The following is a 230686-nucleotide window of genomic DNA, read 5'->3' on the forward strand; positions in this document are numbered from 1 at the left end:
TTTCTCTGGTTTGGTGCAACAAGTCACGCCAGCAGTGGCACGCGTCAATGTCACCAAAACGATTAGTGAAGCCGAGCTTGCTAAGGCTCAGACTGCTGAAGTGTTGCGTCAGTTCTTTGGTGATCGTCTACGTATCCCTGATCGAGTCGCGACGCCAGCAATTGAACATGCTTATGGTACGGCCTTTTTTATTACCTCCAATGGATATATGCTGACCAATCATCATGTCATAGCAGGTGCGGACAAAATCACTGTGACGCTCAATGATAGAACTGAGCTTGATGCAACTTTGGTCGGTAGTGACGAGCGCTCAGATGTGGCCGTGCTAAAAGTTGAGGGCAATCAATTTCCAGCCCTGCCTATTGGCGACTCCAGTGGTCTAAAAGTAGGGGAGCCAGTGTTAGCAATTGGTTCGCCATTTGGTTTTGACTATTCAGCCTCTGCTGGTATTGTCAGTGCCAAGTCGCGTAGCTTCTCGCGTGAGACCAGTGTGCCATTTATCCAAACGGATGTAGCACTAAACCCTGGTAACTCTGGCGGACCACTATTTAACCAGCGCGGCGAAGTGATTGGTATTAACTCGCGCATCTTTAGTGGTACTGGCGGTTATATGGGACTGTCATTCTCTATCCCTATTGACGCTGCCATGGATATTTATGAGCAGCTGAAAAACGACGGTGAAGTGGCGCGTGCATATTTAGGAATCTATCCACAAGATATCGATCGAAATCTGGCCGAGGCTTATAATTTAGAGCGTCCTCAAGGTGCCTTACTGACTCGTGTATCACCAGACTCACCAGCACAAAAATCAGGCCTAAAACCTGGTGACATCATTTTGCAATACAATGACGTACAAATCATGGAGGCATCAGATTTGCTGAACTTGCTCAACCGAGCGCGTCCAAGCGATCCCTTCCGTGCACGGATCCAGCGTAACGGTAAGCAGATGGTGATTAACGGCAAGCTCGCTTATGCTCCCAGTGATGTAAGAGCACAGAGCGGTGATGAGCAAAATGATGATGTACAGTTGGGCTTGCGTTTACGCGATTTGACGGCAGATGAACAAGCAGAAATCGCAGTCGATAATAAAACCGGTATATTGGTTACCACAGTGGATCCTACTGGATTGGCCGCGCGCTCAGGTATTCTGGCAGGTGATGTTATTACTAACTTTCATCAAAAGCCGATTGAAACAGTGGCAGACTTTTCAGGTGCTATCTCATCTCTTCCTAAAAAAGGCGTGGTCACTATAGAAGTTATACGCCAAGGTATTCCTGCTATTATTGGTCTACGTATTGAGTAAATGTCATGATTAAAGTGTGACTGTTAATGTGATTGTTAATGTCACTAATAATGTAACTCAGATTACGGTGCAGGGTATAAAGGCAGCGCGCACGTCAATAATTGTGCTTGTCTATCATGGAGGTCGACCTCTATAATGTTTGGTTTTTTATCAAACAGCTAAGAGTAAGACCTCAACAGCAATCCATTCGTTAAGTGAGTTATTGATCAATCAATAGGCTCTAAGGTGGGCCGAGTCGCTTAGTAGGCTCGTACCATTATGCAACCGCTAGGTAATTATGACTGACCCCGCTCTACATACGCTTATTACGACAACGTCAGCAGCACTGCTAGCGTACATTGCACTGTGGTCAGGGCTACAAACGTTTAATGCCAATCCTACTAAGCGCTTTATGCGTATTTGGGTGAAGCTCGCATTGTATTATGCCGCTTATACGATGCCTGTTTGGGCGATATTGCTTATCATGGCTTGGTCACAGAACCTGATGCCGATGTTAGTGCAGCTATCACTACCTGCTGTACTGATGGCAATATTGATGATGGGCTTATACTTTTATACTGTCATTGTACAACCCAATCGCTTACGATTAGAGCATCATTCTATTGACTTAGACTTGTCTACACCGCTCAAAGTCGCCGTATTAGCAGATTTACGTATAGGAATATACGGCGGTAAGCCGCGTCATATTCGCAAGTTGGTCTCTACTATTAATTCCTTATCCGCAGATGCCGTGCTGATTACGGGCGACTGGCTATACTATCCAAGTGCAGATTTAGTGGGTCAGTTAATGCTGTTTAAAGGGGTGAATAAACCTGTTTATACGGTCATGAGTACCTCGGACTTGCGTTATCAATCTATGAATACGACCAAACAAGGTCAGCCACTATTAGAAGATACATTGGCCAGTACTTTTGATGTACTCGATATTAACTATATCGGTCAGCAATGTACGTCATTGCCACTCAAGTGTGCAAGAGCAACAAATAAGCAGTCAGTCGTCAATCAGTCGACTAATCAAACTAATAATCAAGACAATGTTGAGCAAGAAAACCCGAATATAAATCCACTAGTAGCGGTGCTTTGCGGCTGGCAAGATGTGCCTAAGCAATCTACAGATATTGAAACGTCAGAGGCGACTGATAAAGCAATGCTTGGATCGGAGATTGCCAATGCCGCCAGTCCAGTGATTATCTTAGCATCACGATTTGATAGTATCAGTGATCTGCCAAAATCTTTACAACCACGCCCTTTGTTGATAACAGGCGCTGCAAAGGCTATTCAAAAAAATATCCTGCTTGCTCAAAAACAAAACGATATTCGACGTAGTAGTGAGCAATCAGCATTGCTATATAACAGTCGTATGGGTAAGCAGCGCGGCTTATATCAACATGCAAGTGCACAGATATTTGTGAGTAGCGGCATCGGTACGAGAGGGTTGCCTTTTCGATTCTATCGACCTACTATCGATGTGTTGACGATTCGTTAATATTACATAAGAGACTTATCAGCGTACATTGATTGCGCTAAACTGCTCCTTTAATGATGTAACTATTTATCTACAAGGTTTTAGGCCAAGCTTTATAAGTTCAAGTAAAAAATAATTCCCGTTTTTTGGTATTAAATTTATGGGCTGACTGCCAATTGATTGATAGCGGTCAAATCAAAATATGCTACACTAACGAGCACTCTTATTATTATATTTCTGTCGGTTAGTAGGTACGCCCATTACTCTTGGTAGATTGCCATCACGATACTGATATCGTAGATATAATCATCTATGGTACAAACAATATTATAGTAAGTAGAGACGCAGCATTAACATCAAGTAAGTTACGCCATTAGCGTTTATCAACGCATAGAAAGCAATGGCCACTTGCAAACGACCTATCATGTGACAGCTTTAATAAAAGCTAGGATAATACAGTAAGGCACGGTTATGAGCACAGCATACGACGAGATCAAAACCCGACTACAAGGCTCAATGGTAGCCTTGGTAACGCCCATGCACCCTGACGGTAAGGTCGATTATAAACGTCTCGCAGATCTCATAGATTGGCAGATCGAGCAGGGCACGCATTGCCTTGTGGCTGTTGGTACTACTGGCGAATCAGCGACCCTATCTATGCAAGAGCATAGCGATGTTATTCGCTATTTCGTTCAGCATGTCAAAGGTCGTGTACCGGTCATCGCGGGTACTGGTGCCAACAACACGATGGAAGCCATCAAGCTGACTCAGGATGCTGCCGATGCAGGTGCGGACTGCGCGTTGCTAGTCGCTCCTTACTACAATAAGCCACCACAAGAAGGCTTATTCCAGCATTATCAAGCCATTGCCAAAGCCGTAAATATACCGCAAATGCTGTATAACGTGCCTGGACGTACAGTGGTTGATATCGCTCAAGAAACGGTTGAGCGTTTGTGCGATATCGATAATATCGTTGCTATCAAAGATGCGACAGGATCTGTCGGTCGCGGTGAGCAATTGATCAAAGCTGTTGGTGACAGAATGGTTGTGTTATCTGGTGATGACGGCACTGCACTTGATCTAATGAAAGTAGGCGGCAAAGGCAATATCTCAGTCACTGCTAACGTGGCGCCAAAAGCCATGAGTGAGACTTTTTCTGCGGGTTTACGTGGTGACTTTGAAGCGGCTGGTAAAATCCATGACGTGGTCAAACATTTGCACCGTGACCTATTCATCGAATCAAGCCCTATCCCAGCTAAGTACGCATTGCATAAAATGGGTATGATCGAGACGGGTATTCGTCTGCCATTGGTTTGGCTCGCGGAGCAGCATCATGCGACTATTGATGAAGCATTGGTTCGAGCAAACATAAGATAAATTGATATTTAGCCAATTGATATTCGGCGATTTAAGACTTGCTGCATATTAGATGAGAGCCATTCGAGCTAGCAGCAAGTCAACTTATCACGATAAGTCCATCGCCTACATAAGCAATAACTGCTAACTCAGAGAGACAACATGATGACAGTAATATCGAAGACAGTATCATCAACGACAAAATTATTTCCAGCAATGCTGACCTTGGTTTTGGGTAGCACTTTGGTATTGAGCGGCTGTCAAGCAACTAAAAACTTGCTTGGTAAACGTGACAACGGTAGCTTAGATTATCAACAAAGCAAAAAGCTTGCACCGATAGAGCTACCTGCCGCCCAAGAAACGGCACCTTTTGTCCCTTTATATTCAACACCTAATGCTGGGGCAAACACGCTCCAACTACAAAATGAGTCAGGCAATCAGTATCAGCTGCCAAAACCTCAGCGTGCTGTTAGTAACACTTCGAACTAAACTTATTCTCTTATCTATATCGCTGACTGTTGCGTTTTTTATCATAGCCGCAAGCCATGTATCTTACATCAGTCAGCGGTAGCTGCGCGTTTTTACCACATAAGCTTGAACGAACAGGAACCCCCATAATGCAAAAGCAACAACTGCTGTATAAAGGTAAAGCCAAATCTGTCTATGAAACAGAGGACAATGATCTTCTGATTTTGCACTTCCGTGATGATACCTCGGCGCTTGATGGTAAGCGTATCGAACAATTAGCACGTAAAGGTGTGGTTAATAACCGCTTTAATGCTTTTATCATGCAAAAATTGTCTGACGCTGGTATCGAAACACATTTCGAGAAGCAATTGTCTGATGACGAAGTGTTGGTTAAACGCTTAAACATGATTCCTGTAGAGTGCGTGGTGCGTAACTTTGCAGCTGGTAGTTTGGTGCGTCGTTTAGGCTTAGAAGAAGGTCAGGCATTGACGCCGCCAACGTATGAGCTGTTCTATAAAGATGATGCGCTAGGTGATCCGATGGTTAACGAATCACTTTCTGTATCTCTTGGCTGGGCGACCAAAGAGCAACTGGCTAAGATGGAAGAGCTGACCTATCAAGTCAACGATGTATTAAAAGCATTGTTTGATGCGGGTGATTTAATCCTAGTTGATTTTAAACTAGAGTTTGGCGTATTCCATGACCGTATCGTATTAGGTGATGAGTTCTCACCAGATGGCTGCCGTATCTGGGACAAGAACACCAAGAAGAAACTTGATAAAGACCGTTTCCGTCAGTCACTAGGTGATGTGATTGAAGCTTATGAAGAAGTGGCTAACCGTATTGGTGTGCCATTAAAATAAGCATTCGATAGGTAGTATAAAATAAAAAAAACTGAGCCATGTGCTCAGTTTTTTTATGGCATTATATTTATGATGGTTCCCTAGTGAGGACTTGAATCTTTGGCTGTGAGCTAATGGTATTAAGGTTTCAACTTGCTGAGATAGCCACAGTGTACTTCATGATGTACTTACCATAGATATTCTATCTATGATCGGTGCGCTAGTGAGGACTTGAAGAGACCATCCCAGATTCTGTGTAACTGACGTTTAGATTAAATACTTACACAAAATTTAGGAAGGTCTCCCAGATTCTTATCAAAGACTTCATCATCTATTATTCGCCAAACGGCAACTTGCTGATGGTCTTTGGTGGTGACTAGATTTAAAGTTTGTTCAATCATTGCTTGAGGTCTCATATCCTTATGATGTTTATTTGCTTCAAACCCAGTTACTTTACACTTAGCGGTTTAATTAAGCTACTTACTTGAGCTATTTGCTTCAGTTATTAGGCTTGGCTACTTACTCAACTTCAATATTCTAAAGGCGCCCTGAATAACTACAGCAAATACGATGCTACCAATAATCAAATCAGGCGTACTAGAGTGTAACCAATTAACCAAAATCCCTGCAACAATTACCCCTAAATTGATAATCACATCGTTTGAAGTGAAAATCATACTGGCTTGCATATGGGCTTCTTCTTCTTTGCTTTTCGATTTTTGTAGTAAATAGAGGCAAATCAAGTTTGCAATTAGCGCAAGAATCGATATGACTATCATGGTAGAAAAGTCAGGTAACTGCTCATTGCCAAAGAAACGTCTTAGTACTTCTAAAAAACCAAGAATCGCTAGCGTAATTTGAAAATATCCGGCAATTCTAGCAATCCGTTTTTTCTTAATGACCGTTCCACCGACCGCAAATAAGCTAATTCCGTACACGAAGCTATCTGCTAACATATCTAAGCTGTCGGCGACCAACCCCATCGAACGAGAAATCAGTCCCGTGCTCATTTCAATAATAAAGAAAGCAAAGTTAATGACCAGCACTATCCATAGTAGCTTTCTTTGCTCAGCATCTTTTTTGTGACTAGAGTCAGCATCAATTTTAAAATTATTGTTGGGATCAGAGGGGTCAATGGTTTCGGTCGAGAGTAGGGTGTCTCCTAATTTTAGGTCATGAATAGCAGTCTCTATCCCTTCTATATTGTCATGATGAAACACAGTTAATTGACGGTTAGGAATGTCGAACTCAAGATGTTCAATATTCGAGTGGCCCTCTAATTTCATTCGGATTAGGTTTTCCTCCGAAGGGCAGTCCATCTTCGATATTTTAAAAGTTGTTTTATTCATAGCTACATTTATATCCGGGTGGTGGTTCAAAAAGTAGAAAAAAAACAGGCTGAGAAATTGATAAATAACCCCAGTTCGGGATAAGCGCTCAAAAAAAAGATAAAAAAGAAGTCCAAAGTTGCTAAAGTAAGTTTACCAAGACCACTTAAGCAAAAAGGACTTCTTACATGGACAACCTAACCGAACTATACTGCCATATTGACGACTTTTATCAGCAATTCAAACCTGAGTTTGACGCTCATTTAATCGCAACGGGCCGTCAACGGCTAAGAGCATGCCAGATAAGTGTAGCAGAGATTATGACCATCTTGGTACTGTTTCATCAACTGCGGTATCGACAGTTTAAGGCGTTTTACTACCATCACATGCTTGGCATGATGAAACAGGAGTTTCCAAACCTGCCGAGCTACTCACGATTTATAGAGCTTATGCCGCGCAGTATCATACCACTGTGTGCCTACTTGCAAAGCATGATGGGCGACTGTACAGGTATCAGCTATATTGATTCAACCAAGATAGCAGTTTGTCATAATAAGCGTATCTACCGTCATAAAGTCTTTAAGGGACTTGCAACCCGAGGCAAAAGCAGCATGGGCTGGTTCTATGGCTTTAAGCTGCACGCCATCATTATCAATCATAAGGGCGAGCTTGTATCTGTTAAAGTCACTGCGGGTAATACGGATGACAGAGTGCCTGTTAAGGATATGGCAACGCCTGTGTTTGGCAAGATGTTTGGGGATAGAGGCTATATCAGTAAAGCCCTAAACGAGTGGCTCACAAAACACAATGATACCACGTTGATAACCAAACTTCGGCGTAATATGAAACCCCAATTACTTGAGCCTATGGATGAGGCACTACTCAATCATCGCTCTTTGGTTGAAACGGTGTTTGGGGAGCTTAAAAACTTGTGCCAAATCGAACACTCACGCCATCGTAGTGTCACGGGGTTTATCACAAACTTGCTGTCAGGTTTAATTGCTTATTGCTGGTTTCCCTATAAGCCCACCATCAAAAACATGCCTCAGCAGGGACAGGTAGCCACATTGTAAATAGTATCAATGAGTTACAATGTGGCTTATCCCGAACTGGGGTTAAGTAGTTAAATGAATAGTAATAAATAACGTTAAACCAAGGATTTAGCGTCTATATTAAAAAGGCTATTTAGTAAGATTGAAAAAGACAACGTCCTATTATCAAAGGACGTTGGCTTTTTAATGGGTAGAAATGATGTGGAATTTATCTACATTTAAACGATTAATTTAGCGCGGTTAAGGTTTGCTCAAACGCTGCGCGCCCGATTTCACCCACTTGCTGATTGACCAATTGCCCGTCTTGATAATACAGCAATGCTGGCGGACCAAATAGTTTATAACGCGCTAAGATTGCTTTTGAATCAGCCGTAGTCTCCGTGATATCAAGTCTGACCAATTGCCAATCTTGCATTTGCGCAGGGCGATTATGAAATAAGTTTTTCTCCATAATCCGGCATGCAATACACCATTCGGCGGTGACATCGACCAGCACTTTAGGATTGGCGGCGACAATGGCATCTAACTCAGCCAGCGTCGTGACCGTCTTATCGGTTGCATTACTGGTGGCTGGTTGACCAGCAGTTGTCTGCAGCACCGGAACCGCAGTTAGGGAGGCAAGCGGATGCAAGCTGTCGTCATTGCCCAATGCGGCGCCGACGATTAAACACGTCGCCCAAATACCAGCGATTAAGCCTAGCGCTTGGGTCAGCATCCGACCTTTGCCTAGCCAGCTCCACGCCCACATCGCCACGACCATAAACCACAGCGCCCAAACCATCAGCATCACAGGCGAGATAAAGACGCGTTCAATTAATAACAATGCCACGGCAAAAAGCAACAAAGCAAAGCCCTGCTTGACCCAGTTCATCCACTCACCCGCTTTTGGCATGATTTTACCTTGGGTCGCGCCGATTAAAATAAGCGGCGCTGATAAACCAAAACCGAGCATAAATAAAGCCGCAAAGCCAAGTAATGGACTTCCAATCGTTGATACAGCAAGCAGCGCCCCAAATAAGGGTGCCGAAACACAAGGCGATACCACGAGCGCCGATAAGAATCCCGCAATTAAACTGCCACCCGTACTACCAAGTTTGCTATCCCCCGCTTGGCTTAGACCCTGCATTTTACTACTGATGAATCTTGGCAGACGAATGCTAAATACGCCCAACATATAAAGGGCTAATAAGACAAAAACGATGGCAAAGGCAATTAGTATAATCGGGTTTTGTAGCCAACCGATAATGCCTAACGATTCACCAAATATAGCAATGACCGCACCCAAAATACCATAAGCGATGGCAACACCAATAGCGTAGCTGGTCGTTAAAATAACACCGCGTTTTACCGTTGGATTGTCTTCACGCGCGACGATATTGGCAACAATCGGTAGCATCGGTAACACGCATGGCGTCAATGCCAAGACCAACCCTGCCAAGAACAATAACACCAATGCCAACCACGGATGCGAAGCTAAGCCAAAAGGGTCACTATTAATGGCGTTATCAACGACAACGGTATTGTTTGTTGCAGCAGCATTATTTATGACAGCGTCATTGTTCGCTGCTTCACTTGTGACATTATCGCCTACCACTTCTTCATCGGCTCCAGAGATGGTATTGATTGCACCAAGCTCTGCATCTAACGCTTCGTCATCTAACAATGCATAATCAATCACCTCGTCATCTGGCGTAGTTTGCTCTGTAGCAAGACTATTGGTAACTGTCCCATCTGTAGAGGCTTGCGCAGTTTCTACATTGCTGTTATTGCTCGCAGAAACTGTAGCAGTACTACTTGAACTATTGGCTGCCGATTGTGACGCAGCAGCGATATTGACCGTGGTTTTTATTTTCTCCGGTGGATAGCATAGACCCGCTTTGGCGCAGCCTTGCCAACCTATTGTCACGGCGGCATTATTTATCGCCTTGCCATTACTACTACTCAAAATGGTAGTAGCAACCATATTGGCTTGGTCAAATACCAATACTTGCCCAAAGGTCGGATCATCAATGGAGACTGGCTTTTGGCTAAAGCTAAAAGGTGCGGCACTCACGCCAGCAGGCAGCGTTAGCTTAATTTGGTCTTTATAAACATAGTGCTCAGGCGTAATGTCAAAGTTAATGGCTAAGCGCGTGCCATTATTGGTCGGTTTGCTGCTACTGCTAACTTGAAACGCTTCATCAACAGGCAAAAATTTCGGTTGGGCAGCACTTTTATTACCAAATAAATCACCCAATCCTGCCGCTTGCGATGCCACTGGCACGGCCGTCAGCCCAGTAGCTCCTAGCCCTGTCAATAATGAGCCCGCGCTGAAAGCGAACGCCAACAGATAAGATTTTTTTGACGGTTTATTTTGCGTCAATGACGGAGACTTTTCTGCGCTCTTAAGGGACATGAAGGGCTACCTATTATTTCCAATATTCGAATTGACCAATTCACTGTCTGTATGGACTTGTCTATTTACAACCCCAGTTCGGGATAAGCCACATTGTAACTCATTGGGGGCTGTCCTAGATAAGTAAAATTATTTAGGATAGCACTATGAGAAAGAGTAAACTAAGTTGGTATAAACAAAGCAGACTAATCGAGTTATTTGTTGCCGGTTCTACCGCGAGAACAGCAGCAAGCTTAGTTGGTGTTAATAAAACCACAGCCAGTTATTACTTTCATAGGCTACGAGTGCTTATTTACGAGAATAGTCAAGACCCTGGTCTATTTGAAGGCGAAATCGAAGTAGACGAATCATACTTTGGTGGCACTCGTAAAGGCAAGCGAGGGCGAGGTGCTGGTAGCAAAGTGCCCGTGTTTGGTCTATTAAAGCGTAATGGCAAGGTCTACGCTTGTATTATACCCAATGCTAAAGCAGATACTTTGATCCCCATCATAAGAGAAAAAGTGAAGCCTGATAGCATTGTTTATACTGACTCATTTAAAAGCTATAACGCATTAGATGTCAGTGAGTTTACTCATTATCGTATCAACCACTCCAAAACCTTTGTTAATGACAAGAATCATATTAATGGTATAGAGAACTTCTGGAACCAAGCTAAACGGCATCTACGTAAGTTTAACGGAGTTCCAAAAGAACATTTTCACCTCTATTTAAAGGAATGTGAGTGGCGTTTTAATCACAGTGACCCAAAGTCGCAATTACTACAATTAAAACAATGGGTTAAACAGGGTTTGAACTAGTTATCTAGGACAGCCCCAAAAATTATTACCGTAAGTTTCATAATACCAGAGCGGTAAGTGGAGCCGTTTATGAAAGTGGCGCGATTAATAATCGTATACCAAAAACATATACGTTTAACATTGTTCATTGTATAAACATAGATAAAGGAAACAACTATGACTGAATCTACCGACAGATTAGATAGTACTAAATTGAATAGCGTTGAATCGGCTAGTACTAATATTGCTGACAAGAAGGTACCTATAGCTGTGAGTAGTACTCATCAATCGATTGACTCTAAAACCATAAATCATACGCCTAAAGCTATGTACGTGACTTCAGGCAACTCAATAACACCTAAAGATAAGTTGGACAAAATGCCAAAAATGGTTGCCAATGGCAGTCGCGCTTTTATCTGGTATTTGTTGGCGATAATGGTATTAATACTTGATCAATGGACTAAGTGGTTGGCCCAAACCACATTAGCGTTCAATGACCCCGTACCGGTCATTGAACCATTTCTCAACTGGACACTCGCTTATAACTATGGGGCAGCATTTAGCTTTTTAGCCAACGCTGGCGGTTGGCAGAAATGGTTTTTCTCAGGCTTAGCTTTTGTAATGGCTATCTTTTTAACGGTTTATTTAATCAAAGCGCCACGTGCAGCCAAGCTATTATCTATGGGGTTGGCCTTAATGCTTGGTGGTGCGATTGGCAACTTAATCGATCGTTTAAGAATTGGTAAAGTGGTTGACTTTATCCATGTGCATTATGCTGATGTCTGGAATTATCCTCTTTTCAATGTTGCAGATATAGGTGTCTGTGTCGGTGTCGCATTGATTATAATTGACATGATATTTTTAGAAAGTAAGCGTAATAAATAAGCACATTGATGCCGATTATCACAAACAAAATGAACTAGCGTCGTATTCACTCTATACGGAAAAATACTTTTTATACTTGAGTATGTTTATAAAATGTGAACTGGAAGGTAATGTATGACTGGTATAGGTACTCACTCATTTTAGGTCTTAAAACTCAATACTTAAAAGCTCTGCGTAGAGCCATTATTATAGAGACATTGAATAATCCATAAATTCTTTATTGATAATAACAAAAGGAAAATACAGTGTCACAGACTCAGCCAACTATTGAAAAAATTCACAGCCTTAGAAAAAAAACAAGAGACAGCGTTAAAAAGTCTTACCCTTATATAGTCGATACACTCTAAAAATGTCATAGCACTACTGGGATGAATTTTGCGCAGCCTCTGGGAACGCAGCACGCAAGTAAAATTTATACCAGTAGCGCGTTTAAATCCATAACATTTTTACATTCAGCTGACTATAGGCTATCTAGAAGGCACCTCTTTCTTATTATTGCTCTTCATCGCCATGCCACTAAAATATATGATGGACATTCCAGAAGGTGTGAAATACATCGGTATGGCACACGGTATGTTGTTTATTACCTATATCATAATACTTATAGGCTCAGCTATCAAAATGAAAATGCCTCTTTGGGCAATACCTGCGGGCGTACTCGGCTCACTCTTACCTTTTGGCCCATTTATATTCGATCATTTACTAAAAAAGAACTTGCAGGAAAATGTAAGTAAAGAAGCCTAGAACAAGCTCTGCTATAAATGCCACAAACGTATCTTATTACTCAAGATTATTTTTCCTAACTAAATCACAAGCCGCCATCACTCATCGTGGCGACAAATGAATAACATTGAGCAGAAATTAATCACAATAAAACTTTAATTCAGACCCAGTATGAATAGTCTCACACTCCAGTTACTTTTCGAACTTATCTTACATACTATCGACAAACCCGTTTTGTTTAAAAGCTAAACAGGTTTTGTCATCCGCGATGGCTTTCCTGTTATCGTAGGGTATACCCCAACAGAACCAGTTATCTCACCCTTCAAATTTATGAACAGACCACCTAAAACAGACCGCTATAATAGAACCACTTATAACAGACTATAATTCCTATCCATTTATCAACAGTATCACTCTTCAGCCATAGGCTTATCATTTAACTCGTATAAAAAATCAAACATAGCGCCAACACTGTCCTCGATACCTTGTCTTACTTTTATGCTAATTTGTTAGTACTTACTCATATCAATTAGACCATAAAAATAAGAAAAGGTTTCGCTAATGTCTACTGCTTCATCAACTGTTTTAGAGCCAGCTTGGTTTACGCGTCCAACCTGTGTGGTGGCCGCTGATTTGGTGGGTAAGGTGGTTTGTAGAAAGCTGATCGACAGCGACGGATCAGAAAAAGTTTTGCGAATGCGTATTTCTGAGACAGAAGCCTATATTGGTCAAGATGACCCCGCCTGCCATTCACATGCAGGTACTCGAACGGCGCGCACAGAGATTATGTATGAGCAAGGTGGCGTGTTCTATGTCTATCTGACCTATGGCGTGCATCATATGCTAAATTTGATTAGCGGCTCTGTAGAGTCACCTGAATCGGTATTGATTCGCGCTGGGTTTTTGACTGATGATAGTGACCGTCTGATCGAAGAGCAACAACTCAGTCCGGATAAGCAATTTACACATCCTAAGCAGTTCGCAGGCCCTGGTAAATTGACCAAACGCTTGCAAATTGATCGCGATTTATATGGCAAGCCTATTTCGCCGACATCAGACGTTTGGATAGAAGATGATGACTGCCAGCCACCTGTATCACTACGCCCACGTATTGGTATTGATTATGCAGGTGATGCCAAAGACTGGCTGCTACGTTATATATGGACCGATCATCCTTCTTTATCTAAGAACTAGCAGATTGAGATTCAAAACCATTCTATGAGGTAAACCTATGTATAAGTTGACTGTTTTTATTCCTGATGCAGCGTTAGACCAAGTAAAGTCTGCTCTGTTTGCTGCTGGCGCTGGGAAGATTGGAAACTATGAGCAATGCTGTTGGCAGGTACGAGGAGCCGGTCAGTTTATGCCATTATCAGGCAGTGAGCCACATATTGGTACACAAGATAGCTTAGAAATGGTCGATGAGTGGCGAGTTGAAATGGTAGTGGATGAAGCATTTATCGATGCTACCATTGCCGCACTAAAAAAGGCACACCCCTATGAAACACCAGCCTATGATGTGATAAAAGTCTTGGGTTTTTAGTCTTATATAGAAAAATATTAGCTTATTGAGTGTAAGAATTCTCATAAAAAAACCAAATAAGCCATTTGATGACTTATTTGGTTATAAAGTTTTCGCTGTTTCAACTGAGTAGTAACAGTGAATATCAGATCTTGATGAACGATTAATCTTTTTCAAGCTTAATCACGTTGTAGCTTGGATAGCCTAGCTCAATTTTATAATCGTCGCGTCCACGTTCAGCCTTTATCTTAATTTTACGATCACCATTTTTGTATTTGACGTCTTTGACACGGTATCCCATGCTACGGACTTTACTAGCAGCTCGTTGCTCGACAACGGAGACATAGCTGTTTTTATCGTTCTTTTTGTCTTTGTGTTTTTTATGGCCTTTATTGTCCTTATGAGTATGCTCGTATAGGTCGTCATAGCCATTGTAGCCATTGTAGCCATTCGGTGCAGTCACACAGCCTGTGGTCACTGCCAATAAAGCTGCGACTATGCTGCCAGTCGCTACCGTTTTTAATGTTGAAAATGATAGGGTTTTCATAATGATCTCCTAATAATATATTGTTGCTCAATATGGGTAAGAGTTAAACGTACCGAGGTAATTAGCTAAAAATGCTAAAAGTAATTAATCTTTTGTGACTTTGATAACATCTAAATTTGGATAACTTAATAATATTTCGTACTTCTGTGAACCGCGTTTGGCCTCAATCTCAAAGACACCGCGCTTATTTTTTTCTTCAAGATCTATATCTTCGACACGATAACCCATAGCCCTTACTTTGTTGATAGCACGGCGTTTGATAGCTGGGTAACGTGATTCTCTTTTAATAGTGTCTTCGACATCGCCTTTTTTATAGCGCTGACCATTTTGATAATTATCTTTATGCTTGTTTTCTTTATAGCGGTCATTATTCTTTTGCGACTTATTATTGTCCCAGTTATCTGGCCATGCTTTTTTGCTTGAGCTGGTGAGTCTTAGGGTAGGGTAAGTATATTTTAGCTCGTAGGCTTGGTTGTTCTTTTTAGCATAAGCCGTAAGAGCTCGATCACCACGGTAACTATCAGCTCTGATATCTATAACTTGATAGCCTTTGCGCCGCAAGTCTTGTCGAAGCTGCTGACTTACGCGATTAAAATTATTGTTCTGGCTATTATTATCACCACGATAGACAGGCTGATTGTCATATCCTGGACCTACAACCGCACAACCCACTGTCGTACCCAATAATGCAACGACAAGACCAGTAGATACAGTGGCCTTAATAGAGAAGGGTTTTATCGTTTTCATGAGGCAATATCCTATGATGGTATTAAGTAGGCGATATATGTTGGAAATATCTATATCTGCTATAACTATAAGATTTTAAAGGTATTCTGGCAAATTAAATTAGATCGTAATCAATAAGTATCTCTAGTGATTTATTTTTCGAAATATTTCCTTACATTATCTATAATAGAGTACAAAACTTTGCGGTAGGTGTCATTTGCGTTAATAAGTTGTAATAATTGGGGTAAGTAAAATAGTTTGTTGTAAGCATATGCTTACACGCAATGACGTTTACGCGACTTAACATACGAGTGAGAGTTAGGCATTATAGTCACACGGCATTAGGGAATGTGAATCAAGGATTGAGTTGACCGCATTAAGGATAATGATTCGATAACTAGCGTCAGGATGACAATAGCGATTGAAGTAAGGACACATACCCTTTGCTGATAGCAGCAAGTAATACTGAAGCTGTAGTGTAGTAAAAAGGGCAGGATGCCCAGTATCACAATATACTGAATATTTGTGCAAGGATGCATGAAAAGCAGTCGTGATAGATAACATGGATAGTTAACAATAAAACCGCATAACAATTGATTGCTATGCGGTTTTATCGTGTCTGGAGAATGGTAATTTATTTCTTCGACAGCTTATCTGAGCCCATCCCAGATTCTGTGTAACTGCCATTTAGATTAAATGCCTGCTGATGCGATCATCAAACATAATCATAAAGCGATTAAGAGCAGACGTCCAGTTACGGATTGGCATCGACCACTTTTTGGATGCCTGCTGGGTTGCTAGATAGACTACCTTGAAAGCTGCGTGATCAGATGGGAACACCTTACGCTTATTCACCGCTGTCCGAATCACACTGTTCAGTGACTCAATAGCATTGGTAGTGTATAGTCATTGCACTACAAAAGAGTTATGATTTGGATGGATATCATAAAACAATTTAGATAAGTCATTTTCCATCCAACCTTGGCGCAAAAACTTCACTTGAGCCCATTTTTTCTCGATGGGATTTAAGTCAGGACTATAAGGTGGTAAAAATAGAAGCCTGTGACCATGCCTGTTAAGCAGCTTTTGAACGCGCTTATGAAAGGTCGCATTATCCATAACGATCACACATTTTTTCTTAAGCTTTGGTATCAGCGTGAACTTGCACCAGTGATAGAAAACCTCTTTATTGATGTTGGTCTTTAAGCAATCGAGTGCAAACAGCATTCTGCCATATAGCGCACCAATGACGTTGGTTCGCTCTTTGGCTTGCCAGTTGTAACTGCCAATGCAGGGGCTACCAATGGGTGCATAACCACAAGGACGCATCGTTTCACTCTCAAACCCACTTTCGTCCATATAGACAATAGCAAAGCCTTGAGCAATGTAGTGGTTAAGCTTGGCTAGATAAGTCGCTCTTTTCACAGGACAGGCTTTGGGATGCTCAAGTGTCTTTTTTTTTGCTAACACCAATACGCTTTAAGGCTTTACTGATGCCTGTTGGGCTACAATCAAAACGCTGTGCTCGCTCATAGTGATAATCGTCAGGGTGGTCTTTGACATCTTGAGCTAAGGCTTCATCCTCTATTTTGTAGGGCTTAATATATCGAGTGGTTTTACTATGAAGACGCTTTTTCCACTTCTGGATAGTCGTTGGACTGATATCATAGAAAACAGCAGCTTCAGCAAAGGTCATGCCCTCATCTAAGCTTTTTAAGACTTGTTTGCGATAATCTAGGGAGTAAGTCATGGTTATTTATTGTGGTAATCGTTTAGTTGATTTATTTTATAACATTTTTGTGGTCAGGTGACTATATATGACTTTTCTGATGTCTTTAGGGTACTCAAAGAACACTGTTAGGCCCTCCCAGTTATTACGCCAAGACTTGATGACATGCGGATATTCCTTGCCCCAAGTCTCATCAAAGTGCTCAAGATTGGCCTCTGCCATCTCAAGGGTATCAGCGCCGTAAATGGCCTTTAAATCAGCCGCTACGGCCTTTTTATCCGTCCACGGCACAAACTTCATTGAATAGCGCACCATATGCACGATACACAGCTGAACCTGAGCGTTGGGATAAACCGTATTGATGGCATCAGGGAAGCCCTTTAAGCCGTCGACACAAGCGATTAAGATGTCTTGCACCCCGCGGTTTTGAAGCTCGGTAAGAACGCCCAGCCAGAACTTAGCGCCTTCATTCTCTGAGAGCCACATACCAAGCAGCTCTTTTTTACCGTTAAGAGCAACACCTAGCGCTAAGTAAATGGCTTTGTTGATGATCTGCTTGTCTTGACGTACTTTAACGACAATGCAGTCCAAATAGACGATAGGATAAACACTATTCAATGGCCTGTTCTGCCAAGCGGTGATGTCGTCTAAGATATTATCGGTGACTCTTGAGACAAGAGAGCTTGAAATGTCGACATCGTAGAGCTCTTTAATACTCTCTACAATCTCGGTGGTGGTTTGACCCTTGGCGTAAAGGAATATGATCTTGTCATCAAGACCTGAGATACGGGTTTGATGCTTACTGACCAGCACAGGCTCAAAGCTGCCACCGCGGTCTCTTGGGGTGGATATCTCAAGATCGCCTGTGTCACTGCGGACGGTCTTTTTAGTGTGGCCGTTGCGCTTATTGGGCTTGTCTGCCTTCTCATGTTTAGGGTAGCCGAGATGCTCTTCCATCTCAGCCTCTAAGGCAGTATCAATAAAGGATTGCATGAGCTGCTTTTGGAAGTCTTTGATGTCATCAAAGCTTTTCATGCTACCAGCCATTTGCTCGGCCAGTTTTTTAATGTCAGATTGAGTAGTCATTGCTTATTCTCCAGTTAGTGGATTATAAGCAGTTACACAGTTTTTAGGAAACTCCCGCTTATCTATACAGTATGAATCTGCCATAAAAAAACCGCATATATTTCTATGCGGTTTTTCAGTTTATTTAGTACAGTAACTATGCAGCGAATAAATATGCAACGAGTATATTAGTACTTGTTTTCTACACGCCAGTCATCTACTTCACGCTCTGCGTCTTCTTTTGCATGACCATAGCGCTCTTGTACGCGGCCTACTAGCTTGTCACGGCTACCTTCGATATGAGTAAGATCGTCGTCTGTTAGCTCGGCCCATTTTTGTTTAACTGAACCTTTCATTTGGTTCCATTCGCCTTTTAGAGTATGTTCGTTCATTGTATTATTCCTTTTATTGAACTTATTGTGTTTGATTTATTTTTTAATCACTATTTCGGTTCTTATTTCACGATATCGGTTACTGATACTACTATTTAATTTTTATTCTAATTGTATTGCACAAGGATAAATGATTGGTTCCAAATATCTTGTGAGATTAAATATAGGACTTTTCAATTCAGCTGTCTGTATATGCTATGTTTATAGTGTTACTTAATTATAGTGAGCGTTTACTAAGTGTTATATACAGGACTGCTGTAGTAGTGCCACGTAAATTGCGTCTATTGTGCGTGATAATAATTCCTTCTATGAACTTGTTTTTTATATGAATATTAAGAAAATATATTATTTATTCAAAAATACTTATGTAGATAAAAAAGCAGCTATTCAAAAATAGAGTAGCTGCTTTTTTATTGTCTTTGAAATTGATTGAAAGTTATTTCGTCGAATATTTATTCAAATACTGATGATAGCGTTTGGTGAGTTTTTTTATTCGTATACGATCAGAAATCAATGAGAAAATTGGTGAGGCATTTGGTTCGGGCGACTTCCCTTGTCCCATGCGTTGTAATTGTCGCTTGATGACCGCCATTGTAGCAACTGCACTTAAGGTTTTATCTTTCCAGCGTACCACAGGATTGTGAGCACTAAGCGTACTATCATTTTTCCAGTCATTCGGTAGAGCAGGGTTCATGGCTAATGCGGTTCCCATACCAACCACTTCAATCCCTTGCGCCAGTATATCTTCTGCGACAGCCAATCGCCTAACGCCACCTGTCGTCATGATAGGCATGGTAGCGACTTGAGCAATCTCCTTTGCGAAATCTAAAAAGTAAGCTTCTCGTTGCAACGTGCGACCATCTGCTGTGCTGCCTTGCATGGCTGGGCTTTCGTAGCTGCCACCTGATAATTCGACCAAATCTACGGCCAATTCATTCATCGCTGAAATAACCACTTTGGCATCATCTGCATCAAATCCTCCGCGCTGGAAATCGGCCGAGTTTATCTTCACAGCGACTGCAAAGGTAGGCGCAACCTGAGCACGAACGGCTTTGATTACTTCGATTAATAGTCGCATCCGATTCTCAATCGAACCACCATATTTATCTTTACGTTTATTGGTAAGCGGTGATAAAAATTGAGAAATTAGATAGCCGTGGGCAGCATGAATTTGTACACCATCGAAGCCAGCTTGTTCTGCTTTTAGTGCACTATCGGCAAACCGCTGGATCAATTGATCGATATCTTGCTGCGTCATCGTACGCGGTTTGCCAAATAGATGAGAGTGCTTGCCCAAGTCAATTGCCACGTCAGAAGGTGATAGCACATCGCCGCCCATGGCAGCATATACTTGACGGCCAGGATGGTTGAGCTGCATCCAAACTTGTGTATTGTTGTGCTTGGCAGCGTTTGCCCACGCTCTAAAAGGCGCTATCTCACTGTGTTTGTCTAATACGACACCACCAGGCCCTGTCATAGCGCGGCCATCGACCATCACGTTTCCCGTGATTAACAGACCTGTCCCGCCTTCGGCCCAATTTTTGTATAGACAGAGCAGAGTAGGGCCAGGGACTTGACCGACATCAGCCATGTTTTCTTCCATGGCAGCTTTCGCTAAGCGGTTGGGTAACGTAGCGCCACAAGGCAGCACTAAAGAGAAGAATACAGGTGATGTCATGATGGTGGCCTAGAAATGGTTGTTTTGTGAAGCATGAGTTCTACTATGGATTTGGCTATAGACATCTGGTTTAAATGACTATAACCTTATAGCTAAGATATTGGCTGTCGGCAATTAACCATTATCATCACATTTTTTTGGCACAATAGCACCTAAGGTAAATTACTGGTGTGTCGATATAATTATCTATTGAATAGGAATACCTCTGCATTGAATGTACTAACGCAAGATTTGACAGTCCCAGTAGAATCTAAACGTGAGCTGGCAAAAGCCAAGACTCGGCGTGCGTTATTAAAAAGTGCCTTACGGTTGTACAGTTTGAAAGGTGCTCAGGGCATGAGCATGAATAAAGTTGCCAAAGGTGCAGGTATTGCACAGCCCAGTTTTTACAACCATTTTGAGAGCCTAGAGGCACTACAAAACGAGCTGAGCACCCAACTAAAAGACAACTACCTATCACCGATGCGACTGGCATGGGTCAATATGCTCAAAGATTATGATGTGTTGAGCAAAGATCAGTTTAATCAGCAATGTCGACAATGTCTGATTATGATTTTTGATTCTGCATTTGAGAATATCGCGCTGTTTCAGCATTTGCTCGAAGACCGTCCTAGATTTAGTGACAATATAGAAAACCAGTCATCATTAAATAATGGACTGGGCAATCTGATTACCGAAATACAAGAAGAGTGGACAGAGATATTTATTCAGGGATTGCAGTTATCTAATCGTACTTGCGAGCGCAGTGCTGTCAATCTATGCGTCGATATGGCGGCGGCACAAGTACATGAGTTGATATTGGGCTGTCATCAGCAGCGTTACTCAAGGCAACAAGCGATTGCCACGTTGAGTATCAGCTTTGATGCACTGTTCGCCAATTTTTTGCACGGAAGCAATACTAGTCAGTAGTGATAATAAGCAAAAATTATTGTCATGAAGCCTAGAACAAAAAAACACAACAGGGAGAGTGACTATGGCCACAACCACGGCTACACCAACGTTAGGCGAAACGCAAACGCATTTTAGAACTTGTACATTGTGCGAGGCAATGTGCGGCGTCGAAATAAAGCACGATGGCGAAAAAGTCTTGTCGATTAAAGGGGACAAAAACGATCCCTTTTCGCAAGGCTATATTTGTCCGAAAGCCACTGCTTTGCAAGATTTGCATGAAGATCCTGACCGTTTGCGTCAGCCTGTAGAGAGAACGGCAGACGGTTGGAAATCTATTAGTTGGCCAGAAGCGTTAGATAAAGTTGCTGCAGGTATTCAATTCATACAGCAAAAGTATGGTCAAAATGCGTTAGGTGTTTATCTAGGCAATCCTAACGTACATAATATGGGTGGTATGTTGACCATCAAACAACTGCTGACCAGCTTAAAGACGCGCAGTCGTTTTTCTGCCACCTCTATTGACCAACTGCCACATCATATTATTAGCATGCATCTGTTTGGTCACATGCTGCGTATTCCAGTTCCTGACGTCAATAACACACAATATATGCTTATCATCGGTGGTAATCCGTTGGCTTCTAACGGCAGTATCATGACTGCGCCCAACATGCGCCAAAAGCTAAAAGATATCAAAGCGCGCGATGGTAAGGTAGTAGTAGTTGATCCAAGACGTACCGAAACTGCAGACATCGCTAGCGAACACCATTTTATTCGTCCAGCGACGGACGTATTGCTGCTATTAGCTATGCTCAATGAAATCTATACGCAGGGTTATGCCAAGCTCGATACTAGAGTGGCAGCCTTGACACCTGAGATCGATCGACTTGCTTTGTTTGCTGAACAATACACGCCTGAGTCAGTGGCAGATATCACGGGTATTACCGCAGCCGAAATCAAACGTATCGTCAAAGAGTTTTGTGAAGCGGAAAGCTCAGTTTGTTATGGCCGTATGGGCATCTCGGTGCAAGAGTTTGGTTTGCTAAGTCAATATCTATCTATGGTCATCAATATCGTCACGGGTCGTTTAGATGAAGTGGGCGGACTCATGTTCCCAAATCCTGCTGTCGATGTTGTGAACAGCTCAGGCCCAGGCTATCTGGGTAAACGTCATAGTCGCGTCAGCAACTTGCCAGATTTTAATGGCGAGTATCCAGTGGTTGCGATGGCAGATGAGATGTTGGTCGAAGGGGAAGGCCAGTTAAAGGGATTCGTTACGGTCGCTGGCAACCCTGTTCTGAGTACCCCAAATGGTGAAAAGTTAGACGAAGCATTATCACAACTAGAGTTTATGGTTTCGCTTGATTACTTTGTGACTGAGACCAGTCGCCATGCCAATATTATTCTGCCGCCTGTATCGCCGTTAGAGCGCGACCATTATGACATCACCTTTAATGGTTTTGCCGTGCACAATGTCGCCAAATATTCGCCTGCTTTGTTTGATAAAACCGACGACACCAAGCATGACTGGGAAATTTATCTAGAGCTGGCAGAGCGCTTAGACAGCGATGCACCAGAAGCAACGCAAAAAGAACGTGCCGCGACAAAAGCATTTGGTCCTAAGTTCTTGTTAGAGCAAGGCCTAAAGTATGGACCTCATAAGGAGGTGACATTTGAAGCCTTAGTCGAAAATCCACATGGTATCGATTTGGGTCCACTACATCGTATGTTGCCAGAGGCCATTAAACACGCCGATAAACAAATTCATCTTCATGTAGATTTTTATCAGTCAGATTTGGTCCGTGTCAAAGAGATGGTGCAAGAGTACAACAGTAATGAGATTTTGCTAATCGGTCGTCGTCATGTACGTAGCAACAATTCATGGTTGCACAATAGCCATCGATTGGTAAAAGGTAAATCTCGTTGTACATTAATGCTGCATCCGCAAACGGCAGAGCAACATGGTATTGCAGACGGTCAAGATGTCAGAATAACTTCTCGAGTAGGGAACGTGATTATCGTGGCAGAAGTGACGGATGAGCTGATGCCAGGTGTGGTCAGCATTCCGCATGGCTTTGGTCACGGTCGTAAAGGCGTTAAGCAAAAGATTGCGCAAGCGCATGCAGGTGTCAGCGTTAATGATTTGACTGATGAGACGTTGATTGATCAGTTGAGTGGTAATGCCGCAGTCAACGGTGTGCCTGTGCAATTAGAAGCATTGGATATGGGTGTAGATGGTTTATCTACTGCTACAGAGACTGTAGCGGAAGGCGCACTAGCATAAAGTTAATCATACCTTTGTAAAAGTATAAAAAAGGCGTTCACGTAAAGTGAGCGCCTTTTTCTGTTTGCAATCTGCATATATTGCTGAGCCGATTAAACGCTCATACCAACGAAATCAAAATCGACGTTGGGCGTTTCACCTTGGATTAGCAAACTAAGGGCTTTTGCAGAGCCGCAAGAGTGCGTCCATCCCAAGGTACCATGCCCTGTATTGAGCCATAAATCATCAAAAGTGGCTGAAGCGTTATGACTGCCATGTTTGACTTGACCGCAGTGCGCGCGACCAATAAGGGGCACGTTCGATGGGGTCATCGGACGCAGTCCTGTCCAATATTGCACAGAGTTTGCGATGATGCCTTTTGGAAATAATTGCTGCACACGCCGAGTGATGGCTTTACAGCGCGTGGCATTTAAGTCTAGGTTGTAGCCATTAAATTCAGCCGTACCAGCAACACGTAATTTGTCACCCAGTCGTGAGGTAACCAGTTTGAATTCATCATCAATCAAACTGACAAAAGGCGCTAAGTGGGGCGCACGTGGATTCACCGTATAAGTAGCCGAATAACCTTTTGCTGGAAATATTGGCGCGTGTATTCCCAAAGGATTTAGCAGAGGTACGCTATAGCTGCCAAGTGCTAATACATAGGTATCAGCCGTAAAGGTTTGGGCATTTTCACCTGCTGGGCGAATGGTGACACTGTGCACGTGCGGGCGCGAAGAGTCTGTATCGGTATTTAGTGCCAAAATTTCAGTATCATATAAAAACTGTACGCCAGCATCGATGCAGCGCTGCGCTAACCGTTGAGTAAATAGATGGGCATTGCCAGACTCATCACGACTGGTATAGGTTGCTCCAGTGAGCTTATGCGCAATTGGATAAAGGGCTGGTTCTAAATTGACAGCATTATTAATATCAATCACGTAGCGCTCACAACCGAGCGCTTGCATACGTTCGGTTGGCTCGATGGCAGCATCAAACTCTGCCTGATTGGTATAAAAATGCATAATACCGCGCGTCTGTTGCTCGTAATTAATACCGATATCTGCACGCAGCTGTTGTAAAGTATCTCTTGAATATAGACCTAAGCGCACCATTTGCACGAGATTGGCATCGGCTCTATCGGCGCGGCACTCTTGCAGAAACTGCATGGCCCATTTGAGCTGAGCTTTGTCAGCTCGCAAACGATACAGTAGCGGAGCATCCTCTTTAAACAACCACTTGAGCGCTTTCATCGGGGTCGCAGGATTGGCCCAAGGCGTGGCATGTGAGACAGATATTTGACCGCCATTGGCAAATGACGTTTGCATACCTGCTGCTGATTCGCGCTCAATCACAGTCACATCATAGCCTGCCTGACGTAGATACCATGCGGTGGTCACACCCACCACGCCTGCTCCGAGTACCGCAATATGTGTCATAGGATTCTCTATGCTCATGTTAGTCATGACGGTAACTCTTTATTGAACTACCGTCACCTTTGCTGTGTCGCTTGCATGATTCGATGTGCTTTTATTTTGGGCGTGCGACATCTACTTGTAGGGCAGCTGGCAAGTCCAATATGCTCAAATCGCTTTCTGCCAATTGTTCAGGACGCGCTACGACCAAAGCGGTAAAGCCATCGTCATTTTTCATCGCATTGACCACTTGGATTTTATCGATTTTGTCACCTGCGCTTGGTGCTTCACCGGTACCTTGCACATAGTGCAAAAATGCTTTGGGTGCAGATTTAAAGTAGATGCGAGCGATGACTTCTTGGCCTAAGTAGCAGCCTTTATCATAGTCCATGCCGCCGCGTTGATGTAGACGCAGCTCTTGCGGTTGGAATTCACCTTGAGTGGTAGCTACGATCCAATAGTTACCAGTGGCAATACTGCATTGCATCCAAGCTTGTGTATCCTCAGTCATATTATGGTCGTCTTTATGACTAAAAGTTGGTACATTATCAAGGACACAAGGATAAATTGGCGTCGGCGCGCTGGTTTCAAATTTAGAAAATGCACCATATTTTTTAAGGTGGGCTTGTAGAGCATCCGCGCAGTCAGCACTAATGACCACATCATATTGCTTTTCTGCTTGTTTCTTAATCCAAATACCAAATTCAATGCGTCCCTTTAAATTACCAATGGCAGCAGCTTGATAGCTGAGGCCAAGCTTAGTGACATCACAGGTCAATTGTCCTTGAAAGAATTTTTCGGCATCCTCGCCTTGAATGGTTAATTGTGAAAACTGCGGCAGTGCTGATGTGTCTGGAGACTGAGTCATTGTTATTATCCTTCTGATGAGAGCTTATTTATTAATAATATAGAGGGTAAATCGAAGTGATAAAAAATTATACGGGCACTTTTATCATTGACAGTATATGTGCACATTAAACTAAATGAAGCTAAGAAGAGTACCACAAAAAACACGGTCATAAAAAAGCTCGTGGTTAAGTGGTGAGTTAACAGTTAAATTGGGCTCAGTACCCAGTTTTCAACCGTACAAATTGGTTAAAATTGTCGAGTTACGGTACAATGTTGGCTCTAGTAAAAACCTAATCTGTCATGGCTGCCGAGGAAATAATGAGCTTACCAAATTGCCCTAAATGTGATGCTGAATATACGTATGAAGATGGTGCGTTACTGGTATGTCCAATGTGTGCTCATGAGTGGACGGCGGCTGAGACCGATGCTGCGCAAGCTGAAGAGCAAGATGCAGTTATTCGTGATGCTGTCGGCAACGAGCTACAAGACGGTGATGCCGTGACTGTAATCAAAGACTTAAAAGTCAAAGGCTCTTCAATCGTGATTAAAGTCGGGACGAAAGCGAAAAGCATTCGCCTGTTGCCAGATGCTACTGACGGTCATGATATCGACTGCAAACTTGATGGCTACGGGCCAATGAAGCTCAAATCTTCTGTTGTCAAAAAAGCCTAGCGCTCCAAACGTGCTTGAAAAATTGGATAATAAACAAATATAAAATAGAAGTTTAGTCAAAAAATACAGAAATTATAAAACATAGAACCTATGAGTAGAGAATAACTATGAGTACTAAAAACGAACAGCTCTTTGCACAAGCCAGCAAACATATCCCAGGTGGCGTTAACTCGCCAGTCCGCGCCTTTTCTGGAGTTGGTGGTACGCCAATCTTTATGCACCGTGCCAATGGTAGCAAAATTTATGACACCGAAGACAACGCCTATATTGACTATGTTGGCTCGTGGGGACCAATGATTTTGGGTCATGCGCACCCAAAAGTCATCGATGCGGTGAAAAAAGCGGCCGATGACGGTTTGAGCTTTGGTACACCAACGCCGTTTGAAACCACCGTTGCTGACAAGATTTGTGACATCGTACCAAGCGTTGAGATGATTCGTATGACCAGCTCTGGTACAGAAGCGACCATGAGTGCGATTCGCTTAGCACGTGGTTATACTCAACGTGACAAAATCGTTAAATTTGAAGGCTGTTATCATGGGCATTCAGACAGCTTGTTGGTAAAAGCAGGCTCTGGCATGCTTGATATTGGTGAGCCAACGTCGAAAGGCGTGCCAGCAGATTTTGCTAAGCATACGATTACGATTCCTTATAATGATCCGCAAGCGATTAAAGATTGTTTTGAGAAATGGGGTGAAGAAATTGCCTGCGTTATTTTAGAGCCTATCGCTGGTAACATGAACATGGTTATCCCAACACAAGAGTTTCATGATACGTTGCGCGCAGAATGTACTGCTAATGGCGCAGTATTGATTTTTGATGAAGTCATGACGGGCTTCCGCGTTGGTCTTGGCGGCGCGCAAGCCCATTTCGGTATCGACCCTGATTTAACTTGCTTTGGTAAAATCATCGGTGCTGGCTTACCCGTCGGTGCTTTCGGTGGTAAAAAAGAAGTCATGTCTTGCATCGCGCCACTTGGCGGCGTCTATCAAGCTGGCACGTTATCAGGTAATCCACTAGCGATGCGCGCTGGTATCGCTATGTTTGAAGACTTAACGGCAGACGGTTTTTATGACGAATTAGCAGCGAAAGTTGATCACCTAGTAGACGGTTTCCAAGCAGCAGCTGACAAACATGGTATTCATCTACGTACCAATAAGCTTGGCGGCATGTTTGGCATGTTCTTTGTCAAAGACAGCGCAACCGAAACACCAAAGAATTTCGATGACGTGACAGAGTGCGATATGGACGTATTCAATACTTTCTTCCACGGTATGCTAGATCGCGGTATTTACTTGGCACCGTCAGCTTATGAAGCAGGCTTTATGTCTATCAAACATAGCGACGAAGATATTGATGCATCAATCAAAGCGGCTGATGAGATATTTGCAGAAATGGCAAAGGCATAGTTTAGCCATTTAAGCTCTTAGCTAACTAAAAAGTTAAAGTTTAAAAAACCAGCAAGGTCATCCCGTGATCTTTGCTGGTTTTTTTGTTTATCGATATCTTATTTATAATCGTATTGGGAAGAATATAAAGTTTGTCATTTAATTTATACGACGACTAAACGTTATCGTACTTTATCGAACTTGCGATTTCTCAAGCTTAGATTGCCTCGTAGCACATCGCTATACATACGAAAATCGCTGACAAAGCTTTTCAATGGAAACTTAAAAGAAGCGGGTTTGTTCTTTTCAAAGAAAAAGTGTCCAACCCATGCACAGGCATATCCGGCGGCAATGCCCTTTACCAAAGGTTTGGCTGAGCCAGTTTTGACAGACTTTGCCAGTCCTAATAAGCCAAAGCTACTACCTGCAAAATGTAGGCGGCGACAAGCTATGTTTTGATGCTCATCTAAGTAAAAATCATAAAATGCCTGTTTGGGCGAACTTTCAGTTTTTACCATGTCTTTTTTAGAGCTACTGATAGGGGTCTCAGTATTTTGGGTCGCGTCTTTTGTGATGGTCTGATTCATGTGACTAGCTTCCTTGCTGGTGAGGTTGATAACTATTAATTGCAGATGGTTTTTAACCGATTAGTTGGTGGCTTTTGAAGTAAATTGTACGGATAAAAATTCTGTAAATAACGGTTTTTTATCATGATATTGATAGCTTTCAATGTAGCAAACCGATATGCGTAACACAAGCGCTAGATGCTGAGCCGATACCTGTCAGTTTATAAGGTGGTCGTCGATATCCCTGCTACAACTTTGCATTGCTTGCGAGTGTTTGGCATAAATGCTTTAATGACAAAATTGCCCTGATTTTTGTGGTTATGACTTTTTTCTATACATGTGATTTTATAACTATATAGCACGTGATTTTGGTAAACTATCCACTCTCTCTAACACGGTGACGACTTGTCCTATGCCTATTGACTACCTTACGAATCCGCCAATTGGCGATGATGAAATGATGGCAGCCATCGATATTGGTTCCAACAGTTTCCATTTAGCTATTGCTCGTCTTGACCATGGGGAAGTGCGAAAAGTAGTCTCGATGTCTGAAAAGGTACAGCTCGCCGCCGGTCTGGACGAAAATAATATTCTAAGCGCAGCTGCTGAACAGCGCGGTCTTGATTGTTTAAGCCGCTTTGTGGCGCGCTTGGATTCAGTACCGCCAGAGCGTATTCGTGTGGTCGCGACCAATGCATTGCGTCAAGCCAAAAATGCCAACGACTTTATTTCCCGTGCCAATGAAATTCTGCCAAAACCTATTGAGATTATCGCGGGCCGCGAAGAGGCGCGATTGATTTATTTGGGCGTCTCGCATACCAACGAGAGTAGTGATAAACGCTTGGTTATGGATATTGGCGGCGGTTCGACAGAGTTTATTATTGGTCAAAAGTTCGACCCATTATTGACTGAAAGTTTACAAATGGGCTGTGTTTCTTTTACTCAAAAATTCTTTGCTGACGGACTGGTTACTAAAGAAGCTTTTAATAGTGCGATTTCAGGTGCACGCAAAGAAGTTTTAGCGATTAACGGTCGTTATCAAAAGACAGGCTGGAGTAGCGTAGTCGGCTCAAGCGGTACAATCAAAGCGGTGCGTAATGTTTTAGTATCAAAAGGTTGGGCCGATGAGCAAGAACGCATTACCTATAAAGGTGTCAAAAAATTAGAGAAATTGCTGATTAAGATTGGCAATATTGATGATATCGAGTTAGAAGGCGTCAAAGAACATCGTAAAGCTGTATTTCCTGCTGGTGTGGCAGTATTGCGCGCGGTAATGAAAGTATTGGGTGTTGAGACCATTACTTACTCAGATGGCGCGTTACGTGAAGGCGTTATGTACGATATGCTCGGTCGTTTTGCTAGTGAAGATGTGCGTGACCGCAGTGTATTGGCGTTAATCAAGCGTTATTCAGGGGACAAAAAGCAAGCCAAGCAAGTGGTCAAGACCAGTCGCCATTTATTTGAACAAGTAAAAGACAAGCTTGCGCTGTCCAATGATGATTGCGACTTGCTCAGACGTGCTGCTTTCTTGCATGAGATAGGACTGGCAATCAGTCACAGTAGCTATCACAAGCACAGCGCATATTTGCTTGAATACTCTGATATTCCAGGATTCTCGCAAGTTGATCAAAAACGCATGGCGCAGCTGATGCTGAACCATCGTCGCAAGCTCAAAGCCGATATGCTAGAGCAGACTTGTCAGATTGGTGGCGATCAGTTGGTTTACCTTTGCTTACTGTTACGCCTCGCCGTACTGGCACATCATAGCCGCAGTGATTATGCGCTACCAGAGTTAGAACTAAAGGTAGTCGCTGAAAACAGCTGGCAAATCACCTTAGCGGATAGTAGTGAGCATTATGCGTTCTTGCTCGCAGATTTACGTACGGAGATTGACCAGTTTGCTAAGTGGGGCGTACAGCTTAGTGTGATTGAAGCCCAAGAGGCCGAGACTCCAGAGGTTGAGCAGTTACCATTGTAAGTATTGAGTTAAAGATTAACGTAACAAAAGCGGCGTTGTCGATAATGTCATGCTATTTAAGATGTGCTACTATAGCTCCTATTGAGTTTACAACTGTACTTTCATTATCTGAATACGGATAACGATATTATTCTTAAACATAAATACATTAAGTATAATTATTAAAGGGAAGCGTCTATGAGCACTGTCTGGGATAGTGTGCAGCTTGCACGACACGCCAAGCGTCCATTATTTATGGACTATGTTAATCAGCTTTTTACCGAATTTGACGAGTTGCATGGCGACCGTGCTTTTGCCGATGACAAAGCCATTTTAGGTGGTCTTGCGCGTTTTGATGGTCAGCCTGTGATGGTAATTGGTCAGCATCGTGGTCGTAGCACCCGTGAGCGTATTGCTCATAACTTTGGTATGGCCAATCCTGAAGGCTATCGCAAAGTGATTCGTTTGGTCAAAATGGCTGAGCGCTTTAACATTCCAGTGATGACCTTTGTGGATACCCAAGGTGCTTATCCTGGTATTGGCGCAGAAGAGCGCGGACAGGCGCAAGCGATTGCAGAAAGCATTGCTGTATTTTCTAGTCTGAAAGTGCCTGTAATTGTGACTATCATTGGTGAAGGCGGCTCAGGCGGCGCACTGGCAATTGGTGTTGGCGATAAAGTAAATATGCTACAAAATAGCATCTACTCAGTGATCTCGCCAGAAGGTTGTGCTTCTATTCTTTGGAAAACTGCTGAAAAAGCACAAGACGCTAGTGAAGCACTAAAACTAAACGCCATTAACCTTTATCAAATGGGTTTGATTGACGCTGTCATTGAAGAAGGCGAGGGTGCACATGTGCAGCCACAACCTGTAATGAATGCTCTAAAAGCATTGATTACTGAGCAGCTTGATGAAATCAAAAATTTAGATCCTCAAGAGCGTTGTGAGCTACGTTATAAAAAGCTAAAGTCTTTCAATTCAGAAGTGATGTTACCTGCTTAATTGGTTGTTATGGCGCCTTTATTGTTAAGTCGCTATTATTAATAATAGGCTTTTCATATTAGAGTTTGAGTCTTAATGCTAAAATAAAAACGTGTCATTTAATGGCACGTTTTTTTATGGCTGTTAGTATATGAAGCATCTAAAATAACGAAAAATAAGGCTGACTATGACCAGCAGCGCAATCATCTCACATCCTATTAAATCAATTGCCGATTTGCCAGTTGATAAGACACTAGCAACCGCATTATTGAGCAGTATGTCTGTTTATAGTGATCAGTTGCATGGTCGTCGTCTTTGGCTGGCATGTAGTGGTGGGCGTGATTCATTGGCACTTGCGGCGCTGTGTGTGCAGCTCTATCGACAAGGTAGATTGCCATGTCTGCCGCAGCTGTTACATGTCGATCATGGATTACAAGCAGACAGTAGCGCTTGGGCAGCCCATGTCGCTGATTGGGCAGAGGCTCAAAAAATACCGTGTTATATATTACGTGCGCAAGTAAACGGTCATGATGAACAGGCAGCACGGCAAGCTCGCTATGAGGTAATGCGCGCACATATCAATCAAGGTGATGTTTTGCTATTGGGCCATCATGCTGACGACCAAGCTGAAACGGTGTTAATGCGGCTCATTCAAGGAGCTGGAGTTAACGGCCTGTCTGGTATGCAGCCATGGCGGGTGCAAACGCAGGGCGTACAGCGCAATATCCTGTGGCGACCTTGGCTCACGATACGACGTGCAAACATTAGCGCCTATGCTAAGCGTTTAGAGTTGCCTTATATAGATGATCCTACGAATGACAGCGGCGACAACGTACGTAGTGGGCTACGCCGCGATATCATGCCAATACTGGCTACATACAACCACAATGTCATTGATAATATTGCTCGCAGCGCGCAACTGTTAAGTGATGCACAGGAAACAGTCAATGCTCAAGCTATGCAGGATATGCAGCAGACAGAAAATACAGACCTGCAACTTTTACCTGCACAGCGCGTGCTAAATATCGATACGTTGCAAAAGCTACCCATGTATCGTCAACGTCAATTATTGCACTATTGGCTCGGTCAAGATGAGCCGTTACCACCTGCTAAGCAACTCGTCGATGATGTGTTAACTCTAAGCCAACGTGATAACCAAGATCATCAAACAGAACTGTTTTGGCAAGGTCGTAAGGCATCTTATACCATTCGCCGCTATCGTCAGCAGCTCTATCGTATGAGCAGCGAATGGATGTCTTGGCTGAAGCTACCACTGACCGAGCAGGTACTGACTTTATCTAGTAATTTATTTAGTCATTCAGCTAATAATTTAACATCGCTCACCATACGTAGCAGTGATCGTTATACTTGGCAGTTGCAAGTAAAGGTAGATGCGCTGGTACGATTGTTAGAAAATAGTGCGGACGGTATAGCACAACAGATAGTGTTAAAAATAGTGCCATTAAACCGTGAGCAACGGTTAAAGACCGAGATGGCTGCGCGCCCACAAGCAGGAAAAAAACTGTATCAAACGCTTGGGATTCCACTATGGCTACGAGACAGCTTAATGGTAGTCAGCATTACCCTTACAAAAAAATCTGAAGATGGAAGCGACATACAAACTGATATTCCTCTGTTACTAGCATCACCATTTGAGAGTTGGCTTTTGAGTTCTGAGCAGACCGATAACGATACCGATAGCGATGCTAAAAGCAATCAATTAGCCGAGTACATTGCAAGTGAGCTTAGTCTAAAATAAAAAGTGTCAAAAGTTTAATATCTGTTGGCTGACTCGTTGATTTTTATCAGGTTGATGTCAGGCGCGACATTTTGAATTTATCAAACGGCGATAGTGGCAGTATGATAAACTGAGTGTCGTTTTACATATCAGTATGTTAAGTTGAATACCTTTTGAATTTTGTGACTAGGAGACAAGTATGTCGGTATTAGATAATAAAAAAATCAGTTTTATTGGTGGCGGAAACATGGCACAAGCGCTCATTAGCGGGCTTGTGGGTTGCGGCATCAAACCAAATTTGATCACGGTCGCCGATCCTAGCAGCGATGCACGTGAGCAATTAGCCGCCAAAGGTCTAAATACTGTTGATCCAATGGCTGATCCAAAGTCTGCTGTGATCGGTGCAGATATAGTGGTACTCGCAGTCAAACCACAAATGATGAAAGTAGTGGTAAGTGCTTTTGCTGACGTATTAGACACTCAACTGGTCATTTCAGTGGCGGCAGGCTTATCGACTGATCTTTTATCAAACATGTTGGGCGGCTATAGCAATATCGTCCGTGCAATGCCAAACACGCCTTCTATGATTCAGATGGGTGCGACAGGCCTTTATGGTACAGATAACATCTCAGCAGAACAGAAACAGCTAGCAACGGCTGTTATGGAAGCCTCAGGTTTGGTGATGTGGGTCGATGACGAAGAGCATATGCATGCCGTTACAGCCGTATCAGGTTCAGCGCCAGCGTATATGTTTTATTTCATCGAATCGATGGTCGATGGGGCAGTTGCATTAGGGCTAGATAAAGAACAAGCCTCAGCGCTCGCTATGCAAACCATGTTAGGTGCTGCAAAAATGGCGATGAATAGTGATGATGCACCAGCTGAGTTACGTCGCAAAGTCACTTCACCGAACGGTACTACTCAGGCAGCGGTTGAGTCAATGCAAGCCAATGAGATTGGTCGTCAAATCAGCGAGGCCATGCAAGCTTGCTATGATCGTAGCCAAGCGTTAAGTGAAGAGATGAGTAAGTAAACACTGACAAGGTGTGCTGTGAGTCACCACTGACGACACACCTTATGTAATCATCAGCATCTGATAATGACATTTGTCATCCTAGAATCTGTTAATAATGTCACATTGAGTAGCACTTCATGAACAACATGTTATTTCAAATTTTTGATTTGGTCACCACATTCGCTATGATGCTGGTGTTTATTCGTTTTATGTTGCAGTTTGCAGGGATGGATGCGAGCAATCCGATGATAGCCCCTGCTTATAAAGCGACGCATATCGTCGATGTATTCGGGCGTATTTTTCCGACTGTTGCACAAGGACGTATTAGTATTGCCGCTATCGTGCTGATGTTTTTGATTCGTCTAATCGATATCTCTGGAAAGGCCGCATTGACGCATAAAGGTATTGCCCCTGTACCGCTATTCTTTACAGGTACCACTAGCTTATTGTTAGACTTTTTACGCATGTGTCGCTACTTGGTGATTGGTTCTATCATCGTTAGCTGGATTGTGGTGTTTACCAGATCTGAGCATCCGATTATTGGCATTATCATTAATTTGGCTGAGCCAATTTTGGCCCCGTTTCGTCGCATTACGCCGAATTTAGGTATGCTAGACTTATCGCCAATGGTTGCTTTCTTAGCATTTTATTTGCTGGAGATATTCATCGGTGGCTTGGCTGCGAGTGTGTTGCCAACCTTGGGTTAAGTCTAATCAAATTTAAAAACTGTCATAAAAAAGGCGCTCTATATTTTTATAGAACGCCTTTTTTGCGTTTGCTACTTGGGTAAGCTATGGCTTGTTAGATATGCTAAAAACGAACAAAGCGATTTGGTATGAGCTGAGCTTGCGCATCATCAGGATGCGGTGCATCAGCTGCCCGCAATGTCTGGGTAATCCAACTGTCTGCGGCTTGCACAGCATCGATGAGAGCATCGCCTATTGCCAAGCGTCCAGCGATAAAGCTGGCAAGTGAACATCCTGAGCCATGGAACTCACCATCTAAGCGCGGTAAAGTACTTTTATGGACCATTTCCCCCTGTATATATAAGTACTGCTCGATGTCACCGCTATCAAAATCATGTGAGGTTTTTACCAGTACGGCATGAGCACCTTGAGCACATAGCTTTTGTGCCCCGACATGCAGGTCTTGCTCACCGCTAAGCGCACGTAGCTCATGAGTATTTGGAGTGATTAAAGTGGCGTAGGGCAGCAATTGTCTAAAGGCGCTAACCAGCGTTTTTTCATCACCCAAACTGCCCCCACTATTCGCGACTAGTACAGGGTCTAAGACAAATGGGGTATCCTTATCGATAACTTGATCAGTAAATAGTTTGGTCAACATTGCGATATTATCAGTGGTACCTAGCATACCTGATTTGATAGCACTAACAGGTAGATCATCAAGCACCGCAGTAGCTTGAGCTTTTACCAATGATGCCGCACAAGCCTCAAAGCCAAATACCTGCTGTGAGCTTTGGATAGTGACCGCCGTACACGCGATGGCTGCATGTGCCCCTGACTGTCCGATGGCCTCGATATCCGCTTGTAATCCAGCACCGCCTGAGGGATCTAATCCTGAAAAACACAGTACGACAGGTCGCATAACAGCTCCTTTTGAGATATTTTGAAAGTAAGTGACAAATACTATAGCCACCTACTACTAAAAAATCTATTATAGTCTTATGCTTGTGGGTGAGGTATAAGACGGTAGAGTGAGCAGACCTAACATTAATAAGCAGTTTGATTGTTATATTTAGCGATGATATGTCATAATTTTCCGTATAAAAATGCAAGATAAGTACTTATATCTATAATTTTGACAAAAGCCGCATTAAATCTGTAGACAACGCTTGCAATTCGTTTTGGCTTTGTTATAATACTCGCCCACGACATGAGACGTATTGTTAGCATCAATACTATGTTTATAGAAATTTTATAAATGTCTTGAATCGTTAGGTGAAGTGGGTGAGTGGCTGAAACCAGTTCCCTGCTAAGGAACCATACGTGTAAGCGTATCGAGGGTTCGAATCCCTCCTTCACCGCCATTTATTCAGTTGTTATTAGAGTAATAACGCAATATACTGCGTTAAACATTTTAATAATTAATTCAAAAAATAATTTGTTTTAATTAAAAAAGATGTTGACACAAGCGATATTATCTATATAATGACCAACCTAATTTACTGCAAAAGATATTATCTTCGCAGTGGATAAAGTGCAAAATACGCGCCTGTAGCTCAGTTGGATAGAGCACTTGGCTACGAACTAAGGGGTCGGGAGTTCGAATCTCTCCAGGCGCACCATTTGCATAATAGCTTAATACAAGCTGATAAAACATTAAAATGATCGCCTGTCTTATGACAATTGGCGGTTTTTTTATGTCTGTAGCTTTTACCCTTCTACTTATTTATTCTACGACCATCCCTTGTTTTTAGCATGATTGGATAGCCAACTAATAATATTAAAGAGCAATCTATGATATTGGACAGCCATCTACGATGTTAAATAGTCATCTAGGATAATGTACGATAGCCCCACCATTTACGGTACAATAGCGTTACTATTCACTGCTTGCTATGAGCTTGTACCATGTCAAAAAGTCCATCTAAACGTCCGTCAAAAACGACTCGCAAATCAAAGCCTCAATCGAGTGCGCCTGTACAGCAAGATCCTAACGAAGAGCCAACCATCGCTAAGCCTATGATTCGTGTCGTGGCGATTCTCTATGATGGTATGCTGATTTTAGCGTTATTGTTTTTGGTAGGGACGATACTAACCGTCGTCGGTACGCTGTTAACTATGGAGACGGGTACTGAGTCATCACAAGCTCAGTCACTGCCACGCTGGTATCAGAACGCCATTATGACGCCATCATTTGTACTGACGCTCGTGGCATTCTATGGGATATTCTGGCGCCGTGGTGGTCAGACATTGGGTATGCAGACGTGGCGGTTAAAAACGATCAATGATGCGGGTCAATGGCTAACGTGGGGTCAGTCGTTTAAGCGTATTTTGGCCGCTTGTCTGATGCCGCTGATTTTTGGCATTATTGGTAGTCTTATTGATGGATCACGCGCCGCCTTATTGGCCAGCGCGTTTCTTGGTTTGGTATTCAATTACGTGTTCTGCCTGTTCAACCCTCGCGGTCTGGCAGTACAAGATATGCTGTCCAACACCATCACCCTAAAGATGCCAAAAGTGGCACATGAAGGGTTATGGCGCGGTTTTAAAAATCGTAAGAAAAAATCTTAGTCTGATTTTATTGACCTAATAATTTTTATTGAACTAGTAACTCTTATCGACGTAATAATTTAGTTGTACCAATGCTCAGTTGCTTTAGCCTAAAAAGTTACATACTAACGCTTTGAATCAGCCATGCAGTGTAGCCCATAAAGAACAACACTAATGTGGCACCTGACGTACGACCGAATTGTCGCTTTGTTTTAAAGGCAAATGCGCATAGTGTCACTAGCAATATCGTCAAGACTCCCATCGCCATCACATCACGCGATAGAATTACTGGATCAGCAGCGATAGGAGCAATGACGGTTGCTAAGCCGACAACTGCCAAAGTATTGAAAATATTAGAGCCGATGATATTGCCAAGCGCCATATCATGCTCGCCTTTACGGGCGGCTGACAAGCTCGATACCAGTTCAGGTAGTGAGGTCCCAACTGCGACAATCGTTAGACCAATGATAAGCTCACTAAGCCCCCATAGCGTTGCTAACTCGACAGCGCCCCAAACGATAGCGCGTGAGCTAGCTACTAGCATCAGCATACCGATAATTAAACTGACAAGACCACGCGTTACGCTTGGTTCTAGCTTTTCTAAGCTCTCTGAGTTATTTGAGTGCTCTGAGTCAGCATTAGCCACGACTATATCGTCTTCGTGCTCATGATAGCCTTCGCGTATACTCATTATGAACTGTAGCCCTAAAACGGCGACCAACAAAATTAATAATACGATACCATCAGCTTGGCTCAGTGTTCCATCACGTAGCTGCCAAGCAGCGATGATAGTAATCAGTAGCAGCAAGGGCAAATCGCGCTTTACGATGCCTCTACGGATGATAATAGGGCTAATCAATACGGTTGCACCGAGTACCAATGCGATGTTGATGATATTTGAGCCATAAGCGTTACCTAGAGCCAGCTCAGGGCTGCCTTCTATTGCTGCTAGCACTGATACCACCATCTCAGGCGCTGACGTACCTATACCCAATATTAAGACACCAATTAAGAAGCTAGGCACACTAAATTTCTTTGCTAGTGCTGTCGCCCCATCAATAAAGACATCGGCACTCCAAACTAAAATTGCTAACCCAATCAGTATTGCAAGCGCGGCCAACCACATCGGTATGTTTCCTTATATATGATGAAAAATATGAGTTTAATAGAGAAAAATTGCATAAAAAAAGCCGAATCTTGATTTAGATTCAGCTTTCCCTTTAACATCGAGATTTTTAGTAATAATAGCAGCTAATTCAAAAATGTAACTTTGTGTTTATCTTAAATTTACCAAAACCTCACCATCCTGTCATATTAAGCAACTTGTACAGGAATGATATTTGCTGTGTCTTTAACGGTGTTGTCTTCGTTGCAATAGACCAGTTTTGGCTGATACGTTGACGCTTCAACTTCATCAAAATGCGCGTAAGCACAAATGATAACGATATCGCCCAAATCTGCCATATGAGCCGCAGCACCATTTAATGAAATAATACCAGAGCCCGCCTCAGCACGGATAGCATAGGTGCGAAAGCGCTTACCGTTGGTCACGTTATAGATATCAATAGATTCGTTTTCGCGTAGACCAGCAAGATCTAATAGATCGCCGTCGATACCGCAAGAGCCTTCATAGTGAAGTTCAGCGTGGGTAACACGGGCACGGTGTAATTTGCATTTAAGCATATTAAGTAGCATAGGTTGGTTCCTTGGCGTAACTGATATTAATTAACTAAATCAAAAGGTTAATGGGGATAAAACTGCCAAAATAAAAGGTCATTATCATTGAACGACTATATTATTCTGGTAGTTTAAAGCCATTGATTTGTGAACGTGCTTTTTCTACATCACCATCTAACAATAATGGGAGTGCTTCAAAAGCAGCTGTCAGCGCGCTATCAATCGCAATCTGCTCATCAGGAGATGCTTTAGAGAGAACGTGTCCACTAACTTTAGACTTGTGACCAGGATGGCCGATACCCACACGCAGGCGATGAAAATCATTGCCAATATGCGGCGTGATATCACGTAGGCCGTTATGACCACCATGTCCACCGTCTGTTTTGAGTTTGATACTACCAGCTGGAATATCGAGCTCATCATGAGCAATCAACAATTCATCATTTTTGATGCCATAGAAATTTACCATAGGCACCACTGACTGACCAGATTTATTCATAAACGTCAGCGGCATAAGTAAACGCACATCAGATCCATGAATCTGCCCACGCCCTGTCACTCCATGAAATTTCTTATCAGGGGAGAGCGTGATATTAAACTGTTGAGCCAAATGATGGACAAACCAAAATCCTGCATTATGACGCGTAAACATATACTGCTGACCAGGATTACCAAGACCGACAATAAGCTTTATGGCCATAAAAACACCCTGCTTGAATTTGATAAATAGGGGTAAGGATTGAAGTACTGATAGACAGTTTATTTTCAAACCTTACTTACAAAAACAGCAGGAGATTTTAATCACCTGCTGTTTTATTGACTAAACGAATGTATCACTAACCAGCACAAAATAATGCACTAGTTAGAAACAGTTATTACTCGCTGTCTTTGTTTTCTTCAGTACCGTCGTTTTGCTCAGTTGCTGGTACTTCATCAGCATCAACGTCAGCATCAGCATCAACTTCTTCTACTGTTGGTGGCTGCATGTTAACGATAGTACGGTCATGGCCGTCTTCTAGCTCAAGCTCATGAATAACAACGCCTTCAGGAAGTTTGATGTCTGATAGACGGAACAAATCACCAATTTCCATGCCAGACACATCTACTTCTAGGTATTCAGGAAGTTGTGATGGTAAGCAGATAACTTCGATATCAGATACTAGAGTAGATAGTACACCAGCAGCAGCAGTACCAGGCGCATCTTCACGACCAGTGAAATGAACAGGAACGTTCATGTGGATTTTCTGACCTTTTACAATGCGCTGGAAATCAGCATGCATTGGAAAGCCTTTAGCTGGATGGCGCTGCAAGTCTTTGATAACTGCTTGATGCTCTTCACCGTCAACGTTGATAGTCAAGATGTGTGAGAAAAACGCTTCGAACTCTAGTGATTTTACTAATTCGTTAAGCTTGATAGAGATAGCTGTTGGCTCTTCGTTACCACCATAGATGATAGCAGGAACTAGGTTCTGCTTACGTAGGCGGCGGCTCGCACCTTTACCTTGTAGTTCAGCAGCACGATCAACGGCGTTTAGTTCAAAATGATTAATGCTCATGGATATAATCCTATAAAAAAAATGATGAAGTGTCTGGTCATAAAAAAGTGGATTTGCGACCAATCCACTAATACGTGATGATAGCTAATATTATGGTTACGAATAAAACTCGTAATGTCTAAGCTTAGCCATTTGCTTATAGCAGCGCTCGCTACGATAATTACCATAACGATGGTTGCTGTTAAGCATGATCAGCACTTTTGATAGTGCTGGCCTAATAAAAACAACGAAAAGGTCAGCACAGGCGCGCATTATACGTGATTCTGTAGCAATAATAAAGACCTACGCAAAACGCCTACACAAAACAAAGCGCCAAGTAATGATACTTGACGCTCTGTTTTTTAACTATTCAAGATGTCTTACTACAGTCATTGCTACTAAAAATTACTGCAATAACTGTTTTAAAAATAACTGTATCAGGTTAAGCGTCAAACATCGCGCTAATAGATTCTTCGTTATTGATACGGCGTAAGCTTTCAGCAAGCATTGGTGCGATGCTGACTTGACGGATTTTGCTACAGGCTTTGGCTTCAGCAGATAGTGGAATCGTATCGGTCACAACCACTTCATCTAATGCAGATTCGCTGATGTTTTTCAGTGCGTTACCTGATAGGACAGGGTGCGTGATGTAAGCCAAGACGCGACGCGCACCATTTTCTTTCAATGCTTCAGCTGCTTTACACAATGTACCTGCAGTATCGACCATATCATCAACGATAACGCAATCACGGTCACGAACATCACCAATGATATGCATTACTTGTGACTCATTGGCACGAGCACGGCGCTTATCAATAATTGCCATGTCGGTATCGCCTAACTGCTTGGCCATCGCACGTGCACGAACCACGCCGCCTACGTCAGGTGAAACAACCATGATATTGTCATAGTCTTGCTTTTGTAGGTCGTTTAGCAATACAGGTGTGCCGTAGATGTTGTCTACAGGGATATCAAAGAAACCCTGAATCTGATCTGAGTGCAAATCAACAGTCATTACGCGATCGATACTGACGATGTTTAACATGTCAGCGACTACTTTAGCCGAGATAGGTACACGAGCTGAGCGTGGACGACGATCCTGACGAGCATAACCAAAATACGGCATTACAGCTGTAATACGGCCAGCACTAGAGCGACGCAAAGCGTCAGCCATCATCATGATTTCCATCAAGTTGTCGTTGGTCGGTGCACAAGTAGGCTGCATGATAAACACATCTTTACCACGTACGTGTTCTTTGATTTCCACGGCAATTTCGCCATCAGAAAAACGCGTGATGTCAGCTTTACCAAGAGGTATGTGAAGATGATCGGCTACGGTTTTTGCTAATTCTGGGTGGGCATTACCCGTAAAAATCGCCAAATAAGGCATGACAGAAGTCCTATTGATTGACTCAAGCAGCGACCGCTAAGCAGTGTCAAACTGCTCAAATTAAGAAAAGAGTGGTGAAGGTGTTGAAGTATACTATTACAGTAAAAAATGGCAGGGGTAGCTGGACTCGAACCAACGGATGTCAGGATCAAAACCTGATGCCTTACCAACTTGGCTATACCCCTGTAATGTCTAGGCTATGAACAACCGATATTTAATAGCGACTAAGTAGTCGTTCTTAATATAGTGTCATGACCTGTCAGTTATCTAAAAAACGGATAAACCGTTTAAAACATAACTTTTCCCTAGCGGTGTCCATTGCGAACTATACCGAAACTGGGATAACGTTGTCAATGACAATAAGATAAGTGGCTGTCTATAAACCGCTTATACTCGATGTATCTCTAACGCTTCGTACTAAAAAATGGCAGGGGTAGCTGGACTCGAACCAACGGATGTCAGGATCAAAACCTGATGCCTTACCAACTTGGCTATACCCCTATTGTGGCGACCTATTATAAGTAAATTTTCAGATTTTGCAAGTCATTTGCTGCTTTTTCTGGTATTTATTCATCATAGGTTACTGCTGGCGCTATTTTAGCAAATTAAAATCGGCAATCCTACCACTGTCATTATTTAGATGATAAAAAATCTAAAGGTTATATGTGCTATTTTAAGTTTCCAACGATATATGCCGTACAAGGCGCATCTGCAATCCACTTCGCCACAAGCTTTTCATTAGTAGCCACACTCGCATCCAACGGCAAAAACACGGCACTACCAGAGCCAGTCATTCGTGCTGTGCCGAGTGTTTGCGCTTCTAACCCCTGTAGATAACTTAAGGCATCTGCAACAGCAGGAGCAAGGATTGTGACCACTGGGGTAAAGACATTATGATAAGGCGTAGTGAGCGTTTGTACATAGTCAGCGTATTGGTTTTGGATAGTTGCAACCGATAGGGGTGCGATATCTCGCTGTAGTTTAGGATGGGCAAATAGTTTGGCAGTATTTACATGAGCGTTAGGCGTTAAGATTAAATATTGCTGGTCAGGCAACTCAATCGTAGTCAGTTCTTCACCAATTCCCATGGCAATAGCGTCTTGCCCAAAGATAAATATCGGTACATCCGCACCTACAGTCGTGCCAATCTTTATGAGCTCAGCACAAGTAAAGTTAAGCTGCCAAATCTCATTGAGCACTAGCATAGTCGTTGCTGCATTAGATGAGCCACCGCCTAACCCTGCACCCATTGGCAAGTGCTTGTCTAAAATGATGCGCACTTGTGCTAATTGCTCAGGTAAAGTGTTTGACTGTATGGCAAATGCTAGCAATGCGCGTGCCGCTTTGAAAATTAAATTGTCTTCTATATTAGTAGTGATAGCCTCTGCACTATCTAGTATCAGTAGCTGATGACAGAATTGGTTAGCACTTAATTCACTAGCTATAGTAGAAATCACAGCATCATCACTGACCGAAAAATGCAAGTAATCGCCCCAGTCAAGCAGGCGAAATACCGTTTGCAAATTATGATAGCCGTCGGCACGTTTACCCGTGATGTGCAAAAACAAATTGAGTTTTGCAGGTGATAAACGAGTAATTTTAGAAGCGAATGATGAAGCTATATTTTCAGTCATATTTTTTTATCATAAGGTGCAGTTATAAACAGCTATTTTAATTAGCAATAATGATTTTTAGCGTAGTTCATATCATTAATCAATGATGGATTAATGATTAATCGTCATTACAACTTTGTTGCCTTGTGGTTGTACTGCGCTAATTTTACTAGGTAGCTTATCCGTACCTTTATAAGTAAAGCTGGCTGTCCACTCACCATTGACTGAGCTAACTAAACGGTTCTGATCATCCATTTGTGGTGCGCTGTCTGAAGGTGCCGGGCGACCAGAAATCCAGTAAGGCATTTGTGAAATTGGTGCTTGCCAACCAGTGGCTTTCTTTAGCAAGGTTTCGGGATCATCAGCGGTCAATGTACCTGTCTTTTCGCTAACTAGAGTAGCGGTCTGACCATTGTATTCGATGTTGGTTTTACCAATACCAAGTGCGCCAATCAGCTCAATGGCAAATCGGTCATTTTGCTGACCCCATGCATAGAACGCACTACCACCTTGGGTACCGGTCGAATCATTCGCAGGCGTCGTTACCCCAATTTTACCGGTGATATTGAAGCTCTCTAGCTTTTTTGGTTGTTCAGCGTTTTGGCCTTGTATAGTCGTCGTCGGTTGGTTAGTTGCGTTGGCCGTTTTTAATGACTGACAGCCAGAGGTTATGACCATTGCTGCAGTTATAGCAGTGAAAAGAGCCAGTTTATTTGGTTTAAAAGAAGTGATTAATGCTGACATAATGGTTTCTCAAAATGGAAAGATGAACAAAGATATTAGCTTAAGCGTTATTTGTTGCTCGGTTATGCACGGCTGTTAGCTTCTTATAATGACCTTGTAATTTATAAATGCTTCGTTATTTATAAAAACCTTATCAACTATCATATCTCTGTGACTACAAAGCTCAAATAGCACATACAAAATCAGCGATATTAATACAGCTGTATGCGGTCATTGATATTATGCTGTCCGAATGAGAAGCGTTGCTGCAAGTCGGCGAGTAACGCCTCAACTTTGTCATTGTTACCTAAGCCTTGATAGGCGCGCAATAACAGCGTGCCTGAGCGCAGAGTTGGCAGCACATCATAAGGTGTCTGTAGATAGTCGATGACCTGCTGATAGTTCTCTTTGGCCAATGCATTACCTGCCAAGACATTTAAGGCTTGCAGATGTAGGTCGTTATCATAACGTGGGTCATCATAGCGAATCTGAATAATTGCGGTAGCTAGTGCCAAACCTTGCTCTGAGCTGCGCTCATTTGCCAGTAGCAACTGTGCATAGCTCAACTGATAGGATAAGTTACTAGGATCTAAAGCCTGCAAATGGTTGAGCAGGGCGCGCTTAACGACATAGTCTTCTTTATCATCTAGCAGCTGAGCCCGTGCAAAGAGTAGCATCTCATTGTCAGGATATTTACGAGCGGCACGAGTTAGTAGACGCAGTGCTTCATCAGATTCGTTTTGTTGCCACAAGATATCGGCTTGCATGACAAAAGTGTCAGGCGCGAATACTGTGAAGTCTTTGCGCAGCTTCTCTAACGTCGCGATTGCCCCATCGACATCGTCATCGAGTAATTCAAAAGCCACTACTTTTCTACGTGCTTCTAATACCAAATCCTCTTGCATGACGCCATTGAGATAGGTTTTGGCTTGATCAAATTGCTGCTGCCGCTCGGCACTAATACCAAGATAATAGTAGGCTTGGTCAAGATAAGCTGGACTCTTAGCAAGCATATTGAGTAGCTCATCGGCACTAGCGTACTCTTCAATATCTAGGCTTACTAAAGCTGCGAGCAGCGTAATCTCAGAATCATCATTGAAACGGCTATGCGCTTCAAGCAGTAATTTCCAAGCTTGCTCGCTTTGTTTTAAATCTAATAGATAACGAATTTCGTATAAATATAAGCTTTTGCTATCAGGATTGCGTAGACGAGCTTGACTGACATAATTGATGACAGTCTCTGCGGTGACGATTTTGCGCAATATGTCGGCCTTTAACGTAATAAAGGGCACATAGTCAGGCTGACGATCTAAGGCACGGTTGATATGTACGATGGCGACTTCAGGCTCATTAAATTGATAGAGTAAACCCGCTTTTAATACAGACAGTGAGGCATTTTGCTCGCTATCTAGTGGCTGCAATGCGGCAAGTAGCTCGCGTTTGTCATCGTCATTGTTCGGATAAATACCGATAAGGATTTCGCTTAAGTCCGCACGCGGATCATAACGCAAGATGCGATTTAGAGTCTCACCCGCTAAGATATAATCATGGGCGCGTAAGGCCAAATGTGCGACATAAAACCAAGCAGGTACGTGATCAGGGTTTTGATCTTGCCATGTTTTGGCAAATTGCAAAGAGTCTTCAACCCTTTCATTACGCAGAGACAGGCTGAGTGCTCTCTCAAACACCGCTGTCGCATCTTCTTTAAAAGACTGTTGCTTATAAATAGAGACCGCGCGTCGTTTGTCATCGCGATCGGCAGCAAACTCGGCATCCAGTAGAGCGTATAAGCTTGGTTCACTAAGCTCAGGCTGCCATAAACTGGCTGGCGCTAAGCCATTAATATTTTTTACGTTTTCTATAGTTAGCGTATCTTCATTATAAGGTGTATCAATCGCGGCATTACTATCATTTACTTTATTGCCATTTAGCTTATTGTTAGCTGCTTTATTCTCAGTAGCAACGGATACCTTAGGAATCTTTGTTTCTAGCAATACATCGGGGTGGCTAGCATGAACAGGGGCTGCCAAACACAGGCACACGGCTAGAGACAACGCTAGCTTATATCGTTGACATAGGCGCTCAATAGCGACATGCAATAAAGCACGGAAGCTAGAGTATTCGCTATAGGGATGTGGTGACCGAAGTAATGACCCAAAAAAAATCATAGATAGCCGTATTCGCCCATGGTTTACCTACACAGATAAGGCAAGTTTGTTTTAATCATTTTACGTTAGATATTGGCAATATGTACCCATGACAAGCATTATAAGAGTAGACCGATGAGATAAACAATAGCATCCGTGTTACTCAGATATTGGCAGGTCTGGCTGTATGAGTATGCTACTAGTAGCGAGTACGTTGCCAAAGAACGATACTGAAGATGATTAAATATAGATAGGTCTGTCGAAATGAATATTATAGAAATATAACAAGTTAAGATAGAGTAAGCGAATGATTTAACGTTATATTATTGACCATAAGTCAAAACCCAGCTATTGATTTTATAAATCGTATGAGTAGTTGATTTGTTACATTTGCGACCAGATACAGAGATATGGTCATCATAGATGGGTGAGTGTTAATTAAAGCCCGCAATAATGATATAATAGGCGGTTTTTAGGGTCTTCCTTTTTAGCGCTGTCGTCAAAAACTGTCTTTTAAAAATAATAAGATAGCGTAAGGGGCAACTGAGCGTCATGTTTATGGTCTATCGATAATGAGATTAGTGGTCATTGGGGTCAATCACAAAACTGCACCAGTCGCTCTGCGAGAGCGCTTGGCGCTTGTGGGTGACGATGTAAATGTCGCGCTCAAACAAATAGAAGCCTTTACTGATGGTAGCGTGATTGTCTCTACTTGTAACCGCACTGAAATCTATGCGCTAGTGCCGCACACTTCAACGTCGCAGCATGTTAACGGCCAACTATCTGACTCACAATTATCTAATGTGCAGGATGTCAAAGCTGCTGATCAATCATCATCCAATAATACTTTTAGTAGTAGCATGAATATCTCGTCTGCTTCGATTAGTGCGCATATTACCAAAATCAAAACGTGGCTGGCTGACTTCAAGCAATTGCCACTCGTTGATATTGATCCTTATCTCTATGTACATCGTGATACCCATGCATTGACTCATTGGTTAAGAGTAGCGGCTGGTCTCGATTCTATGATACTGGGCGAGCCGCAGATTCTCGGGCAAATCAAAAACTCTGTGCATCTGGCTCAAGACCAAAAAGTACTCAGCAATCAGCTCGGCTGGATCATCGATCAAGTATTCGCTGCTGCCAAACGAGTGCGTAATGAGACGCAGGTTGGCGCACAGGCCGTATCGCTTAGCTTTGCCGCAGCTAAACTGGTCACTCAGATATTTGATGATTTACCTAGTCGTACTTTACTGGTCGTTGCGGCAGGTGAGATGAATCGCTTAGTTGCCACTCATATCGCAGGGTTAGGGGTCGGACGAGTCATTATCTGTAACCGTAATCCCGAACGTGCCGAAGCATTAGCGGCTGAGCTACGTGGCCCTAATCGCCGCGTAGACGTTAGACCCTTACAAGAGTTACCGCAAGTATTGGCGGAAGCCGATATCGTTAGTAGTTGTAGTGGCAGTATGGATTTGTTGATTGATAAGACAATGACCATACAAGCGCTAAAACGTCGCCGTTATCAGCCAATGCTTATGATAGATCTGGCCGTACCGCGCGATATCGATTCGACCATTAGCCGTATTGATGATGTTTATCTGTACTCTGTCGATGATTTGCAGCATGTGATTGCAGGTAATATCGAGCAGCGTCGCCAAGCCGCAGTGGATGCTGAGCTGCTAGTGAGTCAATTGGTGGTTGAGATAGATCGCCGCTTTCAGGTTCGCCAAGTTGGCAAAGACATTCAGCAGTATCGTGCGTGTACTCAAGGTCAGGTGGATAAGCTGCTGCATGAATCTATTGCTAAGCTGCAACAAGACGATGTCAGTCCAGAAGATATCATCACTGAGCTGTCAAGACGTTTGACTCAAACACTGACCCATGCACCATCGAAACTGATGCGCAAAGCCGCACGCGAAGGCGATAGTGAGTTGCTAGACTTCGTAGTGTCAGGACTACAAGATGCTCATCGAGGGCATTGATGCTTTCATCGTGGCTTTATAAATCAAAACTTATCAATCAATCAATACCTACCAATAAATGCTCGATAGCGCAAGTCATATCGTTGCCTGAGCGTATCGTTGTCAACCTTCAGTATCAGTGCTAATATCAAGCTCTCATGGATGGCTTAGGTCAAGATATGTGCTGGTGTTTGCTCGTAATATGACTACAAATATATTAACTTCACGTTAGTAGACCTCATCAGTGTCCGTTGTTTTTTGTTTGTTTAAAAATAATGCATCTCTAGACAGCGCAAGATCTCACCATCAAAAATAATAGTACTTGATTATAGTGCTATCTAATCCATGTCGCATATTATCTAACCATACACTAGGAGTGTTCAATGCCTGCATTACGTCAAGATATCGATCCAAACGGCTTATTAGAGTATTCAGTGGTTTACACCGATCGTGCGCTGAACCATATGTCAAAAGCCTTTCAGCAAGTGATGAACGACCTATCTAGTGACCTAAAATCTGTGTATAACGCGGACACCGTGGTGATCGTTCCTGGTTCTGGTACTTATGGTATGGAAGCAGTCGCTCGCCAGTTGGCAAATGATGAAGACTGCCTAATCATTCGTAATGGCTGGTTCAGCTATCGTTGGACGCAAATCTTAGAAAAAGGCAAAATCGCCAAGTCATCTACAGTGCTCACGGCCAATCGTGCTGATGATAGTGAGTCGCCAAAGCCGTTTGCTCCAGTCGATATCGACGTTGCTGTAGCTAAAATCAGAGAAGAAAAGCCAGCAGTTGTATTTGCGCCGCATGTCGAAACCTCATCGGGTATCATCTTATCAGATGACTATATCAAAGCGTTGAGCGAAGCTGTGCATAGCGTCGGCGGATTGTTAGTCATTGATTGCATCGCTTCAGGCTGTGTATGGCTAGATATGAAAGCATTGGGCATCGATGTGCTGATTAGCGCACCGCAAAAAGGTTGGAGCAGTACGCCGGGCGCTGGTTTGGTCATGTTAAGCGACGCTGCTGTCAAAAAAGTGGACAGTACTGAGTCTGATAGCTTTAGTATCGACCTAAAGCAATGGTTGAATATCGTGCGTGCTTACGAAAATGGCGGTCATGCATACCATGCGACTATGCCGACAGACAGCTTACGTCAGTTCCGTGATGCCGTGAATGAAGCCAAAGCAATTGGTTTTGATAAATTGTGTGACGCGCAGTGGGCACTTGGCAAACGTATCCGTGAAGTATTAGAAGCCAAGGGCGTTGAGAGCGTCGCTGCCGAAGGTTTTAAAGCACCTGGTGTGGTCGTCTCTTATACCGATCGTGATGACATGCATAAAGGTAGCGCGTTTGCTGAAATCGGAGTGCAAATCGCTGCTGGCGTACCATTAAAAGTGGGCGAGCCCGATAACTTCAAAACTTTCCGTTTGGGTCTATTTGGCTTGGACAAATTAACTGATATCGATGGCACAGTAGAGCGTTTTGAAACGGCACTTGATAAAGTGTTAGGCCAGTAAAGATACCAATTAAGAGGGCTGATAAAGATAGTAATGTGATAGCTTATTAAGTCTTTTTCACTGCCCCTTTTAAAGCCTTTGCAGGGCAGTCTTTACAGTTATAAAAAATACTGAACCATTAGTGTCATGCTAGGTTCAGTATTTTTTTACCTTTTTATTATATTTTATAATATAATGTATTTTTATGAATTAATATTCAAATACGTATTGAATAAACTTAATTAGGTAGCCCGTTATGAGCATACAAATAGACTGGCAAGCATTTACGCCGATCTCCTTAGTTGGGGGTCTAATGCTAGGCGTAGCGACGGTTATCTTACTGCTAGGCATCGGCCGTATAGCAGGTATCAGTGGTATTTTTTCAAGCCTACTAAAACCCAAACGTGTAGAGATGTGGCAGGTGCTCTTTATACTGGGTTTGGTCATTTCACCACTGCTATATCAGTTGGCAAGACCGCTACCTGAGGTAGCTATCAGTACTTCCGTGCCATTATTGATTGGTGCAGGGTTACTGGTCGGCTTTGGCACGCGCTTAGGTTCTGGATGCACGAGTGGACATGGTATCTGTGGTAACGCACGGCTGTCTCCACGGTCATTGGCAGCGACTGTCACCTTTATGCTGTTTGGGATTGTGACCGTTTATATCGGTCGTCACGTACTAGGCCTACTATAGCGAACTCATGGCAGATTGCCAGATGAAGACTGATGGTCGGACTCATACGCGAACGACATATGATGGTTAATAAAAGATAATAATAGCGAGATACGACGATGCTAAAAAATATAATCGGATTGCTAGCAGGACTGCTGTTTGGACTGGGACTACTGGTGTCAGGTATGAATGATCCTATAAAGGTACAAGGGTTTTTGGACGTATTTGGTGCATGGGATATCTCCCTTGCTCTTGTGATGGGCGGTGGTCTGATTGTCGCTTTCTTCGGTGTACGATTAGCAAAGCGTCAACAAAGCAGCTGGATTGGTACACCGATTGATATGCCAAGCAAAACTGTCATTAATAAAAAGCTGCTGATTGGTGCGATGTTGTTCGGTATCGGTTGGGGGTTGGTTGGTATCTGTCCAGGACCAGGAATCGTCTTGCTCGGTACGGGGCAGTGGCAAGCCTATGTCTTTATTCCTGCCATGATTATAGGAATGCTAGTTTATCAATGGCTTGAGCCTAAGCTTGGCTGATATAGTTAGTTCTCTATAAATTGGATACGGTGTCAGCCTCGCTTAGTCTACTATTTGTAGTACTTTCACTTGGCTTCCTTGTCTCCAAATTATATTGAACCAACTATAGTATAAATAGGCTAGCACTCGAAAAAAGGTCAGTCACTTATACGTGATTGACCTTTTTTATGAATATTAATTTGTGACAGGATTTAATATATTGTCAGATCATTTAGCACTGGCAGTTACTTTTGGCGTTTCGTGTGCCAACGATTTAGCCGCTTGGCGTAGCTCAAATTTTTGCACTTTACCGGTACTGGTCTTCGGTATTTCTGCAAAGACAATATATTTCGGCACTTTAAAACCTGCTAGGTGCTGACTACAATGTTCCATCACCGTATCACGTTGCAGAGTACTACCGGCGTGAATTTCGATAAAGGCGACAGGTACTTCGCCCCATTTGTCATGCGGCGCGGCGACGACAGCACAGCTTTCAATCGCAGGTAATTTATACAAGACGTTTTCTACCTCGATACTAGAGATGTTCTCACCACCTGAGATGATGATATCTTTGAGTCGATCCATAATTTTGATATAGCCATCAGGATATTTGACGCCCAAATCGCCTGTACGGAACCAGCCATCAGCGAATGCCTCTTCGGTAGCCTTGCGGCTTTTTAGATAGCCTTTCATCACCATATTGCCACGTAGCGCCAGCTCGCCCATCTCTTCCCCGTCAGCGGCGACTGGTTCAGTCGTACCTTGCTTAAATACTTCAAACCCTGCCATCAAGTGTGACGTTACGCCTTGACGTGATTTCTTTTGGGCACGGGTAGCTACATCAAGCTCATTCCATTCTTCCTGCTCAGCGCAGACCGTCACTGGCCCATATACTTCAGTGAGACCGTAGACATGCGAGATATGAAAGCCCATTGCTTCCATTGCAGCCAGCATGGTTTCAGACGGCGGTGCACCCGCGACCCAACCTTTGACCGTATGGGTGATAGCTTCTTTATACTCTGGTTTGCCGCCAGCAATCATATTGTGCACGACTGGCGCAGAGCAATAATGGCTAACTTGATGCTTGGCAATCAGCTGCAATATCAAATCAGCATCAATTTTTCTCAAGCATACATTGACCCCAGCACGTTCAGCGATGGTCCACGGAAAGCACCAGCCGTTACAGTGAAACAGCGGCAGCGTCCACAGATACATCGGGTGCTTGGGCATGTCCCAATCTAAAATATTAGAAATAGCATTGAGAGTTGCGCCGCGATGGTGATAGACCACGCCTTTGGGCTTGCCTGTCGTCCCAGAAGTATAATTCAGCGCAATGGCGTCCCACTCATCTTTCGGCATCTCCCAATTATCCAAACTGTCTGAACTGGCTACCAATGCTTCATAACTCATGAGCCCAAAACGCTCGACATCGACAGCCTTGTCCGTTGAGTGAATGACGATTAAGTCTGGAAAAGTCTCATCGATGATTTCAGCATGTTCAGAAAACTCGCTATCTAAGATTAAAACCTTTGCTTCGGAATGCTGCAAACAAAAGGTAAGTGCATTGATATCAAGGCGCGTGTTCAAAGTACAGAGTACGCCGCCAGACATAGGAACACCAAAGGCGCATTCGACCATGGCTGGCGTGTTCGGCAGCATCACGGCTACGGTGTCGTTTTTGTCAATACCCAGTTTGCGCAGGCCATCAGCCAGTTGGCGACAGCGAGTATAAGTCTGTTGCCACGTCTGAGTCAGGTTGTTGTGTTCTAGGTCGTCATAAATGATGGCAGTCTTATTAGGATAAACTTGCGCGCTGCGAATGATGAAATCAATAGGGGTAAGTGGTTGATGGTTGGCGGCATTTTTGCCGAGACCTGTATGGAAATCTGTCATGATGATAGTCCTTTATCGTATTTCTATAATGCGTCAGTACATTAACGTCAGTATATTATTTAGTACAGTAATCTAGCATAGAAATTATAGGTATAAGTCGATATTTATCGATTTATACCTTAATCTAATCTCTCAATGATATTAAGTTAACGGTATATAATCTACCTCAAAAGTTGGCTGGGTTTTGTGGTGTTTGCTTAACCATGTGCCACAGTACAGCCTGATACACAGTCCTGCTCGTTATAGCAATTAATATAGTGCTCACTCATCAGTCGCTTGTCTGCATAGCTGACAATAATCGCGGTGTGTTACGATATCGATGATGCTAAACCCCTTAGGCCCACTAATTCTAAAAAGCCGTTGTTAAGAAGTAGCCTCATAAATTATTCATAAGGAAAATGATATGTCTGCCAGCCATAGTGCCAACACGATCCAAACCGCTAGCACCAATGAACACTATCCGTATCTATTTGAGCCGCTAGATTTGGGCTTTACTACGCTAAAAAACCGTCTGGTTATGGGCTCAATGCATACTGGGCTTGAAGACCGTTTTTATAATTATGGCAAGCTGGCGGCGTATTTTGCAGAACGTGCCAAGGGCGGCGTGGCAATGATGATTACTGGCGGTATCTCGCCTAACCGCGAAGGTTGGTTGTTGCCTGCTGGCGGAACGATGAATACTAAAGCTGACGTGATTAATCACCAGCGTGTCACCCGTGCTGTGCACAAGCACGACAGCAAAATCATCATGCAGATATTGCACAGTGGTCGCTATGGCTATCATCCTTTTGCCGTATCCTCTAGCCCGATTAAGTCACCAATCTCACCATTTAAACCGCGTAAGATGAGCATCAAAAACATCGAGCAAACGGTAAAAGACTATGCTCGCTCAGCCAAACTTGCCAAGCAAGCAGGCTATGATGGCGTTGAAATCATGGGTTCTGAAGGTTATTTACTCAACCAGTTTTTATCAAGCCATGTGAATAAGCGTAAAGACATCTATGGTGGTGATATTCATGGTCGTATGAAGTTCGCTGTCGACGTGGTCAAAGCGGTACGTGAGGCGACTGGCGAAGACTTTATTATTCTATTCCGTTTATCAGTGATTGATTTGGTCAAAGACGGTAACGTCATGGATGAAGTCATTACCGTGGCCAAAGCGCTAGAAGAAGCGGGTGTGACTATCATGAACACTGGTATCGGCTGGCATGAAGCGCGTGTGCCGACTATTGTGACGAGCGTGCCACGAGCCGCTTTTGTTGATTTCACCGCTGAAATCAAAAAGCATATTAGTATCCCGATGATGGCGGCCAACCGTATCAACATGCCAGAAACAGCAGAAGAAATCGTTGCGACTGGTCAAGCTGATATGATTCAAATGGCGCGTCCATTCTTGGCTGATGCGCATTGGGTCAATAAAGCTAAAAATGGTCAGACAGATCGCATTAATACCTGTATCGCTTGTAACCAAGCCTGCCTCGACCATACGTTCGAAAACAAACGCTCGACTTGTTTGGTCAATCCGCAAGCTTGTTATGAGACTGAATTAGTCTACAAGAAAACCAAAAAACCGAAAAAAGTCGCCGTCATCGGTGGCGGTGTTGCTGGTATGTCAGCCGCTCATGTGGCGGCTTTACGTGGTCATGACGTGACTCTGTTTGAAGCTAAAGACGTGCTTGGCGGACAGTTTAACTACGCCAAAGTCATCCCTGGTAAAGAAGAGTTCTTTGAAACTATTCGCTACTATATCAATGAGCTTGAGCATCTGGGTGTTGAGATTAAACTGAACACCAAAGTCGATAAAGACATGCTCGAAAAAGCCAAGTTCCATCATGTCATAGTGGCAACGGGTGTCGTACCGAGGAGTCTAGAAGGTAAGCTCGAAGGTGCTGAGCTGCCACAAGTCATGAGCTATGCTGAGCTTCTGTCTGGCGAAAAAGCAGTGGGTAACACAGTAGCGGTCATCGGTGCTGGTGGTATTGGCTTTGATGTAAGTGAGTATCTGACAGCCAATCATGGTAAGTCACTGGATGAGATCGGCCCTGAGGGACTAAAAGATCCAAGCTATCGCCCTGAGCCACAGTCAATCAATGAGTGGCGCGAAGAGTGGGGCGTGACCAATGATACCGACTATCAAAGTGATGGTGGTCTGGTCAGACCAGCAGCGATTAAGCCGATTCGCCAAGTGTATTTAATGCAGCGTAGTAAAGGCCGTCTGGGCAGTGGTCTAAACAAAACCTCAGGCTGGGTACATCGTGCGCATATCAAATCTCACGGCGTGATCCAAGTCGCAGGCGTGCAATATGACAAAATCACCAACGAAGGTATCTGGGTAACTAACCCACAAGGTCAAAGCCAGTTATTACGTGTCGATAGCGTCGTTGTCTGTGCCGGTCAAGAGTCAGTCGTTGAGCTAATGCCAAACGTTGGTGATGCACCAGACGCGCAATACCATCTAATTGGCGGTGCTAAGCTCGCTGCTGAGCTAGATGCCAAACGTGCGATTCGTGATGGGGCAGAGGTTGCAGCAGGGATTTAATGGTTAAATAAGAAGTAATTATGAGGCGGTAGGAATATTATTTCCTGCCGTTTTTTTTGCTTTTTCCCTGAAATGATCGTCATAAGTATATTCTATTCAAAAATTTCTATATTGTAACCAAATGCTAGCAGGTGTTGCAGCTCCATTTGTTCAAAATTTTGAATGGGAGAGTTATTGTGTTGTAAGAGTTGATCAAAGAAACTATTTCTACACACTTTATACCTTTGCTTGTATGATCTTTCACGGCATCTAAAATTACTTTCAAGTCTCATGTTCTCAATAAAATCAAGAATAAAAGCTTTGAATGTTTCACTGTTTGAACAAACATCTGAATCCATTGAACTTATTTTAAATTTAAATTTTATTAGGTAATTGTCATATGTATCTGTCGTTGAACTACCGATGACCTCAAAACTAGTAATTTGCATATAATGTAAATTATCAATTTCTATAAGGCTCTTTACATCTACAAGTCTACCCTCGCCTCCAGTATTATTTATTTCCATGGAAACGATGATCTCCGTCAATGCGTAAGAATTTTTTTCGAAAGGCAATAATTCTATAGATTCTTGCAAAAGATCAATTTCGTTTGAAATTTGATTTTCTATGTGTAAGATACTAACCACGAAAGTATGTATTTGGAAAAGGTTGAAAATTGGTATTTTTGCTTTTGCCTCTAATAAGTACAGATTAAACTGTTCTTCACTAATTTTGAGTTGAGATTTTAGTGCTTCTGACTGCTCTTTAAGCGCTATTTCAGAACCTTGCTGAGCTTTAATAGATTCTTTTAGCTCAAATCGCTGTAATTTAAGCTCCTTACTTTGTATAAGGTAAGCTTCTATAAACCCGTAGAAAGCTAATACAGAAAATATGCCTGACAAAAATGCACCAATGTCACCAAGTGATAGGGAATGTACCGTATTATCAGGAGAAAAATTTAGCCAAGAAGAAAAAATGATTCCACAAATAAAAAGCCAGCTTATAGCAATGAATTTAGCTCTCTTCGGTATTTTTATTTTTAGCTCATTATCTATAGAGTCTTGATTGTCCGACATTGTCAGTCACCTTAATAGGCCAGTTATAAGGGAGTATAAATATATATTTCATAAGAATTTTAAACTATCAACTCTGCAATCTAACCTTCCATCTCACTAACTAACCACTGCTCAAAATCATTCACCTGCGCTGCCAATTCAGGTTGCGCTTTTGCTAGCTCGGCAAGCGCATCTTGAATCTCTTTCTTGTTATATTTAACACTCGTCAATGTCTCTTTGAGCAAATCAATCAGCTCAATATTTAGCGCATCAGAGAAGATGACAACTTCGGTGATCATCGCCTGCTTCACATCCATATGCACATCCATCATGCCCCAATCAAAGCGCGTCTCGATATGATGGGTGAACTCAGGCGTTTTACCAAAGCGCCAATCCCAGTCTGCCATCTGCTGATAGTAAGCGTTTAGCGTGGGCTGCTTAGCAAGACTGGCTTCATCTAATTGCTCAACTGGCGCAGTCTCTCCGTAATGTTCGCAAAACGCCTCAATAATCGCATCAGAGAGAGTTTCATGATTGATAGTCTCATTAAAATCCACCAAGTTTGCGACGCGTGCGCGCACAGATTTGATGCCTTTTGCTTTTAGCTTTAGCGGATGCGGGTTTAGATAATCGCCAAGCTTTTGCATGTTGGCATTGACCAGCAATGTGCCATGATGAAAGCTGCGATCGGCGGCATGTCTAAATGCGCTGCCCGATATTTTGCGGTCGCCGACCTGCATATCGTTACGACCAGACAGCGTGGCGTCTATGCCGAGTTTCTTAAGCGCATTAATGATGACGGTGAAGTTTGCTTCTTGGTCGTAAGCATCACTGGGTGATAAAAAAGTAAAATTGGTATTGCCCAAGTCATGGAACACAGCACCGCCGCCACTCTGACGCCGCGCTAAAAATACATCGTCTGCTTCCATCTTATCGGTTTTGCACTCTACCCATGGATTTTGCGAGCGTCCAATAACCACGGTTTCAGAGTTACGCCATAAAAATAGGGTATGAGAGTCGGGGTTGAGCGTATTAAATATCCAATCTTCGGTGGCAAGATTAAACCAAGGATTGGTCACAGCAGATTTTAGGATGCGCAGTTTCATGTATTTGACTCGTTAATAGACTGGGTTATTGAGCAGGTTTTATAAATAGGTAGCACCATTCTTACCGATGCAAGCTTGTAATTCAATGGCTGTCTAACAGGGAGGGGGATTTTATCAGTGGCTTTGACAGTGGTGAAGACGTTGAGTATATAGAGAAAACGGTGAGAAAATTTCACAGAAGAGGGCGATAAGGTTGATGTTTCAGTTTTTAGCGGGCGGAAATAAAAGCCAAGCAAAACGCTCAGCTTTATTGCACTATAAATTGCCAGAGTACTTTGTTCTATTTAGCACAAATCTCCCACTGCGATTTTGTACTAAGATAACATTGCATAACTGCTTTACCAGACTGCGCATAGGCATCACTGACGATACGCTGATTGGTTGGCAGACGATATCTGATGATCGCTGGCTCGTCATTGACGGTGGTCGTCCATCCAGTCACTTCATTACGGTCATTATAGTTTGCACTGGTAGAGGTCGCCATTTTGCCAAACCCTGGCAGGTTATAGGAGACCTGTCTAAAACTATAACTCATCGCTGCACCCTCAGCGCCCTCATACTGACAGTTTAGCTTTTTTTGTAGTTTATCTTGTTTATAAACATAGCAAGTGGTCTCATCTGAGAACTGACCAACCCCGCAAAAACCTGCCGTTGCAACTGATATCATACCGACAAATAACGCTATCCTTTTCATAATCATTCCTCAATAATTTATAAATCCTACTAATGATGTTTGCCATCTATTTTTTGTATTGCCAAATACTAACCAATACCTTTTAGATAGTAGAAAATTAGTGAACAAATATCAACTAATATATTTTGAGAAAATCTTGAATTGATTTATCAGAGCTACTTTTAACAACAGTATTATTAAGAGTAGCTGTTATAGGGTAGTGCTATAAGCAGGATTTACTATGACCGTGGATCTGTTTTTATAGGTATTGAACGGATGACTTACTTAAGGGTGACTTTGGAGTTCTTTAGTATGTGAATAGAAAGGTGCTGGGATAGGCTAAAGTATAAGAAATATAGGATAGGCGCTGCTTACTGTATGGTGCTCAATAAAAGGGATTTGTCCAAATTTACAGATTATCAAAAAGGTGAAAATCTTAAAACTGTGCTAAAAAAATCAATAAGTGGATAAAAACTCACTATAAATTTTATAAAAAATTACCCATCAAACAATTAAAAAGTTATCATCATGAGTTTTTAATCACATGATAATTTTTACAACGCATCAGACGCTTATGACCGACACGAGTTGGTAAACGCAGTCTAAGCGCTTAATAGGATTACCCAATGACCAACCGTGACCTCATCATCTTTGTGACGCTCTCTTTTATGTGGTCACTCTCTTTCGTTTTTTATCGTATTGGCGTGCCTGAGTTTGGCTCATTGGCATTCGCCAGCTTGCGTGTGATATTCGCCGGATTGGTCATGTTGGTCTTTGTATTGCTCAATAAGAAAAACAGAGTAGGCATCAAGGAGCATTGGAAAATGCTAGCGCTCGTTGGCTTGTTTTCAGCAGCGCTGCCTTTTGTGTTGTTCTCGTTTTCCGCGCAATCAGTGAACGCAGGCGTGCTAGCCGTGCTAAATGCTTCTGTACCGATGATGAGTGGTTTTATCGCTAGAGTCTTCTTTAAAGATAGGCTATCGAAAAAACAAGCACTCGGTTTGGTCATTGGGGTGATTGGGGTAATCATACTGATGAGCGAAAGCTTGTTTGGTGGCGGCGAGCCAGGCAAAGGATTGGTCGAAGGGCTACTACCAATGGGTTACGCGCTACTAGCCTGTGTGGGTTATGCGCTTGGGGCCAACATTACCAAGAACTATCTGTACGAAGTATCGCCAGTCGCTATCACTGCAGGCTCGCTCATTATCGGTAGTATCATTATGCTGCCTGTGGCTTTTAATGAGTTCCCTTATGGCAAAGATATCAGCATAAAGGCATGGGTTTCGGTGATCTGTATCGGTGTGTTTTCAACCGCCATTGCCCTTATTTTTATGAATCAGTTGATCAAAAATATTGGGCCAACGCGTGCCACGAGTATCACGTTAGTCATTCCAATTTTTGCGATTATTTTGGGCTATCTATTGCTTGGCGAGGCGCTAAATATACAAGCCATCATTGGTTCGATTGTGATATTGATCGGCACGTATTTGTCATTAGAGCTGTCAATTAAGAAAATGCTAAAGCCAAAAGACAAGACTCAGATGAACAGTATTTAAGGCTTAGTAAACAGTCTTCGTAGTAAACGAGTACGGAGATTTGTATAGGTGAATGTTGTTGTATCTGTTTGTAAATATTGCTTGGAATAATGAAATCTGTTCCCTATAAAGGTAGGCGCTAAACGTAGATTTACTAATGATATTATAAGTTTTTCTAAACAGCATTCGATAATAATTAGTATGATTGATGGTTGCTATAACTAAAGATCATAGATAGCAGCAATAACCAATAGGACAGATTATGGCACACGATATTTTATTTGAGCCTGTAAAAATGGGCACACAAACGCTAAAAAATCGCATTATGATGGCCCCACTGACACGTCTGCGTGCCGTTGAGCCAGGCGATGTCCCTATCACATGGGCAGCAGAGTACTACTCGCAGCGTGCAGGGGCGGGCCTTGTCATCACTGAAGCGACGCAAGTATCGTTTCAAGCAAAAGGCTATGCAGGCGCACCAGGGCTACATACTCAAGATCAAGTCACTGCATGGAAAGCCATCGTTGACAATGTCCACGCTAAAGGTGGCAAGATCGTCGTCCAGCTATGGCACACAGGACTTGTCTCACATGAAAGCGTACAACCTGAACGCCGTGCGCCAATTTCAGCCTCAGATGTCGATGTAGGTATCCGTACCTCATTGCGTGATAGTGACAACCAAGCCATTCGCGCGGATGCCACGCCGCCGCGCCCAGCCAGTCTTGATGAGATTCAGCAAGTGGTTACTGACTTTGCGCATGCAACCAAGTGCGCGCAGGAAGCGGGGTTTGATGGTATTGAGATTCATGGCGCGCATGGTTATTTGCTGCATCAGTTTTGGGCCGAGCATACCAATCAGCGTGACGATGAGTACGGTGGCAGCCGCGAAAACCGCGCGCGTCTAACCTTGGACGTGATTGATGCTTGCGTAGAGGCATGGGATGCTGATCACGTGGGTATTCGTATTTCACCACTTGGCACGTTCAACAATGTTGAGGGAGGCTACGAAGAAGACGATAACATTTGGCTGATTGAGCAAATCAACAAGCGTGGTCTAATGTATTTGCATCTGTCAGAGCCAGACTGGGCAGGGGGTACGCCTTATAACGATGAGTTCCGCCAAAACGTACGTAATGCTTTTGGTCAACTGATTATTGCCGCTGGTGGCTATGATGCGGACAAAGCTGAGAAGAACATCAAAGCAGGCTATATCGATGCGGTAGCATTCGGTCGTGATTATATTGCCAACCCTGATCTCGCTGAACGTATTCAAGAGGGCGCACCGCTCAACGAGCAGCATCCAGAGAGCTTCTATGGTGGCAGCACGGTTGGCTACACTGATTATCCGTTTATGAATGAAGTGTAAGCAATTATCCATCCGTCAGTATCACTGAATAGGCAGACAAACGCGTTATAAAAAAGCCCTTTGACTATCGATAGTTAGAGGGCTTTTTTTTACGCATTTATTTTGATTAATATCCAAAATTGCCTGTTTGATAATCACGGAACGTTTGTCGTAGCTCATCTTGGGTATTCATGACAAAAGGACCATGACCTGCGATAGGTTCACCGATTGGCTCGCCGCTTAGCAGTAGCAATTTGATAGGTGTGTCTTCATCGGTAGTTGCAGGGTAGGTCAATTCGATAGTATCAGTAGCAGGTAATGATGAATGTTCAGATTGAGTGCCTACGTGAGCTTGGATAGGCGCTGAAAACTGAATTAAATTACCTGCATTGACTAACGTACCATTGATCAATATCTGACCTTCTTGTATCAGCAGTAGGGTGTTATGCGTTTTCGGTACTTGTAGCGAGGTTGTACCTGCTGTATGTAGCTCAATATCCCAGAGATTGATCGGGGTAAATGTCGTTGCTGCGCCCGTTATTCCGTGCCAGTCACCTGCAATGATGGCAGCTTGGCCGATGACAGTTTGCTCATCGCTATTGTCTATCAGATCGACCATAGGCATATCAGCACGTTTGATAGATTGATATTTGGGGTCGGTCAGTTTGTGGGCGCTTGGCAAGTTGACCCATAACTGCACCATACTAAATATACCACCACGTTGCCCAAAGGCTTCAGAGTGGAACTCTTCGTGCAGAATGCCGCGTCCAGCAGTCATCCACTGTACATCACCTTCTAAAATATCACCGCGCCCACCTGTCGAATCTACATGACTAATCTCACCTGCATAAGCAATGGTGACAGTTTCAAAACCTTTATGTGGGTGTTGACCAACGCCATGTGGCTGCATTTTATAAGAGGGATTGGGTGAAAACGTTGTTGGCTTGGCATAATCTAATAATAAGAAAGGATCAGTATGGCTATAATTAAGGTCTGGATTGTCATCTAAATGACTGATCAGAGTTTTTACAAAAAAGCCGTCACCTACCCAGTGCGACTCTTTTTCACCGTGAATGTGTTTAATTGAACGCATGGGTCACCTTATTAGTCTAATTAGAATTACTATCAATAGAAAAGCTATTATTAAGTAATACTACTATGAATATAAGAGTAGATTGTATGAGTTTTTATTACTATTTCATTCCTAGTGCTGTCAGCAGCGATTAAGCAAATGTTAAACACTTATAAGTGTCCATGATTAGACGGTCTCACCACTCACAAAACCACTTGCCCATGCCCACTGAAAATTATAACCACCAAGCCAGCCGGTCACATCAAGCACTTCACCGATAAAGTATAAGCCGTCTTGTAAATTGCTTTGCATCGTTTTTGAAGAAATCTCATCAGTTTTGACGCCGCCGCGTGTGACCTCAGCGGTACGGTAGCCTTCCGTGCCAGAAGGTTTGAGCTGCCAACCATTAAGGGTAATACCAAGCTCTGTGAGACGTTCGTCTTTAATATTAGCAAGCTCCGTATCTTTGATGTCTTCCCACAGATGCGTCTGTAGTGCTGCTAATAGCTTCTTGGGTAATGCATTATCTGTGTTTTCTGCCAATACGGTACGAATAAGCTGGCGTGGATGTGACTTTTTGCGAGCAAGTAAAAGCTCAGTGACGTCTATTTCAGGCAACAAATTGATACTGATGGTTTCCCCAGTCTGCCAATAGTTGGAGAGCTGTAGCATGGCAGGGCCAGAGAGACCACGATGGGTAAATAGGACGGGCAATTTAAAAGAGATACGCTCATTACTGGCAATAACTGGCAAACTGATACCAGCCAAAGCACGGATAAGCTCGCCTGTTTTGTCAGTGAAGGTAAAGGGTACAAGGCTAGCGTCAGTTGGCACAAGAGTATGCCCGAACTGCTGCGCCAACTCATAGCCGATACCACTTGCTCCCATGGTCGGGATAGATAGTCCACCAGTGGCGATGACTAAAGACTCACAGCTATAGCCTGTTTGCGAAGATTGAGTGCCGTTCGCAATGTCTTTTTTACCAAGCTTTTTACTCGTCGTTAGATAAAAGCGCTCACCGTTATCATGAGCAGCAGTTTTAACGTGATCAATCTGAGCATTAAGCTTTACTTGTACGCCTACAGCCGTGCATTCATCTAGGAGCATAGACAAGATATCTTGTGCCGAGTCATCACAGAACAGCTGACCGTGTTCGCGTTCATGGTAGGCAATCTTATGCGACTCTACCATGCCGATAAACTCCCAACTCGGGTAACGACTCAGCGCTGATTTGCAGAAGTGGGGATTGGCACCGATAAAATGCTCAGGCTCTACAAAGTAATTGGTAAAGTTGCAGCGACCACCACCTGACATCAAAATCTTTTTACCAGCTTTATTGGCATGATCCAAAACCAATACGCGGCGACCGCGCCGTCCGGCAGTCAGTGCACAGTACAACCCTGAAGCGCCAGCACCAATAATAACGACATCATAGTGAGTATGGTTTTGTGCATTGCGTTGATTAGTCATTGCGGTCTCGTAAAACGATGGGGTGAAAAAAGTATAACCAGGCCAAGCATTGTTTTTATTAAAAACGCGGCTGACATTTTGTTAAATGAAGCAGTATGTTTAGTGTAGCTATTGTCCATATTTCACTAAAGGTTACAAGGATTAAATGCCCTAAGCCATACGCTGTTACCGTGTGATCACAACCAGCTGTCATTTTAGTACTATCGTTATGATAGCTGCCCCTATAAATAGCATTATACGTACCAGTATAAGTACTAATATAATTATCTAAACATACAGATGTACAGTGAAATTGTTATGTTTGGCTTTTGATGTCTTGCAACCGTCACGCTTATTTGTCAAACTAACGATGAGTGTCACACATTATGGAAGATGACTCTTATCGCTTACATGGGGCGCGTCATAGACGTTTGTCCGTGTAGGTCATAATAATTAAAAGGGACCCAACATTATGACTCAGAAATCATTTCCTATCTCAGCCGAGTTTATGGCTGCTGCTAATACCACACCTGATAAGTACGTTACAGACTACCAGCAATCTATCGAATCACCCGAAGCCATTGATGCTTTCTGGGCGAAGCGTGCTGAGCTAATCGATTGGATAAAAAAGCCGACCAAAGTCAGTAACGTCAATTATGATTTAGATGATTTTCGCATCAAATGGTTTGAAGATGGTGAGCTGAACATCTCAGTCAACTGTCTCGATCGTCACCTTGAAGAAAACCCATACAAGCCTGCTATCATCTGGGAAGGTGATCACCCTTCATTGCACAAAATCATTTCTTTTAAAGAATTGCATGAAGCTGTCTGCCGTTTGGGTAATTCATTGCGCAAGCTTGGCGTTGTAAAAGGTGACCGCGTAACGCTATATATGCCGATGATACCGGAAGCCATGGTAGCGATGCTGGCATGTGCGCGTATCGGTGCGGTACATTCAGTGGTGTTTGGTGGTTTTTCTGCCGAGAGTTTGGGTAATCGCTTGATAGACAGTCGCTCAAAAGTTGTTATTACCGCTGACGAAGGTTTACGCGGCGGCAAGCACACACCGCTCAAAGCCAATGTCGATCACGCACTCGACATGGATGGCACTGAGAGTGTCGAAAAAGTCATTGTCGTTCATCGTACGGGTAACTCTATACCGATGAGTGGGCGCCGTGATGTGTGGTATCACAATTTGGTCGATGGTCAATCAGAGATCTGCGAGCCTGAAGTTATGAATGCCGAAGACCCACTATTTTTATTATATACTTCTGGCTCGACTGGTAAGCCAAAAGGTGTAGTGCATACTACAGGCGGCTATATCACCTATGCTATCTCAACGTTCCGTGATGTTTTTGATATCAAAGAAGATGACGTCTACTGGTGTACGGCAGATGTAGGCTGGATTACTGGCCACACGTACTCAACCTATGCACCATTGGCCAATGGCACGACAACGGTAATGTTTGAAGGTGTACCAGAGCATCCAACATGGGCACGTATCGGTCATATCATTGATAAGCATGACGTGACTATTTTATACACTGCACCGACAGCTATTCGCGCGATGATGAAAGAGGGCGATGCTTTTGTTCGAGAGTCGGACCGTTCTAGTTTGCGTCTGCTAGGTTCGGTCGGTGAGCCGATCAACCCAGAAGCGTGGGACTGGTACTACAATGTCGTCGGTGATGGTAAATGTCCTATCGTCGATACATGGTGGCAGACCGAGACTGGTGGCATCTTAATGGCACCAATACCAGGCACGGTCGATCTCAAACCGGGCGCGGCAATGACACCACTATATGGCGTCAAACCAGAAGTCGTCGATAGTGATGGTGCGATTTTAGAAGGCCCTGCAGAAGGCAATTTGGTGATCAGTAGCGGCTGGCCAGGGCAGATGCGTACTATCTACAATGACCATCCACGCTTTTTGAAAACCTACTTTAGCGATTATCCGGGTCATTATTTCACGGGTGATGGCGCTCAACGTGATGAAGATGGGCATTACTGGATTACTGGTCGTGTCGACGATGTACTCAACGTGGCAGGGCATCGCTTGGGCACAGCAGAGATCGAGAGCGCCGTGGTTGCGCACCCTGCAACTGCTGAAGCTGCGATTGTCGGTATGCCGCATGAGATACGCGGTACAGGTATCTGTGCATTTATCATTCTAAAGTCAGGTGAAGAAAAGACCGACGATCTAAAAGCAGAATTAAAACGCCATGTGCGTGCCGAGATTGGACCAATTGCGACTTTAGATGCCATCTATATGGTTGATGCACTACCAAAAACGCGCTCAGGAAAAATCATGCGCCGTATCTTGCGTAACCTTGCAGCAGGTCAATATGTAGGACTGGGCGACCTATCTACGCTTGCCGATAGCTCAGTGATTAATGACTTGGTTGAAGAAGTCAAAGCGGGCCGCGGAGAGTAAGTTAGCCTGATAACGAACCTGCAGTATTAAGGATAGTTATTCAGTACTAGCCATCAATATTTGCATATCAAAGTTAAATAAAAGCCATGTTATCGAGAATAGCATGGCTTTTTTACGTAGACGATATTGATATTGAGTCACTTTAAAGGTTCAATAATACTAACAAGACAACATCGCTACCATTTCAATTGAGGATTAATTGACGAGCCACTCGGTACTTACTAGGCTAGATAATTAATATAGTAGCGACTCATAAATACTTTATAAGGTCTACTGTCATTATGACTGATCATGCTTTGTGCTCAACTGTTCTATCTGACCCAAAAATTGCCATCATCGGTGGTGGCCTAACTGGATTGCTCACAGCAACACTATTAGAGCGCGCGTCAAACCAGACAGGCAATACCCCGCAAATCACTATCTTCGAAAAATCACGTAGTGTGGGCCGTTTAGCGACCCGCTATCGCAGCGATAGTGAGACTGGTAAAAACTGGCAATGGTCGTTCGGCGCACAGTTTTTTACTGCGAAAACTGCTGACTTTCAACAGTTTATCGCGCCTTGGTTAGATACAGGGTTGCTACAGCCGTGGTGTGCCGAAGTGGTTGAATTAACTCCTGCAAGTAACAATGAGCAGTCGCCTAATATCCAAAGCAAAGAGCAATGGGACGCGGTGCATGCACGCTATATCAGTAAACCAAAAATGACCAGTTGGGGCCGTGAATTGGCCGCCGCGCTCAAGCATACGACCATAGTGTTTAAGACCCGTGTCGCACCGCTTGCTCAGTATTTGCACCATCAAAACCCGCAGCAGTCTCAGCATCAGATCCAGAACCAGACTCATAATCAAGACAGCAAGCAAACTGAGCTATTTGACGAAACTGGAGCCAGTCTGGGTTGGTTTGATTGGGTGATATGTACAGCGCCAAATGGTCAGGCGATAGAGCTGATGTCAGATAGTGGCTTTGCTCAACAAGACAAAATTACTAAACCGCAAATGCAAGCCTGCTATACGCTGATGCTTGGCTGGGATGATGTACGAAAGCTACCTGAGACATTAAATGGCCAACTTGCACCGCAGTGGGATGTCGCTTATTTAAATAGCGCTGTTCTTGATAGGGTATTTATTGAGCATCAAAAACCTGCTCGTGATGAGCTACTACCAAGTGTCATCATTCATGCACGTAATGACTGGTCAGAGGCCCACGTCGATGATGATATTGAGTTGGTAAAAGAACAGTTATTACAGGCGGCAAAACAAGCATTAAATTGGAATGAAGACAGCGCACCTAGCCAAACAGATTGCCATCGTTGGCGCTATGCAGCTACTATTGTAAATAAGGATGCTGAAGAGCTAGGCATATTAATCGATGCAACCAAACAATGGATCGTCAGTGGTGATTGGTGTGCAAAAGGTAATATTGAGAGCTGCTATCGAATGGCGCAGCAAACTGTTAAGGCAATCATGTAAACTCGGCAAGCGTAATATCTATGCTCATTATTTTACATTGTTTAGAACTGAGGCTTATTTTAAAGCTAGTGTTTAAGCGATATTTGGGAAGTATAAAAACTCGATATTTAGCAAAATGTAAGCAAAAAAAGGCCCACAGAGGAGGTACTGTGGGCTGAGGAAAACGGGTCATGTATTAGCTACACAGGCCGTGGTCAAGAGTTGTTGTAATTATTGGTGCTCTCTACTGTTATTTATAAGGGTAATAATTATCAATACAATAGGTGGAGATATTTACTTAGCTATTAATATTTACTGATATTTACTAATTTAAGTGTACAAGTGTTCTGGTACAGTCGCTATGATAGCGCAATTGAGTGCTGTCTAGCGGTTTTGGTTACAGTATATTACGTTGTAAAAATCCAAAAGACGCAAAGACTGGTATGAAGCACTGATATTTAGAGTAAGTAGCGCAGCTTTATGGTGAAATCATTCATAAAGGCTGCCAATAATTTCAATAGCTTATGTCGATAAGAGGACATCTAGTCGATCTTGATACCTTTCTTGATATCTTTGATAACTCAATCGCTGCAGAGATGGCATGACGCCTTGTCCGAAAAATGCTAAGCTATCTGCCATTATTATGTTCATATTAAACTGGGTTTGCCATGACTGACAGCACGCATTTGCATACGCAGGAAGAACCGCCAAGTTCGCAAAATACCAAGAGTATTTTTAACTTGCCTAACAACCTTACGATTGCGCGTATCTTGATGATTCCGCTATTCGTCGCGATTGCTTATTGGCCGCCAGCCATGGGTATTGGTATGCCTGCGATTTCAGACAATGTCATTGCGCGCGTTGGGATGAGCGAGTTTAGCGATAGTTTGTTACGCCATTTATTATTGACTGGGGTCTTTATTATTGCCGCGATTACCGATTGGCTCGATGGGTACTTTGCTCGTAAACTAAATGTCATGTCAGCCTTTGGTCGATTTTTAGACCCTGTTGCTGATAAATTAATGGTGGCCGTCGCGCTTATCGTTCTTGTACAGTGGCATCCTAATATCATTATGGCGATAGCGGCTATCGTCATTATTTCGCGTGAAATCGCAGTATCAGCGTTACGTGAGTGGATGGCAGAGCTGGGTAAGAGTACTAGCGTCGCAGTATCTTATGTTGGCAAACTAAAAACTACGTTCCAGATGGTAGCGATTACCGTACTACTGCTTAATTGGCAGTCGCTTGAAACCATCGGTTATGTATTAATGGTCGCCGCTGTGATACTTACCTTATGGTCGATGATGATTTATCTAAAAGCTGCTTGGCCTTATTTAAAGCAAAGCGGATAATTCCATAAAACGAAAATAATCAGCATAAAATTTAGGTAATAAAAAACGCCAGTCGCACTAGCTACTGGCGTTTTTTTTCTACTATTTATGGATTAGATAACTTATAACGTCACAGAGTTATTTTCACCTAAATTGGTTGCTTTCTTGCCGTCCATTACTGCAGCAGTAGTCATCTTAAACATATTAATTACTGAGCTACCGCTTAGCCAGTACTCGGCACCATGTGGGACGACTTTGATTAACTGTACATTTGGATCTTCTTTACCTTGCTCATAAAACGCATTATAAATTGGCGACCATAGCTCATCTAGTTTCTCTTGGTCTTCGACCAATTCTGCTTTACCGTTAATTGAGACATAATCTTTTGAATCTTGACTGACATAGGCCAAGTTCACTTGTGGGTCTTTTTCAATATCTTTGATAGTTTCTGTAGTCTTATCACCAATAAACCAAATCTCTTTTGCGCCAATGCTCGTCTCGCTAGTGGTCATCGGGCAGGCATGTAAGTGGCCTTCGTGAGTACGAGTGGTCATCATGGCAAATTTCACTTCTTTTACCAGTTCTTGTACTTTATCAATATGGTCTTGTCTACTCATAATAAATTTCCTTTTTTATAGTGTTTTAATTGGGCTCATGTAGCGTTGTTTTAATTAGCCGAATTGAACAGTTGATTATTTATAGTAATTTTTCTTTAGGCTAGATATGTCTAACCATTAAATAAATCTAAAAGTTAAACGTCATCGTCGCCTTAACAACTGAGACTAGAATACCGAGTTGTCACCCTACATTTATATAGGTTCCCAGTAATGCGATGTGAGTGTTTGTAAGGAATATGAAGGTTAGGTAAAAATTGTGACAGCGTAGATTTGAGCGTTCTATTTTTCAATGGATAATTCAAAAACGACTTAAAAAGATACTTTTTTTAATTATCGATTCGCAAATAATAAGTCGCGATAGAACGCAACTTATCGGCAATTTATCTTGGTTTAGACCTGCTTATTACAGGTCTTCTTGTTATAATACCCAGACCATTTACTTAGCATGGCAGAAATGCCTTGATCTTACGGATTATGCCTTTATGATGACCATCGCCGGACAACCGTTTCTTACCGATTTTCAGACGCAGCAACTCATCAGTCAGTTTCAGCAAAAAACCGAGCTAAATGTCAGTCAAATAAGTACACAGCAAGTGTATGTGCTATCACGAGAGCTATCTGGTGATGAACATAAAAAAGCGCTAGATCTACTGGCGGTTGATCAGTCAGCAACGCTAAATGCGCCGCAAGACAACCAACTACAAGTCATCGTTGGGCCACGTTTTGGTACGATATCGCCATGGGCAAGTAAAGCGACAGATATCTTTAATAACTGTGAAATCGAGATCAATCGTGTTGAGCGTGTCGTTGTTTATACGTTAACCCTTGATGAAAAAACAGACGGTGAAGCAGGCGAAAAACTACCAGTAGACGCCGAGCAGTTATTGTTTGACCGTATGACTCAGAGCTTGGTTTATGACTTGAGCGATGTCAGCAAATTGTTTGATGATCAAGCGCCAGCATCACTGAACCATATAGATGTAATAGGACAAGGTCAGGCAGCGCTAGAATCTGCCAATACAGAGTTCGGCTTTGCGTTATCAAGTGAAGATATTGATTATTTAATGAATGCCTATGTCAATGAGCTAAAGCGTAATCCAACTGACGTTGAGCTGATGATGTTTGCACAGGCAAACTCAGAGCATTGCCGTCATAAGATTTTCAATGCTCAGTGGACAGTTGATGGCAAAGCACAGCCAAAATCATTGTTCCAAATGATTAAAAACACTTACCAGTCTAATCCACAAGGCATATTGTCAGCGTATAAAGACAATGCTGCGGTGATGGCAGGGTCTGATGGCATGCGTTTTTATCCTATCCCGACTGAAGCGATGGATGCCAATTCAGCCCATCCTTACGATTTCCATCAAGAAGAAATCGACATCTTAATGAAAGTCGAAACCCATAACCATCCAACGGCGATTGCTCCTTATGCCGGTGCAGCAACGGGCGCGGGCGGTGAGATTCGTGATGAGGGCGCAACGGGTCGTGGCGGTAAACCAAAAGCCGGTTTAACGGGCTTTCATGTGTCACATCTTCATATCCCAGAGCTTGCGGAAAAATGGGAGCAGTCAGGTCAACTAAGTACGCAGGATTATGGTACGCCAGATCGTATGGCGACCAGTCTTGAGATTATGACTGAAGCGCCATTAGGCTCAGCCAATTTCTCAAATGAGTTTGGTCGTCCAAACTTATGCGGTTATTTCCGTAGTTTCCAATTGGACACGTCAGCGGCAAAAGATGGCAGCCAAATGCGCGGCTATCATAAGCCCATCATGCTGGCCGGTGGTTACGGCAATATCAAACGTAACCTCATTGAAAAAAATGCCATTCAACAAGGTGATTTATTAATCGTCCTTGGTGGCCCTGCAATGCAAATCGGTCTTGGTGGCGGTGCAGCATCTTCGGTCGATAGTGGTTCACTGGATGAAGGCTTGGACTTTGCTTCTGTACAGCGTGATAACGCTGAGATGGAGCGTCGCTGTCAAGAAGTTATCGATCGCTGCTGGGCCTTAGCTGGTAATGATATTGACGCAAGCAATAATAGTAAAGATGGCAACCCAATCGTCTCGCTACATGATGTCGGTGCAGGCGGTCTATCAAATGCCATGCCTGAATTGGTCAATGACCATGAAATGGGCGCGGTGCTCAATCTACGGAAAATTCCATCGTTAGAAGCGGGCATGTCACCGATGGCAATTTGGTCAAACGAAGCACAAGAGCGTTATGTCCTTGCGATTCGCCCAGAGAGCAAAGATCAATTTGATGCCATCTGTGCCCGTGAGCGCTGCCCGTATGCCATCTTGGGTGAAGCGACTGAAGTACGTCAGCTAGTCGTTAATGACGAATTGCTCCCTGAGCAGCCAGTCGATATGCCGATGCAAGTATTGCTTGGTGGTACACCGCAGATGCAGCGTAGCTTTGAGCGTCAAGAAACTACTTTACCAGCATTAGAGCTTGGTGACATCAATCTAGCCGAATCTATCAAAGATGTATTACGTCATCCAACCGTTGCTAGCAAATCATTCCTCATTAGCATTGGTGACCGCTCTATCACGGGTATGGTCGTTCGTGATCAGTTCGTTGGTCGCTACCAAGTGCCGGTTTCTGATTGCGCGGTGACTGCTTCAGGCCTGATTGCGTTAGATGGTCAGCCAATGAGCGGTGAAGCGATGAGTGTCGGTGAACGTACGCCTGTTGCGTTGATTAATCCAAAAGCTTCTGCACGCTTGGCGGTTGGTGAGGCGATTACCAATATCGCAGGCGCGCGTATTACTCAGCTATCTGACATTACCATGTCAGCGAACTGGATGGCAGCTTGTGGCGAAGACGTAGAAGATGCCGCATTATTTGACGCCGTCTATACCGTTGGTGAAGAGCTATGTCCGGCACTTGGTATCGCTATCCCCGTTGGTAAAGACTCGCTATCGATGCGTGCTAATTGGACGGATAGCAATGCTAAGCAAGGCAGCCAAGATAAATCAGTCGTTTCACCGATGAGCTTGGTTATTACTGCTTTTGCACCTGTTGTTGACGTGGCAAAAACTTTAACACCTGAGCTAATCAATGGTGATAGCGCCTTTTATCGTATTGATTTATCAAAAGGTAAATTGCGTCTAGGCGGTTCAATCCTGGCGCAAACGCTCAGCCAATTAGGTAATGACTGCCCAGATTTAGCGCAGCCAAGTGACTTGGTCGACTTCTTTAACTTTATCCAAGCGGGTAACGCGCAAGGCGTCATCAGCGCCTATCACGATATCGGTGATGGTGGCTTGCTTGCAACGATTGCTGAGATGCAATTCACCAGTCGTCAAGGTATCAAGCTGTCATTGACTGATGATAACTTACTCGGTCAACTGTTCAGCGAAGAGCTGGGCGCAGTGATTCAAGTCTTACCAGAAAACGTCGCCGCTTTAATGCAATTGGCAGAAGAGTTCAACGTCAGTGATATGCTCAGCCTAGTTGGTCAAAGCTCGGAAGAAGATAGCTTAATCATCCAAACGCCAACACTGATGGGTGATGATACCTTACGCTTTAAGCGTTCTGAGCTGCAACAAGAATGGAGTCAGGTCAGCTATCAAATTGCCCGCCGTCGTGACAACCCAGCCTGCGTACAGCAAGAATATGACTTGATTAGCGATGCTAGCCATCAAGGTCTTATCGCTGCGCCAAACTTTGATCTCAATCAAAAGGTTGAAGAACCGTACTTAAACAGCCGTGACACTCAGCCAAGAGTCGCTATCCTGCGTGAGCAAGGCGTCAACGGTCAGTCCGAGATGGCAGCAGGCTTTACCCAAGCTGGCTTTGAAGCGGTCGATGTGCACATGAGTGATTTGCTTGAAGGTCGCATCAATCTACGTGATTTCGACGGTCTGGTCGCTTGTGGTGGCTTTAGCTACGGTGACGTATTGGGCGCAGGCTCTGGCTGGGCAAACTCTATCTTGTTCCATGACGAATTGCGCATGCAGTTCGTGCGCTTCTTTGCCCGTCCTGATACCTTCTCACTCGGTGTCTGTAACGGTTGTCAGATGATGGCGCAATTGAAAGACCTCATCCCAGGTGCGGAAAACTTCCCACGTTTCGTCGCGAACAAATCAGCTCGATTTGAAGCACGTACGGTCAATGTAAAAGTTGAGCGTACCAAGTCGATCCTGTTCAAAGGGATGCAAGACAGCATCTTACCAATCGCTGTGGCGCATGGTGAAGGCTATGCCACACTAGACAATCCCGAAATCGACGGTATGGCTAAACACGGTCAGCTCGCGATGCGTTATGTCGATAGCCAAGGTCATCCAACCGAGACGTATCCGCTCAATCCAAACGGTTCGCTCGGTGGTGTCACGGGTCTATGTAGCACCGATGGTCGCGTCACTATCATGATGCCGCATCCTGAGCGTAACCTAAAAGCCTACAACCACAGCTGGAAACCAGAAGAGTGGGACGAGGACGGCGCGTGGATGCGTATGTTCCGCAATGCCCGAGCTTGGTTGCGCTAGTCGCAAATCAGGTCTCTAGTAATTGCTTATAGTTTTAGATAGCTGTTTTTTAAAATAAAAAGGTGGGCTTAGGCTCACCTTTTTTGTGTTTACAATTTGAGTGTTTGGAAATAAAGGCTAGCGTTTATAGCGTGTTCTCACGAATATAAATAATGACACCCATGCTAAAATTGCGGTGAACAAAGATTAAAATCAGGCAAATAAGGAAGAATAACATGTCAGGAATTACAGATATCAATGAGCTATTGAGTTCGATGCAGCCAGCACTGGTTGATGAATTATTCGTGTTCTGTACCGTAAAAGGTCAATTGGCTGAATACGTAAACCTAGCGCCAATAGCGACGTTTATAGAGTCAGAAGGGCTGACTCTGGTGTTAACAAAAGACAAAGCTGACGAAGCAGGTTTACAGTATGAAGGCGTGTTTCAGCAAATCACTCTGACGGTGCATTCAAGCCTAGAAGCGGTAGGTCTAACCGCAGCCGTGTCAACCAAACTGACCTCAAAAGGTATCAGTGCCAATGTGATAGCTGCCTATTATCATGACCATATATTTGTGTCGAATGATAAGGCGGAGCAGGCGCTATCAGCGTTAAAAGAGCTGAGTAATATATAACGTTTTTTATAAGTAAGTGAGCTGTTTCCCGCCTTTCGCTTGTATCTCCCAGTCTGGGCGCGGCGCTGGCTACGGTTTGGGTCGTCGCTTGCTTCGCCTCGCCACCCCAAAACCTAGCCATCACAACTCACCCAAACTAGCAGGATACCGCTACAGTCGGGGCTAGCGGTGACATCGTGTTCTTGCTACTATCTATTGTGGTTGAGAAATTTTATCTTATAAAGCCATGATTTTTATTTCATTGAATTTACGTTATGGATACTATTTGGATGACAAAAATAATCGACTATATAAATGAATTCCCTCTACCAATGAGCTGTGTACCGCTAACTTTGAAGTCGCTTCTTTCACAAGAGAGCATCGATATACCAGATAGTAAAATAAATGTAACTACTCAATTTGAAAAGAATCAATATATGAATGGATATGAGCATCTGCATATGCTCATGGCTTGTATTCCTGAGAAAGATATTCAATCTCTTAAAGTGCTACCAGAAAGTGCAGAAGGTACAGTTAAATCATCTACGCCAATCTGTGATGAAGTAGGTGGCATTTATCCAATTAAAATAACTGTATCAGGATACTGACCCCTGCCGTCAATCCCGTAGAATTAAACTTGGGAGATTTTAGTTACGCAGCTTGACGATAATAATCAAACCACACCTGTCTTGGCGATTGATAGCCCAAACCCTTTTGAATCCTCGTCTGATTGTAGTACAGCTCGATATAACTGATAATATCATTGATGGCTGTGAACCTTGTTTTATAGTCTTGATGATATACCAACTCATTCTTTAATACGCCCCAGAAGCTTTCTATCGGAGCGTTATCGAAACAGTTGCCTTTGCCGCTCATTGAGCCTATGAATTGATGCTGCTTAATGGTCTTGTGGTAGGCGTGACTGCAATACTGGCTGCCTCTATCAGAATGCACAATTAGTCCCTTGCTTGGGCGTTTATTCTTAATTGCCATGTTAAGCGCACGACATACTAAATCTGCGGTCATGCGCTTGTTAATAGCGTAGCCGACAAGCTCTTTAGTGTATAAATCTTTGACTCCAGCTAAGTACAGCCAACCTTCGTTTGTCCAGATATAAGTAATATCGCTGACCCAAGACTCATTGGGACGCTTGGCGTCAAACTGCTGATTCAGCACGTTGTCATAGACCAGTTTATTGTGATTGGAATCAGTAGTGACTTTAAAGCGCTTATGACGACGGCACTTGATGCCGTGTTCCTCTTTAATACTTCTAACCATGTAGGGACTGATGTCATGGCCTTGATCACTTAGATGCGCATGTAGACGATCTACACCATAACGCTCATATGTTTCAGTATGAGCGGCTTTGACTAGTAGCTCGCAGTGATTACGATGTATCTGCTGATCACTAATGTCACGACTTGACCAGTCATAGTAACTTGATGATTTAACCTTTAATACACGGCACATAGTTGTGATGCTAAATATCTGCTGATTGTCTTTGATAAAAGCGTACTTTACTAGCTGTCACTGCGTGCATAGCCCTACGTCTTGCGTCACTAAAACAGTCTCCCAGACTGTTTCTTAACGCTCCTCATTGGCGAAGTACGCCGTCGCCTTTTTTAATATCTCGCGCTCCTCCTCAGCAACTTTAAGCTGGCGCTTTAGCCGTTTTACTTCTTCAAGGGCGCTCATAAGATCAGGATCGTATTGCTCAGTGCCCATAAGCTTGCCCTGATTGGCTTTATTCTGCCAGTTAGATAAGGTTTGCATGGCGATCCCGAGCTGCTTTGCAGTAGCTGAAATATTGCCATTATTATCCGCTATCTTCTTGACAGCTTCTGCTTTAAATTCTGTGCTGTAAGTTCTAACTTTCTTGGTCATGGTAAACTCCTCGTTGAGTCGTTAGTTTACCAAGTTTACTTGTACGGTTTCTTCAGCATAGCTCAGTAGAAGAGGCTATAAAAGTTCTTGAAAAATTAGGTTTCGATACATCTACAGTCAGTAGTGGGTATGGTAAAGCTTTAGATTTCTTACTTGACGGAGTCATTGGTTCTATTGAATCAATTAACCGTAATATCACAGATGTACTCAGTCGTTAAGTAATTAAAACACTTTCTATCATGCAACTAGATTAAATTTAGAGTAATGAATAATATGATTTCTATCAAAACTATAAAGAAGCACTGGTCGGTAATAATTCAATATCTATTTTGGACGACAGTTTTTTTTGCTTATACATATATATCTACAGACTGTTTAAAAAATGTAAAAGATTTAGAACTTAGTTTGAATTTAATAAATAATCTAATGGAAAATCGAGTACTACAAGTAGGTGGAGTCGCCTTGTGTCTTTACTTTGTCTTTTTATGCGTTGATAGGTTGTTAGCCGTATTTGCTGACCACGATTTAAAAATAGGTACACACAAAATTTTTGATTCAATAATTAAGGTCACTGTTGTAGGGTCAGGTTCCACAATATCTGGAGTAATGTATGCTACAACTTTGTATTTGCTAAAAAACCCCCAGAAAACACAATCTTTTAAAGAGTTTTTCTGGGTAACAACCTCGTTTACATTTATGATAATTTTATTAGCAGTTTTATGTTATTGGAGCTTAGATAAAATGAAAGAAAAATGGGGTTTAGAGCTACCTTAGTTCTCTACGTTAAATAGTAAACGCTATAGGTTTAATGAGTTAAATTTAATTCGAATTACGCAGCTATATTTTATTTGAAAAATTTTCTATCTAACTATTTGTTCTCTAAACTGTCTTTAGGTTTTTCCTGTGCCCCAGCAATCAACTCGTGAATTTTAGCACTTTCTTTTAATACACAAGCATCATAAGCAGAAAGCGACTCAGACTCTTGTTGTTTTTCCTGATCTTGTTTGGCTTTTTCTGCCAAATATTTTTCAAGTTTATCGGCTTCAGAATCGCCCATAGTTCATCCTCCATATGATTTTTACCATATAAAAAACGGCACTGAAATCAGTGCCGTTTTATAAGTCGTGACAATGTAAAAGTTAACCACGATTCCTAAAATACTGAATCGCCAAAATCAATCCCAGCTTAAAATCACCTTACCGCATTGTCCGCTTTCCATGATATCAAAGCCTTCTTGAAAGTCATCAATGTGCATGCGATGGGTAATGATTGGTGTCAAATCAATACCGCTAATCAGCATTTGCTCCATCTGATACCACGTCTCCCACATCTCGCGCCCATAAATGCCTTTTAGGGTTAACGCCTTAAAAATAATCTTGCTCCAATCCACCGTGGTGGTGTTGGGTAAAATACCCAAGAGCGCGATTTTAGAGCCGTTATACATGTTAGTAATCATCGAATCAAAGGCTTGAGGCGAGCCTGACATCTCAAGCCCAATATCAAAGCCGTGCATTTTTAACTGATCGATAGCACCTTCGATGGTTTCACCTTTGGCTGGGTTGATGATCATCGTCGCGCCCATTTTTTTGGCAAGCTCTAGGCGATAATCGCTGATATCACTGACCACGATATTACGTGCCCCTGCGAAGCGGCAAATCGCCGTTGCCATCGAACCAATCAGACCTGCACCTGTGATTAGCACATCTTCACCAAGGACAGGAAATGAAAGGGCAGTATGAGTGGCGTTGCCAAAAGGGTCCATAATGGCAGCCATCTCATCGCTGATACGCTCATCGAGTTTGATGACATTGTCGGCAGGTATCACCAAATATTCGGCAAATGCGCCATCGCGGTCAACGCCCACGCCTATGGTGTTTTCGCACACATGCAGCTTACCTCGGCGGCAGTTACGGCAATGTCCACAAGCGATATGACCTTCGCCTGTGACTCGGTCGCCCACTTCAAGATGCTTGACGCCATCGCCCATTTCACTAATGACACCGACGTATTCATGTCCGATAATCATCGGCGTGTTTATGGTCTTTTGTGACCATTCATCCCACTTATAAATGTGCAAATCTGTCCCACAAATAGCGGTTTTTTTAATTTTTATTTTAACGTCATTGATGCCGACCGTTGGTTCTGGCATGTCTTGCATCCAGATGCCTTTTTTGGCATGAGCTTTAACCAGTGCTTTCATACTTTTCTCTTATTTAGCTGTGTTGTACTTGATTATTGAATTTAGATAAGTTCTGAATGACGCTTAATCAATCACCTTCATTTGCTTGGCGACTTTGATAAAGGCGGCGATACACTGGTCGAGCTGCTCACGAGTATGAGCGGCAGAGAGCTGCACACGAATGCGAGCCTCATTTTTGGGTACGACAGGATAGAAGAAACCAATCACATAAATGCCCTCGCTAAGCAGTGCGTCTGCCATCTGTTGCGAGACATTGGCATCATAGAGCATCACCGCACAGATTGCCGATTCGGTAGGCTTAATATCGAAGCCTGCATCTTGCATTTGCTTCACAAAATAGGCGGTATTTTCATGCAATTGGTCTTGTAAGGTATTGTCTTGCGATAGCATCTCAAACGCTTTTACCCCAGCAGCAGCCACCATAGGAGGAATAGAGTTTGAAAACAGATACGGGCGTGAGCGTTGACGCAGCATCTCAATCATTTCTTTTTTACCCGTGGTAAAGCCGCCAATAGCACCGCCAAACGCCTTGCCTAAAGTACCAGTGATCAGCTCAATATCGCCACGTAGATCAAACAATTCAGTCACGCCGCCACCAGTGCGACCGACCACACCTGCTGAATGTGACTCGTCAATCATGACCATGGCATCATATTTTTGTGCCAACGCATAAATTTCATCCATCGGCGCTACATTACCATCCATTGAAAACACGCCATCGGTAACAATCAAACGAAAACGCTGTGCTTGCGCTGCTTGCAATTGCGTTTCTAAATCTTGCATATCTGCATTGGCGTAGCGATAACGCGCCGCTTTACACAGGCGCACACCATCAATGATTGAGGCATGATTTAACGAATCAGAAATAATGGCATCTTCGCTGGTCAATAGTGGCTCAAAGGCACCGCCATTGGCATCGAAACAGGCCGCATAAAGAATGGTATCTTCGGTATTAAAAAACTTAGAAATCGACGCCTCTAATTGCTTATGCAAATCTTGCGTACCACAAATAAAACGCACCGATGACATGCCGTAACCTGAGTCTTCAATGGCTTGGATCGCCGCCTTTTTAATCTCAGGATGGTCAGACAATCCAAGGTAATTATTGGCACAGAAGTTAAGCATCTCACGGCCATCGGCGATCTTGATGAGCGCATCTTGCGGAGAGGTGATAACGCGCTCGGTCTTATATAGTCCTGCCTCGCGTATATCGCTGATTTCTTGTTGTAGGTGTTTTTGAAAGGCTTGATACATAAATATTCCTTTTTTAGTATTATTGGTGTTCGTTTGATAATAAAGATATTGGGACTGGTCATAGAATCAAGTTATCAAAGCCAAGTTATCAAATCTGCGCATCATCCTAGCCATCATTAAAACCAACGATAAAACTAAAGAGGCAGGAAGCTAACGAGATGGTGCGAGCAGTGATACTATCTATAACCCTGTGAGCGGTGATTTTATCATTAGCCTATCGCAATAAATAGCCTAAATAGTTGGTAGATAGGCCTTCTTTTATAAAGCTATATAGTGCTGTTTAATTGTGGTATTGGTTTCATAGCGGCTTAGCTATGTCTCAAAACATAAGACATTAACTTGCGCATTTCTATAATCTTGATTGGTAAATACTGTTTATCCAGTTATTTATCTTTGGGACGCTTCTGAGCCTCAGCGATTAACTCATGAATCTTGGCGCTTTCCTTTAGCACACAAGCATCATAGGCAGAAAGTGGCTCAGGTTCTTGCTTCTCTTTCTTTTCCTGCTCTTGCTCCTGTTTGGCTTGTTCTTCTAAATACTTTTGCAGATCGTCTTGCTCATTTTTTTGAGAGTTATTCATGGTTTATGTCTCCTAATAGCCTGTATTCTTTAATAAAAATCATCCCGACCAGCATACTTTTTATTTAGTGCCTGCAATATCGCATAGGTTTCGCTATCCATATTCCCCGTTGGTTGCTGCGCTCTAAAGTGCAGCTGAAACGCATAGACGACATCGCGACTGGCCTTGTCCCACGTATCGGTATCGTTGATTTGATAGCCATACTTGCGAAAGGCTTGCTTGATTTCAGGTATCGTGGCCGACGCAAATCCATCTTGATTCATAAAGAATTGCTTATCAAATTCATCATACCAAGCGCCGATACCGTAATCGAAATACAGTCGCTCCCACGGGAATTTGGCACCGGGGTCTATCTTGCGCGAGGGTGCCATATCGGAGTGACCGATGATATTCTTTGGTGAGATGTCATAGCGTGTGGCGATATCTTGCACCAGTTGTGCGACTTTTTTAATCTGCAATTCATCAAATGCCACATAGTGCGCATAAGGATGATAATCGAGCGTGCCATTTTTTAGCGCGTCTCGATATTCAGGCTTGATACCGCTATTGACAATCTCGATACCGATAGAGGTATCGTTTAATATCGTCCGTCCTGCAAAGCCGCCATCACCTGCATGCCATGCGCGCTCGCTCTCTGGTACTAGGTTATAGATTTTATCGTCATCATTGTCTAATACTAAATAGTGCGCGCTCACATTGCCTGTGGTCAATGTCTTTATCGAGCGCTCATTATCAGAGACTGTATAGTGCAGGACGATGGTTTTGATGCGCTCGCTTTTGCCAGTTGCTTGGTAGCTATCGCTATCGATTACATACTGCGGCGTTGACGTTGTTACGCAGCCAACGAGCGATAGCATAGAGGATGATATTAATACTGATGCCAATGCAATCGAGGAAATGTTTTTTGCCATGAAATGCTCTATATAGGAAGAGTTGCGGTTATAGCTTCGTTTGCGTTTGATGCTACTGGTGTCTATCTCTCTCGACAGGTAAATGCTATTTGCCGTTAATTAATGACAGAATCAACGTTGGAATTGACTGCGATTTTTTTATAACCAATTGCCCCAAGCAGAATAAAGAATCCTAGCAAGACATAAGCATTAAATGACAGCGCTGCTGGTGAAAATGGTAGCAGTAATAACGATATAAAGACCACACTGATTAATACAGAGAGATAATTTAGCAAACTTGCCTGTTTCTTTTTTCGCTCATTGATGAGGTCGGCGGTCGTGACATAAGCAAAGCCAACCGTGATGCCCAAGGATGCCATTGTCACGATATCGAGTAGGTAGTTTCTACCCAGCCAAGGAGAGAGTAGGCACACCAAGCATATCAATATAACGGTCTTTTGCTTACTGAATTGGTTGTGTTTATCCGTAAATATACTGGGCAATAACGAAGTGTCGCCCATAGATTCTAAGAGCTTGACCGATGACAATATAAAGCCGTTGATACCACTCATTATCGAGCCAATCATAGCGATCGATAGCAGCCAAATGCCGATGCTACCAATCCGATTGTCTATGCCTTCACCTGTCGCCCAGTGGCTGTCTTTGATCGCTTGATAGTCAAAGCTCATGTTTAGCGCGGTAAAGTAGTTGATTAAAAAGTAAAACAACACACCGGCGATAAGTGAAATTAGGATAATGCTTTTGGTCTTGGTTTTTGAATCACTAATCGCTTTTGAAATCTGCGGTGTGGTCTCAAAACCAACATACGCCCACGGCATAACGGCCAAGATAGGTAACCATGCCAGACTGGTGATAGAGCCGCTAGACATATCAGTTGGCAAAAATGCTTGGGTAGTTGGTGTCATCCAAAGTGAGGCAAAAAACAGCGCAGTGACTGATAGAATCATAAAGAGGGCGATATAGAGTTGGATTTTTGCGCCGACTCGTACGCCTTTTAAGTTGATATAACTGAACAGAATAATAGCCGCGCTGCATAGGAACACTTCACTGGCGTAGACTTCCCAACCAGCAATCGTATACAGATAGCCTAATTGTAAGCCACTAGGTAGCAGATAGCGCAGTAGCAAAGCGACAGCTGATATATTGAGCGCGATAATAGAAATATAGCCTATCGTGACGCCCCAACCATAAATATAGGCATGCTTGCGATTGATGTATTTTTCAATCCAATAGATACCGCCTGACTCGTTTTCTGGCGTTTGGGTCAGCAAATTAATATAGGCACGCGCAACCATATAAATGGCTAAAGTCCCGATAATAATAGCCACAGAAGAGCCTAATAGCTGTGACTGCGGCAAAAACAAATCGCCTGGCATGACATACGCACCCCAGCCGATAATCGCGCCGACGCTAATCGCTATCGCTTGTAAGTAGCTGATACTTTCTGTCTTTTCACTCATAGAGTGCTCCTTCACGATCAAATATAGAGAAGGAGAGAGTGTTTATTATGGAGCTTACATAGAACATGAAAAACCTTGTGACGCCATTACGCAGGGTAGTGGCTATCTTTTATAAATAGAAAAGTCATATTAAAGGTTTTTGTTGAGTGTTACCTTTTCAATCCTGTTGGATTTTTTTAGCCAGAACCTTTTTCCAACTGTCCTCTAAACAGTCAATCGCGAGCCACGGTTCAATCACATTGGCATCATATTTCTCTTTAGAGTTTGCCAGTTGCCACAGTGTCTCAAGTGTTGCAAACGAATAAGGGCGCTCAACCAAATACACCGGTAAATCAGCGTCTATAACGCCATCACGGACGACTTGGAAGTACCAACCAGAGATGCCTTGCTTGCTGACCCATGCCGCGATATTAGGTGCTTTGGTAAATTGGCCAATTTGGTCATTGATTTTGTAGCAGGGGCGGCGTGGTTGGACGATACGTAATTGAACGTTAGCATCATCATTACTAGTGTCTTGACCGTTTCCAGAATGCCCACCATATTGAAAAACATCACCAATACAAACGGTAGACTCGGTCATTTCAGGCAAACCATCGACAGCTTCAGTCGTAAGGTTTTCTCCTAGTGTACCGACGCGAACCTTTAAACCGAACTCTGCATTGATTTTTTCATACGTCGCAGGAGCTAGTTGATGCACGGCTTTGAGTGGGCCACCATGATGTTTGCGATCGGCTTGCTCATCAGTGGCGAGGCCCATGAAGTTGACCGCAACAGGCGCTTTGATGGGTGCTTTATCAATGGCGCTCATTTCTTCGCGCGCAAATGGCATAGATTTGCCAGCACGCACACAGGTTAAGTTGGCGATATGTAGTGGCAAGTTTTGGTTAAAGTCTGTTAGTGTTTGCTCAGGTAATGACGTGTTCGATTCTGCGCTCATAAGGTTTCCTAATAGGTAAAATGAATAGGCTAAGGCGGCTTAATTTTGGCGGTTTAATATTAGTGGCTAATAACTATTAATATGAAATGAGCTTATCTGTACTCAATGATGTATCTGATTATACTGGTTCATCACCATAAAATTTACATAAAAAAAGACCAGAATAAGTATTCTGGTCTTTTTGATGGAGCGTTTCTTAATCTTGAACGAATATCGTCACTGACAAGCTTATTTGTTTTTGTTACGACGACCCGCAGTTTTCTTTTCGCGAGGGGTAGCAACTAGCTCAGCCAACTGCTCAGGTGATGACCATAGGCCTTCTAAGTCATAAAACTCACGTGCTTGCGGCGTCATCATGTGGACGACAACTGCGCCCAAATCAATCAACGTCCAGTCAGAGTCGATGCCACCTTCACGGCCAAGTGGCATAAAACCAGCTTGCTTAGCTTCAGCGCCGACGCTATCAGCCATCGCACGTACATGACGCTTTGAGGTACCATCAGCGATGATGATGCGCTCTGTTACGTCAGTCAACTCTTCTACATTCATTACAGTGATGTTCTTTGCTTTCATATCATCTAGAGCGCTTTGTACTAGGGTCAAGCATTCTGTTAGGCGTTCTGCAGTCATGGTGTTGGTCATAAATTTTAATCTCTTGAATCGTAAATATGTAAAATAAAGGGGTAAAACGTCAATTTGTCTTATCCGACTGATCATATGTTGTCAGTCACGCATAGAGACAGGATAGGCAAAATGACATAGATAAGGCGATTTTAACGGAATTGAACAGCAGAATATAGCTGATGGGCGATAATATAGTGATAAACAGCAGGATTTAGCCATTTAGCTAATGGATTAGATTCAGTATTGCTAATGATATCATTTATTGATGCTATAGATGCGATTTGCCGTTGAGCGACTGGCATTTTATTTGTTTGATTGTCTAGTTTCAGTAGCTGCTCGCGTATTTGTGTGCTTGATACCGCAGTAATAGGTCGCGAATCTATATAAATGCGTCCTTGAATGGCGTTTTTCAAGTCAGTGCTTTTTAAGTCAGTGCTAGTCGGATCAGTGCTATTTGAGCTTGAGCTATCTGACGAGCGCTGAATGGTTGGAACTAATAGTTTGATAGGTGAGTCTGTTATATGTGCTTGTAATGACAACGGCAATTGCGATTGTAGAGTAGCAATATCTTGCACGGACGCTATTTTCTTTCCAGAAAAGATAATACTGTCAGAAAATTTTTCGCTAATGCCATCGCTCATATGAGTACTGCTCTGACGATTAAACACCCATAGATTGACATGGTCAGTGAGACGTAATCCATCTTTCCATTTATCCAAACTATGGGCGCTGTCCATACCCATAATAAATATCAAGCTGTCATTAGGGTATTGCTGTCTTAATGTGCGTACGCTGTCGATCGTATAGACAGGCGGCCCTTGCCATAGTTCCAGCTCACTAATCTGTATCGGCGTATTCTCTGTCGCTAGTTTTAGCATGTTTAAGCGATGGTTAGGGTCTGTACTTTGCGTCTTAAATGGCGAGCGTGCATTGGGTAATAAGGACACATGCAGTGTGCGCTGTAGCTGCGTTGCAATTGGTAGTAGGTGCTGATAGACAGACATTGCTACTTCTAAATGACCATTATGTACTGGATCGAACGAGCCACCAAGATAGGCACGAATGGCAGGTGCAGGTGTTTTTTCTTGAGGGTTGTTGCTCGTATTTGGCATAAATAAATGTATAAAAGTAGATAGGGCGCACGTGGTCGTTGATGCACCTTGCTCTTTCACTGTCTGACCTTTTTAGGTTAAATAATTTGATGATAGCGCTATTGTAGAGGGCACGCGAGCATCTGTCACCATTGTCTGTCACCAAAGCACCAATAAAAAACCGACCATCATAATGATAGTCGGCTTTGTATAGAACTTTAATTAGCGAGTCTTATAGCGATTAAATCAAATCGCTATACGCTTGGATAGCGGTTAACGCGATGGTATAGACGATATCGTCGACCAAGGCACCGCGTGATAAATCATTAACGGGTTTATTCAAGCCCTGCAGCATAGGGCCGACACTGACGACATTGGCACTACGTTGTACCGCTTTATATGTGGTGTTACCAGTATTGAGGTCAGGGAAGATAAAGACATTGGCTTGTCCAGCGACAGGTGAGTCAGGCGCTTTTTGCTTACCGACGCTCATGACAGACGCCGCATCATACTGTAGCGGGCCGTCGACCTTGAGGTCTGGTGCGCGCTCGCGAACGATTTGGGTTGCACGGGCGACTTTTTCGACATCCGCGCCTGCGCCTGATGAGCCAGTAGAGTAGCTGATCATCGCAACTTTTGGATCGATACCAAAGGCAGCAGCAGACTGTGCTGATTGAATGGCAATCTCTGCCAGCTCTTCAGCGTTAGGATCTGGGTTGATCGCACAGTCACCATAGACGACCACTTGCTCAGGTAGCAGCATAAAGAACACTGATGACACGAGCGAATATTGCGGCGCGGTCTTGATCAACTGGAATGCTGGGCGTACCGTATTGGCAGTGGTATGAATCGCACCTGAGACCAGACCATCTACTTCGTCTAGTTGGAGCATGATAGTACCTAAATAGACCGTATCTTTTAGGTATTCAGCAGCGACTTCTGCAGTGGTTTTGCCTTTACGGCGCTCTACGACAGCAGCGATATATTTGCTCATATCTAGGTTGTCAGGATCGATAATTTCCAACCCTTCAGGTAGCGTTAGATCACGGTTTTTGGCTACTTGTTCAACTTCACTACGTTTAGCAAGTAATACGCAGTTGGCGATACCACGACTCTGACAGATACAGGCAGCTTCAACCGTACGTGGTTCCGCGCCTTCTGGCAGCACAATACGTTTCTTAGCGTGCTGTGATTTTTTGACCAACTGATGGCGAAACGCTGATGGTGACAGACGCGGCTCATGATTACGGCTGAAGTATTCTTTAATCCAGCTTAGATCCAAATGCGCAGCCACATAACGAGCCACTTCATCAGCACGTTCTGTATCATCACTTGGAATCTCAGAACTCATATGCATCAGGCTCTGTACTGTCTCGTAGCTGTCGCTTTCGACACTCATGACAGGGATGCCAGTTTTGAGCGCTGACTGCCAAAGCTCAGCAACTGTATCGCTTGGGGTAATGCCACCTGTCAATACTAGACCTGCCAATGGAATCCCATTGATACAGGCCAATCCAGCGGCTAATAGCAAGTCATCACGGTCGCCGGGCACGACCATTAACGTACCACGCTTAAAGACTTCATTGACGCGCGCTACTGAACGAGCGGTTAGGCTGATACGATTGATACGACGTGTCTTTGCTTCACCAACATTTAACCAAGTCGCATCAAGCTCTGTTGCGATATCCCATGTACGAGGCACAGACAACGAGTCACTAAAAGGAACAACACCGATAAGGCGGAACACTTCGGTATTGAACGAAGGCGATAGACGCTGAACCTCTTGCAGGAAGTTTGGATCTAAGCTGACAACGGCCTCACCCGGCGCGACAGGTTGATTATCAAACGTGTTCGGCACGTCTTGTACCCGCATCAATATCACGCCTAGCGTCCGTGAATCGATGACACCGCCAAACTCACGAGCATGGACATCCAGTTTGTCTGCTAAATAAGCAGGTTTACTGATGTCAGCGGTACTGACAAATATAATCTTGGCATCGAGCGCGTGGGCAAGTGCACGGTTGATTTGTGAAGCATAAGAGGTCTCAGTGGTTGGCACCAGACCTTCACAGATAATCACGTCATGACCATCATCGATCGTATGAAAATTGGCAATCACTTCTTCCATCAAGTCATCAAGATTGTCATCGCCTAGCATACGCTCGACGTGTTGACGGCTGATAGAATCAGGCGGATTTAGGCCAAATGCGTGCATGGTCAATGCGCTTGAGCTGTCTAAGCTGTGCTGTTTGTCTAGCGTATCATCTTGCAAAAACGGCTTCATAAAGCCCGCTTTGATACCGTTGTAATCAAAGGCACGGATTAGCCCTAGCGCGGCTGATGTCACACCGATACCGCGACTAATGGGAACAAGTAAAATGGTTTGCATAATGTGTCCTACAATTTATTTTATTTTAGACGTCGAGTCATTTTGAGCAGCATAAGTAGTGCAGTATAAAAACACCAAGCGCTTTATCTTATTCGTTCTCAGCTTTTTATAAGCGTCTAGAATAATAAGCGCTAGGCATTATAATCAATCGTCTTATACTAAGTTCAATGCTTGACGAGTCTCTTGAGCGATGCGGTATTCTTCATCTGTAGGAATGACCCATAGCTCGACACTGCTACCTTCTGCTTGGAAGCTGCCTTCTTGGCCACCGTACAATCCAGCGTTCTTTTCAGCGTCCATTTTGATACCGAAATGACGCATGACGGCTAAAATACTTGCGCGCGTGGTGACAGAGTTTTCGCCGATACCACCAGTGAATACAATACCGGTGAATTCAGGCAGTGCACAGCTTAAGCTGGCGAGGTATTTACCAGCGCGGTAGCAGAACATCTCGATGGCGAGCTGCGCATCTTTATGGCCTTCGCTCGCAGCTTGTTCAATAGTACGCAAATCATTTGATAGACCAGAGATACCAAGCAGACCACTTTCACTATTTAGCATTTTATCCGTTTCTTCTAGGCTAATACCGAGCTGACGCTTTAGATGCATATGTAAGCTTGGGTCGACATCGCCGCTACGTGTGCCCATCATCAGTCCCTCAAGTGGGGTCAGACCCATACTAGTATCGAGGCTCTTGCCATCGTATACGGCGGTTGCTGAGCAACCATTACCTAGATGCGCGGTTATCCAGCCATGAGGACCTTTTGCTTCGGTGATTTGGCTAGCACGTTCTGAGACATAAGCATGAGACGTACCATGGAAGCCGTAACGACGGATTTTGTGCTCTTCGTATAGATATTTTGGCAACGCATAGCGGAAGGCGACAGGCGGCATGGTTTGGTGAAAGGCGGTATCAAATACCACAACTTGTGGAATGTCAGGGTAAATAGCTTGAACCGCTTCAATACCCAAAGCATTTGCAGGATTATGTAGTGGAGCCAATATCTTTAGGCGTTTCACTTCCTCTAACGCATGCTGATCAACACGAACCGCTTCAGAGTACTCACGGCCGCCATGTACCACACGGTGCCCGACTGCGATAAAGTGATACTGCTCTAGTAGCTCTAGAATTTTTTGCAGGGCAAGTTTGTGACTACCACCAGGGATAGAAATCTCTAACTTATCGCCATTTAGCGTAGTATGTTTGATACGGGCTGTATCGAGACCTAAGTTTTCGGCAAGACCGGTGATACGGGTAGAGTTGTCATCGCTGATCAACGCGTATTTGATAGAAGACGAACCGCAGTTGAGGACTAAAGTGGGGCTGGTTAGGGTTGATGTTTCACTGTTCTTATCATCAAAAGTGGTACTTAGGTTGGCGCTCATACTCTATCCTTAGATTGGTTTTTATAAAGGGCAAATCAATGATATCGTTCGTTCGATACAAAAAAGACGTCTATTGCCACGTCCTGTTTTATTATCATCAAATGCTACATCGCTGATATCTCAAGTGCTGTAGTAAGGCTCACTGAGATGTGATGTCATTATTATATGGAATTGATGAAGTTGATAACCGTCGAGTAAATAAAAATCAGCCATATATATGCTGATCATATCAAGCAAGCATATTGATGATTTTGTTTATACTTGGGCTACTATTTCTGACAGTGCTATGCATCCATGCTTATGAGGTAATGCGTCTGCATCTCAGGCTAGCATCCTATTGCCGCCGCAAACTGGGAATATAATGTAACACATTTTTGTTTCTACACCACGACAGGGGTAAGGTTTAAAATGTGTGATTAATAAATGGCTAAATACAGAATAAATCGATTATATTCAGTGAGTTATAGAGCTATAAGTGGATAACTTGTATGGGCTACATAACAGTGCTCCGACTCACAAAATTGTAAGAAATATTGTCGAGACACCCATATGTCATACATTCATATCTAAGCTCGCAGACGATATTACTATAAAAATTCGACTAATGTTTTAGAAAATATCCAACATCACGCAAATTTATTCACCAATCATATTCAGTATCCGTACAGCTTTATGTAATAATGCTATGATGAAAATAGTCATAACGGCAGTGCTTTCGCTGTCGGTTTGGCTGTCCATTTGTTTTTTATTTATCACGATTTACTATCGACATTATGCCGTCGTAAGCTCATAGGTTATCTATTATATGTCTACTATACACAGCCCCTCAGCAGCCAAGCATGCTAGCTCGTTCGCTCGTACCAGTCGTCAGGCTGTCGCCACTTTATTTATTGGCAGTGTGGTTATGGTAGGATTGTCAGGCTGCGGGCAAAAAGGCGATCTATATCTGGCAGACTCTAGTAGTCAAACGATAGAGGGCAGTGCGTCTGTACTGGATAGTACTAGTCATCCACAAGATGCAGCCTTTGCGGGTATCGACGATGATAACTATCAAAAAAACCGCTACCTAGAAGAGCAAATGGTGCTACCTGAGCCTAGTACTGACCCCAACGACTATTAATTGCTAAGCCAATAACTGCTAGGCTAATAATCGCTAAACTGAGCCAATAGTTAGTGGTTAGGTGCTTGTTAATTAACAGTTTAATTGACTGCTTAACTAACCATCGATTCTGTTATGGCTAAATAGCTTTGCTACCTAAATTTAATTTTCACCCTTGATAATCTGATTATATTAGAGATGTTTATATGAGTCATTCTGAACTACCTGCTGACTTGACCGATTCTGCTACTGGCGAATCCGTTACTATCCAAACTGAGCAAGGGTTGTATGTTGACCCGAAAGCGTTGAGTGCTCACTTGCCAGCGCTAAGCTATCGCGGCGATGCGCTGTATATGGAGCAGGTCAGTATTGATGAGCTAGCAAAACAATATGGCACACCATGCTACGTGTATTCACAGCAAGCAATATTGGACGTTTATCAAGCTTATACCGATAGCTTTGCCAGTCTGAATCATCAAGTATGCTATGCCGTAAAAGCAAACTCTAACCTTGCCGTGCTTGGTGTCTTGGCACAGGCAGGCGCTGGGTTTGATATTGTCTCTCGCGGTGAGCTTATGCGTGTGTTGGCGGCAGGTGGCGCAGCATCACGTGTGGTATTCTCAGGTGTGGGCAAAACGTACAGTGATATCGAATACGCGCTGACTCAAGGTATTGGCTGCTTTAATGTTGAGTCTATCAGCGAGCTGACTTTAATCAATGACGTGGCAAAGTCACTCGATAAGCCTGCGCCAATCTCGTTACGCGTCAACCCTAACGTCGATGCCAAAACCCATCCGTATATCTCAACAGGTCTTAAAGACAACAAGTTCGGTATCACTCACGAAGACGCACTAGCGGTCTATCAGCAAGCGGCCGATTTATCACATATCGACATCGTTGGTATTGATTGTCATATTGGCTCGCAGTTGACTGAAGTAGAGCCGTTTGTTGCAGCATTAGATAAAGTTATTGAGCTGATACATAGCCTGCGTGACGCAGGTATTGAGTTACAGCATATCGATTTGGGCGGTGGTTTAGGTGTGCGCTATATTGATGAGACGCCTGTATCTATCGATGAGTTTGCCCAAGCCTTATTGCCAAAACTTAGCGAGCTTGGCTTGACTGTGTTCTTTGAGCCAGGTCGTAGTATCGTTGCCAATGCTGGCGTGCTATTGACTCAAGTTGACGTACTCAAGCCGACTGAGCATAAGAACTTTGCGATCGTTGATGCCGCGATGAATGACTTGATTCGTCCTGCTTTATATCAAGCTGAGATGGCGGTGATTCCAAGTGTGTTACCTAGTGCTGGTATCGATACGGATGGTACGCAGCCGTGGGATATCGTTGGCGCGATTTGTGAGACGGGTGATTTCTTGGCAAAAGACCGCCTACTATCATTGGCCACAGGTGATGTACTGGCCGTTACGGGCGCAGGTGCTTATGGTTTTACCATGAGTAGTAACTATAACTCACGCCCACGTGCTAGCGAAGTGATGGTATCTGGCGATAGTCATCAGCTTATCCGCAAGCGTGAAACGATTGAAGCATTATATGCAGATGAAGCGTTGTGGCAGGGTGAATAGTACTATAAGCAGCGTAGATTGATGTTGATATGGTCATCGATGGCTGTTTTAATTAAATAGCTTTTTGCTCATAGCTTTATTGATTGAAGAGAACCCATTGTGATAATGACAATGGGTTTTTTTATGACTGGATTTTGAGGAAAGCGTTTCTTAATTAAAGCTGATTCTTAATTGAAGGCAACACCAATCCCAAAAATTAGAGTAGCAAGGAAAACGAGTGCAAGTACTACTCACTGTAGACTAAACAAGTTTGACACCGCTAATCGTATTTTTTGGGATTGGTATTATTATGATTGTATCTGACAGCGTGCTAAGATAAGGCATACATAAAAATAGGATAGGACATCAAAGATATGCTAATAGAGTTTACTAAAATGCATGGGTTGGGTAATGATTTCATGGTCATTGATTTAGTGACCCAGCGCTTAGATTTGACCAAGGATTTGGTGCAGTTATTGGGCGATCGTCATCTAGGTATTGGTTTTGATCAGCTGCTCGTAGTCGAACCACCCATGCGCCCTGATGTTGATTTCAGTTATCGTATCTTTAATACTGATGGCACCGAAGTCGAACAGTGCGGCAATGGCGCGCGTTGTTTTGCACGTTTTGTACAAGCACGTAAACTGTCATTTAAGCAGCGTCTACGCGTTGAGACGGCCAGCGGTATTATTTCTCTGACCACTGATCGCTACGGTTGGGTAGATGTCGATATGGGCAAGCCTAAATTTGAGCCAGATGAGATTCCGTTTAGCCCAAGAGCGACGACCAAAATCCAAAACACCTATCATCTTGATGTAAATGGTACACCGGTACAGCTGTACGTTGCCAATATGGGTAACCCGCACGCTGTGATAAAAGTCGATGACGTACTTGATGCTGAGGTTGAGACTTTAGGCAAAGCAATTGAATCGCATCCTGCCTTCCCAGACCGCGTCAATGTGGGCTTTATGCAAGTGATGAATCAGCGACACATTCGTCTACGTGTGTACGAGCGCGGTGTGGGTGAGACCCAAGCTTGTGGTACCGGCGCGTGTGCAGCAGTAGCCGTTGGTATACGTGAAGGCTGGCTTGATGAGGGTGAGGAAGTTCGCGCACAGCTATATGGTGGCAGTATGATTATCAAGTGGCAGCCAGGCTATTCAGTTACGATGACGGGTCCGACCGCTTTCGTCTATGAAGGCGTATTTAGTCCAGATGGCCTGATGGCACAAGCGGGGCTTAAACCCAATGCTGAAGGCTGATAACTGTTTTTAGGCCAATCGTATAAATGCCAAGGATGGTTCTAGTATGGTTATGTCTACTAATAAAGACACTCAGGCGGCGAGCTCAGCACCTTGGCTGTCTACTGAGCTGGCCGCCACTATAGAGTCAGACGCTGCATTGCTAGAGTTACTCGCACCTGTGCATCGTTGGCTCAATACATTGTCTGTGCGCAACCATTCGCCGCATACTCTGACCGCTTATTTCGCTGGTTTAAATCAACTGGCGTTATTTTTGCGTGGTAAGCGTCTAACGTGGACACGCTGTGATAAACGGCAACTTGCCCAGCACATCAGTCAACGTCTTGATGAAGATAAGTTGGCGCTTGCCAGTGTTCAGCAAGAGTTGTCTGCGATTCGGCATTTCTATGGTTGGATGATTGAAGAAGAGCTAGCACGTATCAACCCAACCACTGGCTATCAACTTAAGCGTAGTCCTAGACCGCTGCCTTCTATCGCTGATGTCGATTTACTGACTCAGCTACTCGATCAAGAGATTCCTGATACGCCAGAGCAAGCGCGCTTATGGTTACGTGATAAAGCTATGTTCGAATTGCTCTATAGTAGTGGCTTGCGTGTTGGCGAATTGGTTGCACTTGATATGGCAGATGTAGATTTGTCTGAGTTACGGGTACGAGTCACGGGTAAGGGGAATAAAACACGCCTAGTGCCATTAGGGATAAAGGCAGCAGAAGCGATTAGTCGCTACCTGCCGCATCGTAACCTGTGGGTAGAGCAGATGGATAACGCATTGTTCATCAGTGAAAAGCTCGGTACCAGATTATCAACACGGGCAGTGCAGCAGCGTTTAAAAGTCGCTGCTACTCGCGCAGGTATCGCACAGAATATGTATCCACATCTATTGCGTCATTGTTTTGCATCACATATGCTGTCAGGCAGTGGTGACTTGCGCGCCGTACAAGAGATGCTCGGGCATAGTGATATTAGCACCACGCAAATTTATACCCACGTTGATTTTGCAAAATTAACGCAGGTTTATGATCGCGCGCATCCACGAGCAACTCATGCTCAAAATGAAGAACTGCCCTAGCAATTAAGCACGAAATTTACCGTACTTACTAATCTACGCCAAACGATGGCAGTCAAAAATAGGCAGTTTTTGGCGGCCTTGCTCTTGCGCTTGTTTGTCTAATGACGCCATAACGATGGCATATTGTTTATCCAGTTCGCTATCGTCATAGCTTGCGATAACACTACTATCAAACGCTGTAATGGCTGCATGTCCCCATGTCTGACGGGTACTACCATCTTTGTAGAGATGATCACCACCTTGTGCTGCGCCGATGACCATACATTGACTATCTAGAGCACGCGCTCGTAACAGCAGCGACCAGTGTGCTTGCCCAGTTAAGTAAGTAAAGGCAGAAGGGGCACTCAATAGTTCAGCACCTGCTTGTCGCAGACGCTGCGCCAATGCTGGGAAGCGCAAATCAAAACATACCATCATGCCGAGTTGATAGACTGTATTGCCTACTGCTAATGGCGCAATTACGGTCTGGGTACCTGGCTCAAAGGTCGCCGCTTCGTTATAGCTGCCATGCTTATCGGCCACAGTTGCGGTAAATAGATGAATCTTATCGTAGCGTGCGACACGGGTGCCATCTGGTGCAAACAGCTGGCTCACTTGGCGCAATCTACCATCAGGAACGACAGTACCATCAGGACGATAATGGCAGGGTAATGAGCCTGCTAGTACATGTATACCAGCGGTGCGGGCGTAATCTGCTATCGTCGCTGATAAGTCGTCAAAACGCTCGGCAGTAGCAGATTGCTGTCCCATACTACAGCAGTTCTCAGGCAATACAACAAGCTCAGCCCCTTGAGTTTGTGCATCTATGATAGCGGCTTTGATATCTGCTAAATTATCCTCAACATTCTGCTGACTGTTCATTTGAATAGCAGCGACGTTAAGTTGATGGTTATTTGAATTCATGACAATATTCCTATTGGGTGTGAGCTGTATTGGTCATTCACCGTAATTTATTATAATATTTTCGCGGTAATGAGCAGACTGCTCGTATTTATGGGTTACTCATCCTTGCCAAGATGTTAGTTTACTAGCGATAGCAAACCAAACGTATCCGGACAAAACATAAATTATCATAGCAAAATTGTGGCAAAAAATGCTATCGTCATGTCCTGATAAGATTTATGTCGTTACCTTTACTGACAGAATAAACACAATATCACTAAGATCGGAGTGCAATAAGCCGCCCATGAGTATGTCGTTCGGATTGGCGACCACGCTGAGCAACTCACAAAAGCTAACCCCGCAAATGCAGCAAGCCATAAAATTGCTGCAGCTCTCTAGTCTTGAGCTCGCACAAGAGGTTCAGGCAAAACTAGATAGTAATCCATTACTTGAACGTATCGAAAATGATGACGAATACGACAGTGGTGACGATGAAATAGAGGAATGGAACGAGCCGTTGACGCTTGATAGCTGGAATCAAAGTAGCAGTGACTCATTCGACTCAGTACCTACTACCAGTATAGAGTACAGTAGCGATAGTAGCGATAGCTTCAGTGATAGTTTGGATAAATTACAACAGCCTAATATCGATGATAGTGCAATAGATGTAGATAGCTACAGCAGTTCTGATGCCGATAGCTTTGATATAGGTAGCTTTGACACGGGTAACTATGCTTCTACCGCAGCGGGCTCTGGCAATAGTAGGGGTGATGAAGATTTTGATAGTTACCAAGGCGGTACATCGTCTACCATTCAAGATCATGTGCGCTGGCAGCTGAACTTTAAACGTCTATCAGAGGCCGATACGCTGATTGCAGAGTATTTAATAGACTCCATGGATGATATGGGCTTTATTCGAATTGATATAGATGAGCTGCTACAGAGCTTTGATACGATGGCAAGTTTCTATCAATGGGATGAGCGCGTTGAGAAAGAAGAAGTCTTGACGGTATTACATATTATCCAGTCCTGTGATCCAGTTGGCGTAGGGGCGCGTCATTTAAGCGAATGCTTATCGATTCAGCTATCCAAGTTAGATGTTCACACTGAATACCTACAGGAAGCCCAAGCGCTGCTATCAGCGAGCGAGCATTTAGTCAGTAATAATATTAAAGCACTGACTGAACGCACAGGGCTTGCACCAGAATATATTACACCTGCGCTTACCCTACTACGTACCTTAAACGCTTCGCCAGGGCTACTGTTTCAGTCTAGTCAGCCTGATTATGCCCAGCCGCCTGAGAGCTACGATATTCCAGATGTGTTGGTCACCCCTGTTAGGAATAATAAGGCGACAAGTAACTCTGAAGTAGAAGAGGATGGCTGGTATGTACGCCTCAATCCAGATACCTTACCAAAGCTACGCGTAAACCAAGAATATGCCAATTTGGTCAAGCGTGGCGATGACAGCCCTGACAATCAATATCTGCGCGAAAACCTCACCGATGCTCGATTGTTTATTCGTAGTATCGAAGAGCGCAATCAAAACCTACTCAAAGTAGCGACTAGCATTGTACGCTATCAACAAGAGTTCCTGCAGCATGGTGCAACCGCCATGCAACCCCTAATATTAAAGGCAATTGCTGAAGAAGTTGACTTGCATGAATCTACGGTCTCACGCCTTACCACCAGTAAAACCATCTTGACGCCGCAAGGGTTGTTCTCTTTGAAACACTTCTTTTCCTCTCACGTAAGTAGTGCTGATGGAGATATCTCATCGACCGCTATCAGTGCCATGATTAAAAAGCTCATCGCTGACGAAGATCCCAAAAAACCATTATCAGACAGTCGTATCAAAAATGAGCTGTTAGCAGATGGTATCGATATAGCCAGAAGAACCGTCGCCAAATATCGTGAAGCAATGAATATTGGCTCGTCTACTCAGCGCAAACAGAAATACTAACTATCTAGTCTTACCTTGCTATAAGGTTAATGGTTACCTGTCTGTATAGTGTAATACAGATATAAAAAATAAAATTTTTTGATTATATAGAAACCAAGTAGAAATAATAGGTATTGTTACACTTAATTACAATTTAACGGCTTGCTACTAGGCGATTTTCATGACAAATTAGAGTCATACCAACAACGAAAACCAAGCGCCGATTTATAGTATTTATTTATAACTAATAAAGGAGACGATAAAAGGATACGTCGACACATTACTAGAGGCTTTGGTGTAGTTAGTGGTAAGGCAGGATGATAAGAGCAAGAATGCTACCTCATCTGTTGATTGTAAGTTACAAATAAAAGGACAACAATATGAATGTTTCTATCAGTGGTCATCATATCAGCGTTACCGAAGCTATGGACACAGCAGTACGCGAGAAGCTTGAAAAAGTAGAGCGTCACTTCGATCAGATACAAAGTATTCAAGTGATTTTATCGTTAGACAATAGCGGTGCTAGCGACGGCGGTAAAAAGAGCCATAAAGCTGAAGCAATTATGCGTGTCTCGGGTCAAGAAATGTTTGTCCAAGCGTATGAAGATGATATGTATAAAGCCATTAACGAGATGGCAGACAAGCTAGATAGACAAGTACGTAAGTATAAAACCCGTCAAGAGCGCAAAAAGACTCAGGGTGCAGGACGCGATGGCCGTTATCAGGATCTAACCCCTGCAGAAGCAGTACCAGCAGCATAGTTCGAGTTTAAAAATTTGAACACTATCGTTACAAGCTAGTGAAAGCAGACTAAGAGAATAAAAAATTTATAAGTAGCTGCTGCATTATTTTGCAATTGACATAAAAAAAGACCTCTAACGTGTAATACGTTGAGGTCTTTTTTAGCATTAGTAAACTTAGAACGAAAATGAACTAGCTATCAGCTCAAGCTTATCTGTCTAAACATTATTAACCACCGCCGACGGCTTGTACTACTTCTATATTCATACCTTCTACGATACGCAGTTGAGCAAGCTCGCTCTTTGGCATCAACTCGCCGTCTACTTCTACAGCGTAACGACCTTGGCTAAGACCAAGCTCATTGATAACCAGTTGCACAGTCTGATGAGTGGTTTGCAAGCTTTTACCATTGACACTAATGGTGCTCATATTAAATACTCCCTAATATTTCAAAATTCCTGTTTATCTGCTATTCACTGCGTATCTTTTGCTTTATTACTGATAGTTTGTCGCAGCTGATGCAAAGAGCTAACAATAACTATTCTATTAAACAGCTCAGCTAACTGGGTCCTTCAATCGAAAAGCAGAGACGGCCAACCATAGCCAACCTGCAATAATAAGAACGCCGCCAATGGGCGTAATCGCACCGAACCAGCGCGGTGCACCAAGCGTCATTGCATATAAGCTACCAGCAAAGATGATAATACCAATTTGTAGCAACCAAGCGGTAGTCTGAGTAATATATTTCAAACGAATCAGTAAACCGACAAGCAATAGTCCCAGCGCATGTACGAACAAATACAGCGTTGCCGTATGCCACCACTCGAGCTGTTGGATGCTGATACGGCCTTCTAGACCATGCGCACCAAATGCGCCCAAAGCAACAGCAATAGCCATATTAATTGCTGCAATACCGATCCAATTTAACATTGAACAACTCGTATCATCTTAGGGCTACTGAATATCATCTGGCAGAATCACACTATCAATGGTCATCGCATCACGGATTTTGTCCATGGCATTCTTTTCAATCTGACGGACTCGCTCAGCTGAGATAGAATAAACTGCGGCTAACTCATGCAAGGTGGATTTTTGCTCAGACAACCAGCGCTGTTCGACGATATCACGCGAACGATCATCTAAAGTACCCATAGCAGCGATAAGTGCTGATGAGTTGTTTTCTTCCCAATCCGCTTCTTCTAATTGCTCAGCTGGATCAATACCGTCTTCCAAGAATAGCTGAGGGGCATAGCGGCCATCATCATCGTCGCTTGACTGCGCCTCGAACGAAGCATCATAAGAGGTCAGACGTGATTCCATCTCTAACACTTGCTTGCGCGTGACATTCAAGTCATTAGCAATCGCATCCGCTTCTTCTAGTGTCAGCTGATTGTTGGTCTTCTTAAGGCTGCGCAAGTTAAAGAACAGTTTACGATGAGCCTTGGTAGTCGCAACTTTCACAATACGCCAGTTGCGAATCACAAACTCATGAATTTCAGCTTTGATCCAATGTACGGCAAAGGATACCAAACGTACGCCTTTATTCGGGTCAAAACGTTTGACGGCTTTCATTAATCCTAAGTTACCTTCTTGGATTAAATCTGCTTGCGGCAATCCGTAACCCGAGTAACTACGTGCGATATGAATTACAAAACGTAGATGCGACATCACCAGTAGACGAGCGGCTTCGACATCACCTTCATCATAATAGCGATGCGCCAGCTCTTGCTCTTGTACTGGCGTCAAAATAGGGATTTGATGGACAGTATTGATATACGCGCCCAAGTTAACCCCTGGCGCTGACAGGTGAGTTGGCATAGCTGGTACTAAGTCGCGAGTACTGGTATTGCCCAATGCACTCGCGTCATAGGGCGGTCGCTGAGCCGCAGCCTTTAATGCAGCATCGCGTGCATCGTTTTTTATAGGAGCTGAGCCATCTTTTTTATTTGTATTTACAGCATCAGTAGAAGTATTAGCCATATTCTTGACCTTGGTTAAATAGTTAAGCAAATAGTCAGATAAAAATCTTTATGATTTAATTGTAAAGGATAGCAGCGCTTAGTTGCTATCAGTTTTGGTAATGATGAAGTGATATATTGTAGCGAAACGCTGTAATGATGTGCTATCAACTGACGAATGGTCAGTAACTTCATTGACCACTAGCTCTAAGTAATCTGCCGACTGTGATTGCTGACTTTGTCTACAAAACGCTGTGATATCAGCTTGCGAGTTGGGGTCAGTTGCAACCACATACAGTGATTCGCCAACTGTTACGTCACGTAATGCGACTTTAGTTTTTAACAATGGCATCGGGCATGCAAGACCGCGTCCATCAACGAAACCTTTTATATCTAGTTCAGATTGCGATGTAGCTATATTATCTGAGTTATGACTTTCAGTCGGTAGCAGCTCTAATAAACTTGCAATGTCGTTCTGCTGTGCATCAGTTAAATTCGCTGACAATTGCATAAAGTGCGATACACGTTCGATGACTAATTCACTAGCAGCGGACATAACTTAAACCTTGTAGATATCTATATTTTAATTTGCTTTATTAATAACAGGCTTTGATATTGAGTACGAACATAATCCAGAAATTATAAATTATGAGGTCGCCATCACAGTCATCTAAACCTACTATCATTGTTGCTTATTATACCAAATAGACAATGTATAGTTGCAGTTGAATATAATCAACGCTGTGTTCGGTTCACTAGAATCATATAACCAAGAGTTGCACGATTAGCAATTGCTCGATTAATAGTTATACGATTGAGACTCACTGCATAAATAATGGCCCAATAAATAATTACACAGCCATGTTGCGCAATCGTGACGGGTGGCTAAGTTATTGGTAGTTAAGTTCATTGTAGAATTGACCTTGTATAAACAAGCTCGTATAGTCGAAAAGACGTCGTCAATCATCTTATAGGATATACACTTGTACCACGCTCATAGAACGAAGCGACCCAACAGCAACAACTCTTTAATAGCCACCAACTCTGTAGGCTTGCCGATTATGCTGTCTAAGCAAAAAGGTAAACGTCATTTTATGAGTGTAGCTTTGCCAAATAGTATCAAGGTAGGGCTGTCAATGATGCTACTAGCCATGGCTAGTGGTGCACATAGTCGTGAGAGTCAAATGTTGCCATTTGCTGATAGCTCGTGGCAAGTCACAGATCCGCAAACGCTAGATCTACCAAACCTGCGCGGACAAGGCTTAAGCTTTGCTGAGCAATATCAAAATAAAATGCTTGGCGAGTGGTCATTACAGAATATCAATGGCCGCGTCAGAATGGAACATGATCCTTGGGTACAAGAAACGATAAAAGACATGACGTGGCGTCTCAATGCCCAAGCTCGTCAGCAAGCACCACTTGGCGTCGTTATCATTGACAACCCCAGTATCAATGCCTTTGCAGCGCCTGGCGGCGTAATAGGTATCAATACTGGAACGATACTGTCAGCTAGTAGCATGGATGAGCTGGCGAGCGTCGTCGCGCATGAAGTTGCGCATATCAGTCAACGACACTACGAAAGCGGCGCTGACGAACGTAAAAAAGCCTTGCTGATGCAGCTAGGCGGTATGCTAGCCGCGATTGCTGCCTCAGCTGTCGATGGTGATGCCGCTGCGGCTGTGATGATGGGCAGTCAGACGGCTTCGATGAATAGCAGCATGGCGTTTAGCCGTAGTAACGAACGTGAGGCTGACCGAGTAGGAATGCAGATTATGACCCAAGCGGGTTATGATCCTCGGGCGATGCCACGGTTCTTTGCCACGATGAATCAGCAGAGTCAGTTAAATCAAGTTGAGAATCAATTCTTACCGAGCTTTGTACGCTCACATCCTCTGAGTAATGAGCGGTTGAGCGAGTCACAAAGTCGCGCCCAGCAGTATCCAGCGCTCTCATTGAGCCAGCAGCAGCGCCATCAAGCATTGTTTGATTTGTTGTATTGGCGTGTGCAAGTGACTGGTAAACATGCATCCGAAGTCACACTGACAACGGCTGCTAAAAACAGTCTCGGAGCCAAACTTGCGCTAATGCATTGGTATGGAGAGCAGCAGCGTTTTACAGATGCTAATAAGGTATTAGCTGAGATAAATGCGTTATCAAATACGCAGCGTCAAAATTTAGAGCCTCTATTGTCGATTACCCACAGTCAGCTATTGAGTGAACAAGGTAAATGGCAACAAACCGTAGATGTATTGGAGAGCCAGCAGCGCCTATATCCTGAGCGCCGTGATTTACGTCTTTATTTGGCCGAAGCGCTGACTAACAGTAATCAGCCGATAAAAGCTCAAGCGCTGTTGAAGCCACTAACAGAACAGCAGCCAAGCGATCGCTATGCATGGCAAAGTTTGCAGCTTGCTAATGAAAAGCTCGCTAAAACCGCAACGTCACCACAACTGGCTAATATTGCAACGATCAACGCATTGCGTTATCGCAGTTATGATCAACTTTGGAATGGGCGCTATGAGAGTGCGTTGACATCACTGACGCAGGCCAAGCAATTGACTGAAAACCTGCAAGCCACAGCACAAAGCAATAGTGCGCGCCCATTGCTAGCCAATATCAATGCAGAAATCAAAGCAATAAAAACCGCCAAAGACTTTGAGCCTTAGGCGGTTTGTAAATAGTCAGTTTTTTGTACAATAACGGGTGCGTTTGACGACATCATTTTCAGTAATAGCAGCTCATATGCCGGCTTGCTACCCAAAATGAAAAATTAGCCTTGTAGTGCATCTTTAACCATTTTAGAGATCAACGCAGGATCAGCACGACCAGCGGTCTTGTTTTTCAGTACACCCATCACGCTGCCCATATCACGCATAGAAGTGGCACCTTGCTCTGCGATTTCCGCGTTGACCAATGCCATGATTTCATCTTGATTCATTTGCTGCGGCATAAACTCATTGATAATATCAATTTCAAACTGCTCTTTGGCCGCCAAATCATCACGGCCATTTTCAGTAAAAATAGTGAGCGACTCTTGACGTTGTTTTAGCTGCTTTTGTAGCACTTCTAATACTTGCGCGTCATCAAGCTCTGTCTGACGATCGATCTCAATTTGTTTGACCACTGATTGTACGTTGCGCAGTATTTTGACACGCTCAAGCTCACGAGCTTTCATAGAAGTTTTGATGTTGTCTGATAACGTCTGTTTAAGTTGGCTCACTGCTATTATCCTTATTCGTTTGTTAAATGCTATTTGTTGGGTACTGTTTAATAAGTTTTTTTGGGGTAAAACCTGCTGAGAGCGGGCTTTGATAAAAAATTGCGTCAGCAGTAACAACAAAAATTGTAGCATAAAAAACGCCACTGATATCGATGGATAACAGTGGCGTTAGTGTAGCACTTGTACTTAACTAATCAGATTATTGATTAGTACATACGAGTAGTACGAATAGTTTCGCGTTGTAACTTCTTCTTATAACGCTTTACGGCAGCAGCTTTTTTGCGCTTACGTACTTGCGTTGGTTTTTCATAAAACTCACGCTTACGTACGTCTGATAATACACCAGCTTTTTCACAAGCGCGCTTGAAACGACGGATAGCGATATCAACTGGTTCGTTTTCTTTAACCTTAACTGCAGGCATGAAGACTCCTCGATTAGGATGAGATATAAGGGCATTAGTTTGGCTGTGTATTAGTATTTAGCCGTAATATCTCAAGATTACTGGCATCAGCTCAAACTAGGACAATTCTCACGCATTAGCGTAAGGGCAGGTATTTTAATAAAAAATACCAACAAAGTCAATGATTTTAAGCATTTATTGCCGATAAGGTATTCAATTAGATGGCTATTTGAATTTGGCTCTCAAACTATGAATTCGACATATATACAACGCTTTATCAATAAAAAACCCCTACCATCTATAACGGTTTGATTGGAGTTTATGCTATGATAATTCCCATATTATAGTAAGCCTATGAACCGTTTTGTGTGTATTTTATTGAGGATGTTGGAATGAAAAAAACAGTATTTAACACGGCATTAAGCACGGCACTTATCGTAGCTTTAGGTGTGAGCGTGAGCGCTTGTAGTGGCGGCGAAGAGCATGAAGAAGTAATGGCAACCGATCGCGTTGACGAAGCTGCTGAACTTGCCATCAAAAATGCACCACCAGCTGAAGAAATGGAGTTCCCAGAGACAGCACCAATGCCAGCGGCTGATGCAGTGGGTACAGAAGCTGACGCTGATACTACAGAAGCAGCAGCTACCGATAGTATGGATACAGCCGCTGCTCCTACTGACAGCGCTGATATGGCGGCTACTGACGATACAGCTGCAGCCATTGCTGAATAATTTAGTGGTTAATGGACTATTAACTCAATGGACTATTAAACAGTCGTTGGTCGTATACGTAAGTACTTTAAGCTTATATAACGCACCTCTAATTGATTGCAGACTGACTAAGTAAGGGTAAAACCATGATTGATATACAACCGTATATGAACAAGCTGAAATTGTCTGTGATCAGCATGAGTGTGGTATTTGCTGTGAGTGCTTGTAGCGGTGATAACACAGCTACGGAAGAGTCTACAGCAGCCAATGAGCCTGTTACCGCTATAGAAGAGAAAGCTGTAGCAGAAACCGAAGGCACGACGCCTGAGTCTGTGGTTGAGCCAGAAACAGATACAGAACCAAAAGCAGCAACAGAGTCTGCCGACATAGTAGATGACGCAGTGGCAACACCTGAAACTGATTCTGAGCCTGAAGTGTTGGCAGCAGATGCAGGTGCCAAACTGTATGAATCAAATTGTCAGGTGTGTCATGCTGCAGGTTTGCTCGATGCGCCAAAGTATGGTGATACAGCGGCTTGGACAGCTCGTCTGACCAAAGATAAAGAGACGTTGTACATGCACTCGGCTAAAGGCTTTAATAAAATGCCAGCGCAAGCAGTAAACGGTGTGACCGAAGCACAAGTTAAAGCAGCTGTTGATTATATGCTAGCGTCGGTAAGCTGATACTCTATATTAGAGTATGTCAGCTATTGAAATTTGCTAAACTGGCCGTCATTGTGACTGACAATGACGGTTTTTTTATGCACGTTTTTTGTCATGTCAGTCTGAGAATATACAGCTGTATCAAGCGAATTCGAGATAGTGTGTGGCTGATTGTATTATAGTCGGTGAACTACTAAACCGCTACGGCGTTACCCTCCTTAGATGTACTACTTGTACAATCTGCAGTCGGCTGCCTTGTACTCATTTTAGAGTTCTTTGACTATAGTTATCCAATTTCTCAAAATGATGTAAGATAAAAGTGCGACAAAAGTAGCACGAAAACGAAAGTATAAAGGCAAAAGTATGAAAGTATTGGGCTTAGAGACCTCTTGTGATGAGACGGGGCTAGCGATTTTTGATAGTGAGCAAATAAATAGCGACAACCAAGGTTTGGTCGGGCAAGTACTGTACTCTCAGATTGAGCTGCACGCACTTTATGGCGGCGTTGTGCCTGAGCTTGCCAGTCGCGATCATATTCGTAAGCTTGTGCCGTTACTCAACGAGCTGCTAGAACAGTGCGATATGAAAAAAACCGACATTGATGCGATTGCCTATACTAAAGGACCTGGTCTTATTGGTGCATTGATGACAGGCGCACTGTTTGGTCGTAGCTTGGCATATGGTTTGGATATTCCAGCGATTGGTATTCATCATATGGAAGGGCATCTTTTAGCGCCGCTTATGGGCGCGAACCCTCCGGCATTTCCTTTTGTCTCGCTACTAGTATCTGGTGGGCACACGTTACTGATTGCTGCTCACGGTGTTGGACAATATGAGATATTGGGCGAGTCGATAGATGATGCGGCGGGTGAGTGCTTTGATAAAGCAGCTAAAATGCTAGGCCTGCCTTATCCTGGCGGCCCTAATATTGCCAAGCTGGCAGAGACGGGCAACCCTGATGCTTACGCACTGCCAAGACCAATGCTACATCGGGGTCTAGACTTTTCGTTTAGTGGCATGAAAACAGCCGTACATAATCTGATCAAAGATACGCCATGTTCGGGAGGATCGGGCAATGGCGCTGACAGCGATCCGCAGGTTCGTGCTGATATTGCCGCGAGTTTTCAGCATGCAGTGGTCGATACGCTAGTGAAAAAATGTGTCAAAGCACTCAAGCAAGCAGATATGAGCCGCTTAGTAATTGCAGGTGGCGTCAGTGCCAATACTCATCTGCGCGAGACGTTAGAAGCGGAACTGGCTAAGATCAATGCGACGGTTCATTATGCACCGCCTGCGCTATGTACGGACAATGGCGCGATGATTGCTTATGCAGGGTTTGAGCGCTTGCAAGCAGGACAATCTGATGATTTGGCCGTTAGCTGTATTCCGCGTTGGCCAATGACAGAGTTGCCAGCCGTATAACTGAGCACTTGGTCCAACACGTTTATATGAATTAAGGACAGTCTATGCAGTGGCTTGCTATTGGTTTGGGCGCAGCATTCGGTGCTTGCCTGCGAGCCTGGCTATCGCGTTTTAATGCCTTGCACGGTTGGGTGCCACTCGGTACCCTGAGCGCTAATATCTTAGGTGGATTGCTGATAGGGCTGGCGCTAGTGTGGTTTGAGCGTATGGGAAGCAACTTATCTGATCATGTACGCGTGTTTGTGATAACTGGTTTTTTGGGCGGATTGACTACTTTTAGTACGTTTAGTGCAGAGGTATTTGGCTTTATCCATGACGGGCGGCTGCTGGCAGGCTTAGCGCTCATCGGCTTGCATGTTGGACTGACATTATTAGCAACCGCGCTTGGCTTTTATTTCTTTAAGCTAGTTTTGTAGGCGTTGATAGATATTAATCGTTTAAGAGTCTGTTATAAGTGGTTCCATTATACCAGTCTGTTTTAAATGGTCTGTTAATGAGTCTAGAGGGCATAATGACTGGTTCCGCTGGGGTATGATTGGGTAAACCAGATGCTACGTCATTAAGGCAAGGTAAATCTGATAGCATACATAACAAATTTAAGACGATTGTAGAGGTTTTTAGGTGGCTGATAAAAGTAGTTACAATGAAATAGATCTTGAAAATATCGCCAATTTCAATGAACTAATAGGAACAGATCACTCTTTTAAAGACGGTGATGTTTCAGTCTATTTTAGAGGGTTAAAAGATAGGTTAATATCTGAGATTAACAATTCAGAGATAGTTCTTGGCGCAGTAGCATGGCTCACGGATTATGATTTATTAGAAGCTATATCTAAAAAACCTTGTCAAATAGTACTGCAAAAAGAGGATTTTTTACGACCAGATATGGAAGTAATATTAAGCCGTAGTTCAAAATTAAAGTTAAGAGAAGCCTATAATAATCTTTCATTCGAATATACATCTGTAAGCTTTTCTAATAAAATCTTTGAATTATCCTATGATGAGATTTTTGATATTGAACCTGTAAGGTGCTTTGGTCTTCTTACTGAAAAAATGAAACATTGCTCTCCGAAAATGCATAACAAATTCTTAATATTTTGCGAATTTGATACTAATACAAATAAAATAAAGCCTAAAAAAGTTTGGAGTGGATCAGCGAATTTAACAGAAATGTCAATGTACTCTTTAGAAAATGCTATTTTAATAGATAACGAAACCATAGCCTTACAGTATCTTAAGGAGTATGAATATATTTATTATTTATCAGAAAGTTTAAACTGGGACTCCACTTGGGTTTCTCCATTTAATAATAAGTAATTCAAGGATTAGTTATGAAAAATAGACCACTTATAACTGAGCAAAAAACGGTTAAAAAAGAAGATAGACCACTTAGAAATATATATAGTATTGAAGCACTAAGAAAGAAAATCGGGTGTGCCTCATACGATGACCTAAAGCCGTTGGGCTATGACGTTGACGGTTATTTTTCTCGGAAGGAAGAAGAGAGGCTAAGAGCAATTACAGATCCATATGTACCAACAGACTACGATAGTAATGGGTGTTACTGGGGGACGTAACAAAGAATTGGGACTAGATGGTGGATTGTCTATTTAGTGCCAGACGTGTTTGGCAGCTTGCAACTTGCCCACTCTGCTAATCCACTAGCCTGTGCTTCGTTTCCTTGATGCCTTGCTGCCCTAAGTCTTTTTAACGTTTTACGAGTTGGGTGTACATTATAATATGATACACCTACACCTGTAATAACAGCGCGACCATTATTTTTATCTTGCAGCCTGATTTTATTGGTATTAAGTTTAAAATTGAAGTAGTTGCATATTTTAATAACCTCGCTGATTATAAAATGAACTTTTTCTTTTTCATCAAAGCTAAAAGTTAAGTCATCTGCATATCGGCTGTAAATAATATTACTATCGAAAGATCTCAGGTTTTCAACAATCATGCGATCCAGTTCTATTACTGCAATGTTAGCGGCATAGGGACTTGTAGGGTAGCCTTGAGGTAGCCTACTCTTAATTAGAATAAAATATAAAATATCTTCTGAAATATATTTTTCTAGATGCTTTGAGGTAATATTATCAAAGAAGTCTTTGATATCTAAGCTTAGGATATAGCGGTTTTTAAGGTGACAAGAAGCATTCGTGACACAGTTTCTACCCTTAAAAAAAGCATGATCACAGTCATAAATATGTTTTTTTTCATATATATATGCGAGAGGTTTTAATAAAGTATTAAGATGTTTTTTAAAAGATTCATCAGGAATATATATGTCTCTGAACTTACCATTTTTTTTAGATAACTTTATTTTTCGATAAGTATAAACCTTTTCTTTTTTAGCCAAAATTTACACCTCAAATTTCATACCACCGAAATAATGTAAAACCCTATCGAAGTTACGTATCTCCAATCTGCCGTAGGTAGATTAGAGTTTTTCCAAGTACCTGCATGATCCAAGTTTTAAGCGGACGAAACGTCTACGCCAAGATCATGCCATAGCTAACTATGATAGGGCAAATAAGATGCTACTTCATTTCAATGCAAATGTAAATTAGAGTCTTTATTGGATTGACAACAGCAAAAAATATCCTGGTTAGTTAGCGGTGAATTGACCCGATAATTAAGTACATTCAGATGGACATTAATTCAACCTAAAATCCCACATGCATTGAAGTTAATTGGCTACTTCCAAATTTTCAAGCACTCACTAGGGAACCATGCTTTGTTCGTACAACGAGTGTTATGACAAATAAAGCTCTAAACCGGCTTCACTATCCCTTCCAATAAGCTCGCAAATCCCTGCATATACGCCGTATCTCGACTTGAGGTACGCGTCGCTGCGTACAGCTGACAATGAACCCCTTCTCCTAGTGGTCGTGATACGACCCAGCCTTTTTTCTCGTATTCAGCAACCACCCAATCAGGCAATGCTGCTACGCCGCGTTCACTGGCGACCAACTGAATTAGCATCGCAGTCAGCTCTGTCGTACGAACACTCTCAAAGCTTACTTGTGCTGGCGTCATAAAATTGGCAATGATGTCGAGACGTTTGGCCTCTACGGGATAGGCAATCAAAGTCTCATCAGTCAAATCCATGGGCTCAATAAACTCTTGCGCTGCCAAATCATGCGTTGGTGAAAGAACCAAGCGACTTTCATACTCGAATAGGGGCTGATAGCTGATACCGTCTATCGGTAAATCACTGGTAGTAATCAATAAATCAATATCACCTTCCATCAACAAATGATGCGGCTCAGGCTCAAAGCCAGTCGCAAAATCCAGTTCCACATCCGACCACTCACGGCGATAGTGGTTAAGTATCGGCATAAGCCAATCAAAGCAGCTATGGCACTCTGATGCTAGGCGTAATCTACCTGCTTGGCCGTGAGCCAAGCGTTTAAGGTTGGATTTTGTGCGAGTAACTTGTGGTAGGATATTGTCTGCCAATGCCAATACTGCTTTACCTGCTGGCGTAAAACTAAGCGGGCGCGTCCGACGATTGACTAAGCTAATGTCGTAATAGTTCTCAAGCTCTTTTAATTGATGCGAAACGGCCGAGGCAGTAACGTGTAGCTCATCTGCCGCTGCTGCAAGTGAACCATGCGCTCGTAGCGCGGTTAACGTATTAAGATGACGTAGCTCAAGCATAATATAACCTAACCGCTAAGGTGAGAAAAATTCATTATAGTCAATATAGCGCTGACTTTCACTCATAGTCCATTATTAATAAGCAGTTCATAAGCAATTAGTCAGCAATCAATATCTAGCGCTTGCGTAATAATAACTGTGAGATAACCACTAATACTAGCGAGGCAACTAGCAATAACGTACCAATGGCGTTGACTTCTGGCTTGAGTCCTACGCGCACCATTGAGTAAATCCGTAATGGCAAAATCTCATAGCTAGGCCCTGTGACAAAGGTCGAGACCACCACATCATCTAGCGATAAGGTGAAGGCCAGTAACCAGCCTGCCATAACCGCAGGCAAGATAACTGGAATCAGTACCGTACGCACCATGGTTGATTCGTTAGCCCCCAAGTCACGTGCCGCTTCCATTAAACGCTCATCCAAGCTACTTAATCGTGCAAAGACGGTAATAACGACGAAGGGTAAGCAAAAAGTAATGTGCGCCAATAGCAGTGAGACAAAGCCCAATTGCAAACCAATCAATAGAAACAGTGCTAGTAATGAAATAGCCAATACAATCTCAGGCGACATCATCAGGACAAATAGCAATCCATTTAATAAGCCTTTACCACGAAAATTATAACGGTGTAACGCCAGCGCTGTAAGCGTGCCTATCAAAGTCGAGACGGTGGCTGCCACCAATCCTAAGACAATAGAGTGCCAAAAGGCCTCGAGCATTGCTTGATTATTGAATAGTGATTCGTACCACTTTAAGCTAAAACCGCCCCAGTTATAACCGATTTTTGACTTATTAAAGGACATTACCACTAAGACAATGATGGGCAGGTACAACAAGGCATAAATCAGTCCGAGATAGCCTTTAGCAGCGATACTACCAATCTTGAGCAGACGAGTTTTGTTGTTCGGTGAGCTATAAGACATTAGGCCACCTCGTTAAAGTCAGTCTTGCCAATGCGGCGGCTACTGGCACGGTAAGCAAGTAATAATACTGCCATCGCTAGTGTCAACAATACGCTAGCTGCCGCGCCAAAGGGCCAGTCACGCGCATCCAGAAATTGGTTTTTAATAATATTACCGACCAATAAATTACGAGAGCCACCCAAGATATCTGCTACATAAAACATGCCCATTGCAGGCAATAGCACGAGCAGTACACCAGAAATAATACCAGGTGTCGTTAGTGGCAGAACCACATGCCAAAAGGTCTGTGTTTTAGTTGCACCCAAATCCTGAGAAGCCAATAGCATGTCATTACGCAAGTCAGTAAATACTGCATATAGCGGCAGTACCATAAACGGGAATAACAAGTAAGTTAGTCCTGCGATCACCGCACCTTGGGTATATAAAATATCGATTGGCGTATCGATTACACCGATGGCTAATAGCAATTTATTAATCAAACCATTATTGGCAAATAGCAATTTGAGCGCATACGTCCGTACCAAAGAGTTGGTCCAAAATGGCAGTATCAGTAGTAGCATCAGCAACGGCTGCCAGCGTACTTTTGCTTTGGAGATCAGCCATGCAAAAGGATAGCCAAGCAGCAGACAGATAACCGTTGTGATACCTGCCATCCATAATGAGTGGACAAATACCTCAAAATACAACGGGTCAATCATCCGCACATAGCTGTCGATGCTAACAGGTAAGCTAATAAACGCACTGCTATCACGGGTCAAAAAACTGACAGCGATGACTAGGATATTTGATAATAGTGCAAATATCAGTAGCCAACCCCAAATTAGCCAAAGTGTGGCGGTACGAAATGGACTTTTACTGCCTAAGTGGTTGCGCGCCATCAGCTACCATCCTTTTGTACAGTCGTGTCTGGCACAGTTTCAGAGTCTTCTGGCAAGACCCATTCCCAGCCATCTACCCATGAGACTTTGACGCCTTCATTTAGTTTGTAATCAAAGCTCGGGTCGTCCTCATCAAAAAACTCAGAGGCCTTAATGATATGACCATTTGCCAGTTCGATAATTGAGTCTAAAGTGCTGCCTTTATAGTTACTCTCAATGACACGGCCTAACAGTCCGCTATGCTCATTGTCTTTTGGATCGTATATTCGTAAATCTTCGGGGCGAAGTAGTAAATTGACGATATCGCCCACTTGCACATCATTGGCAAAATTGGGACGACGTAAGTTGCGTAATGTGGTTGGCCCTTCTTGCGCTTGCGCTTCACAGACTTCGACCTCGATGCGTCCGTTAGTCACTTTGCCATCGCGATCTGGCTGGTCTGGATGGACACCTTTGACCTCAGCTTTGAACAGATTGGTTTCGCCGATAAATTTTGCAGTAAATAGGTTGGCAGGGGTTTCATAAATCTCGATAGGCGTACCGATTTGTTGGAACGTGCCGTCTTTCATCACGGCAATACGGTCTGACATCGAGAGCGCTTCTTCTTGGTCATGAGTCACGAAGACAAAGGTGATGCCTAGCTCACGCTGCAGACGCTTAAGCTCGGACTGCATTTGCAGGCGCAGTTTATGATCGAGTGCGGATAACGGTTCATCAAGCAATAGCAGTTTAGGGCGGTTAATCACCGCGCGTGCAATGGCAACTCGCTGCTGCTGACCACCAGACAAATCTTGCGGCTTGCGGTTGGCCAAATGCTCTAGCTGTACCATCGCTAGCATCTCGCTAACACGTCTTTGGATTTCATCTTTTGGTACTTTTTTTAGCTTTAGGCCATAAGCCACGTTTTGGGCGACGCTCATATGAGGGAACAATGCATATTGCTGAAATACGGTATTGACCGGACGTTTATCAGCGGATAAGCCTGCCATCTGTACACCATCCAAATATATCGCTCCAGCATTAGGCTGCTCAAAGCCTGCAATCAAGCGTAGTAATGTCGTCTTACCACAGCCTGATGGGCCAAGCAGCGTCAAAAACTCACCATGTTTGATATCAAGGTTGATGTCTTTTAGGACTTCGGTTTGATCATAGGTTTTTTTTAGACCAGTCAGTTGCAGCAGCACCTGATCATCATGAGGTGACGCAGAGGTGTTATGCGTATTTTGAGATAAATCGGTCATAATATCTGTTCCTGAGCGTCCAATAGCTATATGCAGCTGGCTGTCATTATAAGGATTGGCATGAGCGTAAGCATGTTCGGATTACTGTCTGAATGCTGCCTGAATGCTGCGTATTATAACAAACCCTTGGTATAAGTCAGTGCAAGTTCATTATAAGTTACGCGAGTAATACTGTCGTAGCAGCGATATATACAGCTATATTTTTAAATGTGACTACATTCACCTAGCGATATTTAGACAAATTTTTTTACCGTTTTTGGGTTTTTATTCCTATACAATCACGTTATGGCTGACAAACATTATTAGCCTGATAGTTTGACGATAATTAGTCAGTCTGTGCTGGAATACATGTATGCAAAACAGCTTATAACTCTAATATTATTGATGATAAAGGATCTCTCATGCCTACCGATATACGTCCAACCACAGGTCAAGAAGCACTTGAGCTTTTAAAAGCAGGTAATGCACGCTACGTTGATAGCCTCACCAGTACCGATGAGTATATGCAGCGCCGTCCAGAGTTGGTCAAGGATCAAAATCCATTGGCCATTATTTTGGGTTGCTCGGATGCACGAGTACCCGTTGAGATTGTCTTTGATCAGGGTTTGGGAGATTTGTTCGTTATACGAGTCGCAGGTAATGTGGTTGCACCATCGCAGATTGGTTCAATCGAGTTTGCAGCCGAAGCCTTTGGTACGCAACTGGTGGTGGTACTTGGACACTCGAAATGCGGTGCTGTCACGGCTTGCGTTGAGACGTTGATTAACCCTGAGCAGAACTATTCACCTAACTTGCAATCTATCGTTGATCGTATTCGCCCAAGCGTTTATAACTTACACGAATTGGCAACTGCCAATGGTCAAGACGTCGATGCAGACGAGCTGGTCGACCGCTCTATCCGCGCCAACGTGCGCATGTCAGTCAGTCAGCTAAAGCATGGCTCACGTGCATTAGAGGACTTAACCAATAGTGGTCAGCTATTGGTAGTCGGCGCTGAATATGATCTAGAGACCGGAAAGGTACGATTCTTAGACAGCTAATATATCTAAATATGAACATATTTTGTTCATATCCTTACAAAACCCTATCAATTATTTTGCCAATTTTTATTATGATGAGAGACAGCAGTGAATCATGACAGTCGTGATTCGCTTATTTATAACACTCTTTTTTGAATTATATTAGGATAATTATGTCTACTTCATCTAACAACAATAACGACGCAATAGACCAGCCTGCTAGCAGCGTTAATACGGATGGTGTTCAGCCAATTTCATCACAGACGACCGGTTTTACTTTTAACCACACCATGCTACGTGTCAAAGATCCTGTTAAATCACTAGAGTTTTACACTGGTGTCTTGGGTATGACTTTGCTTGCCGTTAAGAAGTTCCCTGACATGGGATTCGATTTATATTTCTTGGCTAAATTGACCGAAAGCGAGCGCGAAAACTTGCCAACTGGCGATGATCTAGAAATTTTTGCTTTCCGCCAGCGTGGCATCTTGGAGTTGACGCACAACTACGGCACCGAGACAAAAGCTGACTTTAGCTATCATGATGGCAATCAAGATCCACAAGGTTTTGGTCATATTTGTTTTAGCGTTCCAAGCTTGGATGAAGCGGTTGCTTGGTTTGATAAAAATGACGTCGAATTCAAAAAACGTCCAGAAGATGGCAGTATGAAAAACATTGCCTTTATCAAAGATGTGGACGGTTACTGGATCGAAATTGTTCAGGCCGATTTGATGGGCTAATTGTCAGAACGACAGCACCTATTAAGATAAGTGCGTTAATAGAAATAAATAGAATAAAGGAGTATCACCCAGATGCCTACCTCTGAGGCAGACACGACACTGAGTGCTGAGACAGCTGCGCAGTCTACGACGACAGATGGGTTGACCTATCAAAGCATTCTTGGTTCGGCAAATGAGATATGGGTTGGCTTTGTTGAGCGCATCCCATATTTTGTCGCATCAATTATCGTTATCCTGATTTTTTGGTTTTTATCGATTGTCTTCAAGAAAATCGTTCACAAATTATTAGGTAGCCGTAGTCGGCATCAGAACTTAGTCAAAGTGTTTCAGCGGGTAGGCGGGGCACTCATTTTCTTTATTGGTTTTATGATAGCGATGGTTATTGCAGTGCCAGGGTTCACCCCTGCTAAGCTGATTGGCGCGCTCGGTATCGGTTCTGTGGCTATCGGTTTTGCTTTTAAGGATATCTTTCAAAACTTGCTTTCTGGTATCTTGCTCCTGATTTCAGAGCCGTTTCGTATCGGTGATCAGATCGTTTCAGGTGACTATGAAGGAACGGTAGAAGATATCAAAATCCGTGCAACCACCATCAGAACTTATGATGGCAGGCAAGTAGTGATTCCAAACTCAGATCTTTATACTTCGGCGTTGACCGTCAATACCGCTTATAAGCAGCGCCGTCTGCAAGTCGCAGTTGGTATCGGTTATGAAGATGATATCGAAGCGGCCAAAGCTGAGATTATCAAGGCGTTAAATAAGATAGAGAGCGTCTCGAAGAAAGCAACGCCAAGCGTGATTGCTACTGGTTTTGGTGGTTCGTCCATTGATCTCATGGTACGTTGGTTCATCGAAGATGGTACGCAAGCCAATAAGGTTGCCTCGATTCATCAAGTAATTGTAGGTATCAAAAACTCGTTGGATGCAGCGGGCGTAAACATTCCCTTCCCAATACGTACGATTGATTTGAGTGATCCTTCAGTAAGTGCAATCGTTAATAAAATAAACGAGCAGCAAGATGTTATGGATGTGAATAAAACAGTAACATAAAGCGTGCTCGGTGAAATATTTAATTAGTGTTAAAAATGTGATATCTAATAATACTTAGAAAACTAAAAAACCGCCACATCAATTGATATGGCGGTTTTTTTTACGTGTCGACTTGCTATAAATATAAAGGCTTATTCGTCTTTTGCTCTAAAGTCGGTATGGCATGATTTACAGCTTGCACCAACTTGTCCAAAGGCAGGCTTAACATCGTCCATGCTAGTGGCATTTTGGGCGGCGGCGTTTAGCTCAGCAGTAACTTTTTGAAAGTTTTCAGCTTCAGCACTGAAGCCATCAGCATTAGACCAAACCGCTTCGGTAGCATTACCTACCGCTTCTGGGTCTTCAAAATGACTCCAAGGCTTGGCGGCATCTTCTGCCAAAAACGCCGCTTGCTCTTTAAATACATCGGCATCAAATGTGTCAGGTGCTTTTGCCATATCACCCATGACGCCCATTGCATCGCCCCAGTTTTTCATGGTGTCTTGACGCGCTTGCACGTCAGGGTTAGATCCTGTTGAAGTGCTACAGGCCGTTAGACCCAGTGCAGCCGCCATCAAAGTAACGCTAAACAGAGATTTGAAAGATTTGTTGGTATGAACCTGTGCCATATGACTTACTCCTTTAAACTTGGCTAATAGTAAGCGCGATTACAAACGCTCGCTTTGACTTAAAATATAGTTATACAAAATACTGCCTAAAATTCTTTTGAGCACAGTTGCTAATAAAGAACGTCTTCTATTGTAACGGTTATCTGGGCGATGGGAATTATATAGTTGTTATATCCTCGTAATATTTTAAATAAGCATACCTTAACTTGGTTGTTACTGCTTATAATTGGTTATGATGATTGTATTGGTAAATACACGACATGTTTTTACAATAATAACGTGAGAGTTGCTCGTTTGAATGGTACTGACAATAAAAAAGGCCGGCGATAGTAGCTGACCTTTTTAATATTTTCCAAAAATATAAATACCGTGATATTTACGAAACTTATAGTGCCAACCAATCACGCGGCTTTAGATAATAATCGGTCAACTCAAATTCTGGCGTTCCTTCAGCAGGCTCAAAACGATAATGCCAGCTGGCAAGCGGCGGCATACTGACTAGAATGGATTCAATACGTCCGTTGCTCTGTAGCCCAAATAGCGTTCCACGATCGTAGACCAGATTGTACTCGACGTAGCGACCACGGCGATAGAGCTGAAACTCGCGCTGCGCTTCAGTATAAGGCGTATTTTTACGCTGTTCAAAAATCGGCATGATACCGTCAAGATAACCGTTGCCCACGGCTTTCATAAAGTTAAAACAGGTCTCGAAGTCCCAGCCGCGACTCTCAGTACTGACGTCATCATAAAACAGACCACCAATACCGCGCTGCTCATCACGATGGCGCAGATGAAAATACTCATCACACCACTGTTTAAAATCAGCGTAGATATTGTCCCCAAAAGGCGCACACAAGTCATGACAAACTTGATGCCAGTGTACACAATCAGCGAGTACTGGATAGAATGGCGTTAAGTCAAAACCACCGCCAAACCACCAGATAGGAGCTTCGCCTTCGGCTTCTGCTACGAATAAACGCACATTGGCATGGCTCGTAGGCACGTTTGGATTTCTGGGATGGACAACCAGTGACACGCCCATTGCTTGAGCTTTACGTCCAGCGATATTAGGGTGACGCGCGGTAGCAGAGGCGGGAAGGTTATGTACATGAATATGGCTAAACATGACGCCCGCTTTTTCGATGACTTCACCATCTGCCAATACGCATGACCGACCGCCGCCGCCTTCAGGACGTTCCCATTCATCAGGTACAAAGGTCGCATGCTCGTTGTTATTAGTGCTGCCGTCACGCTCTTGTGCTTCTAGCGATTCACAGATACGTGCCTGTAAATCAACCAAAAATTCACGCACTCGCATGATGTCGTTATTGGTTGGCGTCGTCACTGATGCTACCGTTGATAAGTCTGTTTCGTTATTTGTATTTGTAATACTCATAAGATATCTATTTATTCAGGTGTATGGCGGTATTAAGGTCTGTATCGAGAGAAGCGTCTATATCAAGATTGATATTTTTATCAAACAAGTGGCCCATGCGGTCACGTTTGGTTGCTAGATATTCCGCATTCATATCATTGACACCGACCAACAATGGCACTCGTTCGACAACATCAATACCATGCTCAGTCAGATAAGCGACTTTGTTTGGATTGTTGGTAATGAGCCTGACAGCGTCGACACCGACATGGGCCAGCATCGGACCACACATATCATAGATACGCGCATCAGCAGGCAAGCCTAACATGAGATTAGCATCCAGCGTATCATGCCCTTGATCTTGAAGGGCGTACGCACGAATCTTATTGGTCAAACCAATACCGCGGCCTTCTTGGCGTAAATACAAAATCGCACCGCAACCTGACTCTTGGATGGCTTGCATGGCAGTATTGAGCTGCGGACCGCAGTCACATTTCAATGAGCTAAACGCGTCGCCTGTAAGACATTCAGAATGAATGCGAATGAGCGGTACTTGCTTCGCTATCGATTCATCTTTTTGGTTCAATATCGTGTCGTTTGAGGATTGGCTAGCCATGACATCTGTCTGTTGATCGACCACAGCTAGACCAACGGTCAGCATGACATGCTCTTGACCTTCGCTATTTTCAAAGATATGAATATCAAACTCGCCGTGACGAGTGGGTAATTTGGCACTAGTGATAAATTGATATGACATTGCTGTCCTACATAAGCCTAAAGTCGTGGCGGTGAAAAGTATGTTATTGCTGTTCGAGATGAGCGCTGTTAGAGCCGGTTACTGTTCGAGATAACTACTGTTTTCGAAATAACTATTAGTTGAGATGAGCATGTCATCTAAACTTTACTGCTAAGATTAAGATGATACCAGTATAACCTGTTCATAAAGACAGTGTGCTCATTGTATTTTTTATAAAAACACACAAAGTTCACAGACGACGCACGATGATTAAAGCGACAATTAAAAAAAAATGCTATTATGCCATACTATTTTGACGGATACAGTGACAAGTCTTTACCCTTACATTACTATGTCGTCACTAACATCCGGTATTGATGCAAAATAATAGGGCATAATGTCACCCCTCAGTTGTCAATAGTATAAAAGCATCAATAGTTTGATATCAAAACGTTGGTATTGACGCGCAGCCTATTGTGCTAGCGTGTCTACTGTCGTAAGTAGCGCAGCTATACAAATACGAAAGTTGCATGAATAATTATATGGTCGATTACATCAATAATGATGTAGGTATTATTGACGTCTTTTGATTATAGTCACCGCTATATTTTAAAGACACGTCTTGTCAGCAGATTGGTAGGTATCGTACGGTTTATGCAGCAGTCACCTCATTCTCCAAAGTCTCAGTCCCTATCTACATCAGTGCTGGATTCTGCTGCTCAGTTATCGAGCTTACAGCAGACCTATACTGTGATTCCACGTGTGCGTCCTCATACGCCATTGCTTGATGCAATTGATACACCCACTGACCTCAGAATGCTTTCGGCTGCCAAGCTTATTACGCTGGCTGATGAATTGCGCCTTTTTCTATTGTATTCAGCTGGTCAGAGCGGTGGGCATTTTGGTGCCAATTTGGGCGTGGTTGAGCTGACCATAGTATTGCATTATTTGTTAGATACGCCGCAAGACCAAATCGTCTGGGACGTGGGTCATCAAGCCTATGCTCATAAAGTACTGACAGGTCGTCGTGAGCAGCTAGGTACTATCAGATCTAAAGATGGTCTGACAGCATTTCCTGAGCGCGCAGAGTCTGTCTACGATACATTTGGCGTAGGGCATTCATCGACCTCTATCTCAGCTGGTCTGGGCATGAGCCTCGCACTGCGTTATCAAGGCCGCGAGCAAACGGTTGCTTGCATCATCGGCGATGGTGCAATGACAGGCGGTATGGCATTTGAAGCGATGAATGACGCAGTACAACAAGATGCTGATTTGCTGGTCATCTTAAACGATAATGATATGTCGATATCTTGCTCTATTGGTGGATTTTCACGACATTTAGCGATGCTTTGGGAGTCAGGTTATCAAGTGGATATCTCTGAGTCAGGTGGGCCAGTACTCTGCCACCGTCCTGATATGCAGGCGTTCGATCGCCGCAAACGTCACAAAGAGATGCGTGATGTTCCGCAGCTAGAAGATAACTTATTCAAAGCCATTGGTTTTACCTATTTTGGTCCATTTGATGGGCATAATATCCCTGAGCTACTGCGCGTATTGTCACTGGCGAAGCAAGTAAAAGGCCCAGTATTGGTACATATCTATACTACTAAGGGTAAAGGCTTTGCCCCAGCAGAATTAGATCCAGTGGGCTATCACGCAATCAGTAAGTTGCCAGTCGAAAATCATAAAGCGTCTAAAGCTGACTCCATAGAGCAGCTAAAAAAACAACCAAGTACAAAGCCAGCGTTAAAATATTCGCAAGTATTCGGCCAGTTCTTATGTGATAAAGCGGCCGAAGACGATAAGCTACTAGCTGTCACCCCTGCCATGGAAGAAGGCTCAGGGATGACGGACTTTGCCCGTCACTTTCCAGAGCGTTTCTTTGATGTGGCCATTGCTGAGCAACATGCTGTCACGCTAGCGGCTGGGATGGCGACTCAAGGTGTCAAACCTATTGTTGCGATTTACTCGACGTTCTTGCAGCGTGGATATGATCAGCTGATTCATGATGTGGCTTTACAGAATCTCGATGTGATGTTTGCCATTGATCGAGCGGGCCTAGTCGGTGAAGACGGTGCCACGCATGCTGGCGTGTTTGATTTTGGATTTTTACGTTGTGTGCCTAATATGGTGATTGCAGCGCCAAAAGATGAGAACGAATGCTACCATTTGCTCAATACTTGCTATGAATATTCAGGCTGCACGGCGGTACGTTATCCACGTGGTACAGGCACAGGTGCTGATATTGAGCAGCCAGCTCAAACTTATAAAGTTGGTGAAGCGGTTGTCGAGTCAGTATTAGGTAAAGCTAATGCGCCTTACAAATTGGCACTATTGGCCTTTGGTACGATGGTAGCAACTGCTCAGCAAGCAGCAGAAAGCTTAACAAATAACGATGCAGCGTTAGATTGCCAGATACAGGTGGTTAATATGCGCTGGGTAAAACCGCTCGATACGGTAATGCTTGAGACGCTATTAGCACAAGAGGTCACTCATATAGCCACCCTAGAAGAGCATATGATTATGGGCGGCGCAGGTAGTGCAGTGAATGAGTATTTACTCAATGAGTCGGCAACCTTTAAGCAAAGTCGTCCAGCTATTGCTAATATCGGTATTCCTGATCGTTTTATCGCTCATGGCTCCCAAGCAGAGCAATTGGCCGACTGTGGTTTAGATGTCAAAGGCGTAATTAAACAGCTTAAAATACTTTTATCGTAAGCATTACAATATTATTTTAAAAAATTAATGCACTAAAAATGTGTTAATTAAAACCGATATAAGCTCCTTAAACAGAGCAAACGCCTACTAGCCGTAGGTGCTAACTTTTTTACAACTTGCGCAGTTTAGATGATCGCCAAGGTACTGGCTTGGTCAGCGTGACGTTTTTTTCGTTTTTATTGAATAATTTTAGTATAATGCGGGTGTCTTTTATAAGTTTTCGTTTACAAAAGACACGTTTTTAATCGCATAAATGTGGTGTGATGCGGCGGCTGTTTGGCATGTTGTGGGCACAGAGTTAGTCTTATTTTTTATATTCATTCATCAAGCAAATAGGTTATTTATGGAACCCATGGTCGTCATCGCAGCGCGTACTGCTGAAAAAGTTGGTAAAGAGATTTTATATGCGCATCAAAACCGCCACAAAATCGAGTTAGATATCGAGTCTAAAGGACTTGATGGTTTGGTTACCCGCATTGATCGCTTTAGCGAAGAGCTCACGATTGAGACGCTAAAAGCCAGCTATCCTAATCATTCATTTTTGGGTGAAGAGTTCGGTATGCAAGAAGGCCGCGGCGAAGATGCGGACTGGTGCTGGATTATCGATCCACTAGACGGCACTAAGAACTTTGTTCACGGTGTACCGCAGTTCTGCGTATCTATCGCAGTCCAGCATAAAGGTGTCACCCAACATGGTGTGGTCTATGATCCAGTACGTGATGAGATGTTCTCAGCGAGCCGCGGTAAAGGCGCGCGCTTGAACAATCGCCGTATGCAAGTGAGCGAGCGCAAAACCATTGATGGCGGTTTCTTTACGACCGGTCATCCGCTTGAGCGTAAGCGCAATGGCGAAGTTATCTCTTATGCTAAACAGCACTTTGAGAGCTTACAGAAGATATCTGAGGCAGGTGGTCAGGTACGTCGTATGGGTTCAGCTGCGCTTGACTTGTGCTACGTTGCTGCTGGTCGTTTTGACGGTTATTTTGAGATGTCTATTAAGCCTTGGGACATCGCAGCGGGCGAGCTTATCGTAACTGAAGCACGCGGTGTGGTGGTTGATCATACTGGCGCGCACAACTCTATGACATCAGGATCTATCTTCGCTTGTAATGTGAAATTGCTTAAGCCATTGATGCAGACGGTTGTACCAATCTGGGGTGACGCAATCTAAACGTTAACCTTAATGGTATTAACGTTTAGCGCTGGCAAGATTTAAATTCAAGTAATATCTAGATTGAGTATGAATGAAAAAAGCTGGTTCCATTATGGAGCCAGCTTTTTTGTTTTATCATTACCCTGATTGCCAGCTTTATCTTCGACGGTAATACCTTTGAATGCTAACTCTTTACTGGTAGTTTCTAGCAGCTGCAACTCTTCTTCTATCAGCATCAGCATATCTTGTACGCGAGGTAATGCCTTGCTACAAGCGGTAATACCAAACTCAATCTTATCTAAATAACTGGCTAAAGTGATATTCATCGCTTGACCATTAAAGACGATAGAAGCGGGGTACAGTGATTGCAGACGTGCACCATTCCAGTACAGTGGTTTTTCAGAACCAGGTACGTTAGAGATAATCAGGTTAAATGCCTGCTTTCTAGGAAACAGTCCTGTCGCCAAATTGATGCCTTGCCACGCGTATGAGACGATACTGTAGTTAATGACCTGCGCTTGGTTCATGCGGCGAAAGCGACGTTTGCCGTTATTCATACTACGGTGAATGAGTTCTATCCTGCGCAGTGGATTATCCAAATGCGTACCCAAGTTCGCCAGTACAAATGACAACTGATTGCCCGAGATACTGTTATCTGTACGCAGTGACATCGGTACAAACGCAATTAATGGTTTGCTTGGTAACGCATCCATTGAGATTAGGTAACGACGAATAGCACCTGCACAGACCGCCAGTACCACATCGTTTCTGCTAATTTTGAGCCTTTCAGCAATATCGTTAAATCGTTTTATATCATAAGACTGTGCGGCTATACGTCGTGAGGCTGATATACGTTTATTCAAGATACTCATTGGGGCGTCAAAAGTACCGACGTACCCTTCATCACCGTAGTTTTTCACATTATCTAGCAGTTCTGTAAATACAGGTTTGATGGTAGATATCTGCTCTTTTATGATGCCCCTGATAGATCGTTCGGCAGGTAATATAGCGTTTACTTGGTTGCGATGGCGTGCCATCAGCGACCAGACAGGAAGGGTAACTGGTTCGATTGGCGATTGTGATAAGGACTTTTGAACCAAACGCATCGCCGCGATACCATCAACCAAAGAGTGATGAATCTTAAAATACCATGCAAAACGTTCAGGTCCACCCTCGACTTCTGGTTGTATACCTTCAATAACATGACATTCCCACAAAGGCATGGCGCGATCTAATAAACGCCCATGTTCTCTTGAGACGTACATCAATAGTTCACGTACGCGTCCAGGACTTGGTAGCGCGACATGGTGCAAATGATGCTCGACATCAAAGTCTTTGTCTTTTTTCCAAAAGGCTAAATGCTCAAGTACCTGATTAAAAGGAAAGCTGGGCGGCACATCAGACTCTTGCATTTGTTTTACCAATTGATAGACAAAATCGCTATCCGCATTGTCTGGTAATTCAAATACAAACAGTCCACCAACGTGCATGGGCTGTTTACGCGACTCAAGAAGTAGAAACAACTGGTCGACTGCTGTGAGAAGTCGCATAATAAATCCTTTTATGACGATAAGTGTTATGTGAAAATTATAATAAGTAGATATTCAATCAAATAACATTTTTTATTATTTTATAGAGCGTGTTAAGCAATCAACCATAGCACTGACAGCACTATACGTAAATACTCAACACGCTCTATTATGACATGTCATCTATACTTCAATTTATTGAAAGAAATACCCAGTCTGTGGTGAGCTGGCAGTAGCCATCTTACGCATTGGCATACGACCTGCCAAAAACGCAGCGCGACCTGCCCACATAGCATGTTTCATTGCGTGTGCCATCATTACTGGGTTTTGTGCATTGGCAATGGCTGAGTTCATCAGTACGCCATCACAGCCAAGCTCCATCGCAAGTGCAGCATCAGATGCAGTACCGACGCCAGCGTCAACCAATACAGGTACTTTAGCGTTTTCGATTATCAAGCTAAGCGTATGACGATTGAGTAGACCAAGTCCTGAACCAATCAAGCTGCCAAGCGGCATAATAGCGACACAGCCCATGCTCTCTAATTCTTGTGCGACGATAGGGTCATCTGACGTATAAACCATCACTTCAAAACCATCATCGATCAGTACTTTGGCGGCTTTTAAGGTTTCCATAACGTTTGGGTATAAGGTTTTTTCATCCCCCAATACCTCAAGCTTAACCAAATTATGCCCACCCAATAACTCGCGAGCAAGCTTACAAGTGCGAATGGCTGTTTCGGCGTCAAAGCAGCCAGCAGTATTCGGTAATATCGTATATTTATCAGGTGAAATCACATCTAATAAGTTAGGCTCATCACTATTTTGTCCAATATTGACACGGCGAATGGCGACGGTCACGATTTCGGCTGCTGAAGCGGCAATGGCTTCTCCAGTCTCTGTCATGTCTTTATATTTACCGGTACCGACTAACAGACGCGAAGAAAAGGTACGGCTACCGACAGTAAAGGTATCTTGTAAAAGTGGTGTTGGGTGAGTAGTGCTAACGTTCTCTGACATAACGGAAAATCCTAATATCGAGCGGGAGAAGGGACAGACAAAATATGATGGGTAATCTAAGTAATCTAAAAGGTGTAATAGACAATGGCAAGCGGTCTGCAAAAAAATCGCATGATATGCTAACTCTGATAGTAATAATATGTGCTGGGCGATAGACATAAAGCGCCAGTCACATAAAATAATACCCGTCTAAAACAAAATGCTATTATAACAAACTCATGCAACCTTACTGGCAGTCTTTTTTGATTCGAACTGTTAAGGACAAGGCATCCATCATGTCTTGGCGTGCGTACTTCTTACCTTCTCCTCACTTATTGGGCCGTCTTTATGATGCAGTTGCCATACAGCTTTGCGAAACGCCATCAGATTTTGGCCATACTTACGATAGATCCTGAATTACCGCCGACATTGGTACTCACCAAAGCGACTCCGTTATCAGCGATCAACGAAGCGGTACGGTTTTTACAGCAGCAAGGCATTCGCGATGTACCGACTTACGAAAGTGTCAGCGCGGATGATTTTGAAAAACGTATGAACGCAGCTTATGCTGGCAATACAGGAGAGTCTCAGCATATTGCTGCTGGACTTGAAGACCATCCTGATCTCGATAGCTTGGCAGATAGCGTCCCTGAAACTGAAGACTTGATGGATCAGCAAGATGATGCGCCCATTATTCGTCTGATCAATGCGCTGTTGTCAGAAGCCATTCGCCTAAATGCCTCAGACATTCATATCGAAACTTTTGAAAAACGCTTGGTGGTTCGCTTTCGTGTCGATGGTGAGCTAAAAGAAATTATCACACCAAAACGCCAATTGGCTCCATTATTGGTCTCGCGTATTAAAGTAATGGCTAAGTTGGATATCGCCGAAAAGCGAGTGCCGCAAGATGGTCGTATTAGTTTAAGACTGGCAGGGCGAGAAGTCGATGTGCGTGTATCGACCTTACCATCAAGCTTTGGTGAGCGGGTGGTGATGCGTCTATTAGACAAGCAAGCTGGCCGTTTGAATATGACGTATTTGGGGCTGTCTGATAATGACTATACTGAGCTAAAACGCTTAATCCATCGTCCACATGGCATTATTTTGGTGACAGGGCCGACTGGTTCGGGTAAAACTACGACGTTATATTCTGCATTGACCGATTTAAATGATCAAACTCGCAATATCTTGACTGCTGAAGATCCGATTGAGTTTCAGCTTGATGGTATCGGGCAGACGCAGGTCAACAATAAAGTAGACATGACATTTGCTAAAAGTTTGCGCGCGATGCTCCGTCAAGATCCCGATGTGGTGATGGTTGGTGAAATTCGTGATTTAGAGACAGCAGAGATTGCCGTACAGGCCTCTTTGACAGGGCATTTGGTATTATCGACGCTACATACCAACACGGCTATCGGCGCGGTCACTCGCTTACAGGATATGGGTGTTGAACCGTTTCTGTTGTCGTCATCGCTTATTGGTGTAGTAGCGCAGCGTTTGGTACGTACTTTATGTTCACACTGTCAAAGCTGGCAGGCTGCCGATACCGAGCAAGCCAAGCTATTTACCGAAATTGGCATTGGGTCAACGCTGAAAAGTGATGCCAAAGATATAGCAAGTGAGTCGATTCGTTTGCCCAAGCCAGTGGGCTGCGATAAATGTAATCAGTCAGGGTTTAAAGGCCGTACCGCCATCTATGAAGTCGTGCCAATCGACGATACATTGCGCCGTATGATTCATAGCAATACGGCTGAGTATGAGCTGGAAGAGTATGCGCGCCAGCAAACACCGTCGATACGTGCAGATGGTTTGCGTAAGGTCATAGAAGGGCGCACAACATTGGAAGAAGTGCTGCGAGTGACGAAGGAGAGTGCGTTAACGGATGACACGATACTGGTATAAATTTGCGAACTGGATCTTGCAGACTGGATATTGGCCTAGCAGATAAAAAAATAACTGGCGTGAATAGCCAGTTGTTTTAAGATTTTTCTAGTTTTGGAGCTTTAGAGTTTTTAGTCGCTATTATTTTGCAGCCATACATTCAATCTCAACGCTTGCTCCAGCAGCCAGTTCTGATACGCCAAAAGCTGAGCGTACAGGATAAGGCTTTATCATCTCAGCCTTGTAGACCTTATTAAAGTCATCAAAGTCATCCATATCAGTCAGCATGACCATACATTTAACGATATCAGACTTTCGGTAGCCATATTTTAATAGCGTGCTATGGATATTATCTAGCACTTGCTTGGTTTCAGCTTTGATACCGCCTTTGACCAGTTTGCCATCTTTAAAGCCAATTTGCCCCGACATATACAATGTATTGCCCACGCGTACAGCCTCTGAAAAAGGATAAGTACCGCCATCGCCCAAGAAAGTAGGGCTAGATTTAGCAATGCTGACAGCCGTCGTTGTGTTGGCATTAGCGCTATGAACAAAACCCAATGAGCACATAGTGGCTAGCGCTAGCGTAGATAGGCAAGTACTAGGTTTGAACATACTGTTTCCTCATTGGGTTTGTTATCAATTTTTCACTAACTACTTATCAGTACTATTATTTTGAGTAGATGAGGCATCGCTTTCTTCGATTGCTGCCTCGGTTTTAGAGTCATCTTCTGCGACTTTTTCAGACGCTTTACCTTGGCGGCGTGCCTCTAGCTCCGCTTTTGGTATCCATGCCCACGTCATCTCAACCACAATTGGATCGCGGTCACTATCAGATTCACGATCTTTGATGACACAAGGAATAATCATCTCACCTTTTGGTGTGTTTAGGATATCCAAACGCTGTTCATCAGACAAGCTTGCAATAGCAGCAATTTGACCTTTTTTGATCGGGCGATGGAAATTTACCGAGTAAGATTTAATCAGTAGGATACGATCAGATGGCAAGTTTAAACCCAAAATAAAACCCGTTGCTGTCTCTGCCAGTAACGTGATGGCGACTGCATGGATAGAGCCGATATGGTTTTGGACGGCTTTATTGTTGTTTAAACTAACGACAACTTGGTTTGGTTCTACCGTCTCATAATAAATGCCAGTCGTGCCGACATATGGGACGACCTTGCCAAAAGCTTTGGATAAAATGCTTGAGCGTGCTCCAGCAGGCAGATATTTGGTGACTGATAACAGTTTGGTAAATTGATTGCTAATTGGTTTTAGCGTACTACTGGGTTTCTCAACTGAAGGTTTTGTGCTGTCAGATACTTTGGCTGGCAGTTTATTGGTCAACTTGGCGGGTAGTTTTTTTAATAATCCTGACATACAAAATTCCTTAACGTAAATGAGTTGAATGACATTCTTAGCATGGCTTTTTATGATAGCGACACAAATATAGATAATGAAAGTCGCTACAAATACTATGGTACATCAACCATTGCCTTCCTACTATTATTAGCATGAACTGCTGCGCTTACAAAACAATAGTAGCGTGGCTATGTTGCTAGGTTATGTCATCAGTTTAGATCGCCACTTAAAGTAGCCTAGTCATCTTATCTATCAGCGTCATTTGGACAAAGGAAGCTAAGTGAAAGTGCTACAAGTAGTAGACTAGGCGAGACTGACACCCTATCTAATTTATAGAGGGTTGACTATAGTTACCATGCCAATAGATAGCCACGTTATAATGACAAAATGTTAGCATGTCTATTTCAAACCTGTTTTCAATGCTGCTGGATAATGTTATGCCTGATATGTCTACTCATGAACCGACCAATATTGTTTATACGGGCGTTGCTGGTACAGGTAAAACCTATAGATTGCTGCAAATCGCGAAGCAATACACCGACTATCTACCCAAGACTGAAAATGAGGACTTATTAGAACAACTGCTGCAAGGTCTAAGCTGGCGCGAAGTATTGTGTCTGGTGTTTTTAGATTTACGTGCTGAACAACAGGATTTGTTAAAGGTACGAGAAATTATTGATCATCCTTTTTTTATGACCAAAGCTGCTCAGAACTCACGTGATAAAAATTTGGATAGTACAGCTTGGTTAGAGCTACGCAGACATAGTCCTACGAACTCTCAAACAGTCAGCTTTGATAACCGCGCTAGCCAAGCTTATTTTGATAAAGACAATAGTGGAGCATGGTATTTATTACCTGAGTGTATGGTGCTACTAGAAGATTTATCGCAGCAATTAGCAGAGTTTCAGCAGGCACAGCGCGACAACCAACCCCATCAAAATCAAAACATTGCTCAGCAACGCTTTAGTATGGTGAGCTTCCATCAAGCCTACGGTTATGAAGAATTTGTAGAAGGTATACGGCCTGTCATGAGTAACGCTGCACAAGCAAATAACAGCCCTTCTAATCAAAATCAAATGAGTTACGCGGTGCAAGATGGAGCATTCCTGAGGCTATGTCAACGCGCAGCTCGTGACCCTCAGCAGCGTTATGCAATGCTGATTGATGAGATTAACCGTGCTAACGTGTCACGAGTATTTGGCGAGCTTCTCAGTTTGATAGAGCCTGATAAACGAGCGGGCAAGCCGAATGCGATGACAGTGAGTTTGGCGTATTCTGGGCGTGCTTTTAGTGTTCCTGCCAATGTCGATATTTATGCCACTATGAATACCCAGGACCATTCTTTAGCGCCACTTGATATGGCATTACGCCGACGTTTTCGCTTTATGGATTGTCCGCCGCAGCCTAATTTACTATCAACAATTCGAGCCAGCAATGACACCGACACTGGACTGTCTGAAGACTTAGAAGCAGGTGCGATAGATTTGAGTAAATTACTAACAGGCTTGAATAGACGTATCGTGCAGACACTGGGAGTAGAAGCGCAGTTGGGTCATGCGTTTTTGTTCGCAGTCACTCAGTTAGAGCAATTACAAACGGCGCTCGTCGAACAAATTATCCCTCAATTGGCTCAAGCAGCTGGTGGTCAAATTATGGTACTGCAGTATATCTTTAGAGATGAGCAGCAACCGACGAGTAAGCAGTTCGTACAGGACAGTCAAGCATTGGTAAATGACGACTTGTATCATCAGATGAACAGTCAAAACAATGCTTCCGCTGAACACCAAATGTTTGCAGGGCAGGGTTCTTTTCTTGGTCAGTCTATGAGTATGAATAGCTATACTATCAATGCCGATTTGATCGCTAGGGATGGTGAGTTTAATCATGCTGCTATCTATCAGCGTTTGTACTAGCAGGGTAACTGTTCAGTGATAACAAATAATCCATATTACGCCAAAGAGCACATTATTAAGGCAAACAGTCGCCAGACTCGTGTCCCTAACAGTAGTGTCGCTACCATGAACGTTATCACCGTGTTTGAGCATCAACGTTTGACCGTGCATGATTTTTTGCAAGCATCTGATTTCGATTGGCTAATAGCGCAAGAGTTTGCAGCATTTACTATCAAGCGTAAGCGAGGGCAATGGCAGCTTAAGGTTGGGCACTATATTGGGGTTATTCTCCTACCTAGTGGCATAACGCTTGAGATATTGCCAAAGCTCAATCCGTCTATTCAGACCAATGATATCGTCCAGACTCGTCATTGGGTACAGGGTATGCTATCGGATTTGATACATCTTGATGCGCATAACAATCACAAGTTACCCAATACGAAAAACTTTGGTCAGTTTAGTTCCCAGTCCACTCCTTTACCGTTGAAAGTATTGCCTATATCAGACTGGCTGATCGAGCAGTTTTTGCAGCGTTTAATGGATTATCAACCAACCAAGCATTATCAGGCTCAGATTGAAAATCAAGCATCCCTGCAAGGTCGATTGCTCATCAAAGAACAACTGCGTCATAATAGTATGCAACCGCATAAGTTTATCTGTGAAAGTAGCGTATTCAGTCATGATATGTTGGCCAATCGGCTGATTAAGAGTGCATTGGTTTACTTGATGACTTTATTGCCCCAGTTTATTTCTTCAAAACTGTTGCAGCCGTGGCAGCAAGTGTCTACGCTCAACAACCGCGAAATGCAGCAGATAGCATTAATATATGCTCAAGCGAAGCGTCAACTAGACGTTCAACCACTCCAAAAGCAAAAACTGCATGCCGCGCAGCAGTTAGTAGACTTGGCATACTGGTTATTGAAACAGACGACGGCTGCGACAGGTAACGGTATTGATCCAAATAGACAAAACTGCTCTCAGCTAAGATTGTGTTTGTTGATTGATATGAATCAAGCTTTTGAGCAATGGGCAAGTCAGCGTATCGCGTCGATGTTTCAGCAAGTGAGTAGCAATTATCGTCCTTTTTACCAAACCCAAAGTGTCTGGCTCAATGATAGCGAGGGTCAAGCATGCGTATCGATACGACCAGATTTGCTGATATACAAAACGGCTGATAATGATAATAACCAAAATCAGAGTGACACCGCGGTTAGTAAAGAGACAGTAAACGGTTGCTATAGCCACGTCATCGATATCAAATGGAAATATCTGCCTCATGCTGGTGCTATTACTGCCAGCGATGCCTATCAGTTGACCAGTTATGCACAGGCCTATCAAGCAGGGCAAGGTTGGATGGTATATCCTGTATTAGGAGACAAGAGACGACCAGTGGCGCTTAAGCAGCAGATTTATCGTGACAATGGCGATAATAAAAGTAACATTAGCATTGACATTAGCGATGGTACTAAAAGTAACCACTCAAACCATGCGGATTTATGGCTAATACCGTTTGATGTGCTGACAGGTATGGTCAACGGTGATTTACCTGCGAATTTGAATGAGAAATAATGATTCTATCAATCATAAGAATCATAATTAACGAAGGTTTTTAAAGAGACTATTTTTATAAGAATGCCTTTTTTGAAAGAATTTAGAGATTATTTGAAATTAATCGAAAATAGGTGTTGACACAATCGCCTTTACCCCTTAATATGTGCACCTCGATAGCGAGGAACATTAACAAGTTAGCGGCATTGCCAACAACGAGTTGATTAACAAACTATCGTGATAATAGAGAATTTCGGAGTGTGGCGCAGTTTGGTAGCGCATCTGGTTTGGGACCAGAGGGTCGTAGGTTCGAATCCTATCACTCCGACCATCTATTTTAAGAGCCTTACAGGCTTTTTTTTATGTATAACGGTTTAGTTTCTGATATAGTAAAATATATCGCAAGGTAAGCTTAGTATATAAAAGTCCTCTAAGAGCGCCTGTAGCTCAGCTGGATAGAGCATCTCCCTTCTAAGGAGGTGGCCGCAGGTTCGAATCCTGCCAGGCGCACCATTTAGCCTGCAAATCTTGCCTATTCTTTGGCAATAGTTATGGCGGTTGTAGCTCAGTTGGTAGAGCCCCGGGTTGTGATCTCGGTTGTCGTGGGTTCGAGTCCCATCAGTCGCCCCATATTTTATTCTGTATGTATCTACATACAAATCATATCTTAATCTAAAAATATATCAGTAATAGCACTCGCCCTTGATGGCGATTTTTTTATGCCTATTCGATTTTATCTCTATATTATCTTTATAATATTAAATAGATTGAGTTTGATAGCACCTTCAATACTAGATAATCCCCCAAATTCTTATCAACATTTCCTGTAGGTTTTCCTTAAGGCCTAGCGTGACCGTGTCTACTCTATTATTGTTTAGTAATTCTAATAAGTAAATAGACATGACGTTTTAAATGATGCATTATGCTTAAATGTTATCATATTCATTGTATTTAATAAAAATTATTTATTGGAGCAAGTATTGGCATAGAGCAAACCGACAGAACTTGTTATTAAGAGTATTATTTTTTTAAGATGAATCGTTATTAATCTGCATTATTGAGGAATTGATTGATGGACGCACTAAGTGTATTGCTACAAAACGTGCATTTATTTGAGACTAAGTATTATCGTCTAAATGGCACTGGCAATTGGTCTTATTCTATTACTAGAAAAGACACCATTTTATTTTACTTGGTAATGTCTGGCGGTTTTTGCATTGATGTTGGTAATGGTCTACGAGAAGCTCGCGCTGGCGATATGATCATGATTCCGAATGCACACAAGCATGTGAGTTATGCACTCAACCATCATGGCGATGTTGCTGAGTCGCTTGATGAGCTATTGAGTAATTGTACCGAGCGTACACTTGATATTGATGGCGATGGAGACCCCAATTCATCTTTGATACTGATCGAATGTAAGTACGACAAAGAGATGATTAATCCTCTGTTGTCAGTACTGCCACCGATATTGCCTGAACTCAATGATGCTGCTGACGGTCGGTTTGAAGTGATTGATGTAGAGATAAAGCTGCTAACACTAGAAGCTGAGCGTGAGCGTATGGGCAAAACGGCCGTAATCAATCATTGGGCAAGCATCATGATGATTGAATGTTTGCGCGTATATATTGAAAGCTTGCCTGAAGCCACAGAAAACTGGCTCAAAGCCATGAAGGATCCGTTTTTGACCAAGGCGCTAGCCGCAATGCATGGGGCACCGAGTGAAAGCTGGACTATTCATCAACTTGCCGAAGTAGCAGGGATGTCGCGTTCCAGCTTTGCACAGCGTTTTAAAGATACCGTTGGTATGCCGCCACTGACTTATCTGATCGATTACCGCTTACGATTGGCGGCTCGCTATTTACGCTTACAGCAAAACAGTATTAGCCGTATCAGCGAGATGGTGGGCTACGCCTCAGATTCGACTTTTAGTCAGGCATTTAAGCGTGTGTATGGTGTCTCGCCAAAAGCATACCGTCAGCAGTATCGACAGAATAATCTTGCATAGCTTTAGTTGCTGTTTATTTAAGTTATTTAAGTAGAGTTTCGATAAGAAGCGCTAAGGTCATTTATATGTCCTTGGCGCTTTTTTAGTTTGTGAATAAATATTGTTTATAAACGTTGAGTCGCTTATATCTATAATACCTTTGGTAACTTGCTATGGCTATTTTAGTTAAGGGCAGCTGACATTGAGTCTGTGTTCAGGTACTATGGGTTGATGAGTCGTCAAGACAAAAGCGTTGATGTTATAGCGCGTTATATGTCCTTATAGGATAGGCATATAAAAGGATCGAGACGATGTTTATTTTCGCTGCTGATGGTATGTTATGACTGAACCGACCGCAAAGCTAAATGCAGAAAGTAATGGCCAACAAGAGGCTGCTGCAACTGCTAAAACAGAAAGTAATGTTGATAAAAACACTGCTATAGAGAACCCGCATGTCAGCAAAGATGCGCCGAAAAATGAGTCGGTAGAGACACCTGATAAGGCGGCATTATTGACGATGTTTACCTTGTCAGATATCGAGGCGGTAGCAACTGAAGCAGTAATATCTGAGTCATCCGATAGTCTTACAGTAGCTGCAAAACCTGTGGCTCAAGAAACTAATGTCGCTACGCAGCGTGTTGCGCTTTATCGTGCTCAGCATGAGCGTACTCGACTGTTATATATGGCATCTGCCAATACGCGTCCTACTTATTTGGTACAAACCCTGAAGCCGCAATTCGCAGAATATCAGCAATATTTACTTGCGCAGCAGCTTGATAAGCGTGGGTTGATGGATACGGATACGCTCGAAAGACTCTGGCAGCAGCTGCATGTGGTCGATGACATTATTGCAGATATCGTACGTCATATGCCTGCGCAGCAGCCCGCCGGTTGGCAACTGACGACTCAAGATGGTCGCAATCCATTGTGCTTTGCTACGGTCGGTAAATTAAAGCACGGCAAGCCAGTTCGTGACCAAGGTAGCCTCAACAGCTATGTACTTGGGCACTTTGGCGTGAGTAGCTTTACCTACGATCGAGGCTATTATATCGGTCATGTGGTTGGTTATTTATTCAGCTGTTATTATTGTGCTCACTTGTCGATTACTTATGGCGTCACAGCCCTTGGCCAGCAAGTCGTGGCTGACTATGATTATGCCAGTCTTGAAACCCCGCATATGGTTAGGTTATTACAAGGCCTTGACGGTTATTGCAAAAAACGTATTTATCAGTTGGCCGTTATTTGTGCGCGCTTGAGCGTTTTTGCGAGTGATAAACGTATTGAAAGAATGCTAATCGCTGAGGTCAATGACTTCGATAAAAAGCTACAGCAGCAGCATTTGGATGTCTTGTTATTACAAGGTTTGATGCCTGATAGTAACGACTCAACGCCACTGCTCTAAGCGTTGAATGTCAAATTAATAAATTTCTATTAAGTCATAAATTATAACTGTCTACCTGTAAGCCTCTTAGGATATCTTTTGCCATGCCTGCCTATCATTTCAAAGCGCTTGACGACCACGGTGTTGTCCAAAAAGGCTTGCTAGAGGGGGATTCTGCGCGGCAAATTCGCCAGCAGTTGCGCGATAAGCAATGGACACCCGTTGAAGTCAACCCGGTCAATGACAGACAGAGTCAGAGCAAAAATCGCTACAAAAAACCGTCTGCATACGAGCTGGCATTGCTGACACGTCAGTTATCTGTATTATTGGCAGCGGGTATTCCACTTGAGGAAACCTTGGCAGCGGTTGCTAAGCAATCCCCAAAGACTCATATCAAATCCTTAATGCTTGCAGTGCGCTCACATGTTTTAGAAGGGCTCAGCTTAGCACGTGCCCTGCAACAAGCTGCTAGCTTTCCACCGTTATACATCGCTACGATTGCCGCAGGCGAAAAATCTGGCCATCTTGATCTTATCCTCAATCAACTAGCAGACTACACCGAAAACCGTTTTGCCCTCCAAAAGAAAATCCAAGGGGCCATGGTCTATCCAATTGTCCTGATGGTAATGGCAATTGCGGTAATTATGGGGCTAATGAGCTTCGTCGTGCCCAAAATTGTTAAAGTCTTTGAACAGTCTGAGCAAGCTCTGCCTTTAATTACTCAAATCGTCCTCACGCTATCGAATATCATTACTCAATGGTGGTGGTTAATATTATTGGTATTTGCAAGTACCGCATTTTTATTCTACCGTTTCGCCCAAACGCAAGCAGGTAAATTAACCATTGATAGCGTGGTGCTTAGACTACCGATACTCGCCAGATTGTCGAAAGGATTAAATGCCGCGCGATTTGCCAGTACCCTTGCGATACTAGTACGCTCAGGAGTGCCACTGATTGAGGCATTACATATCGGTGCTGCGGTCACGACTAATTTGCATATCCAAAAAACCATTATCACTGCGGCTGATAGGGTGACAGAAGGCTCTAGTTTGTCTAGCCAGCTAGAGAAATCTACTTACTTTCCACCAATGATGGTACAGATGATAAAAAGTGGAGAAAACTCAGGCGATCTTGAAAATATGCTCAGCCGTGCCGCCAATATGCAGGAGGCAGAAGCAACCAATTTTATCAGCACCTTATTATCATTACTTGAGCCTTTAATGCTGGTGTTGATGGGCGTAGTAGTTATGATTATTGTAATGGCGGTTATGCTACCTATCGTTAATATGAACGATTTAGCAGGCTAGGTTCAGTCGCTAGCCGATGTTTCATTGTGTCATTCACATACAGACAGCTTCCTATCTCCAAAACCTCTATTTAGTTCTCTTTTACTCTATTCATATCACCTAACTTGCTTGCTAAACCTTGGACTAGCTTTCTTAAGGTTTGCTTACTGTTGTATATTGTTGAACGAACGCTATTTTTGCTATGGCAAACACCAGCGCCGCGCTATAGTAAGCACGGTTTAACAGTCATACATTTAGAGTCTGCTAACATTTAACTTCGGCTGAAATAGCAAACCCAAACTAGGTACAGCGCTGGATAAAAATAAAACCATGGTTTATAGTGACAATAGTTTCAAAGCTCATTGATATATCATTGATGAGAGCCACAATAGAACGCCACTTTTACTATTTACATAACTGTGATGACCAAAGCGATGACTATGACTGACAAATTCCAAGTAAATATGACGCCAAAAAGTGCTATTCAGAATATGCAATCCCATTCAAATATTGTAACTGACCATAAGACCGCTTCTTCAGCTATGCGGCGCAATGCGATAAAAAAGTCTGGTCAAGCAGGATTCACTCTTATCGAGATTATGGTCGTTATTGTGATCCTAGCCATTCTTGCTGGATTAGTGGTACCAAAAGTAGTTGGTCAAAGTGATAAGGCCCGTGTGAAAACAACTGAAACGGCGCTTGCCACTGTCTCAAATGCGTTAGATATGTATAAGGTTGATAATTCGCGCTATCCGACGACCGCTCAAGGGTTAGAGGCGCTTACGACACCGCCAGCTGATGCAAAAAACTATCCTGAAGGTGGGTATATTAAAGGTGGCTATCCGACCGATGGCTGGGAAAATGAGATGCAGTATGTTGCACCAGGTAGTGAAGGGCGACCTTACGATTTATTTTCATTAGGTGCTGATGGTCAACAAGGTGGTGAAGGTCAAGATGCGGATCTTTATGCTCAGTTATAAAGCTTAGTAACAGACGTATAGTGAACAAATTCTGATACTGATATAGCTTTGTAGAATGAAACATTCGTTCATCCATGCACTTTCAACAATTTATAAATATCAACCAATATTCCCTTATTGGTTGATATTTTTTATTAGTAGATAAACTGCCTACTGTTCAATACAAGTTTGATAGCCAGTGCTATAAATATATCTAAGCGCTCAGCAAAACAGTCATCGCAAACTGCAATTAGAGGTAATCATCTATGTCGATTCAACAGTCTAATAAATATTTTTCTAAAAATCTTTATAAATTGGTCCTAACCGTCGCAAGTACTTCATTAGTAACGGTCTTGTCAATGACATCGATCAGTGCACAAGCAGCAGGGTTAAATGACTTATTTAACAATAGCTCCTCGGCAAAATCAAAGTTCTTACCAGTGGATGAAGCCTTTCAGGTGGTCAGTAATACCAAAGCGACTTCCAAAGGCACGCGGCTGTCGATCAGTTTTGAAATTACACCAGGGCATTATGTCTACAAGGATAAGCTTACGCTGATCTTCCCTAAAGGAATAAACGCTACGCCGTTCACTTTTAATCAATCACCAGTATCAATCAATGATCCGACCTTTGGTCAGGTTCCTGTATTTACACAAAGAAGCGTCATTGCAACCACGACACTGACGACCAGTAATGGTAAGGGATCCAAAAACGCGCCTATTATTATTGGTTGGCAAGGGTGTGCAACAGCAGGACTATGCTATCCACCAGAAAAAGTTAAAACCAAGATAGACATTGCTGCGACACGCAGATAAATATCGAGCAGATTGATTAAAATATCGGTAATAATAGGTAGCCATTCATGTCCATCAAGACATCACCAAAGTCCTCATCATTTAGCGTATCTACTCATTCGAAAAAATCCCATATCTTAGCGCTTGCTATCGCTAGTGGCTCATTGCTGACAGGTTTGTCAACGACATCAACGGTACAAGCGGCAGGGTTAGGTGACCTTTTTGGTAGTAGTGAAAGCTCATCGAAGTCAAAGTTTTTGCCAGTAGATCAAGCGTTTCAGGTGAGTACAGATAGCACCCCTGTTAAAGCAGGTACGCGGTTATCTATTAATTTTGATATCACTCCTGAACATTACGTCTATAAAAAGCAAATTAAGCTTACGCTACCCGCTGGCGTTACGGCTGCACCTTTTACCTTTAGCCAGACACCATATTCGATAGATGATCCGACATTTGGCAAAGTACTGGTATTTGATCAAGCAAATATGGTCGCTACCACCACATTGACAAACAATAGTGGCAAGAGTATAGATGGTGCCGCTATCGTCGTTGGCTGGCAGGGCTGTGCAAAAGCAGGACTGTGCTATCCACCTGAAAAGATTAATACGACTGTCGATATTGCAGCTGCATCGACGCAGGTATCAGCAGATAGTGCGAGCTCGACCGATTCAGAGAATAGTGCTACGGCGACACCAGAGGAAGCAAGCTCAACAGCTCTTGATAATACTTTGCCTGATGAGGCGCAAGCACTGACAGACGATGGGGCTATTGATTATGATCTCATTGATGACAGCGCTGTAGAGTATGATTCTTTAGATAGTAATGCAGCGACGAATACGATTTCTGCAGCAAATAGCAGCGTAACAGGCGAGACGGCCAATAGCGAAAACGCATCAAACAATAGTTTTGTTGATAGCGATCCTTTTGGTTTGGCTTCTCACCCTTGGCTGGCATTAGTACTATTATTTTTAGCAGGCTTAGGCTTGGCCTTGACGCCATGTGTGTTACCGATGTTACCTATCGTGGCCAACATTGTAGCCCGCGAACAAAACCCAACGGTCAAACGCGGTGTCATCTTGACCACCAGTTACGCGATTGGGGTAGCGACTGCTTATGGTATTTTGGGCGCTGTCATTGCAGTATTCGGTGAGTCTTTAGGTATTATTGGTTGGCTGCAGAACCCGATCATTCTCATCAGCTTTGCTATCGTTTTTATATTGCTCGCGCTATATATGTTGGGGCTTTTTAGTATACGTTTGCCGCATACAATCAGTCGAAAGATGCAAGGCTTAAGCCAAGCAGGTGACAGTAAGCTTGGTAGTACAGGCGGCAGTTTAATCGCTGGGTTTCTATCAGCACTAGTCGTGTCACCTTGTGTTTCTGCGCCATTATTTGGGGCATTATTAGCGGTCTCTACCATTGGTAGTCCGTTGCTCGGCTTTGCCGCTTTATTCATGCTGGGTTTTGGTTTATCAGCGCCGCTTATCCTAATCGGTGCTACTCAAGGCAAGATTATGCCAAAAGCAGGCGAGTGGATGAATTGGGTTAAGCAAGGCTTTGCTTTACTACTATTTGCTGTGGCACTGCTATTGATTGAGCGCGTCTTTATATCGCCAGTCATGCTTATGGTATGGGCATTATGGTTTATGGTCGTGGCAACATGGGCATGGAGTTGGCTAGGTAAAGGTCGTATGCTGACCCAAGCACTAAGCTTTATCGCTGGTATTTGGGCGGCTTGCCTAATAGTTGGCGCTGCATTGGGCAATGACGATAGCTTACATCCACTAGCGTCATTGGGTGCAGCACCGATGATGGTACAGTCAACGTCTGGTCAACCAGTGAATAGTGATAGCACCACTGATAAAACGATCACGACGCTTGCAGAGCTAGATGCCATTGTCGCAGCCAATCCGAATGTCATTGTCGATCTGACAGCAGAGTGGTGTATTGAGTGCCGGATTATGGATAAGAACCTGTTTCATAATCGTCCAACTCAAATGCAAGATTGGCAGCTAGTGAGGCTCGATATTACAGAGACAAATGAGGACTCAAAAGCCGTGTTGTCTCGTTACCAACTCTTTGGTCCACCAGCGCTACTATATTATATTGATGGTCAGCTAGTAAATCAGCAAGTTGGTGAGATTGGTCGTTCAGAATTTGAGCAAACATTATCGGCGTTGAACAACTAATATCTAACAATCAATACTTAAGAAACCATTGTAATATTTCGAAAATTCTTAAGAATGTTAAGAAGGCCAGTATACTAAGAAAGTATGCTGGCTTTTTTGATGCCATTAAATTCATACTATGGAATGTTTATTAAGTATTTGTTATATAAGTAATTATATTGATATACGCTTATTTTAACTATCGATAAAGCTAGTATCGTGCTTATATTTTCATTACAATAAAGAAACAATGCAGCAGGGGCACTAATTGTCATTTTTTTCGCTCCTAATATCTGCGATTAGCTGATAGTCTCAGTCAATTCTATTTTAGCGATAACGCTAATGGCTATATTAATTACCTCATATACTCTGCTAGCGCTAATGCTAGTTAGATAAAGGACACTTATGTTTGCCCATACCATTACTCAGCGTCACCAGCAGCCGTCTTACCAGAAAGCACATATGCCTCTTCGTATTGCAGTTGCGCTTGCGTTGGGTTTTACCGCGATACAAGTACAAGCTGCTGATGATTCTCAAACCTATAACGAACTGCCAGCACCTGAAGCTGCGTTTGAATATGAGGATCTTGACCTATCACAGAGTCTCGATAACAGTGCGATATCTTCTGACGTGGGTACACAAAGTGGCAAAATAATTAGCAAAGAATTTATTGCCCAGCAAGCCAAGCTGTTTTCTGAATGTACTCAAGTCCAGTCTAGTGCTGCTCGACTCGCTTGTTTTGATAAAGTAGCTGACCAGGGTAAGACGCCAAGCTATACCTCAACTAAACAACCAATTGATTTGGCAAAAACCTTTCAAAGTACGGTCTCAGGTAATCCAAAAGTGGTATTGGCTGAGTCTCAAACGGCGATGAGTGGGACAACAGTTGAAGATGCAGATACCATTTTGATGACCAGTCAGCAAACAGCAGCCAGCAAATTGAAGGCAAATGGCAACGTAGAAGTAGATGCTGAAACGAATAGCGAGGCACAAATTTTAGAAAATATAGGTGTCACTCAAACAGACATCGAAAAATTCTCGCCACTCAGTCTATCTTATGACCTAGATAAAAACAGTGAGCGTGGTACTTGGACGGTCAGACCATATCGACCAACGTATCTGTTGCCATTATTTTATACCTTCGATCCCAATTTAAATCCAAGCACACCATCACAAGAAACAGATCCTTTTGATTCTAATGACATACGTGAGACTGAGTTAAAGTTCCAATTATCCTTAAAAACAAAAGTCGCAGAAGATTTGTTTGATACCAGTGCTGACCTATGGTTTGGCTATACCCAAGAATCACATTGGCAAGTTTATAACGAAGACAACTCGCGTCCATTTCGTGCTACCGATTATCAACCTGAAATATTCTTAACCCAACCTGTGACAGCAGACCTGCCTTTTGGTGGACGTCTGCGTATGTTGGGCGCAGGTGCTGTGCATCACTCGAATGGACAAGATGACCCATTATCACGTTCATGGAATCGTGCTTATCTCATGGCAGGGGCAGAGTGGGGTAAGCTGTCCGTCATACCGCGTCTGTGGGCTCGCGTAAATAATGAAAGTAGTAGTGATGACGATAATCCAGATATCGAAGACTACATGGGCTACGGTGATATCAAATTCTTATATGATTTGCCGGCTGATCAGAGCATTAGCGGTACCTTGCGCTACAATCCAGGTACCAATAAAGGTGCTGCGCAAATCGACTATATCTATCCTATCTCAGAGAACGTTAATGGTATGGTTCAGCTATTCCAAGGATATGGTGAGTCGATCATTGATTATAATCATGAAAATACCTCTATCGGCTTCGGTATCGTACTGAACGATTGGAAAGGGCTTTAATTCAAAACGGACATCATTTTAGGAAAGGCTCTAACATAGGTGGAATTTATTATAAGTTATGACAAATAATAGTTTATGCGCTGCTTAGCGCCTTATCAAACTGGACTGTGGTTGGCAGAGTATATGGATATGCGCTGCCAACTATGCCGTATTTATCGTAGTACACCACAATCTCAACTACTGCACCATCAAACACAATCTAGCCTAGATAATATAACGAATGCGCCGCCTACACGGATAGCCTTAAAGAAACACTCTTTTCTTACTAATATCGTTCATCAAGTAAACAGCCATTTGAGCAGTGGTTTACTTTGTACTCACTGTCACAACGATATTACTTGGTTGCCAAGACCTTTTGAAGTGGATATCGCTCCTAGTATATCTCTATCTATCCAAGCCTCTACTTACTACGAGTATCCAATACGTCAAGCTATCCGAGCATTTAAGCATCAAGAAGATATGACGAAATTGCCATTACTGTTACATGCCATACGTCAATTACCGCGTCCACACGGTTGTCATCGCAATAACAGCGTGATTGTTGCTATGCCAACGACCAGTCAACGATTGGTCAAACGCTGGTTCGATCCTGTCAGTATTCTATCTGCCCAATTGTCTAAACATTGGCAGATACCATTGTGGCATGGGGTGCAGCGTATTGATAACACCATCAGTCAGCAAGGACTGAGCCGTGCTGAACGCTTGAATAATTTGGACAATGCCTTTGCCTTAATCGAAAAGCCAGCCGTCAAGCGTATTATCTTATTCGATGATGTTGCCACCACTGGTGCTAGCCTGCAAGCATTAGGACGTACACTGCACAGCTCATTCGGCGTTGCACCGCTTGATCAGCATCAACCCTCCCATGGATATCATCTTTTTGCCTATGCATTAGCGCACGGTAACCAGTGATAGATTATCACTAATCTATTGGTGTCTACTATTATGTTGCTAATGTGTTACCTTACCGCTATATTATGAATAAAATGTAGATAAATTTGTTATTTCTCTGTACTTTTCGACATAATCGTTACTACGACACTGTTTATCAAGTCAAATGGAATAAAAATTGCAATACAGTATTGTATAGAAGTCTTATAGATAATCAAAAAATGAGGCGAGATATACTAGCTTCATTACTATAAAAATTAGGTATGTATTGCCCTTAAGAAATTAGAGCTGCACACAGCCATAAATAGGATTTGATGTGAACGCATCTAAAAATAATCTACCATCTAAACTACAAATGAGCAGCTCAGGATTTACCCTGATAGAGCTGATGGTAACGATTGCCGTGTTTGCCATTATTGTAGGTTTGGCTGCGCCTAGTATTAGTACACAGCTGGCCAATCAACGAGTCAAATCAACAACAGCCACGCTGGCTAATGCCTTAAAAGAGGCGAGAGTTGAGAGTGTCATTCGCCGTCAAAATATTACTTTGAGCTACAACAATGCTAGTACACCCAAAGTAATCACCATTACGGCTCCTAGCTCTACTGCTATCTCAAGTTATAGCTATAACAGCAGCAGCACTATCAAACCAGATACAGCGACGACAACCGTTTTTGAGCCCAGTAAGCGTGTCACCACAGCACGTACTTATACCATTTGTGATAGCAATGACGCTGCTAGCCCTCAACAGATTGAAGTAAATGCACTGGCTAATATCTCAATAAGGTCTGGGGGGAGTTGCTAATGAATATCAAAAGTTCCCAGCGAGGCGTTGGACTGGTAGAGGTATTGGTTGCTGTCCTTCTGCTGTCAGTTGCCGTTTTGGGATTTAGTGCCTTGCAACTACGGGCAATCAGCGCAACAGATGAAAGTCTTGTACGCACACAGGCGATGAGTGTCATACGAGGGTTATCAGAAAACATGCGATCTAACTCTTTGCAGTTAGATACTTATGAAGACGCGGTCAATGATCCTGTAACGACCGAGCCCACCATTGGTGTTGGCAGCTGCTTATCTTTGGCAGACAGCTGTACCGATGTGCAAATCGCAGCCAAAGAAGCCAAGATAGCAGTGAACAAGCTAAAGGGTTATGGTATAGAAGCCAAGATGGTTATCTGTCCAGGCACAGCAACGGTTAGTTTTTCTGAAGTAAAATGTATTATTGCTGCGTGGGGAGATACCAAGCCTCTACTGAGTAACAGTGATGACAAGGCATGCGCTACAGAGAGTGGTATATATAAAAGTGGTAGCACCTGTAGCATAATTGAGGCTTATTGATTATGAGTAATAACTCACCAGCTAACCAAAGCAGTAGTATCGCTCAGCAAGGGTTTACGCTCATTGAGCTTATGATATCGCTGGTATTAGGCTTGCTAATATCTGCAGCTGTCATACAGGTTTTTATCACTAGTCAGCGTGTCGATCGTATTCAAACGGCAGGCTCAGACATACAAGACAAAGCGGTATTTGGCTTACAAGCGATTGAGCCTCAAATTAGGCTTGCCAATTTGGGTAATGCTGGTATCGCGATCAATGATACCACGGCATTAGGCGGTGTAGTGCTCACAACCAGTAAAGATGCCAATGCTACTGTTAACCTAATCACCAAAGATGACTTGGGGGTAAGTTATTTAACCCGTAGTGAAGACATGGATGCAAGTGGTAGCGGTGATGATAAATGGAACGGCACTTTATCCAATACGGACGTGAAAAGTGATCAGTTAACAATTCAATATATCAATAGAACTGGACGCCCATTATTTGACTGTGAGGGCGCAGAGATTCCAGTAGATGCGCGAGTCATCAGCCGTTATTTTGTGACAGAGGGCAGTGCGGTACCGACAGGCAGTGCCAGAAAAAACCTAAACCTCAATTGTGATGCTGGACGTATAGCAAGTGATGGCACTGTCTCAGGCTTCACCGATGCAGGGCAGACCATCATCGAAAACATAGACCAGTTCAATATTCGCTTAGGCATACAGCGCTCATTAGTGGTAGGTGGTGTAACGACAGCGCAGTATGCAGATATGACGGTTAAAGACTATATGGCTTTAGGTGCTGGCAAGCCACCTATTACCAATATAAAGCTGGCCATTCTCGCTCGTAGTACTGCAAATAGTCCTGAAACTAGTACTGAAACCTTTGGTATATTAGGCAATACACAAACACTAAAAGCACAAACTAACGCACCAAAATATCTACGCCGTGTCTATGAGTCTAATATTTTATTACGTAATGCTCGCGTTATGCGTGTGATTGACAATGCTACAGGTACAGGTACAGGTACAGGTACAGGTACAGGCACAGGCGGATAACAGTAACGATGAATACCAAGCGTTCAGTTTCATCAAGTGGCTAAGGCGCATCAGTTAATGTTTGATTTATCGATATCATTAAATACCATATACTCGTTATAGCTACCTAAATAAAGGCAGTAATCAATTATGAAAACGAATCACTCATACCCCACAGGGTTATCTCATCAGCATGGCGCTGTCTTGATTGTAGTGCTACTGTTTTTGGTATTGATTATGCTTGTGGGTGTCATTGCAGTACGCAACAGTAGCACTGACTTAAAGCTTGCGACCAGCGATCAGATAAACACCATCTTGCTGCAATCTTCTGACAGTGTAAATAACAAGATTGAAGTCACGGTAAATGGACCTCCTAGCGGTGATGAGCACATAAAAATCATGGGTTTTACGGGCATTTTTGGGCATTATATTCTTAATGATGGTGCCAATAATGATGTTATTGATTTCTGCTACCGTCCGCGCTCAGCATTTTTTAATGTCGATAATTCTGTGATACGCCGTGGTTCGGGTAAGTTGTTATCGAATAATGAGGGCTACTGTAATCCAGAGAACGCAGGTGACTATACCAGCGCGCGTAATACCACGATGACGCAAGTCATGATAAAAGACGTCAGCAGTACAGCAAACTCTGAAGCATTTGAACATATGGATTTAGGCTCAGATTCAGATGCCAAAACATCAAAAATGCATACCTTTGAGATGTTCTCGACGTCAGTTCTTCCTGCTTATGGTAATGCAGATACTACCAAGATTTATGATTGTTTTGCCAAAGATGCTTCGATAGATAGTGGTGGTGTGACAGAGTGTATGACTAACAACAACATACCCAATAAGATGGTGGTAGAGCAAGTCGACGTAGTTAATACAAAGAGCAGTGAGTACTGCACCTATTTTGGCAAGAGTAATGGCACAGGCAGTGCTAGCTCATTATGTAATGATATCTAATAGCAAAGACTCACAAATACTGCGATGAGTCAGAAGATGTTTATTTAAAGGCAACAATATAACTTCGTTTTATTATTGCTTTATACCAAATATACAATTAATTTTTATATTATATTTGCATTACCCTATATATCATCGCGTCTATCTTAGCCGTGCTCAGGAGATAACCTTATGAAACTCAAACGCCTCAATCGTTATCATGCATCAGCAGTGACGGCTGCCCAACCTAATCCTCAGCAGGTGCGTAACTCATGGTGGCGCATCTCTAGCTTAAGTGCTGCGGTACTGGGTATGATGTGTATGACGATGTCTCAAGCAGCGGTCAATCAAGATGGGTCTACTAGCCGTATTGGTGATTTAAGTATTTATCAACCTGCAGCAAATGCTAAGACTAATTTAATGATGATGATCGATACCTCAGGTTCGATGGGTCTAAGCTCACTAGTCATACCAAAAATAAATCCTTATGGTAGCCCTGGTGATGTCACTGTATCATTATGTAAGTTAGAGAGCAGTAGAGAAATTAGTGGTAATAGTACTACACCCAATGATGTCATAAGCGTATCTGCTTATGACGCACCTTCCCAGGCTAAGACTGTAACTATTAATGGTCAGACAATTACCTACTATATGCGTGGTTGCTATAATAAAACGGCTGAAGGCCAATATATCAAAAACACAGGTAAGCCGAATCAACAAATTGGGGTAGCCAAAGGAGATGCAGATATTATCTATGATCGGTTGTCGCGACTCAAGGATGCTATGATTCCATTACTAGCTGATACCACTAGCGATAACAGAATTAAAGATGATATTGTGATGGGTCTAGGCCATTTTTCTTCTAGAACCCCATACAAAGTTGGTGCTTCTCAAAACAATCTCGTGGATAGCCATTCAGGTACTATATTAGTGGCAGCTAAAGAGTTAAATGCCGTGCAACGATATAAGCTAGCATCGAAACTGGCTGAGTTCAAATCTGTTGATCCAATCACTAATGAAAATGGTTCTAATAATAGCCAACGTTATATCTCAAGTTGGAACCAACCTGACGAATACAAGGCTTCCGGTGGTACACCAACAGCTCAGGCTTATGCTGAAGCAGGGGCCGCTATGCTTGGTACAACAACTGGTAGCGTTCAATCCTATCTATCATTTGGTAACACTGCAGACCTCGTTTATGACGGCTATGCAATTATGCGAGATATTAATAATAGACAAACCTATTGGATATGTACCAATCAAAGTACTGGATCAACTACTCACGCGCTTGGTAGGACGAATAACGTAGTTCAGTGTTCTAATGCATGGCAAGGAGGTACGGTAAATGGTGGGTATATTTCATATAAGGATAAAGATAATAACTCTTTAACAAGCTCTCAAATACTTAATATAGCAGGGTATTGGGGATTTATGCATAACCTTCCCGTGGGATATCGAATGGGTGGTTGGCAAAAAGTAGCATATGAACCACTAGATATTGAACCTGTTACAGGAAAAGTCTGGGGACAGCCCGAAGGAGCGAGTAATCAAGGAACAGGTAAAGGCTTATTTGTGTATCGTACCAGTCCATTTTCAATGAAAACTAATGGGAGTATTAATTTAAAAGGTGGTTTTGATTATTCTGTTGCCGACTCTAAAAATGGTAGTAATTATAAACGAATCGCAACAACTGGACAGTGTGATGGAAACGGAATTTTCTTCTTAACTGATGGCGCACCTAACTCTACTAAACCTGAGATGGCTAGTGCCATCATGAATTCATCATTAGGCAATAATGGTAATCTGACAACCACACCGCCAGCTAATGGATTGGTATCTCCAGCGTTACAATCGAACCTGTTTGCTGGCGAAAATGGTGGTTGGGAATATATTGGTGAATATGCCAAAAGACTAAATAATAAGACTAAAAACCCTGCAAGCGCAATTGTAAAAACAGCAGTCGCAGGATTTGGCTCATCATTTGCTGGTATTCCTAAAAATGTAGATGGTACTTATAATTGTAATGCAGCTCCCAATGATGATGCTAAAAATGCTTGCTTATGGGGAGGTGAAGGCTATGGTGATGGTGGCTTTTTCTATACAAATAGCTCGGATGATATTTCTCATAGCGTAAAAACCTTTATTGCTGATCTAGAAAAAACTATTAATACTACGCCTGCGGGTACAATTAGCGTTCCAGAAGACCCTTATCAAACCGGCACCACTTTACCTTATGCCTATCTGCCGATGCTTGAGCCAAAAGTTGGTGATACGCTAATGGTATGGCCAGGTAACCTCAAAAAATATGAAACCAAAAACGGTACCTTATACGGCAAAAATGGCCGCTTGTATGCTGATAATAGCGGTGCATTGAGAGATGCGACAGCTGATATATGGCAGCAGACCTCAGTGCCTGGGCTAGCCAACTCAGCCATCAACAGTGGTGGGTTTTATGCCAAGTTGATAGCCCCAGATCTTAGCTCGCCTGCTAGTACACGTAATGTATTTTTTGAAAATTATAATGACTTAGGTTCTGTCAAAATTGCTGATGGTGTTGTGAAGGTGGGCGTTGGAGACGATGGGGTGCCAACTGGTTTTCCACAGATTAACGATGCTGTTTATAACTCTGGAGGCTTTAGCCTTCTGCAATCAAAACGTATCATGCTAAATTTTTTGGGCTACAACGTCGATTATTTGTTTGACTATAGAGATAGTGACGGTACGGTTACCTATATAGACGAGATGAAAATGCAAAACCACCTTCCAACTGACACTATTCGTCAAGTAGGCGGTATTATTCATTCAAAGCCCACCTTGGTTTCTTATGGTGCCGAAGTCGATGAGATGGGTAAAGTAACGGCTGATAACCGTGATGATTACCTGTTATTTGGCTCTATGGATGGCGCGCTGCACATGGTAGATGCAGATACTGGTGAAGAGAAGTGGGCACTCGTACTGCAGGAGATGTTCCGCAAGCAGCCAAAAGCGTTAATCAAAGGGGCTGAAGGCACTTTAAGCTTTGGCGTTGATGCCCCTTGGCTTGTGAGTGCAAAGTATCGCTATCAAGCGACTGGGACAGGCGATAGCAAGAGTCGCAAAGTCGAGCTGTATAAGCCAACAGGTGCTGACTTGGATAGTGCAACCAATACCAGTAACTTTTTGCCGATGTCTGCTTATGGTGGCTTTCGCATGGGCGGTGACGGTCTATACGCTCTAGATTTGGCTGATAAAGATAAACCAAAAGTATTGTTCAGTATTACCCCAGACGTCGATAGCCCTGATACTGCGCGATTGCATCAAAATAAATCTGGCGTACAAACCAATGTGGCCAATACAGCCAGTAAGAGTTATGCCAATGTCGGACAAATATGGAATCAGGTAACCACCGCTCGTCTAAATGAAGGGGCAAGTGACACCAAATTTAAAGATGTCATCATATTTGGTGGTGGTTATGACATGAAATATGAAGACCCAGAGTATGTGCCAACTAAAGCCGCTAAAGCCAAAGGCAGCTCTATCTATATCACAGATGCCAAGACTGGCGAACAGTTATGGGCATGGGAGAGCGATCAATACCATAGTATCGTCGCTGGTGTCACACCGCTCGATCGTAACAATGATGGTTTGTTCGATCACCTATATTTCGCTGATTTAGGTGGCAACGTCTTCCGCGCTGACTTTATCAACGAAAAAGACAAGGCGTTTAAAGAAGTACGCGTGGTAAGAGTCTTAGATGCATCAAGTAAGGTACGTGGCAATACCACAAAAGGTCTGTCTTATCGCTTCTATAACCGTCCAGTAGTCAGCTTCTACAAAGACAATCAAAACAAAATATTTGCTCTAGTCAATGTCGCATCAGGCGATCGTAGCTCGCCACTATCTGAGCGCCGCGATACTCAAGCAATTGCCAATCGCTTGTATGGCATTATGGATACAGATGTCACTCATGCAGACATACTAAACCTCGGCGATGATGGCAAAGCGAATGCAACACTCGCGTTAAACGATTTGAATGAAGACAATCTAGAACAGCTCGGTGGCGCCAAGCTTACCACTGCTAGCACCGATGCAAATATGATTGGCAAATATTGCAGACCAGAAAAAGACACAGCAGGTAACGACAAGACTGACGCAAGCGGCGCCTTTGTTTACTCTACTCTTTGTAAGCAAAAGCTGGGTCTAGCGAGCAACATGATGCTCAGTACAGGCAGTAATAAAAAACACGGTTGGTACTACCCACTCACACGCTTTGCTGGTTTTGAGAATGTCCCAGATGTCAAAGCGATGGGAGATTATCGTGTCATCAACAATTATCTGTACATGTCTGCCTATGACCCTAATATGTCCTACGGCGAAGACAACACCTGTAATGCACAGACACTAGGTGGCTCAGAGTATCAGCTGTATTGCCTACCATATGGCATCTGTATGAACGATACTTCTACAACAGGTACTGGTGGCTTTACTCCAGCAGGTAAAGGTATCCAGGAGCTTAGTCTTGGAGCCGTTAATAAAGACAATCTAAATGCGACAGTATTGCTCGGTAACCGAACGCTTGATGAGCGCGCACTAGATGCCGCGCGAGTAGGGTATGGAGCAGATACCAATAAAGGTACTAGCCCTAGCGGTAGTGGGGATGGCGATAACAACCCAGCAAATGATCCAAAGCAAGCTTATGGTGATGGCTCTATGCCTGATCTGGTCAATACAGAACGCTTCGTCCTAAAGCCAACACAATGGTATGAGGGTAAATAATGCATATCAAGGGTAGCAATATAGTCCGTCGCGGTAGTCAAGGCTTTACTCTCATAGAGCTAATGGTGGTCGTGATGATTATCGCTGTACTGGCGGCTATTGCCATTCCTAGCTATCGGCAATACGTGGTCAAAAATGCTGAACGTGATGTGCAGGCAAAGATGCTGCAGCTGCAGATACAATTGGAACGTTGGCGCTCATCCGCATTGACTTATAAGGGTTTTAGACCGCAAGTCATCAACAGTGCCAATAACGAAGCAAGCTACGGTTATGATGCTAGCAACACGATTATCTATGTGCCACAAGGTAGTAATGCCACTAGTCATCGCTATCAAATTACTTTAGTCGATGGTGCTACTCCTACTCAGTCTTTAGTAACCACTGGTACAGCGATCGATAATGCAACGGGTAGAACGTGGAAGATGCTGGCCACACCGAATGGCGCAGGTATATTTAAAAACGCAAACAATATGCTAATGACCAGTACAGGCGTACGCTGTCAAAATACCACTAGTATCACCATTACCGCAACTACCTGCGGCACAGGTCAGGAGGAGTGGTAATGGTAATACATCACTATAAGCACAACAGAGTTTCTAAAGATCAGCGCGGTTTTACCTTAATAGAAATGATGATCGTAGTCGCTATTATCGGTATATTAGCTGCCATCGCCTATCCTAGCTATCAAAGTTATGTCATCAAAACCAAGCGCGCTGATATGATGACTGAAATGCAAAACATTGCCTCAACTATAGAAAGCCGCAAGCTAGCACAAGGCAGCTATAGCAACGCTCTAAGAACAGGGCTTACTGGTAATTATCCTCAGCAAGGCACTGCGCTTTATAACGTCACTGTTGAAACAATAGTTGCACCAGTTTCGCCGCCACCAGATCCACTACCTCCGCTAGGTCCTCTTACGTCCAAATGGATCATTACCGCAACGCCGATAACAGGGACTCAGATGGCCAATGACGGCAGAATGACACTCAATTATGTTGGCGTAAAGTGTCGAGTGATTAAAACAGTTAATACTTGCGGTACAGATGGCGAATGGAATAAATGATAAAGCTTACAAATTTTGTAGAGAAGTGACAAAAATTGTCAGATGCGTTTACTTTTCACTACTGAAATACATTCAAATTGACAATTTTCAGTAGTTTAGTAGCAACATTAGTAATGGTATGTAAGGATAACAAGACAATAAATGTCTAAGTGATGCTAGAACTAGGAGTTATAGCCTTGTTTTAGCTATAAAAACAATAATAGTGATGTTTTGGCATGTTACCTGCAATAGTTATAGTAAGAAAGAAACTTATTATATCCCTAAAGATAAAGCATGCTAGTAAAACAATAGACACTTATCTTTATATACCCCTAAAGGAGTTCTTATGAACACTGCACAAAAAGGTTTCACCTTAATCGAACTGATGATCGTTATCGCTATTATCGGTATTTTGGCTGCGATCGCTTTACCTGCTTATCAGGATTATACGACTCGTGCAAAAATGACCGAAGTAGTGTTAGCAGCAACTGCTTGTAAAAACACTATTTCTGAAGCAGCTGATGCAGGTCTTAAAGCTGCGCCGGCAGCTAATGCTTGGGGATGTGGTGAAAGCACAACGGCTGGTGGTACTGATCCTGCTCCTGCTCCCGCTTCAACTGTGGTTCCTGTAAGTAGCAAATACGTTTCAAACCTTACTACTACTACAGCTGGTCAAATTGCTGTGAAAGTTCGTGGTATCGGAACTACTGTTAATGACAAAGAAGTTAAACTAACTCCTTATAGTGATTCTGCTGGTCAAACTCCTATGATAGCAGCAGATTATGTTGAAGGTACTAACAAACCTATCCGTACTTGGATATGTACTTTCACTGGCGACAAAAAATATGTACCAGCATCTTGCCGTTAATCTTTAGCTTAATAATAAGCTACTATATATTTTAATTTTAAAAAGGAGCGTAATTTACGCTCCTTTTTTATGTGCTTAAATAAAATATTTAGAATTATTTGTTAAGATACTTGATAGGTGCATAGCTGTGAAAAATTCATATAAAAGTAAAATAGCCCTATGGCAAGTGATTATTTTAATTTTTGCTGTCGCAGGGTTAGCTGTTGCTATAGATCAATCGCCTTATCCCGATAAAGCTTATGATTGGTACCAGCTGCAGCAACTGCAATATGATTTACGCTGTCAGGGTGAAGCCTCATGGTTACGTGAGGCTGCAATAGAAGTGATGAAACAGGCCAATCATGACCCTTTAGAAAATATATCGTTAGCTTATAAGTCGCCAAGAGGCGTTTTATCTACTTGTGTGTCAGGCTTGATAAATAATTCGAACACGCCGATACCAGTACAGCCGACTACTATCTATCAATTTGCTAGTGTAACCAAAGTATTTACTGCAGACCTCATTTTAGACTTAGTACGTCAGGGTAAACTCAGCCTTAACGATAAGCTAGTTGACCTATTGCCTGAGCTACGCAATAAAACCTACAAGGATGCTAGGGTTACTGACATTGAAATTAAGTATTTGCTAGCACATACTGCGGGTTTTGATCGAGAAATACTTGGAGTTGGTGATAATATATTTACGGCTAATCCCTGGTGCCCTAATCATGTTGAGCAGTTAGCGGAAACTGAATTACAATTTTCCCCTGATGAAAAAATGATTTATTCCAATATAGGCTACTGTTTGTTATCGCGTATCGCCGAGGAGCAGTATCAACAATCCTATCGTGATATTATAAGGCAACGCTATCATTTATCTGACTTTAATCACTTTGATTTTATCACTGATAACGAAACCCTACCAATTGTGGATAACGCTATAAAGCCGTTATATAAGTTTTACAACTACCAGTCATTATCTTCTTCGGCTGGCCTGTATGGTGATGCATCTTCCTTAGTTGCTATTGTTGATGATATGGAAAAGTCTCAGCAGCCTAATATTACTAATAGGCCTAATAATGGCGCATGTGATATCTCTGTAGCTAGAGGCTGTCATGGTTTTATGGGTTATGAATACAGTACCGATTCGCACTTACGCTTTTATTGGCGAGATGGTTCTATGGTTTCGGTAGCGGCTCTATTAATCATTGATGATAAAGGTGGGACTATGGCTATGCTAACCAATGTTAGAAAAGATCCAAATCATATATCGCAATTAGTTGAATACATCTACCAATATCGGCTTGCTAATAACATATAGCATCTCTAAAAAATAATTTTACCAATAAAATCAACTAAGCATTGTTAGCGGATTATTGTTATGGAAAAGAAAATTACAGCGATATGTCTTATTATTGCTCTGCTTGAAGGTTTTGCTGGTCTCGGTATTGAAATATATTCTATTAGAATATCAGCTACTTATATCGGATCTTCAATTTCTATCACCGGTGTAATATTAGCGATGGTATTAATTGCAATTGCTATTGGTTATTGGTATGGCGGTCGTTTATCACAATCTACCCGTACGCCAAGAGAAGCATTATTAAAAGCAGGTTTCGTATTGTCATTATCTGCTGTTTCCCATGCTATCGCTTGCATCATACAACTGCCATTATTAGCAGCGATGACTTCGAGTACTGATAACCCTATTGTGGCGGCTATGGGTGTAGGGTTACTGTACGGAGTAGGGCTAGCATTTGGTTCAACTTGTATACCCTTGATTACCCAGTTTTTGACCTTGCAGTATGAGAGTCAAGACCATGTCGATGCCGGGAAGAATGCAGGAATGATGGTCGCTGTTACTACTATCGGTAGCGTATTTGGTTCAACCGTGACCCCAATTCTTTTACTTCCCTATATTGGTCTAATGAGTAGTTTGGCTTTATTTATAGCAGCATTAGCGACAAGCACGTTGCTTTGTACCCGATTAGCTACTTACATCCAAAATAAAGATGCTGATACCAAAACTGCTAAACCCAGTTTACATTATAAGAACTATATATTAGCTATGCTAGCTTTTATCACTACCGTAGTTTTTATATATATTAATAAGGTAGATACCGGTTATCAAACGTCAACAGGGGCTTGGTTTATAGGTTATTCTACTTATGAGGGTAAAACTGCAGTCACTATTTCTGATAACCCTACTCAATCAACAAGCAGTTGTTGGATCTACGAGACTAAAAAGAACTGTCATTGGTATGGAGAGATTACAGTACAGGGCATAAAACAAACCTCACCTGCTAGCCTAGTATTCTTAGGCGGCGCGGGTATGGGGACGCCTAGCGAAGTCGCTTATCATAATCCTGATACAGTTCTTACCGTTATTGATATTGATAAAGACTTACCAAAGATTATCGAAGCTCATTTCTTACAAGCACCTATAGCCAAAAACATCGATTTTATAGGTGATGACGCTAGAGGTTATCTAACTCGTCAGAATGATCTTACTTATGATTTTATGTTAATTGATGCTTTTCAAGGTAGGTTTGTGGCCAGTAATTTATATACACTTGAAGCACTTACTAAATTTAAAGCTACTAGCAAATTTATTATGGCAAATATAATAGGAAGACCGGTAACAGAACATGGGTATACCCAAACCCTTTTTAAAAATTGGTATGAAGTGTTTGGCGAGTCGGCATATGTCATTACTAGAAATAATAGCGCAGATTTGCAAAATCTTATGCTGTGTAATTTTGCTTGCCCAAATGGTCAAAAGCTCTCGCAAGTGGACTTTTTCAATAAAAATCAGAAAGTACATACTGATGATTTGCCCAGATTGGATAAGTATTACTATCATTCAATTGAAAGTCTTTAACTACTTGATATTAAAGATAATACATTAGGAGTGTGACAGGTGATATCAGCAGTTATCAAAGATAAAATGAAAACGACTTTTATTCACTTAGGTGTTAGCGCTATCCTAGCAGTAATATGCTATATGATTATCACCAATGTTTGGTATCCTGCGCCTTTGTTCAAAGCTACTGATGTCAGTAAAATATTTATAATGATGCTTGTGGTAGACTTGATATTGGGGCCGTTATTAACGTTTATAGTATATAAAAAGAATAAAAAAACTTTAATAATGGACTTATCAGTTATCGCATTATTTCAATTGAGTGCTTTGATCTACGGCTTATATTCAGTGTATGAAGCGCGACCAGTTTGGATAGCCTATGTGATCGATAGATTTGAGTTAGTTAGGGTTAATGAGCTGATTGATGACCCAGAACATCCTATGGTTTTGCCTACATTTGGTCCTGAGTATCGTTATGTCGATATTTCTACCAATAATCCAAATGAGCAACTTGATATAATAATGACAGAAACAAATTATGGTATTAAACCCACACAGCGTCCAAAGCTTTATCGAGACTTCGAAGCTGCTAAATCACTAGTTATAAAAAATAGTTTACAGTTAGCAGCGCTAAATCAGTACAACTCTTCAATAAAGATAGATGAAATACTTAAAAAATATCCCCAAGCTGATAGCTTTTTACCCCTTACTTCAAATAAAGACATGACTGTTCTTATTAATAAAAATAAGGGCGGTACTGTGGTTGCTATTGTTGACTTACGTCCTTGGTAATAATTATACCTTTGTTTATAGAAAGAACGCTTAGTTCAAAAAATGAATATCGCCATGTGAAGCGGAGTGGCATATCTTGTGCAATAAGAGAGTATTACTCATTATCTGATTTGCTACTATGCTGTTATTAAATTCAAACCGTTATCTTTCATCCGAGTCAGGATTTACCTTGTTAGAACTAATGGTAACTATCACAATAATTGGTATCTTGGCAGCGATAGCTACAGTTAGCTATCAAGTAAATATTAGAAGAACTGATTTAGTGATAGTTTATCAAGAATTAAATCACTTCAGACTACCATATGAGATATTGATTGACGAAGGAGAGAGTGTAGTAGATTTTACAGTGAGCGGTTTGAATATGCCAACTGATAGCGATTATTGTCAGTTTAGCGTGACAGCTCCGAGTATAAACGGCATAGCCCAAAATGCTATAACTTGCCAAATTAAGAAATTAAGCTATTTATCTAATCAAAGTCTTATTCTTGATCGAGCTGCTGATGGTACTTGGCAATGCCGAGCCTCAACAGGTATTCTTAAAGCTTATTTACCGCCCGCATGCAAGTAATTTTATCAATCATAGTAATAGAGTATTAAGATAATAAAAAACCACCTAGCAATATATATCTGTTAGGTGGTTTTTTTATCTTCAGAAATCTAAAGAGCTGTAATCGGTTATCTACTTCTCTAAATACTGAATCTTACCTTCCACACCATCCCACTTTGCCGCTTCTGGCAATTGCCCTTTCATTTCAGTGATATTCGGCCATTTTTGGGCCAGATCAGCATTTAGCTCCGTAAACATCTCTTGCCCTTTGGGCACTTCATCTTCTGAGAAGATGGCATTTGCAGGACATTCAGGCTCGCATAGCGCGCAGTCGATGCACTCATCAGGATCGATGACGAGGAAGTTCGGGCCTTCATAAAAGCAGTCCACAGGACAGACTTCTACACAGTCGGTGTATTTGCAAAGAATGCAGTTATCTGTAACGACAAAGGTCATAGTGATGTCTACCTGTTATTGGATTGAGCAAAATAGAATAGTTGAAAAATAAGGCATATTTTAGCGCCTTTACGGCTATTTGACAATTCCCTTTAATGACTAATGAATTTCTTAAGATGATAGAGCAGGTCATGCGCTTGCTTGGGTGTTAGGTTGTCAGGGTTAATAGCGTTAAGCTCATCTTGCAAGCTAAATAGCTGATTTTGCTGTGGATTATTATTCGTAGTTCTAGTTTGGCTATTACTGCTGCTATTTGCTTTTTCTGCCTCGTCATTATAAGCCTGCTGGCGTTTATCCTTTACTGACTTAGCTAATTCATTTTTGTCATCAACTTTATCGATAGCAACTTTTTCGTTTTGCGCTTTTAGGGTGTCTATTTTTAAGTTGTCTACTAAATAGCGCTTGGCATCATTCAATACCTGAGTTGGAATACCAGCCATCTTAGCGACATGTAGTCCAAAGCTAGAGCTGGCAGCGCCTTCACGTATTTGATGCAATAGCAATAATTGGCCATCGACTTCACTAGCGGCGACATGCACGTTACGAATATTAGCATGGCTGCTTTCAGCGTGATTTGTACTCTGCGCCAATTTTGTCAGTTCAAAATAATGGGTGGCAAATAATGTCAGGCAGCCAATCTCGACCAAGCGATTGACGCAAGCGTGGGCGATTGCTAGCCCATCCGTAGTAGCGGTGCCGCGTCCGACTTCATCCATCAGCACGAGCGATTTATTCGTTGCTTGATTTAAGATATTAGCTGTCTCAATCATCTCTACCATAAAGGTCGATTTGCCACCAGCCAAGTCATCAGCTGAGCCGATGCGTGTAAAGATGCGATCGATATCACCAATATGAGCACTAGCTGCTGGCACAAAGCTGCCGCAATGCGCGAGTAGGACTATCAAAGCCGTTTGGCGCATATAGGTCGACTTACCACCCATATTAGGTCCAGTAATAAGAAGCAGCCTTTCGGGATGCTCGTTACTACCTAGTGCACAGTCATTGGCAACAAAGTGGTTTGTACTTGATGAATTACCGTTCCTACTATTCGCATTTGTTTGATTCAATGCCGCTTCGACCACAACGTGACGACCTTGACGAATATCGATATTGGTTTGACTTTTGGCTACTGATTCGCTTTGGTCTTTTGTATGTAGACCCATGGTTGGGCGCTGCCAGTTATACGTCATGGCAAGTTGGGCCCAATTGCTTAGCACATCTAGTTGGGCGATAGCAGCGCTAAGCTGTTGTAGATCAGCCAAATGTTGGTTTAATTGATTTAGCAGCTCTTGATACAGCTGCTTTTCACGAGCTAACGCTAAGGACTGGGCACTTAGATATTCTGTCTCGACTTCCTTTAGCTCATCAGTGATAAAGCGCTCACTACTTTTGAGCGTTTGCCGAGGGATAAAGTGGGCAGGGGCATTCTTCGCCTGCATTTTGGGCAGTTCGAAATAGAAGCCGCTGACTTTATTAAAGCCAACTTTTAGACTCGGTAATTGATTGTCTTGACGGGCACGCTCGACCATCTCGTCTAGCGTCGATTGAATATTGTCATGCAAATGAGTAAGGCGATCAAACTCTTCATCAAAGCCCGCTGCTAGCATTCCTCCATCGCGGATATGCGCAGGCGGTTCAATGACAATAGCGCGTTCGATTAATTCGGCGACGGATTGAACAGCAGGTAGTTGATCTGGCAATTGCTGCATCAACATTGGTAATAGGCCAGCGTCTTCAGGACTGATTCCCGATGCTATTAATAAGGTAGTAAGCTGGGCGCTACTAGCGATACCATCGGCAAGCTTGCGTAAGTCACGAGGTTTAGCACTCATTAGCCCGATTCGACTGCTGATTCGCTCAATATCGCCAATGGTATTCAGCATTTCTCGTAAACGTGTAACCAATAAGCTATCTTTTACATCTTGGTTTGATCCAATTGAGTCACTCTTTGGGTTTAGCAAACAAGTTATCGCATTTAGACGCATATTGATACTTGAATGCTGACGCAATGGGCGCTTCATTTGCTGCACCAATAAACGACGTCCCATCGGCGTCTGACAGTGATTGAGCACGGATATCAGCGACGTTCCATTGCTGCTGACGGGGGTAAACAGTTCAAGATTTTGCTGACTATTGGCATCAATGATTAGATAGTCATCGCTGTACTCGACGATAAGCTGGTTAACTTGTGGCACATGGCGCTGTTGGGTTTGCCGTGCATAATGAATAAGGGCGGCACAGCTAGATTGGCTAAGCGTGGCATCGCTAACTCCTAGACCATCGAGGCGTTGTACCTCAAACTGCTGACAAAGAGTTGCGCTGGCATGCTCACGGTGAAAGTCATTGGCAGCGACTTCGATGATAGGGCAATCAAGATTTTGCCGTAGCCATGTCAACCAATCTTCGCCATTACCACTACTATTTACATCGCTGTGACTGAGTGCCTCGCTAATGATACATTCACTCGGGGCAAAGCGTGCGAGCACCGTCAGCATTTGAGTTTGTAAGCCTTCGATATCGTCATTATTAGCATTTACTGTTTGCGTCGTTAACGTCCCAGCGGCTAAATCCATTTGACTAATGGCGGCTTGCAAAGCTTGGTTGCTGTTACCTTTTGGCATTGCAATATCAATCGCGACCACGGTCGGTGTATGATTGGGCGCGATTAACGCATCATCGGTAATCGTACCAGCGGTCAGCGTTTTAACCACTTCACGGCGCATGATGCTACCAGCAGCAGATTTACTTTTGTCTTTCTTTTGCTTCTCGCCCATTGTCGGTGTATTGGACGGGCTGCTAGTGCCAGTAGCTGATTCGTCAATTTGTTCGCATACGACTACTGTCTGACCAGCAGCGATCAAGCGTGCCATATAGCTATCGGCTGCATGGAAGGGCACGCCCGCCATGGCTATCGTGTTACCTGCTTTATCCGTACCACGGCGGGTCAATGTGATATCCAATATCTGTGCCGCACGCTTAGCATCGTCAAAGAACAGCTCATAGAAGTCACCCATCCGGTATAAGAGCAATGCTTGTGGATAGTTGGCTTTCATGGTTAGATATTGCACCATCATCGGCGTATGGTCTGCTAGGTTGTAGACGTCATCGCCTATATTTAAGCAGTCAGAGGTCTCTTGTTTTGATAAGGGTTTTTCTGATGAATTAGGATTTGACGACTGATTTTGTACAGATGGCTTTACGGTCATGCAGAGTCTCTTATAGTGCTTTAATGGGTTGTAATGAGTATTTTGTGATAAGGATGCTAAAGGGTCATTTGTCTTATATATGAGTTTGATAGATAGCTTTGGTTTTATCAAGAAGCTAGTCACTTATAGATAAATGGCTCCACGACAAATTTTGAGCCAAGATACAGCGATAGCAAGCGTATAGAAATCAAACCGTGACAAACAAATAAAGTCGCTGAAAAAGCTAAGAAATTTAACAAGGTATTCGCTATTTTAACACGTCCTACTAGGTTTTTACTGTGGCAAATATCTACTCGCTGCCCTTGTATCCATCAGCGTCATAACCATATATAATGACGGCACACTTAATTGGGCGATACTAAATTAGGTAGTACTTAGTCGGGTGATGACAAGGCAGAGAGCTAAGCTTTGGCTAATGCGCACTAATTATCGAATATTCCATAGGTCAAAAAATTATGTTATCAAAGATTATAGGCAGTGTGGTTGGCACCAAAAATGACCGCGAATTAAAACGCATGCGTAAAGTGGTCAGCAAGATCAACGCACGAGAGGCTGAAATACAAGCCCTGTCTGATGAGCAACTACAACAAAAAACTGAAGAATTTAAAGCCAGACATCAAAAAGGCGAAAGCTTAGATGCATTATTGCCAGAAGCATTTGCTGTCTGCCGCGAAGCATCATTGCGTGTCAATGGCATGCGTCACTATGACGTGCAGCTGATCGGTGGTATCACCTTGCACGAAGGTAAAATCGCTGAGATGAAAACTGGTGAAGGTAAAACCCTAATGGGAACCTTGGCCATGTACCTAAATGCGATCAGCGGTAAAGGGGTTCATCTGGTCACGGTCAACGATTATTTGGCCGCGCGTGATGCTGAGCTAAACCGTCCGTTGTTCGGGTTTTTGGGTATGACTGTTGGTGTGATTTACTCACAGCAGCCGCCGCAAGAAAAAATCGAAGCTTATCAAGCTGATATCACCTATGGTACCAATAACGAATACGGTTTTGATTATCTGCGCGATAACATGGTCTTTAGTCTTGCTGAGAAAAAACAGCGCCCGCTAAACTTCTGTATCATTGATGAAATTGACTCTATCTTGATTGATGAAGCTCGTACGCCGCTTATTATCTCGGGTCAAGCTGAAGATTCATCACGCATGTACGCGTTGATTAATACGATTATTCCTGTGCTGATTCGTTCAAAAGACGAAGAAGCAAACAAGAATAACGAAGAAGAAGACTTCTGGATTGATGAAAAAAATCGCCAGATTGAGATCAGCGAAAAAGGCTATGAAAAAATCGAGCGCTTCTTAATCGAAGTGGGCGAGCTGGGTGAAAACGAAAGCTTATATAGCCCAAGTCGTTTGCCACTTTTGGCTCACGTTCAAGCTGCCATTCGTGCGCATCATGTGTTTGTCAAAAACGTTCACTATATCGTGGATGAAGGCGAAGTGGTCATCGTTGATGAAAATACAGGCCGTACCATGCCTGGTCGTCGCTGGTCAGAAGGCTTGCATCAAGCAGTAGAAGCGAAAGAAAACGTTGAGATCCAAGCAGAGAACCAAACGCTTGCCACAACGACCTTCCAGAATTACTTCCGTCTATATGACAAGTTATCTGGTATGACGGGTACCGCTGATACCGAAGCGGCAGAATTCAAATCTACTTACGATCTAGATGTCATCGTGATTCCAACGCATGAGCCAATTGCTCGTATCGATATGGATGACCAGATTTTCTTAACCAAGTTAGGCAAATATAAAGGCATCATTCGCGAAATTAAAGAAATTCAAGCCAAAGGCGCGCCAGTACTGGTTGGTACAGCGACGATTGAGGCCAGTGAAGAGTTGTCTTACTTGCTCGACCAAGAAGGCGTTAAGCATAACGTTCTAAACGCCAAGCAGCATGAGCGTGAAGCAGAAATTATTGCACAGGCAGGCAGTCCAAAGTCAGTCACGATCGCCACCAACATGGCGGGGCGTGGTACGGATATTATCCTTGGTGGTAACTGGCAGTCGTTTATCGAAGATATCGATGCGGTGAGCCCGGAAGAGATGCAGCGTCTAAAGTCTCAATGGCAAGTCAAACATGACCAAGTCGTAGCAGCTGGTGGTTTACATATCATCGGCTCTGAGCGCCATGAGTCACGCCGTATCGATAACCAGTTACGAGGTCGTGCTGGTCGTCAGGGTGACCCTGGTATGTCACGCTTTTTCTTATCGCTCGAAGATGATCTTATGCGTATCTTCGCAGGCGATCGCGTGGTCAATATGATGCGTGCGATGGGCCTCAAAGAAGATGAGGCCATCGAACATAAAATGGTCTCTAAATCGATCGAAAACGCGCAAGGTAAAGTTGAGAGTCGCGATTTTGATGCTCGTAAAAACCTACTGAAATACGATGATGTTGCCAATGAGCAGCGTAAAGTTATCTATGGTCAGCGTGATGATTTATTAGCAGAGATGGACTTATTAGAAGCCATCGAAGTGATGCATCATGAAGTATATAACGCGATGATCAATCAGTTTATTCCGCCTGGCTCTATTGACGACCAGTGGAATATTGACGGCTTAGAAGACGAGTTAGAAGACGAATTCAAAATCTCGATGCCGATTAATGATTGGTTAGATGAAGATCGCCGTCTGGATGAAGAAGGGCTGCGTGAGAAAATCGTTCAAACGGCGATAGATCGTTATCACAGTCGCCGTGAGCAGATGGGTGAAAAGGACGCCGCTCAGCTTGAGCGTCATTTCATGCTACAGAGTCTAGATAAGCATTGGAAAGAGCACTTAACGCAAATGGATCAGCTACGTAAAGGTATTCATTTGCGTGGTTATGCACAGAAAAACCCTGAGCAGGAATATAAGCGTGAGTCGTTTGAATTGTTCCAGATGATGCTTGGTGCGATTAAGTCTGAGACCGTACAAGACTTGTCACGTGTTCATATCCCAACCAAAGAAGAACTAGAAGCATTAGAAATTCAGCAACGTGAGAACGCTGCCCATATGCAAATGCAGTTTGAGCATGACGATGTAGATAACTTGGATAGCAATGCGAGTGGTTCAGCTGCTCAGCCGCAACCACAAAGCCGCAATATAAACAGCGGTGCTGCGGCAGCTGGCGTTGGTGCTGCTATACCAGGTAACGGTAGTAATGCTAATGAACCAAATCCATATGCAGGTATGAATATCAGTCGTAATGCAGCGTGTCCTTGTGGCTCAGGTCTCAAGTACAAGCAGTGTCATGGTAAAATCTAGTCGTTAGTCATAATAATTTAATAGCTATGTATTGAAAGGCTGTTAAAGCAAGCTCTTACTTGAAAAAGCCCTTATCTTAAGTAGATAGGGGCTTTTTTATATCTGTTAGATAACTTATGCAAACTTAAAACTTGCTAGACTAAGTCCAACAAACACTTTGTATTGATTACTTACAAATTCAGCATAGGCGTGAATTTATGGACACGCTATAGTGTTTAACATATTTATTTGGGAGAGTGTCATGAGTGTAGAATTCTTAAAAAAAGTACGCAGCTCAGTAATTTTAACAAGTTTGTTGGCTGGCGCCTTGACAGTTAGTGCTTGTCAGCAACAGGCAGAGCCAGAGTCGGGCATGGAAGACGGTGCTAATACAGAAGAGTCTGTTCCAATGTCAGCGGAGCCTGCTGAACCTAGTGATGTCGTTGTCGATACCGAAGATGCTTCACTTAACGAAGTAGAAGGTGATACCACCGCTTCAGTAAACAGCGGCGTGATGCAAATGTCATATCTATGTACACCTGAACTAAAAGTTGAGGCGACTTATAAAGAAGATGCCAATCAAGTTGTTGTCGCAACCGACATGGGTACAGTAACGTTGAACCAGACCAATGAAGGTAGTAATCCTGAAGTGTTTGAAGTGGCGACCGCAATTGATGGTGGTCAAGGCTTCACACAGTGGCGTGTAGGGCACGAAGCTCGTAAAACTGGCGTCATGCGTACTGCGGGTGCAGATGAGTCAAATGTTAATACATTCGAGTGTAATGAAGCTTCGTAATTTGTCTTCAATATTTAGTAAGTGATAGGCATTAAAAAAGCAACGCTAAGATAGCGTTGCTTTTTTATGTTGTGAAATAATCTTTATCAATCATACAATTTCGTAGTGGCTAAACTATCAGCGCTTATTTTAACGGAGTTGTATCAGAACCATGAGCCAACAGACCTTCTTCAGTCACATCTAACTCTTCATGCTTGAGCTCTACTTGAATGCTATCAGTATGCACATGGGTGCTTTTGTTAATTTCGATATCTTGAATAGCGTAGGTGTCTTTGGTAATAGTAGCCACTTGGCGAGATAGCACAATATCAATCGGTGCATCGCCAATCTCTATTTGTTTACCATTAATGGTCACTACAGCTTTGCTATCCAAAGAAGGCTCGACGTGGCGCAATATATCTTTTTCATCGTAGTTACCAGAGAGTAAATCTTGGCTTTCTGCGTCATTGTACCCAGTACGAATGGTGATATATTCTTCTACCAACTCAATTGGCACTTCAACAGTCTTAGTACGTGAATGCTTGGTGACGGTTACTTTACCCACATCTAAGCGTTCTTTGTTAATGACAGGACGCTCTTCTAATAGCTCTAAGTGTCCAACATTGACGGTATTATTCGTCTGCTTCGTTGAGATATTTTGTTCTTTATCCAAGTCATCTTGGTAAAGGCTGTTTCCATTTTCAGTAGTCATTGTTGTTCCTTTATAATTATAAAATGATGAGTTTTCAACAATCTAAAACGTTATATGCCAACTACATATATTAACTAGCTACATTTAATACTATAAACCATTCGCTCATGTTATGAATACAAAAAAGACCAGAGACATGCTCTGATCTTAATGGCCAAACATATGAGTTTAGCTGATTATTACTATCATATTTAACTGACGATATAGGAAATTTACGTCGTTAAACTATGACTTATTAGCATATTACATGCCACGAGCACGGCGTACATCTTCTGCTGTGATACCATCACGGTCTACTAAGTTACCTTCACGGTCAACCACGTTGCCGTCACCATCAACATCTAGCTCTTCGCGTTGAATGGTCTCAACCACAGTTTCAGTGTGATGATCGGTCGTCTTGCCAACATTTACTTCTTCAGAAACATAGGTTTCTTTGCTGACGCGAGCACGTTCGGCCTGTAGCTCAACTTCAACTGTTTCAGTAGCATCGAGATCACCAATACGACGATCTGTTGGGCGATCTACGCTAGTACGTTGGATATTGGCATGTTCTTCTTCTAGATCTACATCGACATTGCGCTCTTCAGTAACGACATGCTTACCTACTTTTACTAGACCAGCAACGATACGGTCTTTGTTTACCGTTAAACGCTCTTCTAATAACTCTAATGTATTTGGTGCATCATAAGAGTGGTCTGCAATATCGACGCGATCTTCTACAGGGAGTGTATCAGCAGTAAATGCTTGACGATCTCTTTCGTACTGCTCTTTATAGCTGTATTGATAATCGTGATCGTATACTTCCATGGCTTCTACTTGTGTTTTGGTCAAGCTATCAAAGAAGACATCATCACCAACGATACGGGCTAAACCTGCTGGTACCAGTACTTCTTTTGAACTAAACCAGCCGCCTGCATCTACGATTAAATAACGAATACGACCAGTAGTGTCTTCTACTAAGGCACCTTCGATTTTACCGATTTTTTCTTCATTGATACCGTAAGCAGTTTTGTGCGTTGGGTCATAATAGTCATCACCAATTAAGTCTTGATGAGTAGCTTGAATATCTTTTAAACGGATTAGTTGACTCATTGTTATATTCCTTTTTTGCGAGTTTATTTTTTATAATGTAATGGTTGATGTTGTTATTAATTTTTAGTAGAACCGTATTTATTACAGTTAATGGTAAGCCAAATGAATAGCTTCCCTATCAACTTGTAGCTATCCTAACACCGTGATTTTTGATGAGATATATAAGCAAGGTAGCAAAGTGTGCACTTGCAGTAATTGCGTGTAATAGGCTGTAAGTGGCATAACATAGGAGGGGGTAGAAGTTAACGAGTCTTTACACAGAGTAATATTCAACATTCATCGAAAGAAAGCAGACACAAAAAAACCGCATTACCATTAGCAATGCGGTTTCTCAATAAACAATAATTATCTAAGTATTATTCAGCTAACTTACTTTAAGTCAGTTAGACCTGCTTTATTTAAGCAAGTTCAATAGCAACAGCTACCGCTTCACCACCACCGATACATAGCGTTGCGATACCTTTTTTGCCACCAGTACGTTTTAGAGAGTTGATAAGCGTAATTAGAATACGAGCACCTGAACAGCCTACTGGATGACCAAGGGCACATGCACCGCCTTCGATATTTACTTTAGCATGGTCAAGTTTCAGCTCGTCCATTGCAGCCATAGTAACCATCGCAAAGGCTTCGTTAATTTCCCATAGATCCACATCATCTACTGACCAGCCAGCACCTGTTAATACTTTTTCAATGGCGCCGATTGGCGCAATGGTGAACTCGCTTGGGTGACGTGAGTTTGAGGCAGTAGCAACAATGCGAGCTTGATAATCAAGACCTTCAGCTTTCGCTTGTGACTCTTTCATTACTACGACGGCTGCAGCACCGTCTGAGATTGAGCTAGCGTTTGCAGCAGTAATCGTACCGTCTTTAGCAAATGCTGGACGTAAAGTAGGAATGCGATCAGCATTAGCAAGGGCAGGTTGCTCATCGGTATCAACAGTTTGCTCACCTTTACGCGTTGCAAACGTAACAGGCTCGATCTCATCTTTAAAGTGGTTGTCTTTGATAGCAGTCAGCGCACGGTTCAATGACTCGATAGCAAACTCATCCATTTGCTCACGTGTATAGCCTTTTTCATCGGCCATTTCTTGAGCAAACATACCCATTAGCTTACCAGTATCAGCATCTTCTAGGCCATCTAAGAACATATGGTCTTTGACTTCTTTGTGACCCATACGATAGCCGCCACGTGAACCTGGCATGATATATGGTGCATTGGTCATTGACTCCATGCCACCTGCAACAGCGACGTTGAAGCTGCCCGCTTTGATACCATCATGCGCTTGCATGACTGCTTTTAGACCTGAACCACAAAGCTTGTTGATTGTGACAGCACCAGTCGCATCCGGTAGACCTGCTTTGCGCATGGCTTGACGAGCAGGGCCTTGACCCAGACCTGCCGTCAAGATACAACCCATAATGACTTCATCAACACTGTCAGCACTAACACCTGAGCGTTCGACAGCAGCTTTGATAGCGGCGGCACCCAGCTCGGTAGCACTCATGTCTTTTAGTGCGCCTTGAAAGCCACCCATTGGTGTACGTGCGCCGTTTAGGATTACAATTGCATCATTTGACATCGTTATTATTCCTTGTTGTGCGTTTTGATTAAGTATCTACCAAGAAATCAGATGCCGATTGGCTAGCTTTTGCTTATATTATAAGCATCTGTCTTCTTCAGTATGTGGTTTATGCTAGCTCATCTAATCGTATGCGTACCACTTTATCAGTAATGGTCTCTAATTTTTCAATTTTTTCGATAGCAAGATTCATCTGACTCTCAACCACAGGTAGCGTCAGAATAATCACCGGCACTTGACCTACTTTATGCGCAGGCTTTTGCAAGATTGCATCAATATTGATACCGGCATCACTTAGGATGCGCGTGATATCTGCCAGTACGCCTGGGCTATCATAAGCATGCACACGCAAATAATATCCAGTTACCATCTGATCAGCGCGCAATATAGGTGTGTCTGATAGCTGGTCAGGGATAAATGCTAAATGCGGGACATGATGTCCAGTGTTGCTCTGATCGTCGCGGTCTTTGCTACCCAGCACACGAACCAAATCCATGACGTCAGCCATTACGGCAGAAGCGGTTGCACCAGCACCAGCACCATCGCCGCAATAGAGCGTCTGGCCTAGAGGATGTGAGTTGACCAATACTGCGTTTTTTACACCATTGACGTTCGCCAGTAGCGCATCTTGTGGAATAAGTGTTGGATGTACGCGTAGTTCAACCCCTGCGTCACCACCGTTTTCACTATCTCGGCGTACGGCAAACCCTAAATGCTTGATACGGTAGCCAAGCTCTTCGGCATAATTCACGTCTTGCAGGGTAATACCAGTAATACCTTCACAGTAAACTTTATCAAACTGTAGCGGAATACCAAAAGCGATAGAGGCGAGTAGCGCCAATTTATGAGCAGCATCAATACCTTCAACATCAAAAGTAGGATCTGCTTCTGCGTAACCTAACTCTTGCGCTTCGCTTAATACGTCGGCAAAAGGACGGCCCTTATCACGCATTTCGGTCATGATAAAATTGCCAGTACCGTTGATGATACCCGCGAGCCAGTCTATTTTGTTGGCAGCCAGTGCTTCACGCATTACCTTGATAATCGGAATACCGCCTGCTACCGCTGCTTCATAAGCAACATGCACATTGTTTTCTTCAGCGAAGGCAAAGATCTCATTACCGTGTTCAGCGAGTAGAGCCTTGTTTGCCGTGACTACATGCTTGCCGTTTTTGATGGCCTGCATAATGACGTCTTTGGCTAAGGTGGTACCACCAATCACTTCGATAACAATATCGACGTTATCGCTTGCGGCAATTGCCATCAGATCGCTGTTTTGCATGATATTGGTATCAATATCATCACGCTGACGACGCGTACCGACTTCGGTAATAATAATGTCGCGTCCGCTACGGCGTTTTAGCTCATTTAAATTGTCATTGATCAGATTGATCACGCCCGTTCCGACGGTGCCCAGACCAAGTATCGCTAGTTTGATGGAATTACTCACAGTATCCTCAAGAGGTTAAATACAATGAAGTCATTATAAGCGGTGACAGTGTCAAATGAGTCTGCGACATCAAACATAACGTCTGTGCGCATTGTCTAGTACTGCCTGCCTATCTACTTCATCATAGTTGAATAAAAAAAGCTCAAATAAAAAGGGTGTTGCTCATTTTGCATCGTGCTTTATCGTATCATACCGACAAGGCATTGTGACGTCTATACAATCTCATAAAAGCCAATGTTATAAAGGCTAATACCATAAAAGCCAATGTTATAAAGACAACGTCATCAAGGTTATATCAGCTTACGATTATAAAAAAGCAGTAGCTTCAATCTTGTTTGGCATATGTATATATCATTTATGCTTGATTGCCAATATTAGTTGTTAATATGAGTAACTAATACTGGTAACTCAAATGATTAGTTAGCACCTATTGCTTGTGCCAATTCTGCTGCAGGCAAGTAGCCACCTACTTGTTGTCCTGTCTCGGTAAATACCGCAGGCGTACCACGCACACCAAGTCTTGAGCCTAGAGCCATATGTTCTTGGACAGGGGTGGCACAGCTAGGGGCTTGTACGTTGGCACCGATTTTTGCTTGATCCATTGCCGCTTTACGATCCTGACTACACCAGATCGCTTCCATCTTTGGTACAGACTCTTGACTGCGTGGCCATGCCAGATAACGAACCTCGATACCACGCGCATTGATATCATCCATTTCAGAATGTAGTTTACGACAGTAGCCACAGTCTGCGTCGGTAAAGGCATAGATGACAGCCTTGGTTTCACCGTTTGCTGGATAAATCACCATGTCTTTTTTATCGACGGCTTTTAGCGCTTCTTGTGCTGTCGTAGCAACTAGGGCGGCACTGATATCAACCGGAGCGGCATCACCCACAGCGATGATCTGACCTTGAATAATATGCTTGCCAGCTTTATCAGTAAAGAAAGAAGGTAGACCTTCAGCGGTCACCCAATAAATACCATCCATATCTGTCGGTACAGCCGAGACAATAGTTTCCTCGATACCAGAGCTTTTTAGGTTCGCCTGTAACGCCTTCACCACGGTTGCATCATTACCAGCTGAGGGATTAGTAGTGGCTTTTGTCTGGGCAGCGTTTACAACGCTAGTATTGCTGGTTGCATCAGCGGCATTGTTTGAGCAGCCAGCAGCGATACCAACTAACAGCGCACTCATCATAAAACGAGATAGAACGGTACGAGAAAGAGGATTACGTAAGGTGGTATTTTTGATAGTGGGGAACGGCATACGGGTTTCCTATAGGCATCGCGCCTAATCATGAGTTCGTTATAAAAACGCTATAAACTTTTCTATATAGTAATGTGTCTTGGCAGTGTTTTAAAGGTCTAACATTGAAGAAGTTTTTATAACTTATTGATAATAAAAGATAGGTAATAACATCCTTCATATTACCATATTTACGCCAAATAATAGCGAACGGAAGACTGCCAAGAAGTATCAATAAAGCCAACTTTGAAGAATAGCTATCAACATAAATTCAAAAAACAAGATACATTTGTGCTATTTAACATAGTTGCTTGAACTTGTAGTCTAAGGCTAATCGCATTGTTTTTATAAAAATCTATATAAAATGCGTTGTATAAACTATTTGAGAACGACTTACTTTAACAAATTTGCTTTAAGGAGCACACATGGCAGGTGCCAGTTTATTAACCTTACTCGATGACATCAGCGTTTTAATGGATGATGTGAGCGTCATGACCAAAGTTGCCGCCAAAAAAACCGCGGGCTTAGTTGGTGATGATTTAGCACTCAATGCCGAGCAGGTCACAGGGGTTAAGCCAAATCGTGAGCTCCCCGTCATTTGGGCAGTTGCCAAAGGCTCTGCCGTGAACAAAGTGATTTTAGTACCAGCGGCGCTATTGATCAGTTATTTTATACCGTGGTTGATTACTCCGCTATTGATGATCGGAGGGTTATACCTGAGTTATGAAGGGGCTGAGAAGGTCATTCACAAGTTTTGGCCGAAATTGTTGCCTCATGATGAAGAGCAAAATGCCCGTTTAAAGGCTAACGCAGATGAGTCGGTAGATTTGGTCGCGTTTGAAAAGGACAAAATCAAAGGTGCCATACGGACCGATTTTATCTTGTCAGCTGAGATTATTGTTATCTCTTTAGGCGCAATTACAGCAGCTGGTGGCGATATTGTCCAAAAAGGCATCGTACTTTCGATAGTGGCTGCTGTCGTGACCGTCGGTATCTACGGCTTAGTTGCAGGCATCGTCAAGATTGATGATGCGGGTCTGCATTTGATTGAAAACTCACAAGCAGGTGATAGTAAGCGCAAGTTTGGCGAATTTATGCTTGCAGCTGCGCCAAAGCTTATGAAGTTTTTATCCATAGCGGGTACGATTGCGATGTTCTTAGTTGGTGGTGGTATTATCGTTCACGGTATAGGCTTTTTGCATCATAGTGTAGAAGACATTGCCCATCTTACTGGGGTATTTGAAGGGTTAACCGCGTCATTGTTAAATGGATTAGTCGGACTGATTGTTGGCGCTATTGTAGTAGCTATTGTTACTACTATTGGCAAAATGCGTGGTAAAGATGACACAGCGTCTTCTGCGCACTAAGCTTATCTGCTTTTTATTGTCTCTCGTTTGAATTAGCAAGTAAGTTTGACTGTATTAAAATAAAAAGTCCCAAAGCTACGAATAGCTTTGGGGCTTTTACGTTTGAGCTTATATGACTAGCTGTCGCTGTCTGTATCATCAGATGCAAGCTTTTCAGCCTGCGTCGGCTTCTTATGATCCGTCTTAGGCTTACGACTGCGCGCCTTTGGTACTTTTGGCGTAGTCAGATTGAACATACCGGTCTGTGGTAGTAATTGCTCAGCCACATTTTCGATCATGTTTTTATAGCTGGCTATAGTCGTCTTAGACTTAGCTGCCTGACTGTCTTCTTTGCTAGCTTCTTTAGTAGCTTCCTCTACTGCCGATTCAGTCGTCTGCTCAGTCTCTACAGCTATGTTTTCTGCAACAGCTTCTATCTCATTGACAGTTTGCTCTGTAGAGATTTCGACTTCTGCATCCTTAGCTTCTGACTGAGCACGCTCGACTTCTAGCAATTGCTCACTATCAGCACTGACATCATCAGTTTGAGCCTGATTGGCGAGGGCAGTTGCTTCAACGTCATGCGCATCGACTTCGCTATCAGTTTCGGTTTGCTCGACGATATCTTGTTCAGCAGGCACGCTCAATACAGCAGGTTCCTGATAATCAGGGTGTTGTCCGCGTGGATCGTTGCTAGCACGCTTAGTGATAACACGTGGCTCAACGTCTGTCTTACCTTGTGCGGCTGCGAATTGACTGACAGCTTGGGTCATCGCTTCAAAGCGTGCGAGGTAGTCGGCAGCCAGGGGTTGATAGCCATAGTTGCTAAAGTCAAAGTTCTGGCTAGCAGCATCAGAGCTATTATGAGCATTCTGAGATTGCTCATTATGCAACGCAATAGTCGCGATAAAGCAGTTGATAATGCCTTCTTCTGCTAAGCGCGTTTGCGCTTCTGGTAGCGTGGCACGAATAAACTCACCAACCGTACCACGTATTGCTGGCACATTAGTAGCAGCTGGCTTATCCGCTTGAGCAGCTTGCTGAGCGAGTACTACACGTGGATCGTTACTCGCTTGACCAAATTTCTCAGCAGTCACGTAACGTGCGCCAAATAGTGCTTCATGGGTTAGCTCAAGTGCTGAGTTACTCACATTACCTGTGCTTGCACTATTACTATCAGCCTGAGTGTTTTGAGCTTCATCACTCTTACTCACATTTTCAGCAGTCTTGGTTTCCTGCTGTTTTGGAGTCTGAGTTTCTTTAGCTTCCTCTACGTCAGCAGTTGCTGACGTTGGAACTTCCGCTTTACTTTCGGTGTCACTCGTAGAAGTCGATTGAGCTTCTACAACTACAGGTGCTTTTTTCTCTTCAGCAGCCTGCTCATGCTTAGGAGCATCGTTTTGCACCTTAGCTTGTTCGGCAGATGCACGCTTATCATCATTTACCTGATTAGCATTTGCTTCCACCGTACTTTTTCCGTTATCGCTTTTCTTATCAGCGTTCGGCGCACTGGTGTTTTGCTTATCAGTGTTCTGCTCATTGCTACTATGCTTATCAGTAGGTTTTTGAGCAGCTGTTTCGTTTGAACGCTCATCTTTTGCTACGTTATTTGTCGCGCTTTGCTTCTCACTAGGCTGAGCTTTGACCTGTGTGGATTTACTATCATCTAAAGATAGATGAACCACTTCAGGGGCTTTTAGCTCAGTTGGCGCTTCATTGACCTGTAGCACGACCTCGTTAGGGTCTTGATTGCGACGTGCGCTATGCTGATTTTTGCTATTGGCAGCATCGTTGTTTCTAGCGTTCTGCTGTTTGCTGTGCTTAACGCTGTCAGCCGTTAATGTCTCACCGCGCTCTAGCTTACCGCGTGAGCCGCGTTGGCTATGCGATTTACGCTTAGTCCGAGTTTGCTCATCTGCTTTAGAGCTGTTTTCGTTATCAGCATCACTGCGCTCGCTTGCGTTACGATTGCTGCTCTGTTGATTGCTATCTTGGCGGTTATTACGATTGCGATCGTTCGTACGTCTGTTATCGTTCTGACGCTTGTCTTGCTGTCTTTGATCTTGAGTATCAGACGATTTGTCATCAGCATTGTTTGAGTTAGCACTGTTTGAGCCAGTATTTTCTGAGCTACTGTTTACGTTGCCAATATTCTCGTCAGTTGTCTCTTTTCTTTGACGCGGCTTAGAAGATCTAGACTTACGCGGCTTACGTCTTCTTCTGTCTTCATTACTGCTGTCGTCAGTATCGCTGTCATTACGACGCGTTTGTTGACGATTAGCATTGCTATCTGACTGTTGGCCGTCGTTTTTCTGACTGTTGTTTTGTTGAGTTGGCTGCTCACTAGTTGCAGCGGCACTATTCAATGCATTGCTATCAACTTGACCAAACGAGCCTAAGCTTTGCGCGCCAGTGTTTACTAGCGCTTCGATTGCTTCAGCGGCATCTCGGCTACTGACACTAGGTGTCGTAGTGGCTTGCGGTGCTTGAGCAAATAAGTTTGATAACCACGCAACGGCTTTTGGTTGAGCAGTAGCTTCGACACTATGTGTCTGCGGTGCTACTGGAGCGGCAACACTAGCAGTTTTATTGGCTTGCGGTGCATGTGCAGGCGACACGTCGTTGGTATTTTTATGATTACGACGATCATTGCTATGATTTACCGTATCGTTCTGTGCTTGCGTGGCTGCATTTTGCTGAATGTTTGAGCGGCTCTGCTTATCATCTGCAGTTTTACGAGGTTGGCGAGTAGGCTGCTGTTCAGGACGCTCTTTTTCAGCAGTTTGCCAGTCAACGTTGTAGCCAAGGTCACTGTGCTCTTGCTGCTGAGTATCAGTGATACGCTCATAGCTCGATGGTGCAAAGCCATCACGGTTGAAATGAAGCTTAAAGTTTGGTGATTCTAAATGCGCGTGTGGCAAAATAGTGATACGCGTGCCACTGTCTTGCTCAAGATAAACCAAGCTGTCGCGCTTTTCATTTAATAAGAATGCCGCGATGTCTGTCGGGACTTCTGCTTGTACTTCACCTTGACGTTCTTTAAGGGCGATTTGCTCAATTTGACGCATGATAGATAGCGACAATGAGCGCAAGTCACGAATCATACCGTTGCCATGACAACGTGGGCAGATATAGCCTGTTGACTCCTCTAATGAAGGACGTAGACGCTGACGGCTCATTTCCATCAAACCAAACTTAGAGATATCACCAAACTGAACGCGCGCACGATCATATTTGGTCGCGTCGATTAGACGTTTTTCTACTTCTTTTTGGTGCTTATTGTCATTCATGTCAATGAAATCAATAACGATCAAACCACCCATATCACGCAAACGAAGCTGACGAGCAATCTCATCAGCTGCTTCTAAGTTGGTATGGTAAGCGGTCTCAGCAACGTCTGAACCTTTGGTTGACTTAGCTGAGTTAATGTCGATAGAGACCAGTGCTTCTGTTTGGTCAATAACGATTGAACCACCTGATGGCAAGCGTACTTCACGCTGATAAGCAGTTTCGATTTGCTTTTCGATATTGAAGCGCGAAAACATCGGCTCATAATCGGTATATTTGCGTAGCTTTTCGGCTTGTTTTGGCATTACCGCATCGATAAACCCAGCCGCTTCAATATAAGCGTTTTCGTTATCAATCCAAATCTCAGCGATATCATCACGCAGATAATCACGAACAGCACGAGTGACAACGCCCGCTTCTTGGTGAACCAAGCGCGGTGATGGGTATTTTTGGTTTTGTTCTTGAATAGCTTGCCAAATGTTGAGCAAGTGATTTAAATCGTGCTGTAAGTCTTCTTGCGTTTTACCAATACCAGCAGTACGGATGATGACACTCATGCCTTTTGGTAAATCAAGATTGCTCAGCATACGCTTCATGTCTTCGCGTAGTTTGCCCGAGATTTGACGTGAGATACCACCGCCGCGAGGGTTGTTTGGCATCAATACCAGATAGCGACCGGCTAATGACACATACGTCGATAGGGCAGCGCCTTTATTGCCGCGCTCTTCTTTTTCGACTTGGACGATTAGCTCGTCGCCTTCTTTAATCAGCTTTTTGATGTTTTCGTCACGTGGGTTGCCGCTTAGGTATTCAGCAGAGATTTCACGGATTGGCAAAAATCCTTGGCGTTGAGAACCATATTCAACGAACACTGCTTCGAGCGATGGCTCGACACGGGTCACATGACCTTTATAGATGTTAGATTTTTTTTGCTCGCGAGTACGGTTTTCTAGGTCGAAATCGTACAGGTGGTTGCCTTTACATAAGGCGACACGAATTTCTTCGTTTTGAGTGGCGTTGATCAAAATGCGTTTCATATTTGTATCCTATGAGTACGCATGACAACGATAAGACAGTCTTTAGGACATAGTGGCAAGTGTGGCTAATATTGTGATTAGCGTGTGTAGATGTTCATTAACGGTAGAACGTAAATCGTGGGTTTCATAAAGCACATGGGCTTTTTCAATGGCTTCTTTTTTACCTGAAGTAATGAGCGGTGCTCACGTTAATATCAGTAATATAGGGTGTAAGGCTATGGTACTTATATTTTATCATCAGTAAACTTGGTACATATATGATTGGGTCAGCGAGTCAAAGCGCTCTTATTCTCAGTACGTTCTATTGGTAGTGATTTCAGCGCACGTTGTAAGCGTGGGCGAGGGTCAGTTACAGTTCTAAAAAATACTGATATTAAAAAGGCGTGGCGCTGTTGCCATTCATCCATCAAAGTCTAACAATAATATCGCGGTCATGATTGCTACTATATAGTGGCGTCATTCAGCAGTTGTTTATTCAGGTGAAGCAATTGGTTACTCTTTGTTTATCGTTCTTTGTATAACGTCAATAATATCTTGGGCGTCTCAAGGTTAGGTGTCGCAGCTTTTGTTATCAGCGGGGCGTACTTGGCAAACAGAGTAATGGACCAGCTTGTCAGCGTGGTATCGTATTTACATTGTTATCGTCATCTGTTTGACCACCAATACTTAGGCAGCTATCGATATACTTTTCGATCCTAACGCTAAACTACCCATACTTGCTCAACTATGTTTACATAAAGAACCATCAGATAAATAGTCATTAAATAATGATTGATTATCAAGTGCGGTCGTTGTCATGCAATTAGTGAGTCAGTGTTGTGTTGTAATCGGTTAATAAGCTGATTTATTATCAGCGTCATTAACGCGAAGGTATTTAGTGTCACTATTTATTTTATGGTACCGAATAACATTCAGTACAGTATCTTTAATTTGTAGGGATATATTTGGTAAGTAATACCTCTAAATAAAGCGCCCTAAAATCAGATGAAACGTGTCAGGTCAGCAGCATAAATAGTGTCAACCTCTTTACTGGCAAGTAGTAGAAAACTGACAAGCAATAAAATGGTGGTCAACTATTTGTAACAACAATGATTATTGCTGTCGCCTCTGCTTAATTGTCGCTCAACATGCTAAACTATAGCAAATCTTTGTGTAAATACCTAACTAAAAATGACAAACTCAAAAATGACTGACGACGCTACTACCCATGAAGCCCCTGCTATTTTTAATAGCAAAACACGCCCACAAAGCGCTGATGATGAGATTAGCAACTTCGGTAAGGTGAACTACCTCGAAGTAACGCGCCATCAACACGATCAGCGTTTGGATAATTTTTTGTTAAACCGTTTAAAAGGTTTGCCAAAATCACATATCTACAAAATGATTCGCTCAGATGAGATACGCGTCAACAATAAACGCTGCAAAGCACACGATAGAGTGCAGCGTGAAGATGTGGTACGTATCGCCCCTGTAGAGCTAGCAACGCGCGAGAAACCAATTATTAGTACCGAGTTCGCCAAAAGCTTGCTGGCGCGCGTGGTCTATGAAGATGACGGTTTGCTAGTGCTAAATAAACCTTCTGGTATCGCTGTGCATGGCGGTAGCGGCTTGGACTTTGGGGTTATCGAAGCCATGCGTGAAGTGACGGGTAAAAAATACCTAGAGCTAATCCATCGCATTGATAAAGACACATCAGGGCTACTGATGATTTCCAAAAAACGCTCAACGCTCAAAGTGTTGCAGCAGCATTTGGTAGACAAGACCATTCAAAAGCACTATCTATGTCTTGCCAAAGGACAACCTGCGCTTAATGAGCAGCGTATCAATGCGCCGTTGCTACGTTATACACTTGCTAGTGGTGAGCGCCGAGTGAAAGTAGATAGCCAAGATCTACAAGCGAAAGAAAGCCAGACTGATATCATTATCCATGATCGCTTTACGATTAATAGTCAGCCAGTCAGCTTAATTGAAGCTAAGCCATTGACGGGTCGCACTCATCAAATCCGTGTGCATTTGGCGCATATCGGTCATGCTATCTTGGGTGATGACAAATATAACGTTCATGATAAATCAGGCGTCCATCGTCTGTGTCTACATGCATGGCGCTTAGATATTCCAGGCTACAAGACCATTACTGCGCCATTGCCAGACGATATGGCAGATTGGCTACCAGAAACAACGAAATTGCCTGAATAATTTTTCAAAATAAACTCTTAAGCCAAACTATTTTGTATTTTCCTAAACGTCACGATATCTTATTTTTACGAATAAGCCGCCGTGACGTTTTAGTATCTGCTATTTATTATTAATATTAGACCTCTTGCAAAAGTAGTTATAAGACACAACGTATATTATTGAACGCTACTTACTTAATAGATATGCCAAACATAGATAAGCTACTCAAACAAAGTGACGCTGGTTTTAAACGCTACACAGGCATTCATAAAGCCACCTTTTATGACATGCTTGATGCCATGCAAGAGCATGAAGCATCTAAGACCAAATCAGGCAGACCAAGTGTGCTCAGTCTTAAGGAGCAGATACTACTCGCCCTGACTTATTGGCGTGAATACCGCACGCTTTATCATATCAGTATGGACTTTGGTATTCATGAGTCTTCTGCTAGCCGTATCATTCGTAAAGTAGAAGACACACTGATTGACTCTGGCAAGTTTGAATTGCCTAAAAAGCTGCCTAGTCGTGTCGATGAGGACATCAATTGGTCAGTCGTCATTGTCGATGCCACCGAAACCCCAATTGAGCGTCCAAAAAAAACCAAAGAGACTACTACAGCGGTAAGAAAAAACAACACACCTTAAAAGCGCAGGTTATCGTCCATTGGCAAACCGGCTTGATACTTGATGTGCAAACCTGCAAAGGGTCAATCCACGATTTTAAGCTCTATGAAGATACTTGTCCTGATTGGCTTCCTGACAATGCTAAATTACTAGCAGATAGTGGTTATCAAGGGTTAGCAAAGCTACATAAGCAAACCTTCACCCCTTTTAAAAAGCCACGTGGTGGTCAGTTACTGGAGATATGCAAACAGGCCAATCACTATCTGGCAAAGTTCCGTATTGTGGTTGAGCACAAAATAGGCTTAATCAAGTTATTTAAAATCGTGGCTCATAAATATCGCAACCGTCGTCAGCGCTATGATCTTAGAATGAAGCTGTTTGCTGGTATCATTAATTCCGAGCTTAAGATATGACTTTTGCAAGAGGTCTATTCATTAAGGTGACTTCATGACCAAACCAGCTACAACTTCAGAGCGTGTTATAAATGCTCAACCATTAGCAGAACATCGGTTGTCTGATAAGACATTGATTATTTTTGATTGGGACGGCACGCTAATGGATTCAATCGGTCTAATCGTTGATTCTATGCATGTGGCTGGGGAGGCACATGGGTTTGAGACGACTGATAAAGCCGTAAAAGATATCATTGGTCTGAGCTTAATGAATGGGATTAAGATTTTATATCCGCAGGCAAACGATACGCAGTTGCTTGAGATTCAGCAAACCTATGCAGAGTACTATATTGCCAATAGTCATAGTACGCCGCTGTTTGAGCCTATAGAGCATATGTTGCAAACTTTGCAGCAGCAGGGAAAAACGCTCGCCGTAGCAACTGGCAAAAAAAGAAAAGGGCTAGATCGTGTATTAGATGCCTCCGATAGCCATGATTATTTTGCGATTACGCGTTGTGCTGATGAGTCAGGCTCAAAACCTGATCCGCAGATGTTGACCGATATCTTGGATTATACGCAGCAGCAGGTTTCTGATGCTGTGTTTATCGGTGACAGTATCTATGACATTCAAATGGCAACAGCATTGGGCATGACCAGTATAGCGGTGAACTATGGTACGGCAACGAGTGCAGAGCTTGCGGAGCAAAATCCAACCTATCAAGTTGATACTCCACAAGCGCTAGTGGATTTGCTATGCGGGTAGAGCTACTTTTATAATTCTTATTGTTTTTATAACATAACGATAATAATAATGAGTGAATAAACAGGCAATAAAAAAGGGTTTATCGTAATAGCGATAAACCCTTTTTATTAAAGACAACGATATTTATTTGTTTTCTTTATCAACGCTCTCTTTTTCACCGCTTTCTTTTTCAATAGCGTCTTCTAATTCAGCGCCTTCTAGCAACGCAAAAGAAGACTCGATAATTTTATCTGCATCAAGCTGATACTCATACCAGTTGCCCATTATCCCAGCCAACTCATCAAGACCTTCTTTTCTGAGAGCCGAAAACAACTGAATGGTACAATTTAAGCCCAGTTTTTTCAGTCTTTTACGAGTCTCAAGGAGGGCGTTCTTAGAAGCACCGTACTTCAATTTATCTGCTTTGGTCAGCAGAATATGTACTGGTAGCTCACCATCGTTTGCCCAGTGCAGCATTTGCTCATCGAAAAACTTAAGCGGATGGCGAATATCTGTCATCAGTACCAGACCTGCAAGGCTTGAGCGTGATACCAAGTATTCTTCTAGCTCAACCTGCCATTCTTTTTTCATCTCTAGCGGAACAGCGGCATAGCCGTAACCAGGCAAATCAACCAAACGTCTGTCAGTATCACCGATACTAAAAAAGTTAATCATCTGCGTGCGTCCTGGTGTCTTAGACGAGCGAGCTAATTGACGCTGATTGGTTAAGGCATTGATGGCTGATGATTTGCCAGCGTTTGAGCGACCTGCAAAAGCGACTTCCAATCCCATATCAGGCGGACAGAGACGAAAAGTAGGTGCTGACATCATAAACTCAGTTTGCTGAATTTTCTGACGAGATTTGGTATTGAACAAGGCATGTTCAGCGGCGACATCGTTAAACGGGGTACTCATAAATGGCTCATTAATCTTAAAAAATTGGATGCGATTATAAAATTTTAGTCAGCTGATGATTCAAGTCATCGGTGCGGTCAAGTAATTGGTCAAGAAATAGGTAAATCAAGGTAAAAGGCAGTTCTTTATCAATACAGTTATGTGCAAATCATAAAAGTAGCTATTTAATATTACTGGCTATTCTATACTATTCCGTGTCTTACTTATTGAAATAACTGCGATTAGCATCATATAAATAGTAGGATAACATTAAAGTTGGCCAGTCATTACGACAAGTTCTCAGCTTTAACAAAGCCATATCCAAATTCTCTATGTTTATATGACATATATTGTTACAATGTTTAACGAGAGACGTTTAATAGAACGATTGATGAGACACGTGAAATATCACGAGGAGGTGCTCTATGTTTTCAATCAGTAAATTTCTTAGCACGAGTTATCGCACTATAATGGCTAGCAGTGCTGCACTATTATTAAGTGGTATTATGATTAGCAGCGCAGGTGCGGCGGATATCGCCACTACCTATAATAACTCATGTGCAGCCTGTCACGATAGTGGGGCATTGAATGCCATCAAAAAAGGTGATAGTGTCAAATGGCAACAGCTGATCAAACAAAAAAGTATGCCGACACTCATTAAGTCTGTCAAAGGTGGTATGCCGCAAATGCCAGCAGGTGGTCTTTGCGACAAATGTAGTGATGACGACTATCGTAAACTTATCGAATATATGAGCAAATAATCGACTTATAAATATAATTTGAACATATAAAATAAAGCGCTGGGCTAATAACCTATCTGCGCTTTTTGTTTTTGCGTCATATTGTATATTGTGTTGCCAGAAAACTGATGGATACTATGATTAAGTAGGCAAATGATACAAAGTCTTGCTATAATAATCGAAAATAAACCCTGATGTTAGTAAGTACTTTCAGACTGCTTGTGTCCAAGACCTCAAAATATACGCCATTCTCATGATTAAAGAGGCGGCTATATCAGGTATCTTACCAGTGCAATCACTCTAAATAATGCTTACGCCGAGCTAGTAGGATTTGTATCAATGAAAAAGTTAATCGCTGCTGCCAGCTTATGCGTTGCAAGTTTCAGCGTACAAGCTGCTATTATTGTTCCTGAATATGACGTCAATGCAGGTCAAAAAGTTGCAGAAACCGTTTGTGCCGCTTGTCATGGTCTTAATGGCGTCAGCATTGTTCCTGCACAGCCAAACCTTGGCGGCCAAAACGTAAAGTACCTATATAAACAGCTAGTCAACTTTAAAGCAGGTTATCGTAAAAACGGTATCATGCAGTCACAAGTTGCTAATCTGTCTCAGCAAGACCTAGCCAACGTAGCAGGTTACTATGCCAGTCAAGCGCCTTGGGGCGTTGGCTACGGCAATCCTGCAACCAACCAAGAAGCGACTAAGCTATTCTTGGGCGGTGATAAGTCGCGCGGTGTCATTGGCTGTGCCGGCTGTCATGGTCCAGATGCTGCAGGTAATACTTGGGCTGCATTTCCAAAGCTAGGCGGACAGCATGCTCAGTATATTGCTACTCAGCTAAAACTATTCCGTGCTGCTGGACGTGTTGATGATATCGATAGCGATGATCAAAAACGAGTCAATGATGCAGCCAAAGAAGGCGAGATGGGTATGATGCAAACGGTTGCATCGAAACTATCAGATCGTGACATTCGTATCCTGTCAGACTATGTAAGTGCTATTCACTAATTGAGTCGCACTGATTCAGTATCTGATACATGCTTTGCGTTGCACAGAAGGCCATTAAATAAAGCCACTGAGTACTGAATCGTATATTGATTATATCTGAATGACTAAACCCCGATTTCGGGGTTTTTTTATAACTGTTTGTCCCTTATATTAAGACAGTATTTAGCTGAATTCATTTACAGAAGCCAGTCGTTGCTCTGTATAATTATAAATTATCGTTATTCACTTTATACCGATTTTCAAAATACGATTAGCCTTGTTAAACATGTTCAGTCTATTATGCGTGGTACTTGCACTTGTTTTGTTTGCCAATCCAGTTTTTGTGAATGGTATTAGATCGTTTGGATTGAAATTATGATGATCCGTTATGCTTCTTATTTTATCGCGGCGCTACTACCGTTATTGCTATTTCGTTGGTTTGCACCTGCGTCAATTGGTGAGATTGACTTTTGGTTACTATGGTTATTAGCCATGGTATTGGTTGCGCTGCCAGTCATTTATGCTGAGATAGCACTGGCCTATCGTAGCGTTGAAGGCCCTCTAGCGGGTATGCAAAAGCTCACTCGTGAAGCAGATGTCAGTCCGATATGGCGTAGCTTTGGTTGGTTAGCGGCGCTGGTTTCTATAGTGATTGCAGCGTTGGTCATATCTGGTGCAAGTACAGGTATATTGTCTGCATTAACTGAGCTAAATAGCGTACCCGATGTACCTAGCTTCTCAGTGGCTGCAGGCCTGATGGTCATTGCGTTACTCTTAAGCTTGCTGGGTGTTACGCCTTTACCTATTGGTTTAGGATTGATGGTAATAGGGTTGCTGCTAGGGTTCGCAAACGGTGTGCCCAATGCTGGTTTTGCTATGACTGATGTCAGTTTGACGGAATGGGCTCGCGCAGTCGCGTTAGCATTAGTCAGTGTTGGTGCAGGTACAGGATTATACTGGTTCGGTCAGAACTTGGTGAGTAAGCAGACAATCACAGCGGTAGAAGCAAACAGTCAGCAAGCAAAAAACAGAGCAGCTACTCGTGAGTACCGTGCAACCAAGTTAGTGTTACCGATTTGGATATTGCAACTGCTGATAGGAGTAGTGGCTTTATTTACTAGCGGTATGTCGCTACCGCCAGTTGGACAACTATTATATTGGGGCGGGGTGTTATTTGTAGCCAGTTACTTGCTACATTACAGCACTCAACAGTTAACGCATAAGTTTGGATTATTAGTTAGTTTGATAATCACTTTTGCTATAGCGTTACTATTAGTGATTGCGATTCCGACAGCATGGTTAGTTGGCATCTTGGTCATTATTAGTAGCATTGCTGTACTACTATTATCAGTATTTGCGGGTTGGCAGATGAAGATTAGCCATCTACGCAAGTCGTTAAATTTTAGCAATGAAGCAGTTTATAACTTGTGGCGAGTAGCGATACGTTTAGTCGTACCATTAGCATTGCTGCTAGCATTGATAGGTTGGGTGATGCAGTGGTTGAGCTAACAGTCGAAGGTCGTGACAGCAGCGTGCCACAGTCTACGCAAGCCAATCTAATGACCGTATATCTGGCGTATGCTGAAGATGAGCAGCGCCAACATTATCTAGCTTTGCAGGTCAAACAAAGTACTAGTTTGCATGAAGCATTGGCGCAAGCAGGATGGCTTAAAAAATTTGCAGAACTGGCAGCGTGGTGTGAGCAAGTAATAGATATCACCACGCCAACTGCGAAACGTTGGCATGTGGGTATTTATGCACAGAAACAGCCATTAAGCTATTTGCTACAGCCTTTTGACCGTATCGAGGTGTATCGTAGTTTAAGCGCTGATCCTATGTCTCAGCGCAAAAATAAATCTCGTAGCTAAACCGTTAACCATCTAAGCTAATAGTTTCGCTAACTATGATGCTGGCAGACTCTCAATACCTTCGACGCGCGTGACCAAACCATTATCATCAAAGTAAACAACTAAATGCTGGCTAGCGTTTTTAACATCTGCGATGCCTTTACGGCTACCTTCAGTGCCTGCTTTGTAGTCATAGATATAATCCCAGCGTTTAGGCTCAAGCGTATCTCGAATCGCAGGGCTACCAAGAGTATAAAGAACTTGGTTTTGATTCATACCCACTTTTAGCTTTTGAGCTTGGGTTTGCGTAATCGCTGTGCCTTGTGGCAAATCAATCTTATAAACACTCAATAATGAGCAGCCAGACATAGCAACAGTAGCGCTAAGCATACTGGTGATAACGATCTTACGTAATGCGCTTGTGTGGCTTAACGGACGGAAATTTAATGTCTTTATCATGGTAAGATGACTCATAAGAAATGAATTAGGTGTGGCCAGCGTTAGGTCGTACCAGTCTGACCGACAATCTTGGACAAATGATACGTCATTTACTTGCAATTGCCTACCACTTACGACATTATTTACCAAACACAATCTGAATAGTTAGATTAATTATATTTTAAATTCATAGGCTTGCATCTCGATATTTAGAAAATAATAAGAGAGATGTCTGCATAAGTTTCATCAGTTTATTATTGATCATTTACTTTATATTAAATAAAAATAATCTTTGTTGATTATTTATCTCATATTTTCTATTTGTTAAGGCTGTCACAGTCAAAAGGGATATTATGGCTTCTTTTACCAATCAAGATTTACGTAGAGCAGGACTCAAGGTCACGTTACCTCGTATCAAAATTTTAGAGCTATTAGAAAGCGCAGAGCTGCATCACATGAGTGCAGAAGAAATATATAAGGCACTTATCGAGCAAGGTGAAGATGTAGGTCTTGCCACTGTCTATCGTGTCCTAACACAGTTTGAGCAAGCAGGTATTGTTGAGCGTCATAACTTTGAAAACAATCTATCTGTATTTGAGATTACCCAAGAAGAGCATCACGATCACCTAGTTTGTGATGTGTGTGGCAAGATTATAGAGTTTCATAATGAAGTCATCGAAGAAGAGCAGTTGAAAGTAGCAGAAAAACATGGCTTTAAACTGTCTGGGCACTCTCTTGTGCTATATGGTATTTGTGCGGATCAGGCCTGTAGAGATAGCGCGAAGTAATTGTCTAGCGTACTAGTAGAAACGCTTATTTCTATCAGTACTACGATATCGAACAATAAAAAACCCTCGTTATAAATAACGAGGGTTTTATATATATTCTATTCTGTATTGGAAAATCAATAATTTAGCTCACATCTAACGATAAACTATCAGCACCTTCATCTAAATTAGCCTTACCGTTTTTGCTGCTGAGCTTAATTTTGAGGCGTAGATCATTAGGGGAGTCGGCATGTAGAATCGCTTCTTTATACGTTATCTCTCCTTGTTCGTACAAATCAAAAAGTGCCTGATCAAAGGTTTGCATGCCACTGTCTCGTGAGCGTGTCATTACATCTTTGATTTCATGGACTTCCCCTTTACGGATATAGTCACTGATCAGCTGCGAATTTAGCAAAATCTCAATAGCAGCGCGTCGTCCTTTACCGTCAGGTGTGGGGATAAGTTGCTGCGCGATAATAGCTTGTAGGTTCAATGACAAATCCATAAACAACTGATTATGGCGATTGGTTTCAAAGAAATGAATGATACGATCAATTGCTTGGTTAGCATTATTTGCGTGCAACGTTGCAAACACTAGATGGCCAGTTTCTGCGTACTGAATAGCATAACTCATGACTTCACGGTTACGAATCTCGCCGATTAAGATGACATCGGGTGCTTGGCGTAACGTATTTTTTAGGCCCGCTTCAAATGAATGGGTATCGATACCAACTTCACGCTGGGTAATAATACAGCCGCGATGTTTATGGACAAACTCGATAGGGTCTTCTATCGTAATAATATGACCATGAGAATTTTGATTGCGATGTCCTATCATTGCTGCAAGGGTAGTAGATTTACCTGTACCCGTTGCGCCAACTAATAGAACAATACCGCGTTTTTTCATGGCCAATTCTTTTAGCGCTGGCGGTAAACGTAATTCTTCGACCGTTGGAATATTATTTTCAATTTTTCTTAAAATCATTCCTGCCATGTCGCGTTGTACAAATGCACTGACTCGAAAGCGTGCTTGCTGCGCTTCATCAGAGATCGCAAATTGACACTCGTTGGTTTCTTCAAACTCTTTTTGCTGGCTTGGCGTCATTACACCTTTGACCAATCTCATGGTTTGCTCAGCACTCAAAGGTGTTCTACCGACAGGTAAAATTTTTCCATTCACTTTCATGGAAGGTGCTACGTCAGCAGTAATAAAAAGGTCAGAGCCATTTTTGCTGATCATTAACTGTAATAGTTTATCAATGTCCATATCGCACCTGCACCAGATGTAAGTCAATTAAAATCATATTTTAAATACGTCAATAAAAAGTAATAAAAAAAACAGAAACCATAAGTTGTTGGTTATTTTTAGTGGTATCTGTCAATACTATCTATCAGTACTACAAAAATGCCTCAGGTTGCTTGGCATAAGGACGTGCAACATCCTTACTAATGGTTCCCTTACTTACCAAGTTCTTTAACGTTTGATCGAGGGTAATCATGCCATCGCCTGCACCTGTTTGGATGGCAGAATACATCTGAGCGATTTTGTTCTCACGTATCAAGTTACGGATAGCAGGGGTGCCTATCATTATTTCATGGGCGGCTATACGTCCACCTGCTTGACGCCGTAATAACGTCTGTGAAATAACAGCTTGCAACGACTCGGATAGCATAGCGCGGATCATATCTTTTTCAGCAGCAGGGAATACATCAATAACACGGTCAATTGTCTTAGCCGCTGAGCTAGTATGCAAGGTACCGAATACTAAGTGACCAGTTTCTGCTGCCGTCAATGCCAAACGGATAGTCTCAAGGTCACGTAGCTCACCAACCAAAATAACATCGGGATCTTCACGTAGGGCAGAGCGCAATGCTGGCTCAAAACCCAAAGTATCACGGTGTACTTCACGCTGGTTAATCAAGCTTTTCTTAGATTGATGCACAAATTCAATCGGATCTTCGATAGTTAAAATATGCTCTTTACGGCTTTCGTTAATATAGTCAATCATCGCCGCAAGTGTTGTTGACTTACCTGAGCCTGTTGGGCCCGTGACCAATACCACACCACGCTTAAAGTCTGAAACGCGTCTAAAGACATCGCCCATACCTAAGTCTTCCATCGTTAATACTTTAGAAGGAATGGTACGAAATACAGCGCCTGCACCGCGATTTTGATTAAAAGCGTTGACACGGAAGCGTGCTAGATTAGGAATTTCAAAAGAAAAATCCGTTTCAAAAAACTCTTCAAAATCGGCACGTTGCTTATCATTCATGATGTCATAAATAAGCTGATGCACGACCTGATGGGTCATCTCTGGCATATTGATACGGGTCATTTCACCATCAACACGTATCATTGCCGGCATACCCGCTGAAATATGTAAATCTGACGCCTTATGCTTAACGGTAAAGCGCAGTAAGTCTTCGATATTAAGATTGTTTTTTTCGGCCATAATTTGATATTCCTATCACTTAGTCTAGGTAAGACAAAACACTATAAAAGTACGTGGTAAACTATTCATCGATAGCCTTAGTATAATAAGAAATGGCAAGAAGCTTACTAGTACAGGTCTTTACCATCACTAGCATATTCAGCAGCATATGTTAAAGCATGTAACAATATCATAACAAGACTGTGAGTATTTAACCATCTACTAAATTAAGAAAAACCAGAACTGTATCGTTTTAAAATAATTCTTATAGAAGTTATTTCTGATTTACTTTAAAAATCGGATAGTTGTGTTTTTTTATAATAAAAATTGCAGAAAAAATCTCAAAAAATCAATCAAGCAGTAAGGGCAGAATATGAAGGAAATGAATGGCAATATTGATGAAGTGACACTTATCGATAACTGGCAGCAAGTTAATACGCAGATGAAGCAAGCATGTGATCATACTGACAGACAGACTGATAATGTTATGCTGCTGGCTGTTTCGAAAACGAAACCTGCCGATATGATCGCAACTTTAGCGAAGCAGGGACAGTGTGATTTTGGTGAAAACTATCTACAAGAGGCCATCGAAAAAATTACTGCTCTTAAAGCTCAACCTGTAGGCGAGAGTATCGTTTGGCATTATATCGGTAGTATTCAACGTAATAAGACACGTGACATTGCAGAGCACTTTGATTGGGTGCAAACGGTTGAGCGCGATATCATCGCTAAACGGTTAAATGACCAACGACCAGCTGACCTGCCACCGTTGAATGTGTTGATTCAATTAAATATCGATAACGAAGATAGCAAATCCGGATGTTTGCCAGCCCAGTTGCCAGAGCTGATAACAGCGATCAAAGGGTATGAGCGCTTACAACTGCGAGGTTTGATGATTATTCCTGCTAAAGCAAATACGGATGCCTTTGCTCGAACTAAGCAGTTGTTTGAAGAGGTCAAAGCCGATTGTCCAGAATTAAATAATTGGGATACGCTTAGTATGGGTATGAGTGGCGATATGGCAGAAGCGATAGAAAACGGCACAACAATGGTACGTGTCGGCACCGCTATCTTTGGTCAACGTGCTTAAAACAATGTGAATAGGCTAGTTAAGCATTCTTTAACTAGCCAGTAAATTAAATGACATCTTCTAATTTGGTGACTAGCATCTGTGTGATTTTAAGATTATCAGTCGCAATAATCTCAAATCGATAATTGGCATACTCAATTGTGTCGGTCTTCTTAGGAATTTTTCGGAGCATATACATCATAAATCCACTGATAGTCTCGTAATTTTGACTGCGTGGTAGGTCGACGATATCTAATGCACGAATTACATCTTCGATAGGGGTCATGCCATCGATTAGCCACGAGTTGTCAGTGCGCTGGACAATAGGTTGTTCTTCTAGCGTTACCAACTCACCCATCACAATGCTCATCACGTCCTTTAAGGTGATAACACCAACGACTAGGGCATATTCATTCACGATGACCGCAAAATCAGCGCCAGTAGATTTAAACATTTCTAATACTTCAAACAAAGACAACGTATCAGGCACGAAAAGTGCTGGTTTTAATAGAGCTTTGTTTGTCAGGCTAACTTCTTGTTGGTTCAAAACCAAAGCTAAAAAGCTACGAGATTCCACATAACCAACGATATGTTCTAAATCGTCATCATGGCAAACCAAAAACTTATTGTGTGGCTGCTCAATCATGATATTCACGACTTCTTCGGTACTTGTCTTGGTATCAAAGTAAACGATATTTTCTCGAGGATTCATCACTGAGGTGACGGTACGCTCCTGCATATCAAAGATGTTTTCGATCAAGTGATGCTCTTGCTTCTTTAGTACACCTGCTTCAGCACCTGCATCCATCACTGCATAAATATCTTCTGGTGTCATATCATCTTGACGTATGGTTGAGATGCCAAAAAGCTTAAACAGGATATTCGCGGCCCCATCGAACACCCATATAATGGGCTTTAGTATAAATATCAACAACATCATTGGGCGTACGAGCCGTACCGCTATCGTCTCAGCATTTGACATGGCCAAACGCCTAGGCATTAGATCAGCAAGTAGTGAAAACAAACTCGTGATAAGTACAAATGATATAACCGATGCTATCGTTTCACTATTCAATAACTGCTCGAGATAAGGACTAATGGCCGACTCACCCACGGCACCAGCTGAAATAGCGACCGCATTTAGTACTATTTGTACAACGGTGATAAAACTACCAGGATGCTCCTGCATATTGATGACATCAAGTGCGCGAACATCGCCTTCTTTTGCCATAATTTGCAGCTTGATTTTGCGGCCTGCAGCGATGGCAATCTCAGCAGCAGAGACAAAGGTACTTAAGGCAAGCAGTAAAAGAAGAAAAACACTAGCGGTTAGCAAACTCATGACGTACTCGAAAAAGAAATAAAGATAATTAAGGCAAAATAGTTGGTGAAACTGTGTGGAAAAGAATATGGCTAGGTGTAAAAGTTTTTGGTGGATAAAAACCAAAAAAGCTGGGCAAGCACCCAGCTAATAGTAAAAATTCGATATCTTGTAAAACTAGTACCTCTCAACTTATAGATAGCAGAAATCGAGAGGTGTGTAGTAATTAACCTTTAATTGACCACTTATTGACCAATGGGTAACGACGCTCACGTCCAAAAGCTTTGTGGCTAATCTTAGTACCGATAGGAGATTGCAAGCGTTTGTATTCGCTGTTGTCTACCATTTTGATGACTTTGGCGACCATCTCAGCATCGAAGCCTTTATCAATAATTTCTTGATAGCCCATGTCTTCATCGATATATGACGTCAAAATACCATCTAACACATCGTAGTCAGGCAAGCTGTCTTGATCTTTTTGATCGGGACGTAGTTCAGCCGATGGCGGACGAGTAATAACGCGCTCAGGAATAACCGGCGTATCTTCTAAACGGTTACGATAGCTCGCTAATTTATAAACTTGAGACTTATATACGTCTTTTAGTACGTCAAAGCCGCCAGCCATGTCGCCATATAGCGTTGAGTAACCAACAGCCAATTCTGACTTGTTACCAGTCGTGATAACCAGATGACCGAATTTATTAGATAACGCCATCAAAATCACACCGCGAGCGCGCGCTTGGATGTTTTCTTCAGTCGTGTCCGCTGGCGACTTATTGAATAACGGTGCTAGCGTATGACGGATGCCTTCGACAGCGTCAAAAATAGGGCAGACGGTGTAAGAAACATTTAAGCGGCGCGCCTGTGCTTGAGCATCTTCTAGACTGATTTGAGAGGTATACTCGTATGGCATCATGACTGCATATACCTTGTCAGCGCCTAGAGCGTCAACAGCGATACAGAGTGTCAATGCTGAGTCAATACCACCTGACAACCCAACAATAATGCCAGAGAATCCTGAGTGATTAACATAGTCGCGTAGACCGACGACTAACGCCTGATACATTTCAGATTCACGGCTTAAGGTTAGAGGCGCTTTGGTCTGCTCGTTGAATTTAGCAGTTTTGACGTCTAACGTAGCTAGTAGCAACTGGTTCATAAAGCGCGGCGCTTCATGAGCAATACTACCGTCAGCTTGTACAGCCATAGAGCCACCATCAAACACTAGATCGTCTTGCCCGCCCACTGCGTTGACATAGACGATAGGTAGCTTGTTTTCACGGCTACGCTTGGCCAGCATAGTTTTGCGATTGTCCTGCTTTTCAATCTCAAAAGGCGAGGCGTTTAAGCTTACGATTAGATCAGCACCTTGCTTTTTAAGCTCAGATATAGGACCTTTTTCCCACAAATCTTCACAGATAAGCAGACCAATAGTAATGCCTTTATAGTCAAATAAAACTTGATTGCGACCTTTATCGAAATAGCGACGCTCATCAAACACGCCATAATTTGGCAAAATTTGCTTATGGTAAAAGCCTTTTTGATGACCATTGTGTAGGATGGCAGCAGAGTTAAAAGTACCGTGATGATCGACATGCGGATAGCCGACAATCATGACGATATCATCGATATCACTCAAAGTAGACAAAGCGCTTTTGACGCGACCTGACAAGCTTGGACGTAGCAATAAATCTTGTGGAGGGTAGCCTAGTAGCGCTAACTCTGGGAATACGATTATGTCAGCACCTTGTTCGCGTGCTTGTAATGCTAGGGTACGCATTTTTTCGACGTTGGTTGAGATATCACCGACCAAAAAATGTGATTGGGCTAAAGCAAAAGTGACAGTATCTTGTGGTTTGTTGTTCTTACTGGCTTCGTTTGAGGTGTTAGAGTTGGGGTTATCAGTGTCTTTTGACATTGTTATTGTTCCTATCGATATATTATTAAAATTTGGTGTGTCTGTATTGATTCAAATAAAATCAAATCCGAAATTAACTTAAAACTGCGATCTTGCATATCAAGCTCAAATATTGAGCTGATATGCTGAGTCTAAATCTCGTATAAGCCTTTATAAAAGACTTATGATTTTGCTCAAGTAACTCACTCTAAGTGATAGCGACACCCTGAAATTAGAACTTATGATAGTCTAAAAGAAGACGGTATAAGCGGGTGTTGAAATCTGGCTCAGAGGATTCGACGTCTGTACGACGATGTAAATAAATATGTGCAAATAAACTTAACTACACTGAAAAGCTTAAAATAATTGCTTTAGTATAACATCAATTGTCGTGACAAATAGAACGCACCAGTGGATTCCCTTATAAGATAACAGTTTAAAAGCTGTACATAAAAGCAGTTTTCAATACATCATTTTTACACATTAAATTCATGTATTATGCGCTAGTCATTATCGTCGTCATCTAGTAAGCTTGCATAGACAAAGTTGTAAGTAAAGATTACAACAACGCGTTATATAATTCACATGCTTTATTGCATAATAAAGCGTGCTAGCCGTATTTTTATTATTTTATTTACAATAATAAATGGCTGTGAATTCGTGGTATGAAACTGGGCATAGTCATACTATTTAATTGTCATATTACTTAATCCTCATATGACTTCATAAGTCCGACCCAATACTTTTTTGTATGATTCACAACTCTCGCTAACGGATATGGCTTACAGACAGTGTCTAAGAGCTGATATTCATCACACATTTATAAACTCGCCAGCAAAATTATCGTTTGCTGTCCGCTTTTGGTTTATACGCTATGATTGAAAACTGGACAAAAGAATTTATTATTCAGCGCTTATTGGCAATTACGTTGCTAGTGGTACTGTTCGTATTGTGTTTTCAAGTGGTGCAATTTTTTATTGTGCCAGCGCTGTGGGCAGCGATTTTGGCCTATGTGACCTTTCCTATTTATAATTTCTTCCATGAAAAGGTAAAGCTAAGCCCAGACTTTAGCGCCGCTATTATGACGGTGAATATTTCACTGATAATTGGTGTGCCAGTGGTTATCGGTGTGTTTATCTTGCAGCAAGAAGCTTTAAGTTTAATCAGTAATTTGATTTACCGTATCAAGGTAGGTTACTTAGATGTGCCTGACTCCCTCAAAGATTTACCTATCATCGGTCAGCAAGTCAAAGACGTGCTGTGGCGTATCAATAAAAACCCAGAAGGGACGCTAGAAGCTTTTCGCATTTGGGTTCAGTCGCATTTATATTATGGCAAAATAGCATTTGATGTGGTGTTCAGTAGTTTGGCCAAACTCGGTATGGCGTTAATGACGCTTTTCTTCTTTTACCGAGATGGCACCAGTCTGGTTCGGCAGATTCGTCAAGCGCTGCGTAACATTATCGGTAATCGCATCGACGGTTACATCGATTCTGTGGGTACAACTACGCGTGCCGTGGTATACGGCATCGGGCTGACGGCATTGGCTCAGGCTTTATTGGCAGGTATCGGCTATTACTTCGCTGGTGCACCAAGTCCTATTTTATTGACCATCGTTACTTTTATTATTGCCTTGATTCCGTTTGGCACACCATTCGTTTGGGGCAGTGTATCGATTTGGCTATTGAGCCAAGGCCATACTGCAGAAGGTATTGGCTTGGCACTATGGGGTGTATTGGTGATTAGCTGGGTGGATAACTTGATTCGTCCTATCGTCATTAGCGGCGCGACCAAAATTCCTTTTATCATTATTTTTATTGGGGTATTAGGTGGTCTTACAGCATTTGGTTTTGTTGGTTTGTTTATTGGGCCTGTCGTGTTGGCTATCGGGCTTGCAGTATGGCGCGAGTGGATATCGCAGCATAAGAATGAGATATTTGCTCAGCAAGAGGTGATGCTTTCTGACCCTCGTGCGATAGATCCTGTGCACGAACCAGAATAACAAGTCGCTAGCAAATACGATGTAAAAAATTATCGATAGAGACGATGAATAATGACAAATGAGAATATGGCAGAATCGACGAATAATAAGATCGATAAATTAAGCACAATTAAAAATATCACTATTTTAGCGGACAGTAACATCGCCAGTCTGAATGATTTTTTTAATGATTCTATGCTTGGTCAGCTGACTGAGCATACGGTTGATATCATTACTGTCGCTGGTCGAGATATCGATGCAGCGTTACTTGCCGATGTACAGTCAGATGTATTGCTGATACGGTCGGTGACGAAAGTAGACGAAACGCTATTGATTGATAATAACAGCGTGCAGTTTGTCGGGTCTGCGACTATTGGTACCGACCATGTAGATCAAGATTATCTAGCGTCTCGTAATATCACTTTCGCCAATGCGGCCGGTTGTAGCAAGCATTCTGTGGCTCAGTATGTGTTGACGGCTGTTTTTACTTTGTGTCCGCAGTATTGGCAGCAGTCGGCGTCATTAACATTAGGTATCATTGGCCTTGGCAATATCGGCAGTACGCTTGCTCAATATGCCTATGATCTGGGTTGGCAGGTGCTAGGTTATGATCCCTTGTTACCAGCCTCTAAAACTAATAATGCTAGCTTGGAGCAGGTGCTTAGCCAAAGTGACGTGATCAGTCTTCATGTGCCTTTGACTAATGAGAAGAATGCGACGAATCCTAAAGGTAGTGATTACCCAACACGTCATCTGATTAATGCAGCTGCATTGGCAATGATGCCTGCGGATACGATATTGATTAATAGTGCGCGCGGGCCTGTGATTGAGGAAAGTGCGCTTGAAACAGACATTGAGCGTACTGGACGTCAAGTGGTGCTAGATGTGTTTGAGCATGAGCCAAAGATTGCAGTAAGCTTGCTATCCAAACTTGCTATTGCCACACCGCATATCGCTGGCTATACGCTAGAAGGTAAGCTACGTGGCACACAAATCATTTATGATGCCTTGTGTGAAAAATTATCGATACATCCAGCTCAATCTATGTCCAATCTGCTACCGCTAAATATGTTCTTATGGTCTGAACTAAAATCATATCCAGATAGACTGCCAAAGTTTTATGACATCATGCAAGATGATACCTCGTTGCGAAATAAATCAGTTGGTGGGCAAGTAAATGGTGCTGACTTCGACGGTCTGAGACGTGATTATCACTTGCGCCGTGAGTGGCAGTTTTAATTAAACAAGATACTGAGCAACCAATTATTCATCAGTCGCAGTAGAGCCCAATGACTCAAGCAAACAACATTTCTTCGCAGCCTATTACTTCTAAGCCTAGCTACGCGCCAACCATGACACTTGCAATGGCACAACAGCGTGCGCAATTTATCAGCAATATTCGTCAGTTTTTTACCAGTCGACAAGTGCTAGAAGTGCAGACACCGCTATTATCCCAAGCAGGCAATACAGACACTTTTTTGCAGTCTGTAGCAGCTCACGTGACCTATCAAGACCGTCCACACACTTATTATTTGCATACCTCGCCTGAATTTGCGATGAAGCGTTTATTAGCCAGCTGGCAAGTACCTATTTATCAGATTTGTCCTGTCTTTCGTGATAACGAAATAGGCACGCGTCATAATATTGAATTTACGATGCTTGAATGGTATCAACCTCGTTATAGTCTGGACGACATGGCAACTGAACTTAATGAGTTGTTAGAGGCACTTTATGGCCATTCAATTGTGATGAGTCATTATCGCTATGTCGATGCCTTTATGGATTTTGTAGGTATCCATCCGTTGACAGCGAGTTTAACTGCATTACAAGCCGTGGCAGAAGATATGGGTTTGACAGGATTTGATTTTAATAATGCTGACGATAGCGAAGAAAACCGTCGTCAGAGCTGGTTGGATTTATTGTTCAGTCATGCCGTAGAGCCAAACCTAGGTCATGATTTGCCGACATTAATTATAGAGTATCCACCTGCGACTGCTGCGTTAGCGAAGACAGCTGTGGACAAAGACGGTAATAAAATCGCAAAACGTTTTGAGCTGTATATTAATGGCATTGAGATCGCCAATGCCTATGATGAGCTAGCAGATGGTCAAGCATTGCGTGACCGTTTTGAACAAGACAATCAATTACGCGCGCGTCATAATCTACCTCAAATGCCAATCGATGAGCATCTATTAGCTGCCTCCAATGATTTGATGCCATGTAGTGGTATTGCAGTCGGTATGGATAGATTGCTTATGGTGTTAACAGGTGCGAAAAGCTTGGAAGAAGTCATTTCTTTTCCTAGTGGGCAAGCATAATTGAGCGTGCGTCTTTTGAATTAGCTATAATCTAAATATATAATAAAAAGGTCGTTGCCGATTTACCAATTAGATATTGGCGAATCGATAACGACCTTTTGTATTGGCTGCTTTTAAAATCTAGCAGATACAACCAATTTTGCTACTGCTAAATTTATTTATACCGTAGAAACTGCTTCATTGATATCAATGTCACCATTGTGTAGGTTGAAGACTTTGCCTATGGTGTTATCTGCGGTTAGCACCGCGGCTAGCGTTGTCGCTACATCTTCGATGGCATTCTCACCAGAGCTGGTATCATTAATAGTGATTTTACCTGTACCAGCGCGTTCTTTTAGTGCGCCTGGCTGTACGATAGTGTAATCAAGCGAGCTGTTATTCACTAACCAGTGATCGGCGTAGTGTTTAGAGATGTAGTATTCTTTTAGATCTGCAATACCAGGGTTTTCGTCCCATTTTTCAGTTTCTAATGAAAAGACTGAGCTCAGCATAATATAACGCTTGATACCTTTATCTTGTGCAGCCTGCATCGTTTTTACAGCACCATGCAAATCAACTTCTAAGACGTTCTTGCCACCAGATCCTGCAACAAAGTAAACAGCTTCGATATCCTTATCCATTTGCTTTTCAATAGAGTCTTTACTGGCTGTAATGTCTAAATCTAGCTGGGTATAGTTGTCATTATCAAATAGTTTTTCTTTCTGACGAGTCGTGCCAATAACTTGATGGCCATCAGCCAATAACTGCTTAACCAAATCACCGCCCACTCGACCACTTGCACCAACGACTAAAATTTTCATAATCATTCCTATTTTTATTTAAATTCTATTGTTTAAATTATTCAGTAAGTTTATTTATCTTAAAAACTGAATATAGAGTAACAAAGATAGGTAGCACGCTTCGTTATAAAGCGTGCTGATTGAATAGTGTTTGGTTATAGAGTGTATACAGTTTGCAAGGAAGCAAACGTTGGCTAAATAATGTTACTTAATAGAAGACAGGATGGGTAGGCGTCAGATAGAACGATAAAAGGCATTAACGAACCAAGCGATTGAGACCATCCGCAAAGGCTTTTTTATCCCGATCGCCGTAAGGTTTTTGCCCGCTCATTTCCTGCAATTCTAGGACGCCAGTACCGCGCATGGTATCCATAAAGTCGCGCATATTGAGCTTTTGCTTGATGTTGTTCTTATCATAGATCACGCCGCGCGTCGTCAATACCATACCACCTTTGTCCAAAATGTCATTGGCCAAAGGGATATCGCTAGTGATAGCCAAGTCACCAGCCTGTATCTGCTCAACGATATAATCATCAGCTTTGTCGAACCCTGATGGCACGACTGTCATGACAAGTAAGGGCGACTTGCGTAGCTTAATCGGCTGATTGGCCACAAATATGGCCATGGTCTTGGTACGTTCAGCCGTTTTAATAATTAGGTCTTTGGCAATCAATGGCACCGAGTCTGCGTCCACCCATATCTGCATTATTTTTTGGCCTTCTCAGATTTTAATGGAGTAGCAGTCAGGCTGTCTGCTTGGCTGTCTTTATTGTCTAGTTCATCAGCTGTGGCATCATTTTGAGCACTGTTCTGAGTACTGTTTTTAGCATTACTCGTAGTATCGACGTCTACTTTACTAGGCTGAGTATCTACGTTTGCATACTCTTTATCCAGACCAACCTTGTTTGGCAAGATAGCGACCAATTTTGCCATAGCAGGCTCTAAATCTGTCACGTCATTAGGCATCAGGGTTATATGAGCAATCTTGCGATCGTCACGCTCAGCCTTATGATAGCTATGGTAATGAGCGCCATCGATGTTTAGCACTGCACTGATATCAGGATATTGACCCAGTACATTCACCATAATCGCAGGATGCACATTATCTGTATCGCCTAATGGCAAGTTGACTACAGCACGGATATGATTCTCAAACTGACTGGTAATAGCGCCTTCGATACTCCAGTGTCCAGAGTTGTGGACCCGTGGTGCGATCTCATTCGCCAGTATCGCGTTATGACCGCGAGCATCTTTGGTGACGAATAATTCAAGCGCCATAACGCCGACATAATCCAAGTGATTCATGACTTTAGTAATGGCATCTGTTGCTTGTTGAAACAGGTGACTCGTGCCAACAGCAGGTGCTTGAGTTTTGGCCAAAATACCGTTGTGATGATGGTTTTCGACCAAATCGTAACAGCGTACCTGACCATTTTGCGCTCTTGCTGCAATGATAGACACTTCACGACTAAAGTTAATAAAACCTTCAGCAATTAATGGCGCAGGTGTTGGCGTAAGTGAGCCTTTACCGCTGACGGCGTCTTTTAAATCTAGCCAAGCAGCTTTAATGTCACCGTCTTGCTTGATGACGAACTGTCCCTTACCGTCGTAACCGCCTCGGCTGGTTTTTAGAACGATAGGCAGTCCTAACTCTTTACAAGCGTGCTTGAGCTCAGCTTCAGAATTGACTTCCATAAATGGCACGGTTGCGATATCAAGCGTGTTGAACATCTGCTTTTCTTTTAGACGATCTTGAGCGATATCAAGCGCAATCAGTGGTGGGAACATGCCTTGCTTGCTACCAGATTTTGACAAGCTAACCAGCTGCTCAACAGTAGACGTTGGCGTGTTTTCAAACTCTAAGGTAAATACGTCCGCTGCTGCGATAAAGTCTTCTAATTGATCGCTATGAAAGACACGACCGTATAAGCTGGCAGGGCATTCTGGATTGTCTTCTAAGAATACGCATTGGTAACCCAATGGCATAGCGGCTTCGGCAAGCATCATACCAAGCTGACCACCGCCTAAAATACCGATGGTACGAATGGTTTGGGTAACGGGATAAGCGTTTGCTGTAGTCATGGCAGGCTCTTTGGATAAAAGTGAATAAGGTGTTTGGTCTATGAAAATCTAAAACTCAATGGGTGAAAATAGGAAAAGGTGCACTGTATGCACCTTATCTCTACTCGGAATTTCTTAAAAATTATATATTGATAGCTTCAATCGGTAAGCTATCAATATAAAAGACGCTGCTATAAAAGTAGGTCATTTTATATTTATCTAAGGATTGATAATACCTGGTGTTGGGCTAGCAAGAATAGTCTCAGTCTGAGACTGGCGCATTTGATCAAGCTTGGTAGCGATCGTATCATCATGCAATGCCAATACTTGAATTGCAAGTAGAGCAGCATTATAAGCACCAGCAGTACCAATCGCCAAAGTACCAACAGCGACGCCTTTTGGCATTTGTACGATAGACAGTAGACTATCCCAACCGCTCAACATAGATGACTTTACAGGGACACCAAAGACAGGTAGCGGCGTTTGACTGGCACACATACCTGGGAGATGAGCGGCACCGCCTGCACCAGCAATGATCACTTGTAGACCATTATCTTTTGCGCTTTTGGCATAATCAAATAATCTGTCAGGCGTACGGTGTGCAGAGACCACTTCACAATCAAAAGCAATGTCAAAGTCTGCAAGCAATTGCGCAGCAGCACTCATAGTTGCCCAGTCAGACTGCGAACCCATGATAATGCCGACTTTCGGCTGACCAGCAGGGGAGGTGATTGGACCGTTCTGGTTAGCAGCAGTATTCGTGGTGCTCATGATTGGATATCCTCAAAAAGACCATCATACAAAAATTTTGCTATGGTCGTAAAGCCAAGTTTGACTTTTAATACTGGTATGGCGCTAATTGCATCGATATCACGATTTTATATATGTTTTTCATCGTGATAATGCTGAACAAAGTGATTGGCTGTCAATGGTAATGGTTGTTCGGTATCCAATTGATAGCACGTTAGATAGCCGCTATCTACTGCAGCAGAGTAGTCAGTACAGGCAACTTGTGGACTGAGTGGCTCAGGTGTGCCAGTGAGCCAATAGTGCCCGACAAACACAGGTTTATGAGTTTTTAGCGCAAATTCAATATTTTCAGCCAACGCATCAGGCGGTATCTGTGCCAATGCGGACGATGGAGCACGAGACACTTCACGAAGTGTGCGTGTATTTAACTCATCTAGCCACCAGCGTACTCGTACTCGTGTACGCTCAGTACCTTCTTTATCTACCATCACAATGCCATCAGGTAAGCTTGTTTCAACCCCTTTTAGTACTCGCTCTAAAGCGTCAAAGGCGATGGTATCTTCTTTAGCCGTCGCGATTAAACCTGCTGGAGTCAGACAGTTATCGTCAGTCAGAAGGGGTTTTAGTATTGCCATGCTATCTGTATCCCAGCAAGCATGTACAAAACAGGCGTAGTCGGTCTCAATCCATAATGGAATTTCGTATAAACGCTGCAACCAGTACTCATGTTGCTCTGAGCCAAATGGTATCTCTGCTAAAAACGCCTCGTGTTGGCGTCTGTGGATGTCGTTGTGCGAGCGTAAATACTGGCTAGTATTATCGGGATCGCGCGTGGCATATGCCAATGCATTATATTCATGGTTGCCCATCACTGCATCGGCTACATCGGCATCTAGCATTGCAAAGACAATCTCTAACGTGGCTAATTGCTGCGAACCACGATCGATCAAATCGCCGATAAACAACGCCCTGTGACCTGTTGGTGGCACGAAATGCTGACCGTTATGCTCATAGCCCAACTGATGCAGCAGACCGATCAGTTTGTCTGCATAACCATGTATATCACCGATAATATCTATAATCATAATGTATTACTAAATCTCAAATGTAGAAGTGTACCCTGCGCAAAATAGTATTTATAGAGTATAACCGTCTTTAAAGTGATAGCTTTACTATACGTAGAAATGTCTAAAATCCTGGTGATAGCAACGCATTGATAAAGTGCGGTAGTACTTTTGGTTCCAAAACAATCGTGGCGATAACGCCAAATGCGCCGCCCCACATATGAGCCATGTGATTGATGTTTGAACCACCGCGTCGATCCGCATAGATACTATAAAATATATAGGCCACGGCAAATAGTATTGCAGGAATAGGAATCACGGCAAAGAGATAGATTCTCTCCCATGGTGCTAACAGAATAAAAGCAAACAGCACAGCTGATACGCCGCCTGATGCGCCTAGACTCAAATAACTGGCGTTGTTCTTATTTTTCACGTAACTTGGAATCATGGCAACAATAATTGCCAAAACATAAAAAACCACAAAACCGTAGCCGAATAAAAACGGCTGATATAGTCCTTCGATAGCACGTCCAAAGAAATACAAAGTAAACATATTAAAGAGCAAATGCATACTATCAGCATGAATAAAGCCGTGGGTCACAAAGCGATCCCATTGCCCATTGTTGACTGCTGGCGGGTAAAAAATCAATCGATTAAATAGCGTCTTGTTTTGCCAAGCCAATAAGCTGACAATAACGGTAATTATGATAATAAGCGTCGTATGGTTTAACAAAGGAAAATCCTTAGGCCGTGCCTGATATGTGACAATGTTACAAATGACAAGCTACAAATGACAATATTCAAAGCCTAAGCGTTACGGCTGATTAAAAAGTAAGTTTGACGTCTGATCCGTATTAAGTACTAACCATTAGCAATAGACTAATACTAACAGCAGTTGCGATAACGCGAATACCTATTGTGTGACAAAACGATGCTTTTTTATGCGGTTATAGTGAATAATGTAGCAGTGTACCATCAACATAAGTGAAACTTTTAAAGCAAGGTTAAAGACGAGAGTAGTGTTCATTCATCCGCGCTGAGATTAATCTTTTAGATAAAGAAGCAACGTACACAAGTGACATGGATAAAAATAAAATAAGTGCTCAATTTTGCACATTCAAATAAGGCTGATAGAGGCAGTGGAATATGAACATTATTGACCAGCTAGAACAAACGGTAACCCCAGCTGTAATGGGTAATGATGACAGCAATAATGTCGCCTATGTCAGTCTACTTGAGCAGTTTTATGCTGTTTTGGCTGCGCGCCTAGCTGTGCCACAGGTTTACTCACAGTTGCTGCGTACTGATCAAGTAATTACTAGCACTAATAATGAAAGCCCTTTATTTGAACAAATATGGCAAGATAAAAGTCTGCAAGAGACTATAGTCCAAGAGTTGTCAGCCACTCATCACATTGATGAGCAGACAACTGAGCAATTACTAATTAGTGCCGCGCCGTTGGCATATCGTGAACTAAAAATATTGGCCAATGGGCAGTTTTTGCCAGCATTTTTACAAGAAAAGCAGGCTGCTTTACGTCCATATTTACCTATTTGGGCAGCCGCTGTGATTACTGCTACTCAAAGCGTTAGTCAGCAAATACAAAAAAGCTTTGGTTCAGATGATGACCATGTGCCAGTACATGTGCCAGTAAGTGACGACATATCGAATAGACTTGACGACGCTACTTTAGATACTGGCATAGTCGCACCAATAACAAATAATGATGTAGAAAGCATAGAGCAAATATCAACTGCTGAGCGCGCAGACACTGAAGCCCTAGATGACAATACGATGGCCAATAGCGATGCTATTCATGCCAATCCAGCAGCCTACCACTTGGCAGAAAATCGTAACTTAAAACATGCACAGGTGCGTACTCGTAATCAACGAAACGATCTACTAATACGTGTATTTTTATTAATAGTAGCTCTAGCTGCGCTTGCACTAGCAGCATGGGCATTATTAGTGAAACCCAATAATGAAATACCAGTAGAGCCTGTGGCCACGGCACCTGTTGAACCACAGCCAGCACCCGTGCCTCCTGTACCAACAACGACTCCTGTTGAGCTTATTGTCGGTGTAGACAACGGCGGTAACTTGTACACTTGTAGCGCGACCGTTGGCGATGCTGCACTGCAAAGCACGTTGCAACAGGCACTCAATACAAGCTTTGGTGAGCAGGCAAGTATTTGTGAATTAAACATACAGGATGGGGTAGCAACCACAATCGCTAATATGCCTGCCGAAATACTGTCCAATGTCTTGACGATGCTTAGATCAACACCATTTGCACGTTTGCATGTGCAAAATGATCGTCTCACACTGGAGGCGCCAGACAATATGCTGCTGCAAAAACTGGTTACAGAAGTACGCAACTTAGCACCAGCGATGGTGGTCGAGAGTACAGCACCATTACCGTTGCCTGATAATAGCAATATTGGTGATGCTACGAATAACATGGCAAACGCAAATAACCAGTTTGTAGATGATGGGGCGGGGATTAATAATCAATTCAATAATAATGGGGTAAATAGTAACTCTGGCGAATACCAAGCATCAGATGATGATACTGGAGATCGTGTGATACCAATTCCTTTGCCTAACAATAATAATAGCTTTAATAATGCGCCTAACAATCTGCCTACTAATGGCGCGAGTAATATTCCCAACAACTTTCCTTCGAATAATCAAACGACCAGACCGCCAGGCCCTTTTTCACCTTCAGAAGTGGATGAGATGGCAAACACGGTTATCGTTGCTGAACCAGCTCAAGTTAGGTAGTTTTTATAAGGCACGCTGTTTTATAGGGCGTGTCTTTTTATATGGCCTATCTTTTCATGTAGCTTGGCTATAGTTACGTGTGCCATCCGAAACATTACTTACTGTATCATTTGCACAACAACGTACAGACTGTGAATAGCAGCTTAAGAATTTTATAATAATCAAAACCAAATAAAGTAGTTTGATGGATTTATCGCCACCATGACTACTATGACGATTGAATACAAAAGAATGAAATAGCTGCTTTTTGAGCAAACGAATCATATAAATAAAAATTAAGGGGAGAGCCATATTATGGATATTATTAGCCACTTGACACGCACCGTCAGCCCAGCCGTATTGGAAGATGACCGTAGCCCAGCTAAGAAAAATCTACTAGAACAGTTTTATGCCATTTTTGCTGCTCGTCTTGCAGACAATGATACTTTTAGCCGCTTTGCCAATGAAAACATTGCCCGTGATGACAATGCTTTTTATGACCGTGTATGGACAGAAGGGGCACACCGCGACCAAATCTCTCGCGAATTAGCAGGCAAACATAATGTCGATGCAACGGCCTCACGTGGTTTGATTGCGATGGCAGCGCCATTGGCTTTTCATGAGATCAAAAGCTTAGCTGGTACTACGCCCGTTCCTCAATTTTTGAATGATAACCTAAATAGTTACCAGCATCATATCCCTGCATGGGCGGGTACTGTTTTGCCTGCTAGTGCAGTCGCTGCCACTTCTACTACGGCTGGCACACCAATTTCTGATACCACCAGTACAGCGCCATTACAAAAAGAAGAAGAACCAAAAGAGAGCTTTATGAAAGCGCTGCTACCTATTATTGGTTTGATTATCTTGGGTGCATTGGCTTGGGCACTACTCAGAGGCTGCCAAGAAAACCCTGAGCCTGTAGCAACGCCAGCGGCTACAGTACAGCAAGGGGCACAAGGTAATGAGGCATTAGCGGTTGCCGGCGCAATTGAGCCTGCATCACTGAGCATCGCAACTGGTGAAAATAGCGAGCTGTATGCTTGTCGTATGAGCGTGGGTGATGAGACATTACAAACCAATGTTATGAATGCTTTGACTGGTGCATTTGGTGATGAAGCCAATAAATGCCGTGCTGATGTTGATGATAACTTTGCAGTAGATATGCCAGCATCTGCTCAGTTGGCAACGATATTACCAATTATTAAAAATGTACCGAACGCGAGTATGATTATTAAAGGTGATAACATCACTGTCAATGCTCCTGATAAAGCTGCATTGGATAAGTTGGTTGCTGACTTACAAGCAGCTGCTCCTGCCATGACCGTGCAAGCTGAAGGTCCATTAGACTTGCAAGGTGAGATTGATGATAGTCTGGCTGCTGCAGATGTGGCGATGACCAATCTTGGTGAAAACCCAGATCCACGTGATGTTGCCCGCGCTTTGAGTATTCAGGTGATTAACTTCCAAGTAGATGAAGCGGTTATACCTGAAGTCAATAAAGCGCTGTTAGACCGTGCTGCAGAAATCATCAATAACGTACCTGATATGAAGCTGATGATTGTCGGTCATACAGATAGTCAAGCCTCTGATACCTATAATATGGAGCTGTCTCAGGAGCGTGCTGAGTCAGTGAAAGCATATCTAGTGTCTAAGGGAGTTGATGCCAGTAAATTAGCTACCAAAGGCATGGGCGAATCAGAGCCAATCGCGGACAATTCAACCGAACAAGGTCGCTTCCGCAATCGCCGTATCGAGTTTATGGTCAATGACGAAGTGGTCAGCGCCAATGATGGCATGATGATAAACAGTGATTCCCTAGATCCAGATATGAACCCATTAGATAGTAATAATGATGACTTGTTACCAGATGGCGATGATGCTACCCAAGGTACTGCGGTAGACCCAAGCAATTAATCTATTTGTTCTTATTTTGATTATAGCTACGCAGTAGTAGTTAAATGACAAAAACCGCATCTTATAAAGGTGCGGTTTTTTGTATGCTGCTCGATGATAGTGAAGTAAGCTATTATTTATACAGAGTAGGATCTGTTGATTCCTTAGCAGTCTGACCATCAGCTTGCGCATCAAAAAAAGTCTGAGTAACATTTTGCTTGGCTTGCTGCCAATATTCAAACTGCTGGCAGGTAGATTCAAGATCGCCTTGCCATGTTGGGATATTGCCGCGCATGGTTTTGATACGCTGCTGGTTAGGGTAAGGCAAATCTTGCGCAGCTTTAGCAGCTTCATGAGCAGCCACACGGTCGTTGCATACGAGAGCAATATCACAACCGGCATCAATGGCCGCTTTTACGCGAGCACTGACATCACCAGCCGCCTTTGCACCTGCCATCGATAAATCATCAGAGAATAATACCCCATCAAATTTAAGCTCATCTCGAATGATATCTTGTAGCCAAATTTTGGAGAAACCTGCTGGCTTGTCGTCTACCTGCGAAAATATCACATGTGCTGGCATAAGAGCGTCTAGACTATGTAGTGTTTGAGCAAAAGGTTGCATGTCGCTATTAATGATTTCATCCAAGCTACGCGTGTCGATGGCTTCTGATACGTGCGAGTCAGGAGCGATGGCACCATGACCGGGGAAGTGTTTACCAGTGGTTGCCATACCAGCTGCCTTCATACCGCGCATAAACTGTGTTGCAAGCGCAGTGATGGCTTGTGGCTCATGATGAAAGCTGCGGTCACCAATGACTTGGCTAATACCATCTCTATCCAGTACGGGTGCAAAGCTCAAATCGATTCCTACAGCCAGCACTTCAGCCGCCATTAGATAACCGCAATCGTAGGCGCAGCTGAGTGCTTGGCTTGGGTCTTGATTGAATAGCTCACCCAATCGACCCATAGCAGGTAGGGGCGTGAAGCCTTCACGTAGCCTTGCGACTCGTCCACCTTCTTGGTCCACACCGATAAGTATGTCTTGATTGTGATAACGTATATCGTCGCACAGTGCTCTGACTTGGGCCGCATCTGTGACGTTACGACCAAACAATATCACTCCGCCAACCTGTGCTTGTTTAATCAAGCTGACATCTTCAGCGGTCAAAGCAGTACTATCGATATCTATCATTAAAACGCCGTACATCGCGTATTCCTTATTATTTTATATATGTTTATATTATGAGGGTGACTGATTATCTATCTATGGCTATCTTATCGCTTATCAGTCATTGTTCAGATATCTTATTATGACAGCTATTATTAATTGAGCATAATGTGGCAGATTATTGGGGTCAAATCAATTTGCTAATAGCCATTAGATTTAGGCATTAAATCGATGTTGATAGCCCTCAATTACTATGTATGATAAAAGTGATAGAAAGTTTGGTATGTACAGACGTAGCGTGTAAGATTGCTTATACAGTTTGAGACAATTCAGTATTTATGCGCGTGATAATATTGATTGATTTTTGACTATATATCAGTATTTAATGATGCATAAAATATAAGAATAAAACACAGCATTTAGAGGTCATAACAGATTCGAGCATTTCTAATTCTGATGAATTACCCAATACTATTAACTTCAAATAACTAGGTACATATGATGAAAAAACAACCAGCACAGTGGTTACTCAGTGCGGCGTCAGTGGGCATCGCTGGTATTATCCTGACTCAAAGTTACGGTACTGCAGTCGCCGAGACCAATACGGGAAGTTTCGTTCAGACTCCTGAGCAAAAGGTCACCACCCGTCAAGTAGCCGCCTTGCTGGATCGCAGTCATTATCTTAATCAGCCTTTAGATAGTAAGACTGGTAGTGAAATTCTATCAATGTATATCGATAGCCTTGACCCAAACCACACGTTGTTTTTGCAATCTGATGTTGATGAGCTGAAGAAAAAACACGCTGAAGATTTTGGCGCTCGCCTAAAGCAAGGTGATCTGTCTGCAGGGGTAGAGGTGTTTGATCGTTACCGCAAACGCTCAAATGAGTACTTTGCGATGGCTACCAAGATGCTTAAGACAGACATTGATTTGACAGGTAACGACACAATCATTCTTGATCGCGAAAAACTCGGCCATTTTAAAACCAAAAAAGAGCAGCGCGATTACTGGGAACGTCAGCTAAAGTTCCAGTTGATGAGTATTACCCTCGGTCAAGAAGACGAAAAAGCTAAAGAGAAAGTGTTTTTAAGCAACCCAGATATCACTCGTGGGCAAGACTTGGTACGTAACGATGAGCGTACGCCAAATGAGATTTTACAAAATCGTTTGTCGCGTCAACAAGAGCAGTTTAAGCGTCTCAAAGATGATGAAATCATGGAGACCATCTTAAATACGGCGATGCTCACTTATGATCCGCACAGTAATTACTATGCACCGATTCAAGCGACTGAACTGCAAATCCAGTCTAGTCTTCAGTTAGAAGGCATCGGTGTCTCTATTCGTCCAGATCGTAAAAATCCAGACTATACTCGTATTGTGACTTTGGTCGATGGTGGTCCAGCCGCCAAGTCGGGTCAAATCAAGCCTAATGATTTGATCGTCGGTATCGCAAAAGATGGCGAAACCATGACGGACGTGGTTGGTTGGTCAACGCGTGAAATTGTCAGCTTGATTCGCGGAAAACGCGGTACATCGGTCACACTGAAATTACGTCAACCTAACACGCCAGATGCTAGCGCCCGTACGGTCACGGTAGTACGAGACATCATTCAGCAAGAAGAGTCAGGCGTCACTCAGCGAGTGGTAGAAGTGCAGCGTCCTAATATTGATAAGACACCAAAGCGTATTGGAGTACTTGAGATACCAAGCTTTTATCTAAACTATCGTGCGCGCCGTAATGGTGAAGACTACCGTAGCGTTAGTATCGATACTGAAAAAGCGCTAAAAGAGCTGAATAAACAAAATATCGATGGCCTAGTGGTTGATTTGCGCAATAACCCTGGTGGCTCATTAGATGAAGTTGCCAAGATGCTAGGTTTCTTTATCAAGAGTGGACCACTGGTACAGATTCGTGATAATCGCGGCAATATTCAAGTATACCGTGACAACGATGGTGGCGAGCAGCTATATGATGGCAAGATGGCGGTCATTACCAATTTAGCATCCGCCTCAGCCAGTGAAATTTTTGCCGCTGCTATTCAAGACTATGGTCGCGGATTAGTGGTTGGTAGTACGACAACTGGTAAAGGCTCTGCGCAGATCCAGCTTGATAGCTTAGCTTTAGGCTCTGCTACCTTGACTCAGCGTAAATTTTATCGTGTCACTGGCGGTAGTACACAGAATAAAGGTGTCGTACCAGATGTTGAGCTAGTTAATATCTATGATGATGCAACCTTTGGCGAGCGCGCTCAGAAAAAAGCATTACCTTGGGACACTATCAGAACAGCACCGTACAAGCCTGAAGGGAAGTTTACCAGTGATACGTTAGCGACGCTCAATCAGCAGTCTAAGATTCGCCAACAAAAAGACCCACAGTTTACTTATCTGTCGACGCTAAATGATATTCGTAACATGGATGATGAAAAGAAACCTGTTCGATTAGATATCAATAGCCGCAGAGCTAAAATGCAACTAATTGAAAAACGCTCATTAGAAGCAGAAAACAAGCGCCTTATCGCAACTGGTGAGCGTCCGTACTCTAACTGGAATACTTATCAAGCAGCGATGGATGCAAAGTTTGAAGAACGTAGCCGTATGAAAGCCGCTGAACGTCCAGAATTACCAGAGGATGAAGCGTTCATTAATGAGGCAGCTTACCTTATGCTCAGCGCTGAACCTAAGACAATGCTTAGCCCTGAAGAGAAGCTATAATGTGAAGTTATTATAGCGTTACGTAATCTATGTAAGCATATGCTTACATAGATTGACGTTTAGACCTCTTACCAACGAAGGGTCAATCTGCGACTATAACTGTACGGCACGATTGAACGAAACGGTTCATTGATACTAGGGATTGGTATCTTAAAGGTCGCACTAGGGATAAGTAGTTTGCTGATTAAGGATGATAAGGCTGGATGCCTGTCAGTTATGAGATGCCCCGGGATTAGGTATCACGTAACGCTAACATGGATGGTTGGTAATAAAAGCCGCATGACGCTTGTCGTTATGCGGCTTTGTTACGTCTGGAGACTAGTAATTTTTGTGGCGGATTTTCTAAGTAGATAGTATTCAAGTTGAGTAGCACTGTATACGGAATTAGTATTCAGTTCATAGATTAATACATTTATATTAATTTGAAATTTACCATGAAGTAAGCACAAAAAAGGCCAGTAACCTGATCGGCTACTGACCTTTTATATTAGATGATAGATTTAATAGATTATCCTCTAACTATTGTCACTACACTCTAGAAGAGATTAGTGCTCAACGCCACCTGCACCATGTACATGGCCATGGTTTAGTTCGTCTTCAGTTGCTGCACGTACTTCTTGGATTTCAACATCGAATGTCAAACGCTTGCCAGCCAATGGATGGTTTGCATCAACAGTAACTTCTTGATCGTTTACAGCAGTCACAGTAACCAACATTACTTGGCCGCCAGCTTCTGACTGGAACTGCATACCAGGCTGAATGTCATCAACGCCTTGGAAGTTGTCACGTGGTACATGCTGTACTGCTTGCTCTTGGTATTCGCCGTAGCCATCAGCAGGTTCAACGACTGCATTAACTTTTTCGCCAGCAGACTTACCTTCTAATTGTGCTTCTAGGCCTGGGATAATGTTGCTGTGACCATGTAGATAAGCAAGTGGCTGACCTTCTGGTGACTGGTCAAGGATATTGCCTTCGTCGTCTTTTAGTGTGTAATTGAATTTGACGGCAGTGTCTTTTGCGATAGTAGTCATAAAATATCCTAAATATATCTATGTAAAAAATTAAATACGGTTGCAATAAACCTAAAAAAGCCAATCTGCAAGCCAAAAGGCCACGTCATTAGTCAATTATCATCAGTTTATTAAAGTAACTTTAGCAGTTAGCATCTTTAATTGAGATGGCCCACATAACTTTCAAGGCAAAAAACATAAAAAATGCCAATTAATGCCACAATTTACAATAATAACTGCTATTTTCTATAGTTAATGCATAGCGATTGGCTATTCATGGTTTAGGAGTTGCTTTTTTAGAGCAGGACTTCTAGCATAATTATAAAAATAAGGACGAGAGATACGATGACTGCATTTGCTAATACCACTACTAAACAACTAGCGAGCAATGTTTCAACCAATCATCATGATATTAAGGCTAAAACGATAGCTGATATAAGCTATCAATTTGATTTTACCCGTTTCTACGAGCATTTGGTCGATGTATCACTGAGCTTTACAGCAGTATCCGATGCGCCGCAGCTTTGGTTACCAGCGTGGATACCAGGCAGTTATCTAATGCGTGAGTTTGCCCGAAACATCACTGCGGTACATTATCAAGTAGTAGAGGCTCAAACAGCGGATAGTGACGAGCAGTCAGAGACTTATCGCGCGCAAAAAATAGACAAAAATACATGGCAGCTGCCAGCGGTGCAAGCAGGGCAGACGGTCATCGTCGAGTACGAAGTCTATTGCTATGACTTGTCTGTGCGTACGGCCTACGTTGATCAGCAACGACTTTATGGTAATTTTACTTCGCTTGCGCTAGCCGTCGAAGGGCAAGAGCAAGCGCCTGTCCACGTTAGCTTGATTGTGCCCGAGACATTTTTTGCAGACAAAGAAAGTAGCAAAGTACTGTTGGCCTGTGGGTTGGACGCTACGCACCTGCAGATTGATCAGCAGCAAAAAGACAATCAGCAAGCGAACAGTCAGCACCTTTACAAGTTACAGGCAGCGAATTATCACGAGCTGATTGATTATCCATTCGAAATCGCAGAACAAGAAAAGTTTGATTTTATTATTCATGATAATGAGCATCAGACGCTACATCATAGCTTTTACCTGTCAGGCAAGCAGAATGCTAACCTAGGTCGGTTGCAGCAGGATATTACTCAGATTTGTCAGACCTACGTAGATTGGTTAGGCGATGCGCCATTTGACGATTATACCTTTATGACCTTTGCCAGTGGTCAAGACTATGGTGGGCTTGAGCATATCAACTCTACTAGCCTTATTACCCCGCGCAATGACTTGCCAAATGCCAATGAGCCAAAGTTACCGAGTACAGATTATCAGCGGTTTTTAGGCTTATGTAGTCATGAGTATTTTCATTCATGGTGGGTTAAGACGGTGCGTCCTGATGTCATGATTGATGTCGATTTACGTTGTGAAGCATTTACGCCATTACTTTGGGTGTTCGAAGGGTTTACGTCTTATATCGATGACTTCATGTTGCAAGCGTCAGGTGTGATTGATAAAGCCAATTATCTGCGACTGCTAGCCGAGCAAATCAATCGCTATTATCAGACTCCAGGGCGTGGTAATCAAAGCGTGGCAGAGTCAAGTTTTGATGCTTGGATTAAGCTGTATCGTACTGATGAAAATACAGGCAATGCGGGTATCAGCTACTATAATAAAGGCGCATTGGTGGCTCTATGTCTGGATCTAATCTTACTCAAAAATAGTGATGGTCGTTATCGTTTGTTTGATGTGGTCAAAGCTTTTTATACTCAAGCCAAGCAGAACGACAGTAAGCGAATTGGTATCAGCAGTGCTGATATGGGCTCAGTCATTGAGCAGTTTATGCCGCTAGCAGAATGGGAAGATTTTGAACGCCGTTATGTCAACGGGGTAGAAGAGCTGCCAATTGAAGCGTTGCTCATTGCAAATGGTGTCAAAATACAGGCGAATACTAAAGAAACCGCTGACAAGCATGTGCCTTGGGGTATGCGATGTAACGAAACGCTAGCTGGACTCAAGGTAAATCGTGTGATGCGAGATAGTATTGCCGCTAAAGCTGGTATTTCAGCACATGACGTTATTATCGCGATTGACGGCATCAAAGCGGATACGAAACAACTTACCGCCTTGGTTAATACGGCGCATCCTGTTGAATGTTATGTGTTCCGCCGTGATGAGCTGATGTGTGTTCAGGTTCAACCCGAAACGACAACTAAAGTGAAGCCGCGAGATGAGACAACTGGCATGACTGGAGCAGTACCTCCTCATAAAGTAAGCCTACGCTTAGCAAAAGGAGATAAGACGCTAGACAATGATAATGAGCAATTAAAAGGTGATGCAGGTTGGGAGACATGGCTCAATGTTATGAAGCGGTAGCCTCAATGCTATATAAAATACCTTTCCATACGAAAAACCCTTCCATATAAAAACCCCTCTTCCGAGCAATCATGCTTAGAAGAGGGTTTTTTTAAATTACTTTTAATATTGTAGATATATCCAAGCAACTTAAATGCTCGATAGGTCAGAGGTTGGAGAGGTATACATTTACTGCTCTTTAGCTCTGTTATCTAGGTTATCTGGATTCTTATTATCGGTAGTTTCAGGCTCAATACTTTCATCTACAGAACTATCGTCTTCGTTGCTACTTGCAGCCTCAAGCGCAGCAATCCAGTTTTTCATCACATCAATTTCAGTTTGCTGGTTATCAATGACGTCTTGCGCCAACTGACGCATCTCCTCATCTGTCCCATATTCGAGCTGAACTTTTGCCATATCAACAGCAGCAATATGATGCGGTAGCATGCCGCGTGCAAATGCCATATCAGGCAAGGGATCAGCCACACCCAAAGTCATTTCGCCATGCATATTTTCCATGCTCTGAGCATATGCTTGCTGCATCGCCACAGTATTTGGCTTAGGTTTGGCAGCATCAGGGTGGCTAGCCAGCCATTTGTTTAAGACATCGATCTCAGCTTGCTGTGCCGTAATGACGTCTTGAGCAAGTTGGCGCATCGCTTCGTCAGTGCCATACTTGAGTTCTATTTTTGCCATCTCTACCGCGCCGCGATGATGTCCCAACATGCCTTTAGCGAAAGCGGTATCAGGATCGTTATAACCCATTCCAATCATCATCTCGTCATGCATTCTCGTCATTGATCTCGTATAGTCTCTGAGCATGTCACTCATTTGAGACTCATCAATGACACTATTATCGCTGTCGTTTGTTAGAGTATCGTCTGCCATACCGTCATGCTCAGCATGTGGCATATCAGTCACTGGCGGTGAGGTTTCTTCCGCAGGATTTGATTGGCTGTCCTCTGTCGTTGGCTGACAAGCACTCAATACAAGTGCCGCAGAAATGCTAGTGACCAACGAAAGAAAACGACGAGAAGCAATCATGACATATCCCTATTGTGAAAAAACCAAACGATAAATGGATAATACTTATTATACATAATCAATTACGTGCTGAATGTTAGCAGATAAACCTTACTCATTCGAGACACTATGTTTAATAGCTCGTAATATATTTAATTTATATGAGAATTATATACTTGCAGCTAAGCGTTTGTCCGGTACAAACTAATTGCTAATACCTAGCTGACGACAGTGTTCGCTAGTTAGATGAACGCGTACAGACTCCCCAACAGCTAAATCACCTAGCTCAAACCCTGCCACTGACCAACGTATCAAACGCAGACAAGGCAGACCGACATGCGCTGTCATACGTCTGACTTGGCGATTTTTACCTTCATATATTGTCAGCATTAGCCATGAGTCCGGCACGCTTTTACGCTCACGTATTGGCGGATTGCGCTGCCAAAGCATCATCGGTAGCTCACTTTCACTGACGTGTTTGACCTCAGCAGGTAGTGTTTTACCGTCTTTTAAAACCACGCCACGTTTGAGCTTATTGATTTGCTCAGTAGTAGGCGTTCCTTCTACTTGCACTAAGTAAGTTTTACCTTGTTTGCGCCCTGCATTGGCTTTTGGCGGATGAGTAATTGCTTTATTAACGTGACCATTATCGGTCAAAATCAGCAAGCCCTCTGAAGTGGCATCTAGCCTACCAGCAACTCGCAAATCCTTATCGGTAAAGTATTGCGATAGGGTGGCGTGGTCGTTATTACTGTCATCTCTAAACTGACTTTGCACGCCATAAGGCTTGTTGAATAGAATGAGACTAGAAGTAGACATAAAAAGGTGTTTCCTGGTTTTTGATGGACAATGAATCATTGTAACGTGTGTTTTGTGATGCAGAGCTAGTATTAAGCGACAAGACTAAAGGCGATATATTTAATGTGCTGTATGCTACATGACCTGCTACAAAAGTAGGACAGCGCTTGTATAGATTTGCTGTTATCCTAAATCCGCATTATGATAGTGGTATTTATATTCTTAATAGAGAAATATCTACTAGCTGCAAGCGATAATCATTGTTTGGGTATTTATTTTAATTTTTTTAGCTTCGAGCTATTTTTAACATTGTTTAAATCAATGTCGCAAGTGTCGTACTCATCAAAGCTTTGCTCAACCGATAAGCGCCCAGAGCGTTACAACTATAATAAAACGGTTAGCATAACAAAGTGTTAAGTTCGCTTGCGACGTCCAACATATAACCAAGGAGTATCATCGATGTCATATGATAAGGTTATCGTGCCAAGAGACGGCGAAAAAGTGACCGTAAACGCAGATTTAACATTAAATGTTCCTAACCATCCGATTATTCCGTTTGTGGAAGGTGATGGAATCGGTGTAGATATCACGCCTGTCATGATAAAAGTAGTCAATGCTGCGATTGATAAAGCGTATCACGGCAAGAAGTCTATCATTTGGATGGAGACTTATCTTGGTGAAAAAGCAGCGAAAGTATATGACGGCGACTATTTGCCAAGCGAGACGCTAGAGATTCTAAAAGACTACGTCGTTAGTATCAAGGGTCCATTGACCACGCCAGTGGGTGGCGGCTTTAGTTCGTTAAACGTCGCAGTGCGCCAAAACCTCGACCTGTATGTCTGTCAACGCCCAGTACGCTGGTTTGAGGGCGTACCAAGCCCAGTACAGCATCCAGAGCTGACGGATATGGTTATTTTCCGTGAAAACACAGAAGATATCTACACGGGTATCGAGTGGAAAGCGGGCAGCGATGATGCCAAAAAAGTTATCAATTTTTTAAGGGATGAGATGGGTGTGACCAGCATCCGCTTCCCTGAAGACTGCGGCATCGGTATCAAACCTGTCTCAAAAGAAGGCTCTCAGCGCTTAGTACGCAAAGCGATTCAGCATGCCATCGATAATGATTTGCCAAATGTGACCCTAGTGCATAAAGGTAATATCATGAAGTTTACAGAGGGCGCGTTTAAGGATTGGGGTTATGAGCTGGCAGCAGAGCGTTTTGGTGCAGATTTATTAGATGGCGGTCCATGGATGACTATGAAAAATCCAAAAACGGGTAATGATATTATTATTAAAGACGTCATCGCTGATGCCTTCTTGCAGCAGATTTTGATGCGTCCTGCAGATTATTCTGTAGTAGCAACACTCAACCTAAACGGTGACTATATCTCTGATGCATTGGCCGCTGAAGTAGGTGGTATTGGTATCGCACCAGGTGCAAACAAAGGCGGCGCGATTGCTGTTTATGAAGCGACGCACGGTACTGCGCCCAAGTACGCTGGTCAGAATAAAGTAAATCCAGGTTCACTCATATTGTCTGCTGAGATGATGCTTCGTGATATGGGCTGGACGGAAGCAGCTGATCTTGTTATCAGTGGTATCCAAGGGGCGATTGCCAATAAAACAGTCACGTATGATTTTGAGCGTCTGATGCCAGATGCTACCTTACTAAGTACTTCGGAGTTTGGTAAGGCGATTATTAAGCATATGGAAGCATAAGACTACTTAAACTCTAAGCATTCTATTTTATTACTGTTTATTAAAAGCCACCTGATTATATAGGTGGCTTTTTTTATTTCACTCTTTATAAAGACTTTAGAAAACACAAAAAAACACCTCAACGTTCGAAGACGGTTGAGGTGTTTTGTACTAAGACTTAAACTCGCATAATCGCTTCTGGGTATAAAAACCAAAAGCGATTAGGCTTAATGTCTAAGAGCAGTCGCTTAAAATTATAGCGATGCCAATGTCTCGTTAAACAAAGCGCTTGGACGCATTGCTTTCTTAGCCAATTCTTCATCAGCATAGTAGTAGCCTTTGATGTCTACTGGCTTGCCTTGAGCTTGGTTAAGTTCTTTAACGATGGCTTCTTCGTTCTCTTTTAGCTTTTGCGCAAATGGTGTAAATTGCGCTTTTAGCTCGCTATCTTTATCTTGCGCTGCAAGCTCTTCTGCCCAGTACATTGCTAGATAGAAGTGGCTACCACGGTTGTCGAGCTCGCCAGTTTTACGTGATGGCGACTTATCATTTAGTAGCAGTTTTTCTGTTGCTGTATCTAGCGTGTCTGCCAAGATTTGAGCTTTAGCATTGTTGTCGTTGTTTGCTAGATGCTCTAAAGATACCGTCAATGCCAAGAATTCACCGAGTGAATCCCAACGTAAATGGTTTTCTTCTGTCAGCTGCTCAACGTGCTTCGGTGCAGAGCCACCAGCGCCAGTTTCAAACAAACCGCCGCCTTTCATTAATGGTACAACTGATAGCATCTTAGCACTGGTACCTAGCTCTAGGATAGGGAACAAGTCAGTTAGGTAATCGCGTAGGATGTTACCGGTCGCAGAGATAGTATCTAGACCACGAGCAACACGCTCTAGGGTATAACGCATCGCACGAACCTGAGACATAATCTCGATATGTAAGCCAGTGGTATCATGATCTTTTAGATAGGTTCTAACTTTTTTGATTAGCTCGTTTTCATGTGGACGGTATGGGTCTAACCAGAAGATAACAGGCGTATCTGATTCACGAGCACGGCGTACGGCAAGTTTTACCCAGTCTTGGATAGGCTCATCTTTAACCTGACACATGCGCCAGATATCACCTTTCTCAACACGTTTTTCAAGTAATACTTCATCAGTATCAATATCGACGATACGTGCAATACCAGCATCGCTAGACTCAAAAGTCTTGTCATGCGAGCCATACTCTTCAGCTTTTTGAGCCATTAGGCCAACGTTAGGAACGGTACCCATGGTTTTTGGATCAAAGTTACCATGCCATTTGCAGAAGTTGATCATTTCTTGGTAAATACGCGCAAAGGTAGACTCTGGCATGACGGCTTTACAGTCATACATTTTGCCATCAGCACCCCACATTTTACCACCTGAACGAATCATCGCTGGCATAGAAGCATCAACGATTACATCACTTGGAGAATGGAAGTTGGTGATACCTTTTGAAGAGTCAACCATGGCCAGACGTGGGCGATGCTCTTGACACGCATGCAAGTCGCGCTCAATCTCTTCACGCTTTGAAGCTGGTAGCGTTGAGATCTTGTCGTATAGATCTGCCATACCATTGTTGACGTTGATACCTAGCTCATCAAAGAAAGCGCCATGTTTTTCAAAGGCTTCTTTATAGTAGATTCTAACCGCATGACCAAAGACGATAGGATGTGAGACTTTCATCATGGTTGCTTTTACGTGCAATGAGAACAAGATACCAGCTTCGCGGCAATCTTCCATTTCACGCTCATAAAACTCTAACAATGCTTTTTTGCTCATGACCATCAGATCGATGACTTCTTTATCAAGCAAAGCAATTTTAGGCTTTAATACTTTTTGAGTACCGTCATCAAGTAACAACTCCATACGTACTGTACGAGCTTTATCTAATGTCATAGATTGCTCGCCATCGTAGAAGTCGCCGCCATGCATGTGTGATACGTGCGTGCTTGACCATTGCTTCCACTCACCCATAGAGTGTGGATGCTTGCGTGCATAGTTCTTGACGGCTTTAGGCGCACGGCGATCTGAGTTACCTTCACGCAGTACTGGGTTCACTGAACTGCCTAAGCTTTTGCCATAGCGCTTGCGTAGCTCTTTTTCTTCGTCAGTTTGTGGATCTTCAGGGAAGTTAGGAATAGCATAGCCTTTGCTCTGTAGCTCTTTGATAGCCGCTTTTAGCTGCTGTACAGAAGCACTGATGTTTGGCAGTTTGATGATGTTAGTATTTGGATCTTGAGTCAGACGACCTAGCTCAGCTAAGTTGTCAGGAACACGTTGCTCTTCGGTCAAGTATTCAGGGAATTCGGCCAATATACGCGCTGCAACAGAGATGTCGCTGGTTTCAACTTCAACGCCTGCTGTTTTAGTGAATGCTTCGACAATAGGTAAGAACGACAGAGTCGCCAGCGCTGGGGCTTCGTCAGTTTTTGTATAAATAATTTTTGACATTTTAGTTAGATCTTCCTTTAGGCTGTAGTTAATAATAAAGCTCAAATATAGTGTTGAATATGCGTCAATGATACTATGCAATAATCTATGATATGGTTAGAACAAGTACTTCATATGTAGCTTCGTAGAAATTTTTAAGACAGGTTAGACATTTTCTTTTAATAATATTCACGAAAAAAGCATTTAAAGGCAACACGTTAACGGTCGGTGCAAAACTGCCTAAAAGTGAATCACTGACGCTACATTATAATCAATCCACTATAAATCCGATAGGATGTCAATCGTATACCATGAACTAAGTATACTGTTTTAGCTCGTATCCTATGGTTTCGAATTATACTAAGCTAATAACAACCTTATTCTACCAGTCATCGGCTTCGATATCATCTTTTCCATACAACTACTGTTTTTTCATGACGTTTTATATTGATCTTACTGCCCATGAGCGCATTCTTGCAAACCACCCGCGTTATCGTTGGTGGTTTTCTATTGGGTGCGGATAAGTTTTTGCAAATTGTGACAGCAATGACGTAAAAATTTGCTAGTCTAGGTCATCAATAGATTGGTTATCGATAAATATATCGCGATTATAATAGTGACGGTGAATATGAGTTTAGAGTATGCGCTGATTAATGATACCAGCTGGCAGAGCCAAACAGAGTGGCAGACGCCAGATACCCCTTTTATGTCATTTGCTTTTTGGCAAGCGTTGACTGACACCGGAGCAATTGGTGAGCAGGCAGGGTGGCTACCGATATTTATTCTGGTACATCGTGTCGCTGTTGCTACTAACAGTGTTGATAGTGAAGATAGCACCGAAACCTTAGTAGATAGTGCGGCAGAAAATACATTGCAGCCTGTGGCTGTCATGCCAGTATTTATAAAAGGTCATCATCGTGGTGAGTTTGTATTTGATCATGCATGGGCTGAAGCTTATGCACGCTATGGCGTTGATTATTATCCGCGATTGGTCACTAGCGCACCATATACACCGATTACTGGTCAAAGGATTTGGTTGGCAAAAGGTGAAACCTTGAATGAAGATATCCTCAGAACGGCCATCGCAGGTATTGATGATATCGCTCAACAAGTGGGCGCCTCAAGCTGGCATGGACTGTTTGTGACACCTGAGCTAGCCTCTGTTGCCACCACATCTATGCCAACTGAAATTGATGTGGAGCATGCGATAGCGGCTCAAGAAAGCGGCGTAGAGTCAGCTGCTATTGAGCTACCGATATTTGAGCGTCAAGGCTGCCAGTTCTTATGGCAAAATAAAGACTTGCTTAATGACCGTAAGCCATTTGCAGATTTTGATGCTTTTTTGATGACCTTAAAAGCCAAAAAGCGCAAAACCATTCGGGCTGAGCGCCGTAAAGTTGCCGAGCAAGGCATTAGTTGCCAGCGCAAGTGCGGAGATGCTATTAGCGATGCTGACTGGAAAGCTTTTTATCACTGTTATGTGATGACCTATGCAGTACGCGGACAGCAGCCTTATTTGACGATAGATTTTTTTATGGCATTGGCAGCGAGCATGCCTGAGCATATAATGCTTGCGCAAGCACTCGACGCCAGTGGTGAGATTGTCGCGAGTAGTTTGTTCTTATATGACAGACCTGATAGCGACAAGGCTGATGGTAGTGTTGATAATAATGCCACCTTATATGGTCGTTACTGGGGTGCGCTCGGTGAATATGACAGCTTACATTTTGAGCTATGCTATTACCAAGGTATCGAGTTTGCTATTGAGCAAGGATTGATATCTTTTGATCCTGGTACGCAAGGCGAGCATAAGTTGGTACGTGGTTTTATTCCAACGACGACACATTCTATCCACCGTATCTATGATCCGCGTTTTGTACCGGCGATTGGCGATTTTTGTGCCAGAGATCGTGAGCATATGTCGCAGTATCGTCAGCAGGCATTTGAGGCTTTGCCTTTTAATGCAGACAATATGCCGGAATTTGATGGTAGTGACTCATAGCACTAATTCGTAACGGTAATCAGCTTTGATTAACTCTGCTTCTATTTGCACACACTTTTAACTATCAAACATCCTATAAAAAATACTAGCCATAAACTATGACCAGCAATTCTTTTAGTTCTATCAGCGGCCTACCTCCTACTGAACTCTTACCTTGGCTAAATGCTGAAGGCTCTCTCACTGCGATATTAGAAGAGAAGGCAAGGCAGCCGCTGCGCGTAAAACGCAGCTTTGAAGGCTATCGTTCGCTGACTTTAGGTCAAAAAAAGCAGCTGGGTATACGAGGCATGATGCTAAATCGTCCAGTACTCGCATGGGTACGGGAAGTGCAGCTATATGGCAATGATGACATGCCATGGGTGCAAGCACAGAGCATCTTTCCTTTAAACAGTTTAAAAGGTCAGTCTCGTCGTCTTCAGCATCTGAAAAACACACCTATCGGCTACGTGTTATTTAAGCGTCGCCGTACCTTGCCAAATGAGCGTTTTATCAGTCATACCAGTGACGGTTGGCAACGACAAACGCGTTATGACTGGCATGGTCGTAAGATAATGATCAGTGAAACGTTCCTACCGGCGTTCTTATAGTCACTTCACTATAATAGTCACTCCACTATAAAAGTATTACTGCGTTAACCTAGCTTGAGGTATTTGATATACATCTACACTCGGCTGCCTTGTACTACTTTTAAATTGAATCGATTATATCTAGCCACTCTTAAAAATATTTTATGCTTAAATCAGCATAAAAAGGCATATTAACTAAAACGTTCAGCGGGTAAATCCTTTATTTTATTGGCTATTTATCTGTGTTATATAGTCATTTAATTCGCTCATCTTAAGGTGAGGTTTTTTTGCGCTCACAGCACAAATTTTCATGTTACACTTAATCTTTCGCGATGATATCGATGCAAATGTACATTGATTTTATTGACGAATCAGTCAAGTTAATAACAGGTCAGTCGCCTGTATTTATTCTTATTTCAATCTTTGCTAATAGACTCCATTCACAATAATGGTCATACCATAAAACAGACTGCAGAAAAACAGCGTGCAGGGGTATTAATAGTACTTCAGCGACGTTGACGCAGTAGTTGTTTTATTGTGAGCAGGCTATAAGCTTCTTTTCAATGACGTTTTTTAATGACAGTCACTACTTAGGACATCACTATGTTTAAAGATATTTCTATCAAAGATTTTGATCCAGTACTTGCTGAAGCGATGGCCGCAGAAAGCGTTCGTCAAGAAAACCACATTGAGCTTATTGCTTCTGAAAACTACTGCTCACAAGCAGTGATGGAAGCACAAGGTACTGACCTTACCAATAAATACGCAGAAGGCTATCCTGGAAAGCGTTATTATGGTGGTTGTGAGCATGTGGACGTAGTTGAGCAATTGGCTATTGACCGCGCTAAAGAGTTGTTCGGTGCAGAGTATGTGAACGTTCAGCCGCATTCTGGTAGCCAAGCAAACTCAGCCGTATTTTTAGCATTGCTAGAAGCAAATGACACTGTACTAGGCATGAGCCTAGATGCGGGTGGTCACTTGACCCATGGCGCGCACATCAACTTCTCAGGTCTGAACTACAATGCCGTACAGTACGGATTGGTAGATGGCACTGGCCTGATTGATTATGACCAAGTAGAGAGCTTAGCACGTGAGCATAAGCCAAAAATGATCATCGCGGGTTTCTCAGCATACTCACAAGTAGTTGATTGGCAGCGTTTCCGTGACATCGCGGACGAAGTAGGCGCGTATCTATTGGTTGATATGGCTCATGTGGCAGGCCTAGTTGCTGGTGGCGTTTATCCAAACCCAGTACCTTTCGCTGATGTAGTTACAACGACGACGCACAAAACCCTACGTGGCCCACGCTCAGGTATGATTTTGGCGCGTGATGAAGTACTGGCTAAAAAGCTAAACTCAGCTGTATTCCCAGGCAACCAAGGTGGCCCGTTGATGCATGTCATCGCAGCAAAAGCGGTTTGCTTTAAAGAAGCGTTAGAAGATAACTTCAAAACGTATCAGCAGCAAGTAGTAAAAAATGCGCAAGCAATGGCAAAAGTCGTTCAAGAGCGCGGCTATGAAGTCATCTCTGGTGGTACTGAAAACCATCTAATGCTGATCAGCCTTGTTAAGCAAGAAATGACGGGTAAAGAAGCGGACAAATGGCTTGGTGAAGCGCACATCACTGTCAACAAAAACGCTGTACCAAACGATCCAAAATCACCATTCGTGACTTCTGGTATCCGTATCGGTACGCCAGCTATTACTACTCGTGGTTTCAACGAAGCACAAGCGGGTGAGTTGGCAGGTTGGATCTGTGACATACTAGACAGCCGCGGTGATGAAGCGGTTGCTACTGAAGTACGCGGTAAAGTAGAAGCGATTTGTGCAGAATTGCCAGTCTATGCTAAAAATCAGTAAACTTTAGAATAGTAATAAAAAAAACCGCTAAGCTTTTGCTTAGCGGTTTTTTTGTTATTGCTCTCTATGAATATTATGTCATTCAACGCAAACCTATGTTGATATTGCCATTGAGCTCTTTTTAATTATATTTAAGTTTGCTATTTAACCTGAAAACTACTACCGACATTTTTCGATAAATGTAGTGAGCTTGATTGAGTTCCGCTATTAGTTTTAAAGAGCTAAGTTGATGTTTAATTAAGAAAAATATGTAAATCTCTTTGTTTATACAAAACTATTAGTATATAGTCAGTATTGAACATTTAGTAATAATACTAATACAAATTATAATAAATAGTTACACTTTGTATTAGTATCGCTGTAATTGATTGAATAATTATATAAATGTTATTTTCACTAAAGGGATTTACATGAAAAAATAATCTTTAGTCGCAACGATGCTATTACTCAGCACGACTCTTGCGCAAGCAGCAGAACAATCAGGTTTAGCAGCATTTGGAGCAGGTCTCGATGGCTTTATGGCCAATATATTTGGCTGGTTCGTCGACCTTATTTTCTTTTCAGTACCTCTTGGAGACGTCAGCTTCCCGCTCATTGTGGGTTGGTTATTAGTTGCCGCACTCGTATTCACTTTTTACTTTGGATTTATTCAGTTTCGTCAAATAGGCTTGTCTCTAGATATTGTCAGAGGCAAATATACCGATCCAAATCCCGCCAATAAAGAAGAAGGCGAGGTCAGCCATTTTCAAGCCTTAGCTACTGCTCTATCAGGTACCGTTGGTCTTGGTAACATCGCAGGCGTTGGTGCAGCGCTTGCTATTGGTGGACCTGGCGCTACCTTTTGGATGATTATGGTCGGCCTATTCGGTATGGCGACTAAGTTTGTAGAATGTACGCTAGGTGTCAAATACCGTACGGTACTACCATCTGGCGTCGTATCAGGTGGCCCTATGTACTACCTAAGCCGCGGTATGGCTGAACGTGGTATGGGCGGATTAGGTAAGTTCCTGGCTGTTGGTTTTGCACTCATGTGTATATTGGCGACCTTTGGTGCTGGTAACATGTTTCAGGGTAACCAAGCCTTTGCAGTCATGAGCTCTACTTTTAGCATTCCAACGGATTACAGTGTTTTCTTTGGTATTGGCTTAGCGTTTTTAGTCGGTATGGTTATCATTGGCGGTATGCCGCGCATCGCAACCGTTACCGAAAAAGTCGTACCTTTTATGGCCTTGTTGTACATTACTATGGCGGTAATCGTACTGATTGCTAACTTTAATCATATCGGCACTGCATTTGGCGAGATTTTCTCGGGTGCCTTCACTGGTGCTGGCGTAGCTGGTGGCTTTATTGGCGCGTTGATTCAAGGTTTGAAACGTGCAACTTTCTCTAACGAAGCGGGTGTTGGTTCAGCTGCTATTGCTCACTCAGCGGTAAAAACCAAAGAGCCTGCTACTGAAGGTCTAGTAGCGCTGTTAGAGCCTTTCATTGATACGGTTGTTATCTGTACGATGACGGCGCTTGTTATTACTATCTCTGGGGTGAACACTGCCGCAAACTTGCAAACCCAAGCGCTTACTGGTGTGGATCTAACCCGTGCGGCCTTCATGGAAACGGCGCCTATCTTCCAGTATTTCCTAGCTGTCGCGGTATTGTTGTTTGCTTTCTCAACGATGATTTCATGGTCATATTATGGTCTAAAAGCTTGGACTTACCTCTTCGGTGAAGGCAAAGGCGGCGAGATGATATACAAACTTATCTTCTTAATCTTCGTTGTTATCGGTACCATCGTACAGTTTAGCTTCGTTATCGACTTCTCAGATGCGGCTCTGTTCGCTATGGCTATCTTCAACATCATCGGTCTATACTTCTTGATGCCAGTTGTGAAAAGAGAGGTTAATTCTTTCATAGCTCGTGTGAAAAGTGGTGAAGTTAAAAAGTATAAATAATGGATGTGATTGAACATTCTATTATAACTTGATAATTAAAAAAGCCCGCCAAGATGATTCTTGGCGGGCTTTTCGATGGCTGGTATTTGTTATTTGCTAGATAGCTATTCAGTTTTATTCTGTAACAGCATCAGTCTACATAAACGGCAACTTCGTAAAAATCTGCAATATCGTGGCATTGACGATATCAACAAAGAACGCACCAACCATTGGCACAATCAGGAATGCTTTAGGTGAAGGCAGATAGCGATCAGTGACTGCCTGCATGTTCGCAATTGCAGTCGGGGTCGCACCCATACCAAAACCACAATGCCCCGCTGATAATACAGCCGCGTCGTAGTCTTTACCCATAATTTTGAAGGTAATGAGGTAAACGTAAATAATCATAATGATGGTCTGTACAACCAATATAATTAGTACAGGGCCTGCCAAATCGGTCAATTGCCAAAGTTTTAAAGACAATAATGCCATCGCTAAAAATAGGCTTAAAGACGCATTACCAAGTACATCAATTGAGCGGTCAAACATATCAAAATTGAAGACCATCGTTAGTACATTGCGAATGATGACGCCGCCTGCCAGCGCCCATACGAAAGTGGGCAGCTCAAACCATGTACCTTCAGCAACGATGGCCATCACATCGGCAAAAGCCAAAGCACCTGCGAATAGTGCCAAGGTTTCGATAGTAGAAGAAGCGGTGATAAAGCGCATGCTATCAGGTCTTTCAAAGATATCTTTATTACTACCTGCAGACTCTTCATCGTGTTTGGTGCTATATAACGACTGTGCACCAGCAACTTTTTCGATATCGCTAGGATTAGGGTTGGCTGGTGTTGGTTTTAGGCCAAGTCGGTTAATCAAGCGACGGGCAACAGGACCACCAACGATACCACCCGCGACCAAACCATAAGTAGCAACCGCAATACCAAGCGTCGTCGCACCGACCACGCCATAGTCTTGTTCTAACGTAATACCCCAAGCGCCTGCTGTACCATGACCACCAGTTAGAGCGATAGACCCTGTCACTAGACCAAGCAAAGGATCAAGTCCTAACGCACTTGCCATAGCCACACCAACGACGTCCTGCAATACAATAAACACTGAAACAACGATAGTAAAAATTAGTAATGGTGTGCCGCCTGCTTTTAGCCTACTAAAATCAGCGCTCAGACCGATGGAGGCAAAGAACATCAACATGGTGGCGGTCTGTAATCCTTGATGAAAATTAAAACTATATCCCCAAACCATATTGAGAGCATAGACAACAATCGCTGCGACCAAACCACCAGCAACAGGTTCTGGAATATTAAAGTCTTCTAAAAACTTGACTCTCCGCACCAAAAACCGCCCAAGTAGCAGCACTAAGGTGGCCAATATCAGGGTGTAATAACCGTTTAAGGTAATCTCCATAGGTTAATCCTTTCTATAAAATAAATTAACCTGAATTCGGGATAAATATGGCTTTATCTCGAATTCAGGTTTCTATGATGACGAATAATTATCGGTGACTATCGGCGGTCGGGCTTGCAACATATAGGCTGTTAGCGACTAATTTTCTAACGTATAAGCTTCATCCTCAGATGGCACAATAATCCACAATTGCGGTTTGCCAAATTCTCTAAAGGCATCTTCAATGATGCTTTTAAAGACATTGAAGTCCTCAGTGTTTATCCTTTTGACATCTGTCAAATCCAGCTTTAAATGAATTGCCTCACTGTCTGTTAGACAATCCCATGCACTGTCCCAGTTGTGTGAAAAATAACTAGGAAAGTCACAGGCCTTGGCCAAACTCGTCAATAGCTCAGTTTTGTCGAGCGTGTCACCGACGCCTATAGTAACAGCCTGCGCAGGAATGCTAGTATCCAGTGCTGTACCGTTTTGGTTAATGTGGTCTTGATTCACGTGGCTTTGATTAACGTAGTGGATGGCTTGGTTCATACTGTCTCGATTCATATCAGCTTGGTTCGTATTCGCTTGGTTCATATTTTCTTTTTTCATATTAAGGCACCTGTAGTCTTTGGAAACTATCATAGTGATTGACAGTCAAGTAATAGACAGTAGGCGGGTTGCCACCTGTGACGATACGCCGTGCGCCGCGATGGGAGATACCAGGGGTGGGTACGGTATATTCGCGGTAGTAGCCTTGTGACTGAGCGGGCAGTCTGCCTTCACGGTTATAAAATGTCGTGCCATCTTTATTTGGGTAAGGAAACGGACCACCTTGCTGAATAAGCGCAATCGTATTATCGACCTGTGCATCACCCGTTATACCAGCAGTAGTGGTTTGGCTCGTATTGTTAGTAACGTCCTGCGATACCGTTGTCGACTCGATGCTATCAGCAAGCAATGTCGAATTTAAATCGCCAAAGAAATAGAAGGCGACGGCGATGATAGCGATCAGGCTAAATAGTGTAGAGCCTAAGCTTCTTTTATTGGGTCTGCTATTGTGACTGCTACGATTTGAGTTACGAGTGCTGTGATGGTTATTAGTATTAGCAGGTGTATAGCTTGGAACATCTGATGCAGTATCTTGGTCAAGGCTCAACGAAGATGAGGTCACTTCAGTGGCTCTCAATTGATTTTTGTCGTTACGGGCACTGTTAAAGTAGACACTTTGACCAACCGTTATAGGCTTCGCCAATCGTGCTTTGCTAATATGAAAGAACACATCTTCACTTTGATTATCTACATCGATAAAGCCATAGCCTTTATCTTCGTTCCAGTGCTTAATCTTGCCACTTTGCATGGTCGTATCGCTCCCTATAATTTAAATGCCTTAACTAAAATACTTGTGATTTAAACGAAGAAACGCCAGCATAATTGCTGACGTTTCTGATTACTCGTTTTGATAGTCGATGCTAGTATGATTAAGCACGGGTTTCGCCATGACCATAAACGATCCATTTTTGCGACGTCAGACCTTCAAGACCGACAGGGCCACGGGCATGGATTTTGTCCGTTGAGATACCAATTTCAGCACCGAGACCGTATTCGAAACCATCAGCAAAACGGCTAGAAGCGTTAATCATAACGCTGGCCGAGTCAACTTCACGGATGAAGCGTTGCGATTTGGTATAGTTGTCAGTGATGATAACATCGGTATGATGGCTGCCGTGCGTATTGATATGCTCAATCGCTTCGTCAATACCTGCGACCACTTTTACCGCTAGGATAGGAGCTAAATATTCAGTATCCCAATCCTCAGCCGTGGCAGCGGATAAATGACCTTCAAGCTTAGCGTTTTCATTTAGGATAGCTTGTGATTTGTCATCAAGACGTAGTTGCATTGCATCATCAGCAGCGACGATGGCCTCTGCTATTTTAGACAATAGCTCATCTGCGACTGTTTCATCGACCAGTAGCGTCTCCATCGTGTTACAAGTGCCGTAGCGATGTGTTTTGGCATTGACACTGACCTTAATCGCAATCTCAGGATCCGCATCACTATCGATAAAGGTATGGCAGTTGCCGTCTAGATGCTTGATTACAGGTACTTTTGCATCGTTACTGATACGCGCAATCAGACCTTTACCACCACGTGGGACGATGACATCGACATATTCAGTCATGGTAATCAGCTCACCAACGGCTGCACGATCGGTTGTCTGTAGCACTTGCACGCTATGTTCCGATAGATCAGTATGGCTAAGACCTTTGATAATGCATTTAGCAATCGCTTGGTTAGATTCAAATGCTTCAGAACCACCGCGCAAGATAATAGCATTGCCTGACTTGAGTGCTAGTGAGGCAGCCTCCAATGTTACGTTAGGGCGCGACTCATAAATCATACCGACCACACCAAGTGGCACCCGCATTTTGCCCAAATGAATCCCTGATGGCTGATAGGTCATGTCAGTGACTTCACCAATTGGGTCAGGAAGGCCAGCGACATCTTTAAGACCTTGTAGCATACCGCTAAATCGTGCTTCGTTCAGCTCCAAGCGGTCGAGGAGTGCGCTATCAAGATTGTTTTTTTGGCCGTTGTCCATATCGATTTTATTGGCTGCCAAGATGTCTTGTTTGGCATTGACCAGCTCATCATGAATGGCCAATAGTGCTGAGTTTTTATCGCCAGTGTTGGCAGCAGCTAGCGCGCGAGAAGCAGCTCGTGCTTGCTTGCCGACAGACTGCATATAGGTCGTAATATCCGTAGTATTCGATTGACTCATAAATTATTTTCCTTATGTGATACAAGTTTTTTATAACTAAAAGCGCCCAATTTTATATAGGTAAAAGTACCTAAAAAGGCGAAAAATGTCGCAAAAAAAGAAGTTTTGAATGCCTACTTAGATAACGGTAGGTCATTATGCTATTTAACATAGAGCAGATTGAGACGATAGTAAAGATGATTTTGTGAACAGAATCCGCTTTGCAACGCTCTTGTAAGGGCTTATTCAAAGTAATATTGTTCATGCTAAGCGGTATTTATTTAAGATAATCGCGTTATCAGTACTACACTATATCTTTACGTGTTTTTAACAGAATTGCGCTGTAAATACTAAGGTAGCTGCGAGATATCCTCAGTATAGTAAGCATTAAAACAGCAAGGCTATCAGTAGATAGTACTTAATCTTATTATGATAAGTGATGGAGAACGAACATGGCTACGAAAAATACAACTTATAAAAATTGGTTAACGGTTGGCTTGGTCGCAGGTGCTCTAGCATTAGGCGCTTGTAGTAAAAAAGACGACACACCGATGGAAACTGAAGCTGATACTACTGTAGATGCTCAAACCTCTGTAGAAGAAAGTGCAACAGCGAGTGACAATGACGATGTGGCCGTGGCTAGTGCCG

Annotated in this window: 188 protein-coding genes, 7 tRNA genes and 4 pseudogenes (2 of these 199 cut by a window edge); 107 read left to right on the forward strand and 92 right to left on the reverse strand. The window is 43.0% G+C overall.

The features are described from left to right. The 5 genes from ACS8FA_RS15960 to purC all read left to right on the forward strand — a co-directional run. On the forward strand, nt 1-1303 hold the 3' portion of the coding sequence (locus ACS8FA_RS15960) for a Do family serine endopeptidase (protein ID WP_439266528.1). It extends 62 nt beyond the left edge of the window; 1303 of the gene's 1365 nt are visible here — the last part of the coding sequence; its start codon lies off the left edge, out of view; it ends in the stop codon at nt 1301-1303. A gap of 277 nt (nt 1304-1580) precedes the next feature. After that, nucleotides 1581-2789 carry a hypothetical protein gene (locus ACS8FA_RS15965; protein ID WP_439266508.1) on the forward strand — a complete coding sequence of 403 codons (1209 nt, stop codon included), beginning with the start codon at nt 1581-1583 and terminating at the stop codon, nt 2787-2789. Between the two features lie 450 nt (nt 2790-3239). Continuing rightward, complete coding sequence (dapA, locus tag ACS8FA_RS15970) at nt 3240-4145, forward strand: 4-hydroxy-tetrahydrodipicolinate synthase (protein WP_439266510.1); 906 nt, start codon at nt 3240-3242, stop codon at nt 4143-4145. Nucleotides 4146-4286: 141 nt separating this feature from the next. Then, a complete protein-coding gene (locus ACS8FA_RS15975; RefSeq protein WP_439266512.1) occupies nt 4287-4613 on the forward strand; it encodes a hypothetical protein in 327 nt (108 codons plus the stop codon). A 128-nt stretch (nt 4614-4741) separates the two neighbouring features. After that, the gene (gene purC, locus ACS8FA_RS15980; RefSeq protein ID WP_414559818.1) at nt 4742-5455 is read left to right on the forward strand and encodes a phosphoribosylaminoimidazolesuccinocarboxamide synthase; all 714 of its coding nucleotides are present in this window, start codon (nt 4742-4744) and stop codon (nt 5453-5455) included. Between the two features lie 251 nt (nt 5456-5706). Here the strand turns inward: purC and ACS8FA_RS15985 are convergent, their stop codons facing one another. Together ACS8FA_RS15985 and ACS8FA_RS15990 are read right to left on the reverse strand one after the other, a co-directional pair. After that, on the reverse strand, nt 5707-5850 hold the full coding sequence (locus tag ACS8FA_RS15985; protein ID WP_178377961.1) for a hypothetical protein: 144 nt from the start codon (nt 5848-5850) through the stop codon (nt 5707-5709). Between the two features lie 99 nt (nt 5851-5949). Further along, a complete protein-coding gene (locus ACS8FA_RS15990) occupies nt 5950-6783 on the reverse strand; it encodes a cation efflux transmembrane domain-containing protein (protein WP_186474716.1) in 834 nt (277 codons plus the stop codon). 167 nt (nt 6784-6950) lie between these two features. Between ACS8FA_RS15990 and ACS8FA_RS15995 the strand changes: the two genes are divergently transcribed. Continuing rightward, nucleotides 6951-7835, forward strand: coding sequence for an IS982 family transposase (locus ACS8FA_RS15995; RefSeq protein WP_439266514.1), 885 nt, complete (start codon nt 6951-6953; stop codon nt 7833-7835). 205 nt (nt 7836-8040) lie between these two features. Here the strand turns inward: ACS8FA_RS15995 and ACS8FA_RS16000 are convergent, their stop codons facing one another. Further along, complete coding sequence (locus ACS8FA_RS16000; protein WP_439266516.1) at nt 8041-10209, reverse strand: cytochrome c biogenesis protein CcdA; 2169 nt, start codon at nt 10207-10209, stop codon at nt 8041-8043. 146 nt (nt 10210-10355) lie between these two features. Between ACS8FA_RS16000 and ACS8FA_RS16005 the strand changes: the two genes are divergently transcribed. The 5 genes from ACS8FA_RS16005 (at nt 10356) to ACS8FA_RS16025 (ending at nt 14136) form a co-directional block, all read left to right on the forward strand. After that, nucleotides 10356-11006, forward strand: a complete 651-nt coding sequence (locus tag ACS8FA_RS16005; protein WP_413501648.1) for an IS1595-like element ISPssp3 family transposase — start codon at nt 10356-10358, stop codon at nt 11004-11006. 156 nt (nt 11007-11162) lie between these two features. Continuing rightward, a complete protein-coding gene (lspA, locus tag ACS8FA_RS16010; protein WP_075107731.1) occupies nt 11163-11870 on the forward strand; it encodes a signal peptidase II in 708 nt (235 codons plus the stop codon). A gap of 450 nt (nt 11871-12320) precedes the next feature. After that, nucleotides 12321-12614: a DUF3817 domain-containing protein gene (locus tag ACS8FA_RS16015; protein WP_077452021.1), complete on the forward strand. Its 294-nt coding sequence runs from the start codon at nt 12321-12323 to the stop codon at nt 12612-12614. Nucleotides 12615-13154: 540 nt separating this feature from the next. Further along, on the forward strand, nt 13155-13787 hold the full coding sequence (locus tag ACS8FA_RS16020) for a DNA-3-methyladenine glycosylase (RefSeq protein WP_101205160.1): 633 nt from the start codon (nt 13155-13157) through the stop codon (nt 13785-13787). Nucleotides 13788-13824: 37 nt separating this feature from the next. Continuing rightward, nucleotides 13825-14136, forward strand: coding sequence for a YqfO family protein (locus ACS8FA_RS16025; RefSeq protein WP_101205159.1), 312 nt, complete (start codon nt 13825-13827; stop codon nt 14134-14136). A 142-nt stretch (nt 14137-14278) separates the two neighbouring features. Here the strand turns inward: ACS8FA_RS16025 and ACS8FA_RS16030 are convergent, their stop codons facing one another. The 8 genes and pseudogenes from ACS8FA_RS16030 to ACS8FA_RS16065 form a co-directional block, all read right to left on the reverse strand. After that, nucleotides 14279-14662 (reverse strand): hypothetical protein, encoded by a 384-nt coding sequence (locus ACS8FA_RS16030; protein WP_439266520.1) that lies wholly within the window; start codon nt 14660-14662, stop codon nt 14279-14281. 84 nt (nt 14663-14746) lie between these two features. Further along, nucleotides 14747-15409, reverse strand: a complete 663-nt coding sequence (locus ACS8FA_RS16035) for a hypothetical protein (RefSeq protein WP_439266522.1) — start codon at nt 15407-15409, stop codon at nt 14747-14749. Between the two features lie 666 nt (nt 15410-16075). Continuing rightward, nucleotides 16076-16294, reverse strand: a pseudogene (locus ACS8FA_RS16040) (transposase); the annotation flags it as partial. Continuing rightward, nucleotides 16295-16858, reverse strand: a complete 564-nt coding sequence (locus ACS8FA_RS16045; protein ID WP_522901984.1) for a transposase — start codon at nt 16856-16858, stop codon at nt 16295-16297. It lies immediately after the preceding pseudogene. Next, nucleotides 16833-17138, reverse strand: coding sequence for an IS630 transposase-related protein (locus tag ACS8FA_RS16050; protein ID WP_075103765.1), 306 nt, complete (start codon nt 17136-17138; stop codon nt 16833-16835). Before ACS8FA_RS16050 ends, ACS8FA_RS16045 begins: the two co-directional genes overlap by 26 nt. 60 nt (nt 17139-17198) lie before the next feature. After that, nucleotides 17199-18203 (reverse strand): annotated as a pseudogene (locus ACS8FA_RS16055) (IS256 family transposase); the annotation flags it as partial. Nucleotides 18204-18370: 167 nt separating this feature from the next. Continuing rightward, complete coding sequence (locus ACS8FA_RS16060; protein WP_057758006.1) at nt 18371-18574, reverse strand: CsbD family protein; 204 nt, start codon at nt 18572-18574, stop codon at nt 18371-18373. Nucleotides 18575-19010: 436 nt separating this feature from the next. After that, on the reverse strand, nt 19011-20252 hold the full coding sequence (locus ACS8FA_RS16065; RefSeq protein WP_439264059.1) for an NADH:flavin oxidoreductase/NADH oxidase family protein: 1242 nt from the start codon (nt 20250-20252) through the stop codon (nt 19011-19013). A 210-nt stretch (nt 20253-20462) separates the two neighbouring features. On the opposite strand from ACS8FA_RS16065, the gene ACS8FA_RS16070 reads away from it, so the two are divergent. Then, nucleotides 20463-21161: a TetR/AcrR family transcriptional regulator gene (locus ACS8FA_RS16070; RefSeq protein ID WP_439264060.1), complete on the forward strand. Its 699-nt coding sequence runs from the start codon at nt 20463-20465 to the stop codon at nt 21159-21161. A gap of 64 nt (nt 21162-21225) precedes the next feature. Further along, nucleotides 21226-23424, forward strand: coding sequence for a molybdopterin oxidoreductase family protein (locus ACS8FA_RS16075; RefSeq protein WP_439264062.1), 2199 nt, complete (start codon nt 21226-21228; stop codon nt 23422-23424). A 92-nt stretch (nt 23425-23516) separates the two neighbouring features. Here ACS8FA_RS16075 and ACS8FA_RS16080 read toward each other — a convergent pair whose 3' ends face one another. Beyond that, nucleotides 23517-24869: a D-amino acid dehydrogenase gene (locus ACS8FA_RS16080; protein ID WP_439264064.1), complete on the reverse strand. Its 1353-nt coding sequence runs from the start codon at nt 24867-24869 to the stop codon at nt 23517-23519. A gap of 64 nt (nt 24870-24933) precedes the next feature. Further along, nucleotides 24934-25686 (reverse strand): CAF17-like 4Fe-4S cluster assembly/insertion protein YgfZ, encoded by a 753-nt coding sequence (gene ygfZ, locus ACS8FA_RS16085; RefSeq protein ID WP_439264066.1) that lies wholly within the window; start codon nt 25684-25686, stop codon nt 24934-24936. A 299-nt stretch (nt 25687-25985) separates the two neighbouring features. Here ygfZ and ACS8FA_RS16090 point away from each other — a divergent pair, with 299 nt between their 5' ends. Further along, on the forward strand, nt 25986-26339 hold the full coding sequence (locus ACS8FA_RS16090) for a zinc ribbon domain-containing protein YjdM (RefSeq protein WP_110921964.1): 354 nt from the start codon (nt 25986-25988) through the stop codon (nt 26337-26339). A gap of 107 nt (nt 26340-26446) precedes the next feature. Beyond that, nucleotides 26447-27748 (forward strand): glutamate-1-semialdehyde 2,1-aminomutase, encoded by a 1302-nt coding sequence (hemL, locus tag ACS8FA_RS16095; protein ID WP_439264068.1) that lies wholly within the window; start codon nt 26447-26449, stop codon nt 27746-27748. A 161-nt stretch (nt 27749-27909) separates the two neighbouring features. Here hemL and ACS8FA_RS16100 read toward each other — a convergent pair whose 3' ends face one another. Continuing rightward, the gene (locus tag ACS8FA_RS16100) at nt 27910-28245 is read right to left on the reverse strand and encodes an Mpo1-like protein (protein ID WP_439264295.1); all 336 of its coding nucleotides are present in this window, start codon (nt 28243-28245) and stop codon (nt 27910-27912) included. A 460-nt stretch (nt 28246-28705) separates the two neighbouring features. Here ACS8FA_RS16100 and ppx point away from each other — a divergent pair, with 460 nt between their 5' ends. From ppx to ACS8FA_RS16125, 5 genes are all read left to right on the forward strand, one after another. Next, a complete protein-coding gene (ppx, locus tag ACS8FA_RS16105) occupies nt 28706-30271 on the forward strand; it encodes an exopolyphosphatase (protein WP_439264070.1) in 1566 nt (521 codons plus the stop codon). Between the two features lie 177 nt (nt 30272-30448). Next, nucleotides 30449-31252, forward strand: a complete 804-nt coding sequence (locus tag ACS8FA_RS16110) for an acetyl-CoA carboxylase carboxyltransferase subunit alpha (protein ID WP_439264072.1) — start codon at nt 30449-30451, stop codon at nt 31250-31252. Between the two features lie 166 nt (nt 31253-31418). Continuing rightward, nucleotides 31419-32990, forward strand: coding sequence for a tRNA lysidine(34) synthetase TilS (gene tilS / locus ACS8FA_RS16115; RefSeq protein ID WP_439264074.1), 1572 nt, complete (start codon nt 31419-31421; stop codon nt 32988-32990). A 178-nt stretch (nt 32991-33168) separates the two neighbouring features. Next, a complete protein-coding gene (gene proC, locus ACS8FA_RS16120; RefSeq protein ID WP_114701337.1) occupies nt 33169-34002 on the forward strand; it encodes a pyrroline-5-carboxylate reductase in 834 nt (277 codons plus the stop codon). 119 nt (nt 34003-34121) lie between these two features. Beyond that, nucleotides 34122-34691, forward strand: a complete 570-nt coding sequence (locus ACS8FA_RS16125) for a YggT family protein (RefSeq protein WP_101205146.1) — start codon at nt 34122-34124, stop codon at nt 34689-34691. Nucleotides 34692-34794: 103 nt separating this feature from the next. Here ACS8FA_RS16125 and ACS8FA_RS16130 read toward each other — a convergent pair whose 3' ends face one another. Then, entirely contained in the window at nt 34795-35589 is a 795-nt protein-coding gene (locus tag ACS8FA_RS16130) for a hydroxymethylpyrimidine/phosphomethylpyrimidine kinase (RefSeq protein WP_439264077.1), read from the reverse strand. A 352-nt stretch (nt 35590-35941) separates the two neighbouring features. Here ACS8FA_RS16130 and ACS8FA_RS16135 point away from each other — a divergent pair. The 3 genes from ACS8FA_RS16135 to ACS8FA_RS16145 all read left to right on the forward strand — a co-directional run bounded on the left by ACS8FA_RS16135 (nt 35942) and on the right by ACS8FA_RS16145 (nt 37238). Beyond that, nucleotides 35942-36031, forward strand: a tRNA-Ser gene (locus tag ACS8FA_RS16135). Between the two features lie 181 nt (nt 36032-36212). Beyond that, nucleotides 36213-36289: transfer RNA gene (locus ACS8FA_RS16140), tRNA-Arg, on the forward strand. A 286-nt stretch (nt 36290-36575) separates the two neighbouring features. Further along, entirely contained in the window at nt 36576-37238 is a 663-nt protein-coding gene (locus ACS8FA_RS16145; protein WP_439264078.1) for an RDD family protein, read from the forward strand. A 97-nt stretch (nt 37239-37335) separates the two neighbouring features. On the opposite strand, the gene ACS8FA_RS16150 is transcribed toward ACS8FA_RS16145, so the two are convergent. The 10 genes from ACS8FA_RS16150 to ACS8FA_RS16195 form a co-directional block, all read right to left on the reverse strand. Next, nucleotides 37336-38343 carry a calcium/sodium antiporter gene (locus tag ACS8FA_RS16150; protein ID WP_439264080.1) on the reverse strand — a complete coding sequence of 336 codons (1008 nt, stop codon included), beginning with the start codon at nt 38341-38343 and terminating at the stop codon, nt 37336-37338. Between the two features lie 188 nt (nt 38344-38531). Beyond that, a complete protein-coding gene (gene panD / locus ACS8FA_RS16155) occupies nt 38532-38912 on the reverse strand; it encodes an aspartate 1-decarboxylase (RefSeq protein WP_010196068.1) in 381 nt (126 codons plus the stop codon). 100 nt (nt 38913-39012) lie between these two features. After that, on the reverse strand, nt 39013-39594 hold the full coding sequence (pth, locus tag ACS8FA_RS16160; RefSeq protein WP_101205142.1) for an aminoacyl-tRNA hydrolase: 582 nt from the start codon (nt 39592-39594) through the stop codon (nt 39013-39015). Between the two features lie 175 nt (nt 39595-39769). Continuing rightward, complete coding sequence (locus ACS8FA_RS16165) at nt 39770-40450, reverse strand: 50S ribosomal protein L25/general stress protein Ctc (protein ID WP_057758040.1); 681 nt, start codon at nt 40448-40450, stop codon at nt 39770-39772. 421 nt (nt 40451-40871) lie between these two features. Further along, the gene (locus ACS8FA_RS16170) at nt 40872-41819 is read right to left on the reverse strand and encodes a ribose-phosphate pyrophosphokinase (RefSeq protein ID WP_057758042.1); all 948 of its coding nucleotides are present in this window, start codon (nt 41817-41819) and stop codon (nt 40872-40874) included. A gap of 109 nt (nt 41820-41928) precedes the next feature. Further along, nucleotides 41929-42004: transfer RNA gene (locus tag ACS8FA_RS16175), tRNA-Gln, on the reverse strand. A 240-nt stretch (nt 42005-42244) separates the two neighbouring features. Further along, nucleotides 42245-42320: transfer RNA gene (locus tag ACS8FA_RS16180), tRNA-Gln, on the reverse strand. A gap of 167 nt (nt 42321-42487) precedes the next feature. Further along, nucleotides 42488-43453 (reverse strand): 4-(cytidine 5'-diphospho)-2-C-methyl-D-erythritol kinase, encoded by a 966-nt coding sequence (gene ispE / locus ACS8FA_RS16185; RefSeq protein ID WP_439264083.1) that lies wholly within the window; start codon nt 43451-43453, stop codon nt 42488-42490. 90 nt (nt 43454-43543) lie between these two features. Beyond that, complete coding sequence (lolB, locus tag ACS8FA_RS16190; protein ID WP_439264085.1) at nt 43544-44176, reverse strand: lipoprotein insertase outer membrane protein LolB; 633 nt, start codon at nt 44174-44176, stop codon at nt 43544-43546. 191 nt (nt 44177-44367) lie between these two features. Further along, complete coding sequence (locus tag ACS8FA_RS16195; protein ID WP_439264087.1) at nt 44368-46323, reverse strand: tetratricopeptide repeat protein; 1956 nt, start codon at nt 46321-46323, stop codon at nt 44368-44370. Nucleotides 46324-46874: 551 nt separating this feature from the next. Between ACS8FA_RS16195 and hemA the strand changes: the two genes are divergently transcribed. From hemA to ACS8FA_RS16215, 4 genes are all read left to right on the forward strand, one after another. After that, nucleotides 46875-48287, forward strand: a complete 1413-nt coding sequence (gene hemA / locus ACS8FA_RS16200; protein WP_439264089.1) for a glutamyl-tRNA reductase — start codon at nt 46875-46877, stop codon at nt 48285-48287. Between the two features lie 362 nt (nt 48288-48649). After that, nucleotides 48650-49786: an aminotransferase class V-fold PLP-dependent enzyme gene (locus ACS8FA_RS16205; protein WP_439264091.1), complete on the forward strand. Its 1137-nt coding sequence runs from the start codon at nt 48650-48652 to the stop codon at nt 49784-49786. A 235-nt stretch (nt 49787-50021) separates the two neighbouring features. After that, nucleotides 50022-50459, forward strand: a complete 438-nt coding sequence (locus ACS8FA_RS16210) for a YeeE/YedE family protein (RefSeq protein WP_165597767.1) — start codon at nt 50022-50024, stop codon at nt 50457-50459. 98 nt (nt 50460-50557) lie between these two features. Then, entirely contained in the window at nt 50558-50977 is a 420-nt protein-coding gene (locus tag ACS8FA_RS16215) for a DUF6691 family protein (protein WP_439264093.1), read from the forward strand. A 207-nt stretch (nt 50978-51184) separates the two neighbouring features. On the opposite strand, the gene ACS8FA_RS16220 is transcribed toward ACS8FA_RS16215, so the two are convergent. Then, the gene (locus ACS8FA_RS16220; protein WP_439264095.1) at nt 51185-52849 is read right to left on the reverse strand and encodes an AMP-binding protein; all 1665 of its coding nucleotides are present in this window, start codon (nt 52847-52849) and stop codon (nt 51185-51187) included. 403 nt (nt 52850-53252) lie between these two features. On the opposite strand from ACS8FA_RS16220, the gene ACS8FA_RS16225 reads away from it, so the two are divergent. Then, nucleotides 53253-55388 carry a 2,4-dienoyl-CoA reductase FMN-binding domain-containing protein gene (locus ACS8FA_RS16225; RefSeq protein WP_439264097.1) on the forward strand — a complete coding sequence of 712 codons (2136 nt, stop codon included), beginning with the start codon at nt 53253-53255 and terminating at the stop codon, nt 55386-55388. A 92-nt stretch (nt 55389-55480) separates the two neighbouring features. Here the strand turns inward: ACS8FA_RS16225 and ACS8FA_RS16230 are convergent, their stop codons facing one another. From ACS8FA_RS16230 to ACS8FA_RS16240, 3 genes are all read right to left on the reverse strand, one after another. Continuing rightward, nucleotides 55481-56443: a hypothetical protein gene (locus ACS8FA_RS16230; protein WP_439264099.1), complete on the reverse strand. Its 963-nt coding sequence runs from the start codon at nt 56441-56443 to the stop codon at nt 55481-55483. 80 nt (nt 56444-56523) lie between these two features. Further along, complete coding sequence (gene lplA, locus ACS8FA_RS16235) at nt 56524-57528, reverse strand: lipoate--protein ligase (protein WP_439264100.1); 1005 nt, start codon at nt 57526-57528, stop codon at nt 56524-56526. A gap of 280 nt (nt 57529-57808) precedes the next feature. Continuing rightward, complete coding sequence (locus ACS8FA_RS16240; RefSeq protein ID WP_238051353.1) at nt 57809-58222, reverse strand: hypothetical protein; 414 nt, start codon at nt 58220-58222, stop codon at nt 57809-57811. Between the two features lie 605 nt (nt 58223-58827). Between ACS8FA_RS16240 and ACS8FA_RS16245 the strand changes: the two genes are divergently transcribed. Continuing rightward, nucleotides 58828-59757, forward strand: a complete 930-nt coding sequence (locus ACS8FA_RS16245; RefSeq protein WP_201606938.1) for a DMT family transporter — start codon at nt 58828-58830, stop codon at nt 59755-59757. Nucleotides 59758-59998: 241 nt separating this feature from the next. Next, nucleotides 59999-61102: an alkene reductase gene (locus ACS8FA_RS16250; protein WP_439264102.1), complete on the forward strand. Its 1104-nt coding sequence runs from the start codon at nt 59999-60001 to the stop codon at nt 61100-61102. Between the two features lie 106 nt (nt 61103-61208). On the opposite strand, the gene ACS8FA_RS16255 is transcribed toward ACS8FA_RS16250, so the two are convergent. Both ACS8FA_RS16255 and ACS8FA_RS16260 read right to left on the reverse strand, forming a co-directional pair. Then, nucleotides 61209-62174, reverse strand: a complete 966-nt coding sequence (locus ACS8FA_RS16255; protein WP_439264104.1) for a pirin family protein — start codon at nt 62172-62174, stop codon at nt 61209-61211. 165 nt (nt 62175-62339) lie between these two features. Further along, nucleotides 62340-63623 carry a BaiN/RdsA family NAD(P)/FAD-dependent oxidoreductase gene (locus ACS8FA_RS16260; RefSeq protein WP_439264106.1) on the reverse strand — a complete coding sequence of 428 codons (1284 nt, stop codon included), beginning with the start codon at nt 63621-63623 and terminating at the stop codon, nt 62340-62342. A gap of 451 nt (nt 63624-64074) precedes the next feature. Between ACS8FA_RS16260 and acs the strand changes: the two genes are divergently transcribed. The 3 genes from acs (at nt 64075) to pgsA (ending at nt 68836) form a co-directional block, all read left to right on the forward strand. Further along, nucleotides 64075-66036 carry an acetate--CoA ligase gene (acs, locus tag ACS8FA_RS16265; RefSeq protein WP_439264108.1) on the forward strand — a complete coding sequence of 654 codons (1962 nt, stop codon included), beginning with the start codon at nt 64075-64077 and terminating at the stop codon, nt 66034-66036. 281 nt (nt 66037-66317) lie between these two features. Next, nucleotides 66318-67505: an NAD(P)/FAD-dependent oxidoreductase gene (locus ACS8FA_RS16270; RefSeq protein WP_439264109.1), complete on the forward strand. Its 1188-nt coding sequence runs from the start codon at nt 66318-66320 to the stop codon at nt 67503-67505. A 647-nt stretch (nt 67506-68152) separates the two neighbouring features. After that, on the forward strand, nt 68153-68836 hold the full coding sequence (gene pgsA / locus ACS8FA_RS16275; protein WP_057758088.1) for a CDP-diacylglycerol--glycerol-3-phosphate 3-phosphatidyltransferase: 684 nt from the start codon (nt 68153-68155) through the stop codon (nt 68834-68836). Between the two features lie 101 nt (nt 68837-68937). On the opposite strand, the gene ACS8FA_RS16280 is transcribed toward pgsA, so the two are convergent. After that, a complete protein-coding gene (locus ACS8FA_RS16280; protein WP_439264111.1) occupies nt 68938-69432 on the reverse strand; it encodes a pyridoxamine 5'-phosphate oxidase family protein in 495 nt (164 codons plus the stop codon). A gap of 482 nt (nt 69433-69914) precedes the next feature. Here ACS8FA_RS16280 and purL point away from each other — a divergent pair, with 482 nt between their 5' ends. The 3 genes from purL to ACS8FA_RS16295 all read left to right on the forward strand — a co-directional run bounded on the left by purL (nt 69915) and on the right by ACS8FA_RS16295 (nt 75129). After that, complete coding sequence (purL, locus tag ACS8FA_RS16285) at nt 69915-73928, forward strand: phosphoribosylformylglycinamidine synthase (RefSeq protein ID WP_439264113.1); 4014 nt, start codon at nt 69915-69917, stop codon at nt 73926-73928. Nucleotides 73929-74143: 215 nt separating this feature from the next. Further along, nucleotides 74144-74542: an ACT domain-containing protein gene (locus ACS8FA_RS16290; RefSeq protein WP_439264114.1), complete on the forward strand. Its 399-nt coding sequence runs from the start codon at nt 74144-74146 to the stop codon at nt 74540-74542. Between the two features lie 254 nt (nt 74543-74796). After that, entirely contained in the window at nt 74797-75129 is a 333-nt protein-coding gene (locus tag ACS8FA_RS16295) for a hypothetical protein (RefSeq protein WP_439264116.1), read from the forward strand. Between the two features lie 43 nt (nt 75130-75172). Here ACS8FA_RS16295 and ACS8FA_RS16300 read toward each other — a convergent pair. Continuing rightward, nucleotides 75173-76405 (reverse strand): annotated as a pseudogene (locus ACS8FA_RS16300) (IS3 family transposase). A gap of 273 nt (nt 76406-76678) precedes the next feature. Here ACS8FA_RS16300 and ACS8FA_RS16305 point away from each other — a divergent pair. Continuing rightward, nucleotides 76679-77179 (forward strand): hypothetical protein, encoded by a 501-nt coding sequence (locus ACS8FA_RS16305; RefSeq protein WP_439264118.1) that lies wholly within the window; start codon nt 76679-76681, stop codon nt 77177-77179. 94 nt (nt 77180-77273) lie between these two features. Here ACS8FA_RS16305 and ACS8FA_RS16310 read toward each other — a convergent pair whose 3' ends face one another. The 11 genes from ACS8FA_RS16310 to ACS8FA_RS16360 form a co-directional block, all read right to left on the reverse strand. Next, nucleotides 77274-77462, reverse strand: coding sequence for a hypothetical protein (locus ACS8FA_RS16310; protein WP_439264119.1), 189 nt, complete (start codon nt 77460-77462; stop codon nt 77274-77276). A 117-nt stretch (nt 77463-77579) separates the two neighbouring features. Continuing rightward, nucleotides 77580-78605 (reverse strand): L-threonine 3-dehydrogenase, zinc-binding type, encoded by a 1026-nt coding sequence (tdh, locus tag ACS8FA_RS16315; RefSeq protein WP_439264120.1) that lies wholly within the window; start codon nt 78603-78605, stop codon nt 77580-77582. A gap of 63 nt (nt 78606-78668) precedes the next feature. After that, a complete protein-coding gene (gene kbl, locus ACS8FA_RS16320) occupies nt 78669-79859 on the reverse strand; it encodes a glycine C-acetyltransferase (RefSeq protein WP_439264121.1) in 1191 nt (396 codons plus the stop codon). Between the two features lie 383 nt (nt 79860-80242). Next, entirely contained in the window at nt 80243-80440 is a 198-nt protein-coding gene (locus ACS8FA_RS16325; protein ID WP_439264122.1) for a hypothetical protein, read from the reverse strand. 29 nt (nt 80441-80469) lie between these two features. After that, nucleotides 80470-81351: an N-acetylmuramoyl-L-alanine amidase gene (locus ACS8FA_RS16330; RefSeq protein WP_439264124.1), complete on the reverse strand. Its 882-nt coding sequence runs from the start codon at nt 81349-81351 to the stop codon at nt 80470-80472. Nucleotides 81352-81446: 95 nt separating this feature from the next. Next, a complete protein-coding gene (locus ACS8FA_RS16335) occupies nt 81447-82811 on the reverse strand; it encodes an APC family permease (protein WP_439264126.1) in 1365 nt (454 codons plus the stop codon). 157 nt (nt 82812-82968) lie between these two features. Beyond that, the gene (locus ACS8FA_RS16340; RefSeq protein WP_439264128.1) at nt 82969-83748 is read right to left on the reverse strand and encodes an MOSC domain-containing protein; all 780 of its coding nucleotides are present in this window, start codon (nt 83746-83748) and stop codon (nt 82969-82971) included. A 228-nt stretch (nt 83749-83976) separates the two neighbouring features. Beyond that, nucleotides 83977-84390 (reverse strand): ribosome silencing factor, encoded by a 414-nt coding sequence (gene rsfS / locus ACS8FA_RS16345; protein ID WP_057758112.1) that lies wholly within the window; start codon nt 84388-84390, stop codon nt 83977-83979. Nucleotides 84391-84521: 131 nt separating this feature from the next. After that, the gene (locus tag ACS8FA_RS16350; RefSeq protein ID WP_439264130.1) at nt 84522-85544 is read right to left on the reverse strand and encodes a nicotinate-nicotinamide nucleotide adenylyltransferase; all 1023 of its coding nucleotides are present in this window, start codon (nt 85542-85544) and stop codon (nt 84522-84524) included. 160 nt (nt 85545-85704) lie between these two features. Beyond that, complete coding sequence (gene pta, locus ACS8FA_RS16355) at nt 85705-87852, reverse strand: phosphate acetyltransferase (protein ID WP_238069537.1); 2148 nt, start codon at nt 87850-87852, stop codon at nt 85705-85707. A gap of 153 nt (nt 87853-88005) precedes the next feature. Further along, nucleotides 88006-89238: an acetate/propionate family kinase gene (locus tag ACS8FA_RS16360; protein WP_439264131.1), complete on the reverse strand. Its 1233-nt coding sequence runs from the start codon at nt 89236-89238 to the stop codon at nt 88006-88008. Between the two features lie 805 nt (nt 89239-90043). Between ACS8FA_RS16360 and lptM the strand changes: the two genes are divergently transcribed. The 4 genes from lptM (at nt 90044) to ACS8FA_RS16380 (ending at nt 94230) form a co-directional block, all read left to right on the forward strand. Next, the gene (gene lptM / locus ACS8FA_RS16365; RefSeq protein WP_439264133.1) at nt 90044-90358 is read left to right on the forward strand and encodes an LPS translocon maturation chaperone LptM; all 315 of its coding nucleotides are present in this window, start codon (nt 90044-90046) and stop codon (nt 90356-90358) included. A gap of 332 nt (nt 90359-90690) precedes the next feature. Further along, a complete protein-coding gene (gene lysA / locus ACS8FA_RS16370; RefSeq protein ID WP_439264297.1) occupies nt 90691-91920 on the forward strand; it encodes a diaminopimelate decarboxylase in 1230 nt (409 codons plus the stop codon). Between the two features lie 353 nt (nt 91921-92273). Next, nucleotides 92274-93161: a diaminopimelate epimerase gene (dapF, locus tag ACS8FA_RS16375; RefSeq protein ID WP_057758121.1), complete on the forward strand. Its 888-nt coding sequence runs from the start codon at nt 92274-92276 to the stop codon at nt 93159-93161. Nucleotides 93162-93207: 46 nt separating this feature from the next. After that, entirely contained in the window at nt 93208-94230 is a 1023-nt protein-coding gene (locus tag ACS8FA_RS16380) for a tyrosine recombinase XerC (RefSeq protein WP_439264136.1), read from the forward strand. 33 nt (nt 94231-94263) lie between these two features. On the opposite strand, the gene ACS8FA_RS16385 is transcribed toward ACS8FA_RS16380, so the two are convergent. Continuing rightward, a complete protein-coding gene (locus tag ACS8FA_RS16385; RefSeq protein WP_439264138.1) occupies nt 94264-95133 on the reverse strand; it encodes a nitrilase-related carbon-nitrogen hydrolase in 870 nt (289 codons plus the stop codon). A gap of 283 nt (nt 95134-95416) precedes the next feature. Here ACS8FA_RS16385 and rpoN point away from each other — a divergent pair, with 283 nt between their 5' ends. Next, on the forward strand, nt 95417-97075 hold the full coding sequence (rpoN, locus tag ACS8FA_RS16390; protein WP_439264140.1) for an RNA polymerase factor sigma-54: 1659 nt from the start codon (nt 95417-95419) through the stop codon (nt 97073-97075). A gap of 359 nt (nt 97076-97434) precedes the next feature. Beyond that, the gene (gene hpf, locus ACS8FA_RS16395) at nt 97435-97815 is read left to right on the forward strand and encodes a ribosome hibernation-promoting factor, HPF/YfiA family (protein WP_102078036.1); all 381 of its coding nucleotides are present in this window, start codon (nt 97435-97437) and stop codon (nt 97813-97815) included. A 208-nt stretch (nt 97816-98023) separates the two neighbouring features. Here hpf and thiS read toward each other — a convergent pair whose 3' ends face one another. From thiS to ACS8FA_RS16415, 4 genes are all read right to left on the reverse strand, one after another. After that, nucleotides 98024-98224, reverse strand: a complete 201-nt coding sequence (gene thiS / locus ACS8FA_RS16400; RefSeq protein WP_057758131.1) for a sulfur carrier protein ThiS — start codon at nt 98222-98224, stop codon at nt 98024-98026. Between the two features lie 126 nt (nt 98225-98350). Then, on the reverse strand, nt 98351-98725 hold the full coding sequence (locus tag ACS8FA_RS16405; RefSeq protein WP_439264143.1) for a DUF423 domain-containing protein: 375 nt from the start codon (nt 98723-98725) through the stop codon (nt 98351-98353). Between the two features lie 24 nt (nt 98726-98749). Next, nucleotides 98750-99613, reverse strand: a complete 864-nt coding sequence (gene rpoH, locus ACS8FA_RS16410; RefSeq protein WP_197099889.1) for an RNA polymerase sigma factor RpoH — start codon at nt 99611-99613, stop codon at nt 98750-98752. A gap of 240 nt (nt 99614-99853) precedes the next feature. Further along, the gene (locus tag ACS8FA_RS16415) at nt 99854-100309 is read right to left on the reverse strand and encodes a sulfurtransferase TusA family protein (RefSeq protein ID WP_439264145.1); all 456 of its coding nucleotides are present in this window, start codon (nt 100307-100309) and stop codon (nt 99854-99856) included. Between the two features lie 538 nt (nt 100310-100847). Here ACS8FA_RS16415 and ACS8FA_RS16420 point away from each other — a divergent pair. Further along, nucleotides 100848-102419 carry a M48 family metalloprotease gene (locus ACS8FA_RS16420; protein ID WP_522901985.1) on the forward strand — a complete coding sequence of 524 codons (1572 nt, stop codon included), beginning with the start codon at nt 100848-100850 and terminating at the stop codon, nt 102417-102419. A gap of 104 nt (nt 102420-102523) precedes the next feature. Here ACS8FA_RS16420 and ACS8FA_RS16425 read toward each other — a convergent pair whose 3' ends face one another. Next, the gene (locus tag ACS8FA_RS16425; protein WP_058025631.1) at nt 102524-102973 is read right to left on the reverse strand and encodes a GatB/YqeY domain-containing protein; all 450 of its coding nucleotides are present in this window, start codon (nt 102971-102973) and stop codon (nt 102524-102526) included. A 206-nt stretch (nt 102974-103179) separates the two neighbouring features. Next, the gene (rpsU, locus tag ACS8FA_RS16430) at nt 103180-103395 is read right to left on the reverse strand and encodes a 30S ribosomal protein S21 (protein ID WP_010195908.1); all 216 of its coding nucleotides are present in this window, start codon (nt 103393-103395) and stop codon (nt 103180-103182) included. 371 nt (nt 103396-103766) lie between these two features. Here rpsU and ACS8FA_RS16435 point away from each other — a divergent pair, with 371 nt between their 5' ends. The 6 genes from ACS8FA_RS16435 to ACS8FA_RS16460 all read left to right on the forward strand — a co-directional run bounded on the left by ACS8FA_RS16435 (nt 103767) and on the right by ACS8FA_RS16460 (nt 107745). Continuing rightward, nucleotides 103767-104105 (forward strand): hypothetical protein, encoded by a 339-nt coding sequence (locus ACS8FA_RS16435; RefSeq protein WP_439264149.1) that lies wholly within the window; start codon nt 103767-103769, stop codon nt 104103-104105. A gap of 125 nt (nt 104106-104230) precedes the next feature. Further along, nucleotides 104231-104767: a c-type cytochrome gene (locus ACS8FA_RS16440; RefSeq protein WP_134292357.1), complete on the forward strand. Its 537-nt coding sequence runs from the start codon at nt 104231-104233 to the stop codon at nt 104765-104767. A gap of 342 nt (nt 104768-105109) precedes the next feature. Continuing rightward, entirely contained in the window at nt 105110-106168 is a 1059-nt protein-coding gene (gene tsaD, locus ACS8FA_RS16445) for a tRNA (adenosine(37)-N6)-threonylcarbamoyltransferase complex transferase subunit TsaD (protein WP_439264151.1), read from the forward strand. Nucleotides 106169-106212: 44 nt separating this feature from the next. Next, nucleotides 106213-106584: a fluoride efflux transporter CrcB gene (gene crcB / locus ACS8FA_RS16450; RefSeq protein WP_102078044.1), complete on the forward strand. Its 372-nt coding sequence runs from the start codon at nt 106213-106215 to the stop codon at nt 106582-106584. 205 nt (nt 106585-106789) lie between these two features. Then, nucleotides 106790-107485 carry a phospholipase D-like domain-containing protein gene (locus ACS8FA_RS16455; protein ID WP_439264153.1) on the forward strand — a complete coding sequence of 232 codons (696 nt, stop codon included), beginning with the start codon at nt 106790-106792 and terminating at the stop codon, nt 107483-107485. Nucleotides 107486-107499: 14 nt separating this feature from the next. After that, a complete protein-coding gene (locus ACS8FA_RS16460; protein ID WP_102094678.1) occupies nt 107500-107745 on the forward strand; it encodes a hypothetical protein in 246 nt (81 codons plus the stop codon). Nucleotides 107746-107774: 29 nt separating this feature from the next. Here the strand turns inward: ACS8FA_RS16460 and ACS8FA_RS16465 are convergent, their stop codons facing one another. The 5 genes from ACS8FA_RS16465 to potA all read right to left on the reverse strand — a co-directional run bounded on the left by ACS8FA_RS16465 (nt 107775) and on the right by potA (nt 112872). Continuing rightward, nucleotides 107775-108527: a reverse transcriptase family protein gene (locus ACS8FA_RS16465; protein WP_439264155.1), complete on the reverse strand. Its 753-nt coding sequence runs from the start codon at nt 108525-108527 to the stop codon at nt 107775-107777. Between the two features lie 413 nt (nt 108528-108940). Further along, the gene (locus tag ACS8FA_RS16470) at nt 108941-109831 is read right to left on the reverse strand and encodes a LysR family transcriptional regulator (RefSeq protein ID WP_439264157.1); all 891 of its coding nucleotides are present in this window, start codon (nt 109829-109831) and stop codon (nt 108941-108943) included. A gap of 115 nt (nt 109832-109946) precedes the next feature. Beyond that, complete coding sequence (gene potC, locus ACS8FA_RS16475) at nt 109947-110753, reverse strand: spermidine/putrescine ABC transporter permease PotC (RefSeq protein WP_439264159.1); 807 nt, start codon at nt 110751-110753, stop codon at nt 109947-109949. After that, on the reverse strand, nt 110753-111631 hold the full coding sequence (potB, locus tag ACS8FA_RS16480) for a spermidine/putrescine ABC transporter permease PotB (protein ID WP_439264161.1): 879 nt from the start codon (nt 111629-111631) through the stop codon (nt 110753-110755). Before potB ends, potC begins: the two co-directional genes overlap by 1 nt. Beyond that, nucleotides 111631-112872: a spermidine/putrescine ABC transporter ATP-binding protein PotA gene (gene potA / locus ACS8FA_RS16485; protein WP_201606990.1), complete on the reverse strand. Its 1242-nt coding sequence runs from the start codon at nt 112870-112872 to the stop codon at nt 111631-111633. The genes potB and potA overlap by 1 nt, the downstream gene beginning before the upstream one ends. A 401-nt stretch (nt 112873-113273) precedes the next feature. Between potA and ACS8FA_RS16490 the strand changes: the two genes are divergently transcribed. From ACS8FA_RS16490 to ACS8FA_RS16500, 3 genes are all read left to right on the forward strand, one after another. Next, nucleotides 113274-113912, forward strand: a complete 639-nt coding sequence (locus ACS8FA_RS16490) for a carbonic anhydrase (protein WP_057758161.1) — start codon at nt 113274-113276, stop codon at nt 113910-113912. Nucleotides 113913-114064: 152 nt separating this feature from the next. After that, nucleotides 114065-114628 (forward strand): lactoylglutathione lyase, encoded by a 564-nt coding sequence (gloA, locus tag ACS8FA_RS16495; protein WP_439264164.1) that lies wholly within the window; start codon nt 114065-114067, stop codon nt 114626-114628. A 72-nt stretch (nt 114629-114700) separates the two neighbouring features. Further along, entirely contained in the window at nt 114701-115675 is a 975-nt protein-coding gene (locus ACS8FA_RS16500) for a mechanosensitive ion channel family protein (RefSeq protein WP_261869283.1), read from the forward strand. A gap of 131 nt (nt 115676-115806) precedes the next feature. On the opposite strand, the gene ACS8FA_RS16505 is transcribed toward ACS8FA_RS16500, so the two are convergent. The 3 genes from ACS8FA_RS16505 to ribA form a co-directional block, all read right to left on the reverse strand. Continuing rightward, entirely contained in the window at nt 115807-116283 is a 477-nt protein-coding gene (locus ACS8FA_RS16505; RefSeq protein WP_057758167.1) for a c-type cytochrome, read from the reverse strand. 385 nt (nt 116284-116668) lie between these two features. Then, a complete protein-coding gene (hemF, locus tag ACS8FA_RS16510; protein ID WP_439264166.1) occupies nt 116669-117679 on the reverse strand; it encodes an oxygen-dependent coproporphyrinogen oxidase in 1011 nt (336 codons plus the stop codon). Nucleotides 117680-117686: 7 nt separating this feature from the next. Continuing rightward, a complete protein-coding gene (gene ribA / locus ACS8FA_RS16515; protein WP_439264168.1) occupies nt 117687-118415 on the reverse strand; it encodes a GTP cyclohydrolase II in 729 nt (242 codons plus the stop codon). A 633-nt stretch (nt 118416-119048) separates the two neighbouring features. On the opposite strand from ribA, the gene dxs reads away from it, so the two are divergent. Next, the gene (gene dxs, locus ACS8FA_RS16520) at nt 119049-121112 is read left to right on the forward strand and encodes a 1-deoxy-D-xylulose-5-phosphate synthase (protein ID WP_439264169.1); all 2064 of its coding nucleotides are present in this window, start codon (nt 119049-119051) and stop codon (nt 121110-121112) included. Between the two features lie 343 nt (nt 121113-121455). Then, complete coding sequence (locus ACS8FA_RS16525; protein WP_057758174.1) at nt 121456-122283, forward strand: inositol monophosphatase family protein; 828 nt, start codon at nt 121456-121458, stop codon at nt 122281-122283. A 92-nt stretch (nt 122284-122375) separates the two neighbouring features. Here the strand turns inward: ACS8FA_RS16525 and ACS8FA_RS16530 are convergent, their stop codons facing one another. Next, a complete protein-coding gene (locus ACS8FA_RS16530) occupies nt 122376-123815 on the reverse strand; it encodes a WS/DGAT/MGAT family O-acyltransferase (RefSeq protein WP_439264170.1) in 1440 nt (479 codons plus the stop codon). Between the two features lie 174 nt (nt 123816-123989). Then, nucleotides 123990-124811 (reverse strand): thiazole synthase, encoded by an 822-nt coding sequence (locus ACS8FA_RS16535; protein ID WP_101205496.1) that lies wholly within the window; start codon nt 124809-124811, stop codon nt 123990-123992. A 327-nt stretch (nt 124812-125138) separates the two neighbouring features. On the opposite strand from ACS8FA_RS16535, the gene gspE reads away from it, so the two are divergent. Continuing rightward, nucleotides 125139-126692, forward strand: coding sequence for a type II secretion system ATPase GspE (gspE, locus tag ACS8FA_RS16540; protein WP_439264173.1), 1554 nt, complete (start codon nt 125139-125141; stop codon nt 126690-126692). A gap of 120 nt (nt 126693-126812) precedes the next feature. On the opposite strand, the gene ACS8FA_RS16545 is transcribed toward gspE, so the two are convergent. Continuing rightward, the gene (locus ACS8FA_RS16545) at nt 126813-127286 is read right to left on the reverse strand and encodes a RidA family protein (RefSeq protein WP_201548492.1); all 474 of its coding nucleotides are present in this window, start codon (nt 127284-127286) and stop codon (nt 126813-126815) included. A gap of 39 nt (nt 127287-127325) precedes the next feature. Next, the gene (locus tag ACS8FA_RS16550; protein WP_439264175.1) at nt 127326-128051 is read right to left on the reverse strand and encodes a DUF4442 domain-containing protein; all 726 of its coding nucleotides are present in this window, start codon (nt 128049-128051) and stop codon (nt 127326-127328) included. A gap of 377 nt (nt 128052-128428) precedes the next feature. Between ACS8FA_RS16550 and ACS8FA_RS16555 the strand changes: the two genes are divergently transcribed. The 25 genes from ACS8FA_RS16555 (at nt 128429) to ACS8FA_RS16675 (ending at nt 156959) form a co-directional block, all read left to right on the forward strand. Continuing rightward, the gene (locus ACS8FA_RS16555; RefSeq protein ID WP_439264177.1) at nt 128429-129946 is read left to right on the forward strand and encodes an McrB family protein; all 1518 of its coding nucleotides are present in this window, start codon (nt 128429-128431) and stop codon (nt 129944-129946) included. Between the two features lie 15 nt (nt 129947-129961). Then, a complete protein-coding gene (locus ACS8FA_RS16560; RefSeq protein WP_439264179.1) occupies nt 129962-131494 on the forward strand; it encodes an McrC family protein in 1533 nt (510 codons plus the stop codon). Between the two features lie 233 nt (nt 131495-131727). After that, a tRNA-Pro gene (locus ACS8FA_RS16565) sits at nt 131728-131804 on the forward strand. Between the two features lie 105 nt (nt 131805-131909). Beyond that, nucleotides 131910-131986: transfer RNA gene (locus ACS8FA_RS16570), tRNA-Arg, on the forward strand. A 41-nt stretch (nt 131987-132027) separates the two neighbouring features. Next, nucleotides 132028-132103, forward strand: a tRNA-His gene (locus tag ACS8FA_RS16575). A 442-nt stretch (nt 132104-132545) separates the two neighbouring features. Next, nucleotides 132546-133481, forward strand: coding sequence for an AraC family transcriptional regulator (locus ACS8FA_RS16580; protein ID WP_102094695.1), 936 nt, complete (start codon nt 132546-132548; stop codon nt 133479-133481). A 319-nt stretch (nt 133482-133800) separates the two neighbouring features. Continuing rightward, nucleotides 133801-134862 (forward strand): hypothetical protein, encoded by a 1062-nt coding sequence (locus ACS8FA_RS16585; protein WP_439264181.1) that lies wholly within the window; start codon nt 133801-133803, stop codon nt 134860-134862. An 83-nt stretch (nt 134863-134945) separates the two neighbouring features. Further along, nucleotides 134946-136148 carry a type II secretion system inner membrane protein GspF gene (gspF, locus tag ACS8FA_RS16590; RefSeq protein WP_439264182.1) on the forward strand — a complete coding sequence of 401 codons (1203 nt, stop codon included), beginning with the start codon at nt 134946-134948 and terminating at the stop codon, nt 136146-136148. Nucleotides 136149-136669: 521 nt separating this feature from the next. Further along, complete coding sequence (gene gspG, locus ACS8FA_RS16595) at nt 136670-137107, forward strand: type II secretion system major pseudopilin GspG (RefSeq protein ID WP_439264298.1); 438 nt, start codon at nt 136670-136672, stop codon at nt 137105-137107. A gap of 338 nt (nt 137108-137445) precedes the next feature. Further along, the gene (locus tag ACS8FA_RS16600) at nt 137446-137901 is read left to right on the forward strand and encodes a protein-disulfide reductase DsbD domain-containing protein (protein WP_439264184.1); all 456 of its coding nucleotides are present in this window, start codon (nt 137446-137448) and stop codon (nt 137899-137901) included. Nucleotides 137902-137948: 47 nt separating this feature from the next. Next, entirely contained in the window at nt 137949-140069 is a 2121-nt protein-coding gene (locus ACS8FA_RS16605; protein ID WP_439264185.1) for a protein-disulfide reductase DsbD, read from the forward strand. Between the two features lie 384 nt (nt 140070-140453). Further along, nucleotides 140454-141902 (forward strand): phospholipase A, encoded by a 1449-nt coding sequence (locus ACS8FA_RS16610; protein ID WP_439264187.1) that lies wholly within the window; start codon nt 140454-140456, stop codon nt 141900-141902. A 75-nt stretch (nt 141903-141977) separates the two neighbouring features. Then, nucleotides 141978-142814, forward strand: coding sequence for a ComF family protein (locus ACS8FA_RS16615; RefSeq protein ID WP_439264189.1), 837 nt, complete (start codon nt 141978-141980; stop codon nt 142812-142814). 295 nt (nt 142815-143109) lie between these two features. Beyond that, the gene (locus ACS8FA_RS16620; protein WP_439264191.1) at nt 143110-143598 is read left to right on the forward strand and encodes a pilus assembly FimT family protein; all 489 of its coding nucleotides are present in this window, start codon (nt 143110-143112) and stop codon (nt 143596-143598) included. After that, complete coding sequence (gene pilV / locus ACS8FA_RS16625) at nt 143598-144131, forward strand: type IV pilus modification protein PilV (protein WP_439264193.1); 534 nt, start codon at nt 143598-143600, stop codon at nt 144129-144131. The genes ACS8FA_RS16620 and pilV overlap by 1 nt, the downstream gene beginning before the upstream one ends. Before the next feature lie 2 nt (nt 144132-144133). Next, a complete protein-coding gene (locus ACS8FA_RS16630) occupies nt 144134-145168 on the forward strand; it encodes a PilW family protein (protein WP_439264195.1) in 1035 nt (344 codons plus the stop codon). Between the two features lie 129 nt (nt 145169-145297). Next, nucleotides 145298-146113, forward strand: a complete 816-nt coding sequence (locus ACS8FA_RS16635) for a PilX N-terminal domain-containing pilus assembly protein (RefSeq protein ID WP_439264197.1) — start codon at nt 145298-145300, stop codon at nt 146111-146113. A gap of 171 nt (nt 146114-146284) precedes the next feature. Further along, nucleotides 146285-150847 (forward strand): pilus assembly protein, encoded by a 4563-nt coding sequence (locus ACS8FA_RS16640; RefSeq protein WP_439264199.1) that lies wholly within the window; start codon nt 146285-146287, stop codon nt 150845-150847. Continuing rightward, nucleotides 150847-151410, forward strand: coding sequence for a type IV pilin protein (locus tag ACS8FA_RS16645; RefSeq protein ID WP_439264201.1), 564 nt, complete (start codon nt 150847-150849; stop codon nt 151408-151410). The genes ACS8FA_RS16640 and ACS8FA_RS16645 overlap by 1 nt, the downstream gene beginning before the upstream one ends. Beyond that, a complete protein-coding gene (locus ACS8FA_RS16650; RefSeq protein WP_439264202.1) occupies nt 151410-151910 on the forward strand; it encodes a type IV pilin protein in 501 nt (166 codons plus the stop codon). Before ACS8FA_RS16645 ends, ACS8FA_RS16650 begins: the two co-directional genes overlap by 1 nt. 325 nt (nt 151911-152235) lie before the next feature. Then, a complete protein-coding gene (locus ACS8FA_RS16655) occupies nt 152236-152757 on the forward strand; it encodes a pilin (protein ID WP_439264204.1) in 522 nt (173 codons plus the stop codon). Between the two features lie 127 nt (nt 152758-152884). Next, nucleotides 152885-154057 (forward strand): serine hydrolase domain-containing protein, encoded by a 1173-nt coding sequence (locus ACS8FA_RS16660; protein ID WP_439264206.1) that lies wholly within the window; start codon nt 152885-152887, stop codon nt 154055-154057. Nucleotides 154058-154117: 60 nt separating this feature from the next. Beyond that, the gene (locus ACS8FA_RS16665; protein ID WP_439264208.1) at nt 154118-155617 is read left to right on the forward strand and encodes a fused MFS/spermidine synthase; all 1500 of its coding nucleotides are present in this window, start codon (nt 154118-154120) and stop codon (nt 155615-155617) included. A gap of 39 nt (nt 155618-155656) precedes the next feature. Next, on the forward strand, nt 155657-156391 hold the full coding sequence (gene tfpZ, locus ACS8FA_RS16670; protein ID WP_439264210.1) for a TfpX/TfpZ family type IV pilin accessory protein: 735 nt from the start codon (nt 155657-155659) through the stop codon (nt 156389-156391). Nucleotides 156392-156509: 118 nt separating this feature from the next. Then, nucleotides 156510-156959 carry a pilin gene (locus ACS8FA_RS16675; RefSeq protein WP_439264211.1) on the forward strand — a complete coding sequence of 150 codons (450 nt, stop codon included), beginning with the start codon at nt 156510-156512 and terminating at the stop codon, nt 156957-156959. A gap of 111 nt (nt 156960-157070) precedes the next feature. On the opposite strand, the gene fdxA is transcribed toward ACS8FA_RS16675, so the two are convergent. Both fdxA and mutS read right to left on the reverse strand, forming a co-directional pair. After that, a complete protein-coding gene (gene fdxA, locus ACS8FA_RS16680; protein ID WP_439264213.1) occupies nt 157071-157394 on the reverse strand; it encodes a ferredoxin FdxA in 324 nt (107 codons plus the stop codon). Nucleotides 157395-157486: 92 nt separating this feature from the next. Beyond that, nucleotides 157487-160600, reverse strand: coding sequence for a DNA mismatch repair protein MutS (mutS, locus tag ACS8FA_RS16685; protein WP_439264215.1), 3114 nt, complete (start codon nt 160598-160600; stop codon nt 157487-157489). Nucleotides 160601-161055: 455 nt separating this feature from the next. Between mutS and secA the strand changes: the two genes are divergently transcribed. Then, on the forward strand, nt 161056-163857 hold the full coding sequence (secA, locus tag ACS8FA_RS16690) for a preprotein translocase subunit SecA (RefSeq protein ID WP_439264217.1): 2802 nt from the start codon (nt 161056-161058) through the stop codon (nt 163855-163857). A 241-nt stretch (nt 163858-164098) separates the two neighbouring features. Further along, complete coding sequence (locus ACS8FA_RS16695) at nt 164099-164632, forward strand: hypothetical protein (RefSeq protein WP_439264218.1); 534 nt, start codon at nt 164099-164101, stop codon at nt 164630-164632. 124 nt (nt 164633-164756) lie between these two features. Here the strand turns inward: ACS8FA_RS16695 and ACS8FA_RS16700 are convergent, their stop codons facing one another. From ACS8FA_RS16700 to ACS8FA_RS16720, 5 genes are all read right to left on the reverse strand, one after another. Then, nucleotides 164757-165323, reverse strand: a complete 567-nt coding sequence (locus ACS8FA_RS16700) for a YsnF/AvaK domain-containing protein (protein WP_439264220.1) — start codon at nt 165321-165323, stop codon at nt 164757-164759. 243 nt (nt 165324-165566) lie between these two features. Next, nucleotides 165567-166415 carry a DUF2382 domain-containing protein gene (locus tag ACS8FA_RS16705; RefSeq protein ID WP_102090798.1) on the reverse strand — a complete coding sequence of 283 codons (849 nt, stop codon included), beginning with the start codon at nt 166413-166415 and terminating at the stop codon, nt 165567-165569. A gap of 398 nt (nt 166416-166813) precedes the next feature. Beyond that, on the reverse strand, nt 166814-167995 hold the full coding sequence (locus ACS8FA_RS16710) for a thiolase family protein (protein WP_290175493.1): 1182 nt from the start codon (nt 167993-167995) through the stop codon (nt 166814-166816). Nucleotides 167996-168104: 109 nt separating this feature from the next. Continuing rightward, nucleotides 168105-169445, reverse strand: a complete 1341-nt coding sequence (locus ACS8FA_RS16715) for a homoserine dehydrogenase (RefSeq protein ID WP_439264222.1) — start codon at nt 169443-169445, stop codon at nt 168105-168107. 416 nt (nt 169446-169861) lie between these two features. Beyond that, complete coding sequence (locus ACS8FA_RS16720; protein ID WP_439264224.1) at nt 169862-170713, reverse strand: DsbC family protein; 852 nt, start codon at nt 170711-170713, stop codon at nt 169862-169864. Between the two features lie 404 nt (nt 170714-171117). Here ACS8FA_RS16720 and ACS8FA_RS16725 point away from each other — a divergent pair, with 404 nt between their 5' ends. After that, nucleotides 171118-172059, forward strand: coding sequence for a DUF808 domain-containing protein (locus tag ACS8FA_RS16725; protein ID WP_102090795.1), 942 nt, complete (start codon nt 171118-171120; stop codon nt 172057-172059). Between the two features lie 116 nt (nt 172060-172175). On the opposite strand, the gene ACS8FA_RS16730 is transcribed toward ACS8FA_RS16725, so the two are convergent. Beyond that, nucleotides 172176-176363 (reverse strand): Rne/Rng family ribonuclease, encoded by a 4188-nt coding sequence (locus ACS8FA_RS16730; protein ID WP_439264226.1) that lies wholly within the window; start codon nt 176361-176363, stop codon nt 172176-172178. A 1185-nt stretch (nt 176364-177548) separates the two neighbouring features. Between ACS8FA_RS16730 and ACS8FA_RS16735 the strand changes: the two genes are divergently transcribed. From ACS8FA_RS16735 to ACS8FA_RS16750, 4 genes and pseudogenes are all read left to right on the forward strand, one after another. Further along, entirely contained in the window at nt 177549-178559 is a 1011-nt protein-coding gene (locus tag ACS8FA_RS16735; RefSeq protein WP_201608288.1) for an RluA family pseudouridine synthase, read from the forward strand. A gap of 182 nt (nt 178560-178741) precedes the next feature. Then, on the forward strand, nt 178742-179182 hold the full coding sequence (locus ACS8FA_RS16740; RefSeq protein WP_198334218.1) for a transposase family protein: 441 nt from the start codon (nt 178742-178744) through the stop codon (nt 179180-179182). A gap of 8 nt (nt 179183-179190) precedes the next feature. Continuing rightward, a pseudogene (locus ACS8FA_RS16745) lies at nt 179191-179574 on the forward strand (transposase family protein); the annotation flags it as partial. 34 nt (nt 179575-179608) lie between these two features. Continuing rightward, nucleotides 179609-180316 (forward strand): HAD family hydrolase, encoded by a 708-nt coding sequence (locus ACS8FA_RS16750; protein ID WP_439264228.1) that lies wholly within the window; start codon nt 179609-179611, stop codon nt 180314-180316. A gap of 123 nt (nt 180317-180439) precedes the next feature. Here the strand turns inward: ACS8FA_RS16750 and yihA are convergent, their stop codons facing one another. Then, complete coding sequence (gene yihA / locus ACS8FA_RS16755; RefSeq protein ID WP_102078084.1) at nt 180440-181210, reverse strand: ribosome biogenesis GTP-binding protein YihA/YsxC; 771 nt, start codon at nt 181208-181210, stop codon at nt 180440-180442. Nucleotides 181211-181614: 404 nt separating this feature from the next. Here yihA and ACS8FA_RS16760 point away from each other — a divergent pair, with 404 nt between their 5' ends. The 4 genes from ACS8FA_RS16760 to ACS8FA_RS16775 all read left to right on the forward strand — a co-directional run bounded on the left by ACS8FA_RS16760 (nt 181615) and on the right by ACS8FA_RS16775 (nt 184784). Beyond that, nucleotides 181615-181950 carry a c-type cytochrome gene (locus ACS8FA_RS16760; protein WP_439264230.1) on the forward strand — a complete coding sequence of 112 codons (336 nt, stop codon included), beginning with the start codon at nt 181615-181617 and terminating at the stop codon, nt 181948-181950. 318 nt (nt 181951-182268) lie between these two features. Next, nucleotides 182269-182937, forward strand: a complete 669-nt coding sequence (locus tag ACS8FA_RS16765; RefSeq protein WP_101205531.1) for a c-type cytochrome — start codon at nt 182269-182271, stop codon at nt 182935-182937. 354 nt (nt 182938-183291) lie between these two features. Further along, nucleotides 183292-184425 carry a hypothetical protein gene (locus tag ACS8FA_RS16770; protein WP_439264232.1) on the forward strand — a complete coding sequence of 378 codons (1134 nt, stop codon included), beginning with the start codon at nt 183292-183294 and terminating at the stop codon, nt 184423-184425. Beyond that, nucleotides 184413-184784 (forward strand): RnfH family protein, encoded by a 372-nt coding sequence (locus ACS8FA_RS16775; protein ID WP_439264234.1) that lies wholly within the window; start codon nt 184413-184415, stop codon nt 184782-184784. The genes ACS8FA_RS16770 and ACS8FA_RS16775 overlap by 13 nt, the downstream gene beginning before the upstream one ends. A 33-nt stretch (nt 184785-184817) precedes the next feature. Here the strand turns inward: ACS8FA_RS16775 and ACS8FA_RS16780 are convergent, their stop codons facing one another. Then, nucleotides 184818-185237 (reverse strand): outer membrane protein assembly factor BamE, encoded by a 420-nt coding sequence (locus ACS8FA_RS16780; RefSeq protein WP_439264236.1) that lies wholly within the window; start codon nt 185235-185237, stop codon nt 184818-184820. A 317-nt stretch (nt 185238-185554) separates the two neighbouring features. Between ACS8FA_RS16780 and fur the strand changes: the two genes are divergently transcribed. Beyond that, entirely contained in the window at nt 185555-185989 is a 435-nt protein-coding gene (gene fur / locus ACS8FA_RS16785; RefSeq protein WP_179798166.1) for a ferric iron uptake transcriptional regulator, read from the forward strand. Nucleotides 185990-186113: 124 nt separating this feature from the next. On the opposite strand, the gene ACS8FA_RS16790 is transcribed toward fur, so the two are convergent. Both ACS8FA_RS16790 and ACS8FA_RS16795 read right to left on the reverse strand, forming a co-directional pair. Next, on the reverse strand, nt 186114-187235 hold the full coding sequence (locus tag ACS8FA_RS16790) for a PilT/PilU family type 4a pilus ATPase (RefSeq protein WP_165598362.1): 1122 nt from the start codon (nt 187233-187235) through the stop codon (nt 186114-186116). A gap of 130 nt (nt 187236-187365) precedes the next feature. Then, nucleotides 187366-188421 (reverse strand): type IV pilus twitching motility protein PilT, encoded by a 1056-nt coding sequence (locus ACS8FA_RS16795; protein ID WP_057758253.1) that lies wholly within the window; start codon nt 188419-188421, stop codon nt 187366-187368. A 352-nt stretch (nt 188422-188773) separates the two neighbouring features. Here ACS8FA_RS16795 and ACS8FA_RS16800 point away from each other — a divergent pair, with 352 nt between their 5' ends. Continuing rightward, a complete protein-coding gene (locus ACS8FA_RS16800; protein ID WP_439264238.1) occupies nt 188774-189490 on the forward strand; it encodes a YggS family pyridoxal phosphate-dependent enzyme in 717 nt (238 codons plus the stop codon). A gap of 46 nt (nt 189491-189536) precedes the next feature. Here ACS8FA_RS16800 and paeA read toward each other — a convergent pair whose 3' ends face one another. Next, nucleotides 189537-190811 carry a polyamine export protein PaeA gene (gene paeA, locus ACS8FA_RS16805; RefSeq protein ID WP_439264240.1) on the reverse strand — a complete coding sequence of 425 codons (1275 nt, stop codon included), beginning with the start codon at nt 190809-190811 and terminating at the stop codon, nt 189537-189539. A 205-nt stretch (nt 190812-191016) separates the two neighbouring features. Then, nucleotides 191017-192708 (reverse strand): NAD+ synthase, encoded by a 1692-nt coding sequence (locus ACS8FA_RS16810; protein WP_439264242.1) that lies wholly within the window; start codon nt 192706-192708, stop codon nt 191017-191019. An 853-nt stretch (nt 192709-193561) separates the two neighbouring features. On the opposite strand from ACS8FA_RS16810, the gene ACS8FA_RS16815 reads away from it, so the two are divergent. From ACS8FA_RS16815 to epmA, 3 genes are all read left to right on the forward strand, one after another. Beyond that, nucleotides 193562-194689 (forward strand): AI-2E family transporter, encoded by a 1128-nt coding sequence (locus ACS8FA_RS16815; protein WP_439264244.1) that lies wholly within the window; start codon nt 193562-193564, stop codon nt 194687-194689. A gap of 108 nt (nt 194690-194797) precedes the next feature. Beyond that, nucleotides 194798-195907, forward strand: a complete 1110-nt coding sequence (locus tag ACS8FA_RS16820; protein ID WP_439264300.1) for a 4-phosphoerythronate dehydrogenase — start codon at nt 194798-194800, stop codon at nt 195905-195907. Nucleotides 195908-195957: 50 nt separating this feature from the next. Next, a complete protein-coding gene (gene epmA, locus ACS8FA_RS16825) occupies nt 195958-196986 on the forward strand; it encodes an EF-P lysine aminoacylase EpmA (RefSeq protein WP_439264246.1) in 1029 nt (342 codons plus the stop codon). A 158-nt stretch (nt 196987-197144) separates the two neighbouring features. Here epmA and ACS8FA_RS16830 read toward each other — a convergent pair whose 3' ends face one another. The 6 genes from ACS8FA_RS16830 to ACS8FA_RS16855 all read right to left on the reverse strand — a co-directional run bounded on the left by ACS8FA_RS16830 (nt 197145) and on the right by ACS8FA_RS16855 (nt 202373). Continuing rightward, the gene (locus ACS8FA_RS16830; protein WP_439264248.1) at nt 197145-197786 is read right to left on the reverse strand and encodes an NAD(P)H-binding protein; all 642 of its coding nucleotides are present in this window, start codon (nt 197784-197786) and stop codon (nt 197145-197147) included. Nucleotides 197787-198021: 235 nt separating this feature from the next. Next, complete coding sequence (locus ACS8FA_RS16835; protein WP_439264250.1) at nt 198022-198471, reverse strand: YaiI/YqxD family protein; 450 nt, start codon at nt 198469-198471, stop codon at nt 198022-198024. Next, nucleotides 198471-199847, reverse strand: coding sequence for a 5-(carboxyamino)imidazole ribonucleotide synthase (locus ACS8FA_RS16840; RefSeq protein WP_439264251.1), 1377 nt, complete (start codon nt 199845-199847; stop codon nt 198471-198473). The genes ACS8FA_RS16835 and ACS8FA_RS16840 overlap by 1 nt, the downstream gene beginning before the upstream one ends. 198 nt (nt 199848-200045) lie before the next feature. Then, on the reverse strand, nt 200046-200597 hold the full coding sequence (gene purE / locus ACS8FA_RS16845; RefSeq protein WP_075107754.1) for a 5-(carboxyamino)imidazole ribonucleotide mutase: 552 nt from the start codon (nt 200595-200597) through the stop codon (nt 200046-200048). A 107-nt stretch (nt 200598-200704) separates the two neighbouring features. After that, entirely contained in the window at nt 200705-201661 is a 957-nt protein-coding gene (locus ACS8FA_RS16850; RefSeq protein ID WP_439264253.1) for a metallophosphoesterase, read from the reverse strand. A gap of 103 nt (nt 201662-201764) precedes the next feature. After that, nucleotides 201765-202373 (reverse strand): rhomboid family intramembrane serine protease, encoded by a 609-nt coding sequence (locus tag ACS8FA_RS16855; protein ID WP_165598370.1) that lies wholly within the window; start codon nt 202371-202373, stop codon nt 201765-201767. A gap of 413 nt (nt 202374-202786) precedes the next feature. On the opposite strand from ACS8FA_RS16855, the gene ACS8FA_RS16860 reads away from it, so the two are divergent. Together ACS8FA_RS16860 and ACS8FA_RS16865 are read left to right on the forward strand one after the other, a co-directional pair. After that, nucleotides 202787-204424 (forward strand): hypothetical protein, encoded by a 1638-nt coding sequence (locus tag ACS8FA_RS16860; RefSeq protein WP_439264256.1) that lies wholly within the window; start codon nt 202787-202789, stop codon nt 204422-204424. A 294-nt stretch (nt 204425-204718) separates the two neighbouring features. Beyond that, nucleotides 204719-206317 (forward strand): OmpA family protein, encoded by a 1599-nt coding sequence (locus ACS8FA_RS16865; RefSeq protein WP_439264258.1) that lies wholly within the window; start codon nt 204719-204721, stop codon nt 206315-206317. Between the two features lie 112 nt (nt 206318-206429). Here ACS8FA_RS16865 and nagZ read toward each other — a convergent pair whose 3' ends face one another. Further along, complete coding sequence (nagZ, locus tag ACS8FA_RS16870) at nt 206430-207506, reverse strand: beta-N-acetylhexosaminidase (protein ID WP_101205547.1); 1077 nt, start codon at nt 207504-207506, stop codon at nt 206430-206432. Nucleotides 207507-207968: 462 nt separating this feature from the next. Here nagZ and ACS8FA_RS16875 point away from each other — a divergent pair, with 462 nt between their 5' ends. Next, nucleotides 207969-210179, forward strand: a complete 2211-nt coding sequence (locus ACS8FA_RS16875) for a carboxy terminal-processing peptidase (protein ID WP_101205548.1) — start codon at nt 207969-207971, stop codon at nt 210177-210179. 545 nt (nt 210180-210724) lie between these two features. Here the strand turns inward: ACS8FA_RS16875 and ACS8FA_RS16880 are convergent. Beyond that, nucleotides 210725-211210, reverse strand: coding sequence for an FKBP-type peptidyl-prolyl cis-trans isomerase (locus ACS8FA_RS16880; protein WP_057758283.1), 486 nt, complete (start codon nt 211208-211210; stop codon nt 210725-210727). 324 nt (nt 211211-211534) lie between these two features. On the opposite strand from ACS8FA_RS16880, the gene ACS8FA_RS16885 reads away from it, so the two are divergent. Continuing rightward, entirely contained in the window at nt 211535-213565 is a 2031-nt protein-coding gene (locus ACS8FA_RS16885; RefSeq protein WP_439264261.1) for a M61 family metallopeptidase, read from the forward strand. A 168-nt stretch (nt 213566-213733) separates the two neighbouring features. Here the strand turns inward: ACS8FA_RS16885 and copM are convergent, their stop codons facing one another. Together copM and ACS8FA_RS16895 are read right to left on the reverse strand one after the other, a co-directional pair. Continuing rightward, complete coding sequence (copM, locus tag ACS8FA_RS16890) at nt 213734-214588, reverse strand: CopM family metallochaperone (RefSeq protein WP_439264263.1); 855 nt, start codon at nt 214586-214588, stop codon at nt 213734-213736. A gap of 183 nt (nt 214589-214771) precedes the next feature. Further along, entirely contained in the window at nt 214772-215386 is a 615-nt protein-coding gene (locus ACS8FA_RS16895) for a pseudouridine synthase (RefSeq protein ID WP_439264265.1), read from the reverse strand. Between the two features lie 438 nt (nt 215387-215824). Here ACS8FA_RS16895 and icd point away from each other — a divergent pair, with 438 nt between their 5' ends. Then, nucleotides 215825-217084 carry an NADP-dependent isocitrate dehydrogenase gene (icd, locus tag ACS8FA_RS16900; RefSeq protein ID WP_439264267.1) on the forward strand — a complete coding sequence of 420 codons (1260 nt, stop codon included), beginning with the start codon at nt 215825-215827 and terminating at the stop codon, nt 217082-217084. A gap of 233 nt (nt 217085-217317) precedes the next feature. Here the strand turns inward: icd and ACS8FA_RS16905 are convergent, their stop codons facing one another. Then, nucleotides 217318-219537 carry an NADP-dependent isocitrate dehydrogenase gene (locus tag ACS8FA_RS16905; protein ID WP_191114679.1) on the reverse strand — a complete coding sequence of 740 codons (2220 nt, stop codon included), beginning with the start codon at nt 219535-219537 and terminating at the stop codon, nt 217318-217320. A gap of 607 nt (nt 219538-220144) precedes the next feature. Here ACS8FA_RS16905 and ACS8FA_RS16910 point away from each other — a divergent pair. From ACS8FA_RS16910 to ACS8FA_RS16925, 4 genes are all read left to right on the forward strand, one after another. Beyond that, nucleotides 220145-221518: a GNAT family N-acetyltransferase gene (locus ACS8FA_RS16910; protein WP_439264269.1), complete on the forward strand. Its 1374-nt coding sequence runs from the start codon at nt 220145-220147 to the stop codon at nt 221516-221518. 98 nt (nt 221519-221616) lie between these two features. Then, nucleotides 221617-222105 carry a chorismate--pyruvate lyase family protein gene (locus ACS8FA_RS16915; RefSeq protein ID WP_439264271.1) on the forward strand — a complete coding sequence of 163 codons (489 nt, stop codon included), beginning with the start codon at nt 221617-221619 and terminating at the stop codon, nt 222103-222105. 582 nt (nt 222106-222687) lie between these two features. Further along, nucleotides 222688-223944 (forward strand): serine hydroxymethyltransferase, encoded by a 1257-nt coding sequence (gene glyA / locus ACS8FA_RS16920; RefSeq protein ID WP_439264273.1) that lies wholly within the window; start codon nt 222688-222690, stop codon nt 223942-223944. A 437-nt stretch (nt 223945-224381) separates the two neighbouring features. After that, nucleotides 224382-225890, forward strand: a complete 1509-nt coding sequence (locus ACS8FA_RS16925) for an alanine/glycine:cation symporter family protein (protein ID WP_439264275.1) — start codon at nt 224382-224384, stop codon at nt 225888-225890. Between the two features lie 135 nt (nt 225891-226025). On the opposite strand, the gene gltS is transcribed toward ACS8FA_RS16925, so the two are convergent. The 4 genes from gltS to ACS8FA_RS16945 all read right to left on the reverse strand — a co-directional run bounded on the left by gltS (nt 226026) and on the right by ACS8FA_RS16945 (nt 230059). Then, complete coding sequence (gene gltS, locus ACS8FA_RS16930; RefSeq protein WP_347162476.1) at nt 226026-227300, reverse strand: sodium/glutamate symporter; 1275 nt, start codon at nt 227298-227300, stop codon at nt 226026-226028. A gap of 138 nt (nt 227301-227438) precedes the next feature. Further along, entirely contained in the window at nt 227439-227888 is a 450-nt protein-coding gene (locus ACS8FA_RS16935) for a barstar family protein (protein ID WP_439264277.1), read from the reverse strand. 1 nt (nt 227889) lies between these two features. Then, nucleotides 227890-228636: a ribonuclease domain-containing protein gene (locus ACS8FA_RS16940; RefSeq protein WP_439264279.1), complete on the reverse strand. Its 747-nt coding sequence runs from the start codon at nt 228634-228636 to the stop codon at nt 227890-227892. Nucleotides 228637-228757: 121 nt separating this feature from the next. Next, a complete protein-coding gene (locus ACS8FA_RS16945) occupies nt 228758-230059 on the reverse strand; it encodes a glutamate-5-semialdehyde dehydrogenase (RefSeq protein ID WP_179799077.1) in 1302 nt (433 codons plus the stop codon). A gap of 431 nt (nt 230060-230490) precedes the next feature. Here ACS8FA_RS16945 and ACS8FA_RS16950 point away from each other — a divergent pair, with 431 nt between their 5' ends. Then, on the forward strand, nt 230491-230686 hold the 5' portion of the coding sequence (locus ACS8FA_RS16950) for a hypothetical protein (RefSeq protein WP_179799076.1). The gene runs 110 nt beyond the window's last position; the window shows 196 of its 306 coding nt (coding positions 1-196); it begins with the start codon at nt 230491-230493; its stop codon lies beyond the right edge, outside the window.

Origin of the sequence: Psychrobacter sp. 1Y1 (genome assembly GCF_051847395.2) — a bacterium.
In the GTDB taxonomy this organism is placed as follows: Bacteria; Pseudomonadota; Gammaproteobacteria; order Pseudomonadales; family Moraxellaceae; genus Psychrobacter.

Coding starts and splice junctions, on each gene's coding strand:
- ACS8FA_RS15965 (WP_439266508.1), top strand. CDS start 1,581: ATGACTGACCCCGCTCTACATACGCTTATTACGACAACGTCAGCAGCA.
- dapA (WP_439266510.1), top strand. CDS start 3,240: ATGAGCACAGCATACGACGAGATCAAAACCCGACTACAAGGCTCAATG.
- ACS8FA_RS15975 (WP_439266512.1), top strand. CDS start 4,287: ATGATGACAGTAATATCGAAGACAGTATCATCAACGACAAAATTATTT.
- purC (WP_414559818.1), top strand. CDS start 4,742: ATGCAAAAGCAACAACTGCTGTATAAAGGTAAAGCCAAATCTGTCTAT.
- ACS8FA_RS15985 (WP_178377961.1), bottom strand. CDS start 5,850: ATGAGACCTCAAGCAATGATTGAACAAACTTTAAATCTAGTCACCACC.
- ACS8FA_RS15990 (WP_186474716.1), bottom strand. CDS start 6,783: ATGAATAAAACAACTTTTAAAATATCGAAGATGGACTGCCCTTCGGAG.
- ACS8FA_RS15995 (WP_439266514.1), top strand. CDS start 6,951: ATGGACAACCTAACCGAACTATACTGCCATATTGACGACTTTTATCAG.
- ACS8FA_RS16000 (WP_439266516.1), bottom strand. CDS start 10,209: ATGTCCCTTAAGAGCGCAGAAAAGTCTCCGTCATTGACGCAAAATAAA.
- ACS8FA_RS16005 (WP_413501648.1), top strand. CDS start 10,356: ATGAGAAAGAGTAAACTAAGTTGGTATAAACAAAGCAGACTAATCGAG.
- lspA (WP_075107731.1), top strand. CDS start 11,163: ATGACTGAATCTACCGACAGATTAGATAGTACTAAATTGAATAGCGTT.
- ACS8FA_RS16020 (WP_101205160.1), top strand. CDS start 13,155: ATGTCTACTGCTTCATCAACTGTTTTAGAGCCAGCTTGGTTTACGCGT.
- ACS8FA_RS16025 (WP_101205159.1), top strand. CDS start 13,825: ATGTATAAGTTGACTGTTTTTATTCCTGATGCAGCGTTAGACCAAGTA.
- ACS8FA_RS16030 (WP_439266520.1), bottom strand. CDS start 14,662: ATGAAAACCCTATCATTTTCAACATTAAAAACGGTAGCGACTGGCAGC.
- ACS8FA_RS16035 (WP_439266522.1), bottom strand. CDS start 15,409: ATGAAAACGATAAAACCCTTCTCTATTAAGGCCACTGTATCTACTGGT.
- ACS8FA_RS16050 (WP_075103765.1), bottom strand. CDS start 17,138: ATGACTTACTCCCTAGATTATCGCAAACAAGTCTTAAAAAGCTTAGAT.
- ACS8FA_RS16060 (WP_057758006.1), bottom strand. CDS start 18,574: ATGAACGAACATACTCTAAAAGGCGAATGGAACCAAATGAAAGGTTCA.
- ACS8FA_RS16065 (WP_439264059.1), bottom strand. CDS start 20,252: ATGACATCACCTGTATTCTTCTCTTTAGTGCTGCCTTGTGGCGCTACG.
- ACS8FA_RS16075 (WP_439264062.1), top strand. CDS start 21,226: ATGGCCACAACCACGGCTACACCAACGTTAGGCGAAACGCAAACGCAT.
- ACS8FA_RS16080 (WP_439264064.1), bottom strand. CDS start 24,869: ATGACTAACATGAGCATAGAGAATCCTATGACACATATTGCGGTACTC.
- ygfZ (WP_439264066.1), bottom strand. CDS start 25,686: ATGACTCAGTCTCCAGACACATCAGCACTGCCGCAGTTTTCACAATTA.
- ACS8FA_RS16090 (WP_110921964.1), top strand. CDS start 25,986: ATGAGCTTACCAAATTGCCCTAAATGTGATGCTGAATATACGTATGAA.
- hemL (WP_439264068.1), top strand. CDS start 26,447: ATGAGTACTAAAAACGAACAGCTCTTTGCACAAGCCAGCAAACATATC.
- ACS8FA_RS16100 (WP_439264295.1), bottom strand. CDS start 28,245: ATGGTAAAAACTGAAAGTTCGCCCAAACAGGCATTTTATGATTTTTAC.
- ppx (WP_439264070.1), top strand. CDS start 28,706: ATGCCTATTGACTACCTTACGAATCCGCCAATTGGCGATGATGAAATG.
- ACS8FA_RS16110 (WP_439264072.1), top strand. CDS start 30,449: ATGAGCACTGTCTGGGATAGTGTGCAGCTTGCACGACACGCCAAGCGT.
- tilS (WP_439264074.1), top strand. CDS start 31,419: ATGACCAGCAGCGCAATCATCTCACATCCTATTAAATCAATTGCCGAT.
- proC (WP_114701337.1), top strand. CDS start 33,169: ATGTCGGTATTAGATAATAAAAAAATCAGTTTTATTGGTGGCGGAAAC.
- ACS8FA_RS16125 (WP_101205146.1), top strand. CDS start 34,122: ATGAACAACATGTTATTTCAAATTTTTGATTTGGTCACCACATTCGCT.
- ACS8FA_RS16130 (WP_439264077.1), bottom strand. CDS start 35,589: ATGCGACCTGTCGTACTGTGTTTTTCAGGATTAGATCCCTCAGGCGGT.
- ACS8FA_RS16145 (WP_439264078.1), top strand. CDS start 36,576: ATGTCAAAAAGTCCATCTAAACGTCCGTCAAAAACGACTCGCAAATCA.
- ACS8FA_RS16150 (WP_439264080.1), bottom strand. CDS start 38,343: ATGTGGTTGGCCGCGCTTGCAATACTGATTGGGTTAGCAATTTTAGTT.
- panD (WP_010196068.1), bottom strand. CDS start 38,912: ATGCTACTTAATATGCTTAAATGCAAATTACACCGTGCCCGTGTTACC.
- pth (WP_101205142.1), bottom strand. CDS start 39,594: ATGGCCATAAAGCTTATTGTCGGTCTTGGTAATCCTGGTCAGCAGTAT.
- ACS8FA_RS16165 (WP_057758040.1), bottom strand. CDS start 40,450: ATGAGCATTAATCATTTTGAACTAAACGCCGTTGATCGTGCTGCTGAA.
- ACS8FA_RS16170 (WP_057758042.1), bottom strand. CDS start 41,819: ATGCCTTATTTGGCGATTTTTACGGGTAATGCCCACCCAGAATTAGCA.
- ispE (WP_439264083.1), bottom strand. CDS start 43,453: ATGACTGAAAATATAGCTTCATCATTCGCTTCTAAAATTACTCGTTTA.
- lolB (WP_439264085.1), bottom strand. CDS start 44,176: ATGTCAGCATTAATCACTTCTTTTAAACCAAATAAACTGGCTCTTTTC.
- ACS8FA_RS16195 (WP_439264087.1), bottom strand. CDS start 46,323: ATGATTTTTTTTGGGTCATTACTTCGGTCACCACATCCCTATAGCGAA.
- hemA (WP_439264089.1), top strand. CDS start 46,875: ATGAGATTAGTGGTCATTGGGGTCAATCACAAAACTGCACCAGTCGCT.
- ACS8FA_RS16205 (WP_439264091.1), top strand. CDS start 48,650: ATGCCTGCATTACGTCAAGATATCGATCCAAACGGCTTATTAGAGTAT.
- ACS8FA_RS16210 (WP_165597767.1), top strand. CDS start 50,022: ATGAGCATACAAATAGACTGGCAAGCATTTACGCCGATCTCCTTAGTT.
- ACS8FA_RS16215 (WP_439264093.1), top strand. CDS start 50,558: ATGCTAAAAAATATAATCGGATTGCTAGCAGGACTGCTGTTTGGACTG.
- ACS8FA_RS16220 (WP_439264095.1), bottom strand. CDS start 52,849: ATGACAGATTTCCATACAGGTCTCGGCAAAAATGCCGCCAACCATCAA.
- ACS8FA_RS16225 (WP_439264097.1), top strand. CDS start 53,253: ATGTCTGCCAGCCATAGTGCCAACACGATCCAAACCGCTAGCACCAAT.
- ACS8FA_RS16230 (WP_439264099.1), bottom strand. CDS start 56,443: ATGTCGGACAATCAAGACTCTATAGATAATGAGCTAAAAATAAAAATA.
- lplA (WP_439264100.1), bottom strand. CDS start 57,528: ATGAAACTGCGCATCCTAAAATCTGCTGTGACCAATCCTTGGTTTAAT.
- ACS8FA_RS16240 (WP_238051353.1), bottom strand. CDS start 58,222: ATGAAAAGGATAGCGTTATTTGTCGGTATGATATCAGTTGCAACGGCA.
- ACS8FA_RS16245 (WP_201606938.1), top strand. CDS start 58,828: ATGACCAACCGTGACCTCATCATCTTTGTGACGCTCTCTTTTATGTGG.
- ACS8FA_RS16250 (WP_439264102.1), top strand. CDS start 59,999: ATGGCACACGATATTTTATTTGAGCCTGTAAAAATGGGCACACAAACG.
- ACS8FA_RS16255 (WP_439264104.1), bottom strand. CDS start 62,174: ATGCGTTCAATTAAACACATTCACGGTGAAAAAGAGTCGCACTGGGTA.
- ACS8FA_RS16260 (WP_439264106.1), bottom strand. CDS start 63,623: ATGACTAATCAACGCAATGCACAAAACCATACTCACTATGATGTCGTT.
- acs (WP_439264108.1), top strand. CDS start 64,075: ATGACTCAGAAATCATTTCCTATCTCAGCCGAGTTTATGGCTGCTGCT.
- ACS8FA_RS16270 (WP_439264109.1), top strand. CDS start 66,318: ATGACTGATCATGCTTTGTGCTCAACTGTTCTATCTGACCCAAAAATT.
- pgsA (WP_057758088.1), top strand. CDS start 68,153: ATGACTGACAGCACGCATTTGCATACGCAGGAAGAACCGCCAAGTTCG.
- ACS8FA_RS16280 (WP_439264111.1), bottom strand. CDS start 69,432: ATGAGTAGACAAGACCATATTGATAAAGTACAAGAACTGGTAAAAGAA.
- purL (WP_439264113.1), top strand. CDS start 69,915: ATGATGACCATCGCCGGACAACCGTTTCTTACCGATTTTCAGACGCAG.
- ACS8FA_RS16290 (WP_439264114.1), top strand. CDS start 74,144: ATGTCAGGAATTACAGATATCAATGAGCTATTGAGTTCGATGCAGCCA.
- ACS8FA_RS16295 (WP_439264116.1), top strand. CDS start 74,797: ATGGATACTATTTGGATGACAAAAATAATCGACTATATAAATGAATTC.
- ACS8FA_RS16305 (WP_439264118.1), top strand. CDS start 76,679: ATGATTTCTATCAAAACTATAAAGAAGCACTGGTCGGTAATAATTCAA.
- ACS8FA_RS16310 (WP_439264119.1), bottom strand. CDS start 77,462: ATGGGCGATTCTGAAGCCGATAAACTTGAAAAATATTTGGCAGAAAAA.
- tdh (WP_439264120.1), bottom strand. CDS start 78,605: ATGAAAGCACTGGTTAAAGCTCATGCCAAAAAAGGCATCTGGATGCAA.
- kbl (WP_439264121.1), bottom strand. CDS start 79,859: ATGTATCAAGCCTTTCAAAAACACCTACAACAAGAAATCAGCGATATA.
- ACS8FA_RS16325 (WP_439264122.1), bottom strand. CDS start 80,440: ATGAATAACTCTCAAAAAAATGAGCAAGACGATCTGCAAAAGTATTTA.
- ACS8FA_RS16330 (WP_439264124.1), bottom strand. CDS start 81,351: ATGGCAAAAAACATTTCCTCGATTGCATTGGCATCAGTATTAATATCA.
- ACS8FA_RS16335 (WP_439264126.1), bottom strand. CDS start 82,811: ATGAGTGAAAAGACAGAAAGTATCAGCTACTTACAAGCGATAGCGATT.
- ACS8FA_RS16340 (WP_439264128.1), bottom strand. CDS start 83,748: ATGAGCGCAGAATCGAACACGTCATTACCTGAGCAAACACTAACAGAC.
- rsfS (WP_057758112.1), bottom strand. CDS start 84,390: ATGACCAACACCATGACTGCAGAACGCCTAACAGAATGCTTGACCCTA.
- pta (WP_238069537.1), bottom strand. CDS start 87,852: ATGCAAACCATTTTACTTGTTCCCATTAGTCGCGGTATCGGTGTGACA.
- ACS8FA_RS16360 (WP_439264131.1), bottom strand. CDS start 89,238: ATGAGCGCCAACCTAAGTACCACTTTTGATGATAAGAACAGTGAAACA.
- lptM (WP_439264133.1), top strand. CDS start 90,044: ATGTCTACTATACACAGCCCCTCAGCAGCCAAGCATGCTAGCTCGTTC.
- lysA (WP_439264297.1), top strand. CDS start 90,691: ATGGAGCAGGTCAGTATTGATGAGCTAGCAAAACAATATGGCACACCA.
- dapF (WP_057758121.1), top strand. CDS start 92,274: ATGCTAATAGAGTTTACTAAAATGCATGGGTTGGGTAATGATTTCATG.
- ACS8FA_RS16380 (WP_439264136.1), top strand. CDS start 93,208: ATGGTTATGTCTACTAATAAAGACACTCAGGCGGCGAGCTCAGCACCT.
- ACS8FA_RS16385 (WP_439264138.1), bottom strand. CDS start 95,133: ATGAATTCAAATAACCATCAACTTAACGTCGCTGCTATTCAAATGAAC.
- rpoN (WP_439264140.1), top strand. CDS start 95,417: ATGAGTATGTCGTTCGGATTGGCGACCACGCTGAGCAACTCACAAAAG.
- hpf (WP_102078036.1), top strand. CDS start 97,435: ATGAATGTTTCTATCAGTGGTCATCATATCAGCGTTACCGAAGCTATG.
- thiS (WP_057758131.1), bottom strand. CDS start 98,224: ATGAGCACCATTAGTGTCAATGGTAAAAGCTTGCAAACCACTCATCAG.
- ACS8FA_RS16405 (WP_439264143.1), bottom strand. CDS start 98,725: ATGTTAAATTGGATCGGTATTGCAGCAATTAATATGGCTATTGCTGTT.
- rpoH (WP_197099889.1), bottom strand. CDS start 99,613: ATGCCAACTCACCTGTCAGCGCCAGGGGTTAACTTGGGCGCGTATATC.
- ACS8FA_RS16415 (WP_439264145.1), bottom strand. CDS start 100,309: ATGTCCGCTGCTAGTGAATTAGTCATCGAACGTGTATCGCACTTTATG.
- ACS8FA_RS16420 (WP_522901985.1), top strand. CDS start 100,848: ATGAGTGTAGCTTTGCCAAATAGTATCAAGGTAGGGCTGTCAATGATG.
- rpsU (WP_010195908.1), bottom strand. CDS start 103,395: ATGCCTGCAGTTAAGGTTAAAGAAAACGAACCAGTTGATATCGCTATC.
- ACS8FA_RS16435 (WP_439264149.1), top strand. CDS start 103,767: ATGAAAAAAACAGTATTTAACACGGCATTAAGCACGGCACTTATCGTA.
- ACS8FA_RS16440 (WP_134292357.1), top strand. CDS start 104,231: ATGATTGATATACAACCGTATATGAACAAGCTGAAATTGTCTGTGATC.
- tsaD (WP_439264151.1), top strand. CDS start 105,110: ATGAAAGTATTGGGCTTAGAGACCTCTTGTGATGAGACGGGGCTAGCG.
- crcB (WP_102078044.1), top strand. CDS start 106,213: ATGCAGTGGCTTGCTATTGGTTTGGGCGCAGCATTCGGTGCTTGCCTG.
- ACS8FA_RS16460 (WP_102094678.1), top strand. CDS start 107,500: ATGAAAAATAGACCACTTATAACTGAGCAAAAAACGGTTAAAAAAGAA.
- ACS8FA_RS16470 (WP_439264157.1), bottom strand. CDS start 109,831: ATGCTTGAGCTACGTCATCTTAATACGTTAACCGCGCTACGAGCGCAT.
- potC (WP_439264159.1), bottom strand. CDS start 110,753: ATGTCTTATAGCTCACCGAACAACAAAACTCGTCTGCTCAAGATTGGT.
- potB (WP_439264161.1), bottom strand. CDS start 111,631: ATGGCGCGCAACCACTTAGGCAGTAAAAGTCCATTTCGTACCGCCACA.
- potA (WP_201606990.1), bottom strand. CDS start 112,872: ATGACCGATTTATCTCAAAATACGCATAACACCTCTGCGTCACCTCAT.
- ACS8FA_RS16490 (WP_057758161.1), top strand. CDS start 113,274: ATGCCTACCGATATACGTCCAACCACAGGTCAAGAAGCACTTGAGCTT.
- gloA (WP_439264164.1), top strand. CDS start 114,065: ATGTCTACTTCATCTAACAACAATAACGACGCAATAGACCAGCCTGCT.
- ACS8FA_RS16500 (WP_261869283.1), top strand. CDS start 114,701: ATGCCTACCTCTGAGGCAGACACGACACTGAGTGCTGAGACAGCTGCG.
- ACS8FA_RS16505 (WP_057758167.1), bottom strand. CDS start 116,283: ATGGCACAGGTTCATACCAACAAATCTTTCAAATCTCTGTTTAGCGTT.
- hemF (WP_439264166.1), bottom strand. CDS start 117,679: ATGAGTATTACAAATACAAATAACGAAACAGACTTATCAACGGTAGCA.
- ribA (WP_439264168.1), bottom strand. CDS start 118,415: ATGTCATATCAATTTATCACTAGTGCCAAATTACCCACTCGTCACGGC.
- dxs (WP_439264169.1), top strand. CDS start 119,049: ATGCAGCAGTCACCTCATTCTCCAAAGTCTCAGTCCCTATCTACATCA.
- ACS8FA_RS16525 (WP_057758174.1), top strand. CDS start 121,456: ATGGAACCCATGGTCGTCATCGCAGCGCGTACTGCTGAAAAAGTTGGT.
- ACS8FA_RS16530 (WP_439264170.1), bottom strand. CDS start 123,815: ATGCGACTTCTCACAGCAGTCGACCAGTTGTTTCTACTTCTTGAGTCG.
- ACS8FA_RS16535 (WP_101205496.1), bottom strand. CDS start 124,811: ATGTCAGAGAACGTTAGCACTACTCACCCAACACCACTTTTACAAGAT.
- gspE (WP_439264173.1), top strand. CDS start 125,139: ATGATGCAGTTGCCATACAGCTTTGCGAAACGCCATCAGATTTTGGCC.
- ACS8FA_RS16545 (WP_201548492.1), bottom strand. CDS start 127,286: ATGTTCAAACCTAGTACTTGCCTATCTACGCTAGCGCTAGCCACTATG.
- ACS8FA_RS16550 (WP_439264175.1), bottom strand. CDS start 128,051: ATGTCAGGATTATTAAAAAAACTACCCGCCAAGTTGACCAATAAACTG.
- ACS8FA_RS16555 (WP_439264177.1), top strand. CDS start 128,429: ATGTCTATTTCAAACCTGTTTTCAATGCTGCTGGATAATGTTATGCCT.
- ACS8FA_RS16580 (WP_102094695.1), top strand. CDS start 132,546: ATGGACGCACTAAGTGTATTGCTACAAAACGTGCATTTATTTGAGACT.
- ACS8FA_RS16585 (WP_439264181.1), top strand. CDS start 133,801: ATGACTGAACCGACCGCAAAGCTAAATGCAGAAAGTAATGGCCAACAA.
- gspF (WP_439264182.1), top strand. CDS start 134,946: ATGCCTGCCTATCATTTCAAAGCGCTTGACGACCACGGTGTTGTCCAA.
- gspG (WP_439264298.1), top strand. CDS start 136,670: ATGCGGCGCAATGCGATAAAAAAGTCTGGTCAAGCAGGATTCACTCTT.
- ACS8FA_RS16600 (WP_439264184.1), top strand. CDS start 137,446: ATGACATCGATCAGTGCACAAGCAGCAGGGTTAAATGACTTATTTAAC.
- ACS8FA_RS16605 (WP_439264185.1), top strand. CDS start 137,949: ATGTCCATCAAGACATCACCAAAGTCCTCATCATTTAGCGTATCTACT.
- ACS8FA_RS16610 (WP_439264187.1), top strand. CDS start 140,454: ATGTTTGCCCATACCATTACTCAGCGTCACCAGCAGCCGTCTTACCAG.
- ACS8FA_RS16615 (WP_439264189.1), top strand. CDS start 141,978: ATGCGCTGCTTAGCGCCTTATCAAACTGGACTGTGGTTGGCAGAGTAT.
- pilV (WP_439264193.1), top strand. CDS start 143,598: ATGAATATCAAAAGTTCCCAGCGAGGCGTTGGACTGGTAGAGGTATTG.
- ACS8FA_RS16630 (WP_439264195.1), top strand. CDS start 144,134: ATGAGTAATAACTCACCAGCTAACCAAAGCAGTAGTATCGCTCAGCAA.
- ACS8FA_RS16635 (WP_439264197.1), top strand. CDS start 145,298: ATGAAAACGAATCACTCATACCCCACAGGGTTATCTCATCAGCATGGC.
- ACS8FA_RS16640 (WP_439264199.1), top strand. CDS start 146,285: ATGAAACTCAAACGCCTCAATCGTTATCATGCATCAGCAGTGACGGCT.
- ACS8FA_RS16645 (WP_439264201.1), top strand. CDS start 150,847: ATGCATATCAAGGGTAGCAATATAGTCCGTCGCGGTAGTCAAGGCTTT.
- ACS8FA_RS16650 (WP_439264202.1), top strand. CDS start 151,410: ATGGTAATACATCACTATAAGCACAACAGAGTTTCTAAAGATCAGCGC.
- ACS8FA_RS16655 (WP_439264204.1), top strand. CDS start 152,236: ATGAACACTGCACAAAAAGGTTTCACCTTAATCGAACTGATGATCGTT.
- ACS8FA_RS16665 (WP_439264208.1), top strand. CDS start 154,118: ATGGAAAAGAAAATTACAGCGATATGTCTTATTATTGCTCTGCTTGAA.
- ACS8FA_RS16675 (WP_439264211.1), top strand. CDS start 156,510: ATGCTGTTATTAAATTCAAACCGTTATCTTTCATCCGAGTCAGGATTT.
- fdxA (WP_439264213.1), bottom strand. CDS start 157,394: ATGACCTTTGTCGTTACAGATAACTGCATTCTTTGCAAATACACCGAC.
- mutS (WP_439264215.1), bottom strand. CDS start 160,600: ATGACCGTAAAGCCATCTGTACAAAATCAGTCGTCAAATCCTAATTCA.
- secA (WP_439264217.1), top strand. CDS start 161,056: ATGTTATCAAAGATTATAGGCAGTGTGGTTGGCACCAAAAATGACCGC.
- ACS8FA_RS16695 (WP_439264218.1), top strand. CDS start 164,099: ATGAGTGTAGAATTCTTAAAAAAAGTACGCAGCTCAGTAATTTTAACA.
- ACS8FA_RS16700 (WP_439264220.1), bottom strand. CDS start 165,323: ATGACTACTGAAAATGGAAACAGCCTTTACCAAGATGACTTGGATAAA.
- ACS8FA_RS16705 (WP_102090798.1), bottom strand. CDS start 166,415: ATGAGTCAACTAATCCGTTTAAAAGATATTCAAGCTACTCATCAAGAC.
- ACS8FA_RS16710 (WP_290175493.1), bottom strand. CDS start 167,995: ATGTCAAATGATGCAATTGTAATCCTAAACGGCGCACGTACACCAATG.
- ACS8FA_RS16720 (WP_439264224.1), bottom strand. CDS start 170,713: ATGCCGTTCCCCACTATCAAAAATACCACCTTACGTAATCCTCTTTCT.
- ACS8FA_RS16725 (WP_102090795.1), top strand. CDS start 171,118: ATGGCAGGTGCCAGTTTATTAACCTTACTCGATGACATCAGCGTTTTA.
- ACS8FA_RS16730 (WP_439264226.1), bottom strand. CDS start 176,363: ATGAAACGCATTTTGATCAACGCCACTCAAAACGAAGAAATTCGTGTC.
- ACS8FA_RS16735 (WP_201608288.1), top strand. CDS start 177,549: ATGACTGACGACGCTACTACCCATGAAGCCCCTGCTATTTTTAATAGC.
- ACS8FA_RS16740 (WP_198334218.1), top strand. CDS start 178,742: ATGCCAAACATAGATAAGCTACTCAAACAAAGTGACGCTGGTTTTAAA.
- ACS8FA_RS16750 (WP_439264228.1), top strand. CDS start 179,609: ATGACCAAACCAGCTACAACTTCAGAGCGTGTTATAAATGCTCAACCA.
- yihA (WP_102078084.1), bottom strand. CDS start 181,210: ATGAGTACCCCGTTTAACGATGTCGCCGCTGAACATGCCTTGTTCAAT.
- ACS8FA_RS16760 (WP_439264230.1), top strand. CDS start 181,615: ATGTTTTCAATCAGTAAATTTCTTAGCACGAGTTATCGCACTATAATG.
- ACS8FA_RS16765 (WP_101205531.1), top strand. CDS start 182,269: ATGAAAAAGTTAATCGCTGCTGCCAGCTTATGCGTTGCAAGTTTCAGC.
- ACS8FA_RS16770 (WP_439264232.1), top strand. CDS start 183,292: ATGATGATCCGTTATGCTTCTTATTTTATCGCGGCGCTACTACCGTTA.
- ACS8FA_RS16780 (WP_439264236.1), bottom strand. CDS start 185,237: ATGAGTCATCTTACCATGATAAAGACATTAAATTTCCGTCCGTTAAGC.
- fur (WP_179798166.1), top strand. CDS start 185,555: ATGGCTTCTTTTACCAATCAAGATTTACGTAGAGCAGGACTCAAGGTC.
- ACS8FA_RS16790 (WP_165598362.1), bottom strand. CDS start 187,235: ATGGACATTGATAAACTATTACAGTTAATGATCAGCAAAAATGGCTCT.
- ACS8FA_RS16795 (WP_057758253.1), bottom strand. CDS start 188,421: ATGGCCGAAAAAAACAATCTTAATATCGAAGACTTACTGCGCTTTACC.
- ACS8FA_RS16800 (WP_439264238.1), top strand. CDS start 188,774: ATGAAGGAAATGAATGGCAATATTGATGAAGTGACACTTATCGATAAC.
- paeA (WP_439264240.1), bottom strand. CDS start 190,811: ATGAGTTTGCTAACCGCTAGTGTTTTTCTTCTTTTACTGCTTGCCTTA.
- ACS8FA_RS16810 (WP_439264242.1), bottom strand. CDS start 192,708: ATGTCAAAAGACACTGATAACCCCAACTCTAACACCTCAAACGAAGCC.
- ACS8FA_RS16815 (WP_439264244.1), top strand. CDS start 193,562: ATGATTGAAAACTGGACAAAAGAATTTATTATTCAGCGCTTATTGGCA.
- epmA (WP_439264246.1), top strand. CDS start 195,958: ATGACTCAAGCAAACAACATTTCTTCGCAGCCTATTACTTCTAAGCCT.
- ACS8FA_RS16830 (WP_439264248.1), bottom strand. CDS start 197,786: ATGAAAATTTTAGTCGTTGGTGCAAGTGGTCGAGTGGGCGGTGATTTG.
- ACS8FA_RS16835 (WP_439264250.1), bottom strand. CDS start 198,471: ATGCAGATATGGGTGGACGCAGACTCGGTGCCATTGATTGCCAAAGAC.
- ACS8FA_RS16840 (WP_439264251.1), bottom strand. CDS start 199,847: ATGACTACAGCAAACGCTTATCCCGTTACCCAAACCATTCGTACCATC.
- purE (WP_075107754.1), bottom strand. CDS start 200,597: ATGAGCACCACGAATACTGCTGCTAACCAGAACGGTCCAATCACCTCC.
- ACS8FA_RS16850 (WP_439264253.1), bottom strand. CDS start 201,661: ATGATTATAGATATTATCGGTGATATACATGGTTATGCAGACAAACTG.
- ACS8FA_RS16860 (WP_439264256.1), top strand. CDS start 202,787: ATGAACATTATTGACCAGCTAGAACAAACGGTAACCCCAGCTGTAATG.
- ACS8FA_RS16865 (WP_439264258.1), top strand. CDS start 204,719: ATGGATATTATTAGCCACTTGACACGCACCGTCAGCCCAGCCGTATTG.
- nagZ (WP_101205547.1), bottom strand. CDS start 207,506: ATGTACGGCGTTTTAATGATAGATATCGATAGTACTGCTTTGACCGCT.
- ACS8FA_RS16875 (WP_101205548.1), top strand. CDS start 207,969: ATGAAAAAACAACCAGCACAGTGGTTACTCAGTGCGGCGTCAGTGGGC.
- ACS8FA_RS16880 (WP_057758283.1), bottom strand. CDS start 211,210: ATGACTACTATCGCAAAAGACACTGCCGTCAAATTCAATTACACACTA.
- ACS8FA_RS16885 (WP_439264261.1), top strand. CDS start 211,535: ATGACTGCATTTGCTAATACCACTACTAAACAACTAGCGAGCAATGTT.
- copM (WP_439264263.1), bottom strand. CDS start 214,588: ATGATTGCTTCTCGTCGTTTTCTTTCGTTGGTCACTAGCATTTCTGCG.
- ACS8FA_RS16895 (WP_439264265.1), bottom strand. CDS start 215,386: ATGTCTACTTCTAGTCTCATTCTATTCAACAAGCCTTATGGCGTGCAA.
- icd (WP_439264267.1), top strand. CDS start 215,825: ATGTCATATGATAAGGTTATCGTGCCAAGAGACGGCGAAAAAGTGACC.
- ACS8FA_RS16905 (WP_191114679.1), bottom strand. CDS start 219,537: ATGTCAAAAATTATTTATACAAAAACTGACGAAGCCCCAGCGCTGGCG.
- ACS8FA_RS16910 (WP_439264269.1), top strand. CDS start 220,145: ATGAGTTTAGAGTATGCGCTGATTAATGATACCAGCTGGCAGAGCCAA.
- ACS8FA_RS16915 (WP_439264271.1), top strand. CDS start 221,617: ATGACCAGCAATTCTTTTAGTTCTATCAGCGGCCTACCTCCTACTGAA.
- glyA (WP_439264273.1), top strand. CDS start 222,688: ATGTTTAAAGATATTTCTATCAAAGATTTTGATCCAGTACTTGCTGAA.
- ACS8FA_RS16925 (WP_439264275.1), top strand. CDS start 224,382: ATGCTATTACTCAGCACGACTCTTGCGCAAGCAGCAGAACAATCAGGT.
- gltS (WP_347162476.1), bottom strand. CDS start 227,300: ATGGAGATTACCTTAAACGGTTATTACACCCTGATATTGGCCACCTTA.
- ACS8FA_RS16935 (WP_439264277.1), bottom strand. CDS start 227,888: ATGAAAAAAGAAAATATGAACCAAGCGAATACGAACCAAGCTGATATG.
- ACS8FA_RS16940 (WP_439264279.1), bottom strand. CDS start 228,636: ATGCAAAGTGGCAAGATTAAGCACTGGAACGAAGATAAAGGCTATGGC.
- ACS8FA_RS16945 (WP_179799077.1), bottom strand. CDS start 230,059: ATGAGTCAATCGAATACTACGGATATTACGACCTATATGCAGTCTGTC.